The 171,083-nt window shown below is 70.2% G+C and carries 169 protein-coding genes and 1 other RNA gene; 80 read left to right on the top strand and 90 right to left on the bottom strand.

Annotation, left to right across the window (positions count from 1 at the left end; genetic code table 11):
* Positions 1-144: 144 nt before the first annotated feature.
* Positions 145-303 (bottom strand): hypothetical protein, encoded by a 159-nt coding sequence (locus C8P66_RS23855; protein WP_158537216.1) that lies wholly within the window; start codon positions 301-303, stop codon positions 145-147.
* A gap of 21 nt (positions 304-324) precedes the next feature.
* Positions 325-987: a dienelactone hydrolase family protein gene (locus tag C8P66_RS11510; protein ID WP_111398402.1), complete on the bottom strand. Its 663-nt coding sequence runs from the start codon at positions 985-987 to the stop codon at positions 325-327.
* Positions 988-1,021: 34 nt separating this feature from the next.
* Here C8P66_RS11510 and C8P66_RS11505 point away from each other — a divergent pair, with 34 nt between their 5' ends.
* Positions 1,022-1,222 carry a DUF4169 family protein gene (locus C8P66_RS11505; RefSeq protein ID WP_111398401.1) on the top strand — a complete coding sequence of 67 codons (201 nt, stop codon included), beginning with the start codon at positions 1,022-1,024 and terminating at the stop codon, positions 1,220-1,222.
* Here the strand turns inward: C8P66_RS11505 and ychF are convergent.
* The 4 genes from ychF to C8P66_RS11485 form a co-directional block, all read right to left on the bottom strand.
* Positions 1,212-2,306, bottom strand: a complete 1,095-nt coding sequence (ychF, locus tag C8P66_RS11500; RefSeq protein WP_111398400.1) for a redox-regulated ATPase YchF — start codon at positions 2,304-2,306, stop codon at positions 1,212-1,214. The two genes, C8P66_RS11505 and ychF, sit on opposite strands and share 11 nt — an antisense overlap.
* A 531-nt stretch (positions 2,307-2,837) precedes the next feature.
* Positions 2,838-3,278 carry a hypothetical protein gene (locus tag C8P66_RS11495; protein ID WP_111398399.1) on the bottom strand — a complete coding sequence of 147 codons (441 nt, stop codon included), beginning with the start codon at positions 3,276-3,278 and terminating at the stop codon, positions 2,838-2,840.
* A gap of 201 nt (positions 3,279-3,479) precedes the next feature.
* Positions 3,480-4,055 (bottom strand): aminoacyl-tRNA hydrolase, encoded by a 576-nt coding sequence (pth, locus tag C8P66_RS11490; RefSeq protein ID WP_111398398.1) that lies wholly within the window; start codon positions 4,053-4,055, stop codon positions 3,480-3,482.
* 42 nt (positions 4,056-4,097) lie between these two features.
* Positions 4,098-4,787: a 50S ribosomal protein L25/general stress protein Ctc gene (locus tag C8P66_RS11485; RefSeq protein ID WP_111398397.1), complete on the bottom strand. Its 690-nt coding sequence runs from the start codon at positions 4,785-4,787 to the stop codon at positions 4,098-4,100.
* A 211-nt stretch (positions 4,788-4,998) separates the two neighbouring features.
* Between C8P66_RS11485 and C8P66_RS11480 the strand changes: the two genes are divergently transcribed.
* On the top strand, positions 4,999-7,551 hold the full coding sequence (locus C8P66_RS11480) for a DUF2339 domain-containing protein (RefSeq protein WP_158537215.1): 2,553 nt from the start codon (positions 4,999-5,001) through the stop codon (positions 7,549-7,551).
* A gap of 4 nt (positions 7,552-7,555) precedes the next feature.
* Here C8P66_RS11480 and C8P66_RS11475 read toward each other — a convergent pair whose 3' ends face one another.
* The 9 genes from C8P66_RS11475 to rfaD form a co-directional block, all read right to left on the bottom strand.
* Entirely contained in the window at positions 7,556-8,125 is a 570-nt protein-coding gene (locus tag C8P66_RS11475) for a histidine phosphatase family protein (protein WP_111398395.1), read from the bottom strand.
* Positions 8,122-8,763: a glutathione S-transferase family protein gene (locus C8P66_RS11470; RefSeq protein ID WP_111398394.1), complete on the bottom strand. Its 642-nt coding sequence runs from the start codon at positions 8,761-8,763 to the stop codon at positions 8,122-8,124. The genes C8P66_RS11475 and C8P66_RS11470 overlap by 4 nt, the downstream gene beginning before the upstream one ends.
* Positions 8,764-8,765: 2 nt before the next feature.
* Positions 8,766-9,383 (bottom strand): glutathione S-transferase family protein, encoded by a 618-nt coding sequence (locus C8P66_RS11465; protein ID WP_111398393.1) that lies wholly within the window; start codon positions 9,381-9,383, stop codon positions 8,766-8,768.
* A 119-nt stretch (positions 9,384-9,502) separates the two neighbouring features.
* Positions 9,503-10,435 carry a ribose-phosphate pyrophosphokinase gene (locus C8P66_RS11460; protein ID WP_111398392.1) on the bottom strand — a complete coding sequence of 311 codons (933 nt, stop codon included), beginning with the start codon at positions 10,433-10,435 and terminating at the stop codon, positions 9,503-9,505.
* Between the two features lie 146 nt (positions 10,436-10,581).
* A complete protein-coding gene (locus C8P66_RS11455; RefSeq protein ID WP_111398391.1) occupies positions 10,582-11,469 on the bottom strand; it encodes a hypothetical protein in 888 nt (295 codons plus the stop codon).
* A gap of 163 nt (positions 11,470-11,632) precedes the next feature.
* Entirely contained in the window at positions 11,633-12,385 is a 753-nt protein-coding gene (locus tag C8P66_RS11450) for a polyphenol oxidase family protein (RefSeq protein WP_111398390.1), read from the bottom strand.
* On the bottom strand, positions 12,382-13,317 hold the full coding sequence (locus C8P66_RS11445) for an SAM-dependent methyltransferase (RefSeq protein WP_211314121.1): 936 nt from the start codon (positions 13,315-13,317) through the stop codon (positions 12,382-12,384). The genes C8P66_RS11450 and C8P66_RS11445 overlap by 4 nt, the downstream gene beginning before the upstream one ends.
* 23 nt (positions 13,318-13,340) lie before the next feature.
* Positions 13,341-14,120 carry a prolipoprotein diacylglyceryl transferase gene (lgt, locus tag C8P66_RS11440; RefSeq protein WP_111398388.1) on the bottom strand — a complete coding sequence of 260 codons (780 nt, stop codon included), beginning with the start codon at positions 14,118-14,120 and terminating at the stop codon, positions 13,341-13,343.
* Positions 14,121-14,140: 20 nt separating this feature from the next.
* Entirely contained in the window at positions 14,141-15,115 is a 975-nt protein-coding gene (gene rfaD / locus C8P66_RS11435; protein WP_111398387.1) for an ADP-glyceromanno-heptose 6-epimerase, read from the bottom strand.
* Positions 15,116-15,182: 67 nt separating this feature from the next.
* On the opposite strand from rfaD, the gene C8P66_RS11430 reads away from it, so the two are divergent.
* The 5 genes from C8P66_RS11430 to C8P66_RS11410 all read left to right on the top strand — a co-directional run bounded on the left by C8P66_RS11430 (position 15,183) and on the right by C8P66_RS11410 (position 18,349).
* Positions 15,183-15,515 carry an accessory factor UbiK family protein gene (locus C8P66_RS11430; RefSeq protein ID WP_111398386.1) on the top strand — a complete coding sequence of 111 codons (333 nt, stop codon included), beginning with the start codon at positions 15,183-15,185 and terminating at the stop codon, positions 15,513-15,515.
* A 180-nt stretch (positions 15,516-15,695) separates the two neighbouring features.
* A complete protein-coding gene (locus C8P66_RS11425; RefSeq protein ID WP_111398385.1) occupies positions 15,696-16,199 on the top strand; it encodes a type III secretion system chaperone family protein in 504 nt (167 codons plus the stop codon).
* Positions 16,200-16,273: 74 nt separating this feature from the next.
* Positions 16,274-17,080 carry a pyrroline-5-carboxylate reductase gene (gene proC, locus C8P66_RS11420; protein WP_111398384.1) on the top strand — a complete coding sequence of 269 codons (807 nt, stop codon included), beginning with the start codon at positions 16,274-16,276 and terminating at the stop codon, positions 17,078-17,080.
* Between the two features lie 62 nt (positions 17,081-17,142).
* Entirely contained in the window at positions 17,143-17,775 is a 633-nt protein-coding gene (locus C8P66_RS11415; RefSeq protein ID WP_111398383.1) for a TetR family transcriptional regulator, read from the top strand.
* 169 nt (positions 17,776-17,944) lie between these two features.
* On the top strand, positions 17,945-18,349 hold the full coding sequence (locus C8P66_RS11410; protein ID WP_342768013.1) for a phasin family protein: 405 nt from the start codon (positions 17,945-17,947) through the stop codon (positions 18,347-18,349).
* 70 nt (positions 18,350-18,419) lie between these two features.
* Here C8P66_RS11410 and C8P66_RS11405 read toward each other — a convergent pair whose 3' ends face one another.
* From C8P66_RS11405 to C8P66_RS11390, 4 genes are all read right to left on the bottom strand, one after another.
* Positions 18,420-20,369 (bottom strand): glycerophosphodiester phosphodiesterase family protein, encoded by a 1,950-nt coding sequence (locus C8P66_RS11405; protein WP_111398382.1) that lies wholly within the window; start codon positions 20,367-20,369, stop codon positions 18,420-18,422.
* A 134-nt stretch (positions 20,370-20,503) separates the two neighbouring features.
* Positions 20,504-21,847 (bottom strand): ATP-binding protein, encoded by a 1,344-nt coding sequence (locus C8P66_RS11400; protein WP_245903438.1) that lies wholly within the window; start codon positions 21,845-21,847, stop codon positions 20,504-20,506.
* Between the two features lie 3 nt (positions 21,848-21,850).
* On the bottom strand, positions 21,851-22,555 hold the full coding sequence (locus C8P66_RS11395) for a response regulator (RefSeq protein ID WP_111398381.1): 705 nt from the start codon (positions 22,553-22,555) through the stop codon (positions 21,851-21,853).
* The gene (locus tag C8P66_RS11390) at positions 22,552-23,160 is read right to left on the bottom strand and encodes a MarR family winged helix-turn-helix transcriptional regulator (protein WP_111398380.1); all 609 of its coding nucleotides are present in this window, start codon (positions 23,158-23,160) and stop codon (positions 22,552-22,554) included. The genes C8P66_RS11395 and C8P66_RS11390 overlap by 4 nt, the downstream gene beginning before the upstream one ends.
* A gap of 125 nt (positions 23,161-23,285) precedes the next feature.
* On the opposite strand from C8P66_RS11390, the gene C8P66_RS11385 reads away from it, so the two are divergent.
* The gene (locus C8P66_RS11385; protein ID WP_111398379.1) at positions 23,286-24,185 is read left to right on the top strand and encodes a branched-chain amino acid aminotransferase; all 900 of its coding nucleotides are present in this window, start codon (positions 23,286-23,288) and stop codon (positions 24,183-24,185) included.
* A gap of 28 nt (positions 24,186-24,213) precedes the next feature.
* Here the strand turns inward: C8P66_RS11385 and C8P66_RS11380 are convergent, their stop codons facing one another.
* The 4 genes from C8P66_RS11380 to C8P66_RS11365 are packed head-to-tail and all read right to left on the bottom strand — an operon-like array spanning position 24,214 to position 27,026.
* Positions 24,214-24,498: a hypothetical protein gene (locus tag C8P66_RS11380; RefSeq protein ID WP_111398378.1), complete on the bottom strand. Its 285-nt coding sequence runs from the start codon at positions 24,496-24,498 to the stop codon at positions 24,214-24,216.
* A gap of 45 nt (positions 24,499-24,543) precedes the next feature.
* Positions 24,544-24,888: a phage holin family protein gene (locus C8P66_RS11375; RefSeq protein ID WP_111398377.1), complete on the bottom strand. Its 345-nt coding sequence runs from the start codon at positions 24,886-24,888 to the stop codon at positions 24,544-24,546.
* A 9-nt stretch (positions 24,889-24,897) separates the two neighbouring features.
* Complete coding sequence (locus C8P66_RS11370; RefSeq protein ID WP_211314115.1) at positions 24,898-26,040, bottom strand: ceramide glucosyltransferase; 1,143 nt, start codon at positions 26,038-26,040, stop codon at positions 24,898-24,900.
* Positions 26,037-27,026 (bottom strand): lysine-2,3-aminomutase-like protein, encoded by a 990-nt coding sequence (locus C8P66_RS11365; RefSeq protein WP_111398376.1) that lies wholly within the window; start codon positions 27,024-27,026, stop codon positions 26,037-26,039. The genes C8P66_RS11370 and C8P66_RS11365 overlap by 4 nt, the downstream gene beginning before the upstream one ends.
* Before the next feature lie 47 nt (positions 27,027-27,073).
* Between C8P66_RS11365 and epmA the strand changes: the two genes are divergently transcribed.
* Complete coding sequence (epmA, locus tag C8P66_RS11360) at positions 27,074-28,117, top strand: EF-P lysine aminoacylase EpmA (protein ID WP_111398375.1); 1,044 nt, start codon at positions 27,074-27,076, stop codon at positions 28,115-28,117.
* Positions 28,118-28,120: 3 nt separating this feature from the next.
* Here epmA and C8P66_RS11355 read toward each other — a convergent pair whose 3' ends face one another.
* The 8 genes from C8P66_RS11355 to C8P66_RS11320 form a co-directional block, all read right to left on the bottom strand.
* Positions 28,121-28,780: a glutathione S-transferase family protein gene (locus C8P66_RS11355; protein WP_111398374.1), complete on the bottom strand. Its 660-nt coding sequence runs from the start codon at positions 28,778-28,780 to the stop codon at positions 28,121-28,123.
* A 98-nt stretch (positions 28,781-28,878) separates the two neighbouring features.
* Positions 28,879-29,796 (bottom strand): PepSY domain-containing protein, encoded by a 918-nt coding sequence (locus C8P66_RS11350; protein ID WP_111398373.1) that lies wholly within the window; start codon positions 29,794-29,796, stop codon positions 28,879-28,881.
* Positions 29,797-29,853: 57 nt separating this feature from the next.
* A complete protein-coding gene (locus C8P66_RS11345; protein ID WP_158537214.1) occupies positions 29,854-30,588 on the bottom strand; it encodes an FkbM family methyltransferase in 735 nt (244 codons plus the stop codon).
* Positions 30,589-30,598: 10 nt separating this feature from the next.
* Positions 30,599-31,243, bottom strand: coding sequence for a thiamine phosphate synthase (gene thiE, locus C8P66_RS11340; RefSeq protein WP_111398414.1), 645 nt, complete (start codon positions 31,241-31,243; stop codon positions 30,599-30,601).
* A gap of 52 nt (positions 31,244-31,295) precedes the next feature.
* Positions 31,296-32,954: a DNA methyltransferase gene (locus C8P66_RS11335; RefSeq protein WP_111398371.1), complete on the bottom strand. Its 1,659-nt coding sequence runs from the start codon at positions 32,952-32,954 to the stop codon at positions 31,296-31,298.
* 360 nt (positions 32,955-33,314) lie between these two features.
* Positions 33,315-33,617, bottom strand: a complete 303-nt coding sequence (locus C8P66_RS11330) for a nucleotidyltransferase family protein (RefSeq protein ID WP_158537213.1) — start codon at positions 33,615-33,617, stop codon at positions 33,315-33,317.
* 31 nt (positions 33,618-33,648) lie between these two features.
* On the bottom strand, positions 33,649-34,566 hold the full coding sequence (locus C8P66_RS11325; RefSeq protein WP_111398369.1) for a class I fructose-bisphosphate aldolase: 918 nt from the start codon (positions 34,564-34,566) through the stop codon (positions 33,649-33,651).
* A 66-nt stretch (positions 34,567-34,632) separates the two neighbouring features.
* Positions 34,633-35,061: a hypothetical protein gene (locus C8P66_RS11320; RefSeq protein ID WP_111398368.1), complete on the bottom strand. Its 429-nt coding sequence runs from the start codon at positions 35,059-35,061 to the stop codon at positions 34,633-34,635.
* A 117-nt stretch (positions 35,062-35,178) separates the two neighbouring features.
* Here C8P66_RS11320 and C8P66_RS11315 point away from each other — a divergent pair, with 117 nt between their 5' ends.
* The 6 genes from C8P66_RS11315 (at position 35,179) to glsA (ending at position 38,359) form a co-directional block, all read left to right on the top strand.
* The gene (locus tag C8P66_RS11315) at positions 35,179-35,406 is read left to right on the top strand and encodes a hypothetical protein (protein ID WP_111398367.1); all 228 of its coding nucleotides are present in this window, start codon (positions 35,179-35,181) and stop codon (positions 35,404-35,406) included.
* A 9-nt stretch (positions 35,407-35,415) separates the two neighbouring features.
* Positions 35,416-35,742 (top strand): cell division protein ZapA, encoded by a 327-nt coding sequence (locus C8P66_RS11310; RefSeq protein WP_111398366.1) that lies wholly within the window; start codon positions 35,416-35,418, stop codon positions 35,740-35,742.
* A 9-nt stretch (positions 35,743-35,751) separates the two neighbouring features.
* Positions 35,752-35,908: non-coding RNA, 6S RNA (ssrS, locus tag C8P66_RS11305), on the top strand.
* Entirely contained in the window at positions 35,895-36,464 is a 570-nt protein-coding gene (locus C8P66_RS11300) for a 5-formyltetrahydrofolate cyclo-ligase (protein WP_111398365.1), read from the top strand. The genes ssrS and C8P66_RS11300 overlap by 14 nt, the downstream gene beginning before the upstream one ends.
* Before the next feature lie 4 nt (positions 36,465-36,468).
* Positions 36,469-37,281, top strand: a complete 813-nt coding sequence (locus C8P66_RS11295; protein WP_111398364.1) for a TIGR00282 family metallophosphoesterase — start codon at positions 36,469-36,471, stop codon at positions 37,279-37,281.
* 97 nt (positions 37,282-37,378) lie between these two features.
* The gene (gene glsA, locus C8P66_RS11290) at positions 37,379-38,359 is read left to right on the top strand and encodes a glutaminase A (RefSeq protein WP_111398363.1); all 981 of its coding nucleotides are present in this window, start codon (positions 37,379-37,381) and stop codon (positions 38,357-38,359) included.
* Positions 38,360-38,365: 6 nt separating this feature from the next.
* On the opposite strand, the gene C8P66_RS11285 is transcribed toward glsA, so the two are convergent.
* The 5 genes from C8P66_RS11285 to rpmI all read right to left on the bottom strand — a co-directional run bounded on the left by C8P66_RS11285 (position 38,366) and on the right by rpmI (position 43,260).
* A complete protein-coding gene (locus C8P66_RS11285; protein ID WP_111398362.1) occupies positions 38,366-38,974 on the bottom strand; it encodes an MSMEG_1061 family FMN-dependent PPOX-type flavoprotein in 609 nt (202 codons plus the stop codon).
* Complete coding sequence (gene pheT, locus C8P66_RS11280) at positions 38,971-41,463, bottom strand: phenylalanine--tRNA ligase subunit beta (protein ID WP_111398361.1); 2,493 nt, start codon at positions 41,461-41,463, stop codon at positions 38,971-38,973. The genes C8P66_RS11285 and pheT overlap by 4 nt, the downstream gene beginning before the upstream one ends.
* Before the next feature lie 3 nt (positions 41,464-41,466).
* Complete coding sequence (gene pheS, locus C8P66_RS11275; protein WP_111398360.1) at positions 41,467-42,552, bottom strand: phenylalanine--tRNA ligase subunit alpha; 1,086 nt, start codon at positions 42,550-42,552, stop codon at positions 41,467-41,469.
* A gap of 111 nt (positions 42,553-42,663) precedes the next feature.
* Complete coding sequence (rplT, locus tag C8P66_RS11270) at positions 42,664-43,041, bottom strand: 50S ribosomal protein L20 (RefSeq protein WP_111398359.1); 378 nt, start codon at positions 43,039-43,041, stop codon at positions 42,664-42,666.
* A 12-nt stretch (positions 43,042-43,053) separates the two neighbouring features.
* Complete coding sequence (gene rpmI, locus C8P66_RS11265) at positions 43,054-43,260, bottom strand: 50S ribosomal protein L35 (protein ID WP_111398358.1); 207 nt, start codon at positions 43,258-43,260, stop codon at positions 43,054-43,056.
* Positions 43,261-43,484: 224 nt separating this feature from the next.
* On the opposite strand from rpmI, the gene C8P66_RS11260 reads away from it, so the two are divergent.
* From C8P66_RS11260 to ftsY, 5 genes are all read left to right on the top strand, one after another.
* Positions 43,485-46,673 (top strand): DUF4214 domain-containing protein, encoded by a 3,189-nt coding sequence (locus tag C8P66_RS11260; RefSeq protein WP_111398357.1) that lies wholly within the window; start codon positions 43,485-43,487, stop codon positions 46,671-46,673.
* A gap of 236 nt (positions 46,674-46,909) precedes the next feature.
* A complete protein-coding gene (locus C8P66_RS11255; protein WP_170141572.1) occupies positions 46,910-48,988 on the top strand; it encodes a DUF4214 domain-containing protein in 2,079 nt (692 codons plus the stop codon).
* A 48-nt stretch (positions 48,989-49,036) separates the two neighbouring features.
* On the top strand, positions 49,037-49,870 hold the full coding sequence (gene dapF, locus C8P66_RS11250; protein WP_111398413.1) for a diaminopimelate epimerase: 834 nt from the start codon (positions 49,037-49,039) through the stop codon (positions 49,868-49,870).
* On the top strand, positions 49,867-51,072 hold the full coding sequence (locus tag C8P66_RS11245) for a MiaB/RimO family radical SAM methylthiotransferase (RefSeq protein WP_111398355.1): 1,206 nt from the start codon (positions 49,867-49,869) through the stop codon (positions 51,070-51,072). The genes dapF and C8P66_RS11245 overlap by 4 nt, the downstream gene beginning before the upstream one ends.
* 235 nt (positions 51,073-51,307) lie before the next feature.
* Positions 51,308-52,339 carry a signal recognition particle-docking protein FtsY gene (gene ftsY, locus C8P66_RS11240; RefSeq protein WP_456303644.1) on the top strand — a complete coding sequence of 344 codons (1,032 nt, stop codon included), beginning with the start codon at positions 51,308-51,310 and terminating at the stop codon, positions 52,337-52,339.
* Here ftsY and C8P66_RS11235 read toward each other — a convergent pair.
* A complete protein-coding gene (locus C8P66_RS11235) occupies positions 52,336-53,034 on the bottom strand; it encodes a hypothetical protein (protein WP_111398353.1) in 699 nt (232 codons plus the stop codon). The genes ftsY and C8P66_RS11235 overlap by 4 nt on opposite strands.
* 130 nt (positions 53,035-53,164) lie before the next feature.
* On the opposite strand from C8P66_RS11235, the gene C8P66_RS11230 reads away from it, so the two are divergent.
* The gene (locus C8P66_RS11230; protein WP_111398352.1) at positions 53,165-53,965 is read left to right on the top strand and encodes a creatininase family protein; all 801 of its coding nucleotides are present in this window, start codon (positions 53,165-53,167) and stop codon (positions 53,963-53,965) included.
* Between the two features lie 7 nt (positions 53,966-53,972).
* Here C8P66_RS11230 and C8P66_RS11225 read toward each other — a convergent pair whose 3' ends face one another.
* The 6 genes from C8P66_RS11225 to tkt all read right to left on the bottom strand — a co-directional run bounded on the left by C8P66_RS11225 (position 53,973) and on the right by tkt (position 60,258).
* Positions 53,973-54,431: a hypothetical protein gene (locus C8P66_RS11225; RefSeq protein ID WP_111398351.1), complete on the bottom strand. Its 459-nt coding sequence runs from the start codon at positions 54,429-54,431 to the stop codon at positions 53,973-53,975.
* 533 nt (positions 54,432-54,964) lie between these two features.
* Positions 54,965-55,528 (bottom strand): NUDIX hydrolase, encoded by a 564-nt coding sequence (locus C8P66_RS11220; protein ID WP_111398350.1) that lies wholly within the window; start codon positions 55,526-55,528, stop codon positions 54,965-54,967.
* Positions 55,529-55,579: 51 nt separating this feature from the next.
* Positions 55,580-55,891, bottom strand: a complete 312-nt coding sequence (locus C8P66_RS11215) for a hypothetical protein (RefSeq protein WP_111398349.1) — start codon at positions 55,889-55,891, stop codon at positions 55,580-55,582.
* A gap of 80 nt (positions 55,892-55,971) precedes the next feature.
* The gene (locus tag C8P66_RS11210) at positions 55,972-57,162 is read right to left on the bottom strand and encodes a phosphoglycerate kinase (protein ID WP_111398348.1); all 1,191 of its coding nucleotides are present in this window, start codon (positions 57,160-57,162) and stop codon (positions 55,972-55,974) included.
* A 21-nt stretch (positions 57,163-57,183) separates the two neighbouring features.
* Positions 57,184-58,200 carry a type I glyceraldehyde-3-phosphate dehydrogenase gene (gene gap, locus C8P66_RS11205; protein WP_111398347.1) on the bottom strand — a complete coding sequence of 339 codons (1,017 nt, stop codon included), beginning with the start codon at positions 58,198-58,200 and terminating at the stop codon, positions 57,184-57,186.
* A 15-nt stretch (positions 58,201-58,215) separates the two neighbouring features.
* Positions 58,216-60,258, bottom strand: a complete 2,043-nt coding sequence (gene tkt, locus C8P66_RS11200; RefSeq protein ID WP_408882063.1) for a transketolase — start codon at positions 60,256-60,258, stop codon at positions 58,216-58,218.
* Positions 60,259-60,426: 168 nt separating this feature from the next.
* On the opposite strand from tkt, the gene C8P66_RS11195 reads away from it, so the two are divergent.
* Together C8P66_RS11195 and ybaL are read left to right on the top strand one after the other, a co-directional pair.
* Complete coding sequence (locus tag C8P66_RS11195; RefSeq protein WP_111398346.1) at positions 60,427-61,194, top strand: VIT1/CCC1 transporter family protein; 768 nt, start codon at positions 60,427-60,429, stop codon at positions 61,192-61,194.
* Between the two features lie 57 nt (positions 61,195-61,251).
* Positions 61,252-62,934, top strand: a complete 1,683-nt coding sequence (ybaL, locus tag C8P66_RS11190; RefSeq protein ID WP_111398345.1) for a YbaL family putative K(+) efflux transporter — start codon at positions 61,252-61,254, stop codon at positions 62,932-62,934.
* Positions 62,935-62,940: 6 nt separating this feature from the next.
* Here the strand turns inward: ybaL and C8P66_RS11185 are convergent, their stop codons facing one another.
* Positions 62,941-63,288 carry a DUF1244 domain-containing protein gene (locus tag C8P66_RS11185; RefSeq protein WP_111398344.1) on the bottom strand — a complete coding sequence of 116 codons (348 nt, stop codon included), beginning with the start codon at positions 63,286-63,288 and terminating at the stop codon, positions 62,941-62,943.
* Positions 63,289-63,387: 99 nt separating this feature from the next.
* On the opposite strand from C8P66_RS11185, the gene C8P66_RS11180 reads away from it, so the two are divergent.
* The 4 genes from C8P66_RS11180 (at position 63,388) to C8P66_RS23845 (ending at position 67,107) form a co-directional block, all read left to right on the top strand.
* Positions 63,388-64,653, top strand: coding sequence for a glycerate kinase type-2 family protein (locus tag C8P66_RS11180; protein ID WP_111398411.1), 1,266 nt, complete (start codon positions 63,388-63,390; stop codon positions 64,651-64,653).
* Between the two features lie 288 nt (positions 64,654-64,941).
* Positions 64,942-66,375, top strand: coding sequence for a pyruvate kinase (pyk, locus tag C8P66_RS11175; RefSeq protein WP_111398410.1), 1,434 nt, complete (start codon positions 64,942-64,944; stop codon positions 66,373-66,375).
* 60 nt (positions 66,376-66,435) lie between these two features.
* A complete protein-coding gene (locus C8P66_RS23850) occupies positions 66,436-66,894 on the top strand; it encodes a hypothetical protein (protein ID WP_158537212.1) in 459 nt (152 codons plus the stop codon).
* Between the two features lie 66 nt (positions 66,895-66,960).
* Complete coding sequence (locus tag C8P66_RS23845) at positions 66,961-67,107, top strand: hypothetical protein (RefSeq protein WP_158537211.1); 147 nt, start codon at positions 66,961-66,963, stop codon at positions 67,105-67,107.
* A gap of 6 nt (positions 67,108-67,113) precedes the next feature.
* Here the strand turns inward: C8P66_RS23845 and pcaDC are convergent, their stop codons facing one another.
* The 8 genes from pcaDC to C8P66_RS11130 form a co-directional block, all read right to left on the bottom strand.
* Positions 67,114-68,274, bottom strand: a complete 1,161-nt coding sequence (pcaDC, locus tag C8P66_RS11165) for a bifunctional 3-oxoadipate enol-lactonase/4-carboxymuconolactone decarboxylase PcaDC (RefSeq protein ID WP_111398342.1) — start codon at positions 68,272-68,274, stop codon at positions 67,114-67,116.
* Between the two features lie 93 nt (positions 68,275-68,367).
* Positions 68,368-69,690, bottom strand: a complete 1,323-nt coding sequence (locus tag C8P66_RS11160) for a TRAP transporter large permease (protein ID WP_111398341.1) — start codon at positions 69,688-69,690, stop codon at positions 68,368-68,370.
* Positions 69,690-70,223 carry a TRAP transporter small permease gene (locus tag C8P66_RS11155; RefSeq protein WP_111398340.1) on the bottom strand — a complete coding sequence of 178 codons (534 nt, stop codon included), beginning with the start codon at positions 70,221-70,223 and terminating at the stop codon, positions 69,690-69,692. Before C8P66_RS11155 ends, C8P66_RS11160 begins: the two co-directional genes overlap by 1 nt.
* An 80-nt stretch (positions 70,224-70,303) precedes the next feature.
* Positions 70,304-71,347 (bottom strand): TRAP transporter substrate-binding protein, encoded by a 1,044-nt coding sequence (locus C8P66_RS11150; protein ID WP_111398339.1) that lies wholly within the window; start codon positions 71,345-71,347, stop codon positions 70,304-70,306.
* 139 nt (positions 71,348-71,486) lie between these two features.
* Positions 71,487-72,113, bottom strand: a complete 627-nt coding sequence (locus C8P66_RS11145) for a 2-dehydro-3-deoxy-6-phosphogalactonate aldolase (RefSeq protein ID WP_111398338.1) — start codon at positions 72,111-72,113, stop codon at positions 71,487-71,489.
* On the bottom strand, positions 72,110-73,009 hold the full coding sequence (locus C8P66_RS11140; protein ID WP_111398337.1) for a 2-dehydro-3-deoxygalactonokinase: 900 nt from the start codon (positions 73,007-73,009) through the stop codon (positions 72,110-72,112). Before C8P66_RS11140 ends, C8P66_RS11145 begins: the two co-directional genes overlap by 4 nt.
* A gap of 126 nt (positions 73,010-73,135) precedes the next feature.
* Positions 73,136-74,638, bottom strand: a complete 1,503-nt coding sequence (locus C8P66_RS11135) for a DUF4214 domain-containing protein (RefSeq protein WP_146422818.1) — start codon at positions 74,636-74,638, stop codon at positions 73,136-73,138.
* A gap of 237 nt (positions 74,639-74,875) precedes the next feature.
* Positions 74,876-75,241, bottom strand: coding sequence for a DUF1127 domain-containing protein (locus C8P66_RS11130; protein WP_211314114.1), 366 nt, complete (start codon positions 75,239-75,241; stop codon positions 74,876-74,878).
* Positions 75,242-75,453: 212 nt separating this feature from the next.
* Here C8P66_RS11130 and C8P66_RS11125 point away from each other — a divergent pair, with 212 nt between their 5' ends.
* The gene (locus C8P66_RS11125; RefSeq protein ID WP_111398335.1) at positions 75,454-77,208 is read left to right on the top strand and encodes an aminopeptidase P family protein; all 1,755 of its coding nucleotides are present in this window, start codon (positions 75,454-75,456) and stop codon (positions 77,206-77,208) included.
* A gap of 5 nt (positions 77,209-77,213) precedes the next feature.
* Here the strand turns inward: C8P66_RS11125 and C8P66_RS11120 are convergent, their stop codons facing one another.
* Positions 77,214-77,972: a hypothetical protein gene (locus tag C8P66_RS11120; protein ID WP_111398334.1), complete on the bottom strand. Its 759-nt coding sequence runs from the start codon at positions 77,970-77,972 to the stop codon at positions 77,214-77,216.
* Between the two features lie 67 nt (positions 77,973-78,039).
* Between C8P66_RS11120 and pip the strand changes: the two genes are divergently transcribed.
* From pip to C8P66_RS11095, 5 genes are all read left to right on the top strand, one after another.
* Positions 78,040-78,987: a prolyl aminopeptidase gene (gene pip / locus C8P66_RS11115; protein WP_111398333.1), complete on the top strand. Its 948-nt coding sequence runs from the start codon at positions 78,040-78,042 to the stop codon at positions 78,985-78,987.
* 64 nt (positions 78,988-79,051) lie between these two features.
* On the top strand, positions 79,052-79,459 hold the full coding sequence (locus C8P66_RS11110; protein ID WP_111398332.1) for a hypothetical protein: 408 nt from the start codon (positions 79,052-79,054) through the stop codon (positions 79,457-79,459).
* A gap of 53 nt (positions 79,460-79,512) precedes the next feature.
* Positions 79,513-80,628 carry an NAD(P)/FAD-dependent oxidoreductase gene (locus C8P66_RS11105; RefSeq protein ID WP_111398331.1) on the top strand — a complete coding sequence of 372 codons (1,116 nt, stop codon included), beginning with the start codon at positions 79,513-79,515 and terminating at the stop codon, positions 80,626-80,628.
* Positions 80,625-81,581, top strand: a complete 957-nt coding sequence (locus C8P66_RS11100) for a threonine ammonia-lyase (RefSeq protein ID WP_111398330.1) — start codon at positions 80,625-80,627, stop codon at positions 81,579-81,581. Before C8P66_RS11105 ends, C8P66_RS11100 begins: the two co-directional genes overlap by 4 nt.
* The gene (locus C8P66_RS11095) at positions 81,578-82,198 is read left to right on the top strand and encodes a DUF1345 domain-containing protein (RefSeq protein WP_111398329.1); all 621 of its coding nucleotides are present in this window, start codon (positions 81,578-81,580) and stop codon (positions 82,196-82,198) included. Before C8P66_RS11100 ends, C8P66_RS11095 begins: the two co-directional genes overlap by 4 nt.
* A 27-nt stretch (positions 82,199-82,225) precedes the next feature.
* On the opposite strand, the gene C8P66_RS11090 is transcribed toward C8P66_RS11095, so the two are convergent.
* Both C8P66_RS11090 and aceA read right to left on the bottom strand, forming a co-directional pair.
* Complete coding sequence (locus C8P66_RS11090; protein WP_111398328.1) at positions 82,226-82,408, bottom strand: hypothetical protein; 183 nt, start codon at positions 82,406-82,408, stop codon at positions 82,226-82,228.
* A gap of 14 nt (positions 82,409-82,422) precedes the next feature.
* Entirely contained in the window at positions 82,423-83,721 is a 1,299-nt protein-coding gene (gene aceA, locus C8P66_RS11085) for an isocitrate lyase (protein WP_111398327.1), read from the bottom strand.
* 156 nt (positions 83,722-83,877) lie between these two features.
* Between aceA and C8P66_RS11080 the strand changes: the two genes are divergently transcribed.
* The gene (locus C8P66_RS11080) at positions 83,878-85,296 is read left to right on the top strand and encodes a helix-turn-helix domain-containing protein (RefSeq protein ID WP_111398326.1); all 1,419 of its coding nucleotides are present in this window, start codon (positions 83,878-83,880) and stop codon (positions 85,294-85,296) included.
* Here the strand turns inward: C8P66_RS11080 and C8P66_RS11075 are convergent.
* Positions 85,280-85,846, bottom strand: coding sequence for a lipid-binding SYLF domain-containing protein (locus tag C8P66_RS11075; RefSeq protein ID WP_111398325.1), 567 nt, complete (start codon positions 85,844-85,846; stop codon positions 85,280-85,282). The two genes, C8P66_RS11080 and C8P66_RS11075, sit on opposite strands and share 17 nt — an antisense overlap.
* 124 nt (positions 85,847-85,970) lie before the next feature.
* Between C8P66_RS11075 and C8P66_RS11070 the strand changes: the two genes are divergently transcribed.
* From C8P66_RS11070 to C8P66_RS11035, 8 genes are all read left to right on the top strand, one after another.
* Positions 85,971-86,714 (top strand): aspartate/glutamate racemase family protein, encoded by a 744-nt coding sequence (locus C8P66_RS11070; protein WP_111398324.1) that lies wholly within the window; start codon positions 85,971-85,973, stop codon positions 86,712-86,714.
* A gap of 230 nt (positions 86,715-86,944) precedes the next feature.
* On the top strand, positions 86,945-87,880 hold the full coding sequence (locus C8P66_RS11065) for a lysophospholipid acyltransferase family protein (protein WP_111398323.1): 936 nt from the start codon (positions 86,945-86,947) through the stop codon (positions 87,878-87,880).
* Between the two features lie 218 nt (positions 87,881-88,098).
* Entirely contained in the window at positions 88,099-89,520 is a 1,422-nt protein-coding gene (gene miaB, locus C8P66_RS11060) for a tRNA (N6-isopentenyl adenosine(37)-C2)-methylthiotransferase MiaB (RefSeq protein ID WP_408882059.1), read from the top strand.
* A 35-nt stretch (positions 89,521-89,555) separates the two neighbouring features.
* Positions 89,556-90,596 carry a PhoH family protein gene (locus tag C8P66_RS11055; RefSeq protein WP_111398322.1) on the top strand — a complete coding sequence of 347 codons (1,041 nt, stop codon included), beginning with the start codon at positions 89,556-89,558 and terminating at the stop codon, positions 90,594-90,596.
* Positions 90,597-90,672: 76 nt separating this feature from the next.
* Positions 90,673-91,089, top strand: a complete 417-nt coding sequence (gene ybeY, locus C8P66_RS11050; RefSeq protein WP_245903434.1) for an rRNA maturation RNase YbeY — start codon at positions 90,673-90,675, stop codon at positions 91,087-91,089.
* Positions 91,086-91,979, top strand: coding sequence for a hemolysin family protein (locus tag C8P66_RS11045; protein ID WP_111398321.1), 894 nt, complete (start codon positions 91,086-91,088; stop codon positions 91,977-91,979). The genes ybeY and C8P66_RS11045 overlap by 4 nt, the downstream gene beginning before the upstream one ends.
* A gap of 36 nt (positions 91,980-92,015) precedes the next feature.
* Complete coding sequence (gene lnt / locus C8P66_RS11040; protein ID WP_111398320.1) at positions 92,016-93,572, top strand: apolipoprotein N-acyltransferase; 1,557 nt, start codon at positions 92,016-92,018, stop codon at positions 93,570-93,572.
* Positions 93,573-93,677: 105 nt separating this feature from the next.
* Positions 93,678-94,121 carry a helix-turn-helix domain-containing protein gene (locus C8P66_RS11035; RefSeq protein WP_111398319.1) on the top strand — a complete coding sequence of 148 codons (444 nt, stop codon included), beginning with the start codon at positions 93,678-93,680 and terminating at the stop codon, positions 94,119-94,121.
* Between the two features lie 20 nt (positions 94,122-94,141).
* Here the strand turns inward: C8P66_RS11035 and C8P66_RS11030 are convergent, their stop codons facing one another.
* Positions 94,142-94,633: a DUF2244 domain-containing protein gene (locus C8P66_RS11030; protein WP_111398318.1), complete on the bottom strand. Its 492-nt coding sequence runs from the start codon at positions 94,631-94,633 to the stop codon at positions 94,142-94,144.
* Positions 94,634-94,710: 77 nt separating this feature from the next.
* Here C8P66_RS11030 and nth point away from each other — a divergent pair, with 77 nt between their 5' ends.
* The 4 genes from nth to C8P66_RS11010 all read left to right on the top strand — a co-directional run bounded on the left by nth (position 94,711) and on the right by C8P66_RS11010 (position 98,107).
* Complete coding sequence (gene nth / locus C8P66_RS11025) at positions 94,711-95,469, top strand: endonuclease III (protein WP_408882058.1); 759 nt, start codon at positions 94,711-94,713, stop codon at positions 95,467-95,469.
* 2 nt (positions 95,470-95,471) lie between these two features.
* The gene (locus C8P66_RS11020; protein ID WP_158537210.1) at positions 95,472-96,461 is read left to right on the top strand and encodes a Bug family tripartite tricarboxylate transporter substrate binding protein; all 990 of its coding nucleotides are present in this window, start codon (positions 95,472-95,474) and stop codon (positions 96,459-96,461) included.
* Positions 96,458-97,288, top strand: a complete 831-nt coding sequence (locus tag C8P66_RS11015; RefSeq protein WP_158537209.1) for an alpha/beta hydrolase family esterase — start codon at positions 96,458-96,460, stop codon at positions 97,286-97,288. The genes C8P66_RS11020 and C8P66_RS11015 overlap by 4 nt, the downstream gene beginning before the upstream one ends.
* An 87-nt stretch (positions 97,289-97,375) precedes the next feature.
* Complete coding sequence (locus C8P66_RS11010; RefSeq protein WP_111398314.1) at positions 97,376-98,107, top strand: superoxide dismutase; 732 nt, start codon at positions 97,376-97,378, stop codon at positions 98,105-98,107.
* Between the two features lie 32 nt (positions 98,108-98,139).
* Here the strand turns inward: C8P66_RS11010 and C8P66_RS11005 are convergent, their stop codons facing one another.
* Positions 98,140-100,473 carry an NADP-dependent malic enzyme gene (locus C8P66_RS11005; RefSeq protein WP_456303642.1) on the bottom strand — a complete coding sequence of 778 codons (2,334 nt, stop codon included), beginning with the start codon at positions 100,471-100,473 and terminating at the stop codon, positions 98,140-98,142.
* 97 nt (positions 100,474-100,570) lie between these two features.
* Between C8P66_RS11005 and mutS the strand changes: the two genes are divergently transcribed.
* Both mutS and C8P66_RS10995 read left to right on the top strand, forming a co-directional pair.
* Positions 100,571-103,207: a DNA mismatch repair protein MutS gene (gene mutS, locus C8P66_RS11000; RefSeq protein WP_111398312.1), complete on the top strand. Its 2,637-nt coding sequence runs from the start codon at positions 100,571-100,573 to the stop codon at positions 103,205-103,207.
* 232 nt (positions 103,208-103,439) lie between these two features.
* Positions 103,440-106,217 carry a [protein-PII] uridylyltransferase gene (locus C8P66_RS10995; RefSeq protein WP_342768012.1) on the top strand — a complete coding sequence of 926 codons (2,778 nt, stop codon included), beginning with the start codon at positions 103,440-103,442 and terminating at the stop codon, positions 106,215-106,217.
* 102 nt (positions 106,218-106,319) lie between these two features.
* Here C8P66_RS10995 and C8P66_RS10990 read toward each other — a convergent pair whose 3' ends face one another.
* On the bottom strand, positions 106,320-109,289 hold the full coding sequence (locus C8P66_RS10990) for an N-6 DNA methylase (protein WP_158537208.1): 2,970 nt from the start codon (positions 109,287-109,289) through the stop codon (positions 106,320-106,322).
* Positions 109,290-109,371: 82 nt separating this feature from the next.
* Between C8P66_RS10990 and C8P66_RS10985 the strand changes: the two genes are divergently transcribed.
* Entirely contained in the window at positions 109,372-109,686 is a 315-nt protein-coding gene (locus tag C8P66_RS10985) for a hypothetical protein (protein WP_111398309.1), read from the top strand.
* Positions 109,687-109,869: 183 nt separating this feature from the next.
* Here C8P66_RS10985 and C8P66_RS10980 read toward each other — a convergent pair whose 3' ends face one another.
* The 6 genes from C8P66_RS10980 to C8P66_RS10955 all read right to left on the bottom strand — a co-directional run bounded on the left by C8P66_RS10980 (position 109,870) and on the right by C8P66_RS10955 (position 117,138).
* Positions 109,870-110,958, bottom strand: a complete 1,089-nt coding sequence (locus tag C8P66_RS10980; RefSeq protein WP_111398308.1) for a TRAP transporter substrate-binding protein — start codon at positions 110,956-110,958, stop codon at positions 109,870-109,872.
* Between the two features lie 81 nt (positions 110,959-111,039).
* Positions 111,040-112,020, bottom strand: a complete 981-nt coding sequence (locus C8P66_RS10975) for a tripartite tricarboxylate transporter substrate binding protein (protein WP_111398307.1) — start codon at positions 112,018-112,020, stop codon at positions 111,040-111,042.
* Between the two features lie 46 nt (positions 112,021-112,066).
* Entirely contained in the window at positions 112,067-113,164 is a 1,098-nt protein-coding gene (locus tag C8P66_RS10970) for a mandelate racemase/muconate lactonizing enzyme family protein (RefSeq protein WP_111398306.1), read from the bottom strand.
* 309 nt (positions 113,165-113,473) lie between these two features.
* Positions 113,474-114,868, bottom strand: coding sequence for an adenosylhomocysteinase (gene ahcY / locus C8P66_RS10965; RefSeq protein ID WP_111398305.1), 1,395 nt, complete (start codon positions 114,866-114,868; stop codon positions 113,474-113,476).
* Positions 114,869-114,969: 101 nt separating this feature from the next.
* Complete coding sequence (locus C8P66_RS10960; RefSeq protein WP_111398304.1) at positions 114,970-116,148, bottom strand: MFS transporter; 1,179 nt, start codon at positions 116,146-116,148, stop codon at positions 114,970-114,972.
* Positions 116,149-116,253: 105 nt separating this feature from the next.
* Positions 116,254-117,138, bottom strand: a complete 885-nt coding sequence (locus tag C8P66_RS10955; RefSeq protein WP_111398303.1) for an NAD-dependent epimerase/dehydratase family protein — start codon at positions 117,136-117,138, stop codon at positions 116,254-116,256.
* A gap of 92 nt (positions 117,139-117,230) precedes the next feature.
* Here C8P66_RS10955 and C8P66_RS10950 point away from each other — a divergent pair, with 92 nt between their 5' ends.
* Entirely contained in the window at positions 117,231-118,202 is a 972-nt protein-coding gene (locus C8P66_RS10950; protein ID WP_211314113.1) for a LysR family transcriptional regulator, read from the top strand.
* On the opposite strand, the gene ptsP is transcribed toward C8P66_RS10950, so the two are convergent.
* The 5 genes from ptsP to C8P66_RS10925 all read right to left on the bottom strand — a co-directional run bounded on the left by ptsP (position 118,132) and on the right by C8P66_RS10925 (position 122,216).
* Complete coding sequence (gene ptsP / locus C8P66_RS10945) at positions 118,132-119,955, bottom strand: phosphoenolpyruvate--protein phosphotransferase (RefSeq protein WP_111398301.1); 1,824 nt, start codon at positions 119,953-119,955, stop codon at positions 118,132-118,134. The genes C8P66_RS10950 and ptsP overlap by 71 nt on opposite strands.
* Positions 119,945-120,271, bottom strand: a complete 327-nt coding sequence (locus C8P66_RS10940) for an HPr family phosphocarrier protein (RefSeq protein WP_111398300.1) — start codon at positions 120,269-120,271, stop codon at positions 119,945-119,947. Before C8P66_RS10940 ends, ptsP begins: the two co-directional genes overlap by 11 nt.
* Positions 120,272-120,397: 126 nt before the next feature.
* Positions 120,398-120,844: a PTS sugar transporter subunit IIA gene (locus C8P66_RS10935; protein WP_111398299.1), complete on the bottom strand. Its 447-nt coding sequence runs from the start codon at positions 120,842-120,844 to the stop codon at positions 120,398-120,400.
* Positions 120,841-121,764, bottom strand: coding sequence for an RNase adapter RapZ (gene rapZ / locus C8P66_RS10930; protein WP_111398298.1), 924 nt, complete (start codon positions 121,762-121,764; stop codon positions 120,841-120,843). The genes C8P66_RS10935 and rapZ overlap by 4 nt, the downstream gene beginning before the upstream one ends.
* Entirely contained in the window at positions 121,761-122,216 is a 456-nt protein-coding gene (locus C8P66_RS10925; RefSeq protein WP_111398297.1) for an HPr kinase/phosphorylase, read from the bottom strand. The genes rapZ and C8P66_RS10925 overlap by 4 nt, the downstream gene beginning before the upstream one ends.
* 107 nt (positions 122,217-122,323) lie before the next feature.
* Here C8P66_RS10925 and C8P66_RS10920 point away from each other — a divergent pair, with 107 nt between their 5' ends.
* The gene (locus tag C8P66_RS10920) at positions 122,324-123,286 is read left to right on the top strand and encodes a serine/threonine dehydratase (protein ID WP_111398296.1); all 963 of its coding nucleotides are present in this window, start codon (positions 122,324-122,326) and stop codon (positions 123,284-123,286) included.
* Here C8P66_RS10920 and C8P66_RS10915 read toward each other — a convergent pair.
* Positions 123,255-124,313 (bottom strand): WcbI family polysaccharide biosynthesis putative acetyltransferase, encoded by a 1,059-nt coding sequence (locus tag C8P66_RS10915; RefSeq protein ID WP_111398295.1) that lies wholly within the window; start codon positions 124,311-124,313, stop codon positions 123,255-123,257. The genes C8P66_RS10920 and C8P66_RS10915 overlap by 32 nt on opposite strands.
* Positions 124,310-125,356 (bottom strand): GSCFA domain-containing protein, encoded by a 1,047-nt coding sequence (locus C8P66_RS10910; RefSeq protein ID WP_111398294.1) that lies wholly within the window; start codon positions 125,354-125,356, stop codon positions 124,310-124,312. The genes C8P66_RS10915 and C8P66_RS10910 overlap by 4 nt, the downstream gene beginning before the upstream one ends.
* A 230-nt stretch (positions 125,357-125,586) precedes the next feature.
* Between C8P66_RS10910 and C8P66_RS10905 the strand changes: the two genes are divergently transcribed.
* A complete protein-coding gene (locus tag C8P66_RS10905; RefSeq protein WP_158537207.1) occupies positions 125,587-126,423 on the top strand; it encodes a M15 family metallopeptidase in 837 nt (278 codons plus the stop codon).
* Positions 126,424-126,484: 61 nt separating this feature from the next.
* Here C8P66_RS10905 and phnE (C8P66_RS10900) read toward each other — a convergent pair whose 3' ends face one another.
* The 5 genes from phnE (C8P66_RS10900) to C8P66_RS10880 all read right to left on the bottom strand — a co-directional run bounded on the left by phnE (C8P66_RS10900) (position 126,485) and on the right by C8P66_RS10880 (position 131,086).
* Complete coding sequence (gene phnE, locus C8P66_RS10900) at positions 126,485-127,327, bottom strand: phosphonate ABC transporter, permease protein PhnE (RefSeq protein ID WP_111398292.1); 843 nt, start codon at positions 127,325-127,327, stop codon at positions 126,485-126,487.
* Entirely contained in the window at positions 127,324-128,229 is a 906-nt protein-coding gene (gene phnE, locus C8P66_RS10895; protein ID WP_245903432.1) for a phosphonate ABC transporter, permease protein PhnE, read from the bottom strand. Before phnE (C8P66_RS10895) ends, phnE (C8P66_RS10900) begins: the two co-directional genes overlap by 4 nt.
* 1 nt (position 128,230) lies before the next feature.
* The gene (gene phnD / locus C8P66_RS10890; protein WP_111398291.1) at positions 128,231-129,226 is read right to left on the bottom strand and encodes a phosphate/phosphite/phosphonate ABC transporter substrate-binding protein; all 996 of its coding nucleotides are present in this window, start codon (positions 129,224-129,226) and stop codon (positions 128,231-128,233) included.
* A 32-nt stretch (positions 129,227-129,258) separates the two neighbouring features.
* On the bottom strand, positions 129,259-130,053 hold the full coding sequence (gene phnC, locus C8P66_RS10885) for a phosphonate ABC transporter ATP-binding protein (protein ID WP_111398290.1): 795 nt from the start codon (positions 130,051-130,053) through the stop codon (positions 129,259-129,261).
* A 118-nt stretch (positions 130,054-130,171) separates the two neighbouring features.
* Complete coding sequence (locus C8P66_RS10880; protein ID WP_158537206.1) at positions 130,172-131,086, bottom strand: bifunctional helix-turn-helix transcriptional regulator/GNAT family N-acetyltransferase; 915 nt, start codon at positions 131,084-131,086, stop codon at positions 130,172-130,174.
* Between the two features lie 113 nt (positions 131,087-131,199).
* Here C8P66_RS10880 and C8P66_RS10875 point away from each other — a divergent pair, with 113 nt between their 5' ends.
* Complete coding sequence (locus C8P66_RS10875; protein WP_111398288.1) at positions 131,200-131,766, top strand: DUF2889 domain-containing protein; 567 nt, start codon at positions 131,200-131,202, stop codon at positions 131,764-131,766.
* Here C8P66_RS10875 and C8P66_RS10870 read toward each other — a convergent pair.
* A complete protein-coding gene (locus C8P66_RS10870) occupies positions 131,763-132,044 on the bottom strand; it encodes a BolA family protein (protein WP_111398287.1) in 282 nt (93 codons plus the stop codon). The two genes, C8P66_RS10875 and C8P66_RS10870, sit on opposite strands and share 4 nt — an antisense overlap.
* A gap of 186 nt (positions 132,045-132,230) precedes the next feature.
* Here C8P66_RS10870 and C8P66_RS10865 point away from each other — a divergent pair, with 186 nt between their 5' ends.
* The 4 genes from C8P66_RS10865 to C8P66_RS10850 are packed head-to-tail and all read left to right on the top strand — an operon-like array spanning position 132,231 to position 136,744.
* Positions 132,231-132,884, top strand: a complete 654-nt coding sequence (locus C8P66_RS10865; RefSeq protein ID WP_111398286.1) for a J domain-containing protein — start codon at positions 132,231-132,233, stop codon at positions 132,882-132,884.
* Positions 132,885-132,930: 46 nt separating this feature from the next.
* The gene (gene cobS / locus C8P66_RS10860) at positions 132,931-133,935 is read left to right on the top strand and encodes a cobaltochelatase subunit CobS (RefSeq protein ID WP_111398285.1); all 1,005 of its coding nucleotides are present in this window, start codon (positions 132,931-132,933) and stop codon (positions 133,933-133,935) included.
* 5 nt (positions 133,936-133,940) lie between these two features.
* Positions 133,941-135,812 (top strand): cobaltochelatase subunit CobT, encoded by a 1,872-nt coding sequence (cobT, locus tag C8P66_RS10855; RefSeq protein ID WP_111398284.1) that lies wholly within the window; start codon positions 133,941-133,943, stop codon positions 135,810-135,812.
* On the top strand, positions 135,812-136,744 hold the full coding sequence (locus C8P66_RS10850; protein ID WP_111398283.1) for an esterase-like activity of phytase family protein: 933 nt from the start codon (positions 135,812-135,814) through the stop codon (positions 136,742-136,744). The genes cobT and C8P66_RS10850 overlap by 1 nt, the downstream gene beginning before the upstream one ends.
* 7 nt (positions 136,745-136,751) lie before the next feature.
* Here C8P66_RS10850 and C8P66_RS10845 read toward each other — a convergent pair whose 3' ends face one another.
* From C8P66_RS10845 to C8P66_RS10830, 4 genes are all read right to left on the bottom strand, one after another.
* Positions 136,752-137,411 carry a sensor histidine kinase gene (locus C8P66_RS10845; protein WP_158537205.1) on the bottom strand — a complete coding sequence of 220 codons (660 nt, stop codon included), beginning with the start codon at positions 137,409-137,411 and terminating at the stop codon, positions 136,752-136,754.
* A 146-nt stretch (positions 137,412-137,557) separates the two neighbouring features.
* Positions 137,558-137,860: a 50S ribosomal protein L28 gene (gene rpmB / locus C8P66_RS10840; RefSeq protein WP_111398281.1), complete on the bottom strand. Its 303-nt coding sequence runs from the start codon at positions 137,858-137,860 to the stop codon at positions 137,558-137,560.
* Between the two features lie 84 nt (positions 137,861-137,944).
* Complete coding sequence (locus C8P66_RS10835) at positions 137,945-138,232, bottom strand: hypothetical protein (RefSeq protein WP_245903430.1); 288 nt, start codon at positions 138,230-138,232, stop codon at positions 137,945-137,947.
* 57 nt (positions 138,233-138,289) lie between these two features.
* Positions 138,290-140,185: an ABCB family ABC transporter ATP-binding protein/permease gene (locus C8P66_RS10830; RefSeq protein ID WP_245903428.1), complete on the bottom strand. Its 1,896-nt coding sequence runs from the start codon at positions 140,183-140,185 to the stop codon at positions 138,290-138,292.
* A 123-nt stretch (positions 140,186-140,308) separates the two neighbouring features.
* Here C8P66_RS10830 and C8P66_RS10825 point away from each other — a divergent pair, with 123 nt between their 5' ends.
* From C8P66_RS10825 to C8P66_RS10815, 3 genes are all read left to right on the top strand, one after another.
* Complete coding sequence (locus C8P66_RS10825) at positions 140,309-140,656, top strand: Hpt domain-containing protein (RefSeq protein ID WP_111398279.1); 348 nt, start codon at positions 140,309-140,311, stop codon at positions 140,654-140,656.
* A 6-nt stretch (positions 140,657-140,662) separates the two neighbouring features.
* A complete protein-coding gene (locus C8P66_RS10820; protein ID WP_111398278.1) occupies positions 140,663-142,213 on the top strand; it encodes a sigma-54-dependent transcriptional regulator in 1,551 nt (516 codons plus the stop codon).
* Positions 142,214-142,365: 152 nt separating this feature from the next.
* Positions 142,366-143,922 carry a sensor histidine kinase gene (locus C8P66_RS10815; protein ID WP_158537204.1) on the top strand — a complete coding sequence of 519 codons (1,557 nt, stop codon included), beginning with the start codon at positions 142,366-142,368 and terminating at the stop codon, positions 143,920-143,922.
* Positions 143,923-143,929: 7 nt separating this feature from the next.
* Here C8P66_RS10815 and tyrS read toward each other — a convergent pair whose 3' ends face one another.
* Positions 143,930-145,144 (bottom strand): tyrosine--tRNA ligase, encoded by a 1,215-nt coding sequence (tyrS, locus tag C8P66_RS10810; RefSeq protein WP_111398276.1) that lies wholly within the window; start codon positions 145,142-145,144, stop codon positions 143,930-143,932.
* A 78-nt stretch (positions 145,145-145,222) separates the two neighbouring features.
* A complete protein-coding gene (locus C8P66_RS10805) occupies positions 145,223-145,375 on the bottom strand; it encodes a DUF3309 family protein (protein ID WP_111398275.1) in 153 nt (50 codons plus the stop codon).
* Positions 145,376-145,476: 101 nt separating this feature from the next.
* Here C8P66_RS10805 and C8P66_RS10800 point away from each other — a divergent pair, with 101 nt between their 5' ends.
* From C8P66_RS10800 to C8P66_RS10725, 16 genes are all read left to right on the top strand, one after another.
* Positions 145,477-146,880: an amidase family protein gene (locus tag C8P66_RS10800; protein WP_111398274.1), complete on the top strand. Its 1,404-nt coding sequence runs from the start codon at positions 145,477-145,479 to the stop codon at positions 146,878-146,880.
* A complete protein-coding gene (gene atzD / locus C8P66_RS10795) occupies positions 146,880-147,992 on the top strand; it encodes a cyanuric acid amidohydrolase (RefSeq protein WP_111398273.1) in 1,113 nt (370 codons plus the stop codon). Before C8P66_RS10800 ends, atzD begins: the two co-directional genes overlap by 1 nt.
* A gap of 28 nt (positions 147,993-148,020) precedes the next feature.
* Positions 148,021-148,311, top strand: coding sequence for a YggT family protein (locus C8P66_RS10790; RefSeq protein ID WP_111398272.1), 291 nt, complete (start codon positions 148,021-148,023; stop codon positions 148,309-148,311).
* Positions 148,293-148,616, top strand: coding sequence for a DUF167 domain-containing protein (locus C8P66_RS10785; protein ID WP_111398271.1), 324 nt, complete (start codon positions 148,293-148,295; stop codon positions 148,614-148,616). The genes C8P66_RS10790 and C8P66_RS10785 overlap by 19 nt, the downstream gene beginning before the upstream one ends.
* Positions 148,613-149,455, top strand: coding sequence for a bifunctional methylenetetrahydrofolate dehydrogenase/methenyltetrahydrofolate cyclohydrolase FolD (folD, locus tag C8P66_RS10780; RefSeq protein ID WP_111398270.1), 843 nt, complete (start codon positions 148,613-148,615; stop codon positions 149,453-149,455). Before C8P66_RS10785 ends, folD begins: the two co-directional genes overlap by 4 nt.
* Before the next feature lie 56 nt (positions 149,456-149,511).
* The gene (locus tag C8P66_RS10775; RefSeq protein WP_111398269.1) at positions 149,512-150,384 is read left to right on the top strand and encodes an N-formylglutamate amidohydrolase; all 873 of its coding nucleotides are present in this window, start codon (positions 149,512-149,514) and stop codon (positions 150,382-150,384) included.
* A 291-nt stretch (positions 150,385-150,675) separates the two neighbouring features.
* A complete protein-coding gene (gene eno / locus C8P66_RS10770) occupies positions 150,676-151,953 on the top strand; it encodes a phosphopyruvate hydratase (RefSeq protein WP_111398268.1) in 1,278 nt (425 codons plus the stop codon).
* 70 nt (positions 151,954-152,023) lie between these two features.
* Positions 152,024-152,341, top strand: a complete 318-nt coding sequence (locus C8P66_RS10765; RefSeq protein WP_111398404.1) for an FtsB family cell division protein — start codon at positions 152,024-152,026, stop codon at positions 152,339-152,341.
* Between the two features lie 194 nt (positions 152,342-152,535).
* A complete protein-coding gene (gene pdhA, locus C8P66_RS10760; protein ID WP_111398267.1) occupies positions 152,536-153,579 on the top strand; it encodes a pyruvate dehydrogenase (acetyl-transferring) E1 component subunit alpha in 1,044 nt (347 codons plus the stop codon).
* A gap of 4 nt (positions 153,580-153,583) precedes the next feature.
* The gene (locus C8P66_RS10755; RefSeq protein WP_111398266.1) at positions 153,584-154,936 is read left to right on the top strand and encodes a pyruvate dehydrogenase complex E1 component subunit beta; all 1,353 of its coding nucleotides are present in this window, start codon (positions 153,584-153,586) and stop codon (positions 154,934-154,936) included.
* 13 nt (positions 154,937-154,949) lie between these two features.
* Positions 154,950-156,239: a pyruvate dehydrogenase complex dihydrolipoamide acetyltransferase gene (locus tag C8P66_RS10750; protein ID WP_111398265.1), complete on the top strand. Its 1,290-nt coding sequence runs from the start codon at positions 154,950-154,952 to the stop codon at positions 156,237-156,239.
* 14 nt (positions 156,240-156,253) lie between these two features.
* Positions 156,254-156,742: a GNAT family N-acetyltransferase gene (locus C8P66_RS10745; RefSeq protein WP_111398264.1), complete on the top strand. Its 489-nt coding sequence runs from the start codon at positions 156,254-156,256 to the stop codon at positions 156,740-156,742.
* The gene (gene lpdA, locus C8P66_RS10740; protein ID WP_111398263.1) at positions 156,742-158,136 is read left to right on the top strand and encodes a dihydrolipoyl dehydrogenase; all 1,395 of its coding nucleotides are present in this window, start codon (positions 156,742-156,744) and stop codon (positions 158,134-158,136) included. Before C8P66_RS10745 ends, lpdA begins: the two co-directional genes overlap by 1 nt.
* Before the next feature lie 4 nt (positions 158,137-158,140).
* The gene (gene lipA / locus C8P66_RS10735; protein ID WP_111398262.1) at positions 158,141-159,109 is read left to right on the top strand and encodes a lipoyl synthase; all 969 of its coding nucleotides are present in this window, start codon (positions 158,141-158,143) and stop codon (positions 159,107-159,109) included.
* A 2-nt stretch (positions 159,110-159,111) separates the two neighbouring features.
* A complete protein-coding gene (locus C8P66_RS10730) occupies positions 159,112-159,582 on the top strand; it encodes a type II toxin-antitoxin system RatA family toxin (RefSeq protein WP_111398261.1) in 471 nt (156 codons plus the stop codon).
* An 80-nt stretch (positions 159,583-159,662) separates the two neighbouring features.
* Positions 159,663-160,730: a threonine aldolase family protein gene (locus tag C8P66_RS10725; RefSeq protein ID WP_245903426.1), complete on the top strand. Its 1,068-nt coding sequence runs from the start codon at positions 159,663-159,665 to the stop codon at positions 160,728-160,730.
* Here C8P66_RS10725 and C8P66_RS10720 read toward each other — a convergent pair whose 3' ends face one another.
* Genes C8P66_RS10720 through C8P66_RS10705 form a run of 4 tightly spaced genes read right to left on the bottom strand, consistent with a single transcriptional unit; the run spans position 160,731 to position 164,488 of the window.
* Positions 160,731-161,222, bottom strand: a complete 492-nt coding sequence (locus tag C8P66_RS10720; RefSeq protein WP_111398259.1) for a CinA family protein — start codon at positions 161,220-161,222, stop codon at positions 160,731-160,733.
* Between the two features lie 2 nt (positions 161,223-161,224).
* Positions 161,225-161,659 carry a phosphatidylglycerophosphatase A family protein gene (locus tag C8P66_RS10715; protein ID WP_111398258.1) on the bottom strand — a complete coding sequence of 145 codons (435 nt, stop codon included), beginning with the start codon at positions 161,657-161,659 and terminating at the stop codon, positions 161,225-161,227.
* Positions 161,646-162,488, bottom strand: coding sequence for an alpha/beta fold hydrolase (locus C8P66_RS10710; RefSeq protein WP_111398257.1), 843 nt, complete (start codon positions 162,486-162,488; stop codon positions 161,646-161,648). The genes C8P66_RS10715 and C8P66_RS10710 overlap by 14 nt, the downstream gene beginning before the upstream one ends.
* Positions 162,485-164,488: a lytic transglycosylase domain-containing protein gene (locus C8P66_RS10705; RefSeq protein WP_245903425.1), complete on the bottom strand. Its 2,004-nt coding sequence runs from the start codon at positions 164,486-164,488 to the stop codon at positions 162,485-162,487. Before C8P66_RS10705 ends, C8P66_RS10710 begins: the two co-directional genes overlap by 4 nt.
* A gap of 110 nt (positions 164,489-164,598) precedes the next feature.
* Between C8P66_RS10705 and dapA the strand changes: the two genes are divergently transcribed.
* The 4 genes from dapA to C8P66_RS10685 all read left to right on the top strand — a co-directional run bounded on the left by dapA (position 164,599) and on the right by C8P66_RS10685 (position 168,140).
* Positions 164,599-165,477: a 4-hydroxy-tetrahydrodipicolinate synthase gene (gene dapA, locus C8P66_RS10700; RefSeq protein WP_111398256.1), complete on the top strand. Its 879-nt coding sequence runs from the start codon at positions 164,599-164,601 to the stop codon at positions 165,475-165,477.
* 7 nt (positions 165,478-165,484) lie between these two features.
* Positions 165,485-165,985, top strand: a complete 501-nt coding sequence (gene smpB / locus C8P66_RS10695) for an SsrA-binding protein SmpB (protein WP_111398255.1) — start codon at positions 165,485-165,487, stop codon at positions 165,983-165,985.
* Positions 165,982-167,094, top strand: a complete 1,113-nt coding sequence (locus tag C8P66_RS10690) for an acetoin utilization protein AcuC (RefSeq protein ID WP_111398254.1) — start codon at positions 165,982-165,984, stop codon at positions 167,092-167,094. The genes smpB and C8P66_RS10690 overlap by 4 nt, the downstream gene beginning before the upstream one ends.
* 65 nt (positions 167,095-167,159) lie before the next feature.
* The gene (locus tag C8P66_RS10685) at positions 167,160-168,140 is read left to right on the top strand and encodes a Bug family tripartite tricarboxylate transporter substrate binding protein (protein ID WP_158537203.1); all 981 of its coding nucleotides are present in this window, start codon (positions 167,160-167,162) and stop codon (positions 168,138-168,140) included.
* Between the two features lie 104 nt (positions 168,141-168,244).
* Here the strand turns inward: C8P66_RS10685 and C8P66_RS10680 are convergent, their stop codons facing one another.
* Positions 168,245-170,494 (bottom strand): putative bifunctional diguanylate cyclase/phosphodiesterase, encoded by a 2,250-nt coding sequence (locus C8P66_RS10680; RefSeq protein ID WP_146422816.1) that lies wholly within the window; start codon positions 170,492-170,494, stop codon positions 168,245-168,247.
* Between the two features lie 141 nt (positions 170,495-170,635).
* Positions 170,636-170,959, bottom strand: coding sequence for an NIPSNAP family protein (locus tag C8P66_RS10675; RefSeq protein WP_111398251.1), 324 nt, complete (start codon positions 170,957-170,959; stop codon positions 170,636-170,638).
* Between the last annotated feature and the right edge of the window lie 124 nt (positions 170,960-171,083).

The raw sequence follows: 171,083 nt of genomic DNA, 5'->3' as shown, positions 1-171,083 counted from the left end.
TCGGGCAGCCACGCCTTGAGGTCCGGAGGCAACAGGAATGCCTGGTCGCGATTGTAGGATACGAAGGTCGCCATAACCGCAGTTTGACAAATCAGAAAGGCAAAGTGAATCCGACAGACTGCTAGGCAGGGGTGGGCGAGGGGGTCAGGAATCGACGCCCTTACCCTTCCCCATCGTGCAGAGGGCGGCGATCCCAAGCGCGATCACCAGCCAGATCGGCAGCCCCTCGAATTTTGCGGGGTTCAGCGCCGGAATGACCGCCAATGCGGCCAGAAGGACCAGGACCCAGATGATATACGACATCGTCTCAGCCCTGCCCTTCGATCACTTCACATGCTTTGCGAGGAATTCGATGCTGCGCGCCTCGGCCTTGGCTGCCTGGGGTTTGACGTAGGAGCCACGCTGTTCGCAGGCGAAGCCATGGCCTGCGCCTTCATACACGAAAACCTCGACCTCGGGGCGCGCGGCTTCGATGGCGCGGACATCGGCCATCGGGATGCCGCTGTCGTCTTCGCCGAAATGCAGCTGCACCGGGCAGTTCGGCACCACATCCTTGGTCGCGGCGATGCCGCTGCCGTAGTAGCCGACCGCGGCCTTGAAGCCCGTCAGCTTGGTGGCGCCCCACCAGGCGATGGTGCCGCCCCAGCAATAGCCGATGATGCCCTGGGGCAGGCCGGCCGGCAAAGCGGTACGGGCGGCCTCGATATCGGCCAGGGCATGGGCATCGCTGACCGCCGAACGCAGGGTGCGGCCGCGCGCCACGTCATCGGCGGTGTAGCCAAGCTCGACGCCGCGCGAGACGCGGTCGAACAGCGCCGGGACCACGACGCGATAGCCCTGGGCGGCATAGACGCCGGCCAGCCGCCGCATGTGGCTGTTCACGCCAAAAATTTCCTGCACCATCACCAGGGCGCGGGACGCATTGGCGGGCCCTTCGATCCAGGCGGAGAGGGTGTGGCCATCCGCGGCCGTAAGATCAACGTGCATGGATATACTCCTCGGTGCGGTGATATGATTTGGCATGGCTGACATCGTCAACCTCAACCGGGCGCGTAAGGATCGCGCGCGGGCCGAAGCCTCCGCCACCGCCGCCGCCAACCGCGCCAAATTCGGCCGTGGCCGGGCGGAGCGGGAGCGGGAGGAGAAGCAGGCCGAGGCCGCGCGCCGTCTGCTGGATGGTGCGCGACTGCACGACGATCCCCCGGATCCGGCTAAACGTTGAAGCGGAACAGCAGGATATCGCCGTCCTTGACGACATATTCCTTGCCTTCGATCCGCATCTTCCCCGCCTCCTTCGCCCCCTGTTCGCCGCCGAGCGTGATGTAGTCCTCATAGGCGACCGTCTCGCAGGCGATGAAGCCCCGCTCGAAATCGCCATGGATCACGCCCGCCGCCCCGGGGGCCTTGGTGCCCTTGGTGATGGTCCAGGCGCGGGCCTCCTTCGGCCCGCAGGTGAAATAGGTGATCAGCCCGAGCAGCGCGTAGCCGGCCCGGATGATGCGATCGAGCCCGCTATCCACCAGCCCGAGGCTCTCCAGGAATTCGGCGCGGTCGGCGGGCGCCATCTGGCTGATCTCGGCCTCGATTGCCGCACTGACCACCACGGCGCGCGCCCCTTGGGCGGCGGCCATGGCAAACACCCTCTCGCTCAGCGCATTGCCGTTGGCGGCCGAGGCTTCCTCGACATTGCAGACGAACAGCACCGGCTTGGAGGTCATCAGCCCAAGCTTGGAGACGGCGGCCGCATCGGCGGCTGCAACCACGCTGCGGGCCGGGCGGCCCTCGGCGAGGGCGGCGACGATCGGCTCCATCAGCGCGACCAGGGCGGCGCTGTCCTTGTCGCCGCCCTTGGCCTTCTTCTGCAGGGACGGCAGGCGCTTCTCCAGGCTGTCGAGGTCGGCGAGCATCAGCTCGGTCTCGACCGTCTCGGCATCGCGCACCGGGTCGATATTGCCCTCGACATGGGTGACGTCGCCATCCTCGAAGCAGCGCAGCACATGGATGATGGCATCCACCTCCCGGATATTGGCCAGGAACTGGTTGCCGAGGCCCTCACCCTTGGACGCGCCGCGGACCAGCCCGGCGATATCCACGAATTCCAGACTGGTCGGCACCGTCTTCTGCGACTTGCCGATGCGGGTCAGCGCATCCAGGCGCGGATCGGGCACCGCCACGCGGCCGACATTGGGCTCGATGGTGCAGAAGGGATAGTTGGCCGCCTGCGCCGCGGCGGTGGCGGTCAGCGCGTTGAAGAGGGTGGACTTGCCGACATTCGGCAGGCCCACGATGCCGCAGTTGAAGCCCATGGGGAGGGAAACCTTGAAGTTGGGGTGCGCGTGGCGCGCCCTGGCGTGCACGCGCAGTGCTTGTGCGCCCCTCAGTAAAGGTCAGGGGCTTCCTCGGCTAGATCGGCGATCGTGGCGGGGGATGGACTTCGCCGAACGCAACAAAATCTTCCGAAGCAGTTGCTGTCGGATGAGGCATAGGCCAGCTCAAGCTGCGCCGCCGAAATATCCGCCTGGGCATAGGTCCGCCTGGGCATAGGTCCGTCTGGGCATAGGAACGATGGCGCGGCGGCCTTCCGGTGATCCAGGCCCGGGCATCACGCCAGATGCGATGCGTCAGCGGGACCGTCAGCGACAGGATCAACAGCCCCGCCACCCCCACCAGCGCGATGCCGGCCAGGATGAGTAGGCCGCGAGCCCTGGGACCACCGCCAGCGTCTCGTCGCTCAGGCGGGCTGTGGGGAAAGGGCCACGCCGGCCAAGGCGAAGGGGAGGCCGATGAGCGTGACCAGGCCTGCCATGGCCACTCCTCGCTTCCCGCGTGACGGGCGTTCAGCCGCCCTCGAGCACCACCGCGACCTGTTCGGCGATGGCGCTCGCCGCGATCCGCGCCGCCGCGTCATCGGTCGGCAGCGCCAGCGCCGCGGCCCGCAGTGGGGCGGCCAGAGGTGCTGCGGGCATGCCGACGCGCTTGGCCGCCGCCACCACCCGTGCCGCGCGTTCCAGCGCCGTGCCGGGATGGATCATCGCATCGGCGACATCCAGCAGCAGCGCCGCGCGCAGGGCCGCCGCGGCCGCCGCACCCTGGATCGCGCCATGGCGCCGGATGTCGGAGGTGATGCCCGCGCTCAGCGCCTGGGCCAGCCCGGCCGCGGCCTGTGCCAGGGTCGCCGCTTCCTTGACGACACCGGCCGCCAGCGCGGCGGCGGCGTTGGCCCAGTCCTCGGATGCCGGCCCGCCGGAGTCCGGCATGTCGTCCTGTTCCATATCCATGAGATACAACTCTCCGCAACGCATTCCAGGGGGCGCGCGACCGGCGCGAATACGGCCGCGCCAGGAATCGCGCGGAAGGTGCGGATGCGTTGACCCGCGGGCCTCAACCAGCCCGAAGGGGCAGCAGGGCGATCAGGGCGCTTTGTCGCGCCTCACAAACAAGAGATCGGCTTTTCCTGATAAACTGTCCAGGCGCCCGAATTATTGGCTGCCTTGCGTCAGCAGCGCGACACGGGTCATGAAGGCCTCCGGCTGGTCGGCCGCGAGCAGGGGCGCCGCATCGGCCACCGCATCCAGCAGCGGCCCGACCCAGGTATCCACCTTGGCGAAATTGCCGAGCACATGGCTCGTCACCTGGTCGCGATGTCCCGGATGGCCGATGCCGAGCCGCACCCGCCAGAAATCGGGCGTGCCGAGGGCGCGCTGCATGTCGCGCAGCCCGTTGTGGCCGGCCGCCCCGCCGCCGCGCTTCACCCGCACCCGTCCGGGGGCGAGATCGAGCTCGTCATGGAAGGCGCAGATATGTTCGGGGGGGATTTTGTGGAAGGCGCTGGCGGGCTGCACCGCATCGCCGCTGGCGTTCATGTAGGTCTGCGGCAGGAGCAGCAGGATGCGCTCGGCGCCGATGGTGCCATCCGCGACCAAAGCGCGGAACTTCTGGCGCCAGGGGGAAAAACCATGGCGGCGGGCGACCGCCTCCATGGCCATGAAGCCGATATTGTGGCGCTGGCGCGCATGTTCCGCGCCAGGATTGCCGAGGCCGACCCAGAGTCGCATGAAGCTGGGTCGCATGAAGCCGGGTCGGCCGCGGGCTGTTGCTTACTTCTTCTTGGCGGCCGGCTTGGCGGCGGCGGGCGCCGCTGCGGCGGGCTTGGCCGCGGCCTTGCCCTTGCCCTTGACGGGCTCCGGCGGCGGCGGCGGCGGGGCCAGATCGGCATCCACGGTCGGCGCCGCGATCGAGGCGACCATGAAGTCACGGCCCTGGATCACCGACTTGGCGCCCAGCAGGTCCTTGATCATCGACAGGCGCAGCGAGGCGCCGATGTTGGCCTCGGACAGGTCGATGTGGAAGGCCTCGGGCACGTTCGCGGGCTCGGCCAGCACTTCGATCTCGCGCCGAACGACGTTCAGCACGCCGCCCGCCTTGAGGCCGGGGCAGATGTCCTCATTGGTGAAGGCGACGGGCACCTTCACCTTGATACGGGCGCCGGGGGCGAGGCGCTGGAAGTCCACATGCAGCGGCTTGTCGCTCACCGGATGGAACTGCACTTCGCGCATCAGCACGCGCTCGGTGCTGCCGCCTTCGACCTCGATGTCATACAAATGCGACTGCCAGCCGCCCTTGTGCAATTCCTTCATCACGACGCGCGGGTCGAGCGAGACCATCGTGGATGGCAGCTTCGCGCCGTAGATCACGCCGGGAACCAGTCCCGACCTCCGTGTTGCGCGTGCCGCCCCCTTACCGGCCTGCTCGCGCGCCACGGCGGGGATCCGATATATCTGGACCATGTCCGCATACTCCTGTGGGTGTATCGCCCCGCCCGCGGGTGGGGGATCGAGAGGTTGTGTCTGTACGCCCCTTACGGGTGGCCTGCCCGATAGGGGCAGGATGGTCCACAGCGTTCAGGACCGCCGGCCTCCAGGGGTGCCGGCGTCGGGGGGCCATAGCGGCGGCACCCGTTCCGCGCAAGGCTTGGCACATGGGCGGGGGCGTAACGTGATGGATGAGGTGTTGTTGCTGGCGCTGCTTTCGGTCGCGGGCTGGAGCCTCGGGGTGATCGGCTTCTTCCGCGCCGGGCGGGCGTTGCGGGAGGTCCGGCGGCTGCGGGCCGAACTCGCGTCCGGCGTGGTGGCGGCACGAACCGGCCCGGTGCCCGAACAGGTGCTCCCGCATCACCCCGTGTTCGAGGCGCAAGAACCGGCGCCCGGCCCCGAGGCGCTGCCCCCACCGGCCCCCGCGGCCGTGCCACCCGCCCCGCCCCGCCGAAACCTGGAGGAAGCGCTGACCCAGCGCTTCGGCCTCTGGCTCGGCGCCGCGGCACTGCTGCTTTCGGCGGTGTTCCTGGTGCGCTTCGGGATCGAGGAAGGCTGGCTCGGCCCCGCCCCGCGCAGCCTGCTGGCGGCGGTGCTGGGCCTGGCCCTGGTCGCGGCCGCCGAGCGCCTCGCGCGGCGCTGCCCGCATGGCTCGGCGCCCGACCTGGCTCCGGCGGCCCTTGCGGCGGGCGGCGTCGCGGCGCTGTTCGGCGCGGCCTATGCGGCCGGCCCGCTCTACGGGCTGGTGCCGGTGCTGGTCGCTTTCGCGCTGCTGGCGGCGGCGGGGGTGGCGGGGCTGCTGCTGGCCCTGCGCTTTGGGCCTCTGGTCGGGGTGGTGGGGCTGCTTGGCGCCTATGTCACGCCGATGCTGGTGGCGACCGAGGACCCCTTCCTGCCCGGGCTCTACGCCTATCTGCTGGTGGTGACCGCCGCGGCCGGGCTGGTGGTGCGGCTCGCGGCCTGGACGCCGCTTGGCGCCCTGGCAGCCCTCGGCGTCGCGCTCTGGGCCATGGCGGGGCAGCACCTGCCGGTGCCGGAGGCGCTTTGGGCCCCGCTGGTCTTCGTCCCTGCCGCCACCGGGGTGCTGCTTTTCGCGCTGCCGCGCGGCGTCGGCGGGGTGGCGGCGGGGCGGGTGGTCGCGGCCTGGGCAGTGCTGGCGCCCGGGCTCGCGCTGCTGCCGGGCTTCGGGCCGATGGTCTTGCTGGAAGCCGAGGCGGCCGGGCTGCTGGGGCTGTGCCTGGTCGCCCTCCTGCGCGCGGCGCCGGAGCCCGGGCTGATCCGCCTGCCCTGGTATGCCGCGGCCATCGCCACGCTGGCCGTGGCGGGCTGGGCGCTGCCCTTCTGGGAGCCGACGGCCGAGGCGGTGACCATCGAAGGCGTTCCGGCCGTCGTCCTGCCGGGGCTGGAGGGCTGGGCGCCGCCGGTGCTGGAGCCCTTCATCGGGCTGCTGGCCGCCCTGGCCGTGCTGCATCTGGTCGCGGGGCTGTGGCTGGGGGCGCGCCGTGGCGGCTGGGCGGGGCTCGGCGCCGGGGTTCCGGTGGCCATGCTGCTGATCGGCTTCGCCCGCATCCGCGGCTTCCAGCCCGATCCGCTCTGGGCCGCGGCGGGGCTGGCGCTGGCGGGGCTGCTGGTCGTGGCCGCGGGGCGGGCGATGCGGCGCGGGGTCGCGACCGAGGCCGGGGAATGGGCCGCCGGCGCGGTCGCGGCCCTGGCCCTGGCGGCCGGGATGCTGCTGACCGACCAGTGGCTGTCCGCGGCGCTGGGGTTGCTGCTGCCGGCGCTGGCCTGGATCGAATCCCGGACCGGCCCGCGCGCGCTGCGGGTGGTGGCGGCGGTGCTGGCGGCCGGGGTGCTGGTGCGGCTGGTGCTGAACCCGGCGGTCATCGGCTACGATGTCGGGACCACGCCGGTGCTGAATGGGCTGGCCATCGCCTATCTGGTTCCGGCCGCGGCCGCCGGGTTGGCGGCGCGCCTCTTCGGCGGCACCGGCCGTGCCGTCATTTGGCTCCGGGGCGTGTCGCTGGCCGCCGGGATCGCGGGGGCGATGGTGCTGCTCCGGCATGGGATGACGGGCGGGCTTGAGGATGGGCGCATCGCCTTCGTCGATGTCGCGGCCTTCTGCGGCCTGGCCTGGCTGCTGACCGCGGGGCTGGGCTGGCTGCAGGCGCGGGCGCCGCTGGCGGTGCGCCTGGCGGCGCTGCGGGTCGTCGGCTGTGCCGCCATGCTGCTGCTGGCCGGGTTGATCGCCTGGACTCCCCTCTTCAGCGACGAGAAGGTCCCGGGCATCACGATCTGGAACCCGTTGCTGGCGGGCTACGCGATCCCGGCGCTGGTGGCGGCGGTGATCGCCGGCAGTCCGGGGGTCTCGCGCCGCCTCGCGCGGCTGCTCGGCATGCTTTCGCTGCTGGCGGGGCTTGCCTGGGTGGTGCTGGAGGTCCGGCGCCTGTGGCATGGCCCAAGGGTCGGGCTGGCGGGCGAGGGGTTCGACGGCGCCGAGCTCTGGGCCATTTCCGGTGGCTGGTTGGTCTTGTCGGTGCTGCTGTTCGCGCTTGGCCTCGGCCGTGGCTGGCGCGGGCCGCGGCTGGCGGCCCTGGCCGCGATCGGAGTGACCACGGCCAAGATCTTCGTGGTGGATATGGCCGAGCTGGAGGGTATCTGGCGGGTGCTGTCCTTCCTCGGCCTCGGGCTGGCGCTGATCGGGCTGGGGGCCGCCTATCGCCGGGCGAAGCTACCGGCGTGAGGCCTCACGCCAGATCGAGCGGCGTCATGCTCCAGGCGGGATCGCCCGGCGCGACCCAGAGCGGCTGGGCATTGGGTGTGCGGATATCGGCCGGCAGCCCGGCCTCGGCCCGGAAGCCGCGCCAGAGCGCGCCATGTGCCACCACCAGCACCGGCCCCGGCAGCGTCAGCGCCCGGCCGATCGCCGAACGCGCCCGCAGGCGCAGGTCGAGGAAGGACTCGCAGCCCTCGGGCGTGTCCTCGCCGGCGACCCAGGCGTGGAACCACTCGGCCATGACCTGGCCCTCCATCACGCCGAAGCTGCATTCGCGCAGCCCCTCGTCGGTGGTGAAGGGCAGGCCGAGCGCCTCGGCCGCGACCTCCGCCGTCACCTGCGCCCGGCCGAGCGGGGAGGCAACGACGGCAACCGGCCGCCGCTCCGGCGGCAACGCCTTCAGCGCCGCCGCGGCCCGATGCGCCTGGGCGATGCCGGCCGCGTTCAGCGCGACATCGGTCCCGCCCTGGGCGAGGTAGCGGGCGTTCCAGTCGGTCTCGCCATGGCGGAGGAACCAGAACGGGATCTGGGGCAGGCTCATGCGGCTTCCCGGGCAAGGGCGGCGATGACGCCGGGCAGGGCTCCCACATGCTCGCGCAGGGCCGCGAGGTGTGGCAGGGCCGAGATATCGATCGCCAGTGGCTTGAGGAAGGTGGTCAGGTGGAAGACGTACAGATCCGCCGCCGTCGGCTGCCCGGTGCCGAGCAGCGTGCCATCCGGCTGGATGGCGGCATCGACCAGCGCCATGGCGGCCGTCACGCGTTCGATCCCGGCCGCCCGCAGCAGGGCAGCGACCGCAACATCATCGCCGGCGATGCGCTTGGCGCCGAAGGCCAGGCCAAAGGCGCCGGTCCAGATCGTCTGGCACCAGGCCATCCACTCCAGCGCCTTGGCCCGTTGCGGATGCATCGCGGGCAGCAGGCCGCTGTCCGGCGCGACATCGGCGATCCAGGTCAGGATCGCCGGGGCCTCGGTGATGACGGTGCCATCGGCCAGTTCCAGCGCCGGCACCTGCCCCTTGGGGTTCAGCGCCAGATAGGCGGGCGTCCTGGTGTCGCCGCCGCGCAGGGAGAGGAAGCGGATATCCAGATCCAGCCCCGCGACCGCCGCCGCCAGATGGGTGACCGTCCCTGCGGTGCGGGAACTGGTCCAGAGCGTCGGCCGGGTCGCGGGGGGCATGATCAGGCGAGCCCTTCGGCGACCATGGCGCGCTGCGTCGCCGGGCGGGCCAGCATCCGCGCGTAATGCGCGGCGACCCGCTCGGGCAGGGGCAGCTTGAGCCGCGCGGCGCGCCAGTAGCAGACGTAGAACAGTGCGGTATCGGCGAAGGAGAACTCGCCCGCGACCCAGTCCTTGCCCTCCAGCGCCTTCTCCATGACGGCGAGGCCCTTGTCGAAGATCTCGGCGCCGCGCGCCTTCACCGCATCGGCGTCGCCTTCGCTGGGCGCGAAGTTCGCCGGGCGGAAGATGCGGGAGAAGCCCTGCATGTGCATGGTGGAGACGCAGAAGTCCGTCGCCTCGATCGCGCGCGCCATCGGCTCGCCGGCGGCCGGCATCAGCTTCGCGGCGGGGTAGGTCGCGGCGAGGTAATAGGCGATGGCGGGGTATTCGGTCAGCGGCGCGCCTTCGTCCAGCGCCAGGGTCGGTACCTTGGACTTCGGGTTCACCGCGGTGAATTCCGGCTTGAACTGCGCCCCGCTGCGCAGATCGACGGCCTCGGCCTCATAGGGCGCGCCGATCTCCTCCAACAGCACATGGATGCCGAGCGAGCAGGCGCCGGGGGCGTAGAAAAGCTTCATGGCGGAGGTTCCTTGACCGGTTTCCGGTATGCCGGACCTTCGCGCGGATGCCGCCGGTAAGGAAGGGGGGGACGATGCCCCCCCCGCCCGTCAGCAGAACCCCGTCAGCAGAACCCCCCTCAGCAGAACAGGGTGGAGACCGAGGATTCCTCGCTGATCCGCCGCATCGCCTCGGCCAGCAGGGGGGCGATCGTCACCTGGCGGATGTTGCGCGAGACGCGCACCGCCTCGGTCGCCAGGATGCTGTCGGTGACCACCATCTTCTCGATCGGCGAGGCGCCGACACGGGCGACGGCCCCGCCCGAGAACACGCCGTGCGTCACATAGACGCTGGCCGATTTGGCGCCGCTCTTGATCAGCGCCTCGGCCGCATTCACCAGCGTGCCGCCCGAGTCCACGATGTCATCGACCAGGATGCAGTCGCGGCCCTGGACCTCGCCGATCACGTTCATGACCTCCGACACGCCGGCGCGGGGGCGGCGCTTGTCGATGATGGCCAGATCCGTGTGCAGCCGCGTCGCGATCGCCCGCGCGCGGACCACGCCGCCGACGTCGGGCGAGACGACCATCAGCTCGCGCCCGGCGTATTGCTGCTGGATGTCGCGGGCGTAGAGCGGCGCGGAGAAGAGGTTGTCCACCGGGATGTCGAAGAAGCCCTGGATCTGCCCCGCGTGCAGATCCATCGTCAGCACGCGGTTGGCACCGGCCTCGGTGATGAGGTTGGCGACCAGCTTGGCGCTGATCGGCGTGCGGCTGCCGGACTTCCGGTCCTGCCTTGCATAGCCGAAATAGGGGATCACCGCGGTGATGCGGCGGGCCGAGGCCCGGCGCAGCGCATCCAGCGTGATCAGCAATTCCATGAGGTTGTCATTGGCGGGGTAGGAGGTGCTCTGGATGACGAAGACATCCTCACCCCGCACGTTCTCGTGGATCTCGACGAAGATCTCCATATCGGCGAAGCGCCGGACGGAGGCTTGCGCCAGCGGGATATTCAGCGCCGCAGCGACCGCCTCGGCGAGAGGGCGGTTGCTGTTGCAGGCGATGATTTTCATGGGGGCGTGGGCTCCAGGGCCGCGTGACGCAGCCAGGGGGGGCTGAAAGGCGGGGGAGGGTTAGCAATGCGACACTTGGGTGTCCATGGCGCGCGTGGGGCCGCAGCCCGGCAGCGCGCGTAAAGTTGCGCGCCGGCCGCATCGTCTCAGGGCGCCGCGGGCCGCTGCCCGGCCGCGAAACCGCCGGCGGTTTCGATCACCTGCTTGATCCCCGGGGCCGCGGTCTGGGCGATGACATCGGCGATATCGCCCCAGAAGCCGTTCAGGCTGCCGGTGGGCACGTTGTTGACGAAGGCGACGCGCCCCAGCTCCTCGCCATCGCGGCGGGTCACGATGAACTGGATATCGGCCTGATCCTCGGTGGTATGGACCCGGTCGCGGCTGACGCGGACGATCCCCTCCACCGCGAAGCCCGCGCCATCGGCGACATCCTGCACCGCGAAGCCCTCATTCGGCAGGAATTCCCGCAGGCGGGAGGTCAGGCTGGCATTGCCATCCCCTGGCGCGCCACGGACGGGCACCAGGCGCAGCCGGGGCGGCCCGCCGACGCGCAGCAATTCGGGATCGGTCGCCCGGCGGGCGGCGTCGGCGGTGGCGAGCAGGCGCGCGACCAGCGGAGTCGCGGCCTCGGCTGCGGCGGCCAGGGTCGTCTCGCCCTCATCGCCCCAGGCGCGGATCGGCACCCGCGGCCCGGCGGTGGCGCCGAGGTCGCGGCCATCGGCATCGGCCAGGACATAATGCGGGCGGATCATCTCGCCCTCCCGCGTCGCCATGATGGTGAGCTGCCAGTCGAGCGGCGTTGGCGGCCCCGCGACGGCGGGCACCTCGGCGCCTTCCAGCGCCTCGGCCAGCAAAACGGCGAGGTTGGAGGAGGCGCGGTCGGTCAGCAGCGCCTGATTGGGGGAGGGCACGGCGAGCCGATAGACCGGGGGCGCCGCAAGCCGGCGGGCCTCACCGCCCGGATTTCCGCGATAGGGCTGGTTGAGCTGGCCGCAGCCCGCCAAGGCCACCAGCAGCAGCAGGGCGCGGCGCATCAGACGAAGCAGCTCGCAAGCATGGTGAGCAGCATCAGTACGGCGAACATGTAGAGGTAGGGCATCGGCGGTTTATGCGGGGATGGGGCCCAGGACACCAGCCTGCCCAGGACGCCAGCCTGCCCGGACACCAGCTTGCCCGGACACCAGCTTGCTCAGGGCGCTAGCCTGCCCAGGGCGCCAGCCCGATGGCGGAAAGCTGGTGCCCCACCGGCTGGTCCTGCGCCAGGGTGGCGCGGCGGTGGCTGAAGAAGCGCCCCGGTTCGGCCAGGGTATCGGCCGCCAGGGTCTCGGCGACAATGCCGCGCCGGGCGAGGCGGGCCGCGCAATACCCCGCGAGGTCGAACCACCAGCGTCCTGGCCGCGCGCCATCGGCGAAGAAGCGCGTGGCATCGGCGTCCTCGGCCAGCACCTCGTCGCGCAGATCGGCCGCGACCTCGTAGGAGGGCTGGCGGATGCAGGGGCCGATGGCGGCCGAGATCCGCGCGGGATCGGCGCCGAGGCCGACCATCGCATCCACCGTCGCCTCCAGCACCCCGGCCACGGCGCCGCGCCAGCCGGCATGGGCCGCGCCGACCACCCCGGGGGCCGAGAACAGCACCGGCGCGCAATCGGCGGTGACGATGCCGAGCAGCAGCCCGGGCGTGCTCGTCACCAGCGCATCGGCGCGGGGGCGTTCCTCCCAAGGCGCATCGGCGACGGCAACCTCGGCGCCATGCACCTGCACCAGCCCGAGCAGCGTCCCGAAGCCCAGCGCCGAGGTGGCGCGGCGGCGGTTCTCGATCGCTGCCGCCGGATCGTCGCGCCCGTTCAGTGAGCAGTTGAGGCTGGCGAACCGGCCCTCGGACACCCCGCCGGCGCGGGTGAAGAACCCATGCGGGGTGGGCAAGGCGGCAGTCAGGTAGGGCGTCGTCATGCGGCAAATCCCGGAGGCAGGGGCAGGTCGGGGTGGCAGATCGCCAGCGCCTTGAACAGCCGTCCCATGGCCTCGGGCGCCGTCAGGCGGTGGGCGGCGGCGGCCAAGGCGGCGGCGCGTTGCGGGGCGGCGGCGGTCAGCGCGGCGGTGCGCTGGAACAGGCCGAGCCGGGCCAGGAACACGCCCTGCGGCAGCGGGCCATGGACGGCAGCGGGACCAGCCGCCCCGGCGATGGCCGCGAAATCGACATGGGCCGTTAGGTCGGCCGTGCCGGGATCGGCCAGCGGATCGGCGGGTGCGCCCTGGCGCAACGCCTGCAAGGTGTCGCCGGGGCCGCTTTCGGCAGGGCCGTAGTCCACCAGCAAGGCGGCGCCCCCCTGCGCGCCCAACCGCGCGGCGAGGGCGGCGGTCCAGGTCAACGCCGCCTCGCAACGCTCACGGATGTCGCCGGGCTCGCCCGCTGCTTCGAACTCGGTGGGGCGGAGGGTGGAGGCGCCGTCCTCGACCCAACGTTCCTGCCAGCCGGCGTCGTCGCGCAAAAACTGGCGGATCGGCAGCGCATCCAGGAATTCATTGGCGAGCAGGATCATCGGCCCCGGCGGCAGCCCGGCCAGATCATCGTGCCAGATCGCGCCGGGCAGCCGCCTGGCCTGTTCCGCGCGCAAGCCGGGCGAGGTCTCGATCAGATGCAACTCTGCCGCGGCCAGAAACCCCGGCAGCACGGCGGCGGCGCGCAGGGCGTCGGCCATCATGGTGCCGCGGCCGGGCCCGGCCTCGACCAGCAGCACCCGCTCGGGGCGGCCCATGCTGTCCCAGACCATGGCGGCCCAGAGCCCCAGGACCTCGCCGAAAACCTGGCCGATCTCGGGGGCGGTGGTGAAATCGGCGAAGGGGTTTCGCCGCGCGTAATAGGCGGCATTGGCCCGCGCCATGAAGGCGTCCAGCCGTTCGGCGGTCACGCCAAATCCGGCTGGCGGCGGGAACGCCAGATCAGCCAGCCACCCACCAGCAGCATCGGCAGCGACAGGATCTGGCCCATGGTCAGGCCGAAGGTGAGGAAGCCCAGATGCGCGTCGGGCTGGCGGAAATGCTCGCCGATCAGCCGTGCCACGCCATAGCCCGCGATGAACACCCCGGTCAGGTAGCCGCGCCGCGCCAGCACCGCGGGCTTCCGCGCCAGCCAGAGCAGCAGGAGGAAGAGAATCAGCCCCTCCATGGTCGCCTGGTAGAGCTGCGAGGGATGCCGCGGCTCCGGCCCCCCGGTCGGGAAGGCCATGGCCCAGGGCACATCCGCGACCCGGCCCCAAAGCTCGCCATTCACGAAATTGGCGATCCGCCCTAGCCCGAGCCCGATCGGCACCACCGGCGCGATGCGGTCGCCGAAGCGCAGCGGGTCCAGGCCCTCCCGCTTGCAGAACCAGAAGGTCGCGACGATCACGCCGAGCGCGCCGCCATGGAAGGACATGCCGCCCTGCCAGACGTAGAGCGCCTCCCACGGCACCTGGATGTAGTAGAGCGGCCGGTAGAACAGCACGTAGCCGAGCCTGCCGCCGAGGATGATGCCGAGCGTCGTCCATGTGACGAAATCATCGACCTGCAGTGCCGTGGCCGCTACCGGATGCCGCGCCACCAGCACCCGTGCCAGCCGCCAGCCCAGCAGGATGCCGCCGATATAGGCCAGCGCATACCAGCGGATGGCGAAGGGGCCGATGGCGAGAGCCACCGGGTCGATCATGGGAAACGGGATCGCGAATATCACCGGTACGGGTCCGCCTGGGTCAGGAAACGCCGAACGTAATCGCCCACGCCATCCTCAAGCGAGGTCGCGGGGCGGTCATAGCCGGCTGCCCGAAGCCGACCCAGGGGCGCTTGCGTGAAATACTGGTACTTGCCGGCGAGATCGGGCGGCATGGGCACGAAGCGGATATCGGGGGCGCGGCCGAGGGCGGCATAGATCGCCCGGGTCAGGTCGAGGAAGCTGCGTGCCTGCCCGCTGCCGATGTTGAACAGCCCGCCGGCCTGGGGATGCGCCAGCAGCCAGAGGACCGCCTGCACGCAATCCTCGACATGCACGAAATCGCGCCTCTGGTCGCCATCGGCGATGCCGGGGCGGTCGGAGGCGAAGAGGGTGGCGGGTTCGCCGGCCGCGATCTGGCGGTATTTGTGCAGCACCACCGAGGCCATCCGGCCCTTGTGCGCCTCATTCGGCCCATAGACGTTGAAGAATTTCAGCCCGGCCCAGGACGGCGGACGCGGACGGCCGCGGGCCAGCAGGTCCTGGATGCGGCGATCGGTCGCGTGCTTGGACCAGCCGTAGAGGTTCAACGGCCGCAATGTGGCCAGGGCCGAGGGATCATCCTCGAAGCCCTCATTCCCATCGCCATAGGTTGCGGCCGAGGAGGCGTAGATGAAGGGCACCCCCTTCGCCGCACACCAGTCCCAGAGCCGCAGCGTCAGGGTCAGGTTGGTATGGGCGACGAGATCGGCATCCGTCGCCGTGGTGGCGCTGATCGCGCCCATATGGACCACGGCCTGGATGTCCCGGGCGGTTTCGAGGAACTCCGGCAGCGCCTCGGGCGCCAGCAGCCCGGCGATCGGGTGCCTGGCGATATTCCGCCACTTCTCCCCATCGCGCAGGCGGTCGCAGACGAGAACCTCATGGCCCGCGTCGCAGAGGGCCGCGGTAATATTCGACCCGATGAAGCCGGCCCCACCCGTGACCAGATACATGTCTCTTCAGCCTCGCCACGCCGCGGGGGTATAGGGCGGGGCTGGAAGCTGCGGCAAGGAGACGAGCATGAGCGGGACCGGTGGCAAGAAATTCTTTGACGATCTGGCGGGCATGGCCGGTGGCGCCGTCAGCATGATGGCCGGGCTGCGGGACGAGGTGGAGACCATGGTCCGCACCCAGAGCGAGGCCGCGATCCAGCGCCTGGGGCTGGTCAAGCGCGAGGATCTCGATGTGGCGCTCGAGGTCGCCCGCCTGGCCCGCGAGCAGGCGGAGGCTTTGGAGGTGCGGGTTGCAGCGCTCGAACTGCGGATGGGGCCGGCCGAGCCCTCCACCGCGCTACCCGAAGGGGGCGTCTCGCCGGGGGCCACGATGGAGCCGTCGCCCCCAGAAAGCACGTAACCGTCACGATTTGGAACGCACGCGGCCCTTGCGGCATGAATCCTGCGTGTCCTAGCTATTACTAGTGGGTCTGGCGGCGATTCGCCCCTAGGGGTCGGGATGGTGCACCGGTACCGAGGAATCGGACCGGCGCCGGACCGGGGGGCGAATTGGTCTTTCCCCGGCAGGAGGCGTGCTACCATGTCCGCTGCTCTCAGCTACGAAACCGAACGCTCGCACAATCCCTTGGATGTGCTGGAACAGATCCTCGGCGCCAATGATTGGACGCATGAACGCGCGTCCGATTCGGAGATGGCGGCCGAGGTCCCCGGGAAATGGTGCGACTACGGGCTGTGGTTTTCCTGGTCCCAGGACATCAGCGCGATGCATTTTTCCTGCGCCTTTGACATGAAGGTCCCGGCCAACCGTCGTGGGCCACTGTTCGAATTGCTCGCCTTGGCCAATGAAAAGCTCTGGATCGGGCATTTCGGCATCGATGCCGATGATGGCGTGCCGGTGTTCCGCCATGCCGTGCTGCTGCGTGGCGCTACCGGTGCCTCGGCGGAGAGCCTGGAAGACATGGTCGATATCGCCATCACCGAATGCGAGCGGTTCTTCCCCGCCTTCCAGTTCGTGCTCTGGGGCGGCAAGCCCCCGGCCGAGGCGCTGGCCGCCGCGATGCTGGAATGCGTCGGCGAAGCGTAAGGCGAATGGCGTGAGTTGACCGGGGGCCTCGGCAGGCGGCAGACGGGGGAAGACCTGTCCCCGGAGCCGCCGCCATGACCCAGACCCTGCCCCCGCTGCTCCTGGTTGGTTGCGGCAAGATGGGCGGCGCTATGCTGGCCGGCTGGCTGGAACAGGGGCTGGCCGAGGCGGTGGTGGTCGATCCCCACCCCAATGCCGGCCAGGATTTTTCCGATCGGGTCCGCGTCGTGGCCGATGCGGCGGCCATCCCCGCCGACTTCACCCCCGGTGTTGTGGTGCTGGCGATCAAGCCGCAGGAAGCGCCCAACGCCTTGCCCGCCTATGCCCGCTTCGGCGGCGCGCTGTTCCTGTCGATCATGGCCGGGCGCACGATTGCCTATTTGCAAGGCAGCTTGGGCGCCGAGGCGCGCATTATCCGCGCCATGCCCAATACCCCGGCCGCTATCCGCCAGGGCTTCACGGTCAGCCATGCCGGCCCCGGCGTCGCGGCGGCGGACCGGGCGCTGGCCGATGCGCTGCTCGGTGCCATCGGGCAGACCGCCTGGGTCGAGGAGGAGGCGCTGATCGACCCGGTCACCGCCGTCTCCGGTGGCGGGCCCGCTTATGTCTTCCTGCTGGCCGAGGTGATGGAGGCCGCGGCCGTGGCCCAGGGCATCCCGCAGGATCTGGCCCGGCGCATGGCGCGGGCAACGGTCGCGGGCTCCGGCGCGCTGCTCGCGGCCAGCACCGAGGATGCGGCGGTCCTGCGCCGCGCCGTCACCAGCCCCAAGGGCACCACCGAACGGGCGCTGGCCGTGCTGATGGCGCCCGAGGCTTGGCCCGCGCTGATGCAGGACGCCATCGCCGCCGCGACGGCGCGTTCCCGCGAACTGGCGGGCTGACCCCTTCCGGGGCGGGGTCGCCGCCCCGATATCCGTAATCGAACGATGAAGGGCGCCGCGGCGTGAGCGATCAGACCACCTCCCCCGGGGACGGCCCCGTATTCGATGCCCTGTGGCAGGTCGTCGCCGAATCCGGCTGGCGCGCCGCGACGCCGGAGGCGGTGGCCGAGGCCGCCGGCCTGCCGGTCGCGGCCCTGCGCGCACGCTTCCCCTGCCGCATCGCCCTGCTGGCCCGCCATGCCGCCCTGCTGGACCGCGTGGTGGCCGAGGGCACCGTCCCCGATGCCGCCGGCAGCCCGCGGGAGCGGGTCTTCGATGTGCTGATGCGCCGTTTCGATGCCATGGCGGCGCATCGGCCGGGTTTGCTGCGCTTCCTGGATGAGTTGCCGCGTGACCCGCTGACCGCGCTGGCGCTGGCGCTCATGCTCGCGCTGTCGATGGCCCGCCTGCTGGAGGCCGCCGGGATTTCGACCGACGGGCCGCTCGGCCTGTTGCGGGTCAAGGGCGTGAGCGCGGTCTGGCTGGTCGCCGTGCGGGCCTGGCGTCACGATGAGCAACCCGACCTCTCCGCGACCATGGCCGCGCTGGACCGCGCCCTGGACCGGGCCGAACAGGTCGCGCGGGGGCTGCGCCTGTCGGATGGCGACCGGCAGGCGGCGCCGGGCGCGGCAATGCCGGAGCCGGGTATCGCCTGAGCCTGTTTTCGTCGGGTTTTCATGGCCTTACGCAAAGGGATAATTTCTGCCGCGACGTAATTCTGTCGCATCACCATGCTTGGTGGGGCGGCGGGGATAGGCGTAACCTATCACCGGAAACGCGAAGGAGGCTCACATGCAGACCCCGAAACCTGAGGATATCATGCGTATGTTCTCTGAATTTCGCGTGCCGGCGACCCCGGATGTCGAGGCCTTGATGGCCGCCCAGAAGCGTAACCTGGATGCCCTGACGGCCGCGAACCGGGTGGCGCTGGAAGGTGCGCAGGCCGTGGCCCGGCGCCATATGGAGATCCTGCAGCAATCCGTCGGCGAGCTGACGGAAGCCATGCAGTCGATCACTGCCACACCAGCCCCGCAGGACAAGGCGGCGAAGCAGGCCGAACTGCTCAAGACCTCCTACAGCCGCGCCGTCGGCAACATGAAGGAGCTGGCGGAGCTGATCCAGAAGTCCAATTCCGAGGCGCTCGCGCTGCTCAACCGCCGCTTCGTCGAGGCGATGGATGAGGCCAAGACCATGGTGGCCAAGACCGTGGTGACCAAGACCCCGGAGTAATCCCTGGAGGTCGCGCGCACCCCGGCCGAGGCCAAGCGAGGCGCTGCCTCCCTTGGCCTCGGCGGCGGTATCAGGCGAAGAGCCATACCTCGGCGGCATGGCCGGCGAATTCGGCGCTGCTGAGGAAGCCCACTGCGGCCTCGTCGCGGCTCATGGCGCCGCCGTCGATCTGCGCCGCCCACCACTGCAGCCCCGCCGCCTCGCCTTGGCGGTTGAGCGCCTCGGCGTAAAGCGTGGCGACGAAATTGGCGGTGGTCAGCCCGGCGCTGCGCGCGGCGAATTCATCGGCGGCGGCGAAGCCCTGCGCCATCTCCTGCAGCGACATCCCGTCATGGCTGCGTTCGGCCCAGAAGTCGAAGCCCCCCGTCTCCGCGGCCCGGCCCAGAAGGGTGCGGTAGAGGCTGGCGATCTCCGTCTGCCCGGTGGCGAACAGCGCCTGCGCGCCATCGGCGAAGAGCAGCGTCTCGACATTGGCCGTACGCTGGATGCCGCCGGTCGCGGTGTTACCGATCACCGCGATCCCGTCCTCCACCGTCACCGTGTAGTCGCCGGCGCTGCCCTCCAGCACCAGCATGTCCCGGCCGATGCCGCCATCGATGCGGTCGCGGCCGGCGGTCTCGAAAAAGCGGTTGTCGCCGGCATTGCCTAGCAGGCGGTTGTCCAGCGCATTGCCGACCACGCTCACATCGGCAGCGCCATGAAGGCGCAGCTCCTCGATCGTGCCCGGCAGCACCACCGTGCCCTCGCCCCAGTAGATGGCGCGGTCATGGGCCGCGGTGCCCTTGGCGGCGGTCAGCCCGTCCAGCGCGCGCACCAGGATGTCCTTGCCGCCCAGATCGTTGCTGGCGGCGATGGCGGCCTCCCCGACGGCCCATTGGTCGGCGATCTCGCGGCCGAGATCGGGGAAGTCGGTGAACAGCGCGCTCAGGCCCAAGTCGTACAGCCGCACGTATTCCTCGACCGGCAGTTGCTCCGTGCCGTCAGGGTTCAGCGCGCGGAACCCCTCCTCGATGCGCACGGTCCAGGGAATGACGCCGATGCCGAGCGCCTCCGCCAGGGCCGCGAGATCGAGCGTGGCGCCGGTCAGGATGCTGGTGGCATCCGCGGTGCCGTCGCCATCGGCATCGACCGGCCGCGCGAGGCCGGTCGCGGTCAGCAGCGCGTCCTTGGGTGGCGCGATGAAATCGGCGTAGCTCTGCGCCATCGCCTGGATCGCGGCGGGGGTGAACAGCTCGCCGTTCAGCGCGGCCGCGGCGGTCAGCGGATAGCCGAAGGCATAAGGGGCATAGACGGTCGGATCGGCCCCCAGCGCCGCATAGGCGGGGTTGAGGTGGAAGGCGACATCCACCGCCCCGCCGAGCAACTGCACCAGCTGAAAATCCACCCCCGCCGCCGGCATGATCTCATGCTCGAGCTGCATCAGGTTCAGCAGGTCGAAGGACTGGATGAAGACGCGCTGCGCATCGGTGAAGCCGAGCGACACCAGCGCCTCGACCAGCATCGCGCTGATGTCGATGTGCAGCGGCGTGCCGTCGAGATAGGTGCCGTAGTAGCCGAAATAGGTCGGGTTCTTGGTCTCCGGGGCGATGGCGATCTGCCGGCCGGTGTCCGTCTCCACCTCGTTCACCAGCGCGATGATCTCCGCGAGGGTGGCGATGCGGAATTCATCGTTGTGGGCGGCGCTTTCCGGCCGTTCCTCGGGGATGCGTTCGCGCGCCCAGAGGGTCTTGATCTCGGCCAGGGTGAAATCCTCGGCGAACCAGCCGCTGACATTGGCACCGTCGAGGAATTTGGTGGTGTGGCGGTCGGCGAATTCGGGATGCTCCGACACGTCGGTGGTCTCGGAGAGATTGCTCTCGTGGCGGGTGATCAGCACGCCGTCCTTGGTCACCACGACATCCGGCTCGATGACATCGGCACCCATCTCGATGGCCAGCCGATAGGCCTCGATGGTGTGCTCGGGCAGGTAGCCGCTGGCGCCGCGATGGGCGATGACCAAGGGGGGGGCGATATCTGACATGGCTCTGGCGATCCTCGCTGCCGCGGAAAGGCACGCAGCGCCGGGCGCTGCGATCACCGCGACTTTGGGCAGCCAGAGCGGCACCAGGATGGAGAACGCATGACGGGACGATTAATTGAGCAGCCCCCCTGTGCTCAGACCGGCAGGCGCACCCGCGCCCGCAGGCCCCCGAGGGGCGCATCCTCCAGTTCGACATCGCCACCATGGGCGCGGGCGATATCGCGCGCGATCGCGAGCCCAAGCCCGGTGCCGCCCGAGGAAAAGGCGGCGAAGGGCTTGAAGGCTTCCTCGCGCTGCGCCTCGGGGATGCCGGGCCCGTCGTCATCCACCGTCACCATCGCCCAGGCGGGCGGGCCGCCCGGCACGCGCGGGACGGCATCGATCCCGATGGCGATGCGGCGGGCATGCTTGCGGGCATTGTCCAGCAGATTGCCGAGGCAGCGGCGCAGCGCATCGGCGCGCAGCGGCAGCACCAGCCGCGCCGGCGCCTCCACCGCGACCGAGGCGCCATCGCGCCGGGCCCGGGCAGCCAGGTCCTGCACGATGGCGACCAGATCCTGGGCCTTGGGCGCCTCGGTCCCCTCGCCCCGGGCGAAGGTGAGGTAGCCCGCGACCATGCGCTCCATCTCCTCCACATCCTGGGTCAGGGCGGCGCCATCCTCCTGCGCATCCGCCGGCAGCATGGCGAGGCCGAGCCGCATCCGCGTCAGGGGGGTCCGCAGATCATGGCTGATGCCGGCCAGCAGGTCGGTGCGCTGGGCGACGAAGCGGCGGATGCGGCCCTGCATCTGGTTGAAGGCGGTGGCGGCCTGGCGCACCTCCAGCGCGCCCTCCGGCTTCATCATCCCCTGGTCGCGGCCCATGCCGAAGGCCTCGGCCGCCTGGGCCAGCCGGCGGATGGCGCGGACCTGGTTCTTCATGAAGATCGCGGCGACGCTGAACAGCAGCACGCCCGATCCCGCCAGCCAGAGCACGAACAGATAGAGGGTGGTGGTGAACAGGCGTTTGCGCGCCGCCTCCACATGCAGCACCCCATCGGGCAAAGCGACGCGGATGATGACGCTGCGCGGATCGCTCGCCCAATCGGCATCGAAGGGCAGGCCGACCCGTTCGCGCAGGGCGAAGGCCAGATCCTCCTCCAAGGGCAGCAGCGGCAAAGCGGCGTTGCGCGGTTGCAGGGGGCCGAGGGTCGCGCCTTCCTCGAAGGCGAGGGACAGGTCCAGCCGCCACGCCGCCTCGCGGAACACCCAGCCGCGGTCGGCGTCGTTCGGGAAGCGGGTCAGCAGTTCGACCACCATGCCGACATCGCCCGCGACGCCATGCGCGAGGCGGCGCGAGACGATGTCCAGATGCCCGCCGTAGAAGAGCTGCAAGGCGATTGCCTGCAACACCACCAGCGGCGTGAGGATGATCAGCAGGCTGCGCCCCAGCAGCCCCTTCGGCATCAGGCTCCGCAGCGGCGGCAGGCGGATGGCCACCGGCTACTGCCCCGGCCGCAACACGTAGCCACGGTGGCGGATGGTCTGCAGGAAGCGCGGCTCCCGCGGATCGGGCTCGATCTTGCGGCGCAGGCGCGTCACCTGCACGTCGATCGCGCGTTCGCCGGCATCGGGCATGGAGAGGGCGATGGCGATCTCCTCCCGGCTCAGCACATCGCCGGCGCGGCGGGCGAGGGCGGCGAGCAGGGCGGCTTCCCCCCCGGTCAGGCGCACGCTGCCCTCGGCATTGCGCAGCTCGCCCCGTTCCGAATCGAACCAATGCGCGCCGAGCTGCACCGGGGGGGCGGCCAGCGCCGACTGCGGCAGCGCCGGTGCCGCGCGGCGCAGGATGGTGCGGATGCGCAAGGCGAGCTCGCGCGGGTCGAAGGGCTTGGCCAGATAATCGTCGGCGCCATGCTCGAACCCCGCGATCCGGTCATCCGGGGCGCCGGCGGCGGTCAGCATCAGGATCGGCACATCCTGCCCGTCGCGGCGCAGCGACTCGGTCAGTTCCAGCCCGCTTTCGCCGGGCATCATTACATCCAGCACGATCAGGTCGAAGGCGACCGAGGCCAGCGCCGCCCGCGCGCTGCCGGCATCGGGGGCTGCGGTGACGCGGAAGCCCTGCTCGGCGAGGTAGCGTTGCAGCAAGGCCCGCAGCCGCGCGTCATCATCGACCACGAGCAGATGCGGCTGGTCGGCCGTCATGGCTGGCCCCCATCCCGCAGGGGCCGTCCCCCGTCCCGCAGGGGCCGTTCGCCATCCCGGCGGGACCGGTCCAGCGCGGCCCGGTCCATGGCGGCGCGGGCCTCGGCGCCCATCAATCCGCGCATCACGCGGCGGAATCCATCCACCGCCTGCGGCCCGGCCTCGCGATAGGCCCGCATCACCGTCTCCCGCTGTCGTTCGAACAAGCGACGTTCGAGTACGTTGCCATCCGGGGTCAAGGCCAGAAGCCGCTGCCGCCGGTCCGCCCGGCCTGGCGCCTGCTGCACCAGCCCCTGCTCCACCAGCGGTGTCAGCACCCGCCCCAGGGATTGCTTGGTGACGCCGAGAATACCGAGCAGGTCGCCAACCGTAATCCCGGGATGGCGGCCCACGAAATGCAGCACGCGATGATGCGCGCGGCCGAGCCCAAGCTCCTCCAGCATCGCATCGGCGCCGGCGGTGAAGTCGCGATAGCCGAAGAACATCAGGTCCTGGGCGGCCCGCAATTCCTCCTCGCGCAGGAACAGCAGGTCCTGCCCGGCGGCGCCCTGATGCTGGGCGGGGCGGGTGCCATCCTTGATCAGGCCGGGGGGCGGGGCTGGCATGGGTGCCATGTCTCCGTGTTGGGTCAGTATGTTTGACACTTTTGACGCATTGGGTCTAGCGTCCGCCTATCAACGCAAGATTGTTGCGTGACCTAGGTTGGAAACCTACAAAAGGAACGCGTGCCATGGCCTTGGTGCCTTTCGACGACCGTGATGGCTGGATCTGGATGGACGGTGCATTCGTCCCCTGGCGCGATGCCAAGCTGCATGTGCTGAGCCATGGGCTGCATTACGCCTCCGGCGTCTTCGAGGGGGAGCGCGCCTATTCCGGCAACATCTTCCGCCTCGCCGACCACACCGCCCGGCTGATCGAATCCGGCCGCATCCTGGGCTTCGAGATCCCGTATTCCGCCGAGGTCATCTCCGCCGCCTGCAATGAGGCGCTGGTGAAGAACGGGCTGACCGACGCCTATATCCGCCCCATCGCCTGGCGCGGCACCGAGCAGCTTGCCGTGTCGGCGCAGTTGACCAAGATCCATCTGGCGATCGCCGTCTGGGCCTGGCCGAACCTGTTCGGCGCTGACCGGATGAAGGGCGTGCGCCTGGGCCATGCCAAATGGCGCCGGCCCGCGCCGGACACCGCGCCCACCGCCTCCAAGGCCGCCGGGCTCTACATGATCGGTACGCTGTCCAAGCATATCGCCGAGGAAGAGGGTTTCACCGACGCGCTGATGCTCGACTACAAGGGCGATGTGGCCGAGGCGACCGGGGCGAACATCTTCTTCGTCTTCAATGGCGAGATCCACACCCCGACGCCGACCTGCTTCCTGGATGGCATCACCCGCCGCACGGTGATGGCGCTGGCCCGCAAGCGGCAGATGACCGTGGTGGAACGCGTGATCGGCGCGGATGAGATCGCCAATGCGAGCGAGGTCTTCCTCGCAGGCACCGCCGCCGAGGTGACGCCGGTGCGCTGCATCGGGGAGATGCAGTTCACCCCGGGCAAGATCACCGAGACCCTGATCGCCGATTACGACGCGCTGGTGCGAATGAGCCCGGCCGAGGTCGCCAAGCTGGCGGCCTGAACCGGGCAGGGGGGCTTCGGCCCCCCTCTCAGGCCATCTTCCCGCGCAGAAACCCCAGGGCCGGCAGCGGGGCCCAGCCCTTGGGCAGCTCCGCCCGGCGCACCGTCGTCACGCTATAGACCGGCACCGGCTGTTCCAGGCTACGCAGGAAGCCGGTGTAGGCCTGCACCTGCGAATCGCGCCACGCCCGGTCCGCCTCCGCCGCCGCGCGGGTGGGATGGATCGCCGCCACCCGGTGCTTGCGCCCGAAAGAGGCGAATACCGCCCAGACCTCATCCTCGCGCAGGGATCGGCTCGGGAGGTTCTGGATCATGGGGGCGAATTGGAACCGCGCGGGCGCCGCCGCGCAAGGGTGATTTCAATCGTCCCTGAGCGCCAGGCCGATGGCCCAGGAGACCAGCGAGATCACCAGCGCCCCGAACACCGCCGGCCAGAAGCCCGCGACCGCCAGCCCTTCCAGGAACCAGGCTGCGAGGCCCAGCATCGCGGCATTCACCACCAGCACGAACAGCCCGAAGGTCACGATCGTCAGCGGCAGCGACAGGATCACGAAGATCGGCCGCAAGGTCGCGTTCAACAGCCCGAGCACCAGGGCGCCGAGGATGATGCTGCCGGTGTCCCGGACATAGATCCCGGGGACGATCTCGCTCGCCATCCAGACGCCGGCGGCGATGATGGCGGCGCGGATCAGGAAATTACGCATGGTGCATCCTCATGTTGTGGCGGGTGTTGCGGGTTTTTCCTCGACGCTCATCCGGTTGCCGCGCCAGACCACCTGCGCCCCGGTCCAGGCCCCGACCCACATGACGGGGATGATGCAGTCCCGCACCAGCAGGGCGGCGACCCAAGGCCAGGAGACATGCCAGCCCTTGCCCCGCGCCAGTAAAACTTCCGCGCCATGGAACAGCAGGATCACGCCAAGCCCGGTCGCCGCGACGTTCCCGCCCGCGAGGCCCGCGGCGACACAGCCGGCGAGCAGCGGGGGCAGCACACCGGAGAAGATCTCAGGCGCAAAAAAAGCCGGGAAGGTCACGCGGCGCAGCCGGGCCCAGCGGATCTGCCGGCCCCAGACCTCGCGGGCGCGGCGGTGGCCGATGGGCTGCTCGAAGGGGCTGTCCACCAGATGCACATGCAGCCCGGCGGCACGCACGAGCTTGGTCGCGGCCGCATCCTCGGCGATCTCGGCGGCCAAAGCGCGGAGGCCGCCCCAGGCGTCCAGCATGTCCCGCCGCCAGAGCATGCTCTTGCCCTGCGCGAAGCCGAGCCCGACCGCCTCGCCCACATATTGCCAGCGGGCCTGGAGGGTATTGAGGAAGGCGCATTCCACCTCGGCCCAGAACCCCTCCGGCCGGCTGCCGAGGGGGGTGGAACAGACCAGCCCGGTGTCCTTCCGCCAGGCGGCCATCAGCTGTTGCAGGTAGTCCGGCGGCATCAGCACGTTGGAATCGGCCAGCACCACCCAGCCGGACTCGGCCGCCGCCCAGCCCTTGAGGCAATTGTTCAGCTTGGGGTTGGCGTTGACCCGCTCGTCGCCGACCAGCAGCCGGGCGGGGATGGCGGGATGCGCGGCGATGAGGCGTTCCACGATGGGCACGATCGGGTCGCTCGCCTGCTGCACGCAGAAGATCAGCTCGTAGCCCGGCCAATCCAGCGCGAAGCCGGAGGCCAGGGTCTCCTCGACATAGGGTTCGATGCCGCAGACCGGCCGGATGATGCTGATGCGCGCCGCCCCGGCCGGGGGCGGCGGCAGGCGCCCGCGCCGACGCAGCCGCCGGTAGGCGATGGCCATGCTGAGCCCGTTGATCGCGATCAGCAGGGCGCAGATCCCGGCAAGGCTCCAGGCCAGCGGCGTCACGCGGCCTGGACCTGGGCGGTGACCAGGCGCTTGCCGCCGCCGCCCGGGCTCTCGACCACATAGGTCGGCCAGGCGAGGCCGGTCACGCGCCCGCGCAGGTTGGCGACCAGGCGCAGCCCTTCCTCGGGCGGGACGGCGAAGCGGGCGGTGCCGGGGGCGGCGTCCAACTGGTGCAGGTAGTAGGGTTTCACCCGGTGTCGCAGCATCGCCCTGAACAAGGCCTCCAGCGCTTCGCTTGTGTCATTGACGCCGCGCAACAGCACGGATTGGCCGAGCAGCACTACACCCGAACGGTTCAGCCGCCGTAAAGCTGCGGCCGCGGGGGCGGAAAACTCGCGGGCGTGATTGGCATGGACGCAGAGGAACAGCGCCTTCTCCGTCTCCAGCGCCGCGACCTGCGCCTCGGTGACGCGGTCGGGGTCCGAGACCGGCACCCGGCTGTGCAGGCGGATCACCTGGATATGCGGGATGGCCGAGAGTCGCTGCATGATCCGCGCGAGCCGGCGGGGGGAGAGCATCAGCGGATCACCCCCGGTCAGGATCGCCTCTGTCACCGCCGGGGTCGCCGCGAACCAGTCCAGCGCCGCCTCCAGCTCCGCATCCGACAGCAGCCCGCCGCCGGGGCCGACCACCTCGCGGCGGAAACAGAAGCGGCAATAGACCGGGCAGGCCAGCAGCGGCTTGAGCAGCGCGCGGTCGGGGTAGCGGTGGACGACGCCCTTGATCGGGGTGAAGGGGGCATCCGCCGTGGGGTCGTCGATCTCCCAGGCGGCGGTCGTCAGTTCGGCGCCATCGGGAATGTATTGCCGGGCGATGGGGTCGGCAGGGTCGGCGGCATCGATCATCCCGGCAACGATGGGGGTAACGGCGATGGCGTAGCGGGTGGCGACGGCGGCGGCCTCGCTCTCCCGCCCGGGCGGGAGGAGCCCCGCGGCCACCAGCCCCGATGCGGTCCTGATCGTCTGTTCCCTAATCGTCTGGTCCATGCGGGAGCCTCTAGCGCAGCCGGCCGCCCCCTGCCACGTCACAAGCCATGACCCCGATCTGGCACCCCCAATCCCTGGCCGCCCGGATGCCGGCGCTGCGCGCCCGCGGACGCCTGGCCGCCGCCACCCGCGCCTGGTTCTCGGCGCGCGACTATACCGAGGTGGAGACCCCCGCGCTGGTGCCGGTCCCGGGCATGGAGGTGCATCTGCACGGCTTCGCCTCCCGGTTCGAGCCGCATCTGGGGCGGGGGGAGAGCCTGGCCCTCTGGCTCCGCACCAGCCCGGAGCTTGCCATCAAGCGGCTGCTGGTGGCGGGCGCGGGGCCGGTGTTCGAGTTGGCGCGGGTCTGGCGCAATGGCGAGGTTTCCGCCCGCCATGCGCCGGAATTCACCATGCTCGAATGGTATCGGCCCGGCGCCGATCTCGCCGGGCTGATGGACGAGACCGAAGCCTATCTGCGCGCCATGCTACCGCCCCGGGTCGCCCATGCCGGGGTGGAGAGCGATCTGGCGCTGCCTTTCGAGCGCCTTCGCATGCAGGATGCCTTCGCCTGCTGGTGCGGGCTGGATCTGCTCGCGACCATCGGGCCGGGGGGGGAGGGCGATGGCCCCGCCCTTCTGGCCGCCGCCGCCGCCGCGGGGCATCCGCTGCCGGATGATCTCGCTTGGGAGGACGCCTTCTTCCGCCTGATGCTGGACCATGTGGAGCCGCGCATCGGCCGCGGCCGCGGCACCTTCCTCACCCATTGGCCGGCGCCCCAGGCGGCGCTGGCGCGGCGCGACCCGGAGGACCCCCGCGCCGCGCTGCGGTTCGAGGTGTTTGTCGCCGGGATCGAACTCGCCAACGCCTTCGACGAGCTGACCGATGCCCCGGAACAGCGTGCGCGCTTCCACCGGGATGTGGCCGACCGCGCGCGGCTGCACCCGGAGGCACCCGGCTGGCCGGTGGATGACGACTTCCTCGCCGCCCTCGACCGCGGGCTGCCGCCCACGGCCGGCATCGCGCTCGGCTTCGACCGGCTGGTGATGCTGGCCGCGGGGGTGCCGCGGATCAGCGACACCCTCTGGCTCGGCGGCTGGCCCTATGGCTGAGGTTCAGGCGATCTGCTCGGCATCCCGCTCGGCCATCATCCGCCGGTAGGCCGGCCGGGCGTGGCAGGCCGAGATCCAGGCGCGCAGATGCGGCGCGGCCTCGAACAGTTCCGCGGCGGACAGGGCGTAGCGGACCACCTCGGCGACATTCACATCCGCGACGGTGAAACGGCCGCCGACCAGGAAGCCAGTGGCCGCGAGATGCGCGTCCAGCACCGCGAAAGGGGCTGCCAGGGCGGCGATCGCCGCCTCGGCCAGGGCCGGGTCGCGCTCGGCCACGGGCTTGGTCACGCGGTGGTAGAGGATGTTGATCGCGAAGGGCTCCACCTCGGTCGCCGCCCAGAGCGCCCACATGCCGAATTGCGCATCCTCGGCCAGATCGGCGGGGCCGAGGCTGCCGCCATGGCGCCGCGCCAGATGCAGGTTGATCGCCAGGGATTCGTTCAGGATCAGCCCGTCATCATCCACCGCCGGGATGCGGGCATTGGGGTTGATCGCGAGGAAAGCGGGCGAGTGGGTGTTGATCGGCGCATCGGCGGCCAGCGGATCGGCCAGTCGGTTGGCCTGGACCACCGGAACATGGCGGAAGTCCAGCCCCATCTCATGCGCCAGCCAGATGTTGCGCGAGGCGCGGGAACGCAGGCAGCCGTAGATCGTCAGCATGGTGGTCGAGGCCCTTATTGCAGTCCGCGAAGTCTGGCGGCTGCGGCCAAAGGCGGCAACGGGGGCGGCAACGGGGGCGGCGCCGCAGCGATGCTGGCCTATGGCTGAGCGGCCAGGGCCCGCGCCCGCCGCGCCGCGCGGCCACGCCGGCGTTGCAGGCTGCGCCGCACCCAGATGAAGACGCCGGTGCCGAGCAGCCCGAGCAGTGCCACCGCCGCCACCAGATTGGCGAGGCTTCCGAGCACGCCGCCCCAGTTTCCCTCATGCAGCAGCCGCGGCCAGTTGCTCGGCATCGGCGCCAGCCCATCGGCGCCGGCGCGGTAGAGCACGGCGGTGCCCTCCGCATCCAGCACCCGCACCACCGGCGTGCCGTCCATCGGGCGGATGAAGTCGAGCCCATCCAACGAGTGGCGCGCCGCCACCATGCGCAGCGTCGCGCCCATGGCCGCGGGCGCCGCCGCGCTGGCGGGGAGCGGGGCCGCGAAGCTCACGCCGAAGGCCAAGGCCAGCCCGGTCAGAGGGCTGCCGACCACCAGCGGCAGCAGCCCCCACCCCGCCAGCCGGTGCCAGCCGGCGACGGTGTTGCGCAGCCGAGGCCAACCCAGCAGCAAACCGAGCGGTGCCAGCAGGATCAGCGCGATGGTGCTGCCGGTGACCAGCCAGCCGAGGTCGAGCAGCAGCCGCTCATGCAGGCCGCGGGCGGTGCGGAAGGCAGCCGCGAGTGCGCCTGGCTGGGTTGGCTGGGCCGTGGCGAGGTCGAAGGTCTCACCGCCGCGCGGGCCGATCGAGACGGTGCCGTCATAGCCGCGCACAAAGAGCGCACCGCGCGCACCCATTTCGTCGGCGGCGGCGATCGCGGCCTCGATCCGCGCCAGGGTGACGGTTCCGGCTGGCGTCATCGCCTTCAACGCCGGCTCGAATGCAAGGAACAATCCGGTCGCCATGACCAGCAGCAAGGGGAGGGCGAACGCCAGGGCAATCCAGCGATGCAGGCGCAATAACAAGGGCTTCGGCATCAGGCAGTATCCATTGCGAGCGCAGTCAATATCGCCTTCCCCGGCATCCTTGTGTGATCAAGTGTTGCGAATGAGGGTAAGTGCGGTGACGGCCTGCTCACGCGGTAAGGCGTAGAAGATGAAGACATAGGGGTGCGAGGCTTCGAACACGCTCGGGTCGGGGCTCGCGCGCTGCATGGTGGCGCGGTCCAGCGCCGCGACCGGGAACCAGCGGCCCTCCAGTTCGAACAGCACCTCATACTCCAGCGCATCGAGAAAGGCCGGCACCGCCCAGGTGGAGCCGGCGCGGTGGCGTTCCTCGATCTCGACGGTGATGACCGGGCGGCAGCGTCGCAGCGTCTCGCGGGCGCCGCGCAGCACCTCGTATTCCGCGCCCTCGGCGTCGATCTTGAGATGGGTGAGGTCGGTCAGGCCCAGCCCGTCGATGGTGCGCAGCGGCACCCGGATCTGCTCCACCGCGATGCGACGGAGGTCATAGCCCGCGTAATCCTTGGCCGTGGAGGCCCATTGCTCCTGCGGCACCCCATCCAGCACCGGCAAGGACAGGGTGATGACGCCGTCATGGTCGCCCAGCGCCTCAGGGTGCAGCGTCACATGCGCCGGCACCGCGCCGCCATGCCCGTCGGCAAGCACGGCGGCGAGGCGGGCGAAGGCGCGGGGCAGCGGCTCGAAGGCCAGGACCTTGCTGGCTGGCAGGCGGGAAAAGGGGAGTGTCAGCAGCCCGTCATGCGCCCCGACATCGAGCATGGTGCCGGGTTGATGCAGGCGAGAGTGGAAGGTGACCTCGTCCATTCTCGGCGCCTCAGGCTGCTGCGATGGCGGCATTCAGGGCGCGGACGCCGGCGGCAGGGCCATCCGGGTGGTTCCAGACCGCCCCGACCACCGCCAGGAAATCCGCCCCGGCGCGGACCAGCGGGCCGCAGTTTTCGGCCGTGATGCCGCCGATGGCCACGCATGGGACCTCGAACAGGCTGGACCACCACTCCAGGATCTCGGGCTCGGCCACATGCTCGGTGGCTTTGGTCGCGGTGGGGAAGAAGGCGCCGAAGGCGACGTAATCGGCATCGATCTCGCCGGCCTTCATGGCGAGGTGGCGGCTGGCGTGGCAGGTGATGCCGAGCATCCGGTCCGGCCCCAGCAGCTTGCGCGCCGCCGCATGGTCGCCGTCGCTCTGGCCGAGATGGGCGCCGTCGCAGCCGGTCTCTATCGCAAGCTCGGCACTGTCGTTCAGCAGCACCGCGACGCCGCGCGCCTGGGCCACGGGCAGCAGGGCCGCGACCGCGCGCTTCACCGCATCGGCCGGCGCGTCCTTCAGGCGGATCTGCAGGGCCGCAACATCGCCTGCGTCCAAGGCGGCCGCCAGCGGGTCACGGAACGCCAGCGGGTCGAAGACCGGCGGCGTGATCAGGTAGAGGCGGCAGAGGTCGGGTTGCGGGGTATCGCTCATGTCATGCATGTGCCGCCGGCGCCGCCCGAAGGAAAGGGGGCGGCGCTTGGGGCTACAGATCAAGGCCAGGTTGCGCGCCCTTCGGCCGGCTGGCGGTTTCCCGCGCGGCGCGGCGGAACCCTTCGCCGCGACCGATCGGTGGCAGGGCTTCCTTCTCGTCGTGGACGTTGCGCAGGAGTTCGTCCACGGTCTTCACCATGATCTTGCGGAACTGGCCCAACCCTGTGGAGGCGTAGCCGTGGCTGGCGGCCTCACGCGTCATTTCCTTGGTGGGTGGGTTGAGGGTGATCAGCACGCCGCCCAGCGCGCCTTCGCGCTGCACAGTGCCGACAAGATCGCGGAGGGCGGAGACGGTCACCGTCTCCCCGCCCTTTACCGAGATAATGATGCGGTCCAGGTCCTCGGGGCGGGGGCCGGTGCGGACCCAGCGGATGCCGTCGATGCCGCGATCCATCCCCTTCTTCTTGCCACCCTGTGGCACGGCATCGAGCAGGGAGACGGCCCACCATTGGAACTGATGCTTGTCGCGGAAGGCGAGGTCGCGCGCGGCGGCAAGGTCGCGCGGCGTGCCCAAGACCTCGAAGGCGATATTTGGAAAGGCGTCTTTCAGGCGGCGTTCGATCAGGCTGATGGCGAGGTGGGTGACATCCATGCCGATCCAGCGGCGGCCGAGTTTTTGGGCGGCATGGACGGCGGTGCCGCAGCCGCAGAAGGGGTCGAACACCACATCACCGGGGTTGCTGGAGGCAGTGATGATGCGTTCGAGAAGGGCGAGGGGCTTTTGGGTGGGGTAGCCAAGCAGTTCTTCCGAGCGGTTGTTGATGCCCGGCATGTCTGTCCACAAATTTTGAACTGGAACGCCAGGCATTTCATCCAGATATCGCTTGTACTGTGGTACGGCGCCTGCTTGGGTTTGTATTATTCGGCCTTCATCAATAAGTTTCTGCATGCGAATTTTCGAATATCTCCAATGTCGGGAAACTCCCATTACTTCGTAGTAAGGATTTCCATTCCCCCCCCCTCCCGGTCCTTGGATATTATCCAAGCGGTACCGTCGGCCATTCTCGTCGAGCCTTCTATAATCTCTATTAAGATACTTTTCATCATACGGAAGAAAAATTGAATTGAATGTGTAAGATGAGGATTTAGTATAGAATAGTATAGAGTCAGTAATACGACCAAAATGTTGTGCGCCCTGACCGTGGTCACTGTGAGCGTGTGACCGCTTCCATACTATCTCGTTTCGAAACAGATGCGGCCCGAAAATCCCATCCAGCACGATCTTCAAGTAATGGCTCGCGGTCGGATCGCAGTGCAGATACAGGCTCCCGGTCGGCTTCAGCACCCGATGCAGTTCCATCAGCCGTACCGCCATCATCACCAGATAGGCGGTCATGTCGTTGCGCCCCAGCGCCGCGACGACTCCCCGCAGCAACACCGCCGCATCCGGGTGGGTCGCCTGCGTCAGCACCTCCTCAAAGGCCTGTTCGGCGCTATCGCCCCAATGCCAGGTATCCTCGAAGGCTTCCAACTGGCTGTCGCTGGCCTTGCCGTCCGGTGCCCGGAACAGGACATTGTAGTTCGCGGCGGAATTGAACGGCGGGTCGAGGTAGATCAGGTCCACGCTCTCATCCGGCATCACCGCCCGGCCATCGGCATCGCGCCCGCGTAGCACTTCCAGATTGTCGCCGAAGAAGAGTTTGTTGGTCATTGCGCGACTGTGCCGCCAAGCCAGCGCCGCGCAAAGGTCTCCCAGGTCAGGTCGCGCCCTTTCTTCGCGTGGCGCGCCGTGATGCGGCGATATTCTCCCGACCGCGGGACCGCTTTCGGGGGGGTCATATTGTGGGGTTACCGGTTGTGGGGTTACCGGGAGGCCCCACCGGCGCGCCGCCAGAGTCTTGCCGAAGGCACGCAGGGACCGGCGCGCTCTTTCTTGACCAGCCGGCGCCTGGCGCTTACCAAAGCATTGCAGGGCCGAAGGTGACGGGTCGCAGGGGTGCCAGTTTCCACCATCATCGCCCGAACTGGTGGCCCCGACTGGCGGAAGCCACCGGCCCTGCTAGACCTTCGCTCAAAAGGCGGATTGAAGGTCGCGTAACACCCGCGAACGCACCGCCGGCCGCATCGCGTCACGGTCGATCACATCCACCCGCCCCGGCAGAAGCGCCGCGACCTGCGCCTTCAGCCCGGCATAGGCAAAAACATCAGCCGGCTGCCCGGGCGCGAATTCCACCAAAATATCGATATCGATATCGCTGCCGGGGCCGGATTCGCCGCGTGCCGCCGAACCGAAGAGTCCCGCGTGGATAACGCCGGCCTCGGTCAGTTCCGCCTGATGACTCCGCAGGATGGCGAGGATGGTTTGGGCGTCCATGCCGCCATCCTTGCCGCTCCCATCGGAAGAATCACACCTTGGTCTTGTAAACCTCGATAATGCTGGCCAGCAGCGCCAGGGCATCGGCCTTGCTGCGCTGGAAGGCGTTGCGCCCGACGATGCTGCCATTGCCGCCGCCGGCATGGATCGCGCGGACGTCGTCCAGCATCGACTCGTTGCTGCGCGCCTCGCCGCCCGAGAACACCACCAGGCGACGGCCGTTGAAGCAGGCCTGGACGATATGGGCGAAGCGCTTGGCGGCATCATCCTCGACCGGGAACTTCTCGTAGGTCTTCTTGGCGGCATCCAGGCTGATCGCCGCGGTCGGCGGCTTCACCTTGATGATATGGGCGCCGCAAAGGGCGGCCATGTGCGCGGCGTAGGCCGCGATGTCGAGCGCGGTCTCACCGACCTTGTCCAGCATCGGGCCACGCGGATAGGACCAGACGACGACGGCCAGGCCGGCGGCCTTGGCTTCCTCGGCCAGCTCGCGCAGCTCTTCCATCATCTCGAACTGGTATTCGCTGCCCGGATAGATCGTGAAGCCGATCGCCGAGCAGCCCAGGCGCAGCGCATCCGCGACCGTGCCGGTCACGGCCTGGTCCTTGGTCGTGGACAGGCTGTTGCTGCTGTTGACCTTCAGGATGGTCGGGATGGCACCGGCGAAGGTCGCGGCCCCGGCCTCGATCATGCCCAAGGGGGCGGCATAGGCGTTCAGCCCGGCCTCGATCGCCAGCTCGAACAAATAATGCGGATCATAGGCGGCGGGATTCGGCGCGAAGGAGCGCGCCGGGCCGTGCTCGAAGCCCTGGTCGACCGGCAGGATGACCATGCGGCCGGTGCCGCCGAGCTTTCCCTCCATCAGGATGCGGGCAAGGTTGCCCTTCGTCCCGGGGTTGTCGCTCTCGTACCAGGACAGGATTTCCTTGACGCGGCGCGTGAGCTTCATCGGGCGTGATCCTTTTCGAACCGTGGCAAAATCGTCGCTGCCGGATAGCCGATGCCGCCGAAACTGTCACGGCCCCGCCAGGAGAACACGCAGCCGTGCGCGCCCGGCCGGGCGCCGCAAATCCAGATGATCGATCACGATTGCCGGCGGTGGCGCCGGCAGCAGCACCGCGCCCGCCTCCGCCGCCGCCCCGGCCACGGCGGGATAGGCGGGGTGAGCACCCGCCAGAACCAGAATCGGCACCCCGGCGCGCAGGGCGGCCAGGGCATGGCCGGGTGCGGCCCCGCAATCCAGCGCATGGCCGAAGGGCACGCCGGGGCAGAGCGCCCGTGCCTGGGCGATCAGCGCGAGCCACCCCGCCGGCCCCAGCCAGGCGCAGGCGCCGGGTGGGGAGAGCAGCAGCGGTGGCGCGGCGCGCGCCCAGGCCACCAATACCGCCGCCGCGCGCCTCGCATCGGGCACGAGGATGGCCGGCTTGCCATACGCGACAGTCACTTGCGGTTGACCCTGCCCATGCAGCATGCGTAAAGCCAAGTCCTTGTCCTTCCGCCTGTCGAGGACGACAGGCGCCGCCGCATCCCCTGCCGTAAACAAGGTCGAGCCGAATACTTCATGAGCAGCGCCGCAAGCGACCCCGATGCCGTTCTGTCGCGGCTGGAAGCAGCGGTGGATCTTCTCGCCACCCGCGTCCAGACCGCTCGTGAAGCCCTGGATGCCGCGGCGCATGCGCCGGAGGCCGCAGGCCCCAGCCGTGACGAGATCATAGCGCTGGCCGACCGGCTGGAGGCGACGCTCGCGCGGCTGCGGCTCGCGGCGGAAGATACGGTTTCCGAGGAGTGATGCGCTAGCATGGCCCAGGTCACGGTCCGCGTCGGCGGCTATACCCATCCGGTGTCCTGCGAGGACGGGCAGGAGGCGCATCTGGTCGCCCTGGCCGCCGATGTGGATCGCCGGGTCTCCTCGATTCGCGCCATGGGCGGGCAATATGGCGAGGCGCGGCTGCTGCTGCTCGCCGGGCTGCTGCTGGCCGATGAGCTGCACGACATGCGGATCGAGCTGTCCGCCGTCCGCGCCGGCCAACCCCCTGGCCCCGCCGCCGACCCGCGGCTGGCCGAGCGTCTGGCCCGGTTGGCGGAGCGGATCGAAGCCATTGCGGGGACGCTCGACCAGCCCTAGATGTGGGCGGCGGGGCTGCTCGGTTTGTTGAGGCAGCTACATCCCCGGGGCCAATGAGCAACCTCCGGGAGCTGGCGCTGCTTGGATCCTGGTCCAAGTACCTGGCGCCCACCTGCAACAGCAGGTCCATGGAGGATGTCACGCCGACGGCTATGGCGGCTCCGCACTTTCCCCTCGATGCCGAGAAGGCAGCGCTCCGGCGTCATGCCTTTGCCGCGCGGCTTGGCTGCGATCCGGCGCTCGGCGCCGCGATGGCGGCGCATGTGCTGGCCGCTGCCGCGCCGCCGGAGGGCGCGGTGGTGGCCGGGTTCTGGCCGATGGGGGCGGAAATCGACCCTCGGCCCTTGATGCAGGCGCTCGCCGAACGCGGCCATGCGCTGGTGCTGCCGGTGACGCCGCCGCGCGGCCAGCCGCTGCGATTCCGCCGCTGGCAGCCCGGCGAGCCCTTGGCGCCGGGCCCGATGGGCACCAGCCAGCCGGCGGCGGGCGAATGGCTCGATCCTGACTGGCTGCTGGTGCCGCTGCTGGCCTTCGATCGGCGGGGCGGGCGGCTCGGCTATGGCGGCGGGTATTACGACCGCACCCTGGCGGGCTTGCCGAATTCCACCGCCATCGGCATCGCTTTTTCCACACAGGAGGTGCCGGAGGTGCCAACTGGACCTCTGGACCAACGGCTGCCGATGATCGCGACCGAGTCCGGACTGATCGTCACGGGAGCCTGAGCGGTTGCGGATTCTGTTTCTTGGAGATGTCGTCGGCCGCAGCGGCCGCGATGCCATCGTGGCCCAACTGCCGGCGCTGCGGACGCGCCTCAACGCCGACCTGGTGGTGCTGAACGGGGAGAACGCCTCGCATGGCTTTGGCCTGGCGCCGGATATGGCGCGCGCCTTCCTGGTCGCGGGGGCGGATGTGGTGACGCTCGGCAACCACGCCTGGGACCGCAAGGAGCTGATTCCCTACCTCGAAACCGAACCCCGCGTCATCCGCCCGCTGAATTTCCCGCCCGGTACGCCCGGGCGAGGCCATTACGAGGTGGTGCTGGCCGATGGCCGCCGCGCGCTGGTGGTGCAGGCCATGGGGCGGCTGTTCATGGACGCGCTGGATGACCCCTTCCGCGGTGCCCAGGCGGTGCTGGCGCCCTACCGGATGGGCACCGGCGGGGTTTCGGCCATCGTCGTGGATTTCCATGCCGAGGCCTCCAGCGAGAAGCTGAGCTTCGCGCATTCCTTCGATGGCCGGGTGTCGCTGGTGGTGGGGACGCATACGCATACGCCCTCGGGCGACCACCACATCCTGGTCGGCGGCACGGCCTATATGACCGATGCCGGCATGTGCGGCGATTATGACAGCGTGATCGGGATGCAGAAGGGCGCCGCGGCCCTGCGTTTCTGGCGCAAGGTGCCCGGGGAAAAACTGTCGCCGGCGGATGGCGAGGCGACGATCTGCGGCTGTTTTGTCGAGACGGATGATGCGACCGGCCTTGCCCGCAGCATCGTGCCGATCCGCATCGGCGGCAGGCTGGCCCAGGCGCTGGGGTAGCAGGCGCCACAGGGCCATTGCCACCAGGGCGCGTTCCGTTACAGATTTGCGACGGGAATGAAATGCGCGGTCGTCTGACAGCCGAGGCCAAGCGCGCATGCACGCCCCCGATATCCGCCACTCCTTGAGCAGCGCCGCCCGCGAGACCCATGCGCGCCTGCATGGCCGCATCGAGGGCGCGGTTGCCAGCTACATCCCGGCCCTGGCCGCGATGCCGCCGGATCTGTTCGGCATCGCCCTGATGACGCCCTCCGGCGCGGTGGCCGAGGCTGGCGACACGCGGCACCCCTTCACCATCCAATCCGTCTCCAAATGCTTCACCTATGCCATGGTGCTCGACCTGCTGGGCCGCGACGCGGTGCGGGCCGGGGTGGGCGTGCAACCGGTCGGCGAGCCCTTCAACGTCATCGAGCTGGACCCGCGCAGCAACCGCCCCTTCAACCCGATGATCAATTCCGGTGCCATCGCCGTGGCCGGGCTGTTGCGCCAGACGCTTGGCCCCGACGCCTTCGCAATGGTGAAGGCCCGGCTCTCCGCCTGCGCCGGCCGCATGCTGGAGGTCGATGCCGCGGTGCATGCCTCCGAGGCCGAGAGCGGCCACCGCAACCGCGCCATCGCGCATCTGCTGCGCGCCGCCGGCGCCTTCACCGCCGATCCGCAGGAGGCGGTGGAGCTTTATTTCCTGCAATGCTCGCTGCTGGTCACCGCGCATGATCTGGCGGTGATGGGCGCGACCCTGGCCGCGATCGGGACCAACCCGCTCTCGGGCAAGGAGGTCTTCGGCGTCGATGCGGTGCGGGACACGCTGTCGGTGATGTTCACTTGCGGGCTGTATGACGGCGCCGGGGACTGGGCCTGCCGCGTCGGGCTGCCGGCGAAAAGCGGCGTCGGCGGCGGGGTGGTGGCGGTGGTCAATCGCCAGCTTGGCTTGGGCGTGTTCTCGCCGCGGCTGAACGCCGATGGCAATCCGCATCGTGGCCTGCTGGCCTGCGAGATGCTGGCCGAGGATCTCGGCCTGCACGCCTTCGATGCGACCAATTCCGGCTCCAGCCTGCTGCCGTCGCTGGCGCCGGGGTAGCCGCTCTCAATAGAGGTTTTGGGCCACCCGCTCCTCGGCGCCTGCGTCATACTCGGCGGCATCGATCATCCCGCCGGTATGCGCCGCCAGCATTTCTCCCGCTGTCGGCACCGCCACCGGCCGCACCTTCTGGCCCCAGAGCGCAGACCGCACCAACGCCCTTGGGCATTGCATAAAAACCTGTTCGGCGGTGATCAGCATCACCGTCACCGGCTCCACGCCGCGCATCGCCAGGCGGGCGCGCAGGCCGGGGTCGGTGGTCAGCCGCGCGGTGCCGGTGACGCGCAGGGTTTCCCCCGCACCCGGCACCAGGAACAGCAGCGCCACGCGGGGGTCATCCAGCACATCGCGCAGCGCATCGATGCGGTTGTTGCCGCGGCGGTCGGGCAGCGCCAGGGTCTTGTCATCCAGCATCGCGCAGAAGCCGGGGCCATCGCCGCGCGGCGTCGCATGCATCCCGCGCGCCCCGGCCGTGGCCAGGATGCAGAAGGGGCTGGCCGCGATGAACGCCGCCGCCGTGGCGTCGATCCGGTCCGTGACCTTCGCCCGCACCAGATCGCGGGTCGGGGCGTAGAGGGCGGCCAGCGCCTCCGGCGTGGTGATGTCGTGGTTCATGAGCGCAGCACAGCCCCCGTCGCCTTGCTGACGGCCACGACGATCCTGGCGGCGACGGCCTCGATCTCGGCTTCGGTCAGCGTATGGTCGCGCGGCTGCAAGGTCACGTCGATGGCGAGACTCACCTTGCCCTCGGGCAGGCGCTCGCCGGCGTAGCGGTCGAACAGCGCGACCTCAGTGATCAGGCTGCGTTCGGCGTTGCGGGCAGCCTTCAGCACCGCCTCGGCCGCCACGCCCGCGTCCACCAGGAAGGCGAAGTCGCGGTGCACAGGCTGCAGGGTCGGCAGGTCCGGCGCCGATTTCTTGCGGCGCTTGGGGTCCGGGATGGCGTCCAGGAAGATCTCGCAGGCGACCGCCGGGCCAGAGATGTCCAGCGCCGCCAGCACAGAGGGATGCAGCGCGCCGAAGGTGGCCAGCACCGTCTTCGGCCCTTGCCGCACCACGCCCGAACGGCCGGGGTGGTAGAAGCCGGGCGCGTCCGCCGTCACCGACAGCGCCGCCGCCGGCACGCCGAGCGCCGCCAGCACCGCCAGCGCATCGCCCTTGGCATCCAGCCAGTCCAGCGGGCGTGCGGGCACATCCCAATGGCGCGGCGTGGCGCCGGTGCGGACGCAGGCGGCGATGGCAAGCTGCCCCTCCGGCAGCGGCGAACGCCAGCCGCCGCCGACCTCGGCCAGCGCCACGGCATCCTGGCCGCGCGCGGCATTGCGCCCGGCGGCCAGCACCAGGCTCGCGACCGGGGTCGGGCGCATCTGGTCCAGATCCGAGGCGATGGGGTTGGCGAGGCGTAGGCTGTCCGGCGTGTCGCCGAACAGCGCCGCCTGGGTATGGTCCATGAAGCCGAAGCTCACGCAATCCTGCGCCCCGCGCGCGCCCAGCACGCGGCGGGCCAGCGAAGCGCGGGCCTGGCGCGCGGTCAGCGCGGGCGGGCCCATGGTGGCGACGGGCAGGGAGACCGGCGGGATCGCATCCAGCCCGCCGAGGCGCAGCACCTCCTCCAGCAGGTCGCATTCCGCCTCGATCGCCGCGACGCTTGCGCGCGCCTTGGCGGCGCGGGCGGGTCCGATCCCCGGCGCCTGGTCCAGCGACTGCGCCAGCACGCGATAGGCCGAGCCATCCGCCGCCACGTCATTGCGCCAGGAGGGGACGGCGACGGTGACGCTCTCGGCGTCCCGGCCGGTGATGGCGAAGCCCAGGCGTTCCAGCCGGGCGCAGGCTTCCTCCGCCGGCAGGTCCAGCCCGCCGAGGCCGGCGATGCGCTCGAAGCGCAGGGTCGCGCTGCGCTCCCAGGCGGGGACGGCGCCGGCGCTCACGATCTGGGAGGCCTCGCCGCCGCAAAGGTCGAGCACCATCCGCGTCGCCAGTTCCACGGCATCGGTCAGGAAGGCGGGGTCCAGCCCGCGTTCGAACCGCGCCCGCGCATCGGAATTGAGGCTGTGGCGGCGCCCGGCCTCGGCGATGCGGACGGGGTCGAACAGCGCGCATTCGATGAAGGCTTCGGTGGTGCCCTCGTCGCAGCCCGAGGCCTCGCCGCCGATCACGCCGGCCAGGGATTCCGGCCCGGCGGCATCGGCGATCACGAGGTCATCCGGGGTGACCGTGACCTCTTTGCCGTTCAGCGCGGTGAAGGTTTCGCCCTCGGCGCCCATGCGCAGGGTCAGCACATCGCCGTGAAGCTTGCCCATGTCGAAGACATGCAGCGGGCGGCCATAGGCAAAGGTGAAGAAGTTCGTGACATCGACCAGCCGGCTGATCGGCCGCAGCCCGATCGCGGTCAGCCGGTCCTGCAGCCATTGCGGGCTGGGGCCATTGGTCAGCCCGCGCAGGGCGCGGCCGAGGACCACGGGGCAGGCTTCGGGGGCGGCGATCTCCCAGCGCAGGGGGGTGGTGAAGCTGGCGGGCACCGGTTCGGCCGGCAGCGGGCGGAGGGTGCCGAGGCCGGCGGCGGCCAGATCCCGCGCGATGCCGCGGATGGACAGCGCATCGCCGCGATTGGGGGTGACGGCGATTTCGATGATGGGGTCGTTCATTCCCGCCCAGTCGGGGTAGGAGGCGCCGACCGGGGCATCCTCGGGCAGGTCCACGATGCCGTCATGGTCCTGGCCGAGGCCCATCTCGCGCATCGACAGCATCATGGCTTCGGACTTCACGCCGCGGATTTCCCCGGCCTTCAGCGTGATGCCGGTGCCGGGGATGAAGGCGCCGGGCAAAGCGACCACGGCCAGCATCCCGGTGCGCGCATTCGGCGCGCCGCAGACCACGGAGCGGATCACGCCATCGCCGATATCCACGCGGCAGGCGCGCAGCCGGTCGGCATTGGGATGCTGCACCGCTTCCAGCACGCGGCCGATGCAGAAGGGGGCCAAGGCGGCGCCACGGTCCTCGATGCCTTCGACCTCAAGGCCGATGGTGTTGAGGCAGGCGGCGATGGCGGCGGCATCGGCCGTGGTGTCGAGATGCTCGGAGAGCCAGGAGAGGGAGAATTTCATGGCTCAGAACCCCTCGGCCAAGGAGGCCGGCGACAGCACGGCGGCGGAGGTGGCGCGCAGCCAGCGCACGTCGCTCTCATAGAAGGGGCGCAGATCGGGCAGGCCGTGCTTCAGCATGGTGATGCGCTCGACGCCCATGCCGAAGGCAAAGCCCTGCCATTCGCGCGGGTCGATGCCGGCATTGGCCAGCACCTTCGGATGGACCATGCCGCTGCCGAGGATCTCCAGCCAGTCGCCACCGGCGCCGAGTTCGCCGGTCTTCTTGCTCCAGCCGATATCGACCTCCATGGAGGGTTCGGTGAAGGGGAAGTAGCTGCTGCGGAACCGCACCGGCAAATCCGCGATGCCAAAGAACGCGCGTAAAAAGTCGATCAGGCAGCCCTTGAGGTGCCCCAGCGTGATGTCGCGGCCGAGGACCAGCCCTTCGACCTGGTGGAACATCGGCGAATGGGTCGCGTCATGATCGGCGCGATAGGTGCGGCCCGGGGCGATGATGCGGATCGGCGGATCGCCGGCCAGCATGGTGCGGACCTGCAAGGGGCTGGTCTGGGTGCGCAGCACGGTCTGGAAGCCGGCGCCATGCGCGGACGGCAGGTAGAAGGTGTCGTGGTCCTGCCGCGCCGGGTGATGCGCGGGGATGTTGAGTGCCGAGAAATTATACCAGTCGGCCTCGATATCCGGGCCTTCGACCACCGAAAACCCCATGGCGCCGAAGAGCGCGGTCAGCTCCTCCATGGTGCGGGAGATCGGGTGGATGCCGCCCTGTTCCGGCCCGGCCGGGGGGAAGGGCCGGGGGGGCAGGGTGACATCGATCTTCTCGGCCAGCAGCCTGGCATCCAGGGCCGCGGCTTCCAGCGCCACGCGGCGGGCGTCCAGGGCCGCCTCCACCGCGGCCTTGACCGCGTTGACCGCGGCACCGCGTTCGCGCCGGGCTTCGGGCGGAACCTGGCCCAATGCCTTGAGCAGGGCCGTGAGGCTGCCGCTCTTGCCCAGGGTCGCGACGCGCACGGCGTCCAGCGCACGGGGGTCGGGGGCGGCCGCGACGGCGGCGAGCGCCTCGGTGCGCAGCAGGGTCAGGTCATCGGTCATGCGAAAAGATCCACCGGTCCAGACAAGAAAAAGGCCGCGCGGCCCCGGTGCGAACACCGGGGCCAGGCGGCCTGTTCAGCGTCCCGGCCCGTGAAGGGCCGGGGGTGCCGATCACGCGGCGGGGGTGGCCGCCGCCGGCATGGCCGCCTTCACCTGTTCGATCAGCGCCGTAAAGCCGGCGGCGTCGTCCATGGCGATCGCGGCCATCGCCTTGCGGTCCAGCTCGATGCCGGCATGCTTGGCGGCGGCGATGAACACGGAATAGGTCATCCCCTGCTCACGCACCGCGGCGTTGATCCGCTGGATCCACAGCGCGCGGAATTCGCGCTTCTTGTTGCGACGATCGCGGTAGGCATAGCGCAGGGCCTTCTCGACCCGCTCCAATGCCGGCCGGTAGGCCGTCGACGACCTGCCGACATATCCCTTGGCGAGGCCAAGAATCTTCTTGTGGCGGGCGTGCTTCGTTACGCCGCGTTTGACACGTGCCATGGCGCGTTCTCCTTACCGATCCAGCCCATAGGGCAACCACTGCTTGATGGTCCGGGCGTCCATGTCCGTCATCGTGAAGGAGCCGCGGTTGTGCCGCTTCATCTTCGACGTCTTGCAGGACAGCATGTGGCGCTTGAAGCCGGCGCCAGCCAGAACCTTACCGGTCGCAGTGATCTTGAATCGCTTCTTGACGCTGCTCTTGGTCTTCATCTTGGGCATTTCGGGTCCTCCAATATCGGCCCATTCGGGGACCGGGGGGACGCACCACGCCGCCAGGATGGCGGGGACGCGCGACGCCACGGCCGGGCATGCCCCAACGGGCCCGGACGCGTAGCGAGGGGGGCCTATAGGCGGTGCCGCCACCCGTGGCAAGGTAGGGTTTACGCTTCGCGGCCGCGCTGATAGGTAAGCAACCGCAACCATTTCCGGCCTGGACCCGAACGATGCGCCTCGTGATCGAAGCCGGGTCCCGTGGCCTCGCCATGCGCGAGGGGCTCGGCTCCGATCTGGACTGGGGTGCGTGGATCGACACCACTGCCCGGACCTTCGCCGTCACCGTCACCAATATCCATGACGATCCGGACCCTTGGGCCGCAGCCTACTACAGCTATGTCGAGTCGTCGCAGGTCGCCTGGGCCGGCCGGGATGCGGGCGCGCCGCTGACCTGGCCCGGCGGTGCCCAGCTGAGCGGTTTCTCCCTGGCCGAGGCCCCCCTGCTTGGGGATTTCTACGCCGCCGCGACCACCACCTTCTCCTATGGCTACCTCTACGTCTTCGACCCCTCCGTCTCATTGGCCACCAACGACCTTCGCGGCAGCCTTGGCAATTACGTCTATCGCGCCGAGGGCATCGCCTATCTCGCCGCCCTCGATGCCTGGCGCGAGGCCGCGTTGGACACCACCGCCACCGCCTGGACCTACACCAGCAGCAGCCTCCCCGCAGTCACCATCACCGACGCCCCCGCGACCAGTCTGCGCGACCTCTCCCACATCACCGCGGATGGCTTGGCCGTGCTCATGCGGCTGCTGGCCGGCAATGACGAAATCATCGGCGCGGATGGCGATGACGCGCTGCTCGGCGGCGCCGGCGATGACAGCATCGTGGCCGGCGGCGGCCGTGACCTCGCCGATGGCGGCCAGGGCCGGGACACGCTGCTCGGCGGCGCGGGGAGGGACGCCCTGTTCGGCGGCGACGGGGAGGACAGCCTCGACGGCGGCGAGGATGAGGATCTCCTGATCGGTGGGGCAGGTGCCGATCGGCTCCTGGGCGGCGCGGGTGCCGACCTGCTCATCGGCGGCTGGCCCGATCGCGGCGACCCGGCCGTGGCCGGGGTGCGCCCGCTCGACACCCTCACCGGCGGCTCGGGCGAGGATGTGTTCGTCGTCAACAATGACGCCCATGTCACCGACATGACCGGCGGCGAGACGGTGCTGGTCACCCAGGCGATCCGGGAGGCCAGCAATGGCGTGATGATCCTGAAGACCGGGACCGGCTTCGAGCTGCTGTTGCTCACCGGCGAGATCGAAATCGACACCTCCGGCAGCGTGCCGCGGCGCGTGATGCGGATCGACAGCGCCGTGACCGTGACGATCGATGCGCCGGAGGGCCAGGTTGGCCTGGCGCGGCTGCCCGACAGCCTCCTCCTGGACCCGTACCCATGGGCGGCCGGTCTTGGCACCCTTGGGGTCGAACTGCCGCAGGACGCGGTCGCCTATGCCCAGTACCAGCTGAGCTGGACGCCGGGCGAGACCATCCTGACCCGGGCCGCGGCCGATGCCCGGGTGGAGGAGGTCGCCGATGGCCTGCGGCTGTTCGAAGCCTTCGACCAGATCAAGGCTGCGCTGCTGCTGGGCAGCATCGACGGCCATCTCGATTTGTATGGGCCGCAGGTCGTGCGCAACATCGTCGCGCGGCTCGAGGTGGCGCTGGAGGCCTTCGATCCCGCCGCCGCCCTGCGCTTCACCACTGCCTCCAACGCGACCTTCGCCGCACTGGCGGAAAAGATCGTGGGCCAGATCCCGGCCTTCCGCATGGCCTTCTTCATCAAGGATCTCGCCACCATCGTCACAAGCTACGTCGAGGGCGACTACCGCGACCAGCATATCCGCCTGTTGTCCGATTTCTCCGCGGCCGTGCTCGGCCTCGTCGGGCGCGACATGGCGGCGCTGGCGGTGGGCTTCGGCGGGATCGTGGTGGATGCGCTGGTCGATACCATCCTCGATGGCGTGGCGCGCGAGATCTCCGCGAGCGTCACCGGCGCCCTCGACCATATCGGCACCGCCGGCAATGACGTGATCGACCGCCGCGAGGAGGGCTGGGGCGGCGTCTTCGTGGGCGGTGATGGCGATGACACGCTGTTCGATGGCGCCGGGGATGCGACCTTCGTCGGCGGCAGCGGCAATGGCGATGACCGCTACGACGGCGGCGGCGGCTGGGACAGCGTCACCTATACCAGCGCGTTGCATGGGGTTGCGGTCGATCTCGGCCTCGGCCGTGCCACCGGCGCGGATATCGGCAGCGATACGCTGGTGGGGATCGAGGCGGTCACCTCAGGCGATGGCGCGGATCGTCTGCTCGGCAGCGAGGCGGCCAACGCCCTCTCCGCCGGTGCCGGGGCGGATTGGCTGGAGGGGCGGGGCGGCAACGACAGCCTGTTCGGCGGCGAGGGCGATGACACCCTGCTGGGCGGTGCGGGCAGCGACCTGATCGATGGCGGCGCCGGCACCGATCGGGTGGAGATGGCGGGTCTTGGGCGGCGCGGGGTGCAGATCACTCTTGGCGAGGGCGCGCTGCACCTGGTTCACGGCGCGGAGACCGACCGGGTGCAGAACGTCGAGCGGCTGGACTTCGCCGATGGCACGCTCTGGACGGGTGCCGATTCCACCGCGGCCCAGGTCCTGCGCCTCTATCAGGCCGCGCTGGAACGCGCCCCCGACCAGTCCGGGCTGAATTACTGGATCGGCGCCCTGGGCGCGGAGGTGCGGCTGGAGGCGCTGGCCTCGGATTTCCTCGGCAGCGCGGAGTTCGCGGCACGGTTTGGCGCCGGGCTCGGCGAGGCCGATTTCGTGGCCCAGCTTTACCGCAACGTCCTCGGGCGGGAGGGCGACCACGGCGGCCTCCAATACTGGACCTCTTCGCTGCTCTATGACGGGGTGAGCCGGGCGAGCGTCCTCGTGGCATTTTCCGAAAGCGATGAGAACCGCGCGGCCACCGCCGATGTCGTCAGCGCCGGCATCTGGGACCTGGACGAGAATGCCGCCGCCGTCGCGCGGCTCTACGACACTGCCCTGGGCCGGCTGCCCGATGTGGGCGGGCTCGGCTACTGGAAGACCAATATCGAGGCGGGCACCCAGACCCTCACCGACCTCGCCACCGTCTTCACAAACAGCCCCGAGTTCCAGGCGGTGTATGGCGCGCTCGGCAACCGCGCCTTCGTCGAGCTGATCTACCAGAACGCGCTGCACCGGGCGGGGGAGGCCGGGGGCGTCGCCTATTGGACCGGGCTGCTGGACTCCGGCCTCAGCCGCGCGGCGATGGTCGTGCCCTTCAGCGAGAGCGCCGAACACGCCGAGCTGACCGCCGCCAACATCAACAATCCCGACCCAACCCATTTCGGCATCCTCTTTGCATGATCGGCGCATCGGGCAGATGCACACTGCCGGAAATGGCGCTTTACCCAACCGCTCCTGATATCTAGATTCATATCTGCGGCGGACTGATCGCGCGTGCCGTGCTTCGAACCTGGCCGATGCCGCCGGCCAAGCGGATTGGAGCCCGAGACCCGATGTCGGCGTGGCTGCTACCTTTTTGTAATTGCCCGGCCTGCGCGAACGGCGATGCCGCTTCCTCGCTTGCGGACGCCGCGTCCGTGCTCGGCGACGGGGGGCAGGATGCGAGCGCCGTGTCGCAGGGCGCCACCGGCAACCGCTATATCGACGGGCTGCTGCGTGGCTCCCGTTGGGAAAGCGGCTTCGCCTTCAGCTTCCCCCAGGCCGGCAGAGACTATGGCGTGAGCTATGGCTCTGGTGAGAACACCACGGATTTCCGCCCCCTGACCCTGCAAGCCATGGAGGCGACCCGTGCGATCCTGGGCGGCTACACCCTGACCGGGGCGAGGGGGGTGATCACCTATGGCAGTGTCGCCAGCCTGATCCTTACCCCGGTGGGGCAGACGCAGAATGGGGGCTTGAACGCGGGTGGGGACATCCGGCTGGCGGAATCCTCGGTGCCCAGAACCGCCTATGCCTATTTCCCGGCCGATGGCGCCGGCGGCGATGCCTGGTTCGGGACGGGTCATGTCGGCACCTCCCTCGATTACCGCACGCCGGTCGCCGGCAGCTACGCCTACCACACCTATATTCATGAGCTTGGCCATGCGCTGGGGCTGAAGCACGGGCACGAGACGGGTGGGGTGGCGAATGTCGCGATGCCGACGGATCGTGACGGGCTCGAATTCACCGTCATGACCTACCGCTCCTATCCGGGCGGGCCCGCCACCCCCTACACCTTCGAGCAATGGGGCGCGCCGCAGACGCTGATGATGTACGACATCCTCGCCTTGCAGGTGATGTATGGCGCCGATTACGCGACCCATGCCGGCAACACGACCTATCGCTGGAATCCCGCGACCGGGGAGATGTCGGTCGATGGCATCGGCCAGGGCACCCCGGGCGGCAACCGCGTCTTCCTGACCATCTGGGATGGGGGTGGCGCCGATGTCTATGACCTGTCGAACTACACCACGGCCGTGGTCCTGGACCTCGCGCCCGGCGGCTGGAGCATCACCTCGGAAGCCCAGCGCGCCAATCTCGGCGCCGGGGTGAAGGCGCACGGGACGGTCTACAACGCGCTGATGTTCCAGGACGATCCGCGCTCGCTGATCGAGAATGCGATCGGCGGTTCCGGCAATGACACGCTGCGGGGCAATGACCTCGCCAACTGGCTCGTCGGCAATGCCGGCAACGACCAGCTTTTCGGCGGCAACGGCGACGACACCTTGCGGGGCGGCGCGGGCAGCGATCTGCTCGATGGCGGCGCGGGCTTCGACATCGGCCTGCTGGATGTCGGTCGCCGCGGCACCGGCGTCAGCCTCGTCGGCAGCGAGATCAGGGTGGCGCGGGGCGGCGAGATCGATACCGGCCGTGGCATCGAGGCGCTGGATTTCGTGGATGGCCGCCTCTGGCTCGGGGCCGACTCGCCCGCGGCCCAGATCCTGCGCCTCTACCAGGCGGCCCTGCACCGGATGCCCGACCCGGGCGGGCTGCACGCCTGGAGCCACGCGCTGGCCGCGGGCGGGCGGCTCGACCAGGTGGCGCAAGGCTTCCTCGGCAGCGATGAATTCGCCGCGCGCTTCGGCCGTGGGCTTGGCGGCCCGGATTTCGTCAATCAGCTCTACCACAATGTGCTGGGGCGCGAGGCCGAGGCATCCGGGCTCGCCTATTGGACCGGCATCCTGGCCAGGGGGGCGCTGACGCGCGACGGGCTGCTGGTGGCCTTCTCCGAGAGCCAGGAGAATATGGCGCGGACCGCGCCGCTGGTCACGCCCGGGGTCTGGGAGCTGGATGCCACGGCCGCGACCATCGCCCGCATCTACGATACCGCGCTTGGCCGGGTGCCCGAGCTGAACGGGCTCGCCTTCTGGCAGGGGCAGGTGGCGGCCGGGGGGCTGAGCCTGGAGACCCTCGGCGCGATCTTCGCCGGCAGCGCCGAATTCCGTGCCACTTATGGCGCGCTGGACAACCGCGGCTTCACCGAGCGGCTGTATTGGAACGCGCTGGACCGGGCGGGGGATGCGGCGGGCATCGCCAGCTGGTCCGCCGCACTGGATGCGGGCAATACCCGCGCGGCCGTAATGCTCGCCTTCAGCGAAAGCCCGGAGCACATGGCCCTGACTGGCCCCGACATCGCCAACACCGACCCGGCCTTCTTCGGCATCCTTTTTGCTTAAAGTGCTGTGGGGCTTGGACTGCCGCGCCCCACGGCGCATATCGATGCGATGATGACCCCCTTCCGCAAGATGCACGGCCTTGGCAACGACTTCGTGGTGCTCGACGCGCGCCACGCCGCCCTGCCGATCGGCCCCGAGGTCGCCCGCGCGATCGGGGACCGGCATCGCGGCATCGGCTGCGACCAGATCATCATCCTCGAACCGCCGGGGGAGGGGGCCGATGTCTTCATGCGCATCCGCAACCCCGATGGGTCGGAGGCCGGCGCCTGCGGCAATGCCACGCGCTGCGTCGCCAGCCTGATCGCGGCCGAAACCGGCAGCCGGGACGTCGTGGTCCGCACCATATCGGGCGACCTGCCGTCCCACCTGCATGCCGATGGCACGGTCACGGTGCTGATGGGCGTGCCGCGCACCGGCTGGCATGAGGTGCCGCTGGCCCAGGCGCTGGATACGCTGCATCTGCCGCTCCAGCGCGGGCCGCTGGCGGATCCGGCGGCCTGCTCCATGGGCAATCCGCATGCGACCTTCTTCGTGCCGGACCTCAGCCGCATCGGGTTGGGCGTGCTGGGGCCGCTGCTGGAAACCGACCCGATCTTCCCCGAACGCGCCAATATCGGCGTGGTGCAGGTGCTGGCGCGGGACCGGCTGCGGCTCGTGGTCTGGGAGCGCGGGGCGGGGCTGACCCTGGCCTGCGGCTCGGGCGCCTGTGCGGCGCTGGTCAATGCGGTGCGCCGGGACCTCGCCGATCGCGCGGCGGATGTGGAGCTTCCGGGCGGCACGCTGCGGGTGGAATGGCGCCCGGATGGCCAGGTCGCCATGACCGGCCCGGTCGCGACCGCCTATCTCGGCACGCTCGACCTGGCGGCCCTGCGCGCGGCATGACGGCGCCGCGGACCCTGAGCTTCGGCTGCCGGCTCAACACCGCCGAGACCGCCGCCATGGCGCGGCTTGCGGAGGCGGGCGGGGCGGGGGCGGAGATGCTGCTGGTGAACACCTGCGCCGTCACCACCGAGGCCGAGGCCCAGGCCCGCCAGGCGCTGCGCCGTGCCGCCCGCGCCGATCCGGGCCTGCGGATCGTGGTGACCGGCTGCGCCGCCACCATCCGACCCGAGGCCTGGGCCGGGCTGCCCAACGTCATCCGCGTCGTCCCGAATGCGGAAAAGCTGCGCCCCGAGGCCTGGGGTGCCACATCCCCGCCCGAGGACATGGCCGCCGAGACCGGCAGCCGCACCCGCGCGCTGGTGCAGGTGCAGCAGGGCTGCGACCACCGTTGCACCTTCTGCATCATCCCGCAGGGGCGCGGCGTCTCCCGCTCGCTACCCGCCGAGCGGGTGGTGGCGCGGATCGCGACCCTGGCCGCAAGCGGGGTCGCGGAGGTCGTGCTGACCGGCGTGGACATCGCCTCCTGGACCGGGCCTGGCGAGGCGCGCCTCGGCGATCTGGTCGCGGCGGTGCTGGCGGGGGTGCCCGATCTTGGGCGGCTGCGGCTGTCCTCGCTGGACCCGGCGGCGATGGATGCGACGCTCTGGCGGCTGCTGGCCGAGGAGCCGCGGCTGCTGCCGCACCTGCATCTCTCGGCGCAGCATGGCGACGATCTGATGCTGAAGCGGATGCGCCGGCGCCACAGCCGCGCCGACCTGCTGGCCCTGGCCCGGCGCGCCCGGTCGCTGCGCCCGGATGTCGCGCTGGGCGCCGACCTGATCGCCGGCTTCCCGACCGAGGATGAGGCGGCCTTCACCGCGATGCTCGATCTGGTGGCGGAGGCGGGGCTCTCCTTCCTCCACGTCTTCCCCTATTCGCCCCGCCCCGGCACGCCGGCGGCGCGGATGCCGCAGGTGCCGCATGCGCTGATCCGGGAACGGGCGGCGCGGCTGCGCGCGGCCGGGCAGCAGGGGGCAACGCGCTTCCTGGGCACGCGCCTGGGCGTGCAGGAAAACGTGCTGCTGGAGGCCGAGGATCGCGGCCACAGCGAGCATTTCGCGGCCGTGCGGCTGCTGCACCCGGTGCCCGGCGGGCGCGGGCGGGTGGTGTCGGCGCGGGTGACCGGAATCGGCCCGGACGGGCTTTTGGCCGAGGCGGCGTAGCGGAATGGCACTGAAAGACCTCTGGGGACGGCTCTCGGGACGGAAGGAGGAAGCGGCCAAGGCCGAGCCCTCCCACATCGTGCCGCCACCGCCGCTGCCCGATCCGACGCCGGAACCGAGCCCGGAGGTGGCGCCGGATCTGCCGTCCAGCCCGATTACCCTGCCCATCCCGGCGCCGGTCCAGCGCCCGGGCCCGACGCCGATGGCGGCGCCGATCCCCACCCCGTTTCCGGTGCTGAAGCCGGCTCCGGCGCCGGAGCCGATGCCAGGGCCGATACCGGGGCCGATGCCCGATCCGGCGCCGGAACCGATACCCGAACCCCCGGCCACCGCCGCGGCCCCGCAGCGAGGCGGCTTCTTCTCCCGTCTGCGGGCCGGGCTGTCGCGCAGCACCGCCCGGCTGACCGATGGCATCGCCGCCGTCTTCACCAAGCGCCGGCTGGATGATGCCGCGCTGGAGGAGCTGGAGGAGATGCTGATCGCCGCCGACCTCGGGCTGCCGGTGGCAAGCCGCATCGTCGCGCGCTTCCGCGCCACCCGCTTCGGCCGCGAAGTCACCGACATCGAGGTGAAGACGGCGCTGGCCGAGGAGATCGCCGCCATCCTGGCCCCGGTCGCGCGCCCCTTGGAGATCGACCGCGGCCTCAAGCCCCATGTCGTGCTGGTGGTCGGCGTCAACGGCACCGGCAAGACCACCACCATCGCCAAGCTCGCCCAGGGCTGGCGGGAGGAAGGGCGCGCGGTCTGGATGGCGGCCGGCGACACCTTCCGCGCCGCCGCGGTCGAGCAGCTTCAGGTCTGGGGCGAGCGCACCGGCTGCCCGGTGGTTGCCCCGGCCAAGCAGGGGGCCGATGCCGCCGGCCTCGCGCATGACGCGCTGACCCAGGCGCGCGCCGCAGGGGCGGAGATCCTGCTGATCGACACCGCCGGCCGGCTGCACAACAAGGCCGCGCTGATGGATGAGCTGCGCAAGGTCGTGCGCGTGCTGAAGCGCATCGACCCGGCGGTGCCGCATAGCGTGCTGCTGGTGCTGGACGCGACCACCGGTCAGAACGCCGTCAACCAGGTCCGCGTGTTCCGCGACATGGTGGATGTGACCGGGCTCGTGGTCACCAAGCTCGATGGCAGCGCCAAGGGCGGCGTGGTGGTGGCCTTGGCCGAGGCCTTCGGGCTGCCCGTCCATGCCGTCGGCGTCGGGGAAAAGGCCGCCGATCTGCGGCCCTTCGAAGCGCGGGATTTTGCCCGCAGCCTGGTGGGGCTGGATTAAGGCAGCAGCGGCTCGGCGGCCTGCCGGGCCGTCTCCACCAGCGCCGCATAGGCGGCGGGGGCTGGGTCGGCGGCACTGTCGGCCTCGGGCGTCGCGGGCAGGGCCGCGAGCAGCATCTCCAGCGCCGCCGCCGTCTCCCGCACCGCCACGACCTCGCGGAGCGCGGGCAAGGCGTCGCGCAGCAGCGCCTCGGCCCGCAGCAGGGCGCCCCGCGCCTCGGCCGCGGCCACGGCATCGGCCACCACGCCGCAGCCTGTGGCCATCGCGTAATCCTGGCGCGAGCGGTCGAGCAGCGCCATGGCCCGCCCCACTCGCCGCGCCGCCGGATCCTGCGGCAGCGCATCGGCGAGCATGGCGGCGGCGATGATCCGCGCCAGCCCCTCCTGCGCCATGCCCAAGGCGGCGATGCCCTCCAGCGCCGGATCATCGCCGGGCGACAGCGCCAGGAGCGCTTCCGCGACCGTCTCGGCACTCTGCCGCAGCAGCAGCGTGCCGAGGGCGCCGCGACCGCTGCCGGACAGCTCGCCCGCGACCAAGGCATTGCCCATCAGCAGGTCGATCCAGGCGCTGCGGTCCAGCGGCTGCGCCAGGGCCGGCGGTGCCGCGCAGCCGTCCGGCTGCGCGCCGAAGGCGGACACCGCCAGCCCGCCCGCCAGGAACAGGGCGCCGAGGACAGGCTTGAGCAGGGCGACCATCGGGCGGGCATCCTCGACAGGTTCGGCCCAGCATCGCGCGCCCGATGGCACGGGGGCAAGAATGGTGGGGGTGCTTGACCGGCGGCGGCGGCGGTCGGAGCGTCCCCACCCCCACAAGGAGTACCGATGCATGACCGAACGCTTCGACGCCTACCGATGGGAGCGCCAGACCGGCCCCCAGCTGCTGGCCCTGGCCGGGAGCGGCGCCCTGCCGATCCTGCCGGTCGCGAGCCTGGAGCAGCATGGCCCGCATCTGCCGGTCTGGACCGATAGCGCCATCGGCCATGAGACCTGCCTGCGCGCGGCGGCCAAGCTCGGCGATGCCATCGTGCTGCCGCCGATGTGGATGGGGATGAGCGAGCATCACCTGCCCTTCGGCGGGACCATCAGCCTCGATTACGCCGCCTTCTCCGCGGTGCTGCGCTGCATCGCGCGGTCGGTGCTGGCCTGCGGTTTCGACCGGCTGATGCTGGTGAACAGCCATGGCGGCAACATCGATCCGCTCGCCGTCGCGGCGCGGGAACTGGCGGTGGAACTCGCGATGCCGATCGTCGTCGCCACCCCCTCCAAGATGGCCGAATCCGCGCTGGGGGCGGTGATGGAAACCCAAAGCGGCATGATGCATGCCTGCGAGGCGGAGACCTCGGCCTGGATGGCGATGGACCCAGGCCAGGTGCGGATGGACAACCTCGGCGCCGCCTTCTCCAACGCGCCATCGGTCGGCAGCGAGCCGCCCGGCGCCTTCCGCTTCTGGTCCTTTGCCGAGCGCGCGCCCGGGACCGGGGTGCGCGGCGATCCGCGCCCCTCAACGGCGGCCAAGGGTGAGGCGATCCTGGATGCGATGGCCGAGGCGGTGGCCAGGCTGGCCCGCGGCGAGACGGTGTGGCGCGCCCCGGATCAGGTCTGGGCGAAGGGCCGGGCGGGGCGGTAGCGCCGCCTCAGTAGCTGAAGGGCAGCCGCAGCATCGCCCCGGCGGCGGGTTCCGTGAACAGCCGTTCCTCGCGCAGGGCGAGATGGCCTGGCCCGGTCGCCGCCGCGCCATCGGGCGTGGCATGCGGCCCGATCAGGCTCGGGGTCAGGCGCGCCCTCGGCGGTGCCGAGATCTCCGGGCGGTCCAGGCCGCGGTTGGGGACGGGCGCCGGCTCACCGGGGAGGCCCGGCCGGGCGCTGCGGTCCCAGGGCGCGACCGGTGGGGGCGGTGGCGGCGGCGGTGCGGCGCGATTGCGCGCGGCGGGGCGGGCGCGGCCCGGGCGCTGCGGCGCGGATGCGCGGGGCGTGTCGGGTGTGCCCGCCTCCCCGGCGGTGCCGACCGGATAGGGCGGGCCGGAGGGCCGGGCGGCTGGGCGCAGCGAGGGTGGCCGAGGCGCGGGCGTCGGCGTGGCAGCCGGAGCCGCCACAGGCGCCGCGGCCCGGCGACGCGAGGCCGGGGTTCCGGTCGCGGTGGGGGGATGGGCTGCGGCCTGGCGCCGGCGCACGGCCGCCGGGGCCTGAACCGCCGGGGCCTGAACCGTCGGCGCCTGAACCACTGGGGCCTGAACCACTGGGGCCTGAACCACTGGGGCCTGAACCACTGGGGCCTGAACCACTGGGGCCTGAACCACTGGGGCCTGAAGCACCGGGACCTGAACCGTCGGGGCTTGAACCGTCGGGGCCTGAGCCACCGGGGCCGGCGCCGCCGGAGCCTGAACCACCGGAGCCTGAACCACCGGCGGCTGCGCCGATGGCACATCCGGTGCCCCCGGGGTCGCGGGGCGGCGGATGGCGCTCCCGCGCGGTTCCACCGGTGTGAGCTGGATACGTCGCGTGGCGGGCTCGGGCGCGGCTGTCGTCGCCGCATCGCTCGCCTGGGCCCGCGCCTGCCCCATGGCGCAGGCTGGCGCCAGTGCCAGGGCCAGCATCCAGCTCGCCCAGCGCGGTCCCGGTCCCTTGGTCATAATGCGACCCCCCCTGGCAAAGGCGTGGCGCCGCGCGGGTCCGTGCCGGGGTTGCCGGCGGGTGCGCCAAGCGGCGCGCCGGCCCCCTCGCGCCACGTCTGCAGCGCCCAGTGGACCGAGGGGAACGCCAGCGCATCCCAGGGGATTTCGTCCCAGTCGAAGCGGCGGACCTCCAGGCTTTCCGGCCCGGCCGCAAAGCCGGGTTCCGCCAGCCGGGCGCGGAAGATCACCTGCACCTGTCCCAGTCGCGCGATGGAATAGACCGCGAGCACGCCCTCCAGCGTGAGCCGGGCGCGGGCTTCCTCCCAGGCTTCGCGGAGGGCGCCTTCCTCGACCGTTTCCTGCATTTCCATGTAGCCGGCCGGAAGCGTCCAGAACCCGCGGCGGGGCTCGATCGCCCGGCGGCAGAGCAGGACGCCGCCCTCCAGCTCCACGACGCTGCCGACCACGATCTTTGGATTTTCGTAGGCGACGTGGCCGCAGTCCAGGCAGGTCAGCCGTTCGCGGTCATCCCCCTCGGGGATGCGGCGGATAAAACGGGGCGGATCGGCGGAAGTCATACCTATAGGGTGGCCATGCGCGCGCCGTGGCGCAAGCGGCAGCGGCTCGGTTCAGACCCGCAGGTCGAGCAAAGATCCGCGCGGCGGAGCCTGGCTGGGTGCCGGCGGAACCGCCCCAAGGGTGCGCTGCGGCCCGGCCAAGGCCGAGGCGGCCGACCGGCCGCTGGCGGTCTGCACATCGCGCACCGGGGTCGCGGCGCCGACCCCGCCGGTGCGGGACACATCCTGGGAGAAGGCGGCGAGAGCGTTGGTCGTGATCATGCTGGCGATCATGGCCGAGAGACGTAAATCGGCGGTGAACGGCAAGCGCCGCCGTGCGGCGATGGCGGGGCTGCGGGTGGGGGAAAGCGGGGCGATACGCATGCACGAACCATGCGTTTACGCCCCGTTAACACTCAACCCACCGCCGGTTGCATCCGCCTTGTTTACGAAAAATTCAGCGTTCAGCCGCCGAGCGCCGCGACCCCTGGCAGCGTCTTGCCTTCCAGCCATTCCAGGAAGGCCCCGCCGGCCGAGGAGACGTAGGTCATCCGGTCCAGCACCCCGGCGTGGCGCAAGGCGGAGACGGTGTCACCCCCGCCGCCGATGGAGACCAGCCCCGCCGATGCGGTCAGCGAGGCAACCATCGCCGCCACTTCCACGGTCGCGGTGTCGAAGGGGGGGATCTCGAAGGCGCCGAGCGGGCCGTTCCAGACCAGCGTGCTCGCGCCGCGCAGCCGCGCCTCAATCATTCTGACCGTCTCCGGCCCGACGTCGAGCGCCATCATATCCTCTGGCACCGACATGGCGGAGACGGTGCGATGCGGGGAACCGGCCTCGAAGCGCTCGGCCGCGACCAGATCGACCGGCAGCAGCACCTCGCAATTATTGTCCTTGGCGGTCTCAAGGATATCGAGCGCCGTCGCATGCATCTCGGCTTCCTGCAACGAGCGGCCCATGGCGGCGCCTTGCGCGGCGAGGAAGGTATTGGCCATGGCGCCGCCGATCACCAGCACATCGACCTTGCCCGACAGATTGCCGAGCAGGTCAAGCTTGGTGCTGACCTTGGCGCCGCCGACGATCGCCACGACCGGGCGCGCGGGCTTGCCGAGGGCTGCCTGCAACGCATCCAGCTCGGCCTGCATCAGCCGGCCCGCATAGGCGGGGAGCAGATGCGCGACGCCCTCGGTGCTGGCATGGGCGCGGTGGGCGGCGGAGAAGGCGTCGTTCACATAGACATCGGCGAGCTTCGCCAGCGCCGCTGCCATGGCCGGGTCGTTCTTCTCCTCGCCGGCGTGGAAGCGGGTGTTTTCCAGCAGCAGGATCTCGCCATCCTTCAGCGCCGCGACGGCGGCCTCGGCCACCGGGCCGATGCAGTCATCGGCGAAACCCACGGGGCGCTCCAGCGCGTCGGACAGCGCCTCCGCCATCGGCGCCAGCGACATTTCCGGCACGCGCTTGCCGCGGGGGCGGTCGAAATGGCTGCACACCACCACCCGCGCGCCCTTGTTGGCGAGTTCGCGGATGGTGGGGCAGAGGCGGTCGATCCGGGTGCGGTCGGTGATCTTGCCGTCCGAGGTCGGCACGTTCAGATCGGCGCGAAGCAGGACACGCTTGCCCGCCACATCGGTGAGGTCATCGAGGGTGCGGGCCATGCGTATCTGCTCCGGCGGGTATTAAAGGCTGCCGAACAGGGCGGCCGTATCGCTCATGCGGTTCGAGAAGCCCCACTCGTTGTCGTACCAGGACATCACCCGGACCAGCGCGCCATCGACGACCTGGGTCTGGGTGGCGTCGAAGGTCGAGGACGCCGGGTTGTGGTTGAAGTCGATGCTGACCAGCGGCGCGGTGTTGTAGTCGAGGATGCCGCGCAGGCGGCCCTCGCTCGCGGCCTTCATCGCCGCGTTCACCTGCTCCTTGGTCACATTCTCCTTGGCCGGGACGAAGTCCAGGCTGACCAGGGAGACATTCGGCACCGGGATGCGGATGGCGGTGCCGTCCAGCTTGCCCTTCAGCTCCGGCAGCACGAGGCCGACGGCCTTGGCCGCACCCGTGCTGGTCGGGATCGCGGAGACGGCGGCGGCGCGGGCCCGGTGCAGGTCCTTGTGCAGCGTGTCCACCGTGTTCTGGTCGCCGGTATAGGCGTGGATGGTGACCATGTAGCCGCGCAGGATGCCGAATTCCTGGTGCAGCACCTGGGCGATCGGCGCCAGGCAGTTGGTGGTGCAGGAGGCGTTGGAGACGACCGTCATCTCCTTCGTCAGCACCTGGTGGTTCACGCCATAGACGATGGTCGCATCCGCGTTCTCGCCCGGGGCCGAGATCAGCACTTTTCGCGCGCCCGCGGTCAGCAGGGCGGAGGCCTTGTCCTTGGCGGTGAAGATGCCGGTGCATTCCATCGCCACATCGACGCCCTGGAACGGCACCTTGGTCGGGTCGCGCTCGGCGCTGACCACGATCGGCGCATAGCTCCGGCCATTGGCGGTGATCAGCAGCTTGTTGCCATCGACGGCGACCTCGCCGGGGAAGCGGCCGTGCACGCTGTCATAGCGGAACAGATGCGCGTTCGCCTCGACCGAGCCGAGGTCGTTGATCGCGACGCATTCCACATCGCTGCGCCCGCTTTCGATCATGGCGCGCAGCACAAGGCGCCCAATGCGTCCGAACCCGTTGATCGCGACCTTCACGGCCATGGCAGCTATTCCCTTTTACGCGTTGGTGGTGATGCGCTTGCGCGCGGCCTGTGCCGCGGCCTCGGCGGTGATGCCGAAATGACGATAGAGCTGCTCGGCCGGGGCGCTGGCGCCGAAGCCGGTCATGCCGATGAAGGCGCCCTCCGGCCCCAGCCAGCGGTCCCAGCCGAAGCTGACCGCGGCCTCGATGCCGATACGCGGGGCGGAGCCCAGGGTTGCCTCGCGATAGGCGGGATCCTGGGCCGCGAACAATTCCCAGCAGGGCAGGGAGACGACGGCCGCCGGCAGGCCCTCGGCCTCCAGCATGTCGCGCGCCGCCATGGCGAGCTGCACTTCCGACCCGGTGGCGATGAAGGTCGCGCGGCGGGGGCCGGAGGCCTCGGCCAGCACATAGCCGCCGCGGGCGCAGCGGTTTTCCCCCGTCTCGGTGCTGAGCGTCGGCAGGTTTTGGCGCGACAGCGCGAGTACCGAGGGGCCGTCATTGCGCCGCAAGGCCAGATCCCAGCATTCCGCCGTCTCCATCGCATCCGCCGGGCGGAAGACGGAGACATTCGGGATGCAGCGCAGGCTGGCGAGCGTCTCCACCGGCTGGTGGGTCGGGCCGTCCTCGCCGAGGCCGATGCTGTCATGCGTCAGCACATGGATGACGCGCTGCTGCATCAGCGCGGCGAGCCGCAGCGCCGGCCGCAGGTAATCGGCGAAAATCAGGAAGGTGCCCGAATAGGGGATGATGCCGCCATGCAGCGCCATCCCGTTCATCGCGGCGGCCATCCCATGCTCGCGGATGCCCCAGTGGACGAAGCGGCCGGCGTAATCGCCGGGCTTCATCGCGGGGATGCCCTTGACGTTGGTGTTGTTGCTGCCGGTGAGGTCGGCGCTGCCGCCGATCATCTCGGGCACCGCGGGGACCAAAGCTTCCAGCGCCTTCTGGCTGGAAATGCGGCTGCCCTGATTCGGCTTGTTCTCGGCGATCGAGGCACGGAGCGCGTTCAGCGAATCCGTCCAGCCATCGGGCAGGCGGCCCTGGATGGCGCGGTCGAACTCGCCCTTCTGGGGATGCTTGGCCAAGCGCTTGAGCCAGGAGCGGCGCGGGCCGCTTGAGCGCGCGCCGGCCGTCGCCCAAAGGGCGCGCAGATCCTCCGGCACCTCGAAGGGCGCATGCGTCCAGCCGAGGGCGGCCTTGGCCGCCGCGGCCTCGGCCCCGCCGAGCGGCGAGCCGTGGCTGCCCGCGGTGCCGGCCTTGGTAGGCGCGGAGAAGCCGATGATGGTGCGGCAGGCGATCAGGGTCGGCTTGCTCGCGCGCACGGCCTGGGCGCAGGCGGCGGCCACGGCGTCCGGGTCATGCCCATCCACCCGCTTCACCGCCCAGCCATAGGCGGCAAAGCGCTTGAGCTGATCCTCGGAGGAGGAGATCGACAGATCGCCGTCGATCGAGATGCCGTTGTCGTCCCACAGCACCGTCAGCTTGCTCAGCTTCATATGCCCGGCGAGGGAGGCCGCCTCGTGGCTGATGCCCTCCATCAGGTCGCCGTCCGAGGCGATGACCCAGGTGCGGTGATCGACCAGCGAACGCCCGAAGCGCGCCGCCAGATGGCGTTCGGCCAGCGCCATGCCGACGGCGGTGGCCAGGCCCTGGCCGAGCGGGCCGGTCGTGGTCTCGATCGCGGGATGCTCGCCGTATTCCGGATGGCCGGCGGCGACGGAATGCAGCTGGCGAAACTGCTTCAGATCCTCGATCCCCATGCCGGCATGGCCGGTCAGATGGATCAGAGCATAGAGCAGCATCGAGCCGTGCCCGGCCGACAGCACGAAGCGGTCGCGGTCGGGCCAGCGCGGATCGGCCGCGTCGAATTTCAGGAACCGGGTCCAGAGCACCGTCGCGACATCGGCCATGCCCATGGGCATGCCGGGGTGGCCGGATTTCGCCGCCTCCACGGCGTCGATCGCCAGGGCACGGATGGCATCCGCCATGCGACGCGCCTCGGTCACCGGTCTGGCGAGCAGGACGGCCTGGGCGGCAAGGGCCGGGTTGGCGGCAGTGGGGTCGGCAGGAGGCAGGGCGGCCAAGCGGGGACATCCAATGGCTGTGCCCGGCCGCTATAAGGTGGGGGAGGCGGAGGGGCAACCGCGTCGCGGGCGATGGGCGCGCCGCGACCTCCACGCTTCGTCAGGAATGATGCCGCTGGATGCTGCCATGCAGCAGGCTTTTCGGGTTAATCTCACGTCATGCCGAACGACAATGCTCCCGCCGCCGCCGAGCCCCTTCGCCCCGCCTGGCGGGACGGGCTGCCCCCGCCACCCCCCGGCCCCGCGCCCGAGGGCCATTTCGCCGGCAGCCAGACTGTGCGGGATATCGTCATCGGCATGGCCGATGGGCTGACCGTGCCCTTCGCCTTGGCGGCGGGCCTGGCCGGGGCGGTCGCGGCCAACCCGCTGATCGTGACGGCGGGGCTGGCCGAAATCGCCGCGGGCTGCGTCGCCATGGGCCTGGGCGGCTACCTCGCCGCCCGCACCGACGCTGACCACTACGCCGCCGAACGCCGGCGGGAGGAGCAGGAAACCCACGACTGGCCCGAGCGAGAGCATTGGGAGGTCATGGCGATTCTGCATCGCCAGGGCCTGCGCGGGGAGGTGCTGACCGCCGCCACCAACGCCATCTGCGCCGACCGCCAGGCCTGGGTCGATTTCATGATGCGCTTCGAGCTGGAACTCGCCGAACCCGAAGCCAACCGGGCGAGGCGCTCGGCGGTGGCGATCGGCGGCGCCTATGTGGTGGGCGGCATGATCCCGCTCTCCCCCTATTTTTTCTTTGCCGAGACGCCGCCCGCCCTGACCCTGTCCGCGGTGATGACGGCCCTCGCGCTGACCGGGTTCGGCTGGCTGAAGGCGCGGGCGACCGGGCTGCCGCCCTTGCGCGGGGCGGTTCAGACCCTCGGCATCGGCGGCCTCGCGGCCGGCGTCGCCTTCCTTGTGGCGCGCGCCGTGGGCGGTTGAGACGCTCAAGGGGCCGCGGTCCCGCCTTTTCTTCCCTCGCCTATGGTCTGGAGGCCGATGCACCACCCCACCCCCCTGATCGCGATGATCGCCGCCGGTCTCGCCCTCGCCTTCGTCATGGGCATCATCGCCCACCGGCTGCGGATCTCGCCCTTGGTCGGCTACCTGCTCGCGGGTGTCGTGCTCGGCCCCTTCACCCCCGGCTTCGTCGGCGATGCGGCCCTGGCGGGCGAATTGGCGGAGATCGGGGTGATCCTGCTGATGTTCGGCGTCGGGCTGCATTTCTCGCTGAAGGACCTGCTCTCGGTCCGCATGATCGCCATCCCCGGCGCCATCGCGCAGATGGCGACGGCGACGCTGATGGGCATGGGGCTGGGCTGGGCCTTCGGCTGGAACTGGGCGGCGGGGCTGGTCTTCGGGCTGGCGCTTTCGGTCGCCAGCACCGTGGTGCTGCTGCGCTCCTTGCAGGAACGCCGCATCCTGCAGACGGAACGCGGGCGGATCGCGGTCGGCTGGCTGATCGTCGAGGATCTGGCGATGGTCATCGCCCTCGTGCTGCTGCCGGTGCTGGCGCAGTCGATCAACGGGGTGGATGGTGCCGCGGGGCCGCTCTGGATGGTCCTGGCCACGACGCTGGGCAAGGTCGTGGCCTTCGTCGCCTTCATGCTGATCATCGGCCGGCGGGTGATCCCCTTCGTCCTGCACTACACCGCCCATACCGGCTCACGCGAGCTGTTCCGGCTGGCGGTGCTGGCCGTGGCGCTCGGGGTCGCGTTCGGCTCCTCGCTCCTGTTCGGGGTCTCCTTCGCGCTCGGCGCCTTCTTCGCCGGCATGGTGCTGGCGGAATCGGAGCTGAGCCATCGCGCCGCCGAGGAAACGCTGCCGCTGCGAGACGCCTTCGCGGTGCTGTTCTTCGTCTCCGTCGGGATGCTGTTCAACCCGGCGGTGGTGGTGGAGCGGCCGCTGCCGCTGCTCGCGACCGTGGCGGTCATCCTGGTCGGAAAATCCATCGCCGCCTTCATCATCATCCGCCTGTTCCGCCATTCGGTCGCGACGGCGCTGACGGTTTCGGCCAGCCTCGCGCAGATCGGCGAGTTCTCCTTCATCCTGGCCGGGCTCGGGGTCACGCTGGGGCTGCTGCCGGAGGCGGGGCGGGATCTGATCCTGGCCGCGGCCATCATCTCGATCCTGCTGAACCCGCTGGTCTTCGGCCTGGTCGCCCGCTTCATCACCCTGCCGGCCACCACCGTCTCGGCCCCGGCCCAACCGGAGCCGGAGGAGGAGACCGATCTGGTCCCGACGCTGCTTACGGCGCATGCGGTGGTGATCGGCTATGGTCGGGTGGGGCGGGTCATCGCCGAGGGGATGCGGGAGGCGGGGGGGCCTGTCCTCATCCTGGAGGACGACACTGGTCGCGCCGCGCGTGCCCGCACCGATGGGTGGGAGGTGATCGTGGGCAATGCGGCCTCACCCACGGTGGTGGCCGCCGCTGCCCTGCCGCTGGCCGCGCTGCTCTTCGTCGCGATCCCCAACGGCTTCGAGGCGGGGCAGATCGTCGAACAGGCGCGGCTGGCGAGCCCCGGCCTGCGAATCATCGCCCGCGCCCACTCCGATGATGAGGTGACCTATCTGCGCGAAAAAGGCGCGGATGAGATCGTGATGGGGGAGCGGGAACTGGCCCTGGGCATGCTCGGCCTGGCCCTGCACCCGAAGCCGGGGGCGGAACCCGCCACCGGCTGAGGCCCATCAGTGCTCCGGGTTGGCCGCGACCATGGCGGCCTTTTGCGCCGGGGTCGCTGCGGTCTGGTGTGCGGCCTGCCAGTTGGCATAGGGCATGCCGTAGATGATCTCCCGCGCCGCCGGGGTGGCCAGCGCCAGCCCGGCATCGGCGGCCGCTTCCTGGTACCAGCGCGACAGGCAGTTCCGGCAGAAGCCGGCCAGGGTCATCATGTCGATGTTCTGCACATCGGTGCGGCTGCGCAGATGCGCCACCAGCTTGCGGAAGGCCGCGGCCTCGATCTTCTCGCGCGCGGCGGGGTCCAGCGTCGCGGCAGCGCCCAGGGCGAGGTCGGCTTCGGCTTGCGGATCGGGCATGGTCGTCCTCCTGCTGTCGGCCGACAAATGGGCGCGGGGCCGGTGCCGCTCAAGCCTGGGGTGATGACGCGCGGGCGCCATCGCGCCATGCTTGCCGTCATGGATGATGCCTCTGCCCGCGCGACGCTGCGCGCCCTGTTCGACGCCGCCGTCGCTGCCGCCGATCCCAGGATCGTGCTGGCCGCCCATCTGCCGCCGCGCCCGAAGGGGCGGGTGGTGGTGGTCGGCGCCGGCAAATCCGCCGCCGTCATGGCGGCGGCGGTCGAGGCGGTCTGGCCCGAGGCGACCGGCCTGGTCGTCACCCGCTATGGCCATGGCTACCCGACCACGGGGGTGGAGGTCATCGAGGCCTCCCACCCCGTGCCCGACGCCGCCGGTGCCGCGGCGGCGGCGCGGATGCTGGCGATGGTGCAGGGGCTGGGCGCGGATGACCTGGTGCTGGCGCTGATCTCCGGCGGCGGATCGGCCTTGCTGGCGCTGGCGGCCCCGGGGCTGACCCTGGAGGACAAGCAGGCGGTCAACCGCGCCCTGCTCGCCTGCGGCGCCACCATCCATGAGATGAACTGCATCCGCCGGCACCTCTCGGCGATCAAGGGCGGCAGGCTGGCGGCGGCGGCCTTCCCCGCTCAGGTCGTGACCCTGGCGATCTCCGATGTGCCGGGGGATGACCCGACGGTGATCGCCTCCGGCCCCACCGTTGCGGACCCCAGCACCTTTGCCGAAGCCCAGGCGATCCTGGCGCGCTACGGCATCACCCCGCCCCCGGCCGTCGCCGCACATCTGGCCGCGGCGGCGGAGGAGACGCCCAAGCCCGGCGATCCCCGCCTGGCCCGCGCCGATTACCGCATGATCGCGACCCCGCGGATGGCGCTGGAAGCCGCCGCCGCCGCCGCGCGGGCGCAAGGGCTGGCCTCGCTGATCCTCGGCGATGCGCTGGAAGGCGAGGCGGGGGTGGTCGGGCAGGTACTGGCGGGCATCGCCATCTCGGCGGCGACCCATGGCCATCCGCTGGCGGCCCCCTGCGTGCTGCTCTCGGGCGGCGAGACGACGGTGACGCTTGGCCAAGGCGGTGGCGGCGGCCGGGGCGGGCGGAATGGCGAATGCCTGCTGGGCGCGGCCCTGGCGCTGGCAGGGCATCCGCGTATCTGGGCGCTGATGGGCGACAGCGACGGGATCGATGGCTCGGAGGACAATGCGGGGGCTATCGCGACGCCGACGACCCTGGCGCGGGCGGCGAAGCTGGACCCGCGCGGCCGCCTGGCCCGGCATGATTCCTTCGGCATTTTCGGCGCATTGGGGGATCTGGTCACCACCGGGCCGACGTTGACCAATGTGAATGACATCCGCGCCTTCCTGGTGACTTAGCAAATATAAGTCGTTCAATTTTTACTTGCGCTCCACCTTACGACTTATAAGGTAAGCGTCATGCGTGATCCTGCTCTCGAAGATATCCTCGCCCGCCGTGGCGCCGTCACCCGCATCGCCGGTGCCCTCGGCATCTCAACCGCCGCGGTCAGCCAATGGCGCCGCGTGCCTGCTGAGCGGGTGGAGGAGGTGAGCCGCCTGTTCGGGCTGGAGCCCACGGCCCTGCGCCCCGACCTTGAGGCCGCCGCCATGCGGGCCGACAGACCCACCTCCGATGGAGCGATCCGCATGACCTCCCGCATTCCGCTGCGTCGCCGGCGACGGACCAAGATCATCGCGACGCTCGGCCCGGCCTCCTCGACCGTCGAGCAGATCACCAAGCTGTTCCATCTGGGCGCCGACGTCTTCCGGCTGAACTTCAGCCATGGCAGCCATGAGGACCACGCCGAGCGCATCCGCATCATCCGCGGCATCGAGGCCCGGATGGGCCGCCCCATCGGCATCCTGGCCGATGTGCAGGGCCCGAAGCTGCGCGTCGGAAAGTTCCAGGCCGGGCGGGTGCAGTTGCAGGCCGGGCAGCATTTCCGCCTCGACCTTTCGCCCACCCCGGGCGATGTGCGGCGGGTGCAATTGCCGCATCCCGAGATCCTGGCCGCGGCCGGCATCGGCACGCATCTGCTGCTGGATGACGGCAAGCTGAAGCTGCGGGTGCTGCGCCAGCGCGACGATCATCTGGAGACGGAGGTCGTGCTCGGCGGTCCGCTCTCGGACCGCAAGGGCGTGAACGTCCCCGATGTGGCGCTGCCGATCCCGGCGCTGACCGCCAAGGACCGCGCCGACCTCGACTTCGTGCTGCCGCTCGGCGTCGAATACATCGGGCTGTCCTTCGTGCAGCGCGCCGAGGACGTGGCCGAGGCCAAGGCCATCTGCAATGGCCGCGCCTGGGTCATGGTGAAGATGGAGAAGCCGCAGGCGGTCGAGAACCTCGATGCCATCCTCGCCCTCACCGATTGCGTGATGGTCGCGCGCGGCGATCTCGGCGTGGAAATGCCGACCGAGGATGTGCCGCTGATCCAGAAGCGGATCGTCCGCGCCGCGCGTGCCCTGGGCAAGCCGGTGGTGGTCGCGACCCAGATGCTGGAGAGCATGATCTCCGCCCCATCCCCGACCCGCGCCGAGGCATCGGATGTCGCGACCGCGGTGTTCGACGGCGCCGATGCGGTGATGCTCTCGGCCGAGACCGCGGCCGGGCAATACCCTTATGAGGCCGTCTCGATCATGGACCGCATCGTGGCGCGGGTGGAGCAGGATTCCGACTGGCGCCGCATCACCGATGCCGCCCGCCCCGCGCCCGAGCGCAACAGCGCGGGCGCCATCGCCGCCGCCGCCCGCCAGGTCGCCCATACCATCGAGGCCAAGGCGATCGCGACCTTCTCCGCCACCGGCAGCACCACGCTGCGCGTCGCCCGCGAACGGCCCGATTGCCCGATCCTCGGGCTGACCACCTCGGTCGAGACCTCGCGCCGGATGGCGGTGATCTGGGGCGTGCATCCGGTGATGACCCCCGAGGCGCATAGCATGACCGACATGGTCAGCAAGGCGATCCGCGCGACGGTGACCGAGGGCTTCGCCAAGCAGGGCGACGAGGTGGTGGTGACCGCGGGCGTGCCCTTCGGCACCCCGGGCACCACCAATGCCCTGCGTGTCGCCACCGTGAAGTAGCGCTGCTCGGTTGACGCGGCAGCCCGGCGGGGGCACCTGACGGGGCATCGGAGAACCCTGATGTCCCGTTTCTTCAAGCGTGCCGCCTGCCTTTCATTCCTGCTCGCCCTGACCGCGACGCCCGCGCTGGCGCAGCGGTCCGGCCCCTACCGGGTGGCTGGCACCAACCTCGATGGCTCCGCTTATGAGGGCGCGGCCATGCTGCAGCAGGTCGGCACCATTTCCTTTCACATCATCTGGCGTGTGGGCGGCACGGAAGTCCGTGGCGTCGGCATCGTCTCCGGCCACAGCTTCGCCGTGGCCTATGGCGCGACGTCACAGCCGGGGATGGGGCTTTACCAGCTGCGCCCGGATGGGACGCTCGAAGGGACCTGGAGCGTGATCGGCGCGAATGGCACGGGGACGGAAACCTTGACGCCGCTGGCCGAGCCCGCCGCGACGCCCGGCCCCGCCACACCCGGCTCCGCTGCGCCGGCGCCTGCCGCCGCTGCGCCCGCCGTCCCCGCGCCCCGTCCATAACATCCGGCCGGGGGAAACTCCGGCCCCCGCGCCGCGTTTGGATGCATCAGCTCGAAGGAAGAGGTGATGCCAAATCCGCCCGAACCCGTTCACGCACCCGATTCCCCGACCGGCGTCCGTCAGGGCAAGAGGCTTGGGGTCGTCTGGATCATGCTGTCCGTGTCGCTCACCCTGGCGATCATCGGCATGTTGCTCGCCTATGCGGTGTCCTGATCCGGCTCAGCCGGCCGCAAGCGCGTCCTTGGCCAGTTTCAGCGCGTGGTTGGCCACGGGCACGCCGGCGTAGGCTGCCACCGCCAGCAGGATCTCGGAGATTTCTTCCGGGGTGACCCCGGTGTTGCGGGTGGCGCGGACGTGCAGCACGAATTCCTCGTGCCGGCCCAGGGCTGCCATCATCGCCAGGGTCAGCAGGCTGCGGTCGCGGCGGGCGAGGCCCGGCCGGGTCCACACGCCGCCCCAGACATGGCGGGTGATCCAGTCCTGGAACGCCGCATCCATCGAGGTGCGCCCCGCCTCGGCGCGGGCGACATGGGCGGCACCCAGCACCGCGCGCCGCACGGCCATGCCGGCCGCGAAGGAATCGGCCGGCGGCGTCCATTGGGAATCCAGATGGGCGAGCAGAGCTGCGGTGGTCAGCTCGGGAAATTCCAAGGTCGGGATATGCGACGCGCCCTCGATCATCCGCACCACCGAGCCCGGGATGGTGGCGGCCAGTTCCTGCGCCGCCTCGGGCGGGGAGGCGGGGTCGAGCGTTCCGACCACGATCGTCGTCGGCGCGGTGATGCGCCCCACCACCTGGCTGGCCCGGGCATCACGCAGCGCCGCCGCGGCGCCCGCATAGCCTTCGCCGGAGGTCGCGAGCAGCATCTGCCGCAGCCCGCGCGAGGAATGCGCTTGGGGATCGACGACCCAGCGCGGCATCACCGCCTCCACCAGCGCGGCGGTGCCCTCCGTGCGCACGGCGTCGATGCGGCCCTGCCACAGGTCGAGCGGCGGGAATTCCAGTGCCGTATCGAGCAGCAGCAGCGAGGCGACGCGGTCAGGATGTTCGGCCGCCATGGCCTGGGCGATGCGCCCGCCGATCGACAGCCCGATGACATGCGCCGAGGCGATGCCGAGCGCATCCAGCAGCGCGGCCTGGTCAGCGGCGAAATCCGACATGCTGTGGTCGCCGGCCACGGTCTCGCTCAGCCCGTGCCCCCGCATATCCGGGCGGATGACGCGGAATCGGCGGGCCAATACCGCCGCCTGCGGGTCCCAGACATGCAGGGTTGTGCCGATGCTATGAAGCAACAAAACGGGAGGCGCTTCCTCCGGCCCCTCGACCAGGACATGCGCCAGGAAGGCCTGGCGCCCGAGAATCGGAAGAGGAAGGAACATATGATACTACGCCTTGTCCTTTGACGCGACCGCGCCTGACGCAGCGTTATGCGCCTGTCGCCTACGGCACAAGCGGAGATGCTTGCGGCGGCATCAGGTCAACAGTCGCACGAGCCACAGGGAGATAGCGGGAAAGGCCAGGCACAGCAATAATCTGGCAAGATCCATCCCGAGATAGGGCAGCACGCCGCGATAGGTCCGGGTGATCGGCACGTCCCTCGCCAGGGATGAAATCACGAAGACATTCAGCCCGATCGGTGGCGCGGTCAGCCCGATGCCGACCACGATCAGCACCAATATGCCGAACCAGATCGCGGTCTCCTCCGGCGGCAATCCGAAATCGAGCGCGGTCACCACCGGGAAGAACACCGGCAGCGTCAGCAGGATCATCGCCAGCTCATCCATCACCGCGCCAAGCACGATGTAGGACAGCAGCAGCAGCGACATCACCACCATCGGGGTGAAGCCCTGATCGGCGATCCAGAAGGCGAGCAGCACCGGCGCCTGGGTCAGTGCGAGAAAGGCGTTGAACACCTCCGCCCCCAGCAGGATCGCGAAGATCATCGCCGTGGTCTCGGCGGTGCCTTGCAGGCTCTGCCCGATCCGCTTCCAGCCGAGGGTGCCGCGCGCCAGCCCGACGCCAAGCGTCGCGATGCAGCCCACCGCCGCCGATTCGGTCGGCGTGAACACGCCGCCATAGATGCCGCCGACGACGACGATCGCGATCAGCATCACCGGAATCACGTTCAGGAACGCCTGGCGCCGTGCCGCCGGGCCGACTGCGGGCCCGGGCGGTGCCAGATGCGGCTTCGCCCGCACCGTCAGCCAGATCGCAAGGATGTAGAACAGGGTGGCCAGGATGCCGGGGACCAGCGCCGCCATGAACAGCTTGGCGATGTTCTGCTCGGTGCTGATGGCATAGATCACCAGGATCACCGAAGGCGGGATCAGGATGCCGAGCGTGCCGCCGACCGCGATGGTGCCGGTGGCGAAGCCCGGGTCGTAGCCGTAGCGGCGCAGTTCCGGCAGCGCCGCGCGGCCGAAGGTCGCGGTGGTCGCGACCGAGCTGCCGCAGACTGCGCCGAAGCAGGCGCAGGCGCCGATCACGCTCATCGCCATGCCGCCGGGCTTGCGCCCCAGCACCGCATTCGCCGCGGCGAACAGGTCCCGCGCCAGCCCCGCCCGTTCCGCCAGCGCCCCCATCAGGATGAACAGCGGGATCACCGACAGGGTGTAGTTCGCGAAGAGATGGAAGGGCGTGGTCTTGAGGTAGTTCCCGAGCGCCGCCCAATCGAGGATCTGGACATAGCCGAGCGCCCCCACCACCAACATCGACAGCCCGATCGGTGCGCGCAACGCGATCAGCGCGAGCAGGGCCGTGAAGCCGACCGCCGCCTGGAAGAATTCGGGCGCCATCAGTCCTGGCCGCCCAAGTCCTGGCCGCCCAGCAGGCGCCGCACCCACCACAGCGCCACGATCCCGGTCATCCCGAAGGCGAGGGCACCGAGGCCGACCGCCCACCAGAGCGGCATCGCCAGCACCATGGTCTCGGTGTTGTTGCGGCGCATCTCCAGCGCGCCGATGCTGATGCGTTCGGCGAGCACCAGCATCACCCCCGCCCAGACCAGCGTCCAGAAGGCATCCATCCAATCGGTGAGCCGGGCAGGCAGCCAGCCGGTGAAGCTGTCCACCAGGATATTGGATTTCATCAAGGTCCCATAAGCGAAGAAGCCGAAGACGGAGAGGCCGGAGCCGATCTGCACCAGCTCGAAATCGCCGGGAATGCTGTCATTGGTCAGCCAGCGCTTCAGCACCGAGATGGTGGTGAACAGCGCGGTCGCGATCAGCATCGCGCCCCCGGCCATGGCCGCGAGGCGTGACATCTGGCCGATCACACCCGGCGGCGGGCCGGGGGGCGCGTCGTCGTCTTCGCGTGCCGGGTCAGACATGGCGGTGGCGCCTCCGGCCGGGGATCACGCGCCAGCGGCGCCGAAGAGGCCGGCGGCGCGCACCGCCGGCGCGGGCGGGATCAGGCGACGCCTTGCCCGTATTTGGCGACCAGCCCGCGCGCATCGGCCAGCAGCGCCGCGCCATCGAAGCCGCGTTCGCGCGAGGCCGCGATCCAGGCCTCGACCACCGGGCGGGTGGCGGCCTGCCAGCGTTCGGTCTCGGCCTGGGAGAGGGTGATGATCTGGTTGCCGCGCTGGCGCACCGCCGCCTCGACCGGCGGGCCCTGCTCGTCCCAGACGCGGCCGGCGAGTTCGGCGACCGGCTGGCCGGAATTGGCATCGATCACCGCGCGCAGCTCCCCCGGCAGCCCGGCGTAGCGGGCCTTGTTCATCGCCAGGATGAAGGTGGCGGTATAGAGCGTCGGCGTCCCCGGAATCTCGGTGTGGAATCGCACGAGCTCGGCGAGGCGGATCGAGGGCACCACCTCCCACGGCACCACCGCGCCGTCGATCACGCCCTGGGACAGCGCCTCCGGCACCTGCGGCACCGGCATCCCGATCGGGCTGGCGCCGAGCGCGCGCAGCGCCTCGCCGGCCTGACGGGTCGGGAAGCGCAGCTTCAGCCCGCGCATATCCTCCATGCGGCGCACCTCGCGCTTGGAATGGATGGTGCCGCCGTCATGCGCCCAGACGCAGATCGGATGCACCTCGCTGAATTCTTCCTGGAGGTGGGTCTGGGCGAAGTCCTGCACCGCCTTGGCATTCGGCACGCCGCGCTTGTGCGCGACGAAGGGCAGTTCGAAGACCTCGATCCTGGGGAAGCGGCCGGGCGTGTTGCCGGGCAGGGTCCAGACGATGTCGACGACGCCATCCTTGGCTTGGTCGAACAGCTGCGGCGGCGCGCCGCCGAGTTGCATGGAGGGGAAGATCTGGACCTTGAGTGCGCCATTGCTCTCCGCCTCCACCTTCCGCGCCCAGGGCATGAGGAAGTAGCGATGCACATTGGCGACCGGCGGCAGAAAATGATGCAGCCGCAGGGTGACCGTCTGCGCATGGGCGGGGCGCACCAGCGCCGGGGCGGCGAGGGCGGCGGCGAGGGGCAGCAGGGCGCGGCGTCGGATCATCGGTCGGTTATCCCCCAAACTTTCGCCACGGTCATTCACGCGCCGCGGCCGTCCCTCCGCATCTGCACCGCCCGGCCCCAGCGTTCAAGCGTTCCGTTCAAGCGTTTCCGTTCAAGCGTTTCCGTTCAAGCGTTTCCGTTCAAGCGCTTCGGGCGGGGCAGGCGGCGATCAGCGCCCGTGCCCGTTCCGCCACCACGACCGCCGCATCCCCGGGGCGATAGAGCGAGGAGCCGATCCCGAAGCCCGCCGCCCCCGCCTCGGCCCAGGCGGCGAGGTTGCCCGCGCCGATGCCGCCGACCGGCAGCATCGCGGTGCCCGGCGGCAGCACCGCCCGCATGGCGCGCATCACGGCGGGCGAGGCGGCCTCCGCCGGGAACAGCTTCAGCCCATCGGCGCCGGCCGCGAGCAGCGCGAAGGCCTCGGTGGGCGTGAAGCAGCCGGGCAGGGCGATCAGCCCCGCCGCCTTGGCCGCGCGCACCACATCGACCGCGGCATGGGGGGTCACGATCAGCCGCCCGCCCGCCGCGGCGATCCGCGCGACATCCGCCGGATCCAGCACCGTCCCCGCGCCGATCAGGGCGCGATCGCCGAAGGCCGCGGCGAGACGGCGGATGCTCTCGATGGGGTCGGGCGAATTCAGCGGCACCTCGATCACGGCAAACCCCGCCTCGACCAAAGCCCCGCCCACCGGCAGCGCCTCCTCGGGGGTGAGGCCGCGCAGGATGGCGACGAGGGGGCAGCGGGACAGCCAGTCGTGCAGGGTCATGGGGCCTCCTCCGTGGTCCAGATCAGGCGGGACAGCGCGACCAGCCCGCCCGGCGTCACATCGCCGGATTCGACGGTGTGGGGAATGCCGAGCGCATCGAAGGCCTCGGCATAGCGGGCGCCGAGCATGCTCTCCGTCAGCACATGCAGCGGCGCACGCGTCGCGGGCATCGCGGCCAGGATCTCATGCCCGATCAGCAGGCCCGAGAGGAAGCTGGCCGAGGCGGCGGGGTCCAGCCCATCCACCAGCGCCATGGCCCGCACGCCGAACAGATGATGCAGCACGCCGCCCGCCTGCCGCGCCCGCACCACGCCGCGGGCGAAGGCGGCCGCATCATGCGCCGCCCCCTCCTCAAGTGTGCGGCCCAAAATGCTGTGCCGCGCGAGGGTAGCAAAAACCTCGCCGGTCATGTGGCTGGTGAAGCCGGTGATCCGCCCGGCCTCGATGCCGATCCATTTGCAATGCGTGCCCGGCAGCACCAGCACCGCCCGCCCCAGGCCGAGGCGGGCCAGCAGCGACACCGCCTTGGTCTCCTCCCCGCGCGCCACATCGGGGCAGCCATCGGCGTCCCGCGTGGTGAGGCCGGGGATGATCCGCGCCTCCGCGCCGGGGAACTCCACGGCGATGCTGGCGGCGGCGATGGCGGCGGCGTCGGCGGGGCAGCCGAGGTAGGGCGCCTCGCGCCAGCCCTGCCGGCTGCCGACCATGCCGCAGAGCAGGATGCGGGTCTCGCCCTGCGCCAGCCAGGGGCCGATGTTGCGCGCGAGGGTGGCGGCGAAGCCATCGGCGGGCGTGCTCAGCAGCCCGTCGCCCGAGGCGAGGTGGTCGCGGATGCCGCCATCCGGCCCGAGCCACCAGGCGCGGAAATTGGTGGTGCCCCAATCGACCCCGATCATGCGCCGCTCCCCCCTGTTTTGCGGCGAGGGTGCGGGGGGACGCGCCCAGGGGCAAGCGACCAGGGGCAAGCGACCAGGGACAAGTCACCAGGGGCAGGTCACCAGGGGCAGGTCAGCAGGGGCAGGTCAGGCGATGATCGCATCCCAATGCGCCGCGCGTTCGGCGCTGCCGGCGAGGGCCTCGATCACCCCCGCGCCGGTGATCGCCCCCGCATCCAGCGCCCCCTGCCAGAAGGCCAGCCCCGCCGTATCGGGCGCGCGGCCGAAGGCGTGGTCGTAGAGGGCCGCCAGCAACCCCGCCTGCGCCACGGGTGCGAATTCGGCGCTGGCGGCGAGGCCCTCGGCCACCGTCAGCCGGTCCGCCGCCGCCGTGGCCCAGAACTCCAGCCCTTCCGCCTCGGCGCGGCGGCCGAACGCTGTCTGGTAGAGCCGGTCGATCCCGAGTGCCTCGGGCCGCGCCGCCCAAAGCTGCGTCACAGGATTGGCGGCGATGGCCTCCTCGCTGGCGGCGATGGCGGCGAGCGTGGCGCCGGCGCCATCGGCCAGGGCGCGTTGGGTCCAGTAGTCGAGGGCGCCCGGCTCCGGCGCGCGATGCAGCAGCGTCGCGTAGAGCGCGTCGATATCGAGGGTGGCGAGATCGGCCAGGACAGGGGGGACCGCCCCGCGCAGCAGCGCGAAGGCGGTTTCGCCCAGCGCCTCAGTGCCGTGGGGAGGCAGGCCCAAGAGGATACGCGCGGCCAGCGCCACCGGGTCCGCCGCCGAGAGCGCGAGGCGGCCATCCGGCAGGTCGATGGCCTCGATCGAGGCGAAGCGGACCGGCCCGGCCGTTCCCGCCCAGCCGCCGGAGGGATCGGGGCGCAGGTCGAGCACCAGGTCGCGCGCCAAAACCTCCAGCCGCAGCGTGTCGTGGCCACTGCCGCCATCGACGCGATCCGCGCCGGCGCCCGGGGCCAGCCAGTCGCTGCCGCCGCGCCCCTCCAGGATGTCGTCGCCGGGGCCGCCGAGGATGGCATCCTGCCAGGCGGTGCCGCGCAGCAGCCCCTCGCCCTGGTGGTGGATCACGCTGCCATCCCACCAGCGCAGCGGCCCCGCCGCCGCATCGGCCGCGGTGCCCCACAGGGTGATGGCCGCCGCGACGTCCAGCGGGCGCGGTGCGCTGGCGATGCCGAGGAGCCCGCGGTCATAGGCCATGACGCTGTCATCCCGGGTGGCCGGAAAGGCGCCTGGACCCTCGAAGGGGTGGCCGAGGCCGAGGGCATGGCCGATTTCATGCAGCAGCGTCTCGAAACCACGGCGGCCGGGGGCGAGGCTGTCCCCGCCGTAGATGCTGCGGGAGAGGGTGATCTCGGTACGGTCGTCGAGATAGGCGGTGGTGCCGGTGGTCCAGGGACCGTCCAGCGCGCCAAGGCGGAACACGAGATCGGCCCCGGCGGGATCGGGCACGTCCTGCACCGATAACCCGGTGGGGCCGGCCCAGGCCGCCAGCGCCGCGCGGGCCGAGGCCTGCTGGGCGGGGGAAAACCCGTCGGGCGCGAAGGCGACGCTGATCATCATGGGCCGCCCGTCACCGCCGTTGAAGGCGGCGGCCGAGAGGCCGAGCAGTGCTGCAAGATGCTGATCGTCGGACATGACGGACCCCAGGCCGGCAAGGCGAACAGGCCTGGCCATCCTGGCCATCCGGTCGTCCCGGACGCAGGGGTCTTAGCAGAGTGTTAGGGAAGTTCCGAACGAAGGGTTAACGGCGCTTCGGAAGAAGTCCCGCCCATCGCGGCGCCTGGGGGGGCAAAAGGCCGCGATGGGCAGGCGACGGCGAGGATCTCTTCGCCGTGACGTCATCCCCCCGCCCTGCGGCGGGAGGCGACGGGTTCAGGCCGCGCGGGCGAAGTTGCCCATGGGGGCGCGATCGGCGCCGGGGCGGGCGGCAGGGGCGACATCATTGGCGAGCACGGCGGGGATGTCGCCACGGGTCAGGCCGATGTCGGCCAGTTCGCGGTCGGTCAGGCCACGCAATTCGCGCTCGGCGCGGGCACGTGCGCCGATCGAGGCCATCATCGTCGTCAGGGCGCGGAGCGCGTGGCCGACGGAGGTGAAGGCTTCGGTGATGCCACGGCTGACGGCTTCGTCCCGGGCACGGGCGGCGGCCAGCTGAATGTCCTGCGCCACGACCGCGTCGCGCGGGCGGGCAATCGTGGCCATGCCGGCGATGTCGGTCTGGGTGGTGCGGGCGTCCATGAAAGTAATCCTGTTTTCCTGCGTCGCAGCCGATGTGGCCGCTGTTTGTTCGCTGACGGGAACATAGCGAGGGGCAAAGGTTCTTGTAGCGCCAAGGGGTTCAGGGAGACATGCGTGAACCGCATGAATGCCTGTGGAATGATGCGTTCATCAACGGTCTGTAACTGGCCGCCCCGATTTCGGCCCGGACCCGCCCCGTCTATGGTGGCTGGATGACACATGCCGCAGACCGTCTCGCCGCCCTTCGCACCAGGCTCGTGGAGGCGGGGGTCGAGGGCCTGCTGATCCCCCGATCGGATGAGTATCTCGGGGAATACGTCCCCGCGTCAGGCGACCGGCTTGCATGGCTGACCGGCTTCACCGGCTCGGCCGGCATCGCCATCGTGCTGGCCGATGCCGCCGTGATCTTCACGGATGGCCGCTACACCACCCAGGTTGCCGCCGAGACCGATCCGGTGCTGTGGGAGCGGCAGCATCTGACCGAGGCGCCGCCCCAGGACTGGCTCCGTGCCCATGCCACCGGCCTGCGGATCGGCTACGATCCCTGGCTGCATCCTGAAGCGGCTTTGACGCGCTTCAGAGGCTCGGGCGCGGTGCTGGTGCCGCTTTCACCCAATCCGCTCGACCTCGCCTGGGTCGATCGCCCCGCCTCGCCGGCTGCCGCGGTCGAGGTGCATCCGATCCGCTTCGCCGGCCGGGAGGCCGCGGCCAAGCGCGAGGAGGCGGCCCGCGTGCTGCGCGCCGCCGGGCAGGCCGCGGTGGTGCTGGCCGATCCGCATTCGGTGGCGTGGCTGCTGAACATCCGTGGCCGGGACCTGCCCCATACCCCGCTGGCGCTGGGCTTCGCGCTGCTGCGCGACGATGCCTCGGTGACGCTGTTCCTCGACCCCGCGCGGATCGGCGCGGAGACGGCCGCCCATCTGGGCAATGCCGTCTCGGTCGCGCCACGGTCGGAGCTTGGCGCGGCGTTGGATGCGCTGGCGGGGCAGAGCGTGCGCGTCGATGCCGACACCACCCCCGCCTGGTTCGCCGCCCGGCTGCGCGCCGCCGGGGCGCAGGTGGTCGCGGGCGAGGACCCCTGCCGCCTGCCGCGCGCCATCAAGAACACGGTCGAGCAGGCGGGCAGCCGCAGCGCGCATCACCGCGACGCCGCCGCCCTCGCGCGCTTCCTGCATTGGTTCGCCGGCGCCGCCCCGGGCGGCGGGCAGACCGAGATGTCCGCCGCCGCCCGGCTGTTGGAGGAACGCGGCAAGGAGGCGCTGTTCGTCGCCGAATCCTTCCCCGCCATCGCGGGCGCCGGCGAGCATGGCGCCGTCATCCACTACCGCGCGACGCCGGAGACCAACCGGGCGATCCACCCGGGGGAGGTCTTCCTGCTCGACTCGGGCGGGCAGTATCGCGATGGCACCACGGATGTGACCCGTACGCTGTGGACCGGCCCCGGCCCGGCGCCCGCCGGGGTGCGCGACCATGCGACGCGGGTGCTGCGCGGCCATGTCGCGCTCGCCAGCCTGAACTTTCCCAAAGGTGTCGCGGGGCCGCATCTGGATGCGATCGCCCGGCGGCCGCTCTGGGATGCGGGGCTCGATTACGACCACGGCACCGGCCATGGCGTCGGCTCGTTCCTGTCGGTGCATGAGGGGCCGGCGGCCTTCAGCCGCGCCGCGCGGATCGTGCCGCTGGAGCCGGGGATGATCCTGTCGGATGAGCCGGGCTTCTACGTCCCCGGCCACTACGGCATCCGCATCGAGAACCTGCTCCTCGTCGCCCCCGCCACGCCGCGGTTCCTGGCCTTCGAGACGCTGACCCTCGCCCCCTACGACCGCGCGCTGATCGAGGTCGGGATGCTGACCGAGGCGGAACGCGCCTGGGTCGATGCCTACCACGCCCGCGTGGCGGCCGAGGTCGCGCCGCTGCTGGAGGGCGCTGTGCGGGACTGGCTGCTGGAGGCCTGCCGGCCGCTGTAGCCTGGCTACCGCCGGAACAGCCGCCGCAGCCAGCCGAAGGCGCCGTCGCCGAGCCCACGCCGGGTCTTGCCGTGGGTCACATGCGGGCGACGGGCGGGCGGCGGCAGGGCGCTGGCGACGGTGTGGCGGCCGGCGTCGAAGCCGGCGATCAGCCGGGCCTCCAGCGCGATCACCTGCGCGACCGGGCCGGTGATCCCTTCCTCGGCCATCGCGGCGGCGGTGGCGGCGGCATCGTCCCAGACGCCGGCGCGGCGCAGCGCGTCCAGGCTGCGCACCTTCTGCTCGGTCTCCATCGGCGGCCCGCCGCGCCACAGCGCCACCGCATCCAGCCGCCATTGCCGTGCCAGCTCGTCATGGCCGAGGTCGTCGGCGACCCAGGCGGCATGCAGCGTCGCCTCGGCGGCGGCATGCAGCGCGCCGGTCTCCTCCAGCACATGCGCCCAGGAGAGGAACCGCCGGGCGAGCGGCGGGGTGCCGCCATCGGCGCGCAGCGCGCGGAAGGGGGCGGCGGCGATCACCATCGGCACCGCCGGATGCGCCTGCGCGAGGTCCGGGGCGGCATAGCCGCAGTTCGGGCATTCCTGCAGCCAGCGCCGCATGGTGCCGCGCACGGGCTCGCCGGGTCGCAGGTCCAGGTCCGGGGCCTGTTCGGGCGGCTGCGCGCGGAAGACCGGCTGCCGGCTTTCGGTGCCGCAGACGCCGCATTTGACCAGGCTGGACTGGTTCTGCCGAGTGCCGGCCTGGGAGGGGGGAGGGAGCGCCATGACCGATCCAAGATAGGATCACTTCGGCAAGGTTGCACGACCCCGCGCGGCTTGCGAAGCTGTCACCATGCCGCGTGGTGACCTGTTCCCCGATATCGCCCCCTATGAGACGGGCCTGCTGCCGCTCAGCGGCGGTCACGTCATGTATTGGGAGCAGGTGGGCAATCCGCGCGGCCAGCCGGTGCTGTTCCTGCATGGCGGGCCCGGGGCGGGGGCGGGGGCGGTGCATCGCCGCTTCTTCGACCCGCAGACCTATCGCGTCGTCATCTTCGACCAGCGCGGCGCCGGCCGCTCGCGCCCGCTCGGCGATCTGCGCGAGAACACCACGCCGCATCTGGTCGCCGATATCGAGGTGCTGCGCCGCTTCCTCGGCGTCGATCAATGGCTGCTGTTCGGCGGCTCCTGGGGCTCGACCCTGGCGCTGGCCTATGCCCAGGCGCATCCGGACCGGGTGATGGGGGCGGTGCTGCGGGGCGTCTTCCTCGGCCGGCCGGCCGAGGTGGAATGGTTCCTCTACGGGCTGCGCCGGGTCTTCCCCGATGCCTGGGCCGCCTTCGCCGAACATGTGCCGGAGGCGGAGCGGGGCGACCTGCTCACCGCCTATCTGACCCGGCTGACCGATCCCGATCCCTCCGTGCATTTGCCCGCGGCGCGGTCCTGGAGCGCCTATGAGGGCTCCTGCTCCACCTTGCTGCCCTCGCCGGACACGGTCGCGACCTTCGCGCAGGACCGCACCGCGCTCGGCCTCGCGCGGATCGAGGCGCATTACTTCGCCAATATGCTGTTCCTGCCCGAAGGCGGGCTGCTCGCGCATATGGAGTCGGTCAGCCACATCCAGGCCGAGATCATCCAGGGCCGCTACGACATGATCTGCCCGGCCGAGACCGCCTTCGACCTCGCCGCCGCCTGGCCGCGGGCGCGGCTGACGATCATCCCCGATGCCGGGCATTCGGCGCTGGAACCGGGCATCCGCATGGCGCTGGTGGCGGCCGTGGAGCGTTTCCGGCGGCGCTGAGCCTGTTCACGTTTTGGCAACCGGAAAGCGGCCATCCTCGTTTTACTGAAGGAGGATTGGCGCCATGCCCTCGGAAATCCGGCAGATTCTGTTCCGCCCCGCGGAAGCCGCCCGTGCGCTGCTGGACCACGCCCGACGCACCCGACGCAACCTGCCCCAGGGCGATGTCGTGGAGTGCTTCGTCGAAGCCGCCACGCGCACGCGCGGCCCCGGCTTCTGTCTGGTGATCGACCCCAGCCGCGCCCTGCCGCGCGGGGAGGGCTGCGCCGAGTTGATCCGGGTCTCGCTGGATGGTGAAGAATTGATGCAGGCGCTGATCGCCTTCTGCGACGAGCAGGCCATCCCCTTGCCGCTTGAGGGGCAGAAATCCCTGCAACGCTTTGGCGAGCAAATAGGCATGGTCATCACACTGGATGAGCACCTGGGCGAGGGGCGGAGCGTGCTGGCCCAGCTTGGCCATCACATGGCCTGACGGAAACGCGGCGGGCGCCTTGTCGCCGGCCTCGGGCAACGCGACACTACGGCATGGACTCTCATCGCTTTGACGTAATCATCGTGGGTGCCGGCATGGCCGGCGCCACTGTCGCAGCACAGCTCGCGGGGGACCTGCGGGTCGCCATCGTGGAGCAGGAGGAGACCGCCGGCTATCACACCACCGGCCGCTCCGCCGCCATCTGGATGCTGAACTACGGCCCCCCCGATGTGCGCGCCATGACCGGCGCCAGCCGCGGCTTCTTCGAGGCCCCACCCGAGGGCTTCGCCGAGGTGCCGCTGATGCAGCGCCGCGCGGTGGTCCATCTGGCCCCGCCGGGAGAGGAAGCCGAGCTGGCGTTGAAGATCGCCGCCAGCGAAGGCACGATCCAGGAGATCAGCGTCGCGGATGTGGTCGCCATGGCCCCTGGCCTGCGCCCCGATTACGCCGTGGCCGCCGCCATCGAGCCTGAATCCTTCGACATGGATGTCGCCGCCTTGCACCAGGGCTTTCTCCGCATGGTGCGGGCGAATAAGGGCGAGATCGCGCTGCGCGCCCGCGCCGGGCGCATCTGGAAGCAGGGCGAGATGTGGCGGGTCGAGACCAGCCAGGGCGAGACCCTGGGCGCGCCCATCCTCATCAACGCCGCCGGCGCCTGGGGCGATGAGATCGCGACCCTCGCCGGCCTGCGTCCCCTCGGCCTGCAGCCGAAGCGCCGCACCGCCATCGTGCTCGACCCCGGTGGGCATGATGTGGCGGAGTGGCCGCTGCTCGGCGATGTCGCGCACACCTGGTACGCGCGGCCGGAAGCGCGGCGGAAGCTGATGGTCAGCCCCGCCGACGAGACCGATTCCGAGCCCACCGACGCCCAGCCGGATGAGCTGGACATCGCCATCACCGTCGATCGCTTCCAGCAGGCCTTCAACATCGAGGTCCGGCGGGTCGAGCATTCCTGGGCCGGCCTGCGCACCTTCGCGCCGGACCGCTCCTTCGTGCTCGGCGAGGACACCGACCACCGGGGCTTCTTCTGGGCGGTGGGGCAGGGCGGCTATGGCATCCAGACGGCGCCCGCGGCCGGGCGGCTGCTGGCCGGGCTGGTGCTGGGCGCGGTGCCGGAGGATCTGAAGCACATCGTGCCCATGGTCGATCCGATGCGGTTCCGCGGATGAGCGCGCTTCCGACCCATGCCGATGTGCGCGCGGCCGCGATCCGCCTCGCGGGCCGCGTCATCCGCACGCCGATGCTGCGCCACGCGGCGCTGGACCGGGTCACGGGCGGGGAGATCTTCGTCAAGCCCGAGCCCTTGCAGCGCACCGGCTCCTTCAAGTTCCGCGGCGCCACCAATGCCTTGCTGCAACTGGCACCGGGCGGGCGCGGCGTGGTGACGCATTCCTCCGGCAACCACGGCCAGGCGATCGCCTGCGCCGCAGCCGCCCTCGGCATTCCGGCGCTGATCGCGATGCCGGCGGATGCGCCGCGGATCAAGGTCGCGGCCACGCGCGCCTGGGGGGCGGAGATCCTGCCCTTCGACCGCGCGACCACCGATCGCGAGACCCTGGCCGAGCGCCTCGGCGCGGAGCGCGGGCTGACGGTCATCCCGCCCTTCGACCATCCGCATGTCATCGCCGGCCAGGGCACGCTGGCGCTGGAGCTGATGGAGGATGCGGGCGCCCCGCTCGACGCCATGCTGGTCTGCACCGGCGGCGGTGGGCTCGTCGCCGGGGTCGCGCTGGCGCTTGAGGGCAGCGGCACCGAAGTCTGGGCGGTGGAACCCGAGGGCTGGGATGATTACGGCCAGTCGCTGCGCGCCGGCACCCGCATCGCCAATGATGGCACGGGCGATCTGCTTTGCGACGCGCTGCTCTCGCGCCGGCCGGGGGAGATCACCTTCGCGGTGAATGCGCCGCGCCTCGCGGGTGGCGTCTCGGTGACGGAGGCCGAGGTCTTCGCCGCCATGCGCTTCGCCTTCGAGCATCTGAAGATCGTCGCCGAACCCGGTGGCTCGGTGGCGCTGGCCGCGGTGCTGGCGGGCAAGGTGCCGGTCCGGGGCCGCCGCATCGGCCTGGTCATCAGCGGCGGCAATGTCGATCCCGCCGTCTTCGCCCGCGCCTTGGCTGGATGATGGCCCTGCGCCGGCCCGTTCTGGGTTGGGCGCTGGGGGGCGGGATGGTCGCGGGCGGCGCCGCGTTCGGCGGCGGCCTGCGTGGGGTCGCGCCGGTGCTGGCGGGTTGGTGCGTGCTTGTCGTGATCTACACATCCTTGATGCTGCACCGGCTTTGGGCCGCCGATGCGGAGACCATGCGCCGCCGGGCGGAGGTGCTGGCCGAGCGGCGATGGACCGTCTTTGCCCTCTCCCTGACCGCCGCGGTCGCCTCGGTCGCCGGGGTCGGCTGGGACGCGGCGGTGGGCGGTCCGCCGACCACGGCGAATACGATACTGACGGGCACGACGATCCTGCTCTCCTGGCTCTTCGTGCACATGCTCTTCGCGCATGAGTATGCGCATGAGTATTGGAGCTCCGACGGCGGGATCGATTTTCCAGGCGGCGACGGCACGCCCGAGTATTCCGAGTTCCTGTATTTCGCCTTCACCATCGGCATGACCGCCCAGGTCAGCGATGTGACCACCGACAGCCCGGCGATCCGCAAGGTGGTGCTGCTGCACTCGCTGGTGGCCTTCGCCTTCAACGCGGTGATCCTGGCCGCGGCGGTGAATATCGCGGCGGGGCTAGCGGGGTAGGGGGGCGACCGGCGCCCCCCCGTCCCGTCAGCCCGCCGGCTGGCCGCGCTCGCTGCAAGCCCAGCCATGGCCATGGACCAGCCCGTCATCATAATCGGCCTCCACTGTCGTGGGAGGTGTGAGGCGGATCGGCATCTGCCCGCTGCGGGGCGGCTCGCTCATCCAGGGATGACCATGGACCAGGCCGTCGTCGAAATCCTGCGTGTTCATGTCTCTGCCTCCCCTTATTCGGCCGCGACCGGGATGGTCGCCGGCGTCTCGTCATGGAACTGCTGGGCCTCGGTGCTATGGGCCAGGGCGGTGGTGCTGCTGTGCCCACCGGCGGCGGCCGAGGCGATGGCGTCGAAGTAGCCGACGCCGACCTCGCGCTGGTGGCGCACGGCGGTGAAGCCCTCGGCCTCGGCGGCGAATTCGGCCTGCTGCAATTCGCTGTAGGCGCCCATGCCGCGCTCGGCATAGCCGCGCGCCAGCTTGAACATCGACAGGTTCAGGCTGTGGAATCCGGCCAGGGTCACGAACTGGAACTTGTAGCCCATGGCGCCGATCTCGCGCTGGAAGCGGGCGGCGGCCTCGACGCCCATCTTGCGCTGCCAGTTGAAGGAGGGGCTGCAGTTGTAGGCGAGCATCTTGCCGGGGAATTCGCGGTGGATCGCCTCGGCGAAGTCGCGGGCATCGTCGAGATCGGGCTCCGAGGTCTCCCACCAGAGCAGGTCGGCATAGGGCGCATAGGCGAGGCTGCGCGCGATCGCATAGGCCTTGCCCGCACCCGGCTTGATGCGGAAAAAGCCCTCGGCGGTGCGTTCGCCGGTGATGAAGGGACGGTCGCGCTCATCGATGTCGCTGGTCAGCAGCTGTGCGGATTCCGCATCGGTGCGGCAGAGCAGCACCGTCGCGATACCCTCCACATCGGCCGCGAGGCGCGCCGCGTTCAGGGTGCGGATATGCTGGCCGATCGGCACCAGCACCTTGCCGCCCAGATGGCCGCACTTCTTCTCCGAAGCCAGCTGGTCCTCGAAATGCACGCCCGCGGCACCGGCCTCGATCATCGCCCGCATCAGCTCATAGGCGTTCAGCGCGCCACCAAAACCGGCCTCCGCATCGGCGATCACCGGCGCCATGTAGTGGATCGGGTCGCCCTTGCCTTCCTGCACGGCGATCTGGTCGGCGCGGCGCAGCGCGGCATTGATCCTGGTCACCACCTTCGGCACCGAATCCACCGGGTAGAGCGACTGGTCCGGATACATCTGGCCGCCGGAATTGGCATCCGCCGCGACCTGCCAGCCGGAGAGATACACCGCCTTCAGCCCGGCCTTGACCTGCTGCAACGCCTGCATGCCGGTCAGGGCGCCGAGGGTGTTCACGAACTCCTCGGACTTCAGGAGGGACCAGAGCCGGGCGGCGCCCATCTCGGCCAGGGTGTGGCGGATACGGAAGGAGCCGGACAGCCTGGCGACATCGGCCGGGGTGTAGTCGCGGCGGATGCCGTCGAAGCGGTCGGGGGTGGGGGATTGGGCGTAGGTCATGCTGGGTTCCTTCAACGATGCGCGTCGGGTTGCCCCGTCGCCTGTGTGAAGAATTCACCTTGCGGCCGCGAAATGCAGCCCTCATTCTGCGCCCCGCACCGCAATCGCGTGGTGGTTTTGACGCGGCCCTTCGACAATCCGTGAAAGTTGTAAAGTATGGCAGCCCCCAGGATCGGCCGCACCATTCGTCGTCTCCGGACCGAGCGCGGCGAGGCGCAGATGGCGCTGGCGGTGCGGCTTGGCATTTCGGCGTCCTACCTCAACCTCATCGAACATGATCAGCGCGGCGTCACCGCCGCCTTGCTGATCAAGCTGTCGGAGGCCTTGGGGGCCGATCTCGCCACCCTCTCGGGGCATCAGGAACGGCTGATGGAGGCCGGGCTGCGCGAGGTCCTGGCCGATCCGCTGCTGGGGCTGGAGACGGTGCCGGAGGATGAGGTCGAGACCCTGGCCGGCTCAGCCCCCAATGCGGGGCGGGCGATGCTGGCGCTCTACCGCGCCTGGCGCGTGGCGCGGGAGGATGCGAGCGGCATCTCGCTGCCCACCGGCCGCCGCCTGCTGCTGCCGACCGAGGAGGTGCGCGACATCTTCCATGATCGCGCCAACCACTTCCCGAGCCTGGAGGAGGCGGCCGAGCGGGTGGGCGCCCGTCTGGGTGCCGCACCCTCCGAAATGAACCACGCCATCGCCGCCCGGCTGCGCGGCGAGCATGGGATCGTGGTGCAGGTCGGGCCGATGGAGCAGTCCCATCGCCGCTACGATGCCGCGACCCGCCGGCTGCACCTCTCGGACAGCCTGCCGCGCGAAAGCCGCGGCTTCCAGATGGCCTTCCACCTGATGCTGCTGGAGGCGCGGGAGGCGGTGGAGAGCATCATCGCCCAGGCCGCGCCGAGCACCACGGAGGCCGCCGCCCTGCTGCGGGTCGGGCTGCTGAACTATGCGGCGGGGGCGCTGCTGCTGCCCTATGCGCCCTATCTCGCGCAGGCGCGGGCGCTGCGGCATGACATGGAGGCTTTGGCGGCGCGCTTCGGCGTGTCCTTCGAACAGGCCTGCCACCGGCTGTCCACGCTGCAACGGGAGGGCGCGCGCGGGCTGCCCTTCTTCTTCCTGCGGCTGGACCCGGCGGGGAATGTCGGCAAGCGGTTTTCGGCCGCGGGGTTTCCCTTCGCGCGCTACGGCGGGTCCTGTCCGCGCTGGATCGTGCATGGCGCCTTCGCGACGCCGGGGATGATGCGGGTGCAGCTCGCGGCCCTGCCCGATGGCGCGACCTTCCTGTGTTTCGCGCGCACGGTGCAGGGGGCGCCGGCCAAATGGGGCGAACCGCCCCCGATCCATGTCGTCGCCATGGGCTGCGACATCGGCCGCGCGGCCGAGGTCGTCTATGCCGATGGGCTGGACCTGGAGAAGGCGGTCGTCGGCATCGGCCTGTCCTGCCGGCTCTGCGACCGGGAGGACTGCCGCAGCCGCGCCTTCCCCCCGCTGGAACACCGGCTGGCGGTGGACCCGCTGGAGGAAAGTGCGGCGCCCTACCGCTTCGCCCCCAAGCCCGGGGCGAAGGCTATGCGGCGGGCGTGATCTTGGTGATCTTGGTGCCGTTCAGCGCCAAGGCGGCCATCAGCCCTTCCTGGCTGAAGCTGATCGCGTAGACCGGCTCGCGCAGCGTCGTCGCCGAGACATTCGCCTGCACGCCACGATCCAGCACGACGACGGACGGGCCGCTGCCGATTTCCCAGCCATCGGCGCGCATCAGCGCGGCCAGCGCGTCATTGGTCATGAAGAACATGGCCAGCCCGGCGACCTGTGCGCCGATCTGCAACCCGAAGCTGGCGCCGGCGATGTTGTAGTAGCCTTCGGTATTGCTGCCGCGCAGAAGGGCGCCTTCGCCGTACTGGCCACCGATGATGAAGCCCCCGCTCAGGATCTTCGGGAAGACCAGCACGGCCTGCGCCTGGGCGAAGAGCGGACGGGCATTGTCCATGCCGTGCAGGGTGGCGACGGCGGAGGCGACCTCGCGGTCGATCTCGCTGCGGGTCGCGGCTTCCGCGCTCTGCGGCTTCATCGCGGCGATGGCGAGGGGAATGATCGCGAGATAGGGCGCGAGGCTGCGGCGGGACAGGATGGACATGGATGATCTCCTTGGACCGGGACGGGCATTCGAGGAGCGCAACGCCCAAAGAGCTGAAAGGTTGCCCGTGCGGCTTGATCGGGGGGGCTTCCGGCGCGGCCCCGGCTGAGTCAGGCTCCCTCCGATGCGACTGCTGCTTCTGAACGGAAACACCGACCCGGCGATCACCCGCACCCTCGCGCGGCGGGCCAGGGTGGTGCTGGACGGGCTTGGCCATACCGAGGTCGCCCTGGTGCCGGCGACCGCGCGCTTCGGCGCCCGTTATGTCGCAAGCCGCGCCTCGGCCGCGATCGCGGCCCATGCGGTGCTGGAGGCGGTGGCCGAGCATTTCGGCCAGTTCGACGCCGTGGCCATCGCCTGCTTCGGTGATCCGGGGCTGGAGGCCGTGCGCGAAATCTTCCCCGGACCCGTCACCGGCATGGCGGAGGCTTCGCTGACCCTTGCCCTGCGCCTGGCCCCGCGCATCGCCTTCCTGACCGGCGGGGCCGCCTGGGTGCCGATGCTGCGCGAATTCTGCGCCCTGCGCGGCGCGGGGCGGGAGGTCGTGGATATCCGCAGCATCCCGCCGACCGGCGATCTGATCGCGCGCGACCCCGCCGCCGCCGCCGTGCTGCTCTCGGCCGAGGCGCAGGCCGCGGCGGAGGCGGGGGCAGGGGCGGTGGTGCTGGGCGGCGCCGGCCTCGCAGGCATGGCGGAGATGGTGACCGCCCCGGTGCCGGTGCTGGACAGTCTGGACTGCCTGTTGAAGGAAGCGGCTGCCCGCCATCCGCGAACCCGTCCGCCGCGCCCGGCGCCGACGCCGAGCCAGGGGCTGGCCGAGTCGCTGGGCCGGGCGCTGGCCGGGCTGGAGCCCGGCAAGGCATCCTGACCACCGCCTCGCCTGTCCGGCACGCCATCCAGCTTGCCATATATCATGGGTGACAGTGTAATGAGGGACGGCGGGCGCCGGCCGGAGGGTTCGGGAATTGCATCCTTCCCGAAAGCGCCGGAGGCGGCGGAAAAAGCCGCGTCGTGCAAGGCGGGTGGGAGGTCAGGCGTCATGCGACTGCAACGTCACATTCATTGCCCCGTCGCGGTCACGGCGCTAACCCCTCTGTCATGAACGCCGTCGTCAACGCCGCCGAACCCGCCCTGCCCCGCCGCCCGCAGCGGAAGGGGCCGCTGCGGTTCAAGCCGGTGCTGCCCGGCTCCCTGTTCCGCGATGTGATGGACCCGCGCCCGCTTGGCGGCCGGATCCGCGCGGTGCGGCGGATGGTGTTCGTGGCGCTCTGGACCCTGATCGCGCTGCCGATCCAGGCCGTGCTGATCCGGCTGCCGGGGCGCGCGAAGATCTCCTTCGCCCGCACCTACCACCGCGTCCTCTGCCGCCTGATCGGGCTGCGGGTGCAGGTGGTGGGGGAGGCGGCGCCGGGCGGATCGGTGCTCTTCGCCTCCAACCATACCTCCTGGCTCGATGTGCTGGTGCTGGGCTCGGTGCTGGAGGGCTGTTTCGTCGCCAAGGGCGATGTTGCCGAATGGCCGGTGATCGGCTGGGTCGCCCATCTCGGGCGCAGCGTTTTCGTCAGCCGCGAGCGCAGCCGCACCGGGGCCGAGGCGGGCAGCATGCGCGATCGCCTGAAGGCGGGCGACAGCCTGATCCTGTTCCCCGAGGGCACCAGCAGCGACGGCACGCGGGTGCTGCCCTTCCGTTCCTCCTTCCTCTCGATCGCCGATGCCGCCCGCGCGGTGCAGCCAGTGTCGGTGGTCTATGACCGGCTGGGCGGCCTGCCGGCCTGCCGCCGGGACCGGCCGCTCTTCGCCTGGTACGGCGACATGGATATCGCGAGCCATTTCTGGCGCCTGGCGCGGCGGCCCGGGGCGCGGGCGACGGTGCTGCTGCATGAGGTCGTGAAGCCCGCGGAATTCGCGGATCGCAAGGCGCTGACCGCCGCGGTCGGCGGCGTGGTGGCCGAAGGGGCGGCGGCGCTGCGCCAGAACCGCCCGGCGCGGCCGCTGCGGGTCGGCTCCGGCGGCGTGCCGGTGCCGGCCGAGTGAGGACCGCCGTGCTATTTCGGCCCAATTCGCCTCTGGCGCGTCTCTTTCCTTGACCGGCCGGGCCCCTATCCGGTCCGATGCCTGCCATGGCGAATCTTCACCCCCCTCGAATCGCTTGCCCCGGCGTCGCTTGACCCGGGCCAAGGTGCACCGCATCTGCCTCAAGAGCCGCGCGTGATGCGGCCGCTTGGGATGACCCGCTCCATGACCCTTTCTCAGTGACCGCCACTGGCCCCATCGAACCTGTTGACGCCGGCACCGCCGTGGTCCGCCCCCCCCTGCGCCGTCTTCATGTGAAGACCTGGGGCTGCCAGATGAACGTCTATGACAGCGAACGGATGACGGAGCTGCTCGCCCCGCTCGGCTACGCGCCCATCGATGCGCCCGAGAACGCCGATATGGTGCTGCTCAACACCTGCCATATCCGGGAACGGGCGACGGAGAAGGTGTTCTCCGACCTGGGCCGGCTGCGCGACATGAAGACGGCGCGGGCCGCCGAGGGGCTGCCCACCATCATCGCCGTCGCCGGCTGCGTCGCCCAGGCCGAGGGCGCGGAGATCGCCGCGCGCGCGCCTTGGGTGGATATGGTCGTCGGGCCGCAATCCTATCACCGCCTGCCGGAGATGGTGGCCCGTGCGCATCGCGCCGCCGGGCTGCAGATCAACACCGACTTCCCGGCCGAGACCAAGTTCGACCTCATGCCGCAGGCACGGGGCGCGCAGGGGGCGGTTGCCTTCCTCACGGTGCAGGAAGGCTGCGACAAGTTCTGCTCCTTCTGCGTCGTCCCCTATACGCGGGGCGCCGAAGTCTCCCGCCCGGTCTCCGCCGTGGTGGCCGAGGCCGAGAGGCTGGTCGCGGTTGGGGCGCGGGAGATCGCGCTGCTCGGGCAGAATGTGAACGCCTATCACGGCCAGGGGCCGGATGGGGCGGTCTGGGGCCTGGCGCGGCTGCTGGCGCGGCTGGCCGAGGTGCCGGGGCTCGCCCGGCTGCGCTACATGACCAGCCATCCGCGCGACATGGATGACGCCCTGATCGCCGCCCATCGCGACCTGCCGGCGCTGATGCCCTTCCTGCATCTGCCGGTGCAGTCCGGCTCGGACCGCGTGCTGCGGGCGATGAACCGCGGCCATACCGCCGATGATTTTCGGCGCATCGTGGACAAGGTGAAGGCGGCGCGGCCGGATATCGCGCTGTCCTCCGATTTCATCGTCGGGCATCCGGGCGAATCCGAGGCCGATTTCCGCGCCACCATGAAGCTGGTGGACGAGACCGGCTTCGCCATCGCCTATTCCTTCACCTATTCCGAGCGTCCGGGCACCCCGGCCGCCGCCCAGCCCGGCCAGGTGCCGCCGGCCGAACGGGCGGCGCGGCTTCAGGAATTGCAGGCGCTGCTGCGCCGCCAGCAGGATGCGTTCAACGCGAGTTGCGTCGGCCGCGTCTGCGATGTGCTGGTGACCGGCACCGCGCGTTATCCCGGCCAGATCGCGGCACGTTCGCCCTGGCTGCAACCCGTCCATCTGTCGGGGCCCGCAAGCCTCATCGGACAGATGGTCCGCGTCCGCGTCATGGGCGCCGAACCCAACAGCCTTGCCGCAGAAATCATGGGAAACAGCCAGACCGGGGAGCAACAAGCCGCTTGAGCAACACAGCCCTCATTCGCGCATCCGCCCGCGCGATGCCCCCCACCCCGCCCCGCAACCGCACCACCCTGGAATTCCCGGACAACGCCTTGTTGCCCCTTCTTGTGGGTGAGCATGACCGGCATCTGGCCCGGATCGAGCAGAAATGCGGCGTCCGTATCTCTGCTCGCGGCAATCAGATCGCCATCACCGGCGTCTCGACCGAGATGGCCGAAGCCGCCTTGAAGCGAATGTGGCAACGATTGGAGCGGGGCGAGAGCCTCACCATGGGGGAGGTCGATGCTGCCCTGGCCCTCGCCGGGGGCTTTGCCGATGGCTACGGTCCGCGCTTGCCCATGGGCGACCTGCCCGCGATCCGCACCCGAAAAGGCGCGATCCAGCCGCGCACCCCGGCCCAGGCCGGCTACATCGACCTGTTGGCGCGGCATGAGATGGTGTTCGGCGTCGGCCCCGCCGGCACCGGCAAGACCTATCTTGCCGTGGCCCAGGGCGTCGCGCTGCTGCTCGCGCAGAAGGTGGATCGCATCGTGCTGTCCCGCCCCGCGGTCGAGGCGGGCGAGCGGCTCGGTTTTCTTCCGGGCGACATGAAGGAGAAGGTGGACCCGTATCTGCGTCCGCTCTACGACGCGCTCCACGACATGTTGCCGGCGGATCAGGTGGCCCGCCGCATCGCGTCCGGAGAAATCGAAATCGCCCCCCTGGCCTTTATGCGCGGCCGCACCCTCGCCCATTCCTATTGCATCCTGGACGAGGCCCAGAACACCACCGCGGCCCAGATGAAGATGTTCCTCACCCGCATGGGCGAGGGCAGCCGGATGGTCGTGACCGGGGATCCGTCCCAGGTCGATCTGCCCCAGGGCACCCGCAGCGGGCTGGTCGAGGGGCTGTCGATCCTGGACGGCGTGCCGGGGATCGGCGTCTGTCGCTTCGCCGAGGGCGATGTGGTACGGCACCCGTTGGTGCAGCGTATCGTCTCGGCCTATGCTCGGGCCGAGGCACAACAGGACGTGGGGTCTGGCGAGCGCAATGCTCGCCTGCGGCCCCGCATGAGGGAGAGTGATGGAACCGGGAAGTAGATTGCCCGGCGGGACAACTCCCGCCGGGCCTTTGGCTGTGGAGGTCATGCTGGAGGACGCCGGTTGGCGCGGTGCCATGCGTGACCCCGAACGTATCGTCCGAGAGGCAGCCGCCGCGGCGCTTTCCGAATGCGCCGCGCGCGGGCAGCCCGCTCAGGGCCAGATCGTGGTGCTATTGGCCGATGACCGGGCGCTCAAGCGCCTGAACCACGACCATCGCGGCAAGACCAAGCCGACCAACGTGCTCTCCTTTCCAGCCGGGGTGCCGGGGGTTCTGGGCGACGTGGCGCTGGGCTTCGGCACCGTGCGGCGCGAGGCACGCGCCGCGAACCGCCGCGTCGCCGACCATCTGGCGCATCTGGTCGCCCATGGCGTGCTGCATCTGGCGGGTCACGACCATATCCACGCGGGCGAGGCCCGGCGGATGGAGCAGGCGGAGGCGCGCGTCATGCGCCGCCTCGGCCGCCCCAACCCGTGGCGGGGGCTGACATGAGCCAGACCGAGGGCGACGCCCGCAACGTGCTGTTGCGCCGTCTGCAAGGGCTGATGTCCCGCCGCCGCAAGGCGAGCTTCCGCGACCGATTCGAGGCGCTGGTCGAGGGCGACGAGGACGGCCCGCCGGAGGAAGGCAGCGCCGAGGCGCTGGATGCCGGCGAGCGCGCGCTGCTGGGCAATGTGCTGCGGATGCGCGGCAAGACCGCCTATGACGTCATGGTGCCGCGCGCCGATATCGTGGCCATGCCGGAGGATCTGACCCTGGAGCAGGCCATCCGCCTGATCCAGCGCGAGGGGCATTCGCGGCTGCCGGTCTATCGCCACAGCCTCGATGACGTGGTCGGCATGATCCACATCAAGGATGTCTTCGCCGCGGTCGGGCGCGATGCGCCCTTCAGCCTGCAGGCGATCCTGCGGCAGCCGCTGCTGGTGGTGCCCTCGGTGCCGGTGCTGGACCTGCTGCTGCAGATGCGGCTGGCGCGGATGCATCTGGCGCTGGTGGTCGATGAATACGGCGGGATCGACGGGCTGGTGACGATCGAGGATCTGGTCGAGACCATCGTCGGCGACATCGCCGATGAGCATGACGAGGAATCCCCGCCCCAGGCGGTGGAACGCCCCGATGGCAGCCTCGACCTTGATGCCCGCATGCCGGTCGAGGCCTTCGAGGAGCGGATGGGCCCGGTGCTGACCGATGAGGAGCGTGGCGCCGACATCGACACCGTCGGCGGGCTGGTGCTGACCATCGCCGGCCGGGTGCCGGCGCGGGGCGAGTTGGTGAGCCACGCCTCCTCCGGGCTGGAGTTCCGCGTGCTGGAAGCGGATGCCCGGCGCATCCGGCGGCTGCGGGTGCGGCGGCCGGGGATGACGGCCCAAGCCGCCGAGTGATTGCGCCCATCGCGCGGCACGGCTAGCGGGGGCGGCATGTTCTCCCGCTATCTCGCGCATCTCGCCGCGCGCCACGGTTGGCGCGCCGGTGCCACGGCCTTCGGCCTGGGCGCCCTCTCCGCCGCCGCCTTGCCGCCGGTCTTCGCCGTGCCGGTGCTGTGGCTGACCATTCCCGGGCTGCTCGCGATGCTGGGTGCGGCGGCCGGGTGGCGGTCGGCGGCATGGCGCGGGCTGTTCTTCGGCTGGGGATTTTGCGTCGCCGGGCTCTACTGGATCACCTATGCGCTGCTGACCGATGTCGCGAGCTGGTGGTGGCTGGTGCCACTCGCGGTGCCCGCCTTGTCGCTGCCGCTCGGGGCCTTCCTGGTGCTGCCGGCGCTGGTCGCCTGGGCGGCACGGCCGGGCTGGGCCCGCGTGCTGGGCTTTGCCTGCGCCTGGACCGTGGCGGAAATGGTCCGGGGCGTGGCGTTCACGGGCTTCCCCTGGAACCTGATCGGGACGGTCTGGGCCTTCGATGCCGTGCCGTTGCAGGGGGTGGCGCTGGTTGGCGTGCATGGGCTTGGCCTTGCGACCATTGTCCTCGCGGCGCTGCCGATCCTGGGGCTGCGGCCCTTCCTGGCAGGCGGGCTGGGGCTGCTGCTGGTGCTGACCGCCGGCGCCGCGCGGCTGTGGCAGGCCGAGCCGCCGCCGCTGCCGGTCTCGCTGGTGATCGTGCAGGCGAATATCCCGCAGGAAGCGAAGTGGCGCGAGGACCGCCGCTGGCCGAATTTCCGCACCCATCTGGAGATGACCCGTGACGGCATCGCCGCCGTGCCCCCGGGCACGCGCCCTGTCGCGATCTGGCCGGAGACCGCCAGCCCCTTCCTGCTGGCCTCGGACCCCGAGGCCCGGCGCCTCGCGGTGGAAAGCCTGCCCGAGGATGGGCTGCTGCTTGCGGGCTCGGTGCGGGCGGAATTCGATGCGGGCGGGCAGTTGAGCGCGCTGTTCAACAGCCTGGTGGCGGTGGATGCCCAGGCCGAGGTGGTGGGCGTCTATGACAAGGCGCATCTGGTGCCCTTCGGCGAATACATGCCGCTCAGGGGCATCCTGCCGATCCGCCTCGTGCATGGCGCCCGGGATTTCTCGGCCGGGCCAGGGCCGGTGGCGCTGCCGCTGCCCAGCCTGCCCGCGGCCGGTGTGCTGGTCTGCTACGAGGTGATCTTCCCCGGCGCCGTGGTCGGGGCCGTGCGGCCGGGCTGGCTGCTGAACGTCACCAATGACGGCTGGTTCGGCATCTCGGCGGGGCCGCACCAGCACCTCGCCGCCGCCCGCCTGCGCGCGGTGGAGGAGGGGTTGCCGCTGGTGCGTGCGGCGCAAACCGGCATTTCGGCGGTTTTTGACGCGCGCGGACGTGTGGTGGGGCGGCTGGGGCTGGGCGAGGCCGGGCTGCTGATTGCGCCCCTGCCGCAGGCGCTGCCGCCGACGGTCTTTGCCCGAGCCGGGATTATCGCGCCGGGGGTGCTGCTGCTGCTGGGGAGCGCCCTGGGGTTGTGGCTGCACCGGCGGGCACGGCCTCAGGCGAATACCAAAAAAGAGATAAGTCGAATGAGTTGACTGATTCTTTCCGTTCGATTACCACCGGTGGCAGTGGAATCGGGGGTGCCCCTCGTTCGTACCCTATCAGGCAGGACGCCGGAAACTCTCGCACCGGAGGCATCGATGGCCAAGGAAGAGACGCCTGAAAAGGCCGAGCGCGAGCATCGGCCCAGCCCTATCGATGTGCATGTCGGTAGCCGCGTGCGCCTGCGCCGGACCTTGCTTGGGCTGAGCCAGGAGAAGCTGGGCGAGGCGCTTGGCCTGACATTCCAGCAAGTGCAGAAATACGAGCGCGGCGTTAATCGTGTCGGCGCCAGCCGTTTGTTCGATCTGGCCCGGGTCCTGGATGTGCCGATCGGCTTCTTCTTCGACGATCTGCCCGGTGAGGCAGGCTCCGGTGCCCGCCGGCTGATGAACGGCTTCGCCGAGACCCAGGAAGGCTTTGAGGACGACACGCTGCATCGCCGCGAAACCCTGGATCTGGTCCGCGCCTATTACCGCATCACCGATCCGGCCGTGCGCAAGCGGGTCTTCGAACTCATCCGCGCGATGGCACCGCCCGAGTAGCCCCACACATCGAGCGTAATTTACAACTGTGGGTTGTTGAAGACGGGTGTTTTCCACGCCCGCAGCGCCGCCGCCAGCGCCCCATGCAGGGAGCGCCGCTCCGCCGCATTCAGATGGCGCCCGATTTCGACACGCTGCCCACGGCATGACAGCAGGAGCGGCGTCCCCGGCGCGTCCTGCCATTCCATGCGCGTCCAATACGGGTCCAGGGCCAGCGATTCCTTGCGGCCGCGCCCATCCCGGCGCTCGATCGTCAGGCGCCCTTCGGCCAGCAGCAGGCGTTCGTAGCTACGGGAAGACCGGCGCGCATGGGTCAGGAGCAGCCCCAGCACCACCGCCATCTCGATGCCGAGGAAGCCGAACACAGGCCAGGCGCCGATCCAGAGGAAGAGCACGCTGGTCGCCGCGGCCCCAGCCGCCAGCACCCCCGCGACGCCGAGCAGGGTGCCACGGGTGACGCTGGCATTCGGCGTGCTGATGGCCTCGAACAGGGGCGCCTCCGGTTCGGTCATGAGGGCGAATTCATCGCGGCGTGAAACGCTTCTCCCTTCAACCGGGGGCGATACTGCTTTAGCCCTTGGATTCGACCATGGCCGTATCCCCAAAGCCCCTCCGTAAAGCCGCGCTGCACGGCAGTGCCGCGACCCCACGCCGCGCCCGCCGCATGAGCGCGGCCCAGGCGGAGGCTTTCCTGCGGGCCCTGGCCGCGGCGAACCCGACGCCGAAGACCGAACTGGCCTTTTCCGACCCCTATACCTTGCTGGTCGCGGTCGCGCTCTCGGCGCAGGCAACGGACGTCTCGGTCAATCGCGCCACGGTCGGGCTCTTCGCCGCCGCGCCGGATCCGGCGGCGATGGTGGCGCTGGGGGAGGAGGGCGTCGCGGCGCATATCCGCACCATCGGCCTTTGGCGCACCAAGGCCAAGAATGTCGTGGCCCTGTCGGCACAGCTTCTGGAACGCCACGCCGGCCAGGTGCCGAACGATCGCGCGGCGCTGGAGGCGCTGCCGGGCGTCGGCCGCAAGACCGCCAATGTCGTCCTCAGCGTCGCCTTCGGTGAGGCGGCGATGGCGGTGGACACGCATATCTTCCGCCTCGGCAACCGCACCGGGCTCGCGCCGGGCAAGACGGTTCGGGCGGTCGAGGATCTGTTGATGGCGCGCTGCCCGCCCGAGCTGATCGGCCCCGCGCATCACTGGCTGATCCTGCACGGGCGCTATGTCTGCAAGGCGCGGGCGCCGGAATGCTGGCGCTGCGTCGCAATGGCGTTCTGCAATTACACCGACAAGGTCCTGGCGCCTCTTTCCCCACCCGGCGCGACGCGCGAGGCTGCGGCGGGAGGACAATAAGAATGACAACACGTCGCATCATCCTGGCAGCACCCGCCTTGGCTTTCGCGGGGCGCGCCTTCGCCCAGCCAGCGGCCCAGCCGACCTGGGCCCCCGATCGCCCGATCCGCCTCATCGTGCCCTATGCCGCCGGCGGCCCCACCGATGTGGTGGCGCGGCTGCTCGCCGAGCGCCTGTCTGCCGAACTGCCCCAGCGCGTGCTGGTGGAAAACCGCGCGGGCGGCGGCGCGATGATCGGTACCGAGGCCGTGGCCCATGCGCCGAAGGATGGTTCGGCGCTGCTCTTCACCACCGTGGTCCATGCCGTGCATCGCGCGTTGCAGGGCGCGCGGCTGCCCTTCGATCCCGCCGTCGACTTCGCCCCGGTGGCGCTGGTCGGCGTGGTGCCGATGGTGCTGCTGGTCGGGCCCCGCGCGCCTTGGGCGGATATGCCGGCGCTGCTCGCGGCCCTGCGCGCCGCCAATCCGCCGCTCGCCTATGGCAGCAGCGGCACCGGAGGATCGTCGCATCTCGGCGTCGAATTGCTGAAATCCATGACCGGGGTGCAGGCCGAGCACATCCCCTATCGCGGCACCGCGCCGGCCTTGCAGGACCTGTTGGGGGGGCGCATCTCGCTGCTCATGGACAGCGTGGCGACCGGAGCGGCCCCCGTGCGGGCCGGCACGCTGCGCGGCCTGGCCACCACAGGCGCCGCGCGCAGCCCCGCCTTGCCCGAGGTGCCGACCCTGGCCGAAACGGTGCCTGGCTTCGTCGCCACCACCTGGAACGCGATCCTGGCCCCCGCCGGCACCCCGCCCGCCACGGTTGCCGGGCTCTCGGCCGCGATCGGCCGGGCGCTGTCCGATCCGGCGCTGGCGGAGCGGCTGGCCGGGCTCGGGGTCGATGTGCCGCCGCCCGAGGGACGCACCCCTGAAGCGACCGCCAGCTTTATTTCCGCGGAGACGGCCAAATGGACCCGCGTCATCGAAACCGCCGGCATCAAGGCCGAGTGAGGCTTTGGCTCGGCCTGTTCTGCGCCCTCTTCACGCAGGTGGCCGCGTGGGCCGCCGAGGTCACGCTGGTCCAGCACAACCAGGGGCTGGACCGGCCGGTGCGGCTGGTCACGCCCGATGCATCCCCCGGCCCTTGGCCGCTGATCCTCGCCCTGCATGGCGCGGGCGACGATCCGGACGGGTTTCGCGCCGTGCTGAACCTGGACGGCCCGGCGACGGCGGCGGGCTTCGCCGTTGCCTGGCCGGTCGGGGTGAACCGGCGCTGGCAATATGCCTCGCCCTTGCTGCGGGGCCCCGCTGTGCCGGCGACGATGCCCGATGGCGCGCCGGTCGATGACCTCGCCTTCCTGGAGAAGCTGGTCACGCGGCTGGTGGCCGATGGCATGGCCGATCCGGCGCGGGTCTTCCTGACCGGCTTCTCGGTGGGCGGGCTGATGACGGTCACGGCGGGCTGCGCGGCCCCGCGCCGCTTTGCCGCCATCGCGGTGGTCAGCGCGGGCGTGTCCGACACCCAGGCGGCCGCCTGCGCCGAGGGGCCGCCCTTGCCGGTGCTGTTCGTCTCGGGCGATGGCGACCCGACCTTTCCCTGGGCCGGCTTCGCCAATGCACGGGGCCGGATGCTGTCGCGACCGGACAGCCAGGCCGTCTTCGCGCGGCGGAACGGCTGCGGCGCCGTGGGGGCCGAGGATCTGATGGACGCGCGCGATGCCACCGATTGCCATGAGGGCGTGGCCGTCCGGCTGCTGCGGCTTGCCGGTGCCGGGCATCTGCCGATGGAGGGCACCGGCGCCATCATCGCCGGGTTCTTCTCACGCTTTCGTCGATAGGCCGGCCGGACCCCCTCCGGATTCGTTCTGGCAATGCCATGTGAGGCATGGCGGCGGCCCTACCGCCCGGTACGAAGGAGGACACCCATGTTCCAGCCCGCTCGACGTTCCCTGCTGCTCGGGGGCGCGGCCCTCGCCCTCACCATGCCCCGGCGCGTCTTTGCCCAAGCCGCGGCGCCCGCGGCGCCCACCGGCCCCTTCACCTTGCCGCCGCTGCCCTACGACGCCAACAAGAACGAGGCGGCGATCGATGCGATGACGATGGAGATCCATCACGACCGCCATCATGCCGCCTATGTCGCCGGGCTGAACGCGGCCTTGAAGGACCAGGAGCAACTCGCGGCCCTGCCGCTCGACGAGCTGCTGATGAACCTTGCCCGGGTGCCGGAGGCGGTGCGCACCGCCGTCCGCAACATGGGCGGCGGCCATGCCAATCATTCCATGTTCTGGCAGATCATGGGTGGCGCGGGTGGCGAGCCGGGGGGCGCGCTGAAGGCTGCGATCGACCGCGACCTCGGTGGCTTCGCGAAGATGAAGACCGACTTCAACGCCAATGGCATGCGCGTCTTCGGCAGCGGCTGGACCATGGTCACGGTGACGCCGGCGGGCGGCCTGGCGCTGGTGACCAAGCCCGCGCAGGACACGCCGCTGATGGAGGGCCAGCGCGTGCTGATGGGCAATGACGTGTGGGAGCACGCCTATTACCTGCGCTACCAGAACAAGCGGGCCGACTATCTGGCCGCGTGGTGGAACGTGCTGGACTGGGACAAGATCGCCGCGCGCTATGCCGGCGCCATGGGCGGCACGCTCAGGGTCTGATCGGGAAGGGGGCACGGCGGCCCCCCCGCACCCTATTCGGCGGCCTGGTGCACCACCGCCGCATAGGCGGCGTAGCAGGCCATATCCAGGATCTGGTTCACCCCGGCCCCCATCGGCACGATCTGCACGGGGCGGGTCAGCCCCATCAGCACCGGCCCGATGGTGGTGGCCGAGGTGAGCCGCGGCACCGCCTTGGTCAGGATATGGGCGGCATGCAGCCCCGGCATGACCAGCACATTCGCCGGCCCGGTCAGGCGGCAGAACGGGTAGATCGAGCGCAGCGCCGGATCGAGCGCCACATCGGCCGCCATTTCGCCGTCATATTCGAAATCGACCTCCCGCCCATCCAGCAGCCGCACCGCGTCGCGGATCGGCCCGGGGATGCTGCCCTTGGGATCGCCGAAGGTGGAGAAGGACAGGAAGGCGACCCGCGGCGCCAGCCCCAGCCGCCGCGCCAGCCCCGCCGTCTGCACCGCGATCTCCGCGAGCGTGGTCGCATCGGGGCGCTCATGGATGGCCGTATCGGCCACCAGCACGGTGCCCGAGCGGCGCGCCAGCATCATGGTCACGCCGAACATCACGCTGTCCGGGCGCGGATCGATCGCCGTCGTCACATTCTCCAGGGCCGAGGCATAGGAGCGCGTCAGCCCCGTCACCAGCGCATCCGCATCGCCATTGGCCACCATGCAGGCGGCGAAGACGTTGCGGTCCTGGTTCACCAGCCGCTGGCAGTCGCGCAGCAGCATCCCGTGCCGCTGCTGCCGGGCGTAGAGCCAGTCCGCATAGACCCGGTTCTTGGCCGAGAGCCGCGCATTGGCGATCTCCATGCCCTCCGGCAGCGGGATGCCGAGGGCGGCGGCTATGGCGTGGATGCGGTCCTCGCGCCCGACCAGTACCGGATTGCCATAGCCCGCGTTGCGGAAGGCGATGGCGGCGCGGATCACCGTCTCCTCCTCGCCCTCGGCGAAGACCACGCGCTGCGGGCTTTCGCGCACCACCTCGGTGATCTTCTCCAGCGCGCCGACGCCGGCATCGAGCCGCGCCGACAGGCCGCGCGCGTATTTCGCCAGATCCGCGATGGGCCGCCGCGCGACGCCGCTTTCCATCGCCGCCTTGGCGACGGCGGGCGAGACGCGGGAGATCAGCCGCGGGTCGAAGGCATTGGGGATGATGTACTCCGGCCCGAAGCGCAGCGAGCGCCCGGCGCCGGCGCCCGACACCTCCTCCGGCACATCTTCCCGCGCCAGGGTCGCCAGCGCCTCGGCCGCGGCGATCTTCATCGCATCGTTGATGGTGCTGGCGCGCACATCCAGCGCGCCGCGGAAGATGAAGGGGAAGCCGAGGACGTTGTTGACCTGGTTCGGGTAGTCGGAGCGGCCGGTGGCGATGATGCAATCCGGCCGCGCCGCCTTGGCTTCATCCGGGGTGATCTCCGGGTCCGGGTTCGCCATCGCGAAGAGGATCGGCCTGTCCGCCATCAGCTTCAGCATATCGGGCGTGACCGCGCCCTTCACCGACAGGCCGAAGAAGATGTCGGCCCCCTCCAGCGCCTCGCTCAGCGTGCGGCATTCCGTGCTGGCGGCATGCGCCGATTTCCACTGGTTCATGCCCGCGGTGCGGCCGCGATAGACCACGCCCTTGGTATCGCAGAGGATGACATTGTCCGGGCGGATGCCCATGGCCTTGATCAGCTCGGCGCAGGCGATGGCGGCGGCCCCGGCGCCGTTGATGACGATGCGCGTGGTCTTGAGGTCGCGGCCGGTGAGGTGGCAGGCATTGATCATGCCGGCGGCGGCGACGATGGCGGTGCCATGCTGGTCGTCATGGAACACCGGGATGTCCATCAGCTCGCGCAGCCGCTGCTCGATGACGAAACACTCCGGCGCCTTGATGTCCTCAAGGTTGATGCCGCCGAAGCTGGGGCCGAGGTAGCGCACGCAGTTCACGAACTCATCCGCATCCTCCGTCGAGATGCAGAGATCGACGCTGTCCACATCGGCGAAGCGTTTGAACAGCGCCGCCTTGCCCTCCATCACCGGCTTGGAGGCCAGCGCGCCGAGATTGCCGAGCCCCAGCACCGCCGTGCCATTGGAGATGACGGCGACGCTGTTGCCCTTGGTCGTGTAGTCATAGGCGGTCGCGGGGTCGCGATGGATTTCCAGGCACGGCTCGGCGACGCCGGGCGAATAGGCGAGGCTGAGATCGCGCGCGGTGGTGAGCGGTTTGGTCAGGCGGATTTCGAGTTTGCCCGGACGGCCTTCGGCGTGCATCGCCAAGGCTTCTTCACGGGTGATGCGCGCGGGGCGCGCGTCTTTGATCGGCAGGCTGTCCATGGCGACGTCTATTCCCTCGGTTGCCGCCATCATGGAGGAACCGAAAGGACCCGCAAGACGGCCGCTTCGCGGGTGCGGTAGAACCGGCGGCGATATCGTGCTCGCGCGGTGGCTGTTCTAGAAGTGCCGCATGGATGCTCATGATGCGACAGGTGCGACGCCGGCGATGGCGCAATGGTTCGCGGCCAAGGCCGCGCATCCGGATGCGCTGCTGTTCTTCCGCATGGGCGATTTCTACGAAATGTTCTTCGAGGACGCCCATGCGGTGGCCGAGGCGCTGGACCTCGCGGTCGCGCATCGCGGCGAGCATGGCGGCAAGCCGATCCCGATGGCCGGCGTGCCGCATCACGCGGCCGAGGCCTATCTCGCGCGGCTGATCCGCCGCGGCTTCCGGGTCGCGATCTGCGACCAGATGGAATCGCTTGAGGAGTCCAAGAAGCGGCGCGCGCCCACCATCCGGCGCGAGGTCGTCCGCCTCATCACCCCCGGCACGGTGACGGAGGAGGCGCTGCTGGATGGCGGCCGCCCGGCCTGGCTGATGGCGGTGGTCGCGGATGGCGAGGGTTTTGGTGCCGCCTGGCTCGATGTCTCCACCGGCGCCTTCTGCACCGAGGCGGTGGGGGCGGATGGCCTCGGTGCCTTGTTGGCGCGCATCGATCCCGCCGAGGTGCTGGCCGGCCCCGGCGTGGTTTTGGCGCGCGAGGATGCCCGGCCGGCGATCCCGCCTAGCGCCCCGGCTGCGCATCTGGCGAGGCTGCTGGGCGTCGCCACCCTGGATGGCTTCGGCAGTTTTTCGGAGGGCGAGATCGCCGCCGCCGCCATGGCCGCCGACTATGCCGCCGCCAGCCAGGGCGGGCGGATGCCGCGGCTGCTGCCGCCCGACCCCCAGGGCGGGCAAGAGGTGCTGGCCATGGATGCCGCCACCCGCAAATCGCTGGAGATCACCCATAGCGAGCGCGGCACCCCGCGCGACTGCCTGCTGGCGGCGGTGGACCGGACCCTGACCGCCGCCGGGGCGCGGGAACTGGCCGGGCGCCTCGCCTCGCCGCTGACCAGCCTGGCCGCGATCGAGGCGCGGCATGACGCGGTCGCCTGGCTGCTCGCCGCCCCACCGGCACGACGGCTGTTGCGGGAGGCCCTGAAAGGCGCGCCGGACATGGCCCGCGCCATCGGCCGCATCGCGCTCGACCGCTTCTCCCCCCGCGACCTCGCCGCCATCCGCGATGGCATTGGTCGCGCGGGGCAGGCGGAGGCGGCGCTGAGCCAGCGGCCGGGGATCGGCGGCGGGCTGGACCCGGAGGGGGCGGCGCCGCTGCCCGCTTTGCTGGCGGCGGCGCGCGGCCGCCTCGGCGCCGCCCCGGATCTGGGGCTGGATGCCGCCTTGGCCGCGACCTTGCCGCCGCGCCTGGATGATCCCGGCAGCATCGCCCCGGGCTATGATGGCGAGCTGGATGCGCTGCGGCGCCTGCGGGACGATGCGCGGGGTGCGATCGCCGCGATGCAGATGGACCTCGCCCAGGCCTGGGGCATCGCCAGCCTCAAGATCCGGCATCACCAGCAGTTCGGCTATCTGGCCGAGGCCCCGGCGGCGGTGGCGGAAACCCTGCTGCGGGCGCCGCCGAAGACCGCCGAGGGCTATGCCCCCATCCATCGCCAGACCATGGCCAGTGCCGTGCGCTTCACCTGCACCGCCCTCGCGGCCCTGGACCGCCGCTTGTCGGAGGCCGGTGCCGAGGCGGCGCGGCGGGAGGCGCTGGTGCTGCGAGCCTTGCGCGAGCGGGTGCTGGCTGCGGCCGAGCCGATCTGGGCCCTGGCCGCTGCCCTCGCGGCACTGGATGTCGAGGCCGCCGCCGCCGAGATGGCCGCCGCCCGTGGCTGGTGCCGCCCGGTCATGACCGGGCGCACCGATTTCTGCGTGCTTGGCGGGCGGCATCCGGTGGTGGAGGCGGCCCTGGCCCGCGCCAAGGGGCCGGCCTTCGTGCCGAATGACTGCGACCTGTCTCCTGGGCGGCGGCTCTGCCTGCTGACGGGGCCGAATATGGCGGGCAAGTCCACCTATCTGCGGCAGAACGCGCTGATCGTGGTGCTGGCCCAGGCGGGGATGTTCGTGCCCGCCACCGAGGCCCGGCTCGGCATCGTGGACCGGCTGTTCAGCCGGGTGGGCGCGGCCGACGACCTGGCCGGCGGCCGCAGCACCTTCATGGTCGAGATGACCGAGACCGCCGCCATCCTGCATCAGGCGGGGCCGCGCAGCTTCGTGGTGCTGGACGAGGTCGGCCGCGGCACCGCGACCTGGGACGGGCTGGCCATCGCCTGGGCGGTGCTGGAGGCGCTGCATGACCGCATCCGCGCGCGGGCGATCTTCGCCACGCATTTCCATGAACTCACCGCGCTTGCGGGCCGCCTGCCGGAGCTGGCCCCGGCGGCGATGCAGGTGCGCGAGCATCGCGGCCAGGTGGTGTTCCAGCACAGCGTGGCGCCCGGGGCCGCCGAACGCTCCTGGGGGCTGCATGTCGCGCGGCTCGCCGGCGTGCCGCGCGCGACCCTGGCGCGGGCCGAGTCGGTGTTGAAGGCCCTGGAGCAACGCGCGAGGGGGCTGACCCCACTCGCGGAGGAGTTGCCGCTCTTCGCGCCGCCACCACCCACGGCGAGTCCGGACCCTTTGCTCGCCGCGCTAGACGCGTTGGATCCCGATACGCTCGCCCCACGGGAGGCGTTGGAGGCCATTTACACCCTCAAAGCGCTGAGGCCGACGCCAGTCCCATGAGAGATCGTCGAGAAATGATGGTGTAAGCCGCTGTCATGCCGCGCTGCGATGCCATATCGTCATCCGGATGACCGCTGATCTTCCCGCGTGGGGCGGAGACGACGCCCCCTCGCGGACTGGCCGCGACGCTTCGCCAGATGGCGAGGCCAGCCCGGTACCGCACGTCCCCAATACGCCAAGCCAACCAAGCTTCGGTGACCCTCTGGCCGACCTGCTTCCAGGCGGCCGTCCCGTGGGGCGAGAGGTGGCGCTGACGGTGCTGCGCCGCCATTTGTCCCGCATCCAGGGCCGCGTGCAGCAGGAGTTCGAGGCGCACCACCTCTCGGGCCTGGCGGCGGCGCGCTGGCTTGCCGCGCTGATGGATGGCGTCGCGCGCGGTGCCCATGCCTGGACCCTGGCGAGCGTCATGGCCGAGGCGCCGGAAGGCCAGCCGATGCCGGCCTCCCCCGAACGGCCCTTCTCCGACCGCTCTTACCCCTCGCCCGCCGAGCGCGCGGCGGTCCCGCGCTTCGCGCAGCCGCTGGCCGAGGCCGGGATGACCCCCCCCTCCGAACGGCCCTTCTCCTTGGCGGCCACCGGCGGCTATGGCCGCGGCGTGATGGCGCCCAGCAGCGACATGGATCTGCTGTTCCTGTCCGACCATCCGCTCGGGCCGCGCGGGCGGCGGGCGGTGGAGGCGATGCTCTACCTTCTGTGGGACCTGGGGCTGAAGGTCGGCCACGCGACCCGCACCATCACCGAATGCGTCGATGACGCGCGTGGGGATGCGACGATCCAGACCGCGCTGGTCGATGCGCGGCACTTGGCCGGGGACCCGGCGATCTTCGTCCGCTTCCAGGATGCCTTCGCCCGCGCCCGTAAGGTCTGGGGCTTCGGCCAGTTCCTCTCGGCCAAGCGCGCGGAGCGGAAAGCGCGGCACAAGCGGTACGGCGACAGCCCCTATCTGGTGGAGCCGCATCTGAAGGAAGGCCGCGGCGGCCTGCGCGACATGCAGACCATGTACTGGTTCGCGCGCTGGGCCTTCGCCGCCCAGCGCATGACCGACCTGGTCGGCCCCGATGCGCCCGGCGGCGGGCTGCTGACGGATCAGGAAGCCCGCCAGTTCCGCCGTTGTTGGGACTTCCTCTGGACCGTGCGCTTTCACCTCCACTACGTCACCGGCCGCGCCGAGGAACGCCTGACCTTCGACCTGCAGCCGGTGGTCGGGGCCCGCATGGGCTACACGCGCCATGGCTCGCAGGATGGCGTCGAGCGCTTCATGAAGCACCTCTTCCTCACCGCGCGGGAGGTGGTGCGGCTGTGCCGGTTGCTGGAGCCGGCGATCGAGCGCGCCGCCCTTGGCCTGCCCGCGGTGCAGGCGGCGCCGGATGCGGCGCTGACCGCGGCGGGGATCGCGGTGGCCGATGGCAAGCTGCTCTTCGCCCCCGATCGCAAGGTTGGCGAGGACCCGGCGATCATGTTGCGGCTGCTGATCGCGGCGCGCGATCGTGGCCTGCAACTGCATCCGCTGGCACAGCGCTCGATGATCCGCCACGCCCGCGACGCCCAGCGCCTGCGTGGCGACCCGGAAGCGAATGCGCTCTTCCTCGACCTGCTGACGGGCAAGGATTCCGCCCGCTCGATGCGGATGCTGAATTCCTTCGCCTTCCTGCCGCGCTTCCTGCCCGAATGGGCGCGCATCGTCGGGCTGATGCAGTTCGACACCTACCACGTCTATACCGTCGAGGAGCACACGCTCCATGCCGTCGGCGTGCTCGACAGCATGGAACGCGGCGAGCTGGGCGAGATCGCGCCCGTCGCCTCCGAGCTGATCGGCCAGATCCAATCGAAGCGCGCGCTGCATGTGGCGATGCTGCTGCATGACATCGCCAAGGGCCGTGGCGGCGATCACTCCGAACTCGGCGCCGGCATGGCGCAGGAGATCTGCCCCCGCCTCGGCCTGACGCCCGAGGAGACCGAGACCGTCTCCTGGCTTGTGCTGCACCATCTGCTGATCAGCCAGACCGCCTTCAAGCGCGACATCGACGACCCCAAGACCATCATGGATCTGGCCGAGGTGGTGCAATCGCCGGAGCGGCTGCGGCTGCTGCTGGTGGTGACCGTCGCCGATATGCGGGCCGTGGGGCCGAAGGTCTGGAACGGCTGGAAGGCGACCCTGCTGCGCGAGCTTTATTGGCGCGTGGCCGAGGTGCTGGCCGGCGGGTTGTCGGTGCCGGAGCGCGATGTGCGCGTGGCCCGTTCCCGCGCCGCCGCCGCCGCGATGCTGGAGGGCCGGCCGAAGGCGGAGGTCGATAGCTTCCTCGCCCTCGGCTACCCCGGCTACTGGCTCAGCTTCGACCCCGAGACCCATGCCCGCCACGCCGCGATGATCCATGAGGCGGAGGTGGATGCGGCCCCCCTGACCGTCCGTACCCGCGTGCAGGAGTCTCGCGGCGTGACCGAGGTGACGGTCTGGTGCAGCGACCATCCGGGGCTGTTCAGCCGCATCGCCGGCGCGCTGGCCGTGGCCGGGGCGAGCATCGTCGATGCGCGCATCCACACCATGACCAATGGCATGGCGCTCGATACCTTCTGGGTGCAGGACGCCTCGGGCGGGGCCTTCGATGCGCCGCACCGGCTGGCCAGGCTCGCGGTGCTGATCGAACAGGCGCTGTCGGGGCGGCTGCGGCTGGAGGCGGAAATCCAGAAGGTGCGCCGCGAACCGGCGCGGCTGCGCGCGGTGACGGTGCCGCCGCGTGTGGTCGTGGACAACCACGCCAGCACAAACCACACGGTGGTCGAGGTGAACGGCCGCGACCGGCCGGGGTTGCTGCATGACGTGACCGATGCGATCACCGAGCAGGGGCTGCAGATCTCCTCGGCGCACATCACCACCTATGGCGTGCGGGCGGTGGACGTCTTCTACGTGAAGGACGTCTTCGGGCTGAAGATCGAGAATGAGCGCAAGCTGGCGCAACTGCGCGGGGCGCTGTTGGAGGCGCTGGCGCCGGTCGTGCCCGTGCCGGCCTGACCGCCCTGCGAGAGGGGCTTTGCGCGCCCCCCTCGCGCTCCCCCCACCAGGAGCCAGCGGCTCCTGGACCTGCCGCGCTTGGCGCCGGCTTTGGTGGGGCGGCTACAGCCCCGGGATCGCGGCCACCGCGGCATCCAGCCGCGCGGACAGGCCGGCGGCGGTCAGGGCATCGCGGATCGCGCGGCGCTGCGTGGTGAAATAGGCGCCAGGGACCAGCGCCACGGCGGCCGCGATGCGCTCGGCCTCCTCGGCCAGACCAGCGAGGGCGATATGCAGCGGGTCGCGGGGGTCATAGTCCGGGATCGGCAATTCCCACATCAGATTGTCGAAGTGGCGCGCGCCGCCCTGGCCTTTGGGCTGCATCGGCTCGACCAGCACGCGAATACGTTCGTTGTTCAATAGCGCACAGAGGTATCGCGCTTCACCAATGCTTCGGGCGCTGGTCCAATAGCAGGCGTGCTCCACGACCGTTGTCGCGTCATCGACCACGGCGGCCGCCGGCAGAAGGCCAGACGCGGCATAGGCAACCCGCAACGGCGGTGTCGGCACCTGCGCCGTCAGCTTCCGCATGTGGTCGAGGCTCGCGGCCAGGGTCATCTTCGTTGCGCCGCTTTCGGTGCGGCTGGCATGGGCATTCCACAGCGTCTCACAGCTTCGCAGCCAGTCGGACAGATGCGGGAACCCGTCCAGCCCGGCCTGCCGGGCCGTGAGCACATGCCCCCCGTCATCCAGCGGCAAGACCGCGAGCGACGCCCCAAGGACCCGAAAAGGCGCGAGGCTTTCGCCCAGCAGCACCGGCCGGAGGAACCGCGCCTCGACAGGGCCGCGTGGCGGGGTCAACTCGCGCCACGGCTTCTTGTCCTGCCCCCCCGCCTTGCCCTGCATCATTGGCGCCGCGGCGTTCTGCCCAAGACGGCCCGCCGCCACCGGCTCCACGAACCAGAACCGGCGTGGCACGATGGTCGCGCCTTGTTTGAACCGCGCGCGATACGGGCTGACGCCGTTCAGCGTCGGCATCGGCGGCCAGGGCGCATCGACCGATGTGACGAACCGCGCCGCCTCGGCCGCCGTCGCATCCCGGCGCGGCAGGCTGCCGCTCCAGCGCCGAACCGTCGCGGGCAGGCGCCCAGCCGGTGCGCGATGGCCGAACATCACGCAGGCCGGCACCGGAAACAATGGCCGCACCTTCTCATCCAGCGACCAGGCCGCATCCCAGGCGATTTGGACAGAGCGAAAATCCCCGGCGCGCAGCCCGACAAAGGCGGGACGATTCAGCACGGCATAGGGCAGCACCATCGCCACCCGCCCGCCCGGCCGCAGATACCGCTGCACGCCCAGCGCCACGAACAGCGCGCATAGATCCTGCTGCGTCGCCAGCACCCCGCCGACCCAGAGGTTCAAGGCTTCCGATGCCTCCCGCAGTCGCCGCTGCATCGGCGCCGACAGATGGCGAAAGGCGACCCAGGGCGGGTTGCCCAGCAGCACATCGGCCTGCTGATCCGGCCGCGACAACCAGAGCGGTCGCCTGAGATTGCGCAGCACGAAGGGCCAGATGCCATCCCGATGCGCCTTGAACAGGGCACGCAGCCGGCCATAGGTCTCCGCCATCTTCGCCGCATCCTCCGGCGTCGCCCCGTCCAGCCGCGCCAACTGCCGCCCCAGTTCTTCTTGCGTGCTGTCGCGTTCCAACCCCCGCGTCAGCGCGGCGAGGCCCTGATCGAAGAGCTGCTGATCTTCGGCAAAGCCGCCCGGCACCACCAGCGGCGGATCGCCCGGCACCGCGACGCGGACCTCCTTGGCATCGCCGATCTGGCTGATGTTCCATTGCAGCGCATCGCCCAGATAGACCGGCACATGCAGCGGCGCGCTGCGGCTCGTGACATCGGGGCCGAGCGCCAGAAGCCAGGTGACGCGGGCGATGATGACCGCGACCGGATGCACATCCAGCCCTCGGACCAGTCGGGTGCAAAGCGCGACCCGTTCCGCAGCGGTCCGATCCGGTGCCGCGGCGCGCAGCCGCCGGATCGCATGGAACAGGAAGGTGCCGGAGCCGCAGGCAGGGTCCAGCACCCGCTGTTCCAGTGGTTTTTCCACCGCGGCCTCGGTCACCGCCGCGGCCAGCCAGTCCGGCGTGTAGTATTCGCCAAGGTCGTGCCGCTGGTCGGGGTCGATCAGGCTCTCGTAGAGCGCCTTCAGCACATCCGACTGAACATCCCGCAGCCGGAACCGCGCCGCTTGGCGGGCCAGGCGGCGGACCAGATCGTGGCCTTCCTCCCGTTCCAGCAGCCAGTCGAAGAAATCGGCTTCCACCGCGCCGTGGATGCCCCGCTCCTCCAGGGCGCGGCCGGAGAGGATGGCGGTCGCATCCGCGCCCGGCACCTCCAGCACCCCGGCGGCGATGGTTTTCGCCAGGATCGTGAGGTAGGTGTGTTGCAGGAACAGCGCATCCGAGGCGACGTCATCGCCATAGACCTCCCGCAGCAGCCCATCCCACAGGTCGCGTTTCAGTTTCACCTCGGGATGGGTGGACAGCCCGGTCCAAAGCTCGGCCAGGATCGCGGCGGCACGGGCGAAGGTCAGGCTGTTGCGGCCCAGGATATCGGCGATCGCCTGGGGCTCGGGGATCATATCGTCCCGATCCAGCACCGCGGCGGCGAGCCAGCCAAGCAGACCCTCCGGCCGGCGCGGGTCGGTCTTGTAACTCGTGAGCGGTTCCAGCCGGCCGTCCCGCAACTCCCAGGCCTGGAAGAGCGCGCCATCGGTGGAAATGCCGATGAAGTGCCGGCCGGTCGCGTCCTCCCGCTGCTTCAGATAGTCCGGCATCTTGTGCGTCACATCGCCGATTTCGCCGGCGTGGTTCGATTTGAACTCGAACACGGTGGCCCCGAGCAGCGCATCCGCCCGCCCGCGAATTTCGGGCATGCGGAGTTCATGCGTGACCTCGGCGAAGGCGGCGCCGAGTCCCTCGGTCAGCAGCGCCATGACCCCGCTGCGGACCGCCTCATGGCCGGGCCGCGAGGCCAAATGCTGCACGATTTCCGGAAGCCGTTCGCGGCGGAAAGTCTCTGACATTATTGGACTTTGGGCTGGATGTTGCGGCGTCGCAAGCAGGTGACGGCCGTGACATCGGCTATGCGGATGGTTAGGATGGGGCATGTCCAGCCTTCGCCGTTCCGCCCAGCCCGATCTCTTCGGCCCAGGCCCCGTCACGCCCGATTTGTTCAGCGAGCCTGACGCGCCCGACTCAGCGCTGTTGGCGCGGCACAGGCTTGAACTGGCCGCGAGTCTCGCAGCGCTGCGCGAGGCCACCGCCTACCCCTGGGCGGATCTGACGACCGGTGCATTGGCCGAGCTGCGGTTTCTCTCCCTCACCGGCATGCTGCCTCCGGCCGAACGCGCGCCGCTGCGCGAGGCCCATGCAGTGGAGTTGGACCGGGTGAACGCTCTGTGGTGCCCCTCGCCGCGTTGATTTTTGGGCCAGGGCGCGGAGGTTGATGTTAGGATATGATGCCTTCCCGGCTTGCTGTCCTACGCGTGGCTGCGGCAGGCCGCCGCCACGTCCGGATCGGAGGGCAAAGCCCCGGTAAGGCAGTAAGATGGTAAGATGGTAAGGTAGGGGCCGGGCGGGCCGAAGCGCAGCCCGGCTTGAGGCCTACTGCTGCGCCGCCGCCGCGAAGGCGAAGTTGTCGAAGGAATTCTCGGCCACGCGGAACCACTGGTACTGGTCGGTGCGGTAGGGCTTGTAGCTGTCCCAGATCGCCTTGAAGCGCGGGTTCTTGGACGCGGTTTCCTCATACAGCGCATTGCTCTCGCGCCACGCGGCCTGGAGGATCTCGCGCGGCCAGAAGCGAAGCTGCGCGCCCGCCGCCACCAGCCGGCGCAGCGCCAGCGGGTTCAGGTGGTCGTACTTGCTGACCATCTCGCTGTCGGCCTCGGCGCAGGCGACCTCGATCGCGGCCTTGTACAGGTCGGGCAGCGCATCCCAGGCGCGCTGGTTCGCCATGAAGTGCAGCCGCGCACCGGGCTCCCAGAAGCCTGGGGCGTAGTAGTTGCGGGCGACGCGGACGAAGCCCAGCCGCTCATCATCATGCGGGCCGACGAATTCGACGGCATCGAGCGTGCCGCGTTCCAGCGACGGGTAGATGTCGGCGGCCGCGACCTGCGTCGGCGCGGCGCCGAGGCGCTGGAACACCTGGCCGGCGAAGCCCGCGATGCGGAACTTCAGCCCGTTGAGGTCGGCGAGGCTGCGGACCTCGTTGCGGAACCAGCCGCCCATCTGCGCGCCGGTATCGCCGGCGGGGATCGCCTTGATGTTGTATTCGTTGAAGAAGGTGTCCTGCAGCTCACGCCCGCCGCCATGGCGCAGCCAGGCCGTCATCTGCCGCGTGTTCAGCCCGAAGGGCATGGCGGTGAAGAAGGCGAAGCCCGGCTCCTTGCCGACATAGTAGTAGGAGGCGGTATGCGCGGCCTCCAGCGTGCCGGCCTGGACGGCGTCCAGCGCCTGCAACCCGCCGACGATCTCGCCGGCGGGGAAGACGCTGATGCGGAACTTGTTGTCGGTCAGCGTCGCGACGCGGCGGGCGATCAACTCCGGCGTGCTGAACAGCACATCCAGGGTGCGCGGGAAGGAGGAGGTGAGGCGCCACCGCACCTCCGGCATCGCGGTCTGGGCGAGAGCGGGTGCTGCAAGCGCAACGGGGGAGGCAGCAACGGCCGCCCCCAGCATGGCACGACGGTTCATTGGTGTTCCTCCGGTGAGCAATGGCGGCGGCAACCCACATAAGCCAAGCATGGGCAGGGGGGAAGGCAGCCCAGGCGGCGCCTAATCCACCTTGATGTTCCCCGCCTGGATGACGCGGGTCCATTTGGCGACCTCCTCGGCGATCGTGGCGCGGAACGCCTCGGGGGTGCTGCCCACCGGCTCGAAGCCGAGCTCGATGAGGCGTCGCCGCAGCGGGCCCTCCGTCACCGCCGCCGCGGTCAGGCTGGCGAGCCGGGCAAGGGCCGCCGGCGGCGTATTGGCCGGGGCCACCATGCCGAACAGCGGCGCCGCATCGACGCCCGGCAACCCCGCCTGGGCCATGGTCGGCACCTCCGGCAGCAGCTCCGAGCCGAGCCCGGTCACCGCCAGCGCCCGCACCCGGCCGGAGCGCACATGGCCGAGGATGGAGGGCACGGTGGAGAAGGTCATCTGCACCTGCCCCGCGATCAGATCCACGATTGACGGCGCGCCGCCGCGATAGGGCACGTGGATAATCTCGACCCCCGCGGTCTGGATGAACTGCTCGCCCGCCAGATGGATGGCGGTGCCGAGGCCGGCGGAGCCGAAGGCGATGCTGCCCGGCCGGGCCTTGGCCAGGGCCACCAGCTCCTGCGCGGTCGTGGCCGGCACGCTCGGATGCACGGCCAGCACCAGCGGCGAGCGGGCGACCAGCGACACCGGCGCGAAATCCGCCACGGTGTCATAGGGCAGCCTGCTGCCGAACAGGCCGGGGTTGATGACGAAGGCGCTGTCGATGACGCCGATGGTGTAGCCATCCGGCCGCGCGGTCCCGATCGCCTGGGTGCCGACGACGCTGGCGCCACCGCCGCGGTTCTCCACCACCAGCGTCTGCCCAAGCTGCCCGCCGAGGATATCGGCCAGCAGCCGCGCCAGCGTGTCCGAGGCACCGCCGGCGGCATAGGGCACGATCACCCGCAGCGGATGGTCGGGATAGGTCTCGGCCGCGGCCGGTGTGGCCCGCGCCGCGGCCCAGAGCGCCGCCGCTCCGAGGACGCAGGCGCGCCGGTTCAGGTCGTTCATTTTTTTTGTTTCCTCCCGTAATGACCCGCCGTGGGCCTGGCGCTGCTCAGGCCCGGAATCGCTCCAGCAATTCCAGTTCAGGCTCGGCACCGAGGCCCGGCCCGTCGGGCACCTGCACCCAGCCGTTGATGACCGGGACGGTGGCGGCATAGGGCATCAGCCCGAGGTCGCAGAAGAAGCGCTCGATCGCGCTCTCCTTCGGCTTGGCGGCCAGGGCGTGCAGGGTGGCGAGGTAACCCGGGCCGAAGTAGGCCGCATGCGGCACGCAGGTCACGCCATGCGCCTCGGCGTGGGTCGCGATCTGCCACAGTGGCGTCAGCCCGCCGATCTTGGTGGCGCTGGGCTGGACGTAATCGACCGCCTTGGCCGCGATCATCTTCTCGAAGTCCAGCGTGCCGGTCGCGTTCTCGCCGATCGCCATGGGAATGCCGGTGGCCTGGCGCAGCACCGCCAGCGAGGCGAAATCCTCCGGCGGCCAGATCGGTTCCTCCACCCAGAGCGGCTTGGACGGCGCCATGCTCAACACCGCCTCGGTCACCGTATCGGGCGTCCAGGCGCAGTTGGTATCGACCATGATCGGGATGCCCGGCCCCGTCACCTCACGCGTCGCGGCGACGGCTTCGGGGGTGCGCTCATGCAGCTTGATCTGGCGATAGCCGCGGTCGAGCGCGCGCGCGACATTGGTGCGGATCAAGCCGAGATCGTTGTAGTATTGCAACAGAGACGCATAGGCCGGCACCTGGTTCCGCCGCTTGCCGCCCAGCAGGGCATGCACCGGCACCCCCTCCATCTTGCCGCGCAGATCCCACAAGGCGATGTCGAGCCCGCTGATCGCATGCATCACGGGGCCGGAGCGGCCAAGGTTGTGCAGCGTCCGCTCCAGCCGCGCGGCGATGCGCGGGTCGGTCGCATCCTGCCCCAGGACCAGCGGTGTGACCCAGGTGTCCAAGGCCGCCACCGTCGCGGGCCAGGTGCCGCCGAATGCCTCGCCCCAGCCGATCAGGCCCCGGTTGGTCGTGACCCGCACCAGCAGCGTGTCCAGCGTCGTTCTCGGCCGCCCGGCGTAGAGCGGCGGCGGCGCCCAATGATCGAAGGGGATGCGAAGCGGGATCGCCTCGATGCGTTCAATGGTGACCGCGGCCATTCTGAGGGCTCTCCTGTGTCGATCCGGATCGGTGGTCGCGCGCGAACGGGCCCGTGCTCTTGCGAGCCGTCCTCATCGGGGCGGAACGACGTAGGGGGAGGCCCGGCATGGGCGGAACGGCATGACGCTCACCTTGTCCCCATCCTCACGCAGTCCGTTCGAGCGAACTTTTTGCGCGGGCATCGGCACCGCGCTTATGCGCAGGGTGCGTCAGCCATCGGGGGCTGACAAGACGGAGAAGGGTACCACAGAAAAGGCCCGGCCCTCGCCGATTGGCGAAGGCCGGGCCCGGGTCGAAGGATCAGCGGATCAGTAGCGGTAGGTGTCGGGCTTGAACGGGCCCTGGTCGCCGACGCCGATATAGGCGGCCTGCGCCGCCGTCAGCTTCGTCAGCTTGGCGCCGACCTTCTCCAGATGCAGCGCCGCGACCTTCTCATCCAGGCGCTTGGGCAGGGTATAGACCTGCTTCTCATAGGCACCGCTGTTCGACCACAGCTCCATCTGCGCCATCACCTGGTTGGTGAAGGAGGCCGACATCACGAAGGACGGATGCCCGGTCGCATTGCCGAGGTTCACGAGCCGGCCCTGCGACAACAGGATGATGCGCTTGCCTTCTGCCATCTCGATCTCGTCGACCTGCGGCTTCACGTTGAACCACTTGTAGTTCTTCAGCGCGGCGACCTGAATCTCGCTGTCGAAATGGCCGATGTTGCAGACGATGGCGCGGTGCTTCATCGCGCGCATGTGCTCGATGGTGATGACATCGACATTGCCGGTGGCGGTGACGAAGATGTCGCCGCGCGGGGCGGCCTCTTCCATCGTCACGACCTCATAGCCTTCCATCGCGGCCTGCAAGGCGCAGATCGGATCGGCTTCCGTCACCAGCACGCGGCAGCCGGCGTTCTTGAGGCTGGCCGACGAGCCCTTGCCCACATCGCCGAAGCCCGCGACCACGGCGACCTTGCCCGACATCATGACGTCGGTGCCGCGGCGGATGCCATCGACCAGCGACTCACGGCAGCCGTAGAGGTTGTCGAACTTGGACTTGGTGACGCTGTCGTTGACGTTGATCGCCGGGAACAGCAGGCGGCCTTCGCGGGCCATCACTTGCAGGCGATGCACGCCGGTCGTGGTCTCCTCCGACACACCCTTGATCGAGGCGGCGAGGCGGGCGAACCAGCCCGGCTTGGTCTTCAGGCAATCCTTGATCAGCGCGAAGAAGGCCTCTTCTTCCTCATTGCCGGGCGCGTCGAGGAAGGCGACATCACCCTTTTCCGCGCGCAGGCCGAAGTGGACGAGGCCGGTCAGATCGCCGCCATCGTCGAGGATCATGTTCGGCTCGCCGCCATCGGCCCATTCCATCGTGCGCTGCACGTAGGACCAGTATTCCGGCAGGGTCTCGCCCTTGATCGCGAAGACCGGCACGCCGGAGGCGGCGATGGCGGCCGCGGCGTGGTCCTGGGTCGAGAAGATGTTGCAGGAGGACCAGCGCACATCGGCGCCGAGCTCGGTCAGCGTCTCGATCAGCACGGCGGTCTGGATGGTCATGTGCAGGCAGCCGGCGATGCGGGCCCCGGCCAGCGGCTTGGTGCCATTGGCTTCCCGGCGCGTCGCCATCAGCCCCGGCATCTCGTCCTGGGCCATCTCGATTTCCTGGCGGCCCCAGGGAGCGAGGCTGAGGTCTTTGACGACGTAATCGGTCATGGGTCGGGAACTCCTGTGTCTGCCGCGCCGCCTAGCACGGGCGGCGCGGCATGGCCAGGGTTACCGGCGACATATGCAGATATCGTTATGTGATCGCCAGCTCAGCTTTCCGCGCAAAGCGCCTCGGCCGGCACGGGGCGGCGCCCGCGGATCGAGACCAGCACCAGCCCCAGCGCCGCCAGCGCCGGGACCGCCGCGGCGACCGCCACATACTCATAGCTGAGCCCGACCCCGATCACCGCCCCCCCGAGCACCGCCCCCAGCGCATTGCCCAGATTGAACGCCCCGATATTGACCGAGGAGGCGAGGTTCGGCGCATCCGAGGCGGTCCGCATGACCCGCGTCTGCAAGGGCGGCACCATGGCGAAGGTCGCCACGCCCCAGACGAAGATCGTCACCGCCGCCGGCAGCGCCCAATGCATGGTCACCGCGAAGATCAGCAGCAACGCGGTGATGGCGGCGAGCACGGTGACCAGCGTCGCATTCAGCGCACGGTCGGCAAACCGTCCACCCAAGTAATTGCCGAGGGTGAGGCCGAGCCCGAACAGCACCAGCATCTGGGTGACGAAGGCGGGGGAGACCCGCGTCACCTCCTGCAGGATCGGCGCGATATAGGTGAAGGCGGTGAACATGGCGCTGGAGCTCAGCACCGTCGTCGCCAGCGCCAGCAGCACCGCCGGGCGGCGCAGCACGCGCAATTCGCGGCCGATATCGGCGCGGGGCTCCACCGGGGCGCGCGGCAGCGCATAGTGCAGCGCCGCGAGCGCCAGCACGCCGAGCCCGGTGATCCCCCAGAAGGCCGCGCGCCAGCCCGCCACCTGGCCGAACCAGGTCGCCAGCGGCACGCCGCCGACATTGGCGATGGTCAGCCCCATGAACATGGCGGCGACTGCCCCCGCCCGCTTCTCCGGCGGGACCAGATTTGCCGCGACGATGGAGCCGACGCCGAAGAAGGCGCCATGGCAGAGCGAGGTCACGAGCCGCGCCGCCAGCAGCGTCCCATACCCGGGCGCCAAAGCGGAGAGCAGGTTACCCAGGGTGAAGAGCCCCATGAGCAGCAGGAGCAGCGTCTTCCGGCGCAGCCCGCCGGTGGTCAGCGTCATCAACGGTGCGCCCAGCAGCACGCCGAAGGCATAGGCGCTGACCAGCAGCCCGGCACTTGGGATGGAGACCCCCAGATCGCCGGCGATCACCGGCAGCAGGCCCATGGGGGCGAATTCGGTCGTACCGATCCCAAAGGCCCCGATTGCCAGGGCCAGCAGCGGCAGGTTGCGTGTCATGTTCGATCCTCGAGTGGCAGCAAAAAGAAGAACGGACGCCCTCGGGATCGCGGGTCCCCTTCGGGGGGGACCTCGCTTTTTTACTATGGTCGGGCCGCGGCCGGTTTACAGGGCCTGGCGGATCCATTCCTCGGCCGAGGCGTGTTGCGGTGCCCAGCCCAGTGCGCGGGCACCCGCACCGCGCACCCGGCTGTTGGAGCCGAGCGCGAAGACCGCCATCTCCCGGCCCCAGGCCGCGATGGCGTCCTCGGCCGGCCAGGATTGGGCCTCGCCGAGGCCGAGCCCGTCGGCGATCGCCTGCACCATGTCGCGGAAGGCGGATTCGCCGTTCTCGACATAGTAGAAGCTGCCCGCCGGCGCCTTCTCCAGCGCCAACAGGTAGAGGTCGGCGACATCGGCGACATGCACGGTGGACCAGCGGTTCAGCCCGCGGCCGATATAGCGGGCGATGCCGCTCTGGCGGGCCTGGGCGATCAGCCGGGGCAGTTGCACGCTCTGCGCCGGCACACCCAGCGTGTCGCCATAGATCAACGTATTGCACAGCACGACCGAGCGGATGCCCGGCGCCTGCGCCAGCACGTAATCGTTCAACGCGACGCGGGCGGCCTTTTCCGGGGCGGGGGTGACGGGGGTGTCCTCGGCAAAGACCGCGTCGGAGGGCTCGCCCATGGCGGTGTCGCCGACCAGGCTGCTGCCGCTGGTATGCAGCAGCGCCTTGCCCGAGCCGGCGAGCCCCGCCACCAGCGCCTCGATGGCGCCCCGGTGGTCGCTGTTGGCGGCATTGATGACGGCATCGGCCGCCTGTGCCTCCCGGGTCAGGATGGCGGCGTCATCCAGCGTGCCGAGCACGGGCGTGGCACCCGCCGCCTGCACCGCTGCGGCCTTGGCGGGATCGCGCACCAGTCCGCGCACCTCATGCCCGGCCGCCAAAAGCCGGGCGGCGATGGAGCCGCCGATGTAGCCGCTGGCCCCCGTGAGAAAGATCTTCATTCTGCCGTCTCCGCGAAAAGGCAAAGATGGACGCGGGCGGCGCTCGGGGTTAGGCCGCCCAGAGGTCCATCACCTGTGATGTGGAGGCACGAATGGCGCGCGACTGGGTGGACCGTTCGGGCGAGATGGAGGTGCTGGTCCGCGTCGTCGCGGGCGGCAGCCTGTCGGCGGCGGCGCGGGAGTTGGGGCTTTCGCCCTCGGCCGTCAGCCGCATCCTGGCGCGGATCGAGACGCGGCTTGGGGTGCGGCTCCTGCTCCGCACCACCCGCGCCCTGGCGCTGACGCCGGAAGGCGAGGCCTATCACCGCGCCTGCCTGCGCATCCTGGCCGATCTGGCCGAGGCGGAGCGGGAGGTCACCGAACAGGCGGCGCTGCGCGGGTGGCTGCGGCTGAATGTCTCGCTGCCCTTCGGCAATCGCCATGTGCTGCCGCTGCTGCCGGAATTTCTGCGCCTGCATCCGGGAATCAGGCTGGACATCAGCCTCTCGGATACCGTCATCGACCTGGTGCTGGAGCGCGCGGATGTCGCGATCCGGGTCGGCGCGCTGCCCGACAGCCGGCTGACGGCGCGCAAGCTGGCCGATAATCCGCGGGTGGTGGTGGCCTCGCCCGAATATATCGCCCGGCGCGGGAAGCCGGCGGCGCCGGAGGACCTCGCGGGCCACGACTGCCTCGGCTTCAATTTCCGCCGGGCGATGGAGGGCTGGCCGTTCCGCATCCAGGGCCAGGTCCGGGTGCTGCCGGTGCCCTGGCTGGTCCAGGCGAACAATGGCGAGACGGTGCGCCAGCTTGCGATCGCGGGCCTGGGGATCGCCCGGCTCGGCCTGTTCCATGTGGCCGAGGATCTGGCCGCCGGGCAGCTCGTCTCCCTGCTCGCCGATTACGATGCCGGTGAGGTGGAGCCGATCCATGTGGTGTTCATCGGCGGCGCCAACGTGCCGGGGCGGGTGCGGGCCTTCGTCGATTTCCTGGTCGCCAGGCTCAGCGGCGGCGCTATCCCCGCGAGCCCGGCACGAAGCCTTCCACCAGCTCCGCGATCCGCCGCGGTTCCGACTGCTCCATGACCCGGCGCGCGAGCCGCGCGCAATCGCCGATATCCAGGCTGCGGACCACCTGCTTCACCCGCGGGATGGAGGAGGCGTTCATCGACAGCGTCCGCAAGCCCAGCCCCAGCAGCAGCGGCGTCAGCTTCGGATTGCCGGCCATTTCGCCGCAGAGGCTGACCGGCAGCCGCAGCCGCAACGCCGCCTCGGTCGCGAATTGCACGAGGCGCAGCACGGCGGGGTGCAGCGGGTCGTAGAGATGCGCGACCTCGACCTCGGCGCGGTCCACCGCCAGCGTGTACATCGCGAGGTCATTGGTGCCGATGGCGAAGAAATCCGCCTCCAGCGCGATGGCATCGGCGGCCAGCGCGGCCCCCGGCGTCTCGATCATGGCACCGACCGGCGGCAGCTTGTCCGGCACCGAGACGCCCTTGCGGCGCAGGCGGCGGGCGACGCGCTCCAGGATCTCGCGTGCCTGGGCGACCTCATCGGGGATGGTGACCAGCGGCAGCAGCACCCGCACCGGGCCGACATCCGCCGCGACCCGCAGGATGGCGGCGAATTGCACCTCCAGCAGCTCCGGCCGGCGCAGCAGCAGCCGGATGCCGCGCAGGCCGAGCGCCGGATTCGGGCCGGTGTGCAGCGAGCCGATGCCCTCGGCCAGGGCCTGGATGTCCTTCTCCCCCCCCCAATCCAGCACGCGGATGGTGACCGGATCGCCGGCCATGGCGCTGACAACCTCGGCATAGGCCGCGACCTGCGCTTCCTCGTCGGGCAGATCCTCGCGGTTCATGAACAGGAACTCGGTCCGCAGCAGCCCGATGCCGAGCGCGCCCGCCTGGGCGATCAAGGGCAGCTCGGCCGGGATCTCCAGGTTCGCCTGCAACTCGACCGCCTCGCCATCGGTGGTCTCGGCCGGCAGGCGGCGCAGCTTGGCGAGCTTCTGGCGCTCCTTGGCGAAGGCGGCGAGCGCCTCCCGGCCGGTCGCCAGGGCATCGGGCCCGGGGCGCAGCACGATGGTGCCGGCGCTACCATCCAGCACCGCATAATCCCCCGGGCTCGCCGAATCGGTCAGCCCATGGCAACCGAGCACCGAGGGGATGCCGAGCGCGCGCAGCATGATCCCGGTATGGCCATCGGCGCCGCCCTCATCCGTCGCGACCCCGGCGATCCGGGACGGGTCGAGAAGCGCGGCATCGGCGGGGGTCAGCTCCTCGGCCAGCAGGATCGCACCCTCGGGCACGTCCTTGAAGGAGCGGAACGGGTTCTTGGTCAGGTTGCGCGTCAGCCGGCGCGCGATCTCCCGCACCTCGGAGGCACGGCGGCGCAGCCCGGCCTTGTCGTCATCCTTGGCGGCCAGGATCACCGCGGCGATCGCCTCGGCCTCGTCCTGCACGGCGGTTTCGGCGGCCAGCAGATCGGCCTCGATCCGCTTGCGGGCGCCGCGCAGCAGGCGGGAATCGGCCAGCATCATCAGATAGGCGTCGAGCAGCGGCGCCAGCTCCTGCTGCGCCTCCTCGGGCAGGATCTCGAGCCGGGTGCGCAGCTTGCCGACCTGCTTGCGGCTGACGGTGACGGCGGTGCCGAGGCGCGAGCGCTCCAGCTCCACCTCCTCGGCCTTGATGGCGCGGCGGCGGGGGGCCTCGGCCTGCGGCTCGGTGGTGTCGAAGATCGGGCCGATCGCGACGCCGGGGGCGATGGCGATGCCGCGGAAGGGGGCTTCCTTGAGGCGCTTGGCCGCGGTCGCCCGCTTGGCGGGGAGGTCAGTCTTCATGGAATCCCGCCTCGATCAATGCGGAGATCGCCTCAAGCGCCTCCTTGGCGTCCCAGCCCTCGGCCTCGATCACCACATCGCTGCCCTTGCCGGCACCGAGCATCATCAACCCCATGATTGAACCGGCGAGAACCTTCTGCCCATGGCGGGAGATGAGGATCTGGGAGGAGAACCGCTCGGCGAGCGTGACCAGCTTGGCGGCGGCCCGGGCATGCAGGCCGCGGCTGTTGCGGATGGTCAGGGCGCGGCGCAGCACCAGCGCCGAACCGCCCTGCGCATCGGCCGGATCCTGGGTCTTGCCGGGCCAATCGCTCATGGGCTGCTCCTTTGGTGTTCAGGATGCAACACATCTGCCGCTTTGGCGAAGCCCCAGCAGAAATTTAGACCGCAGGCCACGCATACGTCATCGCGCCCGGCCCGGGCGCGGAGTCTCAGAGGGGGGTCAGGCCGCTCCGCGGCGCAGCATCCCCGGCTTGGCGGGATGCAGCGTCTGCTCCGCCTGTAGGGAGCGGGCGCTGGTGATGTATTTGCGGCCCGCGAAGACCGCCTGGTCCACCGCATCGGCCAGCGGGGTATTGCCGCGCAGCTTGGCGAGCTTGACCAGCAAGGGCAGGTTGACGCCCGCGATCACCTCGACATCCGGGCGGTCCAGCACCGAACAGGCGAGGTTGGAGGGCGTGCCGCCGAGCATGTCGGTCAGCACGACCACCCCATCCCCGGTATCCACCGCGCCGACCGCGACGCGCATATCCGTACAGCAGCTTTCCAGCGCATCGTCGGGTCCGATGCAGACGGTGACCAGCTGCGGCTGCGGCCCCACCACGTGCTCCATGGCCGACCGCAATTCGAGCGCGAGCCGCCCATGGGTCACCAAAACAAGCCCGATCATGTTGCGTGCACCGATGTGTCCAAGATGCCCTCCTTGGGGGCGGCGGCAGGGGGGGGAGGCCATGACACGCTTTCGCGGTGCAGGCACTCCACCATCCAGCCCTGGGATGCGAGATGCGCCGAAAGGCGCTCGGCGGCCAGCACACTGCGGTGCTGGCCGCCCGTGCAGCCGAAGGCGATTGTGAGGTATGATTTCCCCTCTGCGGCGTAGCGGGGCAAGAGCAAGTCCAACAGGCCGGTCATGCCCTGCCAGAATGGGCCCCAGGCTTGATCTGCCTGGACAAAGACAGCGACCGCCGGGTCACCGCCGGTCAGCGCGCGCAGAGCGGGATCATAATGTGGATTCCGCAGGAAGCGCAGGTCCAGCACCAGATCCGCCTCCCGCGGCAGGCCGCGCGGATAGGCGAAGGACATCACCGTCACGGCAAGCCCGGGCGCGGTGGCGGGCCGGAACCGGCCGGCCACCAGCCGGCGCAGGTCGGGCAGGGCCAGCTCCGTCGTGTCCAGCACGAGGTCGGAGGCATCGCGCAGCGGGGCCAGCAGGGCGGTTTCCGCCGCGATCCCCTCCGCGACCCGTCCGCCCAGCGGATGCCGGCGGCGGGATTCCGAATAGCGCCGCAGCAGGCTCGCATCCTCGGCGGTCACGAAGAGGAGGGTGACCTCCAGCTCCGGCCGCAGCCGCAGCCGGGCGACCAGTTTCAGCAGGGCCTCGGGGGTGAAGGAGCGGGTGCGGGTATCGATCGCCGCCGCCAGGGGGCGGGGATGGGGTTCGAGCGCCGCGGCCTCGACCGCCGGCAGCGGGGAATTGTCCAGCGCCTCGAAGCCCTGGTCCTCCAGCAGCCGCAGCACGCTGGCCTTGCCCGAGCCCGACAGGCCCGTCACCAGAACGATCCGGCGACGGTCGCTGCCGAGTGGGGTCATGCCGCGAAGGCACCGGCGACGAGGCCGCGACGTCCGGCCAGGACATCCAGCGCCATGATGACCTTGGCCGGGGCCGAGGCATCGGTCGCATGCAGGCCCATGCGGGGGACCGCGAGCGCGCCGGCACGCCAGAAGGCGGGCACGGGCAGCCGGGGCACCGCCTCGCGCGGCAGGCAGTCCACCACCAGCGTCAGTGGCGCCGGACCATGCGGCAGGCCGGAGACGATGCCGAGGCCGCGTATCTCGATCATGCCGGCCAGGGTGGAAGGCGCTTGCATCTGCCCATTCTCCTCGGAGAGTTCCACCTGGTCATCGGCGACCAGGGTAAAGCCAAGACCAAGCAGACGCAGGGAAAAATCGCTCTTGCCGCAGCCCGGCGGTCCGAGCAGCAGCACCCCGGCCGCGGATGAACCCGTGGCATCCCAGGCGCAGGCGGACCCGTGCAGCAGCATGGCGAACGGGTTCCCCCCCTGTAATGCGGCGAAATATGGCAGGAACCGGGCAGAACTGGAAGCACGCCCCGGTTGTGCGTTGCGAGAGGGGCTGGGAGGATGGCCCTATGCAGCAGTCCATCACTGCGGCCGCGCGCCGCATCGCCCCTTATATCCGCCGCACCCCCCTCTTGGAGGTCTCGGCCGCCAGCCTGGGTGCGCCTTGCGACGCGGTGCTGAAGCTGGAGGCCTTGCAGGTCTCCGGCTCCTTCAAGGCGCGCGGCGCCTTCAACCGCATGCTCTCCGCGCCGGTGCCGCCGGCCGGGGTGATCGCGGCCTCGGGCGGCAATCACGGGGCGGCGGTGGCGCTGGCGGCCCGGGTGCTGGGGCACCGGGCCGAGATCTTCGTGCCCGCCATCTCCGCCGCTGCCAAGCGCGCCCGGATCGCGGCCGAGGGCGCGCATCTGACCATCGGCGGCGCGAGCTACGACGAGGCCCGCGAGGCGAGCGAGGCCCGTGCCGCCGAGACCGGGGCCATGATCATCCACGCCTATGACCAGCCCGAGGTGCTGGCAGGGCAGGGGACGCTGGCGCTGGAATGGGAGGAACAGGACCCCGGCCTGACCCATGCGCTGATCGCCGTCGGCGGCGGCGGGCTGCTGGGCGGCATCGCCGGCTGGTGGGGGCGGCGGGTCGCATTGGTGGCGGTGGAGCCCGAGGGCTGCCCCGCCTTCCTCTCCGCCCTGCGGGCCGGGCGGCCGGTGCCGGCGCCGGTCGGCGGGCTCGCGGCCGACAGCCTGGGCGCGCGGCAGGTGGGGGCCTTGATGTTCGCGGCCGCCGCGCCGGTGGTCACCGCCGCGGTGACCGTGCCCGATTCAGCGATCCGGGAGGCGCAGATGCGGCTGTGGTCCGCCTGCCGGGTCGTGGCCGAGCCCGGCGGGGCGGCGGCGCTGGCGGCGCTGCTCTGCGGGGCCTGGGTGCCGGGGCCTGGCGCGCGGGTGGGCGTGCTGGTCTGCGGGGCGAATTGCGATCCCGCCGAGGCGGCGGGTGGCGTCCCTACTACGGTTGGGACAGATAGGGCCGCACCGTGATCTGAAACTCCTTCGAACGGAGCAGCACCTCACGCAACTGGGCGAGGGTTGGGAAGGCCTTCGCGTGGAACTCCGCCACCTCGTCCCGCTCGCATTCGCGTCCCAGGATCAGGCGATATGCCTGCTTCACATCCTGCGGGGTGAGGGCGGGGGCGAGGCGGATAGGCGCAACCGGCGTGCCAAGACCCTGCTCGCGGAGGAAGTTCCGGGCGCGCTCGACCACGGGGACCGGTTCGAACCGGGTCCAAGTGGCATAGGCGGCATAGGCCTGCTCGACCATCGTCGGCAGATCCCTGGTCTTGAAGTGGCATTCAAACTCCAGGCTGCCGGCGATGCCGAGGCGTTCGGCGATCTCGGGATAGACCGGCCATTTGGAGGGCTCGACGAAGGTGTCGTCCGGCACGGCGGCATCGCGCACCGGCAGGCCCGCGCGTTGCAGCGTCGCCTTCGCGATCCCGAAGATGATTTCGATGCGGGGATGGACCGGCGAATGCATGAAGTATCGGGATGCCCGTCGCAGCACCTCGTCGAAGCTGACCTCGTACTTGGCGAGCATGGCCGTTGCCTGCTGGAGGTCGCCTTCATAGGCGTCGAAGTACCCGAGCGATGCATAGGTGAAGGCATTGAAGAGCCGAATGGCGCGCTGCGGGGAAAGCCCTTCGAGGAAGCAGGCCATGACGATCGCCGAATGGCAGGGATCCGTCGGTCCGCGCGTGGCGCTGCCCGTCGTGCCCTGGTAGATCAGGCGATCGGGGTGGAACCCACGGAAGCTGAAGGCCGGAAATATTAGGGCCCGGTGCGCACGGGGAACCAGCAGATCGGTCCGCAGCGGACCGCTGGGCGCGTCATGGACGGGCTGCGTCAGCAGAAGATCGCAGGCGGAAAGATTGCTGGCATGGGCTTCAAGATCGCCATTCCTGTCGTTGGTGTCCAACCGGACCACCGTCAGCTCATGACCTGGAGCAAGCGCGTTCAGGCTGGCAACGAAACCGGCGGTCTGGCAATTGCCAAGGATACCGATCTTCATGAATCAATGGCCTCCTCGTCGCAGATGATGGCTGACAGGGCAGCGAATTCCGGGTCCAGGCGGACGGGAGCGGCAGGGGGCTTTGCCGGGAGGACGGGCGTAGCGGGCGCCTCTGTGCTGGCTGCGAGGTAGTGGCGCGAAAACAACCCCATGACCGCCTCAACACCCTGCGGCGTCACGTTTCTCAACGTCTCGTCGAAGTAGCGGTAGCCGGTGTGGTGCCCCGTCACGATCTCATAAGAGGGAAAATAGGCGACCGACGGCTCGTTGCGGCTAACGTCCTCGGCCGCGACCCGCAGCACCGATTTGCTGTAGATCGTCGAGACCAGCACATGGCGGTCCTCATAGGTCGCGACCAGCGGGACCGGGGACACCGTGAAGATCACCCGCACGCGCGGGTTGACCGCGCGAAACGCTGCCATGAAGGCGGTCAGGTCGGCGGAAATCTCGGCGATAGTGAAGTTGTGGAAAGCGATGTCGCCATGATCCGGCGCAGCCGCCACACCGGGGGCGAGCGGGAATACCGCGCCGTCTTTGGTCGAGCGCCAGGCTTCAGTCAGGCCAAGCGTGAAGATGAACACGTCGCAGTCTTCGAACATGCGTCGCACCGCTGCCAAATGCTGGTCCCGGTCGGCACGCAGCGCCTCGATCGTGGCAAATCCCTGCGGTTCGACCTGCGGGCGGAACGGATCGACGAGGCGGCCGTCCGGGCGCGTCCAGGCCTCCTCCGTCGGCTCGAACAGGCCATAGGCGCGGCGAAACAATTGCAGGAGCTGGGCGGGCGAATAGATGTTGCCGAAGCGCGCGGGGAAGGTTCCGAAGCCCCGCTCGGGCGGCCCGGTTTCGGTGACGAGGTAGTCAAACCCCTGCCGCACCAAGGTGCGGGAAATGTGTTGCGCGAAGCAGCTTCCCGCCGTGGCGATCTTGTCGGAGGCTGCGATGAGGAATTTGGCGGCTCCGACGGGATCGACATCCGCTGGTGCTATGGCGACCGCCCGCCGCCAAAACGAGCCGTCGGGCCGTCCAGAATAGGGATTTAGCATTAGACCTCACGCAAAGCTCTGGGTACGGCGCCATTAACTCTCCAATGATATTATGGGGTGAGGTTAGCCCGGCCGATCGGTCAATAACGAAAGATATCAAACACGATTCCGTGTGGCATCGATCGGCGCTGCCGGATTGGGCCGGCGCCGCCCGGCCGGAGCACCGCAACCAGCTCTGGATTTTATCGATGCCGATCCGCCATGATCCTCCCCTGAACGGGAGCAGACAGATGCCGGGCGATCTCAGCTGGGGGCAATTCCAGGCGGTCCTGAAGGCGGACGGGCTTTATGCGGGCGAGATCGACGGGGCGCCCAATCCGGCGATCCTGGAGGCGATCGAGGCGCGTTTCTCGCGTGAGGCGATGGCCGGGCGGCTTGCCGGCGGGTGGGAGGGCTGGGGCCCCGAGCGGCGGAAGATCGCCGTCGAGCAATCGATCATCCGCGACGCCGGCATCGAGGTCGGCAAGATCGATGGCCTCTCCGGCCCTTCCACCAGCTTTGGCCGCGACTCGTTCCAAAGCCTGCAACGGACTGGCAAGCCGCTGCTGATCGAGGGCCGGGACGAGACGCCGCGGCACCCCATCCCGGCCTCCGGCAAGGCGACGATCTGGCCCCGGCAGGATGAGTGCGAGGCGTTCTACGGCCCGGTCGGGCAGAACCAGGTGATGCTGACGCTGCCCTATGAAATGCGCCTCGCCTGGGACACCAGCCAGCGCGTCACCCGCTTCTCCTGCCATGCCAAGGTGCAGCCTGCCTTCCAGCGGGTGTTCCAGCGGGTGCTGGAGACCTATGGCGAGGCGAAGATCCACGCGTTGCGCCTGGACCTGTTCGGCGGCTGCCTCAACGTGCGCAAGATGCGCGGCGGGACGAAGATGTCGATGCATAGCTGGGGCATCGCCATCGACCTCGACCCGGAGCGGAACACGCTGACGATGAACCACCAGCAGGCGGCATTCGCCAAGCCGGACTACGAACCCTTCTGGGCGATCGTGGAGGAGGAGGGGCTGGTCAGCCTCGGCCGGACGCGGGACTTCGACTGGATGCATTTCCAGGCGGCGCGGCTGTAGCCCCGCCGCCCCGGTTTCAGACCGCCCGGTTTCAGACCGGCTGGTTTCAGACCGCCCGGTTTCAGACCGGTTGGCGCCCGCGTTCGCCGATCAGCTTGCGGCGCACCTTGCCCGAGATCCAGTCGATCACACCGACGGTGATGATCATCAGGATGATGATGAAGGCGACCTCATCCCAATGCCGCACGCGGATGCGCTCGGCGATCTGCAAGCCAATGCCGCCGGCCCCGACCACGCCGAGGATCGCGGCACTTCTTGTGTTGCTCTCGAAGAAATACAGCGCCTGGGCCAGCATCACCGGCAGCACCTGCGGCAGCACGCCGAAGCGCAGGGCGGCGAGCTTGCTGCCGCCGGCGGCAATCACGCCCTCGCTCTGGCGACGTTCCACATTCTCGATCGCCTCGGCATAAAGCTTGGCCAGCACCGCGATATCGGCGGTGAAGATGGCGAGCACCCCGGCCAGCGGCCCCAGCCCCACCGCGCGGACGAAGGCCAGCGCCCAGATCAGCTGGTCCACGCCGCGGAAGCCGTCGAAGACGCGGCGGATGGAGAAGCGCAGCAGGGTCGCCGTCACGACATTCCCCGCACCCAGGAACCCGAGCGGTATCGCGACCGTCGCCGACAGGAAGGTGCCGAGGAAGGCCATGGCGACGCTTTCGGCGATGCCCTTCAGGATCTCGACCCAAAGCTCGCCGGGGGAGGGCGGGATCATCATCACGATGATCACGCCGAGCCCCGACAGCCCGTTCCACAGCCGCACCGGCGTGAAGTCGAACCACCACAGCACCGCCGCCAGCCAGAGCAGGAACGCCGTCCAGCCCAGCCGCCGCGTCATCACCTGCGCCCGCGTGGCGCCGAAGGCAGCCGGCAGCCGTGCGCGCCAGGTCTCGATGCTGGCACTCATGCCGGGCCCCCGAGCCTGCCGATGATGGCGTGGCGCAGCCGTTCGGAGAGCAGGTCGATCGAGGCCACCGCCAGGATGATCAGCAGGATGATGGCGCTGATCTCCTCGTAATAGTTGAAGGAAATCACCTGATAGAGCTCCGCGCCGATCCCGCCGGCGCCGACGAAGCCGACCACGCTGGCCGAGCGGATGTTCACCTCGAAGCGCAGCAGGAAATAGGAGATGAGGTTGGGCAGCACCTGCGGCAGGATCGCGTAGCGGCAGGCCAGCGCCCAGGAGCCGCCGGCCGAGCGCACGCCATCCCAGGCGCCGAGGTCGGTGTTCTCGATCGCCTCGGCGAAGAGCTTGCCGTTGGCGCCGGCGGTATGCAGCGCGATCGCGAGGATGCCGGCCAGGGCGCCCACACCGAAGGCCCAGACGAAGATCAGCGCATAGACGATCTCCGGCACCGTGCGCAGCGCTTCCAGGCCACGGCGGGTGAGCTGGTAGATCAGCGGCGAGGGCGAGAGGTTCCGCGCGGCGGGGAAGGCCAGCACGAGCGACACGGCACTGCCCATTAGGGTCGCGAGGGCCGCCATGTTCGCGGTCTCGAACAGCAGCCAAAGCCATTCCGGCGCGCGGTAGAACCAGAAGGCGAGGCTGCCCTCGGTCTTGGTGCCGCCGAAGAGATGATCGAGGCTGAGGCTGGGAAGGATGCGCCAGAAGTATTCGCCGATCCGCGGCAGCCCGGCCCAGATGGTCGAGGGCCAGGCCTCGCTGACCCAGCCCGCGAGCAGCAGGCAGGGCACGAGAACGGCGATGGCGACAAGGGTGGCCAGGCGCCGTTGCTGGCGCGCGGCCTGGAAGGCAGCCTCCCCCGTCGCGACGACGGGGGAGATGTCCGTATGGAAGGCCGCCGACAAGTTACGAGCGGCGGCGACGCTGGGCGGCCTCGTCGAGGCGCAGATCGACGATGACCTGGTAGTCGGCGTGGGTCACTTCGCGATAGCCGGTGCCGCCGCCGCGCTCGACGTCGCGGTAGATCGCCGGATGCGCCTTGGGCAGTGCGAGGTGGAACAGCTTCATGTCTTCCTTGAAGGACGCGGGCAGCGTGGTCCGCACCGTCAGCGGCCCGTTCGGGATCGGCGCCGACTTCCAGATGATGCGCAGGTCGCGCATGTTCAGCATGCCCTTCTCCACCATGGCCGCAAGGTTGCCGCGGCTGAAGCCCTTGGACTCGTCGCCCTGGCCCGAGGCCCAGGTGCAGGCGCCATCATACTGGCCCTGGAGCACGGCGACGACACCCTGCTCATGCCCGCCGGCGAAGCCGGTGCGGGAGAAGTACTGGCCCGGCTCGACGCCGATGCCGGCCTGGCGCAGGCCGAAGCGCGGGATCAGGTAGCCCGAGGTGGAGTTCGGATCGGCCCAGGCGAGGCTCTTGCCGCGCATCTGCTCCAGGGTGGTGATGCCGCTGTCGGCGCGCACGACCAGGACGGAGATGTAGGAGATCGTGCCGTCCAGTTCCTCGGCGGTCAGGATCGGCTCGACGCCACCGTTGGTGTCCAGCCAGGCGCCGGCATAGCCGGAGGCGCCGAGGCTCGCGGCCTCGATCTGGCCGGCCGAGAAGGCCTGCAGCACGCCGGCATAGTCGGACGCCGGATAGAGGCGGGTGGGGATGCCGAAGGTCGCTTCCAGCAGGTCGCGATAGGCGCCGTAGCGGCCGAGGCGGTCGGCCTCATTCTCGCCGCCCAGCAGGCCGATGCGCAGATTGGGGATCTGGTCGGCCCAGGGGCGACGGCCGGCGGCCGGGAAGGCGGTGGCGGCATCAAGGGTGCGGCGCATGACCGGGGCGGTCTGGGCGAACGCGGGCAAGGTGAGGGCGGAGGCCGCGAGGCCGCCGAGCAGACGACGGGTGATCATGACAGGTTTCCCTTTATGACAGTCAGGAACGCTCAGGCGGCGACGGTGTGCTTGGGGCGCACCGCCTCCTCCGCCTGTTCGTGGAATTCGGCCTCGTCCACGCCATAGATCTCGCGGACCTTCTCGGCCGTAAGCTCGGCCGGCGTGCCGTCGAACATGACGCGTCCCGCCTGCATCGCGACGATGCGGTCGCAATATTCGCGGGCGGTATCGAGGTGATGCAGGTTCACCAGCACCGTCAGACCATCGCGCTTGTTCACGTCGCGCAGCGCATCCATCACGACCTTGGCGTTGCGCGGGTCCAGGCTCGCGATCGGCTCATCGGCCAGGATGACGCGCGGCTGCTGCATCAGGGCACGGGCGATGGCGACCCGCTGCTGCTGCCCGCCCGAGAGCGTGTCGGCGCGCTGCAAGGCCTGGTCGGCCAGGTCGAAGCGGTCCAGCGCCTCCAGCGCCATGGCGCGTTCGGCGGCGGTGAAGCGGCCGAGCAGGGAGGAGATCAGCGGCCGGTGGTTCAGCCGCCCGACCAGGACATTGGTCAGCACATCCAGCCGCTGCACGAGGTTGAACTGCTGGAAGATCATGGCGCAACGGGTGCGCCAGTCGCGCAGGGCCTGGCCCTTCAGCGCCGTCACATCCATCCCATCATGCAGGATGCGGCCGGAGGAAGGCTCGGTCAGCCGGTTCAGCATCCGCAGCAAGGTGGATTTGCCCGCGCCGGAACGGCCAATGACGCCCACCATCTGCCCGGCCGGGATCGAGAGGGAAACCTCGTTCACGGCGGTTCGCTCACCAAAGCGACGGGTCAGCGACTGGATCTGGAGCATCGGGATGTCCTTGTGCGGCGCGGTGGATACTGGCCTTGCGGGACAGGGCGATGACAGGGAAATGACAGTCCGGTTGCGGTCGTCCGTATAATCCGCGGTGGTTGTCGAGCCGGGAGGCTTACAGCGCGCGGTCCCAGTCCTCGGCCACCAGCGCCTGCCCCCAATGGCGGACGGGGGTGGACTGGCTCAGGCCGAAGCCCTCGGCGGCATAGAGCCTGCGGGCGGCGAGCAGGCTGGCGTAGGTCGAGAGCGTCATCCGCGCATAGCCTTGCGCGCGGGCGAACCCCATCGCCTCGGCCAGCAAGGCGCGGCCGAGGCCCCGGCCACGCGCCACCGGGTCCAGGATCAGCAGGCGCAGCCGCGCGGTGCCGCCCCCCGCGTCCACCACCGCGACGCTGCCGGCCGGCGCGCCCCCGAGGGCGGCGATCCACAGCGCCTGCCGGCGCTGGTCCGGGGCGGCGCCGAAATCGGCGAGGATCTGGGCGACATGCGCCTCGAAGGCCAGCGCGTCCCAGCCCTGCTCGCGGCCATAGAGCGCACCGTGGCGGCCGATGATCCAGCCGTATTCCCCGGCCCGTGGCGGGCGCAGCACGGTCGCGGCGGGGTCGGGCGCCAGCAGCGCGCGGGCGCGGCCGAGGGCGGCGGCGAGGTCCTCCTGCGCCGCCGGCGGCAGCCCCGCCAGCAGGGCGGCCGCACCCTGGCGGGAGGCGGCCTCCAGTGCCGCCAAGGCTGCCTGCCCCCCCGCCGTCACCCGCAGCGGGGTGCGGCGGCCGGCGGCCGGGCCGCGTTCGACCAGCCCGCGCTGCTCCAGCCCGCGCAGCAGGCGCGAGACCTGCCCGGTATCCATCGCCAGCATCCGCGCCAGCTCGGCGGCCGAGGGCGGCGGCTGGCCGGCATCGGGGTGGCCGATGTCATACAGCAGCCGCGCCTCGGCCAGCCCGAGCCCGGCGCCATAGGGGTGGCGGACGAACAGGCCGCTGAGGCGGGCCCAGCTCCGGGTGAAATCCCGCAGGGTTTCGATCGTGTCGTTCATGTTGCCGATGGCAGCATCTATCATGCAAAAGTCAACATAAAGAGTGGAGCTTCTGTTCCTTCCCGGACCACTCCCCTATGCTGCGGTGCCGCGCAGACTTTCGGACCCGTGCCATGCCGCTATCGCCCCCCGCTTCTCCTCGTTCCCCGCTGCATCGCCGGTCCCTGGTGATGCATGGCTTCCGGCGCGAGGACGGGCTGTTCGATATCGAAGGCCATCTGCAGGACACCAAGAGCTACGCCTTCGACAATGACGATCGCGGCCGGGTCGAGCCGGGCGAGGAACTCCACGGCATGTGGATACGCCTCACCATCACCGATCACCTGGAGATCGTCTCGGCCGAGGCGGTCTCGGACTTCACCCCCTATGCGATCTGTCCGCAGGCGGCGCCGAATTTCGCGGCCCTGGCCGGGCTGAAGATCGGCCCCGGCTTCAACCGCGCGGTGAATGAGCGGGTCGGCGGCATCCTCGGCTGCACCCATCTGCGGGAAATGCTCGGCCAGATGGCGACCGTCGCCTACCAGACCCTGGTCGGGCAGCGGAAAAAGCGGACGGATGCGGAGGCGGCGCACAAGCGCCCCTCCATCCTCGGCACCTGCCTCGCCTATGCGCCGGACAGCCCGGTGGTCGCGCGGCGCTGGCCGGCCTGGGCCGTGCCGAAGGATACCGCGGCCGACTAAGCCGCTTCGTCGGGCGTCCGCAGGGTCAGGGCCAGGGCATGCAGCCCGGTGGCGAATTCCGCCGCCACGGCCTCATGCGCCGCCCGCGACCGTGCGACCCGCGACAGGCCGGCGAAGGCGGGGCTGACGACTCGCACGCTGTAGTGGGTCTCTCCGCCCGGGGCGGCGCCGGCGTGGCCGGCATGGCGCGCGCTATCATCCTGCACGACCACCTGGGCGGGGGCGAAGGCGGCGCTCAGCAGCGCATGCAGGCGATCGGTGCGTGTGGTCTGGGTCATGCGCGGGGCGTTAGCGCCTGTCGCGCGCGCTGCCAAGCGCGGGCACTGGCGACCGCAGTGCAACTTGCAACCCATGCGTCAAACCCAAGTGTTGCAGTTCAGCCATGACGCAGGGGCGGGCTTTGAAGCAACAAGGTTGCGTTTCTTCGCCTTGCCGCGGCAGGAAACGCCGCCCATAACCCGCTGATGGCTCGACGTGCCAGTACCCTAAGGGCATCCAGCCCGACCCCTGCCGCCAACGCCCGAGGCTGCGATGCACCCGGTTGCGAGAACCCAGGGGAGTTTCGCGCTCCACGAGACCGGTCGCGGCTGCGCGACTACTATTGGTTTTGTCTGGAGCATGTCCGCGCCTATAATCAGGCCTGGGACTTCTACAAAGGCCTGTCGCCGGAAGAGATCGAATCGCAGCTGCGGGACGATACGGGCTGGCAGCGCCCGACCTGGCCGCTAGGCCGGCTCGGCACGCAGGGGCGCATTTCGCCCGAAATGCTGCGCGATCCGCTGTCGGTCTTCGGCGAGGCACCGCCCCCGCGGCAGAAATCCGCGCGCGAGGCTCCGCCGGAACTGCGTGCCGCGCTGGACATCATGGGTCTTGGCTGGCCGCTGACCTCCGACGAGCTGCGCGCCCGCTATAAGGAATTGGCCAAGCGCCTGCATCCGGATCACACCGGCGGCGACAAGGTGGCCGAGGAAAAGTTGAAAGACATCAACCGGGCCTACTCGCTTTTGCGGGCACGGCTTGCGCAGATGCCCTCTGTCAACACATCCTCTGCCAAGACATCCTCTGAAGCGCGCGCCGACCCTGGCGTGCGGACCCCCGCGCGGGCCGCCGCTGGCTGAAGCAAGCGACGACCTGGCGCCGAGCAACGGACATCAGACAGGAAACATGACCAAGGTGGCCACCCTCTCCGACGTCCGACCGACCAGCGCGATCGATCTCCCCGATGCCAGCTTCGCCGTGCGCGATGTCTTCGGCATCGACAGCGACATGGTGGTGCCGGGCTATTCCCTCCGTACCGAGCATGTGCCGGACGTGGACGAGACCTACCAGTTCGACAAGGACACCACGCTGGCGATCCTGGCCGGCTTTGCCTTCAACCGGCGGGTCATGGTCCAGGGCTACCATGGCACCGGCAAGTCCACGCATATCGAGCAGGTCGCGGCCCGGCTGAACTGGCCCTGTCTGCGCGTGAACCTCGACAGCCACATCAGCCGCATCGACCTGATCGGCAAGGATGCGATCGTCCTCAAGGACGGCAAGCAGGTCACCGAATTCCGCGAAGGCATCCTGCCCTGGGCCTTGCAGCACCCCTGCGCGCTGGTTTTTGACGAGTATGACGCCGGGCGCCCGGATGTGATGTTCGTGATCCAGCGGGTGCTGGAGGTCGAGGGCAAGCTCACCTTGCTCGACCAGAACCGCGTGATCCGCCCGCACCCGTCCTTCCGGCTCTTCGCCACCGCGAATACCGTGGGCCTTGGCGACACCACCGGCCTCTATCACGGCACCCAGCAGATCAATCAGGGGCAGATGGATCGCTGGAACATCGTCGCCACCCTGAACTATTTGCCGCATGGGCAGGAGGTGGCGATCGTCATGGCCAAGCTCGGCATGGACCCGGCCGATGCCAAGATGAAGAAGCGCACCGAGGCGATGGTGGCGCTCGCCGACCTGACCCGCGCCGGCTTCATCGCCGGCGACATCAGCACCGTCATGTCGCCGCGCACCGTCATCACCTGGGCCGAGAACACCAAGATCTTCGGCGACATCGGCTTCGCCTTCCGGCTGACCTTCCTCAACAAATGCGACGAGAGCGAGCGCACCACGGTCGCCGAATACTACCAGCGCTGCTTCAACGAGGAAATCTCGACCGGCCTGTTCGGGAAGAAGTAGGCCGGATGTCGGGGTCCAAGGACCAGACCCGCCAGGAAGACTTCAAGAAGGCGACCGCGGGCGCCTTGCGGGCGATGGCCCATGCCGGCGCCGAGGTTTCGGTCGCCTTCCAGCCGGGCCCCTCGGGCCTGGCCGGCAAGCGCGCCCGGCTGCCCTTGCCGACCCGGGCGCTGCCGCCGGGCGAGATGGCGCGGCTGCGCGGGGCGGCGGATGCCATCGCCCTGCGTCTGCGCCACCATGATGAATCCCTGCATGCCGGCCGCGCGCCCTCGCGCCGCGACGCGCGCGAGGTGTTCGATGCGCTGGAACAGGCGCGGGTCGAGACCATCGGCGCCGCCCACATGCCCGGTGTGGCCGCCAACCTCACCGCCAAGCTGACCGAGCAATGCGAGGCCGAGGGCTACGACCGCATGACGCGGAAGGACCAGCTGCCGCTACCGGCCGCGCTGTCCCTGCTGGCGCGGGAACGCCTCAGCGGCGAGCCGCCCCCCGCCGCCGCCCGCCGGGTGCTGGATCTCTGGCGCGAGAGCCTGGACGAGAAGGCGATCGCCGCCTTCGATGAGATGGCCAGGCTGACCGACAGCCAGGAAGCCTTCGCCAAGGCCGCGCGCAAGCTGCTGGTGGCGCTGGATTTGGCCGAGGCCGAGGCCGAAGCCGAGTCCCAGAACGATGAAGAGGGCGAGGAGGGCAATGAGACCTCCGGCTCCCAGGACAATTCGGGCGAGGGCGAGAGCAAGGCCCAGGAGTCCGAGGCGATGCTCGGCGCCCAGCCCGAGACCCAGGCCGGCGAAGCCGCCGAGGAAGACGGCACCGAGCAGGAAGAGGACGGCGCCGCCGCCGAGGGCGACGACAAGCCGGGTGGCCCGCAGGCCAAGCGCGACGTGCCGCAGTCCGATGACGCGAGCCGCTACCACGCCTTCACGACCCAGTTCGACGAGGTGGTGGAAGCCGAGGACCTCTGCGACGCCGATGAGCTGCTGCGGTTGCGCCAGCAACTGGACCAGCAGCTTTCGCATCTGCAAGGCGTCGTCTCCAAGCTCGCCAACCGCCTGCAGCGCCGCCTGCTGGCGCAGCAGCAGCGCGCCTGGGACTTCGACCTGGAGGAGGGGATGCTCGATGTCGCGCGCCTTGCCCGGATCGTCGCCAACCCCACCCATTCGCTGACCTACAAGCGCGAGCGCGAGGCGGATTTCCGCGACACCGTCGTCTCGCTGCTGATCGACAATTCCGGCTCCATGCGCGGCCGTCCGATCACCGTCGCCGCCATGTGCTGCGACATCCTGGCCCGCACGCTGGAGCGGTGCAGCGTGAAAGTCGAAATCCTCGGCTTCACCACGCGTGCCTGGAAGGGCGGGCAGAGCCGCGATGCCTGGATCAAGGCCAACAAGCCCCGCAACCCGGGGCGGCTGAACGATCTGCGCCACGTCCTCTACAAGCCCGCGGACATGCCCTGGCGGCGCGCGCGGAAGAACCTCGGGCTGATGCTGCGCGAGGGGCTGTTGAAGGAAAACATCGACGGCGAGGCGCTCGACTGGGCCTATCGCCGCCTGCTGACGCGGACGGAACACCGCCGCATCCTCATGGTGATCAGCGACGGCGCCCCGGTGGATGACAGCACGCTCTCGGTGAACCCCGGCAACTACCTCGAACGGCATCTGCGCAAGGTGATCGCCGATATCGAGGGTCGCGACGTTGTGGAGCTGATCGCCATCGGCATTGGCCATGACGTCACGCGCTACTACCGCCGCGCCGTCACCATCGTGGATGCCGAGGAGCTGGGCGGCACCATGATGAAGAAGCTCGCCGAATTGTTCGATGAGGACGCTGCCGCCGCCTGGCAGCGCGCCGCCGCGGAACGCGCGCCCATCCTCGTCTGATGTGGGCCGGCCGGCGGGCGTTGCTGGCGGCCGCACTCGCCGGCTGCGGCGCGCTGGATCGGCCGCGCGGGCTGACCTCGCGCCTCCCGCCCTTCACAACCCCGCCCGAGTCGCCGCTGGTGGCGCTCGGGGCGCTGGAAATCCATCGCGATGTGCTCGGGCTGGGCGGGCTGTCCTCGCTGCATGTGGGGGATGACCTCGCGGTTACGGCGATCAGCGATACCGGCCGCTGGCTCCGGGCGCGGCTGGAACTGGCGCCCGATGGCACGCCGCTCGGCCTGGTGGAGGCCCGCACCGGGCCGTTGCGCGATGGCGGCGGGGTGGCGCTGTCGCGCGGCTACCAGGGCGATGCCGAGTCGCTGGTCCGGACGCCGTCAGGGGAGTGGCTGGTCGGCTTCGAACGCTGGCACCGGATCCGCGCCTACGAGCAGATCGACGGGCCGGGGCGCTATGTCGCGCCGCCACCGGGCTTGCAGGCGGCGCCGAGCAATGGCGGGCTGGAAAGCCTGACCTTCCTGGCCGATGGGCGGCTGCTGGCGATCACCGAGAATTATTGGCTGATGGGGCAGGGGGTCGCCGCATGGCTGCGGGGCACCGATGGCGCCTGGGTGCCGACGGCCTATCTGCCGGCGCCGGGCATGGTGCCGACCGATGCCTGCGGCCTGCCCGATGGCAGCGTGCTGGTGCTGGAGCGCGCCTTCAGCCTGCTCGGCGGCTTCTGGGGGCGGCTGGTACGTGTGCCGGCCGCGGCGCTTGCGGCGCCCGTGATCGCCGGGGAGGCGATCCTGGCGCTGGAACCGCCGTTGCCGACCGATAACTGGGAGGGGGTTTCGGCCTTCACCCATCGCGGGCGGCGGCTGGTGGCGCTGGTATCGGACGACAATGAAAGCGTGTTGCAGCGCGGGCTGCTGATGGTCCTGGGCTGGCGTTAGCGGCGGGTCAGGCGGCGGCCGCGGCCGGCTGCGCCCCATCGCTGCCGACCACCCGCCAGCGCGGCAGGGTCAGCCAGGCCCTTGTGCCGATTCCGGCGGCGGATTCCAGCACGAGATCGCCGCCATGGGCGCGCATCAGATCCCGTGCCGTGGCCAGCCCCAGCCCGAGTCCCCGGGTTCCGGCGGCCTGGGCGGTGGCCGCATCCAGATCGGCGACGGGGCTCCCGGCCCCTTCCCCTTCCACCACCAGGGCCACCACCTCGGGCGAGGTGACCAGCCGCAGCGCGATGACATCCTCGGCCGCGGCCTCACGCAAGGCCCGCTGCACGACCGCGCGGATGACGGCGCGGAGCGCGCGGGGATCGGCGCGGAGGGTCATGTCGCGCAGCAGCGGGTCGATCCGCCAACAGCGGCTGCTGCCCTCGACCGTCGCCAGCACCTCGGCCGCCAGCGGGCCGAGGCGCAGGGCTTCCTCCCGCAGGACTCGGGCGCCGGCCTGCAAGGCGAGGCGGTCGTTCGCCTCATCCGCCAGGTCGAACAGGCGCCGGGCATGGGCAGAGGCGTCGGAAGGGCCGAGGAGAAGCTGCCGTGCCGGCGCCTGCAATTCATCGGTCAGTAGGGAGAGGCAGCGGGTCAGCGCGGCCAGGCGTGACTGGGCGTCACGCAAAACAGCCTCGGCGCGGCGCGAACGCCGCCAAAGCCTGGAGGCGAGAACGCCGGCCAGGACCAAGGGCAGGAGAAGAAGAGACGCATCCATCCGCCCAGTCTGGCGGAGGAGAATGAAGGCCCCGTTAACGGGGCCTTCAGCACGGATCAGGCCGCGGCGGCGTCGCGCTTGATCTTGCAGCGCAGAATGCGGCGCTTCAGGACCTGCGCCTCGACCGGCAGGCGCCGGTTCGGGGTGGTCATCAGGAAGGCGTCGAGCCCGCCATTGTGTTCCAGCGTGCGGATGCCGTTGGTGGACAGGCGCATACGCACCGGCACGCCCAGCACGTCCGAGAAGAAGGACGCATCCTGCAGGTTCGGGAGGAACCGGCGGCGCGACTTGTTGTTCGCGTGGCTGACGTTGTTTCCAGCCAACACGCCTTTGCCGGTGATGCCGCAGCGGCGAGCCATGATATTATCCTGTGTCACGTGAGAGGTCGAATTCCGAGGGGCGCGTATGGCCGTCCCCCCGGCCTGAGTCAAGGCGAGGCGGTTTCAGCCCGGCTTCTGGCCGATGCGAAACTCCCCGCTTTCGACCGAGGCGAGCGCATGCCGCAGCACCTGCGCCACACCGCGATCGTCCAGCGAGCGCTGCAACAGTCCCAGCGCGCCGCCGAGCAGCGCGGAGGCGACGATGATCGGCTCCAGCTTCTGCTCCAGCATGTATTCGATCGCCTTGTCCACGACCGAGCCCGCGTGGCTCAAATCCTGCGGCAGCTCCGCACCCGGGTCCTGGTGGTTGGGGTCCTGGTTTTCCAAGGCGTTACTATCTCCGTGGCTCATGGCCGCCATTTGGGGGGGAATCCGGGGTGGTGGAAGGCGGCGAAGGTTACAACGAGGTTAGGTAACTTCCGCCCGCTCGCCCGGCCGTGCCGCGCGGGGGCGGTCCAGATCCGCTGCCGCCTGGGCTGCCGCGGCGGCTTCGGCCGCCGCGACCGCCTCGGCCTGGCGCGACCACATCTGGGCGTAGAGCCCGCCGGTCGCGATCAGCGCGCCATGGTTGCCGCGTTCGGCGATGCGGCCATCGGCCAGCACGATGATCTCATCCGCCTCCACCACCGTGGAGAGGCGATGGGCGATCACCAGGGTGGTGCGCCCGCTCACGACGCCCTTCAGCGCCGCCTGGATCTCCTGCTCGGTCCGGGTGTCCAGCGCGCTGGTCGCCTCGTCCAGGATCAGCACGCGCGGGTTCTTGAGGATGGTGCGCGCGATGGCGACGCGCTGCTTCTCGCCGCCCGAGAGCTTGAGACCGCGCTCGCCGACCCTTGTGTTGTAGCCATCGGGCAGCCGCAGCACGAAGTCATGCACCTGGGCGAGGCGGGCGGCTTCCTCGACCTCGGCATCGCTCGCACCGGGGCGGCCATAGGCGATGTTGTAGCGGATGGTGTCGTTGAACAGCACGGTGTCCTGCGGCACCACCCCGATGGCGGCGCGCACGCTGTCCTGCGTCACCGCTTTCACATCCTGCCCGTCGATCATCACTCGCCCGGAATCGACATCGTAGAAGCGGAACAGCAGCCGGCTGATGGTCGATTTGCCGGCCCCGGTCGGCCCCACGATCGCCAGCGTCCGCCCGGCGGGCACGGTGAAGGAGACGCCCTTGAGGATCTGCCGGTCGGGGCGGTAGCCGAAGCGCACATCGTCGAAGCGCACCTCGCCGGGGCCGGGGATCAGCGCCGGGGCGCCGGGGGTGTCGGCGATCTCCCGCTCCTGCCGCAGCAGGGAGAACATCGCCTCCATGTCCACCAGCCCCTGCTTCATCTCGCGATAGACGAAGCCGAGGAAGTTCAGCGGCAGATAGAGCTGGATCAGATAGGTGTTCACCAGCACGAAATCGCCGACCGTGAGCCGCCCCGCGACCACGCCATTGCCCGCGAGCAGCATGACCCCGGTCAGCCCGATGGCGATGATCGCCGCCTGGCCGGCGTTCAGCCCGTTCAGCGTCTGCTCGGAGCGGGTATAGGCGGTCTCATAGCGGGAGAGGGAGCCGTCGTAACGGCGGGCCTCATGCGCCTCGTTGTTGAAGTATTTGACGGTCTCGTAGTTCAGCAGGCTGTCGATCGCCCGTGTATTCGCCTCCTGGTCCGTATCGTTCATCTCGCGGCGGAATTGCAGCCGCCAGTTGGTGAAGGCCAGGGTAAAGGTGATGTAGATGCCGATGGTCGCGAGCGTGACGGCCGCATAGGTCCAGTCGAACAGGCCCCAGAGGATGCCGGCGACCAGCAGGATCTCAAGCAGGGTCGGCACGATCGAGAACAGCAGGAAGTCGAGCACGAAATTGATGCCGCGCACGCCGCGTTCGATGACGCGCGACAGCCCGCCGGTCTGCCGGTCGAGGTGGTAGCGCAGCGACAGGGCGTGCAGATGCTTGAACACATCCAGCGCCACGATGCGGGCGGCCCGGGCCTGGACGCGGACGAAGACCGCATCGCGCAGTTCCTGGAAGCCCGAGGACAGCGCGCGCAACAGCCCATAGCCGACGATGAGCGCGACCGGGATCAGCGCCACGCCGGCGGCGGCGGCGGCCTTCGGCCCCAGCGCATCGACGGCGCGGGCATAGGCGATGGGCACCAGCACATTGGCGCCCTTGCCGAGCAGCATGAACACGATGGCCGCGACCACGCGCGCGCGAAGCTGGGGTTGGCCGACGGGCCAGAGGTAGGGGGCGAGGGAAAGCAGCGTCCGCGCATGGCTGCGTTCGGCATTGGGGGGGCTGATCGGCGCTTGGGGGGGCAAGATGCGTTTCCGTAAGACGTAAGGCGCGAGATAGCGCGGCGCATCCTATTTGGGTAAGCGGGTTGCCAGGATCAAAGGTGCTATCGCCTTGATCGCGGCTTCCGACCGGCGCGAGGATTTATCATGACATCTGCCTTGGACCTGGAAACGATCGGCGGCCTCGCGCGCGATCTTGCCCCCGCCGATTTCGTCCGGATCGTCCGGACCTTCGAAACCGATCTGTCCCGGCTGGTGATGCTGATGGTCGAACAGGCCACGGCGGGAAATCTCGAAGAATACCGGCGCTCGGCGCACGCCCTGGCCGGTGCCGCCGGCGCGATCGGGGCGAACCGCCTGGCCGCCGATGCCCGCGTGGCGATGGACCCCAAGGACACCACGCCGCCGCGCGACCTGCTGCTGCGGATGGGGGCGGAGGCGCGCCAGGTCCTGACCGAACTCGCCGAATGGGCCGCCAACCCGGGCAGGACCTAAGCTTTCATGGCCCGGCGCGCCCGCGTCCTGCTGGTCGAGGATACGCCGACCCAGGCGGAAATCGCTCGCGCCTATCTGTCCGACCAGGGCCATGAGCTGCGCGTCGCCGAAACCGGCGCCGAGGGCCTGCGGATGGCCCGCGACTGGGCGCCCGATGCGATACTGATCGACGTCGAGCTGCCGGATTTCGACGGCTTCGAGCTGATGCGCCGGCTGACGGCGGCCGAGGTCACGGCGATCATGATCGTGATCACCGCCCAGGGCTCGGTGAACACCGCCGTGACCGCGATGCGGGAGGGCGCGATCGATTTCATCGTGAAGCCCTACGCCAAGGCGCGGCTGACGGTGACCTTGGCCAATGCGCTGGAACAGCGGCGCCTGTCGGTCGAACTGGCCGAGGCGCGGGCCATCATCACCCGTGATCGCTTCTTCGGCTTCATCGGCGGCAGCCCGGCGATGCAGGCGGTCTATCGCACCATCCAGGATGTGGCCGCCAGCCGCGCGAATGTCTTCATCACCGGCGAGAGCGGCACTGGCAAGGAGCTGGCCGCCGAGGCCATCCACCGCGCCAGCCCGCGCGCCAAAATGCCCTTCGTGCCGCTGAACTGCGGCGCCATCCCCGCGACCCTGATCGAGAGCGAGGTTTTTGGTCACAAGCGGGGCGCCTTCACCGGGGCCACCGAGGACCGCCCGGGGGCGGCCCGCAGCGCCGATGGCGGCACGCTGTTCCTGGATGAGATCGGCGAGACCCCGCCCGACATGCAGGTGAAGCTGCTGCGCTTCGTGCAGACCGGCACCGTGGTCCCGGTCGGCTCAAGCAAGGGCGAGCGGGTGGATGTGCGGGTCGTCTCGGCGACCAACCGCGACCCGCTGGCCGAGGTCGAGGCCGGGCGCTTCCGGGAGGATCTGTATTACCGCCTCTATGTCGTCCCGATCCATCTGCCGCCGCTGCGGGAGCGGGGCGAGGATGTGCTGATGATCGCCCGCCACTTCCTCGGCGCCTATGGGCGGGAGGAGCGGCGCAAATTCCGCGGCTTCGCCCCGGATGCGGAGGCCGTGCTGCTCGGCAGCGCCTGGCCGGGCAATGTGCGGCAATTGCAGAATGTGATCCGCAACCTCGTGGTGCGGCACGATGGCGATCTGGCGACGGCGGCGATGCTGCCCGCCGATCTGCTGCGCGCGGCCCGTCCCATTGCCGTGCCGGTCGCACCGCTTGCCCCCGCCGCCACGTCTTTCCTGTCCGCGGTCGCGCTGCCCGCCGTGGCGCCGCTGATGGAGATCCCCGCGGCGCTCGCCGAATTGCCGGCCAATGATCCGCTGGCGAGCATCGCCGCGGCCCTGGCCGCCCTGGTCAGCGCCCGGACCCTGCCGGCGCCGCCCGAGCCGAGCCAACCCCGGCCCGAACGGCGGGGGCCGATCATTCCATTGTGGCAGATGGAAAAGGAGCACATCCTCGCGGCGCTGGAGGAATGCGGCCAGGATGTGCCCCGCGCCGCCGCCCTGCTGGAGATCAACCCCTCCACCATTTATCGCAAGCTGCAGGGGTGGCGCGTTTAGCAATCAGTTGCATTTTGCGCAACGCAAATGCGAATCGCTATTGTAACGTCCTGGGCGGCGGCCATAGTCTGCTTTGATACGCGAGACTGGGGCTGGCCTGAATGCAGTGGTCCTTGAGGGATCGACTTCCGATCGTCCTGCTCCTCCTGGGCGTGCTCAGCTTGGCAATCGCCTTTCCTGCCGGCGTGAATGCGCTCCAGGCGCGGGCGCAGGCGGCTGAGCGCCTGGCCTTGCTGTCCCAGACCGTGGCCGATGCCGATGCTGCCGGCGCCCTCCTGCCCCAGGCCGAGGCGGCGGCCATGGCCTTTCCCGATGAAAGTTACGATGGCCCGGCACAGCAGGCGCTCCTGGAAGCGCGGCTTGATGCGACGCTGATGCGCTTGCAGGAGGCGACGCATGGCGATCCCTTGCTGCGCTCGCATGCCGGCGCGCTGGGTGTGCTGGTGCGAATGCGGCTCGAAGGGCTGAGTTCGGCGATGCAATCGCCCCGCTCCGATACCGGCCGAGCGCAGGCGCAGGCGGCCCGGATCGTGGCCGACCAGATCACCGCCGCGGCGCGGCAGCGCGCGGCGGTCGAGGAGACTATCGCCGGCCTTGCGACCGCGCGGCTCGATCTGGTCTTTGCCGGCTCCGGCCTGGCCGTCCTGCTGGTCCTGGGGGCGGGGATGCTGTGGCGGGCGCCGCTGACCGCGGGGGCGCGGCGGATGCGGCTGGCCGCCTCGGCGCTCGATGTCTGGCCGGAGGATGTGCCGATCGGGCTGGGGCTGCTCGATCGCGATCTGGTGGTGGTGAGCGCCAATGGCTGCCTGGGCCGCCTGCTCGGCGCGCCAACGCCGGGCAGCGCCGCCCTGGTCGGGCGCCCGCTGGCCGGCGCCGCGCCCGCGGCCATGGCCAGCCTCGGGCCCGAACTGCGCCGCCTGCTGGCCGGAGGCGCCGAGGGCGCGGGGCAGGAGGTGGAGCTGTCGGCCACGGCCAATGCCGAGGCGCGCATCTGCCTCGTGGCGATCCGGCCGATCGGGGGCGGGCTGCAGGCGCCGGCCGGGCTGTCGCTGATGGTGATGGATGTGACGGAGCGGGTGCAGGCGCAGGGCAGCAACGCCGCTTTGGCGCGCGAGCTGAACCATCGGGTCAAGAACACCTTCGCCACCGTGCAATCCCTGGCGGCGCAGACGCTGCGCGGCAGCGCTGGCGACCTTCAGCGCTTCTCAAGCGCCTTCACCGGCCGGCTGATGGCGCTGGCGCGTAGCCATGACCTCTTGCTTGCGCGTGGCTTCGGCGCCATCGCCCTGTCCGATGTCGCGCAATCCGCCCTGGAGCCCTTCCGCGGCAGCGGCCAGATCGCCATCGCCGGCGTCGCCGATGTCGCCGTCCGCCCGCCCCAGGCGCAGGCGCTGATCATGGCGCTGCATGAACTCGCGGGGAATGCGGCGCGCCATGGCGCGCTGTCGCGGCCGGAGGGGCGGGTCACGCTGCGCTGGGATCATGGCAGCGAACCGGGCGAGGTCTGCCTGCTCTGGCAGGAACGGGGCGGGCCGCGGCTGGAGGCACCGCCGTCACGCCGGGGCTTTGGGCTGCGGTTGCTCGAACGGGGGGTGGCGCATGACCTTGGCATCGCCGCCAGGGTCACGCTGCGCTTCGATCACCAGGGGCTGAGCTGCGAGATAAGCTTCGCGCCGACCCGGCTGGAGCTGCGCGCGGCGGCGGCCTGAGAAACCGTCAGCCCTGCCGCACCAGCACATGCCGCTTGCGGCCGAGCGAGAGCTTCGCCGCGCCCTCCCGCAGATCGGCCGTGGTGACCAACGCCGTCTCCTCGGCGACGGCCACATCGTTCAGCCGCACGCCGCCCTGGCGGATCATGCGGCGGCCCTCGGCCTTGCTCGCGACCAGCCCGGCCTCGGCCAGCAGGTCGAGCACGGCGGCGGGCAGGGCGGCGGAGAGGGTGGGGAGGGTCTCGGCGGCCTCCCCGGCCTCGAATACCGCGGTCGCGGTGGCGGCGGCGGCCTCGGCCGCGGCGCGGCCATGCAGCAGCGCGGTCGCCTCGGTCGCCAGGATCTTCTTCGCCTCGTTCCGCTCGGCCCCAGGCAAGGCGGCGAGGCGGGCGACCTCCGGCATCGGCAGATCGGTGAACAGGCCGAGGAAGCGGCCCACATCGGCATCCTCGGTGTTCCGCCAGAACTGCCAGTAGTCGTAGGGGGAGAGCCGGTCCGGGTTCAGCCAGACCGCGCCGGCCGCCGTCTTGCCCATCTTGGCACCGGAGGCCGTGGTCAGCAGCGGCGTGGTCAGGCCGAAGGCCTGGTGCTGGTCGGCGCGCCGGACCAGCTCCACCCCCATCACGATATTCCCCCACTGATCGCTGCCGCCCATTTGCAGGATCACATCATGGCGGCGGCGCAGTTCGAGGAAGTCGTAGGACTGCAGCAGCATGTAGTTGAATTCGAGGAAGCTCAGCGGCTGGTCGCGGTCCAGCCGCAGCTTCACGCTGTCCATGGTCAGCATGCGGTTGACCGAGAAATGCCGCCCGACGTCGCGCAGGAAGGGGATGTAGGCGAGCTGGTCCAGCCATTCGGCATTGTCCAGCATCCGCGCGCCGCCCTGGAAATCCAGGAAGGCGTCAAAGGTGCGGCCGATGCCGGTCTTGTTCCGTGCGATCGCCGCATCGTCCAGCAGGGGACGCGCCTCGTCGCGGAAGGAAGGGTCGCCGATCTTGGTGGTGCCGCCGCCAAGCAGGGCGACCGGCTTGTGGCCGCAGCGCTGGAACAGCCGAAGCAGCATGATCGAGAGCAAATGGCCGACATGCAGGCTGTCGGCCGTGCAGTCGAAGCCGACATAGGCGCTGGCGCCCGGGGTCGCGAGCCGCGCGCGCAGCGCGTCCTCATCGGTGATCTGATGGATGAAGCCGCGCTCGCGCGCGCAATCGATGAAGTCGTCCATGGCCCGGTATCCTGCGATGGACGTGGCGCTACCACGCCCATCGCGGACGGCCAAGGAAGGCCCCTCAGGGAAGCCGCGTCAGATGCGGCCCATCACCAGCAGCACGATCACGATGATCAGGATCACACCGAGCGTCCCGCTGGGCGCGTAGCCCCAGCTCGCGGCATGCGGCCAGCTCGGCAGCGCGCCAATGAGCAGCAGGATCAGGATGATAAGCAGGATGGTGGACATGGCTCTCTCCAAAGGGGATGCCGTCACAACGCGGCATGCGACGAAGTGTTGCGAAGCCTTGTGCGATTGACGGGAGCCGCGTGGCGCGGAACGCTCGGCGCATGACCCAGACCCAGGATTTGTGGCGCCTGACCGCCGCCGCGACCGCCGCCCTCATCCGCAGCCGGGGCGCCACGGCGACCGAGGTGACCCGCGCCGCCCTGGCGCGGCTGGATGCGGTGAACCCAGCCTTGAACGCGGTGGTGCAGACGATGCCCGAGCAGGCGCTGGCCGCCGCCGCCGCCGTCGATGCCGCCATCGCGCGGGGGGAGGAGACCGGGGTCTTGGCCGGGGTGCCGGTCACCATCAAGGTCAACACCGACCAGGAAGGCTTTGCCACCACCAACGGGCTGCGGTTGCAGGCAGGGCTGGTGGCCGCCGAGGACAATCCCGTCGTCGCCAATCTGCGCCGGGCGGGGGCGGTGATCATCGGGCGGACCAATACGCCCGCCTTCTCGCTGCGCTGGTTCACCCGCAACGGGGTGCATGGCGCGACCAAGAACCCCTGGGATGCGGGGATCACCCCGGGCGGGTCCTCGGGCGGTGCGGCCTCGGCCGTGGCGGCGGGGATCGGGGCGATCGGGCATGGCACGGATATCGGCGGCTCGGTGCGCTACCCGGCCTATGCCTGCGGCGTGCATGGGCTGCGGCCGACGCTCGGCCGGCTGCCGGCGTTCAATTTCTCCGGGGGGGACCGGCATATCGGCGGGCAGCTCATGGCGGTCTCGGGGCCGATCGCGCGCAGCATCGCCGATCTGCGGCTCGGCTTGCAGGCGATGGCCGCCCCCGATCTGCGCGAGCCCTGGTATGTGCCGGCCCCGCTGGAGGGGCCGGAATGGCCGCGCCGGGCCGCGCTCTGCGTGGCGCCCGAGGGCATGGCCGTCGCCCCCGAGGTCGAGGCCGCCCTGCGCGACGCCGGCCGCCGGTTGCAGGATCGCGGCTGGACCGTGGTCGAGATCGACAGCCCGCCGTTCCGGGAGCCCGCGCGGTTGCAGGCGATGCTCTGGCTGGCCGAAAGCCGCCGCGGCATGAACAAGGCGCTGCACGAGGAAAACGACCCGGACGCGAATTTCGTCTTCGCCCAGATGGAGGCGCTCTGCCCCGAGGCCGATCTGAACGGCTTTCTGGATGCCTTGCAGGCGCGCTCCCGCCTGTTGCGGCAGTGGTCGGCGTTCCTGGCGAAATACCCGGTGCTGATCTGCCCCGTCTCCGGCGAGCTGCCGTTCCGCGACCAGTCCGACGTCGAGAGTCCCGAGGAGTTCCGCCGCATCATGGAGGCACAGCTTACCCAGGTCGGGCTGCCGCTGATGGGGCTGCCGGGGCTGACGGTGACGACCGGGCTGGTCGGCAGCACCCCGGTCGGCGTGCAGCTCATCGGCGCCCGCTACCGCGAGGATATCCTGCTGCGCGCCGGTGAGGAGATCGAGGCCGCCGGCGTCCCCGCCACCCCGATCGATCCGCGCTGATGGCCCGGCGCGCCCTGCTGCATCGCCTGGCCGCCGCCCATCCGGGCGACACGGCGCCGTTGGAGGCGCTGATGGACCAGGGCGCGCTCGACCCCCGGCTGATCGTCGCCATCCTCGGCAAGACCGAGGGCAATGGCTGCGTGAACGATTTTACCCGCGCCTATGCCGTGCAGGCGATGGCGGGGATGCTGGCGCGGCGGATGCTGACGACGCCGGAGATCGTGCTGGAGAAGGTCGCCATGGTGATGAGCGGCGGCACCGAGGGCGGGCTGTCGCCGCATTGGCTGGTGCTCTCGGTCGTCCCGGACGGCGGCGAGGCCACGCCGGGCGGGGCCCGGCTTGCGATCGGCACCGCCTTCACCGAACCGCTGCCCCCCGCCGCCATCGGCCGCGCCGCCCAGGCGGAGGCGACCGCCGAGGCGGTGCGCGCCGCGATGGCGGCGGCCGGGATCGAGGATCCCGGCTCGGTGCACTACGTCCAGGTGAAATGCCCGCTGCTGACCAGCGAACGCATCGCCGCCAGCGAGGACCCCGTCGTCACCCACGATACCTACGCCAGCATGGGGTTTTCGCGCGGCGCCTCGGCACTCGGCGTCGCCCTGGCCCTCGGTGAGATCGATGCGGTCACCGATGAGATGGTGCTGCGCGACCTCTCCCGCTTCAGCGCCCGCGCCGCCTGTTCCGCCGGGGTGGAGCTGGCCCGCAACGAGGTGGTGGTGCTTGGGATGAGCCAGGATTGGGCCGGCGACCTCGTCATCGCCCATGATGTGATGGCCGATGCCATCGACCTCGATGCGATTCGCCGGGCGCTGGCGGCGGCCGGGCTGCCGCAAGGCCCCGGGCAGTTGACGGAGGCCGAGGCGCTGGTGGCGGTGCTCGCCAAGGCCGAGCCCTCCACCACCGGGCGCATCCGGGGCCTGCGCCACATCATGAACGACGACAGCGATATCAACGCGACCCGCCATGCCCGCGCCTTGGTGGGCGGCGTGGTCGCGGCGGCCACCGGGCGGACGGATGCCTTCGTCTCGGGCGGTGCCGAACACCAGGGGCCGGATGGCGGCGGGCCGGTCGCGATCGTCGCCAGGGTTGCGGCGGCGGGGCCGCCTCCGTAGATGAGGCTGCCCTTCCGGAGAGTTGCGGATGTATGCGCTGTTCTGGCTGCTCGACCGGGCCGCCTCGATTTACGTGTGGACGCTGATCATCGCCTCGGTGGTCAGCATGCTGGTGGGTTTCGGCGTCCTCGACCGTCGCAACCGCTTCGTCTGGGGCGTTGAGGATTTTCTCTATCGCGTGACCGAACCGGCGCTGCGGCCGCTGCGCCGGGTGTTGCCGACCTTCGGCGCGGTCGATCTGTCGCCGCTGGTGCTGATCCTGCTGCTCTACGCCTTCCAGATCTTCCTCTGGACCACCCTGTGGCCGCTGTTCCGCTAACCACCCCGTTCCGGGTGGTCGGTGACGGGGTGGAGGTGCGCGTGAAGGCCGAGCCCCGTGCCCGCCGCCCCGGCGTGGGCGGCATGGCGCCGGGGGCGGATGGCCCAAGGCTGCGGATCGCGGTGACCGAGGCGCCTTCGGACGGCAAGGCCAGCGAGGCGGTCGCCCAGGCGCTGGCCCGCGCCCTCGGCCTGCCAGGCCGGGCCGTCACCTTGCGCTCGGGTGCGTCCAGCCGGGCCAAGACGCTGCATGTCGCGGGCGATGCCGCGGCGCTCCTCGTTCAGCTTGAAGGGTTCTGCCGATGACCGCCCGTATTCTCGACGGCAAGGCGCTGGGGGCCAGGCTCCAGGCCAAGCTGGCCGAACGCGTGGCCGGTCTCGGCTTCCGCCCCGGCCTGCGCGTGGTGCGGGTGGGCGAGGACCCTGCCAGCGGCGTCTATGTCCGCAACAAGGATCGCGCCGCGCTGGCGGTGGGCTTCGACAGCGCCACGATCCATCTGCCCGAGACGGTGACCGAGGCCGAGCTTTTGGCCCTGATCGCCGGGCTCAACGCCGATCCGGCGGTGGATGGCATCCTGGTCCAGCTTCCCTTGCCGGCGCATATCCGCGGCCTCGCGGTGCTGGATGCGGTCGATCCGGCCAAGGATGTGGACGGCTTCCATCCGGTGAATGTCGGCAGGCTCGCGAACGGCCAGCCCGGCCTCGTGCCCTGCACCCCGCGCGGCGTGATGCATCTGCTGGCCGAGGCCGGGGTCTCGCTCCCGGGGGCCCGGGCCGTGGTGCTGGGGCGCAGCGCCATTGTCGGCCGGCCCATGGCGGCGCTGCTGCTGGCAGCCGATGCGACCGTGACCATCGTGCATTCCCGCACGCGGGACCTGCCCGCCGAATGCCGCCGGGCGGAGGTGCTGGTCGCCGCCGTCGGCCGGGCGGAGCTGGTGCGGGGCGATTGGATCGCGCCGGGGGCGGTGGTCATCGATGTCGGCATCAACCGCCGCCCGACCGGCGGGCTGGTCGGCGATGTCGCCTTCGCCGAGGCCGTCGGGCATGCCGCCGCCATCACCCCGGTGCCGGGCGGCGTCGGCCCCATGACCATCGCCTGCCTGCTGGAGAACACTTTGCAGGCGGCGCTGGCCCGCCGCGCCTGAGCCGCGCATTTTACGGCGTGACAAGGTTTGATGGCTGTGGTGCAACGAATCCGCCAATGGATGTGAACGACCACCTGGGGCTGGACCCTCTTCCGATCGTGGTGAAGCGCCCGGTCGTGCGGACGGCGCCGCTGGTCTTCGCCTCGCCCCATTCGGGCCGCAGCTATCCCGCCGGCTTCCTGGCGCAGAGCCGCCTCGACCAGCATGCGCTGCGGCGGAGCGAGGACAGCTTCATCGAGGAGATTTTCGGCGCCGCCCCGGGCTTGGGCATGCCGCTGCTGGCGGCGAACTTCCCCCGCGCCTATTGCGATGTGAACCGGGAGGCCTGGGAGCTGGACCCGGCGATGTTCGAGGACCCTCTCCCGTCCTGGGTGAACACCACCAGCCCGCGGGTCACCGCCGGGCTCGGCACCATTCCCCGCGTGGTGGCGGCGGGGCAGTCGATCTATGGCCACCGGCTGCCCTTCAGCCTGGCCGAGGCCCGCATCCGCGACTGCTGGCAACCCTACCACGCCGCCTTGTCGCAGCTGATCACCACGACGATGGCCGAGTTCGGCTATTGCCTGCTGGTGGACTGCCACTCGATGCCCGCGGGCCCCGCGGCCGGGCGGCAGGACGCGCCGGAGGTGGTGCTGGGCGATGTGCATGGCACCGCCTGCGCGAGCCGCGTCACGCGGATCTTCGAGGAGGGGTTCCGCGCCGCCGGCTATCGCGTCGGGCGCAACGATCCCTATGCCGGGGGCTATACCACCCGCCATTATGGCCGCCCGCGGGAAGGGCTGCATGCGATCCAGATCGAGATCGCGCGCGGGCTGTACATGAACGAGGCGCGGATCGAGCCGCATGCGGGGCTGGTGAAGCTGTCGGCCGATATCGAGACGCTGATGGCGCGGCTCGCGGTCGAGGATTGGAGCTGGCTCGGCCGCTGATCCCCTGCCGGGCAGGGGCCCAGCCAAAAAAGGGCCCAGCCAAAAAAGGGGCCAGGCAAAAAAAGGCCCGGGCAAAAAAAAGGCGGTGTCCGAAGACACCGCCAAGTTTAGGGAGGAAACGTCCAAGAAAGATGGTCAGCGGCGAACCGCACGACCATCCAAGGCCTATTTAGGCGGGCGATTGCTCGTATGCAAGTGGCTTTTTGCAGTGCAGCGTAAATCGTGGTTTGGGCCCGACTTGCGGCCTCCGGCGCAACGCCGTATCCGCCCCGGGATCACAGGGAGAGCGCCATGCCCGCCATCGCCGATATCATCGCCCGTGAAGTCCTCGACAGCCGAGGCAACCCCACCGTCGAGGCCGAAGTGCTGCTGGAGGACGGCTCCCGCGGGACCGCCATCGTCCCCTCCGGTGCCAGCACCGGCGCGCATGAAGCCATGGAACTGCGGGACGGCGACAAGAGCCGGTATCGCGGCAAGGGCGTGCTGCAGGCCTGCGCCGCGGTCGAGGGCGAGATCTTCGACGCCCTGTCCGGCGTCGAGGCGCTGGAGCAGATCCACATCGACGAGACGATGATCGCGTTGGACGGGACGTCCAACAAGTCGCGCCTGGGGGCCAATGCCATCCTCGCGGTGTCGCTGGCCACGGCCAAGGCGGCCGCGGCCTCCCGCGACATGCCGCTCTACCGCTATGTCGGCGGCGTCTTCGCCCGCACCTTGCCGGTGCCGATGATGAACATCATCAACGGCGGCCAGCATGCCGACAATCCGATCGACATCCAGGAATTCATGATCATGCCGGTCTCGGCCGGGTCGATGGCCGATGCGGTGCGGATCGGCGCCGAGGTTTTTGGCGCGCTCAAGGGGCTGCTGCACGACGCGGGTCAGAACACCAATGTCGGTGACGAGGGCGGCTTCGCCCCCAATATCGGCAGCGCCGACGAGGCCCTGGCCTTTATCGCCAAGGCCGTCGAGAAGGCGGGGCACCGGATGGGCGAGGATGTGGTCTTCGCGCTCGATTGCGCCGCGACCGAATTCTACAAGGATGGCGTCTACAACATCGCGGGCGAGGGCAAGCGCCTGGATGCCGGCGGCATGGTCGATTACATCGCAGCACTCTGCGCCAAATGGCCGATCGTCTCGGTCGAGGATGGCTGCGCGGAAGATGACTGGGACGGCTGGAAGCTGCTGACCGAGCGTCTGGGTGCGACCGTGCAGCTGGTCGGCGACGATCTGTTCGTCACCAACACCGAGCGCCTGCGGACCGGCATCGAGACCGGCACGGCCAATGCGATCCTGGTCAAGGTCAACCAGATCGGCACCCTGACCGAGACGCTGGAGGCGGTGGAGATGGCCCATCGCGCCGGCTACCGCGCCGTGATGTCGCATCGCTCGGGCGAGACCGAGGACACCACCATCGCCGACCTCGCCGTCGCCACCAACTGCGGGCAGATCAAGACCGGCAGCCTGTCGCGCTCCGACCGCTTGGCCAAGTACAACCAGCTCCTGCGGATCGAGCATGACCTCGGCCCGGCCGCGCGCTACGCCGGGCGGGCCGCGCTGCGCCGCTGAGGCGCTGCACGCGGCGGTTGTTCGCGCCGAGTCGCCGCGTGTATACCGGTGCGGCGGCTCGGAGGGGATGATGCGACGGTTCATGATGCGCGCGGTGCGGTTGCTGACCCTGCCCCTGTTCGGGCTGGCGATCGGCGGCTTCTTCGTCTGGCACACCTTCAACGGCGCGCGCGGCCTCGATGCCCGCGAGGCCCGCATGGCCGAAATCGTGACGGCGCGGGGCTGGCTGGCCGATGCCCAGGCGGAGCAGGACACGCTGGAGCGCCGCGTTGCGGGATTCCGTGGCGATCGGATCGATGCGGATCAATTGGATGAGCGTGCGCGCACACTTCTGAACTATGTGCGGCCCGATGAGATCGTTGTCCCCCTGCGTCCCTCCGGCGGTTAGGTCCGGGCCGCATCCTGGCAGTTAACCAGTATTCGGTTAACTGCCATTTTGCGTTGCAGCACAAGGCTTTCCCGCACATCGAGACCGCTTGCGCGGGCGACGGTCGCAGCCTACCTGTCAGCTCCGGCGCTGCGTTGCGCCATCGCCACACTTCCCGGACCGTGGTGGTCCTGGGGCCTTCAACGGAGAGCCGCATGGCCCGAAGCGCCAAAGCCAGCCCCACCGCCACCAGCGATACCGCCACGAGGCGCCGCGGCAGGGCTGCCGAAAAGGCGCCGACGGATTCGGCGCTGCTGATCCGGGCCTATCGCGACATGCTGCTGATCCGCCGCTTCGAGGAGAAGGCGGGCCAGCTTTACGGCATGGGCCTGATCGGCGGCTTCTGCCACCTCTACATCGGCCAGGAGGCCGTGGTGGTCGGCATGCAGATGTGCCTGACCGAGGGCGACCAGGTCATCACCTCCTATCGCGACCATGGCCACATGCTGGCCACCGGCATGGAGGCGCGCGGCGTGATGGCCGAGCTGACCGGGCGCATCGGCGGCTATTCCAAGGGCAAGGGTGGCTCCATGCACATGTTCAGCCGGGAGAAGGGCTTCTTCGGCGGGCATGGCATCGTGGGCGCGCAGGTCAGCCTCGGCACCGGCCTCGCCTTCAGCAACATGTACCGGTCCAATGAGAACGTCGCGATCACCTACTTCGGGGAAGGCGCGTCCAACCAGGGCCAGGTCTTCGAGAGCATGAACCTCGCGGCGCTGATGAAGCTGCCCTGCGTCTACGTGATCGAGAACAACCGCTACGGCATGGGCACCAGCGTCGAGCGCGCCTCGGCCTCCCGCGACCTGTCCAAGAACGGCGCGCCCTGGGGCATCCCCGGCGAGCAGGTCGATGGCATGAGCGTGCAGGCGGTGCATGAGGCGGGCAGCCGCGCGGTCGCGCATTGCCGCGCCGGCAACGGCCCGTACCTGCTGGAGATGAAGACCTACCGCTATCGCGGCCATTCCATGTCCGACCCCGCGAAGTACCGCACCCGCGAGGAAGTGCAGAAGATGCGCGAGCAGCATGACTGCATCGAGACGCTGCGCACGCTGCTGCTGGCCGGAGGCACCGCCGAGGCCGAGCTGAAGACGATCGACGACGAGGTGAAGGGCATCGTGGCCGAGGCCGCCGACTTCGCCCAGAAGAGCCCCGAGCCGCCGGAAAGCGAACTCTGGACCGATATTCTGGTGGAGGCCTAAGCCCATGGGTGCCGTGATCTTGATGCCCGCGCTGAGCCCCACCATGACCGAGGGCCGTCTGGCCCGTTGGTTGAAGAACGAGGGTGATACGGTGAAGTCCGGCGATGTGATCGCCGAGATCGAGACCGACAAGGCGACCATGGAGGTCGAGGCCGTCGATGAGGGTGTCCTCACCCGCATCCTCGTGCCCGCCGGCACCGATGGCGTTCAGGTCAATGCCACCATCGCCGAGCTGGACGGTGGCGATGGCCAGCCCGCCGCCGCCGCCGCACCGGCCGCCGCTCCGGCGCCCGCGCCTGCCACGGCACCGGCTCCGGCCCCGGTTCCGGCCGCCCCCGTTGCTGCCGCTCCGGCTGCCGAAAAGGATTGGGGCCCGACCAAGCCGATCACCGTGCGCGAGGCGCTGCGCGATGCCATGGCCGCCGAGATGCGCGCCGATGGCGACGTCTTCCTGATGGGGGAGGAAGTCGCGCAGTACCAGGGCGCCTACAAGATCAGCCAGGGGCTGCTGGAGGAGTTCGGCGCCAAGCGGGTGATCGACACCCCGATCACCGAGCATGGTTTCACCGGCATGGCCGTGGGGGCGGCGATGAACGGGCTGAAGCCGATCGTCGAGTTCATGACCTTCAACTTCTCGATGCAGGCGATCGACCAGATCATCAATTCGGCGGCCAAGACGCTGTACATGTCGGGTGGCCAACTCGGCTGCCCGATCGTCTTCCGCGGCCCGAACGGGGCGGCGAGCCGGGTCGCGGCGCAGCACTCGCAGTGCTACGCGAGCTGGTACGCGCATTGCCCGGGCCTGAAGGTCGTCGCCCCCTGGTCGGCGGCGGATGCCAAGGGCCTGCTGCGCGCCGCGATCCGCGATCCGAACCCGGTCATCTTCCTTGAGAACGAGATCCTCTACGGCCAGACCTTCGACTGCCCGACGGATGAGGATTTCGTGCTGCCGATCGGCAAGGCCAAGGTCGAGCGGGAGGGCACCGACGTCACCATCGTCGCCTTCTCGATCATGGTCGGCATGGCGATGCAGGCGGCCGAGGCGCTGGCCGAACAGGGCATCAGCGCCGAGGTGATCAACCTGCGCACGATCCGTCCGCTCGACACCGAGACCATCGCCGCTTCGGTCCGCAAGACCAACCGGCTGGTGACGATGGAGGAAGGCTGGCCCTTCGCCGGGATCGGCGCCGAGATCGGGATGCAGATGGTCGAGGCCTGCTTCGACTACCTGGATGCGCCGCCGGTGCGCATCCATGGGTTGGACGTGCCGATGCCTTATGCCGCCAATCTGGAAAAGCTCGCGCTGCCGCGGCTGGAACAGGTGATCGAGGCGGTCAAAAGCGTGACCTACAAATAAGGGGGGCGAACCCATGGCGACCAATATCCTGATGCCGGCGCTGAGCCCCACCATGACCGAGGGCACGCTGGCGCGCTGGCTCAAGAAGGAAGGCGAGGCCGTCAAGGCGGGCGACATCATCGCCGAGATCGAGACGGACAAGGCCACGATGGAAGTGGAAGCCGTCGATGAAGGCATCCTCGGCAAGATCCTGGTCGCGGACGGCACGGCCGGGGTGAAGGTCAACGACCCCATCGCCGTGCTGGTGGATGCGGGCGAGGCGGTGCCGGATGGCGCCGCGGCGCCGGCAGCAGCCGCGGCCCCCACCGTCGTGACCGCCCCGGCGGCCGCGGCGCCTGCCGCCGCCCCGGCGCCTGCGCCGGCCTCGGGGGATCATCGCGTCTTCGCCTCGCCACTCGCGCGCCGCATGGCGACGCAGGCGGGGCTCTCGCTCGACGCCGTGACGGGGTCCGGCCCGCAGGGGCGGATCGTGAAGGCGGATGTCGAAGCCGCGCTGGCCAAGCCCGCCCCGGCCGCCGCCGCCGCGCCGGCACCCGCCGCCCCGGCTCCGGCCGCTCCAACTCCGGCCGCCCCGGCGCCCAAGCCCGCGTCGATCGCGATCACCGCCCCGCATACCGCGGTGCCCAACAGCACCATGCGAAAAATCATCGCCCGGCGCCTGTCGGAGTCCAAACAGACCATCCCGCATTTCTACGTGACGATGGATATCGAGATCGACGCCGCGCTGAAGCTGCGCGCCGACCTCAATGCCAAGAGCCCGAAGGAGGGCCCCGGCGCCTTCAAGCTCTCGGTTAATGATCTGGTCATCAAGGCCGTCGCCGCCACGCTCCGGAAATTCCCCGGCGTCAACGCGGCCTGGACCGAGGATGCGATCCTGCAGTTCCACGACGTGGATATCTCGGTCGCCGTCTCCATCCCCGATGGGTTGATCACCCCGATCGTCCGCCAGGCCGACCGCAAGGGTCTGGCCACCATCAGCGCGGAGATGAAGGACCTCGCCGCGCGGGCCAAGACCGGCAAGCTGAAGCCCGAGGAGTTCCAGGGCGGCGGCTTCTCCATCTCCAATATGGGGATGTATGGCGTCTCGGATTTCTCGGCGATCATCAACCCGCCGCAGGGCGGCATCCTGGCCGTCTCGGCCGGGCAGCAGCGCCCCGTGGTGAAGAACGGCGCGCTGGCCATCGCCACGGTGATGACCTGCACGCTTTCGGTGGATCACCGGGTGATCGATGGCGCGCTGGCGGCGGAATGGATCGCCGCCTTCAAGGGCGTGATGGAAGACCCGCTGAGCCTGATGCTGTGACCCAGCCCCGGCTGATGTCCGGGCTCGTGATCCGCGATGCCGCCCCGGCCGATGTGCCGGTGGTCGCGGGCTTTGTCCGCGCCCTGGCGGCCTACGAAAAACTGTCGCATGAGGCGGTCGGCACCGATGCCGATTTCCACGCCGCCCTCTTCGGCGACCCCCGCCGCGCCGGCTGCCTGATCGCCGAAGCCGATGGCGTGCCGGCCGGCTTCGCGCTCTACCACTGGACCTTCTCCACCTTCCAGGCACGGCCCGGCCGCTGGCTGGAGGATCTCTGGGTCGATCCGGCCTTCCGCCGCCGCGGCATCGCGCGCGCGCTGATCGCCCGCCTCGCGGCCGAGACCCTGGCCGAGGGCGGGGGTCGCCTGAGTTGGAATGTGCTCGATTGGAACAAGCCCGCCATCGCGACCTATGACGCGATGGGCGCCACAAGCATGAACGCATGGATCACGCGGCGCCTGGCCGGCGACGCGCTCCTCACCTTGGCAGCGGAGGCGGCGTGATGGCCGAGACCTATGACCTCATCGTGGTCGGCAGCGGGCCCGGCGGCTATGTCGCCGCGATCCGTGCCGCGCAGCTCAAGATGAAGGTGGCGCTGGTCGAGCGGGAAAACCTCGGCGGCATCTGCCTCAACTGGGGCTGCATCCCGACCAAGGCGTTGCTGCGCGCCTCGGAAATCAACCATCTGCTCCACACGCTGGATGCCTATGGCTTCGCCGCCGACAATATCCGCTTCGACTTCGCCAAGGTGGTGAAGCGCTCGCGCGGGGTCGCGAGCCAGCTTTCGGGCGGCGTGAAGTTCCTGATGAAGAAGAACAAGATCACCGTTTACGACGGTGACGGCGCCCTGGCCGGCCCTGGCAAGTTGAAGGTCACCAAGGGCGGCAAGCCGGTCGCCGACCTGGAAGCCAAGCACATCCTCCTCGCCACCGGCGCCCGCGCCCGCACCATTCCGGGCATCGAGGCGGATGGCAAGCTGATCTGGACCTATCGCGAGGCGATGACGCCGACGGCGCTGCCCAAGAAGCTGATCGTCATCGGCTCGGGCGCCATCGGGGCGGAGTTCGCCTCCTTCTACCAGAACATGGGCTCCGAGGTGACGCTCATCGAGGTGATGGACCGCATCCTGCCGGTCGAGGACGCCGAGATCGGCGCCTTCGTCCACAAGGCCTTCGAGAAGCAGGGCATGACCGTGCTGACCGGCGCCAAGGTCCAAGGCGTGCGCAAGGGCGCGGATGACGTGACCGCCGTGGTCGAACATGGCGGCAAGGTCATGGAGATCAAGGCCGACCGCCTTATCTCCGCCGTCGGCATCGTCGGCAATGTCGAGGGCATCGGGCTTGAGGGCACCAAGGTCGTCGTCGAGCGCACCCATGTCGTCACCGACCCCATGGGCCGCACCGGCGAGCCCGGGATCTACGCCATCGGCGACCTGACCGGCCCGCCCTGGCTGGCCCATAAGGCGAGCCATGAGGGGGTGATCTGCGTCGAGGCCATCGCCGGGCTGCATCCGCATCCGATGGATGTGCTGAACATCCCCGGCTGCACCTATTGCCGCCCGCAGGTTGCTTCGGTCGGGCTGACCGAGGCCGCGGCCCGCGCCAAGGGCTTCGATGTGAAGGTCGGCTGCTTCCCCTTCATCGGCAATGGCAAGGCCATCGCCATGGGCGAGCCGGAAGGCCTGGTGAAGACCGTCTTCGATGCCAAGACCGGCGAGCTTTTGGGCGCCCACATGGTCGGGCCGGAGGTGACCGAGCTGATCCAGGGCTATGTCATCGCCCGCACCCTCGAATCCACGGAAGCCGAGTTGATGCACACGGTATTCCCGCATCCCACGGTCTCGGAAACCATGCATGAGTCGGTGCTTGATGCCTATGGCCGTGTGATCCACATCTAGCGCCATGGCCACGCGCATCGAGATCAACCACAGCCAAGCCCGGACCGGGGCCGAACGGCACCCGGAGAAGGCCGCGCGCCCGGACAACCCCATCCAGCGCAAGCCGGATTGGATCCGGGTGAAGGCGCCGACGCATCCGATCTACCATGAGACCCGCGCCCTGATGCGGGAGAACCGGCTGGTCACGGTCTGCGAGGAAGCCGCCTGCCCGAACATCGGCGAGTGCTGGTCCCAGCGCCACGCCACCATGATGATCATGGGCGAGACCTGCACCCGCGCCTGCGCCTTCTGCAACGTCGCGACGGGGATGCCGAACCCCTTGGACACCGATGAGCCGCGCCGGGTCGGTGACGCCGTCGCCAAGCTCGGGCTGCGCCATGTCGTCATCACCAGCGTGGACCGCGACGACCTGAAGGACGGCGGCGCGCTGCATTTCGCCCAGACCATCGCCGCGATCCGCAATGCCACGCCCGAGACCACCATCGAAATCCTGACGCCCGATTTTTTGCGGAAAGACGGGGCGCTGGAGGTCGTGGTCGCGGCGCGGCCGGATGTGTTCAACCACAACCTCGAAACCGTGCCCCGTCTGTATCCCACCATCCGCCCCGGCGCCCGCTACTTCCACTCCCTGCGGCTGCTGGACCAGGTGAAGGAGTTGGACCCGACCATCTTCACCAAATCCGGCATCATGGTGGGTCTGGGTGAACAGCGCGGCGAAGTGCTGCAGGTGATGGATGATCTGCGCAGCGCCGAGGTCGATTTCCTCACCATCGGCCAGTATCTGCAGCCGACCGTCAAACACGCCGCGGTGGACCGCTTCGTGCCGCCGGCGGAATTCGACGATTACGCCGCCATGGCGCGAGCCAAGGGCTTCCTGCTGGTTTCGGCGACGCCGCTGACCCGCTCCTCCTACCACGCCGACCGTGATTTCGCGGCGCTGCGGGCGGCACGGCTCAAGTCCCTCGCGGCCTGACCATGCCGACGCATGCCGAAAAGCGCATCCTGCGCTATACGCCGGAGCAGATGTTCGAGTTGGTGGCGGATGTCCGCCGCTACCCGGAATTCCTGCCCTGGTGCGTCGGCGCGCGCGTCCTGTCGCATACCGACACGGAACTGCTCGCCGACATGACCATCGGCTTCAAGATGTTCCGCGAGAGTTTTCGTTCCCGCGTGACCCTCGACCGGCCGTCGCAGGTGCGGGTGTCCTATGAGAAGGGCCCGTTCCGCTACCTGAACAACACCTGGACCTTCCGGCCGCATCCGCAGGGCTGCGAACTCGATTTCTTCGTCGATTTCGAATTCCGCAGCGGCATGTTGCAGGCGGTCATCGGCGTCGTGTTCAACGAGGCGGTCAAGGTGATGGTTGGCGCCTTCGAGCGCCGCGCCCGCGTGCTCTATGGCCGCGCGGTGCCCAACGCCTCCGGGACGCCCGCGCCGGTTACCTGATGCGGTGGGGCTGACGGCGGGCCGATCGGGTGGCAAGCTTGGCGCTTCCTCATGTCCGGGTGCCTCCGATGCTTGCTGCCATGTCCTACATCCCTGTCCGCCCGGATCCCTCTTTGCCGCCGGTCACGGTCAACCTCTATTCCGACACCCAGACCCGGCCGACGCCGGCGATGCTGGACGCCATGAAATCGGCCGAGACCGGCGACGAGCAGCACGGCGACGACCCCACCGTCTGGGCGCTCTGCGACCGCATGGCAGCGCTTCTGGGCAAGGAGGCGGCGGTGTTCCTGCCCTCCGGCACCATGTGCAACGTGGTCGCGCTGCTGGTGCATTGCCGCCCCGGGGATGAGGTGCTGGCCCATCGCCTGGCCCACATCATCACCAGCGAGCACGGCAATCACGCGGCCCTCGGCGGCATCATGATGAACCCGCTCGACGGCGAACGCGGCTTGTTCGACGTCGCCGCGGTCGAGGCCGCCCTCCGCCCCCGCAGCCGCTACGCGCCCCCCCAGAAACTGCTGGAGGTCGAGCAGACCGCCAACCTCGGCGGTGGCGTGGTCTGGCCGCAGGCGCAGCTCGATGCGGTGCTGGCGCGCGGGCATGAGGCCGGGCTCGCGACCCATATGGATGGCGCGCGGCTGATGAATGCCGTGGTCGCCGCCGGCATCCCGGCCGCCGAGATGGTCGCGGGTTGCGACAGTGTCTGGGTGGATTTCACCAAGGGCCTGGGGGCGCCCCTCGGCGCCGTGCTGGCCGGCAGCACCGAGTTCATCTCCGAGGCCTGGCGCTGGAAGCAGCGGCTCGGCGGCTCGATGCGCCAGGGCGGGGTTTCGGCCGCGGCCTGCCTCTATGCGCTTGACCACAACATCGACCGGCTGGCGGGGGATCACACCAATGCCCGCACCCTGGCGCGGGGCCTGGCGCAGCTTGAGGGGATGAAGGTGGAGCAGCCGGACACCAACCTCGTCTTCTTCGACCCGCGCGGCGCCGGGCTGACCGCCGAGGCATTCGCCACCGCGATGCGTCAGCAGGGGGTGATGGTCAGCACCCTGGCCGGCCGTGTCCGCGCCTGCACCCATCTGGATGTCAGCGCGGCGCAGATCGAGCTGGCGCTGACCGCCGCCCGCGCGGTGGTGGCGGCCGCCTGATCAGGCGTCGGCGACCCGCTCCACCAGCTTCAGCGCCTGTACGACCGTCGCCGCCCTGATGGCGGCGCGGTCGCCGGGGAAGACGAAGCGCTTCACCTCGGTGCCCATCCCCCGCCGTGCGACGCCGATGAACACCAGCCCGACCGGCTTCTCCGCGCTGCCGCCATCCGGCCCGGCGATGCCGGTGCAGGAGACGGCGATATCCGCGCTGGCCACCTGCAAGGCCCCGGCGGCCATGTCGCGCGCGCAGGCCTCGCTGACCGCGCCGACGCCTTCCAGTATGTCTTCGGAGACGCCCAGCAGCTTGGTCTTCATGGCGTTGGAATAGGTCACGAAGCCGCCGAGCAGGGTCGCCGAACTGCCCGGGATGGCGGTCAGCGCGCCCGCGATCAACCCGCCGGTGCAGGATTCGGCGGTCGCCAGGGTCAACTCCAGCCGTTGCAGCTTGGTCAGCAGGGCCTGGGCCTGCGCCAGGGTTTCGGGCGGTAGCATGGTCACAGCACCCCTCGGGCCAGAATGATCGCCGCGCCGGCGAAGACTCCGGCCAGTATATCATCTCCCATCACGCCCCAGGCCCCCGTCTGCCGGTCCACCCAGCCGATCGGGCCGGGCTTCAGGATATCGAAGGCGCGGAACAGCGCGAAGGCACCCAAGGTCCAGGGCAGCAGCGCCAGCCCGCCGAGGGCGGGCAGGGCCGCCAGGGCCAGCGCCTGGCCCGCGCCCTCATCCACCACGACCCAGCCCGGATCGTCCCGCCGGTCGCGCAGCGCCCAGAGTCCGGCGATCAGCAGCACCACCGCCAGGCCCAGGCAGGCGCCCGGCCCGGCCCAGGCGATCGGCAGCACCACCGCCGAGCCCCAGCTGCCCGGGGCGGGGCGCAGATGCCCGACGCCGCCAAGGGCGGCGATGCGGTCTTCAATCGATCTCATCGAGGAACCCAGTCACGGCCGTCATCGCCGCCTCCCCCTCCAGCGGCGGCGCATGGCCGATGCCGGGCAGGGAGATGACGCGCAGTCCCCGCTTCTCCCGCCGCATCCGCGCGACCGTGGCGGCGGAGAGGATGGTGCTGGCCTCGCCCCAGAGCAGCAGCACCGGCAGGTCGGCCACGCCGCGCCAGACCTGCCAGAGATCGGCGGGCGGCCCGGTGCGGCTGGCCTCGGCGATGCGGACGTCCCAGCGCGGGTGCAGCCGGCCATCCTCGCCGGGGGCGTAGGTCAGCCCGGCGAAGCGCCGCCAGCCCGCCGCATCCAGCCCGAGCGTCGGCACCACCCGCTCCATATAGGCGGCGGCTTCCTCCATCGAGCCGAGCGCCGGGTCGGTGCCGGCAAAACCCTGCACATGCTCCAGCCCGCCGGCCTCGATATGCGGCCCGATGTCGTTCAGCACGATCCCGCGCAGCAGCGCCGGGCGCAGCACCGCGATCAGCATCGACAGCAGCCCGCCGAAGGAGGTGCCGACCACCACCGCCCGGTGCAGATGCAGCGCCGCGCAGGCATCCAGCACGTCGCGCAGCGCGTGTTCGGGCTTGTAGCGCCCAAGCTCCTCCGGCCGCCCGCTTTCGCCATGCCCCGCGTAGTCCATGGCGACCACGCGCCGTATTCCGGCGTTGCGGGCGGCGATGGCCGCAAAATCCATCCCCGTGCGGCAGAGCCCGGGCAGGCACAGTACCGGGGTCCGCCCCTCCGGCCCCGCCCAGTCGTATGCGGCCAGCGGCAGCCCGTCGCGCGCGGCGAAGCGGACCAGCCGCGGTGCCGTCATCGCAGGGCTTCGAGCCAGGGCCGCAGCGGATGGTCGCGCCCGGCGGCATCGGGCTCATAGGCGCGATAGACGATCAGGTTCTCGATGATCCGCTGGACGTAGTTGCGGGTCTCGGAGAAGGGGATCTGCTCGATCCAGTCGATCGGATCGGTGCCGGCGCGCGGATCGCCATAGGTGGTGATCCACTCATCCGCCCGGCGCGGCCCGGCGTTGTAGCCGGCCGCCGCCAGGGCGACGGAGCCGTTGAAGCGGTCCAGCATCTCCGACAGATAGGCCGAGCCGAGCAGCAGGTTATGCGCCGGGTCCTGCGTCAGCATCGCGGTCCGGTGCGCGACGCCGAGCTTGCGCGCCGTGTCCGACGCCGTGCCGGGCAGCAGTTGCATCAACCCGCGCGCATTGGAGCCGGAGACCGCCTCGGGGTCGAAATTGCTCTCCTGCCGGGCGATCGAATAGACCAGCGCCGGCTCGGCGCGGCTGCCGCCATTGAGGGTCACCGGCGTCGGCCAGCCTTCGGGCAGGATCATCACCCCATCGGCGCCGGCGCGGCGGGCGATCCAGACGGCATGGTCGGGCCGCCCGATCAGCCGCCCGAGGCGGGCGATCATCACCCGGTCATTGGCATCGGGCGCCAGCTCCTCCAGCCGCAGCAGGAAGACCCGTGCCTTGCTGGATTGGCCGAGGTCGCCGAGGGCCACCACCGCCCGCGCCATGTCCCGCCGTTCGAAGCCATCGACCATGACCGGGGTCAGCCGTGACGGGGTGATCGCAACGATCTGATCGGAGAGCGCGCGGGGCGAGGGGTCGAGTGCCAGGGCCGCGAGCTGGCCATAGAAAGCGGTCGGAAGGGCGGCGGCGACGGCATATTGCGCGCGCGCCTCCGGCAGCCGGCGCAGCGCGACCAGGGCCCGGCCCTGCCAATAGGCGCTGCGGGCGCGAGTGATGACGCTGTGCGAGCCATCATCCACCGCGGCGAAATGCGCCAGGGCATGGGCGGGGTCGTTCAGCTTGCGGAGCGCGAGCCAGCCGGCGAAGAACTCCGCCTCCTGCCGCGTCAGCCCCGGCGCGGTCTGGCCATGGTTGACCGCGATCGCATAGGCGGTGGCCGGATCGCCGAGGCGCAGCGTCTTGCGCGCCAGGATCTGGCGCTCGGCCCAGATCGCGCGCTGGCCTTCCTCCGGCACCGCCGCGGTCTGGTAGGGCACGGCCTGCGCCCAGACGGCGGCGGCCTCGGCGTCGCGATCCGCCCGGCGCAGGGCGCGGGCGCGTTCATAGAGGATGCCGATGTCGCGGAAAGGCGCGGCGCTGTCCGGATCGGTCCGCCCGGCGGCGATGGAGAGCCGCATCTCGGCCAGGGCGCGCTGGCCCGGCTCCAGCCGCATCGCCTGGCGCGCGGCATCGTTGGAACTGCGGAGCCACGACAGGCGGTCGAAGCGCTGCTGCTGGTCCTGGGCGGTCAGCACCGTGGCGAAGCGGCCGAGCACCGCCCCCTCGTCTCCGGCATCGGCCGGGGCCTCGACCCAGGCGGCGCGGATCACGGCGGTGGCTTCGGCGCCGCGCCCGGCGCGTATCAGCGCCTCGGCGTGGCGGCCCGCGCCCGCCAGCGTCCGGGCCGGAAAACGGGCGAAATGGGCAAGGGCGAGGGCGTCATCCGGGGCCAGCGCGAGGGCTTCCTCGGTCCGGCGCAGCAGGGTCTCGGGGAAGGGCCAGTCCGGATTCTCGGCGATGAAGCGGACCAGCTCGCCAGGCCCGGCCTGGCCGCGGCGTTGCAGCCGGTCCCAGGTGACGATCTTGCGGACCAGCGGATCGGCGCTGGCGGCGGTCGCCTCGGCATCGGTGGTGCGGCCGGCGAAGGCGGCGGCCAGCGCATCGCGCCCGGCGGCGCGCTCAGCCTCCCCGGCCCATGGCTGGGCCGCGAGCGGGGTTGCGCCGAGCAGGCAGAGGAGGGGGAGGAGGACCAGGATCGGGCGTCGCATGGGCGGCAGGCATAGCCGATCGGCCATGCCCTGTCGCCCGCCTTGTCCCGGCGGGGGCAAGTCCCTAGGTTCGCCGATACCCAAAATTCGGGTACCCAAAAACTTGGGCACGAAAAATCTTTCAAGGAAGAACGCGGATGTTCCACGGCAGCATGGTCGCGCTGATTACCCCCATGCGCCCCGACGGCAGCCTGGACAAAGACGCCTATGCGCGCTTCGTCGCCTGGCAGATCGCCGAGGGCACCCAGGGTCTGATCCCCGTCGGCACCACCGGCGAAAGCCCGACCTTGACCCATGACGAGCACAAGCAGGTGGTCGAGGCCTGCATCGCCGCCGCCGCGGGCCGCGTGCCGGTGATCGCGGGTGCCGGCAGCAACAGCACCGCCGAGGCCATCGACCTGACCCGCCACGCCAAGGGCGCGGGCGCGGATGCGGCGCTGGTGGTCACGCCCTACTACAACAAGCCGACGCAGGAGGGGCTGTACCGCCACTTCATGGCGATCGCCGATGCCGTCGATCTGCCCGTCATCATCTACAACATCCCGCCGCGCAGCGTGGTGGACATGAGCGTGGAGACGATGGCGCGGCTCGCGAAGCATCCGAACATCGTGGGCGTGAAGGATGCGACCGCGAATCTCGCGCGGCCGATCCATACCCGCATCGCCTGCGGCCCGGACTTCGCCCAGCTTTCGGGCGAGGACCATACGGCGGTCGCCTTCCTCGCTGCCGGCGGGCATGGCTGCATCTCCGTCACCGCGAACATCGCCCCCCGGCTCTGCGCCGAGATGCACCGCGCCTGGGCCGAGGGGCGCCTCACGGATGCCATGGCGATCCAGGAGCGGCTGACGCCCGTGCATGATGCGATGTTCTCCGAGGCCTCGCCGGGGCCGGTGAAGGTCGCCGCCTCCCTGCTCGGCCTGTGCGGCGATACCTGCCGGCTGCCGATGGCACCGGTCGCGGAGGCCAACCAGACCCGCGTGAAGACGGCGCTCCAGGGCGCCGGACTGTTGAACTGAAGGCAATATGGCGAGCACACCGAAGAAGAAGAGCCTGATCAGCCACGGCACCGCGGCGCAGAACCGCAAGGCCCATTACGACTTCAAGATCAACGAGACGCTGGAAGCCGGCATGGTGCTGCTGGGCGGGGAGGTGAAGAGCCTGCGCGCCGGCCGTGCCGCCATCGCGGAAGCCTGGGCCGGCGAGCGCGACGGGGAGATGTGGCTCTACAACTGCTACATTCCCGAGTGGCAGGCGAATTCGCTGATGGCGAAGTTCGAGCCGCGCCGCCCGCGCAAGCTGCTGATGTCGCACAAGCAGATCGCCACCTGGGCGGGCGCGGTGACGCGCCAGGGCGCGACCATCGTGCCGCTGGAAATCCTGTTCAACGAACAGGGCCGGGCGAAGGTGAAGCTCGGCCTCGCCGAGGGCAAGCAGGCGCATGACAAGCGCGCCCATGTCGCGGAGCGCGACTGGGCGCGGGACAAGGCGCGCGTGATGCGGGACAAGGGCCGCGACCACGGGTGAAGCCCCTCTTCATCGGGCATGAGATCTACCGCCACAGCACCTATGGCCCGAAACACCCGCTCGCCATCCCGCGCGTCCCCGTCGTCACCGATCTGATCCGCGCGCTGGGATGGCTGCCCGAGGACCGCTTTCGCGAGAGCCCGCAGGCGACGCCCGAGCAGCTTCTGGCCTTCCACACCGCCGATTACATCGCCGCCCTGCAACGCAGCGAGGCGGCGCAGGCGGTGACGGAGGCGGATCGCGCCCGGCATCACATCGGCGCCCATGGCAACCCGGTCTATCGCGAGATGTACCGCCGCCCGGCGACAAGCGCCGGCGGGGTGATGCTGGCCGCGCGGCTGACCGCCGATGGCGGCATCGTCCATGTCCCCGGCGGCGGCACCCATCACGGCCGCGCCGATCGCGCCAGCGGCTTCTGCTACCTCAATGATTGCGTGCTGGGCTGCATGGAATGGCTGGCTCAGGGGATTTCGCGCGTGCTGTATCTCGATCTGGACGCGCATCACGGCGATGGTGTGCAGGATGCCTTCCATGACGAGGATCGCGTGCTGACGCTGTCGGTGCATGAGGGCGGGCGCTGGCCTTTCACCGGCGCCGTCGAGGACCGCGCGGGCGGCATGGCGCGCAACATCCCGGTGCCGCAAGGCTACCATGATGCCGAGGCGGATTGGGTGCTGCGCCACGCCATCCTGCCCCTGATCCGGCATTGGCGGCCGCAGGCGGTGATGATCCAGGCGGGGGCCGACAGCCTGGCCGGGGACCCGCTGGCGCGGCTGGCGCTGACCAACGCCGCCTATCGCGCAACGCTCGCCGCGGTGATGCCGCTGGCGCCGCGGCTGATCCTGCTGGGTGGCGGCGGCTACAACCCCTGGTCGGTCGGGCGGAACTGGGCGGGGCTCTGGGCCACGTTGAACGGGCTTCCAATCCCATCCCGGCTGCCACCGGGCGCCGAGGCGGTGCTGCGCGCGCAAAGCCTGAACCGCGCCGCCGGCCGCAATCCGCCGGAGCATTGGTTCACCACCTTGGCCGACGCCCCCGCCGCGCCGCTGCCGGTGCGTGAGGAAGTCCGGCATTTATGCGCGGCGGTGTTGGCCGACCCGCCAAAATAACAGACGCGGTTGCAAATTCGTCTCAGATAGGATCACAATCTCGCGATAGCCGCGGATCCCTGCCCATGCGCCGCCGACCGTTGCTTGCCGCCCCCTTGCTGCTTCTGGCTCCGGCGCGCGGAGAGGCGGCCGCGGTCGCGGTCTGGCCGAACCGGCCGATCCGCTTCGTGATTCCCTGGCCCGAGGACAACGCCGCCGCCGCCATCGGGCGTCTGGTGGGTGCTGCGATGGCGCCGCGCCTGGGTGGCGAGCTGGTGTTTGAATACGGCCCCCAGGAGCTTGGCGCGGAGGGCGATGAAACGGTCGCCAGAAGCCCCTCCGATGGCCATGCCATCCTCCTGGCCGGGGCGCGCACCTTCTACCGGCCCCTGCTGCGGCCGGACACGTCGCTCGATCCGGATCGTGATTTCGATTTCGTCGGCCCGATCGGCGATGCGCCCTTCGCCTTGGTGGTCCGCAACGGCCTGCCGCGCGACCTGCTTGGCTTCGTTGCCCATGCCAGGGCCAATCCGGGGCGGCTGAACATGGCCTCGACCGGGCAGGGCGGCACCAGCCATCTGGCCGGGGAACTGTTCAACCGCATGGCGGGGATCGAGGCCGTGCATGTGCCCTATCGCGGCTCCGTCCCGGCCTTGGCCGATCTCGTGGGCAGCCGGGTCGATTACGGCTTCGATACGCTGGCGGCGGTGCAGGGGCATGCGATGGCCCAGCGCATCGCCATGCTCGGCGTCTCCACCCCCGCCCGGGTCGCGATGGCCGCCGGGGTGCCGACGATCGCCGAGGCCGGTGGGGCCACCCCGCTGGCGCGCTTCGTCGCCGCACCCTGGCTCGGGATCTGCTGCCCCGCCGGCGTGGCGGCGCCCGTGGTCGGCGGCTTGGCGGCGGCGCTGGCGGCGGCGCTGGCCGAGCCCGAGGTCGTGGCAGGGCTGGCCGGGCAGGGCTGCCGCGCCTTCAGCCTCGGCCCTGCGGGCTTCGCCGCATATGTGCGGGCCGAGCAGAGGACCTGGGCCGGCGCCATCGCAGCCGCGGGCTTGCGCCCGGGCTGAGCCCCTTGGAGCATTTTCAAGTCGGGTGGAGTCGCCCGACGCTTCGGAAAATGCGACAAAACAACAAGCCAGAGCGGTTGAAGCGCAAGCGAACGGAAACCGCTCTAGGCTCGCAGGGCGGAAATGGCCAAGGGCGGCACCAGCACATCGGCCCGCTCCGGCCGGCCGGTCAGCCAGCCCTGGATGACGGTGCAGCCCTCGCGGCGGATGGCGAAGGCCTCGGCCTCCGTCTCCACGCCTTCGGCCAGCACCTCGATCCCCATGCCGCGGGCCAGCGCGACGGTGGCCCGCAACACCGCGCGATGCCCCGGCGAGCGGTCCAGCCCGGCGACGATGCTGCGGTCGAGCTTCAGCCGCTGCACCGGCAGCCGGACCACATGCTGCAGCGAGGACAGCCCGCCGCCGAAATCATCCAGCGCCAGCAGCACGCCGATCGCCCGCAGCCGGGCCAGCGTCGCCTCGATCGGGGCGATGTCGCGGGCCGCCAGATCCTCGGGGATCTCGATCTCCAAGGTGGCCGGGGCGACGCCATGGCGCAGCAGCGCGCCGGCGACGCGATCGGCATAGCCCGGATCGCGCAGCGACAGGACCGAGGCATTGATCGCCACCACCGGCGGCGCGCCCGGCTGGTCGCGCCAGATCGCGAGCTGACGCAGCGCCTCCTCCAGCACCCAGGCGTCGATGGCATGCAGCAGCCGCGCCTCGGAGGCGACGGGGAACAGCTCGGATGGCGGCACATCGCGGCCGAGGCGGGAGGAATGCCAGCGCAGCAGCGCCTCGGCCCCCACCATGCGCTGCGTGCCCACCTCGCGCTGCGGCTGGAAGACGAGATGGAACTCATTCTCGTTCAGGGCCGCGATGAGCGCATCGCGCAGCGTCTCGCGCCGGTCCACCGCCTCACGCAGCGCCGGGTGGAACACCAGGGCGGCGTTGCGACCGGCCTGCTTCACGCCATAGAGGGCGAGATCGGCGGCCCGTTGCAGCTCATCGGCGGTGCGGCCGTGATCGGGGGAGACGGCGATGCCGATGCTGGCGGCGATGCCAAGCTCGATGCCCTGGAAGCAGACCGACTCCCGCAGATGCGCCTGCAGCCGGGCCGCGATGGCGCGCGCCCCCTGTTCATCCGTCCTGGGGGCGATGATCGCGAATTCATCGCCGCCGAGACGGCAGCAGACATCGCCCGGCCGGATGCCCTCGCCCATGCGCGCGGCGACGGCGATCAGCATCGCATCGCCCGCGGCATGGCCGTAACGATCGTTGGTCGCCTTGAAGTTGTCGAGGTCGATCAGCAGCAGCGCGCCGCCCTCCGCCCCCTCCAGCGCGATGGCCTCAAGTGCCGCGCGGAAGCGGGCGCGATTGGCGAGGCCGGTGAGCGGGTCGTGCTCGGCCAGATGTTCGGCCTGCGCCTGCGCCTGCTTCAACGGCGTGATGTCGATGATCGTCAGCACGACGCTCTCCCCGCCGACGAGCCAGGGCGAGGCGGCGACCAGCAGCCGGCCCTCGCCGCCGGAGGCGAGCGGCATCCCCACCTCGACCTCCCGGCCGACGGGAAAGCCCAGCGGGCCCTCGGGGTCGTCGGGGAAGGCCCTGCGGAGCCCGGCGGTGGCGAGCGAGCTCGGCACGATGCCATTGGGGAACAGCCGGCCCAGGCGTGCATTGGCCGAACGCGTGCGGCCATCGGCATCCAGCTCCCAGATGCCGACCGGCGCGCTTTCCAGCAGGCTGCGCGCCTTCTCGGCGGCTTCGGCGAGCAGGGCCTCATGCGCCTTCACCGCCGTGATATCCGTGGCGTAGCCCATGATGCGCCCGCCGGAGAGCTGCCGCTTCACCACGCGCATCCACTTGCCGCTTGGGATGACGCGGTCGAAGGAGCCTTGCTTGGTGTTCTCGTGCGTGGCGATGCGGCGCGCGAGCTCGGCCGCGATGGCGGCCGGCGCGGTCGGGTCGGACAGGTCGGGGAACATGGTGCGGACGACCGTCATCCGCATCAGATCATCATACCGCACGGGACCGCCACGCGCGGCGGCAATGGCCTCGGCATGCTGGGCGCGATAGCTGGCATTGGCATGGATCAGCACGCGGTCGGGCGTGAAGATCGCGAGCCGGCCGGGCAGGGCTTCGGTCGCCTCGGCCAGCAAGTCCCGCTCCTGTTCCGCGCGGCGCAGCGCGCGGCGCTGCATCGTGGCCAGGGCCAGGCACGGAAGGACGCCGGCCGCGGTGACGGCGGCGGCCTCCATCCCCACCCAGGCTCCAACGCCGACCGCCGCCACCGCCAGGCCCTGGGCCAGCCAGTCCGCAGAGGAGGCGATACGGGCAGAATAAGTTTGCAGAACACTGTCCCGTGGCTTCGGCACGCGAGCCGAGTGGTATGCTCGCATTACAGTGTATAACTGTGTGTGAAGAAAGACATTTGACCGCACTATCATCACAACGCCGCCAGATGGCTGCACGCCACCGGCGGCGCCTGATGCTTCAGCGGTGTGGTTTCGCTGGCGTCAGTCCTGCCAAAGCGGCGTGAAGAACGGCGCGGGCGTCAGCACCTTGCTCTCCTGCGCGATCAGCAGCGGGCGCAGCTTCTGGACATAGGCCTGCCAGCCCGGATCGGCCGCCATGGCGGCGCGCTTGGTCGTCCGCTCATTCAGATCGGTGTAGGCCCACATGTGGACGATCTGGTTCAGCGGCCCGATTTCGGTGGAGTAGTATCCGATCATGCGGCCGAGGATGCGCTTCTGAATCGCCATGCCTTCCGTCTCATAGAGCTTTAGATAGGCCGCGACCTGGCCGGGATGGAGAGTATAGGTTCGTTCTTCGACGATCATGGCGCCTGCTCCTTTGATGGCGCGTCACGCTAGCAGCCTGTCGGATTCACGTCATGGATGTGGTTGCCTGGTCGGGTCTGGGTGGGTTCATGGCTGCATCAGGCGATGCAGCCTGCGGCAGTTA

It is taken from the genome of Humitalea rosea, assembly GCF_003253705.1.
Taxonomy (GTDB): domain Bacteria; phylum Pseudomonadota; class Alphaproteobacteria; order Acetobacterales; family Acetobacteraceae; genus Humitalea; species Humitalea rosea.
Note: the sequence above shows the minus strand (reverse complement) of the source record. Positions and strands in the feature narration are given on the sequence as shown.

What these genes read in the sequence shown, in the direction of transcription:
- C8P66_RS23855 (WP_158537216.1), bottom strand. Translation starts at nt 303, where the DNA reads ATGTCGTATATCATCTGGGTCCTGGTCCTTCTGGCCGCATTGGCGGTC.
- C8P66_RS11510 (WP_111398402.1), bottom strand. Translation starts at nt 987, where the DNA reads ATGCACGTTGATCTTACGGCCGCGGATGGCCACACCCTCTCCGCCTGG.
- C8P66_RS11505 (WP_111398401.1), top strand. Translation starts at nt 1,022, where the DNA reads ATGGCTGACATCGTCAACCTCAACCGGGCGCGTAAGGATCGCGCGCGG.
- ychF (WP_111398400.1), bottom strand. Translation starts at nt 2,306, where the DNA reads ATGGGCTTCAACTGCGGCATCGTGGGCCTGCCGAATGTCGGCAAGTCC.
- C8P66_RS11495 (WP_111398399.1), bottom strand. Translation starts at nt 3,278, where the DNA reads ATGGATATGGAACAGGACGACATGCCGGACTCCGGCGGGCCGGCATCC.
- pth (WP_111398398.1), bottom strand. Translation starts at nt 4,055, where the DNA reads ATGCGACTCTGGGTCGGCCTCGGCAATCCTGGCGCGGAACATGCGCGC.
- C8P66_RS11485 (WP_111398397.1), bottom strand. Translation starts at nt 4,787, where the DNA reads ATGGTCCAGATATATCGGATCCCCGCCGTGGCGCGCGAGCAGGCCGGT.
- C8P66_RS11480 (WP_158537215.1), top strand. Translation starts at nt 4,999, where the DNA reads ATGGATGAGGTGTTGTTGCTGGCGCTGCTTTCGGTCGCGGGCTGGAGC.
- C8P66_RS11475 (WP_111398395.1), bottom strand. Translation starts at nt 8,125, where the DNA reads ATGAGCCTGCCCCAGATCCCGTTCTGGTTCCTCCGCCATGGCGAGACC.
- C8P66_RS11470 (WP_111398394.1), bottom strand. Translation starts at nt 8,763, where the DNA reads ATGCCCCCCGCGACCCGGCCGACGCTCTGGACCAGTTCCCGCACCGCA.
- C8P66_RS11465 (WP_111398393.1), bottom strand. Translation starts at nt 9,383, where the DNA reads ATGAAGCTTTTCTACGCCCCCGGCGCCTGCTCGCTCGGCATCCATGTG.
- C8P66_RS11460 (WP_111398392.1), bottom strand. Translation starts at nt 10,435, where the DNA reads ATGAAAATCATCGCCTGCAACAGCAACCGCCCTCTCGCCGAGGCGGTC.
- C8P66_RS11455 (WP_111398391.1), bottom strand. Translation starts at nt 11,469, where the DNA reads ATGCGCCGCGCCCTGCTGCTGCTGGTGGCCTTGGCGGGCTGCGGCCAG.
- C8P66_RS11450 (WP_111398390.1), bottom strand. Translation starts at nt 12,385, where the DNA reads ATGACGACGCCCTACCTGACTGCCGCCTTGCCCACCCCGCATGGGTTC.
- C8P66_RS11445 (WP_211314121.1), bottom strand. Translation starts at nt 13,317, where the DNA reads ATGGCGCGGGCCAATGCCGCCTATTACGCGCGGCGAAACCCCTTCGCC.
- lgt (WP_111398388.1), bottom strand. Translation starts at nt 14,120, where the DNA reads ATGATCGACCCGGTGGCTCTCGCCATCGGCCCCTTCGCCATCCGCTGG.
- rfaD (WP_111398387.1), bottom strand. Translation starts at nt 15,115, where the DNA reads ATGTATCTGGTCACGGGTGGGGCCGGCTTCATCGGGTCGAATATTACC.
- C8P66_RS11430 (WP_111398386.1), top strand. Translation starts at nt 15,183, where the DNA reads ATGAGCGGGACCGGTGGCAAGAAATTCTTTGACGATCTGGCGGGCATG.
- C8P66_RS11425 (WP_111398385.1), top strand. Translation starts at nt 15,696, where the DNA reads ATGTCCGCTGCTCTCAGCTACGAAACCGAACGCTCGCACAATCCCTTG.
- proC (WP_111398384.1), top strand. Translation starts at nt 16,274, where the DNA reads ATGACCCAGACCCTGCCCCCGCTGCTCCTGGTTGGTTGCGGCAAGATG.
- C8P66_RS11410 (WP_342768013.1), top strand. Translation starts at nt 17,945, where the DNA reads ATGTTCTCTGAATTTCGCGTGCCGGCGACCCCGGATGTCGAGGCCTTG.
- C8P66_RS11405 (WP_111398382.1), bottom strand. Translation starts at nt 20,369, where the DNA reads ATGTCAGATATCGCCCCCCCCTTGGTCATCGCCCATCGCGGCGCCAGC.
- C8P66_RS11395 (WP_111398381.1), bottom strand. Translation starts at nt 22,555, where the DNA reads ATGACGGCCGACCAGCCGCATCTGCTCGTGGTCGATGATGACGCGCGG.
- C8P66_RS11390 (WP_111398380.1), bottom strand. Translation starts at nt 23,160, where the DNA reads ATGCCAGCCCCGCCCCCCGGCCTGATCAAGGATGGCACCCGCCCCGCC.
- C8P66_RS11385 (WP_111398379.1), top strand. Translation starts at nt 23,286, where the DNA reads ATGGCCTTGGTGCCTTTCGACGACCGTGATGGCTGGATCTGGATGGAC.
- C8P66_RS11380 (WP_111398378.1), bottom strand. Translation starts at nt 24,498, where the DNA reads ATGATCCAGAACCTCCCGAGCCGATCCCTGCGCGAGGATGAGGTCTGG.
- C8P66_RS11375 (WP_111398377.1), bottom strand. Translation starts at nt 24,888, where the DNA reads ATGCGTAATTTCCTGATCCGCGCCGCCATCATCGCCGCCGGCGTCTGG.
- C8P66_RS11365 (WP_111398376.1), bottom strand. Translation starts at nt 27,026, where the DNA reads ATGGACCAGACGATTAGGGAACAGACGATCAGGACCGCATCGGGGCTG.
- epmA (WP_111398375.1), top strand. Translation starts at nt 27,074, where the DNA reads ATGACCCCGATCTGGCACCCCCAATCCCTGGCCGCCCGGATGCCGGCG.
- C8P66_RS11355 (WP_111398374.1), bottom strand. Translation starts at nt 28,780, where the DNA reads ATGCTGACGATCTACGGCTGCCTGCGTTCCCGCGCCTCGCGCAACATC.
- C8P66_RS11350 (WP_111398373.1), bottom strand. Translation starts at nt 29,796, where the DNA reads ATGCCGAAGCCCTTGTTATTGCGCCTGCATCGCTGGATTGCCCTGGCG.
- C8P66_RS11345 (WP_158537214.1), bottom strand. Translation starts at nt 30,588, where the DNA reads ATGGACGAGGTCACCTTCCACTCTCGCCTGCATCAACCCGGCACCATG.
- thiE (WP_111398414.1), bottom strand. Translation starts at nt 31,243, where the DNA reads ATGAGCGATACCCCGCAACCCGACCTCTGCCGCCTCTACCTGATCACG.
- C8P66_RS11335 (WP_111398371.1), bottom strand. Translation starts at nt 32,954, where the DNA reads ATGACCAACAAACTCTTCTTCGGCGACAATCTGGAAGTGCTACGCGGG.
- C8P66_RS11330 (WP_158537213.1), bottom strand. Translation starts at nt 33,617, where the DNA reads ATGGACGCCCAAACCATCCTCGCCATCCTGCGGAGTCATCAGGCGGAA.
- C8P66_RS11325 (WP_111398369.1), bottom strand. Translation starts at nt 34,566, where the DNA reads ATGAAGCTCACGCGCCGCGTCAAGGAAATCCTGTCCTGGTACGAGAGC.
- C8P66_RS11315 (WP_111398367.1), top strand. Translation starts at nt 35,179, where the DNA reads ATGAGCAGCGCCGCAAGCGACCCCGATGCCGTTCTGTCGCGGCTGGAA.
- C8P66_RS11310 (WP_111398366.1), top strand. Translation starts at nt 35,416, where the DNA reads ATGGCCCAGGTCACGGTCCGCGTCGGCGGCTATACCCATCCGGTGTCC.
- C8P66_RS11300 (WP_111398365.1), top strand. Translation starts at nt 35,895, where the DNA reads ATGGCGGCTCCGCACTTTCCCCTCGATGCCGAGAAGGCAGCGCTCCGG.
- glsA (WP_111398363.1), top strand. Translation starts at nt 37,379, where the DNA reads ATGCACGCCCCCGATATCCGCCACTCCTTGAGCAGCGCCGCCCGCGAG.
- C8P66_RS11285 (WP_111398362.1), bottom strand. Translation starts at nt 38,974, where the DNA reads ATGAACCACGACATCACCACGCCGGAGGCGCTGGCCGCCCTCTACGCC.
- pheT (WP_111398361.1), bottom strand. Translation starts at nt 41,463, where the DNA reads ATGAAATTCTCCCTCTCCTGGCTCTCCGAGCATCTCGACACCACGGCC.
- pheS (WP_111398360.1), bottom strand. Translation starts at nt 42,552, where the DNA reads ATGACCGATGACCTGACCCTGCTGCGCACCGAGGCGCTCGCCGCCGTC.
- rplT (WP_111398359.1), bottom strand. Translation starts at nt 43,041, where the DNA reads ATGGCACGTGTCAAACGCGGCGTAACGAAGCACGCCCGCCACAAGAAG.
- rpmI (WP_111398358.1), bottom strand. Translation starts at nt 43,260, where the DNA reads ATGCCCAAGATGAAGACCAAGAGCAGCGTCAAGAAGCGATTCAAGATC.
- C8P66_RS11260 (WP_111398357.1), top strand. Translation starts at nt 43,485, where the DNA reads ATGCGCCTCGTGATCGAAGCCGGGTCCCGTGGCCTCGCCATGCGCGAG.
- dapF (WP_111398413.1), top strand. Translation starts at nt 49,037, where the DNA reads ATGATGACCCCCTTCCGCAAGATGCACGGCCTTGGCAACGACTTCGTG.
- C8P66_RS11245 (WP_111398355.1), top strand. Translation starts at nt 49,867, where the DNA reads ATGACGGCGCCGCGGACCCTGAGCTTCGGCTGCCGGCTCAACACCGCC.
- C8P66_RS11235 (WP_111398353.1), bottom strand. Translation starts at nt 53,034, where the DNA reads ATGGTCGCCCTGCTCAAGCCTGTCCTCGGCGCCCTGTTCCTGGCGGGC.
- C8P66_RS11230 (WP_111398352.1), top strand. Translation starts at nt 53,165, where the DNA reads ATGACCGAACGCTTCGACGCCTACCGATGGGAGCGCCAGACCGGCCCC.
- C8P66_RS11220 (WP_111398350.1), bottom strand. Translation starts at nt 55,528, where the DNA reads ATGACTTCCGCCGATCCGCCCCGTTTTATCCGCCGCATCCCCGAGGGG.
- C8P66_RS11215 (WP_111398349.1), bottom strand. Translation starts at nt 55,891, where the DNA reads ATGCGTATCGCCCCGCTTTCCCCCACCCGCAGCCCCGCCATCGCCGCA.
- C8P66_RS11210 (WP_111398348.1), bottom strand. Translation starts at nt 57,162, where the DNA reads ATGGCCCGCACCCTCGATGACCTCACCGATGTGGCGGGCAAGCGTGTC.
- gap (WP_111398347.1), bottom strand. Translation starts at nt 58,200, where the DNA reads ATGGCCGTGAAGGTCGCGATCAACGGGTTCGGACGCATTGGGCGCCTT.
- C8P66_RS11195 (WP_111398346.1), top strand. Translation starts at nt 60,427, where the DNA reads ATGCCGAACGACAATGCTCCCGCCGCCGCCGAGCCCCTTCGCCCCGCC.
- ybaL (WP_111398345.1), top strand. Translation starts at nt 61,252, where the DNA reads ATGCACCACCCCACCCCCCTGATCGCGATGATCGCCGCCGGTCTCGCC.
- C8P66_RS11185 (WP_111398344.1), bottom strand. Translation starts at nt 63,288, where the DNA reads ATGCCCGATCCGCAAGCCGAAGCCGACCTCGCCCTGGGCGCTGCCGCG.
- C8P66_RS11180 (WP_111398411.1), top strand. Translation starts at nt 63,388, where the DNA reads ATGGATGATGCCTCTGCCCGCGCGACGCTGCGCGCCCTGTTCGACGCC.
- pyk (WP_111398410.1), top strand. Translation starts at nt 64,942, where the DNA reads ATGACCTCCCGCATTCCGCTGCGTCGCCGGCGACGGACCAAGATCATC.
- C8P66_RS23850 (WP_158537212.1), top strand. Translation starts at nt 66,436, where the DNA reads ATGTCCCGTTTCTTCAAGCGTGCCGCCTGCCTTTCATTCCTGCTCGCC.
- C8P66_RS23845 (WP_158537211.1), top strand. Translation starts at nt 66,961, where the DNA reads ATGCCAAATCCGCCCGAACCCGTTCACGCACCCGATTCCCCGACCGGC.
- pcaDC (WP_111398342.1), bottom strand. Translation starts at nt 68,274, where the DNA reads ATGTTCCTTCCTCTTCCGATTCTCGGGCGCCAGGCCTTCCTGGCGCAT.
- C8P66_RS11160 (WP_111398341.1), bottom strand. Translation starts at nt 69,690, where the DNA reads ATGGCGCCCGAATTCTTCCAGGCGGCGGTCGGCTTCACGGCCCTGCTC.
- C8P66_RS11155 (WP_111398340.1), bottom strand. Translation starts at nt 70,223, where the DNA reads ATGTCTGACCCGGCACGCGAAGACGACGACGCGCCCCCCGGCCCGCCG.
- C8P66_RS11150 (WP_111398339.1), bottom strand. Translation starts at nt 71,347, where the DNA reads ATGATCCGACGCCGCGCCCTGCTGCCCCTCGCCGCCGCCCTCGCCGCC.
- C8P66_RS11145 (WP_111398338.1), bottom strand. Translation starts at nt 72,113, where the DNA reads ATGACCCTGCACGACTGGCTGTCCCGCTGCCCCCTCGTCGCCATCCTG.
- C8P66_RS11140 (WP_111398337.1), bottom strand. Translation starts at nt 73,009, where the DNA reads ATGATCGGGGTCGATTGGGGCACCACCAATTTCCGCGCCTGGTGGCTC.
- C8P66_RS11135 (WP_146422818.1), bottom strand. Translation starts at nt 74,638, where the DNA reads ATGTCCGACGATCAGCATCTTGCAGCACTGCTCGGCCTCTCGGCCGCC.
- C8P66_RS11130 (WP_211314114.1), bottom strand. Translation starts at nt 75,241, where the DNA reads ATGGACGCCCGCACCACCCAGACCGACATCGCCGGCATGGCCACGATT.
- C8P66_RS11125 (WP_111398335.1), top strand. Translation starts at nt 75,454, where the DNA reads ATGACACATGCCGCAGACCGTCTCGCCGCCCTTCGCACCAGGCTCGTG.
- C8P66_RS11120 (WP_111398334.1), bottom strand. Translation starts at nt 77,972, where the DNA reads ATGGCGCTCCCTCCCCCCTCCCAGGCCGGCACTCGGCAGAACCAGTCC.
- pip (WP_111398333.1), top strand. Translation starts at nt 78,040, where the DNA reads ATGCCGCGTGGTGACCTGTTCCCCGATATCGCCCCCTATGAGACGGGC.
- C8P66_RS11110 (WP_111398332.1), top strand. Translation starts at nt 79,052, where the DNA reads ATGCCCTCGGAAATCCGGCAGATTCTGTTCCGCCCCGCGGAAGCCGCC.
- C8P66_RS11105 (WP_111398331.1), top strand. Translation starts at nt 79,513, where the DNA reads ATGGACTCTCATCGCTTTGACGTAATCATCGTGGGTGCCGGCATGGCC.
- C8P66_RS11100 (WP_111398330.1), top strand. Translation starts at nt 80,625, where the DNA reads ATGAGCGCGCTTCCGACCCATGCCGATGTGCGCGCGGCCGCGATCCGC.
- C8P66_RS11095 (WP_111398329.1), top strand. Translation starts at nt 81,578, where the DNA reads ATGATGGCCCTGCGCCGGCCCGTTCTGGGTTGGGCGCTGGGGGGCGGG.
- C8P66_RS11090 (WP_111398328.1), bottom strand. Translation starts at nt 82,408, where the DNA reads ATGAACACGCAGGATTTCGACGACGGCCTGGTCCATGGTCATCCCTGG.
- aceA (WP_111398327.1), bottom strand. Translation starts at nt 83,721, where the DNA reads ATGACCTACGCCCAATCCCCCACCCCCGACCGCTTCGACGGCATCCGC.
- C8P66_RS11080 (WP_111398326.1), top strand. Translation starts at nt 83,878, where the DNA reads ATGGCAGCCCCCAGGATCGGCCGCACCATTCGTCGTCTCCGGACCGAG.
- C8P66_RS11075 (WP_111398325.1), bottom strand. Translation starts at nt 85,846, where the DNA reads ATGTCCATCCTGTCCCGCCGCAGCCTCGCGCCCTATCTCGCGATCATT.
- C8P66_RS11070 (WP_111398324.1), top strand. Translation starts at nt 85,971, where the DNA reads ATGCGACTGCTGCTTCTGAACGGAAACACCGACCCGGCGATCACCCGC.
- C8P66_RS11065 (WP_111398323.1), top strand. Translation starts at nt 86,945, where the DNA reads ATGAACGCCGTCGTCAACGCCGCCGAACCCGCCCTGCCCCGCCGCCCG.
- C8P66_RS11055 (WP_111398322.1), top strand. Translation starts at nt 89,556, where the DNA reads ATGCCCCCCACCCCGCCCCGCAACCGCACCACCCTGGAATTCCCGGAC.
- ybeY (WP_245903434.1), top strand. Translation starts at nt 90,673, where the DNA reads ATGCGTGACCCCGAACGTATCGTCCGAGAGGCAGCCGCCGCGGCGCTT.
- C8P66_RS11045 (WP_111398321.1), top strand. Translation starts at nt 91,086, where the DNA reads ATGAGCCAGACCGAGGGCGACGCCCGCAACGTGCTGTTGCGCCGTCTG.
- lnt (WP_111398320.1), top strand. Translation starts at nt 92,016, where the DNA reads ATGTTCTCCCGCTATCTCGCGCATCTCGCCGCGCGCCACGGTTGGCGC.
- C8P66_RS11035 (WP_111398319.1), top strand. Translation starts at nt 93,678, where the DNA reads ATGGCCAAGGAAGAGACGCCTGAAAAGGCCGAGCGCGAGCATCGGCCC.
- C8P66_RS11030 (WP_111398318.1), bottom strand. Translation starts at nt 94,633, where the DNA reads ATGACCGAACCGGAGGCGCCCCTGTTCGAGGCCATCAGCACGCCGAAT.
- nth (WP_408882058.1), top strand. Translation starts at nt 94,711, where the DNA reads ATGGCCGTATCCCCAAAGCCCCTCCGTAAAGCCGCGCTGCACGGCAGT.
- C8P66_RS11020 (WP_158537210.1), top strand. Translation starts at nt 95,472, where the DNA reads ATGACAACACGTCGCATCATCCTGGCAGCACCCGCCTTGGCTTTCGCG.
- C8P66_RS11010 (WP_111398314.1), top strand. Translation starts at nt 97,376, where the DNA reads ATGTTCCAGCCCGCTCGACGTTCCCTGCTGCTCGGGGGCGCGGCCCTC.
- C8P66_RS11005 (WP_456303642.1), bottom strand. Translation starts at nt 100,473, where the DNA reads ATGATGGCGGCAACCGAGGGAATAGACGTCGCCATGGACAGCCTGCCG.
- mutS (WP_111398312.1), top strand. Translation starts at nt 100,571, where the DNA reads ATGGATGCTCATGATGCGACAGGTGCGACGCCGGCGATGGCGCAATGG.
- C8P66_RS10990 (WP_158537208.1), bottom strand. Translation starts at nt 109,289, where the DNA reads ATGTCAGAGACTTTCCGCCGCGAACGGCTTCCGGAAATCGTGCAGCAT.
- C8P66_RS10985 (WP_111398309.1), top strand. Translation starts at nt 109,372, where the DNA reads ATGTCCAGCCTTCGCCGTTCCGCCCAGCCCGATCTCTTCGGCCCAGGC.
- C8P66_RS10980 (WP_111398308.1), bottom strand. Translation starts at nt 110,958, where the DNA reads ATGAACCGTCGTGCCATGCTGGGGGCGGCCGTTGCTGCCTCCCCCGTT.
- C8P66_RS10975 (WP_111398307.1), bottom strand. Translation starts at nt 112,020, where the DNA reads ATGAACGACCTGAACCGGCGCGCCTGCGTCCTCGGAGCGGCGGCGCTC.
- C8P66_RS10970 (WP_111398306.1), bottom strand. Translation starts at nt 113,164, where the DNA reads ATGGCCGCGGTCACCATTGAACGCATCGAGGCGATCCCGCTTCGCATC.
- ahcY (WP_111398305.1), bottom strand. Translation starts at nt 114,868, where the DNA reads ATGACCGATTACGTCGTCAAAGACCTCAGCCTCGCTCCCTGGGGCCGC.
- C8P66_RS10960 (WP_111398304.1), bottom strand. Translation starts at nt 116,148, where the DNA reads ATGACACGCAACCTGCCGCTGCTGGCCCTGGCAATCGGGGCCTTTGGG.
- C8P66_RS10955 (WP_111398303.1), bottom strand. Translation starts at nt 117,138, where the DNA reads ATGAAGATCTTTCTCACGGGGGCCAGCGGCTACATCGGCGGCTCCATC.
- C8P66_RS10950 (WP_211314113.1), top strand. Translation starts at nt 117,231, where the DNA reads ATGGCGCGCGACTGGGTGGACCGTTCGGGCGAGATGGAGGTGCTGGTC.
- ptsP (WP_111398301.1), bottom strand. Translation starts at nt 119,955, where the DNA reads ATGAAGACTGACCTCCCCGCCAAGCGGGCGACCGCGGCCAAGCGCCTC.
- C8P66_RS10940 (WP_111398300.1), bottom strand. Translation starts at nt 120,271, where the DNA reads ATGAGCGATTGGCCCGGCAAGACCCAGGATCCGGCCGATGCGCAGGGC.
- C8P66_RS10935 (WP_111398299.1), bottom strand. Translation starts at nt 120,844, where the DNA reads ATGATCGGGCTTGTTTTGGTGACCCATGGGCGGCTCGCGCTCGAATTG.
- rapZ (WP_111398298.1), bottom strand. Translation starts at nt 121,764, where the DNA reads ATGACCCCACTCGGCAGCGACCGTCGCCGGATCGTTCTGGTGACGGGC.
- C8P66_RS10925 (WP_111398297.1), bottom strand. Translation starts at nt 122,216, where the DNA reads ATGCTGCTGCACGGGTCCGCCTGCGCCTGGGATGCCACGGGTTCATCC.
- C8P66_RS10920 (WP_111398296.1), top strand. Translation starts at nt 122,324, where the DNA reads ATGCAGCAGTCCATCACTGCGGCCGCGCGCCGCATCGCCCCTTATATC.
- C8P66_RS10915 (WP_111398295.1), bottom strand. Translation starts at nt 124,313, where the DNA reads ATGAAGATCGGTATCCTTGGCAATTGCCAGACCGCCGGTTTCGTTGCC.
- C8P66_RS10910 (WP_111398294.1), bottom strand. Translation starts at nt 125,356, where the DNA reads ATGCTAAATCCCTATTCTGGACGGCCCGACGGCTCGTTTTGGCGGCGG.
- C8P66_RS10905 (WP_158537207.1), top strand. Translation starts at nt 125,587, where the DNA reads ATGCCGGGCGATCTCAGCTGGGGGCAATTCCAGGCGGTCCTGAAGGCG.
- phnE (WP_111398292.1), bottom strand. Translation starts at nt 127,327, where the DNA reads ATGAGTGCCAGCATCGAGACCTGGCGCGCACGGCTGCCGGCTGCCTTC.
- phnD (WP_111398291.1), bottom strand. Translation starts at nt 129,226, where the DNA reads ATGATCACCCGTCGTCTGCTCGGCGGCCTCGCGGCCTCCGCCCTCACC.
- phnC (WP_111398290.1), bottom strand. Translation starts at nt 130,053, where the DNA reads ATGCTCCAGATCCAGTCGCTGACCCGTCGCTTTGGTGAGCGAACCGCC.
- C8P66_RS10880 (WP_158537206.1), bottom strand. Translation starts at nt 131,086, where the DNA reads ATGAACGACACGATCGAAACCCTGCGGGATTTCACCCGGAGCTGGGCC.
- C8P66_RS10875 (WP_111398288.1), top strand. Translation starts at nt 131,200, where the DNA reads ATGCCGCTATCGCCCCCCGCTTCTCCTCGTTCCCCGCTGCATCGCCGG.
- C8P66_RS10870 (WP_111398287.1), bottom strand. Translation starts at nt 132,044, where the DNA reads ATGACCCAGACCACACGCACCGATCGCCTGCATGCGCTGCTGAGCGCC.
- C8P66_RS10865 (WP_111398286.1), top strand. Translation starts at nt 132,231, where the DNA reads ATGGCTCGACGTGCCAGTACCCTAAGGGCATCCAGCCCGACCCCTGCC.
- cobS (WP_111398285.1), top strand. Translation starts at nt 132,931, where the DNA reads ATGACCAAGGTGGCCACCCTCTCCGACGTCCGACCGACCAGCGCGATC.
- cobT (WP_111398284.1), top strand. Translation starts at nt 133,941, where the DNA reads ATGTCGGGGTCCAAGGACCAGACCCGCCAGGAAGACTTCAAGAAGGCG.
- C8P66_RS10850 (WP_111398283.1), top strand. Translation starts at nt 135,812, where the DNA reads ATGTGGGCCGGCCGGCGGGCGTTGCTGGCGGCCGCACTCGCCGGCTGC.
- rpmB (WP_111398281.1), bottom strand. Translation starts at nt 137,860, where the DNA reads ATGGCTCGCCGCTGCGGCATCACCGGCAAAGGCGTGTTGGCTGGAAAC.
- C8P66_RS10835 (WP_245903430.1), bottom strand. Translation starts at nt 138,232, where the DNA reads ATGAGCCACGGAGATAGTAACGCCTTGGAAAACCAGGACCCCAACCAC.
- C8P66_RS10825 (WP_111398279.1), top strand. Translation starts at nt 140,309, where the DNA reads ATGACATCTGCCTTGGACCTGGAAACGATCGGCGGCCTCGCGCGCGAT.
- C8P66_RS10820 (WP_111398278.1), top strand. Translation starts at nt 140,663, where the DNA reads ATGGCCCGGCGCGCCCGCGTCCTGCTGGTCGAGGATACGCCGACCCAG.
- tyrS (WP_111398276.1), bottom strand. Translation starts at nt 145,144, where the DNA reads ATGGACGACTTCATCGATTGCGCGCGCGAGCGCGGCTTCATCCATCAG.
- C8P66_RS10805 (WP_111398275.1), bottom strand. Translation starts at nt 145,375, where the DNA reads ATGTCCACCATCCTGCTTATCATCCTGATCCTGCTGCTCATTGGCGCG.
- C8P66_RS10800 (WP_111398274.1), top strand. Translation starts at nt 145,477, where the DNA reads ATGACCCAGACCCAGGATTTGTGGCGCCTGACCGCCGCCGCGACCGCC.
- atzD (WP_111398273.1), top strand. Translation starts at nt 146,880, where the DNA reads ATGGCCCGGCGCGCCCTGCTGCATCGCCTGGCCGCCGCCCATCCGGGC.
- C8P66_RS10790 (WP_111398272.1), top strand. Translation starts at nt 148,021, where the DNA reads ATGTATGCGCTGTTCTGGCTGCTCGACCGGGCCGCCTCGATTTACGTG.
- folD (WP_111398270.1), top strand. Translation starts at nt 148,613, where the DNA reads ATGACCGCCCGTATTCTCGACGGCAAGGCGCTGGGGGCCAGGCTCCAG.
- C8P66_RS10775 (WP_111398269.1), top strand. Translation starts at nt 149,512, where the DNA reads ATGGATGTGAACGACCACCTGGGGCTGGACCCTCTTCCGATCGTGGTG.
- eno (WP_111398268.1), top strand. Translation starts at nt 150,676, where the DNA reads ATGCCCGCCATCGCCGATATCATCGCCCGTGAAGTCCTCGACAGCCGA.
- C8P66_RS10765 (WP_111398404.1), top strand. Translation starts at nt 152,024, where the DNA reads ATGCGACGGTTCATGATGCGCGCGGTGCGGTTGCTGACCCTGCCCCTG.
- pdhA (WP_111398267.1), top strand. Translation starts at nt 152,536, where the DNA reads ATGGCCCGAAGCGCCAAAGCCAGCCCCACCGCCACCAGCGATACCGCC.
- C8P66_RS10755 (WP_111398266.1), top strand. Translation starts at nt 153,584, where the DNA reads ATGGGTGCCGTGATCTTGATGCCCGCGCTGAGCCCCACCATGACCGAG.
- C8P66_RS10750 (WP_111398265.1), top strand. Translation starts at nt 154,950, where the DNA reads ATGGCGACCAATATCCTGATGCCGGCGCTGAGCCCCACCATGACCGAG.
- C8P66_RS10745 (WP_111398264.1), top strand. Translation starts at nt 156,254, where the DNA reads ATGTCCGGGCTCGTGATCCGCGATGCCGCCCCGGCCGATGTGCCGGTG.
- lpdA (WP_111398263.1), top strand. Translation starts at nt 156,742, where the DNA reads ATGGCCGAGACCTATGACCTCATCGTGGTCGGCAGCGGGCCCGGCGGC.
- lipA (WP_111398262.1), top strand. Translation starts at nt 158,141, where the DNA reads ATGGCCACGCGCATCGAGATCAACCACAGCCAAGCCCGGACCGGGGCC.
- C8P66_RS10730 (WP_111398261.1), top strand. Translation starts at nt 159,112, where the DNA reads ATGCCGACGCATGCCGAAAAGCGCATCCTGCGCTATACGCCGGAGCAG.
- C8P66_RS10725 (WP_245903426.1), top strand. Translation starts at nt 159,663, where the DNA reads ATGTCCTACATCCCTGTCCGCCCGGATCCCTCTTTGCCGCCGGTCACG.
- C8P66_RS10720 (WP_111398259.1), bottom strand. Translation starts at nt 161,222, where the DNA reads ATGCTACCGCCCGAAACCCTGGCGCAGGCCCAGGCCCTGCTGACCAAG.
- C8P66_RS10715 (WP_111398258.1), bottom strand. Translation starts at nt 161,659, where the DNA reads ATGAGATCGATTGAAGACCGCATCGCCGCCCTTGGCGGCGTCGGGCAT.
- C8P66_RS10710 (WP_111398257.1), bottom strand. Translation starts at nt 162,488, where the DNA reads ATGACGGCACCGCGGCTGGTCCGCTTCGCCGCGCGCGACGGGCTGCCG.
- C8P66_RS10705 (WP_245903425.1), bottom strand. Translation starts at nt 164,488, where the DNA reads ATGGCCGATCGGCTATGCCTGCCGCCCATGCGACGCCCGATCCTGGTC.
- dapA (WP_111398256.1), top strand. Translation starts at nt 164,599, where the DNA reads ATGTTCCACGGCAGCATGGTCGCGCTGATTACCCCCATGCGCCCCGAC.
- smpB (WP_111398255.1), top strand. Translation starts at nt 165,485, where the DNA reads ATGGCGAGCACACCGAAGAAGAAGAGCCTGATCAGCCACGGCACCGCG.
- C8P66_RS10685 (WP_158537203.1), top strand. Translation starts at nt 167,160, where the DNA reads ATGCGCCGCCGACCGTTGCTTGCCGCCCCCTTGCTGCTTCTGGCTCCG.
- C8P66_RS10675 (WP_111398251.1), bottom strand. Translation starts at nt 170,959, where the DNA reads ATGATCGTCGAAGAACGAACCTATACTCTCCATCCCGGCCAGGTCGCG.